This window comes from Vreelandella janggokensis, assembly GCF_031451615.1.
GTDB lineage: Bacteria > Pseudomonadota > Gammaproteobacteria > Pseudomonadales > Halomonadaceae > Vreelandella > Vreelandella janggokensis.
In genome coordinates this window covers 803,762-1,034,447 of the sequence record NZ_JARWAJ010000001.1, presented here as the reverse complement: position 1 = coordinate 1,034,447, position 230,686 = coordinate 803,762, and the positions used below count along the sequence as shown (strand labels likewise).

Sequence of the window (230,686 nt, the reverse complement as noted above, 5' to 3'; positions counted from 1 at the left end):
CGCCCCTTAACACGCCCGCCATCCGCGATGATGTTTACCTGCTGAAAGATGCTGACAAGGCGCAGAAACTGCCCAACGCGCTGGTGCCCAAGAGCATGCATAATACCGGCGGCGACCTTACCCGCTACGTGATCAGCGCCGGCAATCTATGCCGCTGGCTGGCGGAACAGGCAGAGGCCCTGGGCGTGGAGATATTCCCGGGCTTCGCCGCCCAGGAAGCCATCGTTGAAGACGGTGCGGTACGCGGCATCCTCATCGGCGACATGGGCGTGGCCGCCGATGGCTCGCCCAAAGACGGCCATATGCCCGGCATGGAACTGCGCGCGAAATACACCCTGTTTGCCGAAGGCGCCCGTGGCCATATTGGCAAACGCCTGATCGAGGACTTTTCACTCGACGCCGGGCGCGACCCACAGCACTACGGCATCGGCCTGAAGGAACTTTGGGACGTGCCTGCCGACAAGCATGAACCTGGCGTCGTCCTGCACGGCTCCGGCTGGCCGCTGGGCAACAATGCGCATGGTGGCTGGTTCCTCTACCACGCTGAAAACCAGCAGGTGGTGGTCGGGCTGATCATGGATCTGAGCTACCAGAATCCCTGGCTGTCACCGTTCGACGAATTCCAGCGCATGAAGCATCACCCGGTACTCAGCCAGTATCTGGAAGGCGGAAAACGCGTCGCCTACGGCGCCCGGGCGATCACCAAAGGCGGCTTCAACTGCCTGCCTAAAATGACCTTCCCAGGCGGCCTGCTCATCGGCTGCGATGCTGGCACGCTCAACTTTGCCAAGATCAAGGGTCTGCACACCGCCATGAAGTCGGGCATGGTGGCGGCAGAAAGCGTGTTTGAAGCGATCAAAGGCGGCGACGAAGGCGCCCAGGAATTGACGAGCTTCACCGACAAATGGGAGGCCAGCTGGGCGTATCAAGAGCTGAAAGATAGCGCCAGCTTTGGCCCGGCCATTCATAAATACGGCACTGTCGGCGGCGGCGCGTACAACTTTGCCAATCAACTGTTGGGCAACAAACTCCCCAACCTTCACGATACGACCACCGATCATGGGGCTCTCAAGCCCGCCGACGAGTGCGAGAAAATCGACTACCCCAAACCCGACGGCAAGCTATCGTTCGACAAACCTTCATCGGTGTTCCTGTCCAACACCAACCACGAGGAAAACCAGCCTTGCCACCTGCGCCTTGACGATCCTGACCTACCGATTCGCGACAATCTGCCCAAGTACGCTGAACCCGCGCAGCGCTACTGCCCGGTAGGTGTCTACGAAGTCGTCGAAGATGATCAGGGCGAGCCTCGCTTCCAGATCAACTTCCAGAACTGCATCCACTGCAAGACCTGCGACATCAAGGATCCGGCTCAGAATATTACCTGGGTAGCACCGGAGGGCGGCGGCGGTCCCAACTACCCGAATATGTAGCGGTCGCTGCGACGTAGCACGCATTTCAATAAACCTAAATGCCCCGTGATGGGGCATTTTCTTTATCAGGCTAGCCGTTCGATGGGCGCTCGGCTGGCAATCAGCCGTCGCCGCCCTGCCTGATCGAAGCGCACATCGATCACCGGGTCGCTTGGGTTACCCTCCACGGTGGCCACTTCGCCTTCGCCGAACACCGCATGGTGCAACCGCTGGCCAGGATAGAACGCGCTTGCGGTGTAGGCCGCCTGTGGGGCTTGAACCTCGGGCGCGACCAATTCAATGTCATCACGCCCTAGCTGGCTCAGGTAACGCCCCACGAGCGATGGCGACGTGACCCTCAGCGTGGGCGATGGCGTGTTGTCTCTGGCCAGGCAGGCGGCGACCTGCATGCTGTCCTGCCAGGCGCTTTCGGTAATAAAACGGCTGGGTCTGTGCGCCCCGCCGTCGTGAAGCACAAGCAACTGTTCTTTCGAACGCGTGATCGCGACATAAAACAGCCGCCGTTCTTCTTCCAGGCGGTCGTCGGTGAGCGGGTTGTCCCGACTGTAATAAGGAAAGTCTTCCTCGTTGACACCTGCCACGGCGACGAAAGGCCACTCAAGCCCCTTGGCGCCGTGAACGGTGCTGATCAGCACCCCCGCCGCTTGATTCTCTACCGGGCGCTCCAACAACTCGATAAACGCATCCGGGTCTGAAACGCTTTGCGCCTGCTCGATCAGCACGTCCAGCAAGCGCACGTCTTCTTCGCCTTTATCGCGCCGGGCGGCGGCGCGCTTCAGGGTTTTCTCGGCCTCGATGGTATCCACGACGTGCTGCAACAGCTTGGCTGGCGGCCATGCACTGAGCTGCGGCAGTTCGCACAGCAACGTCCAGCGTTTTTTCAGCGTGCGCCGCTGGATGGGCTTTAAATCACTGATCACCGGGTCATGATTTTCCGGCCATACTTGACGGCTGGCGAGCTGCCGAGCCAGCCGCTGCAGGCGCTCACGGGCCACGAAAGGCGTGGGCTGGGCCAGCAGCAAGGTGAGTTGTTCGGGGTCTTGCAGCAAAGTCGGGCGACGGGAAAGTTTTAAATACCCGGCCAGTGCCTGAACCAGGGGCAGGCGAAACACAAAACGGTCTTCGCGGGCCAGCCGAAAGGGGATGCCCGCCTGCAGAAGCGCCAGTTGGAACGGCACCGAAAGCGCCCAGCTGCGTACCAGGAGACTCACGTCGCTCAACACACGGCCCTGCGCCTGCCAGTCAATCAACGCATCCAGCAGCTGTCGACCGCCCTGCCCCACTGACAAGCGGGTATCCGGATTGTGGGTCGCGGCCAAACATAGCTGGTCCGGCCGACGCTGGTTGGCGGCAATCGCATGGTTGGCCGCCAGTGCCAGGGCATGGCCGTGGCGAAACGTGGTCGAGAGAGGGTAATCGGTCGCTTCACCAAAGGTGGCGGTAAAGTTTTCCAGCATGGTATCCGGCCGCGCGCCGCGCCACTCATAGATACACTGATTGGCGTCGCCGACCGCCATCACGGAGGCTCTTTTACCCGCCAGAACCGCCAGCAGGCGCTGCTGGGCCGCATTGATATCCTGATACTCATCGATAATGACGTGGTCCAGAAAACCCTCTACCCGGCTACGTAAGGCGCTATCGGCCTCGAGGGCTTGCAGCGGACGGTAAAGCAAATCCGCATAGGTCATCACCCCTTCACTCTGCAGCAGGCGCTCGGCCTCGTTGAAGGCAGCGGGGAAATAGTCCGTATCAGGATCGTAATTGAGACGTTCAAAGAGGGCCTCTGGCGCCATCATTTCGGCTTTAACCAGACCGCAAAAATGGGCCAGCGTCTCGAGTCGGTCGCCTTCCAGCGCCGCATCACGGCGCTCAACGGCATCGCTGAGCACATTCAGGCTGGCCTGGCGGAGCAAACGCTCCAGTTGCCATTCCGCCGATAACAGTCGACGCGGCGCCAGGACGCCCCAGCGGCACAGGCTTTGCGTCAGTCGGTGACCCAGCGAGTGGAAGGTACGAACGTCAGGTAGCGCCTGGCCGGATGGCGCCATACTGGCCAACCGACGCTGAAAATCCTCCCGGGCGGAGCGGTTAAACATCAGCACCAGGATGCGCTTGGGCGGAACACCGCGCGCAAGCAGATGGTGAACACGGGCTGCCATGGTGGTGGTTTTACCGGCGCCGGCCACCGCTGCAACACGGGCATGGCCCTCATCGTGGTGAATGACGGCTTGCTGTTCAGCGGTTAGCTTCACGACCCCTCGCTGGGCGATAACCCATCAAGCTCATGCCCTTCAAGGTAGCCGATGGGATGCCAGTGACCAGCACTGTAGACACTCAGCGCCTGACGACCGGCCCCTTCATCGCGTAACTCGGCAACGTCGGCAAGCTGATAATAGACATGGCGATGCAACCTGGCCGCCAGTCCGAAACGTACGGCAATTTCCGGCACATGGTCTCCCTGGGGCGTCTCGCTCAACGTCAGGGGGTGCTCGGCATCAAGGCGCACGACATCGTCAAACTGCGTGGTCAACCACCATGCATCGTCACGAAAATCGGCTTCCACGGCGACTAGCGGCCGATCGTCCACCTGAATACGCCAGCGCTCGACCGGTGTTACCAGGCAATAGCCCTCGGCATCATGACGCAGCAAGGTCGACAGCAACCGCGCGACGCTGGCACGGGCAAAGGGCACGCCCTCGTGCCACCAGCCACCCTGGGCGTCGATACGTATATCCATATCGCCTGACAAGGCGGGCTGCCAGTCATCGAGTGGCGGTATGCTGGAAGCGCCCTGTCGATAATCAAGCAATCGGTCTATGTTCATCCTATTACCTCGCCCTGGCCCGCCTACTTAGCCAATAACCCCGATTGTGCCAACGCTTGCTTAACCTGTTCGGGGGCGTCGGGGGCCGCATTACGAAATAGCTGATAGAAATTGGCCGTGGTCTGCATGGCGACTTCATCAACACTGATGCCACGCGCCTCGGCAATGCACTCGGCCACTTGAACCACCCAGGCGGGCTCATTGGGTTTGCCACGATACGGTACGGGTGCCAAATAGGGGCTGTCGGTTTCGATCAGCAACCGGTCAAGGGGCAACTGGCACGCCAGGGTACGCAGCGACTCAGCATTGCGGAAGGTGACAATCCCTGATAATGAAATATAAAAGCCTAAGCGTACGGCGTCACGCGCCATCTCGATATCTTCGGTAAAGCAGTGGAGCACGCCCCCGACTCGCGGGTCGCTGTGCTCACGCAGCAAGGCCAGAGTGTCTTCCTTGGCATCGCGGGTATGCACCACCACGGGCAGCTCGAGCTCACGAGCGGCGATCAAGTGGCGCTTGAAACGTTCATACTGAACCCCTGCCGACACGCGGTCCGCATAATGGTAATCAAGGCCCGTCTCGCCAATGGCCACCGCGTCGAATTGCTCCGCCGCCTCCTTGATATCACTGACACCGGGTTCGACCGGTGCGTCATGGAGAGGATGCTGGCCCGCCGATATCACGACATCCCCGTGCTCTCTGGCAATGCCGGCAAGTTTGGGCATGTCCTCAAGCGTCACGGAGATGGCAAGAAACTGGTTGACGCCAACGTTGCGGGCGGCCTCCAGCGTGGCCGCAAGGCTGCCGTTGTGTGTGGTGTCGGATAAGCGGTCCAGGTGACAGTGGGAATCAACAAACATGTCGCTCTCGTGGTGGGCGTTAAAGAGTAAATGAGGGCGCAGCTTTATCCAACTGCCCCGCCAGAAGGGTTTCAATACGGTCACGCACCCGGTAATCCTGCGCGTGGAAGTGAATGCCGATCCCCGGCATGCGCCGACCGCTGACACCGTCGGGAGACACCCAGATCACCTCGCCGCTTAGCGAGAGACGCTCGCTCTCCCCCGGCAGTGTCAGCAGTAAATAAACGGTCTGGCCCAGGTCATAGTAGCCGCGCGTGGGAATGAACATGCCACCGCGGTCAAGAAACGGCATATAGGCAGACAATAAAGTGGGCACATCGGGCACCGTGAGGGAGAGCGCTTTTTGCGTTGCCATAACACCTCGCAAGTCGGTCTAGGAGCGGAGTAATGCCGACCAGCGCACCAGCCACGCTTCCAACACAAGCTGCGGATTGGGGTTGGCACCAACGGCGAGCAGGCGGCGCTGCTCGCGGGCGTAGTCCAGCAGCTTAAACCAGTCCCGTACCCGGGCATTTTTCACCGCTTGACGGTAAAGCGGAAGCAAATCGGGATTACGCAGGGCAGAGGTGGAGCCGGACAACCCCAGCCTGATCAGGTCTTCAAGCCAAGCAATACCGTACCATAAAATGGCATCTATCGCCTGACGGTCTAATCGCGCGGCTTCAGATACCGGCTCCCCGCCGCGTACCAGTTGCTCGAAGCAGTCGTGCAACTGCTGACGCAAGGCGCGCGCCTCAGGAGCGGCAAGCTCGACCGCCCTCAACGGCAGCCCACCTGACACCTGCCACCAGAAGCGCGCTTCGTCCTCGCTTGCCAACTGCTCGGTCAACCAGCCCAGGCAATCGGCTACCGCGACGCTGGGTAGCGGCCACTGCTGGCAGCGTGAGCGAATGGTGGGCAGCACTCTGGACGGCACATCCGCCAACAGGATAAATAGTGTCTGATCGCCCGGCTCTTCCAGGCTTTTCAACAGTGCGTTTGAAGCGGCCACGTTCATGGCTTCAGCCGGCGAGATAACGATGACCCTGTAGCCACCCTGCTGCGCGGTTTGCGAGACAAAGCGATTGACGTCACGAATGGTATCAATACGGATCTGGCGTTTGCCTTCCTCCGGCGAAATGCGTAGCAAATCGGGATGGTACCCGGACGCCAGCAGCTGACAGCTGCGGCATTGACCACAGGCCTGCTCACCGGGGGCGGCACACATCGTTCGGGCAATCAGTGCCTCTGCCAGGCGCTGCTTGCCTACGCCATGCTCGCCGCTGAACAGCAGCGCATGGGGCATTCTCCCAGCATCAGCAAGACGACATAGCTGGCGCCAGGTGGGGTCATGCCAGGGCAGCACACCGCTCAGTCCCATAACGCGGCTCGACCGGCCAGGGTGTCACAGATATCGGACTGGACCTCTGTCAGGAGTTGGTGGGCGTTGATCAGGGCAAACCGCTCCGGCGCTTGCTCGGCCCTCGCCAGGTAGGCATTACGAACAGCCTGAAAGAAGTCTGCCTGCTCCTTTTCAAACCGGTCTCGCTGGGTATGCTGGTCGCGCAGGCGTGATTCCAGGCGTTGCCTGGCAGCATCGTGTGGCATATCCAGCAATAGCGTCAGGTCAGGCGCCACTCCCTTCTGCACAAATGCCTCAAGCGCTGCGATACGCTCTACCGGAATCCCACGGCCGCCGCCCTGATAGGCGTATGTCGCGTCAGTGAAACGGTCACACACCACCCAGGCGCCTCGCGCCAGCGCGGGCAGAATCTTTTCGGCCAGGTGCTGGGCGCGGGCGGCAAACATTAACAGCAGCTCGGCGTCGGTGTGCAGCCATTCCTCGGGGGCGGGGTCCAACAACAGTTGGCGAATCGCTTCTGCCCGGGGGGTTCCCCCTGGCTCCCGCGTGGCCACCACTTCGATTCCCTGAGCCTCCAGCCAGGCCACCACGAACTGCATATTGGTGGACTTCCCTACACCTTCACCGCCTTCTAGGGTAATAAAGCGACCGCGCTTCGTCATCATGGCCTCTGGATTTGGGTAATATTAGTCACGGTTACGGATATACCGGTTCACGGCGTTGTTGTGCTCCCGCAGCGTGCTCGAGAACTTGTGGGTCCCGTCACCCCGCGAGACAAAATACAGCGTGTCGCCCGGCAAAGGGTTCACAGCCGCTTCCAGCGAGGCCCGCCCCGGCATCGCGATTGGCGTCGGCGGCAGCCCATCAATCACATAGGTGTTGTAGGGCGTGGCCTCGCGTAAATCGGCATGGGTAATCCGCCCATCGTAGCGATCCCCCATTCCATAGATAACCGTCGGGTCGGTTTGCAGCCGCATGCCGCTCTCCATCCGCCGCTTGAAAACGCCCGCAATTTCACGCCGTTCTTCAGGTGCTCCGGTTTCGCGTTCGATCAACGATGCCATGATCAGCGCTTCATAGGGCGAGTCGATGGTCAGGTCGTCGTCGCGTTCGGCCCAAACCTCGTCAAGTATGCGTTCCATACGTTCAAGCGACTGACGCAGGATATCAACGTCACTCATCCCCAGGTGATAGCGATAGGTATCGGGGAAGAACCAGCCTTCCGGGTGCGTCCCCTCTCGATCAAGCAATGCCATGAGCTCCCCATCGCTCATATCCGCTGTGCGCTGTTCAAGCTTGGGGGCTGCCGCCAGTTGCTCACGCATCTGGGCAAAGGTCCACCCTTCGGGAATGGTAAGCGGATATGTTACGACATCGTTGCTGCCGAGCAGCGCCAAAAGCTCCATGCCGGTAATGCCAGGCTCGAGAAGATATTCCCCTGTGCGCAGGTCCGGCAATTCATCCGGCTGAAGTTTCGTCATCAGTTGGAACGCCCAGGCATCCTCAATAATGCCTTGCGCCTCCAACTCGGCGACCACGCGATTGAGGCCGGCACCAGAAGGCACCTGATAAAGCGTGGGCTCACCAATCGACAGCGGCGCATCAAGCCGCTGCTGCCAATAAACATAACCACCCGCGACACCGGCAACGCCAACCACGGCCATCACGGCCAGTGCAACCACCAAGCGTTTCACTATAAGACCTCAATATTCAATACGTTAAGACGTCGCTGGGTAACCGAGCAGCGGGTGGGCCACGGCTTGCAAGGGATCATGCCTGGGCGCTCCCCAGCGACGAAGAGGGGCGCCTTCAGCCGTCCACAACGCATTGACCGGCCATACACCCTGCACTGAGTTGGCCAGCCACAACCGGTCAACCGCCGCGACCTCATCGATTGCCAGTTGAGCAGGGGTCACGAGCTGTGCATCAATCAACGCGGCGCGCAGCGTACCTTCCACACCACACTGATCCAGCGTCGGCGTCATGATGCACCCGTTCTGTTCCCAAAACAGATTCATGCTGGTGGCTTCCACGACCAGGCCGTGGTTATCAGCCAACAGACCTTCACGGTAGTCCGTTGCCTGCCACTCCTGGCGAGCCAGCACATTTTCAAGACGATTGAGGTGTTTGATACCCGCCAAGCGGGGTTGCCGGGCCAGGCGTAGCGAACAGATACGTACGCTAACCCCCTTCGACCAGGCCGACGAATCCGGCTGAAAAGGCACACGACGGCTCATAAGACGGGGGGCCGCCACGTCAGGAATCGCGTAGCCACGACCACCGCTCCCCCGGGTGACGATAATCTTGAGCACCTCCCACCCGACAGTGGGTGCTGCTTGCCAGGTGGCCGACAATGCGGCTGGCGAAGGCGGGTCGATCATCAACCGCTGACAGCCCTCCAGCAGCCGCTCCACATGCTGCTGCCAAAGCACCGGCTGACCATCGTGCAGCAGAACAGTTTCAAATACGCCGTCACCGTAGGCCAGCCCGCGGTCGTCAAAAGGTACCCAGGGCTGACTCATACAGGCTTACACCTTTTTGAACAGCAATGACCCATTGGTACCGCCAAAGCCGAAGGAGTTCGACAGCACAGCATCGATACGCATGTCACGAGCCGTGTGCGGTACGTAATCGAGTCGGCAGCCCTCCTGCGGGTTATCCAGGTTGATCGTGGGCGGTGCGACCTGATCGCGGATAGCCAGCACGCTAAACACCGCTTCCACAGCGCCAGCCGCCCCCAATAGGTGGCCAATCATCGACTTGGTCGAACTGACGGCCACTTGCTGAGCAGCCTGCCCCATGACTTTTTCGACAGCTCGACTTTCAGCCAGGTCGCCCGATGCCGTTGAGGTACCATGGGCATTGATATAATCCACCTCGGCAGGATTCATCTGCGCGTCCTTGATGGCATTACTCATCGACAATGCAGCACCACTGCCATCTTCAGGTGGTGACGTCATGTGATAAGCGTCATCGCTCATGCCAAAGCCTGCCAACTCCGCATAGATGGTTGCGCCGCGGGCCTTGGCGTGCTCGAACTCTTCAAGCACCATCACACCGGCCCCGTCTGACAACACAAAGCCGTCACGGTCGGTATCCCAGGGACGGCTGGCAGCCTGCGGGTCATCGTTGCGGGTCGACAGCGCGCGTGCGGCTGCGAACCCCCCCAGCCCCAGCGGTGTGGTGGCCATTTCCGCGCCACCGCAGACCATCACCTCGGCATCACCATAGGCAATGGTGCGGGCGCTGTAACCAATATTGTGCGTTCCCGTGGTGCAGGCCGTGGTAATCGCAATATTGGGCCCTTTAAAGCCGTGCTGAATCGCCATATTGCCCGAGATCATATTGATGATGGACCCTGGGACAAAAAACGGCGATATCCTGCGTGCACCGCCTTTATTCAGCGCATCATGATTATGTTCAATCATGGGTAACCCGCCAATGCCGGACCCGATCGCTACACCAATACGGTCAGCGTTGGCCTCGGTACACTCAAGGCCTGAGTCCTGAATTGCCTGAGCACCCGCGGCCATGCCGTACTGGATGAACAGATCCATCTTGCGGGCATCTTTAGGGTTCAGGTACGGGCTGATATCAAACCCTTTTACCGACCCGCCAAACCGCGTGTTAAAGCCGCTGGTATCGAAATGCTCAATCGGCGCGATACCGCTTTGCCCGGCCACAATGTTGGCCCACGACTCATGGACCGTATTTCCAACTGGGGTCACCAGGCCTAACCCGGTTACCACTACCCTTCTTCGCGCCATCAATCTTCCTCCAGGCATCCATGGTGACTCGACCCTTGTGAGTCATTATCAGTCGTCAAAGTTGCCGCTAGTATAACGGAGATTGAACGTTATATTCAGTGCGACCGCAAAGCAAAAAAGCCGCCCCTGGAAGGACGGCTTTTTAATGCGGGTAGACATCAAGCCACCTACCCGGGTTCGATGCATCAACTACCCCTTACTGATGGGCGTTAACGTAGTCGATAGCTTCTTGAACCGTGGTGATCTTCTCGGCTTCTTCGTCCGGAATCTCCGTATCGAATTCTTCTTCCAACGCCATGACGAGCTCAACTGTGTCAAGCGAGTCAGCACCCAGGTCTTCAGTAAAAGAAGAGCTATTCTGGATATCTTCTTCTTTAACGTTCAGGCGCTCAGCCACTACTTTCTTTACGCGCTCTTCAATAGTACTCATCAACGTACTCCAGTCATTCACATTAGCCGTTTTGGATAACCAGCTATTTGGGAACCGCAAGCCAAAAGCTGCGGGGTAGTTTATAGACGCCCTTGAGCTGACGCAACCGCCAAACTCAAGGCCATCAACGCATATTCATGCCGCCGTTGACATGCAGTGTCTCGCCGGTGATGTATCCTGCCGCATCACTGGCCAGAAATCCCACGGCAGCGGCAATTTCATCCGGAGAACCCAGGCGCGCCAACGGAATCTGCTTGAGCAGCATGTCGTGCTGCGCTTCCGGTAGCGCTTCGGTCATGTCGGTGGCGATAAACCCCGGCGCCACCGAGTTGACCGTAATGGCACGCGAGGCAACCTCACGGGCCAGCGCTCGGCTAAAGCCTTCCATGCCAGCCTTGGCCGCCGCGTAGTTAGTCTGGCCCAAGTTGCCCATGGTCGCCACCACGGAGCTGATCGACACAATACGCCCAAAACGCGCCTTGGTCATCCCTCGCAGGCACGCTTTGCTGACCCGGTAGACAGACTTGAGATTGGTATCCATCACCGAGTCCCATTCGTCTTCCTTCATGCGCATCAAGAGATTATCGCGCGTGATACCGGCATTGTTGACCAGAATAGTCGGCGCGGCAAACCGTTCAGCAATGGTTTTCAAGACATCATCGATGCTCGCCTGATCGGTGACATCAAGGCATAAGCCAGCCCCTTCAATGCCCTGATCTGCGAAGTCAGCGTCAATGTTGGCTGCACCAGCTTCGCTGGTCGCGGTACCAACGACAATACGTCCCTGGCGGCTCAGTTCGTAAGCGACTGCCCGGCCGATGCCACGACTGGCACCCGTAACAAGCGCAACTCTACGTTCTTGGGTCATAAGGTACTGCCTTTCACCATGTAAATAAGCAAGGATAGCGGAAAATCACCACTTATCATGCATCATCCGCCAACGCGTCGCGAGCCAACTCAAGCGCGGCATCCAAGCTATCGGGATCGTTGACCGCCAGACTTTTACTGCCACGCACAATACGCTTATTCAAGCCGGTCAGCACTTTACCCGGGCCACACTCGATGAACACGTTTGCTCCCTGGGCGGCCATTGTTTCGACACAGTCGCTCCAGCGCACAGGCTGATAAAGCTGTTCAATCAGTCGCGTGCGCAGCGTATCGACGTCAGCATGCGCCTCGGCGTCTACGTTTTGGATGACGGTGTAGCGCGGCGGACGCAGTTCGATTTCCTGCATCGCTGCCGCCAGGCGGTCTGCCGCAGGGCGCATGAGGTCGCAGTGCGAAGGCACGGAAACCGGGAGCGGCATCGCCCGCTTGGCGCCCGCTTCCTGACACGCCACAATCGCCCGCTCAACGGCCGCTTTGCCGCCCGCAATCACTACCTGGCCCGGGGCATTGTAGTTGACAGCTGAAACGACGTCCCCTTGCGCTGCGTTGGCACAGGCGGCCTCCACAGACGCGTTATCGAGGCCCAGAATGGCGGCCATACCGCCTTCTCCCGCTGGCACTGCGTGCTGCATGGCCTCACCGCGAAGACGAACCAATTTAACGCCCTCGGCAAATCCAAGCACACCTGCGCATACCATGGCGCTGTATTCACCCAGGCTGTGCCCGGCCATGACCGTCGGGCGCGGCCCTTCCAGCTCTTGCCAGACGCGCCATATCGCTATACTGGCGGACAGCAACGCTGGCTGAGTGCATTCGGTAGCATTTAGCGAGGCATCTGGCCCCTCTTGCACGACTTTCCACAAGTCGTAGCGTAACGCATCCGATGCTTCCTCAAAGGTCGTTCCCACCACGCTGTAACGCTCGGCAAGCTCGCGCAGCATTCCAAGCTGCTGAGAGCCCTGCCCGGGGAAAATGAGGGCAAGGGGTTGAGACATGTCGTTCACCTTTGCTCTTGTAGGCATTTGCTCAATTGAGCGATAGACGCGGTTATGGGCACATCCTGCTGCTCGCCATAACCCGCTAACCTGCAATGCAGTGACATCATCACTGCACCATTAAAAAAGTCGCTACTCATTGAAAGACCAGCGCTTGGCAAGCCGCTCGGGCAGGTTGTGCTCAACCTCCTGCATCGCGCGGCGAATGGCATAGTAAAAACCATCTGCACGGGTACCTCCATGGCTTTTCACCACGATTCCCTGCAAGCCTAGTAAACTGGCGCCGTTGTAGCGTACCGGATCCAGCTCTTGTTTTAAGTGCTTTAACACGGGCTTGGCAACCCAGCTCGCCAGGCGCCCTCTCAGGCGTGACGCAAACGCAAGCTGCACCCGCTCGACCAGCATACCCGCCAAACCCTCGCTTGCCTTGAGCACGGCGTTGCCCGCAAAACCATCACAGACAATCACATCCAGTTCGCCTTGGAAGATATCGCCGCCCTCAGCATAACCAAGGTAGTCAAATGGCAAGCTGTCCGCCGATTCTTGAAGCAATCTATCGGCTTCGCGCACGCTGGCACTCCCTTTGGTTGACTCGGCACCAACGTTGAGCAACGCCACGCGAGGGCGCGCGATACCGTCCACCTGCTCTGCCATTGCTGCACCAATCAGGGCAAACTCGACCAGGCGGCTCGCCGGCGAATCAACATTAGCGCCCAGATCCAGCAGATAGCAGCGCCGCCCGCAGCGCGCCGGAATAGCCGTGCTGATAGCCGGACGCGACATACCCGTCAGCATACCCAGCTCTCGGCGGGCCAACGCTACCAGGGCGGCCGTATTGCCAACGCTGACACCCGCCTGGGCATCGCCTTTGGCCAGGCAGCGTAGCATTTGCGCCATACTGGTCGACTGCCCGCGACGCAACGCCCAGGCAGCCGTCGCCGTCGTCGCAACGCTATCAGCCACATCGTGGACCGCTAAACGTGACGTTGCCGCAGCCAAAGGCCGCGGCAAACGCGAGAGCTCAGCACTGATATGCTGATGCGGACCAAACAGAACAAGCTCTAGACCAGGGGTATCGATAACAGCCCTGGCAGCCCCTTCAATCAGCGCGTGAGGGCCTTCATCGCCCCCCATCACATCAATTGCTAGGCGCACAAAGCACCCATTCGTTTAGTCGTATCGACCGGCAAAGACGCTTTACGCGTCAACCACCTTGCGACCGCGATAGAAACCATCTGGCGAAACGTGGTGACGCAGGTGGGTGGTGCCGGTTTCTTTGTCTTGAGACAGCGTCGGAGCGGTCAAGGCATCGTGGCTACGACGCATACCGCGCTTGGAACGAGTTTTACGGTTCTTTTGAACTGCCATGGGATTACTCCAGGGTCTGTCGGATTATGGGTGCTTACTTCTTGCCTTTCAGCGTGCTAAGCACCGCGAAAGGATTGGCGGGGGCTTCTTCCTGCTCCCCACCTTCTGTCTTGCTGACCAGTTGCTCTGCCGAAACGTGGCAATCTGCTTCGTCGTGGTAGACCACTTGAGGCAGACTGAGGATTAATTCATCCTCGACGACCGTCAGCAAGTCCAGCTGTTCATGTTCCACCAGCACCGGTTCATGACTGGCTGGCAGCTCTCCGGCCAGGCTTTCATCGGCGACCATCCCTAATAGAAAATCGCTGGTGACGTGCTGGCTGAGCGGCTCCAGACATCGGCGGCAAGGAAGGGCCAGTGTTGCTTGCATATGACCACGAATTTCACGTCGCCCCTGAGCATCAACACCAAATTCGAGCACGACGTGACAGTCACCCGATTGGAGTCCGGCTTCTTCGGCGAGGCGTGGCAGCTTATCAAGCGCTACCAGGCCTTCGAGTCGTTCGCGGCGGGCTGCAAGCTTATAAGGCTCAACCCGGCTGGGGAGTTGTGAGGTCAACATAGGCGCGCAATGATAGGCACTCCCCATGCTGGTGTCAAAGCCAAGGGCATAATTCTTTGTGGTCGCGCGATAGGATATGGCCCAAGTTTGGGTAAACTGGGCATCCATCAGGCCCATTGACCGCAAAAGCCACTTACCTTACGAAGGAAAAACGCATGTCTAACGCAACACCTGCGCTGGTGCTGGCTTCAAGCTCGCGTTCGCGCCGCGCACTGCTCGACCGACTGCAATTGCCTTATCAATGCTGTTCGCCCGACATTGACGAAACACCGCAAATGGGTGAAACGCCGCAGCGGTTGGTGCATCGCCTAGCGTTAAGCAAAGCCAATGCCGTGGCTGACCGGTTTAACGACCACTTGATCATCGGCTCTGACCAGATTGCCGTCTTCGAGGGCGACATCCTGGGCAAGCCGCACACCAGCGAGCGTGCCGAACACAATCTCAACCGCTTTTCCGGTCAACGGGTGACCTTCCTTACCGGCTTAGCCCTGCTTGACACCCGACACCAATCTCACAGGGTCCACGTGGAGCCCTTCGAGGTTGTCTTCCGACAGCTGAGCCAAGAGGAAATAAGCGTTTACGTCGCTAAAGAGCAGCCGCTTGATAGCGCTGGAAGCTTTCGCATGGAGGGTCTGGGCATCGCGCTGTTCGAACGCCTTGAGGGACGCGATCCCAACGCCCTGATGGGGTTACCCTTGATCGCCCTTTGCGACATGCTACGCCAAGCGGGCCTCGACCCGCTTGGCGCCAACCTTCTTCAGGGTGACTGAAAGCGCAGCGGCGAAGGGGATGTATCGACCCCCAGCAGTTGAGCGGCCGTCTGAGTGAAGCGCCGGGTCAGCCGATCAAACGGATCCAGGCTCGGCGTGTAGTTTTGCCACTCAGCCTCATCGCTGTACTCACGGGCAACATCATCGATACTACCCAGCTGGTCGACCAACCCCAGCGTCTGGGCCTGCGCGCCACTCCAGACAAGGCCACTGAACAAATCGTCGTTATCGCTCAAGCGATCTCCGCGTCCCGCTTTTACATCATCAATAAACTGCTGGTGGGTGCTTTCGAGTACGCTCTGCCAAAACGCCTCATCTTCCTCATCAAAGGGCTGAAAAGGATCCAGAAACGCCTTGTTATCACCTGCCGTCAACACCCGCCGCTCGATGCCCACGCGGTCAATGGCCTCTTCCAGGCCAAAACCGGCGTATATAACGCCAATCGAACCGACCAGACTCACCGGGGATGCGACGATGTCATCAGCCCCCGCCGCTATGTAATAAGCACCACTGGCACCAATATCTTCAATGACGGCCACAATGGGTTTATCGCCCGACTCCCGTAACCGCATGATTTCCGAATAAATGCGCTGTGACTGCACAGGACTGCCGCCCGGGCTGTTGATATGCAGCACAATGGCCTCGGCGCTATCGGCGTCCCAGGCGTTGCGCAGCCCTTCAATGATACGTTCAGCATTGGCTGGCGCGTCCGCGGCGATCACGCCGTTAACGTCCACTCTGGCGAGGTGCGCGGCAGCGGGCGTCGCTTCCGACGGGGCATAGAAACGGTATATACCCAGCCCCAGCGCCACCGCGAACAGGCTCAGCATCAGCAGACGAAAAAACAGCTTCCAACGACGCGAGCGCCGCTGCTCTGCCAACACGCCGCCAATCCAGTGATCCATCATCTCGATCTGCGCCAACCGCTGGCGCTCGCGCAGCGTATCAGCGTCGTCACCGGGCTGCCCCGCCTCCTCATTTCCCTTGCTTGGGGGCACTTCGGGGCCCTGGGTCCAACGATCTGCCATCTTCTGTTGCTCGGACGATGGCGATGCATCGTTGTTCATGTTGCTGCGGGAATCATCATCCTTCATCACTTACCCCTGTAGCCAGGTAAAAAGTTCATCAACGCTGTGCACGATCTCATGCGGCTGGCTAGCCGCCAGGCGCTCAGGGGAATGAACGCCATAACTGACGCCGACGCGAGGCATACCGAGCGATCGAGCCATTTCCAGGTCATACTCGGTATCCCCCACCATGACCGCCCGCTCAGCAGGCACCGATAGCTCGTCGAGCAATTCCTGCAGCATTTGCGGGTGAGGCTTGGAACGTGTTTCGTCGGCGGTGCGGCTGGCGTGAAACCAGTCGAGGCTACCCGTCTCCTGGAAAATCCGGTCCAGACCACGGCGACTTTTGCCTGTCGCGACCGCCAGTCGCTGCGCCTCATTTAACCGAAGGCGCGCCAAATGATCTTCCACACCAGTGAAAAATCGCATGGGAGTGGTATCCACATGCACAAATTGATGCGCGTAGCCTTGGCGGAGACGCTCGGCCTGCTCTGGCGATATACCCGGGCAAAGCGTTTCAATGGCTTCAGGCAATCCCAGACCGATGATGTTCTCGATATCCGCCTGGGGAAGCGTACCCAATCCCGCTTCGATACCCGCCGTCTGCATGCACGACACGATACGCGGCACCGAATCCATCAGCGTACCGTCCCAATCAAAGATGACCAGTTCATAGCGCATGGGAACTCCTTATCGGCGCACGCGATTAAGTGTGTCTTCCAGCGCCTCAGGCAGCGGCGCCTTGACCGTTACAGGACGTCCATTGGAAGGCTCAGGAAAGGTCAGTGCGCGGGCATGCAAAAATAGTCGGCCAAGCCCGAGCTGCTTGGTAAGCAGGCCGCTCTCTCGATTGGCATACTTGTCATCCCCGAGCAGCGCGTGACCGGCATGCGCGGCATGCACACGGATTTGATGCGTCCGCCCGGTCACCGGCTCGGCCTCGATAAGCGTGGCTTTTTCAAACGTCTCGACAACCGCGAAGTGCGTGCGCGACACCTTACCATCGGCATCCACCCTGACACGCCGCTCGCCGTTGCCCGCGTCATAGCGATCCAGACGGGCGCTTTCGTAGGTCTTACGTGCCGGCCAGCGGCCTGCCACCAGCGCCAGATAGCGCTTGTCCATGCCGTGCTTTTTCAGTGACTCGTTCAGGGTGACAAGCGCATCGCGGGATTTGGCCAGCAGCAGGCAGCCCGAGGTATCGCGGTCCAAACGGTGCACCAGTTCTAAAAACGTCAGATCGTCGCGCACCTGACGAAGCGCCTCGATCAGGCCGATTTTAACCCCACTGCCGCCATGGACGGCGAGCCCTGACGGCTTATTGAGCACCATCCAGTCCGGCCCCTCCATAATGACGCTGCCGACAAGCAGATCACGCAAATTATCGCTGACTTCCTTGACCGCCTCGCGGGGCGCCAGACGAAGCGGTGGAATGCGCACCAGGTCGCCCGGCTGAAGCCGGTAATCGACCTTGATGCGTTTTTTATTCACTCGCACCTCACCCTTGCGCACGATCCGGTAAATCAACGCACGCGGCGCGCCTTTAAGGCGGGTCATCAAAAAATTATCAATTCGCTGGCCAGATTGTTCCTGGGCAATTTCCACCCACTGTACTTCACGCCCTTCGGCCATTGCCGCGCACTCCTGCTGATAGGCTAAAACGGCATTCTACCGTAGACCCAACACCAATGCGTCAATTGCTGGTCGTTTGCTTTACTGTTATATTCCAAAGCGCTTACCGGCTGATAGAGATCATTGATAGCATCGCGTTGTCATTAAGCTAATTGATGGTATCAAGATGATGTTTGGCCAGCGCCTGCCCGACTAACACGCAGGCCGAAGCAAGAGGCGTGGTTCAGTGTACGCATTACCCACCCCTCGCCGTAAAAAAATGCAGTAACTCTGCCGCCCGTTTTCCATACGGCAGACAAGATTGTGCCCAACCCTGAACGGTGGGCAATCGCTTAAAACGCCACGTCCTAAGTAGCCAGGCTGAAACGTCACAACGCGCTGCCTGCTTAAGACGACAAAGTTCAACACCGTGCCGATGACGGTGTTGGTGAATCGATGAATGCCAGGTGTTGGCGGTGTCAGCAGGGCCGGATGGACGTGACAGCCACCGAAACATGTCTTGCCTCCGCCACGTACTCAACGCCTAATTAGCCAGGTCGGCGATCATGCCGTCCTGGTAAAATGCGTCAGCATCGCTATGCGCCGAGCACAAGCACGCAGCACCCAGCGGTTCGCCACATCACCCCCAAGGTGGTTCGTCGGCACGCTACGCTATGCGAGACATTATGAAAAGAATGCTAATCAATGCGACCCAGCCTGAAGAGCTGCGCGTCGCTCTGGTTGATGGACAACGGTTGTATGATCTGGATATCGAGTCCGGCGCAAGAGAGCAGAAAAAAGCCAATATTTATCGTGGCAAGATCACTCGTGTTGAACCCTCACTGGAAGCAGCCTTCGTTGATTTCGGCGCCGAACGTCATGGTTTTCTACCGTTAAAGGAAATCTCGCGGGAATATTTCATCAAGGATGTTTCCGGCCGTCCGAGCATCAAGGAAGTACTCAAAGAGGGCCAGGAAGTCATTGTCCAGGTCGATAAGGAAGAGCGCGGCAATAAAGGCGCAGCGTTAACCACCTTCATCAGTCTGGCCGGGCGCTTTCTGGTGCTGATGCCTAACAATCCGCGCGCCGGCGGCATCTCACGCCGTATCGAAGGCGACGAGCGTAGCGAATTGAAAGAGGCCATGGGCCACCTTACCGTACCCGATAAAATGGGCCTGATCGTGCGCACCGCTGGCATCGGCCGGAGCCCTGAAGAACTGCAATGGGACCTGGACTACCTCGTTCAGGTATGGGAGTCGATCACTACCGAAGCGGGTAAACGCGCCGCCCCCTTCCTTATCTACCGCGAATCCAACGTAATCATTCGCGCGATGCGGGACTACTTGCGCCAGGACATCGGCGAAGTCTTGATCGACAGCCCCGAGATACACGCAGAAGCGCTCGCCTTCATTCGTCAGGTGATGCCGTCTTACCAGCAGAAGATCAAGCTTTACGCCGATGAAGTGCCGCTGTTCTCGCGTTTCCAGATCGAATCGCAAATCGAAACGGCCTACCAGCGCGAAGTCAAACTGCCGTCCGGTGGATCGATCGTTATCGACCATACCGAAGCCCTGGTATCCATCGATATCAACTCGGCCCGCGCCACACGTGGCAGCGATATTGAAGAAACCGCGCTGCAAACCAATTCAGAAGCCGCCGATGAAATCGCTCGTCAGCTACGCCTGCGCGACATTGGCGGCTTGGTGGTCATCGACTTTATCGACATGGGGCCCGCCCGCAACCAGCGTGAAGTTGAAAATCGTATGCGCGATGCCCTCAAGCTTGACCGGGCACGGGTACAAATCGGCCGCATCTCTCGCTTTGGCCTGATGGAAATGTCACGTCAGCGGCTACGTCCTTCACTGGGCGAAACCAGCGGCGTGGTCTGCCCGCGCTGCAACGGTCAAGGCACCATTCGCGATGTCCGCTCGCTCTCGCTATCCATCATGCGCCTGATCGAAGAAGAGGCCATGAAAGAGCGCAGCGCGCAAATACGGGCTATCTTGCCAGTCCCTGTGGCAACCTACCTGCTTAACGAAAAGCGTAGTGTGCTGGCCGACATCGAATCCCGCCAGGGCGTTCGCGTCGTTCTGCTGCCCAACCCGGAAATGGATACCCCCCATTACGATGTGCAGCGTCTCCGTGATGACCACCTCGACGAAGACGACAGCCAAACGCTCTCAAGCTTTGAGCTGTCCACGGAGAGCGACATCGGCAAAGAACCGGCGCCAAGCTTTGTCCCCCCTGCCCAGCGGGCTGAAGCGGCGGTTAAAAGCGTTGCCCACAACGCCCCTGCTCCTGCCTCGTTGCAGCATGAACCAAGCCCGGAAAGCCCGGCACCTGAAAGCAACACCAGCGATGCCAGCATGCTGGGTCGCTTCATGCGCGGCGTTGCCAAATGGCTGGGTAGCGATGAACAGCGCCCCACGCCCACTGACCAGACCAAGAAGCCGTCAGAACCAGCCGCGCCGCGCAAAACCGAACGCACACCCTCCGCTCGCCGTGAAGAGACGCAACCCAACCGGCAGCGCAGCGATAGTGCGGCCAAGAGCAATACGGGCAATGCCCAGCGCAGTACCGGCAACGAGACCGACGAAAAGCGTAACGGCCCAAGCCGGACCCGCAACCGTCGCCGCCATCCCCAGCAAGATGATGGCAACAGCGCACAGGGCAATGACAAAAAGCCAAACCGTCAGAAGGACACTGCTCAGGCAAGTTCTGCCAAGGGCAGCGACAGCGATACAGCAGGCAAAAGCGCACCCCCCAAAGCCCGTCGCGAGTCGAACCGTGACACCTCTCGCAATGCCAGTGACGCGAATGCCAGCGACACCAAAAACGCTGCCAAGGCCAACGCCGATACGCCGACGGCCAAGCAGGATGACGGCAAGCCCAAGCGCACGCGTAATAACCCGCGCCAGCGCACGCGTCAGCAGGCCATCAATCCGAAGGCCGAAGCCGAGCAGCTAAAACTTCAGGAAGAGGCTGCCAAGGCCCCCAGCGAGTCGGATAATGCATCAAATGACGCGGTGACAGGCAACGGCAACGAGCGCCAAGCAGATAACCACGCGACCACCGAGACTGCATCGCAGGCAACTCAGCCAACGGCCGCTGCGCCAGCGGACACGGCCAAGCAACCGCCCGCTGAACAGGAAGCAACCTCCTCTTCAGTAGATAGCATCGCTGATTCAGTCGACGAGGCGCCAACCACAACGGCTGAAAGCCCTGCCGATAATGCGGCCAAGGCCCGCAAGTCGACTCAGCAACGGCGTCAGCCAAAGCGCAATTCGCGTTCGAAAGGTGGCGATACGGCATCGAATGAAGGCACTGACGCAGTGCCGTCACAAGACCAAGCGACTGTATCAGAGGAGGAGGCTTCCACCCCCTCCGAGGCCGCCGAAGCGCCAGCAGCCCAGGCATCGGTAACGGAACAGACGCCCAAGGCTGACCCCGTCGCTGATCAGGCGGGTGCTAACACGTCTTCAACAACAGCGCCGGAGCAGACTGCCGCCCCAACTGCCGGTACAGACGCGCCTGAGGACAACACCTCAGAGGCCGCCTCTAAGCCAGCCGCCAGCGACGAAACGGCTGAGGTAAGCGAGCAGCCGACAGCGCAGACGCCGCAGGACAACGATGGCGAGCAAGCCGCGTCAGCGCCCGAGGCGTCGGAGAAGGCACCTGAGCAAAGCGCTTCTCAAGAAAGCACTTCTGAAGAAAACGCACCTGAAGTAAGTGCTGAAGAACCTGTTAAAGCGAGTCCTGAAGCGGAAGTCGAAGATAGCCCTGCTAAGCCAGGCGCTACTGAAAAAGACACTGCTGTGAAAACCTCGCATGAGCAGGCACCAGCCACGGAACCAGCGGCTGAAACGCCGTCGCAACCTGCGCAGCAAGCAGCGCCCGACAGCGAAGCAGTGGCTAAAGAAGCCGCAAAACCGCGCCGTCGTCGCAGCCGGGCACATAATGACCCGCGCGAGAAACGCAAGCAGCAGGCTAACGACAAGAACGCCGACTAACGACCAAGTCAGCCGAGCGGCACCAAAACAAACGCCCCGCCGTTGTTAACGGCGGGGCGTTTTTGTGTGCAACCGAAACGGATCATCCCGTGATCAGACGCGGCTCCGGGGTTAGCCTGACAGCAAAGCGTTCAGCAACCCGCTCAGCGACCGTATTGGCCAACGCCAGCAGGCCCTGGCGGTTCCCGCCGCCGAAATGGACCAGTACCAGCGCTTGACGCTCGTGAACCGCAAACGCCCCCTGACGAAATCCTTTTAAGCCGCACTGGTCAATTAACCAACCTGCTGCCAGCTTCGTTTGCCCGTTACCTTGAGGAAAACAGGGCATCTCAGGGTAGCGCTGGCGTAGCGTCGCGGCCAGTTGATCGGTCACAAACGGGTTTTTGAAAAAGCTGCCCGCATTGGCCAGTTCTTCAGGGTCCGGTAGCTTTTCACGGCGGATGTCGCATACTGCGTTGGCCACTGCCAGCGGCGTAGGTGACGCCGGCACCCTTGTTGCCAAGTCCCCATAGCCCAGCGTGACCAGGGGCTCACGGGACAGTCGCAGCACCAGCCGGGTAATAATGACCGTTTCCGCCAGTGCGCCTTTGAAGATACTATCGCGATAGCCGAACTGGCAGGCATCGCGGCTCAACCAGCGCACCTCCCCGGTCGTCCGATCAACCACCTGCACCGCGTCGAGCCTATCCGCCAGCTCTACCCCGTAGGCACCGATATTTTGCACCGGGGCTGCGCCACAATCACCAGGTATCAGGGCGAGGTTTTCGGTGCCCCATACCCCGGATGCTGCCAGAGACATGACCAGTCGGTGCCAGTTCACGCCCGCGCCCACATGAACAAACAGTTGATCGCCCCGCGCTTGAAGCCACCACTGTTCAAGCAATGGTCGAAGCACGATGCCGCTGAGCCGGGCTGGCAACAGCACATTACTACCGCCGCCCAGCACGGTTACCGACCACCCTTCTTGTCTGGATTGGGCAAGCACCTGCTGCAATTGAGCCAGCGTGCGAGGCGCCGCGTACCGTTCGGCCACACACGGGAGACGCAGCGTATTGGCATCACTCAGATCGACTTCTCGCTGGACTGACACTGTGCTCATTTCAGTGTTCACGCTGGATATGCTCAACCAGACCTTCGGCAGCAGTCTCAAGCAGGTTGAACACCCGCTCGAAGCCTTCATCGCCACCGTAGTAAGGGTCCGGTACCTCGCTTTCCGCCAGGTCGGCAAAGTCCAGAAACAGCCCCACATGGGCATTGGCGTGCGCAGGTTTCATGGCGAGCATCGCGCGAAGATTGTCGCGATCCATCCCCAGCACATAGTCGAAGTCAGCGAAATCCTGAGCTTGCAATTGGCGAGCCCTCAAACCGCTGATATCGATACCTCGCTGTTCTGCCGCTGCCTGCGCACGCGGGTCGGGCGCATTGCCTACATGCCAACGCCCCACGCCACAGGAGTCGACGACCACGCGATCCTGATATCCGGCGCGCGCCAGCGCGCGGCGAAACACGCCTTCAGCCGTTGGCGAGCGGCAGATATTACCTAAGCAAACGAACAGCACCTTCACGATTCACTCCTTCTGCTGTGTTGGCGCCAATAACGCGCGCACACGGGCTAGATCTTCAGCGGTATCGACCCCGGCCGGGTTCAAATCACAGGCCAACGCAACCTGAATCGTATGGCCATACTGCAGTGCGCGCAGCTGCTCGAGCTGCTCGAGCTGCTCGAGGCTTGATGCAGGCCAGTCGCAATAGGCATGCAGGAAGCTGACTCGATAGGCATAGAGGCCGATATGGCGTAGCCACGCATCGGTATTGAGCCCCGTAGGCGGCTGCGAAAAATGTTCACGATCCCAGGGAATCGGTGCCCGGGAAAAGTACAGCGCCCGCCCCTGAAATGAACGCACCACCTTGACGACATTGGGGTTGAACAGTGCATCGATATCCGCAATCGGTTCCGCCAGTGTCGCGATGGAGGCCTGATCATCGTCCGCCAAACGCTCGGCCACCTGATTGATCAGCGCCGGGGGAATCAAGGGTTCGTCCCCCTGGACATTGACCACCAGCGCCGACTCATCCAACACCAACTGGTCGGCAACCTCGGCCAGCCGGTCGGTTCCGGAAGCATGGTCCTCGCGTGTCATGACGACCTCGGCGCCGTAAGGCTCCATGGCCGTCCGAATACGTGCATCGTCGGTGGCCACCACGACACGGCTGGCGCGGCTCTGGCAGGCGCGTCGCCAGACATGGGCAATCATCGGCTCTCCCGCAATATCCAGCAGTGGCTTGCCCGGTAATCGGCTCGAACCATAACGGGCGGGAATCACCACGGTAAACGACAATGCCATTCACCCCTCTCCTTTGCGGCCTGGTGACGGAGGAAGTTTTTCATCGACATCCAGCGCACGCGCCGCCTCCGGCAACATCACCGGAATGCCGTCTTCAATCTGATAGGCCAGGCCATCGTAAACACAATGCAGCTCCTGGGCCTCGCGGTCGAAATGCAACTTGCCTTGACACAGCGGGCAGACCAACATTGCCAGCAGTTCCTTATCCATGAGCGTTTCTCCTGTCTCATGTAAGCGCTGACAGCTTGCCTGTCAGCCAATGCTCAAAATCAGGTGGAAGCACGGCTTCCACATCGAGAACCCAACTATCCGGCGGGGCGAACGCCTGACATTTCACGGCATCCTTGGCGGTCATCACCAGCGGACGCCCTCTCCACTGGTTCAGCAATGTCTCGGTCAACGGCTGATGATCCGCCAGCGGATGCCACTCGCCTGTTACCCCCAGTGATGTCAATGCCGCAAAAAAACGCTGGGGATTACCAATGGCAGCCAGCCCGTTCACCGGGGCTTCAAACGGCAGCGGTGCCAGCGGAAACCGCTGACCATCGTCAAGTCGGCGCCAGCTGCATGGCCCCAGGTGCATCTTGACGGCCGCTACCGGCAACTCACAAGTGTTGACGCCATTCACGATGACGGCATCGACACTCTTCAACCGGTCTGGCGGTTCACGCAGCGGGCCGGCCGGCAGGCAATGACCATTTCCCAGTCCACGTGCGCCATCAATCACCACCAATTCAATATCGCGCGCCAGGTGGAGATGCTGCAAGCCATCATCGCTGATAATCAGATCGCAGCCCGCCTGGACAAGTGCCTCCACCGCTCGGGCACGCTGTGGGTCGACCATGACCGGAAGCCCCGTCTGCTGGGCCAGCATCAGCGGCTCATCGCCGCTCTCGCTTACCGGCGTGGTCGGCGTTACCCGCAGTGGGTAGCGTTCGGCACTCCCCCCATAGCCGCGTGACACGATACCCGGCGACCAGCCTTGCGCTGCCAACCGGTTACCCAACCATGCCACCAGCGGGGATTTACCCGTACCGCCCAGGGTGATATTACCCACAATGATGACCGGCACCGGCGCCCGCCATGCGCGTCGCCTGCCAGTCTGAAACTGGCGCGCCCGTCGCTGCATCAGCCATTGATATAGCTTACCCAAGGGCCGCAAAGGCCATAGCCAGCAGCTACCTTGGTAGGCACCCACAAGCCAGCGGTCGGCAAGCTTCACTGGGGCTCCTGAAATTGCAGCTGGTGCAGCGCCGCGTAGGCACCGCCTGCCGCCAGCAGGGTTTGATGACTGCCCTGCTCAATAATGCGTCCCTGATCCATGACGATAATCCGATCGGCGCGCTCAATGGTAGACAACCGGTGGGCAATCACCAGGGTCGTGCGACCCTGGCAGACATCTTCGAGCGCCTTTTGGATGTAACGCTCTGATTCGGTATCCAGGGCGGAGGTGGCCTCATCCAGAATCAGTAACGGGGCATCCTTGAATATCGCCCGCGCAATGGCCAACCGCTGGCGCTGACCGCCTGACAGCATCACACCGTTTTCCCCTACCACCGTGTCATAGCCCTGGGGAAGCTGGTCGATAAACTCATCTGCATAGGCGGCTTCAGCCGCCGACTTGACCGCCGCAGGGTCCGGATTATCCACGCCGTAAGCGATGTTCTCGGTAATCGAGGCATTGAACAGCGTAACCTGCTGGGAGACCAGTGCCATTTGCTGACGCAGGGGGCGTAACGCATAATCGTCCAGTGGCACATCATCGATGGTGATGTCCCCCTCACTGGCATGGTAAAAGCGCGGCAGCAAGCTCACCAGGGTCGACTTGCCGCTGCCGGACCGCCCTACAATCGCCACCATCTCGCCGGCTGCCACATCAAGATTGATATCTTGAAGAACATAGGGCTGATCATCGGCATAGCGAAAACTGACGTTTTCAAGCTTGACGCGACCCGCCAATCGTTCGACCCGATACGTACCGCTATCGCTTTCGGGTTCTACGTCCATCAGGCCGAACAGTTCAGAGGCGGCGGCAATCCCTTTCTGGATCTCGCTGTTGATTTCCGTCAGCTGACGAACCGGTTTGATCATCAGGGCGGCCGCGGTAATAAAGGCGACAAACTCACCCGGCGTCATACTGGCCATCAGTGAAGGTGCCATGGCCAGCCAGACAAGAATGGCCATCGAGATCGCCACCAGAATCAAAATCACCGGTGAGCTGATGGCGCGCGTCATCGCTTCCTTCATGCTTTGTCGGCGGTTCTCTTCGCTGACGCGCTCGAAACGCTGCTTTTCATACATTTCCGCGCCATGGGTGCGAACCACCCGGTGACCCGAAAGCGCTTCGGAGGCCACATGGGTCACGTCGCCCATGGAGTGCTGAATACGCTTGGAAAGCCTGCGAAAGCGCTTGCTGGCGTAGCTCACCACGCCTGCAATAATCGGTGTGACGCCCAAAAACAGCAGCGTCAGCATCCAGTTGGTCCATAGCAAATAGCCCAGCAGGCCAATGACGAACAAGCCTTCACGTAGCAGGATGGTAAACGCCTTGGTCGCGGCTCCCGCAACTTGCTCCACATGGTAGGTAACCCGGGACACCAGGTGACCGCTGGAGTGATGATCAAAAAACATGCCCGGCAGGTGGAGCATGTGAGCAAAGACATCGCAACGCAGCGTATGGATCACATAACGCCCGACATACGCCATGAAGTAGGTACTCAGAAAGGTTCCGATGCCCCGCGCGGAAAACATGATGATGACAAATAACGGAAGGAAAAGCCGGAACGAGGCGTCGGGGTCTTGAATGCCGTCAATCAGGCGTTTCATCATTTCCGCCAGCGCCGTGCTTGACGCGGCATAAATCACAAAGCCCACCAGCGCCAGGCTAAAGGCACGCCAGTGCGGCTTTACATAGCTTAATAAACGTTTATAGAGGACCCAGCCTGATTCAGTCACACGAGCTCCTAAGCAATAGCGTGCAGTGGGGGAATTCTACCTGATGGCGCTGCGCATCAACACCGCTGTCGAGGCGTCGACTCCCGCAGGGGATTTATTTCAAGCGAGGCACCGGGTGAGAGGCGTAACTGGATGGCACCATCTTGCGCGGTATTCCATAAACAGCTCCCCTGCTCACGAAAACGCCGCACAACGTCGTCATTGGGATGGCCAAAGGGGTTATCGCGCCCGGCACTAAAAATAACATGCCGGGCATCGGCCGCCCGCACGAACTGCAGCCCCGAACTCGAGGCGCTGCCGTGGTGTCCAGCGACCAGTACCGTAACGGGTGAATTAAGATCTCCGATCAACCGCCGCTCGACCTGACGGCCGACATCGCCGGTGATTAACACCTGCTGTTGGCCCACCTGAACCGACAGCACGCACGACCGGTCATTGGGCGAGGATTCACCCTGGTCCGCGTTGGGCCACAATACGCGGTAATGCGCGCCATCACGCTGCCACTCGTCACCCCGTTGACAGTCAAGACGTTGCACCGCAAGGGGTTCCAGGGCAGGCGCACGCCATTCCTCCACCTGGTGCTGGTCGCGGAGCGCCTGCACGCCCCCTGCGTGGTCACTATCGCTATGGCTGACAAGCACCAGATCGAAGTGCTGCTCCGGCGGCCATAGGGTTTCAAGGGGCATAAACCCCGAGCGATAACGCGGCCCCGTGTCCACAAGCATCCGCTGATGGGTGCTACGCAGCTCTATCAGTTGACCCTGCCCCACATCGTAAACGGTGATAAGCAGGTCATCGCCTGAGAGGCGAGGAGACGCTGGCCAAAAAGGCACCAACATGACAATGGTAAGCGCCCCTCGCTTGAGCCACCTGGCCGTGCCGGGCAACCCCCAGCATAACGCCATCACAAGAAGCCCCAATGCCCATGGCAGTTGCAGGTAGCGCGGCGGCTCCCATAGCGGCCAGTGCACCACTGCCATCTCCAAGGCACTGTAAAAGCCACCCAACCCCTGCTCGAACAACCACCAGGCCGCTGTCGACGCGTAAGGCACTGGCGTCAACAACCAACCCAACAACGCCAGCGGCACCATGAAAAGGCTCATAAAGGGGACGGCGACAAGATTAATCAGGGGAGCCGTCGGCGCTACCCGGCCAAACGCGACAAGCACCGCCGCCGCCATCAACGGTGCCAGCAGACATTGGGACCGCAGCACGGCCCAACACCATCCACGCAGGCCTTGGGGGCGTGGCCTGCCTTGCCAAATGATGATGAGCCAGGCAACAGCCACAAACGATAGCCATAACCCGGGTCGCCAAAGGGCAACGGGATCGATCACCAATACGGCGGCCAATGCCAGCCACCAGCCTTGCCAGGGGCCCGGCGCGTGGCGACCACTCAACACCCAGAGACCCACAACGCTCATGATCATGGCGCGCATGGCCGGCGGCTCCATACCCGCCAGCAGCGCATAACCAAGGGCCGCTGCAGCCGATAGCCACCAGGGCCACGCTCGCAGGCGCCAGTTACCCGGCGTTATCCAGCGTGCTGCCTGGCGCGCCAACAGCAAAACAAAAGACGCCACCAACCCCACATGCAAACCGGAGATCACGACCAGATGGGTCGTGCCACTGGCGTTGAGCAGCTTCCAGTCACTCTGGGTGAGCTGGTCTCCCAGCCCCAATGTCAGCGCCGCCAGCCAACGCCGGGTGCGCGGCGAAAGCGGCTGTTCTTCCAGCATGGCATGCGCTTGCTGACGTAGTGAGAACGAGGCAGCGGTTAACCGCTGAGCCGATGGTTCCTGTCGGACATAGCCGGTCGCATCGATACCTTCGCGCCATAGCCAGTGGGCATAGTCGAAAGCACCGGGGTTCATAAAACCGCTGGGCGGGCGCAAACGCAGCGTCATCATCCAGCGCTCGCCTGGTTGAGGCAACGGCGGCTCCAGGGCGTATGCGCTGACCCGAACCCTTTGCAGGCGCTCGCAGTCTGGCCGAAGATCCAGTGCCTCACAGCGCTCCACCTGCAATAACAGGCGTAGGCCACCGCTTATCTGCTGGGTCTGAATAATACGCCCTTCAACCCGAACATCCTCGCCGGAGAGGCCGACGGGTAATTGCCGTGCCCACTGGGACTGGATGGCCACCACCCCCCAACAGACGATTGCCAGCCAGAGGCAATAGCGCAAACGCACTGTCGCCAGGACAAGCAGCAAAATGCCCAGCGCAGAGGTCAGCCACAGCGTATTACAGGCGGGTCCTAGCCAACTGCCAAGAACAGCTCCCGCCATCACGGCCACTGCAACCGGCATCGCAAGCCCAATGCGCATATTGCCCTCCCTGGCACCGCCTCATCACCGCCTTGGCGTAGCCGAAACCCTGTCCCTTATGGATAATGGGCGGCATTCACAGGCAAGAGTGTCCGACATGCCTCGCCGTTTCTTTCAACGCTATATGCCCAGGCCCGATACGCTAAAGCGTCAGCGGTCGCTGCGTTTCATGGCGCCACTGATTGCCGACCCGCGTTTGTGGCAACTGACGCGACGCAGCGTCGCCAATGCGTTCAGCGTGGGGCTTTTCTGCGCCATGCTGCCGATTCCTTGCCAAATGGTGGTAGCGGCCATAGGTGCTCGCTTCAGCCGCTGCAACCTTGCTCTTGCGGTGGGCCTGGTGTGGATTACCAACCCACTGACAATGCCGCTATTTTTTTACGGTAACTATTGGATTGGTACCTTTTTTCTGGATACGCCTGCACGTGAGGCGCCTTCCCGCCTTTCGACACAATGGCTGGCCGAACAAATGCATAACATCATGCCTGCCCTGCTGCTGGGCTCCCTGGTGTCAGCCCTGGTCCTGGCGGTAATGGCCAATATTGCCGTCCGCTTGATCTGGCGCTGGCACGTTTCCCATCACTGGAAGCGCCGCCGCCAAAAAAGGCGGCAGCGGCGGGCCCGTGTCGAAGCAGAATTCGACGATTAAGGCTGCTGTACGAGTTTTCCACCATCCAGTTTCATCATCCGATCCTGGTGCCCCGCCAGGCCAATGTCGTGGGTGACAATCACGAAGGCGCAGGCGCTTTCGCGCGCCAGCTCATCCATTAGCGCCAGAATCGTGGCGGCGGTGGTCTGGTCCAGATTCCCCGTAGGCTCATCCATTAATACCAAGCTGGGATCCGTGACCAGCGCGCGGGCAATGGCCACCCGCTGGCGCTCCCCGCCGGATAATTCACCCGGCTTATGATCGGCCCTGTCCTGCATACCCACCCGTGACAAAATCTGCATGGCGCGCTGCTCGGCCGTTTTTTTCGCTTGCCCGCGAATGATCAACGGCAGCGCGGCGTTTTCTACCGCCGTGAACTCTGCCAGCAAGTGGTGGAACTGATAGACAAAGCCGATATAACGGTTGCGAAAGCGCCCCAGCGCCGTCTCATTCAGACCCGCCAGGGGTTGATCCGCGATCACGACATCGCCTTTAGTGGGCCGGTCCAATCCACCTAACAAATTTAGCAGTGTCGTCTTGCCCGACCCTGAGCTACCCACAATGGCAACGCGCTCGCCCGCATGCACTTGAAGGTCAAGGGTATCGAGGACGGTTAAATCCTGCGGCCCTTCACTGTAAGTGCGAGTCAACCCTTCGCATTTAAGCATTACAGGGGCTTGATTCGATGTCGTCTCAGACATGTTGGCATCCTTATTCATAGCGCAGCACATCCGCAGGCTGGACACTAGCGGCTCGCCAAGCCGGGTATAACGTTGATAAGAACGTCAACCCAAAGGCAGCCAGCACAATGTTTCGAACATCTTCAAAGTGTAAACGCGACGGCAAATCACTGATGAAGTAGACCCCTGCGTCGAGGAATTTAATATTCAAGAAACCCTCGACCCAGCCGATCAGATCGGAAATCGTCAAGGCGAGCAACACACCGACAGCGACGCCCACGGCAATCCCGATCAAGCCGATAGCCAACCCCTGCACGATAAAAATGCCCATGATCGAACGCGGCGTGGCACCAATGGTTCGCAGTATGGCGATGTCAGCCCGCTTGTCGGTGACGACCATGACCAGGGTCGACACAATATTAAAGGCGGCGACCGCAATGATGACCGTCAACAACAGCGCAATCATGCGTTTTTCCATCTGGATTGCCTGGAAAAGATTGCCCTGTGAATAGGTCCAGTCGCTGCCTCGATAGCCGGGGCCCAGTTCATTGAGGATAGCCTGTGTTTCGCTACCGGCGACAAACAGGTCGTCCAGCTCAAGACGCAGCCCCCCGATCGCATCACCAAGACGACCAAGCGTCTGCATGTCCTCGATATTAGCGTAAGCTAAGTTAGCGTCAAGCTCAGCGCCAACGCTAAAGATACCGCTCACGGTGAAGCGTTTGAGACGCGGAAATACGCCCGCCGGGGTAATCGAGGCCTCAGGAACCAGCAATGTCACTCGATCACCCACACCGACGCCCAGGCGTCGGGCCAACATCGACCCCAGCACCACGTTCCATTCGCCCGGCACCAGGTCACTTAACTCACCTCGTTGCATGTGGTCGCCAATAATCGATACCTTATCTTCCCAGTCGGGGTGGATACCGTTGACCATGGCGCCTTCATTGTTGCCGCCAACCGAGAACATGCCCTGCTGTTCGACATAGGGGGCGACCCCCTCAACGCGGTCACGCTGCATAATCTTTTCGGCCAGCGACTGCCACTCCACCATGCCATCACGGGCTTCGATTTTGGCATGCGGCACCATGCCCAGAATTCGGGTACGCAGCTCATGGTCAAACCCGTTCATTACCGACAGAACGAGAATCAGTACCGCCACGCCCAGCATCAGTCCCAGCATGGAGGTCAGCGATATAAACGAAATAAAATGGTTTCGGCGTTTAGCGCGCACGTAGCGCAGCCCCACCAAAAAAGGCAAACGATCAAGCATGGCGTCATTCCTTATAAGTCAGCGCTCATGGTACGGTTTTTTTAGCATCGCTGCATATGTATAAGCGGGCTTTAGAGGCACATCAGCCGCCAGCGTTCCCTCATGATTCTCTATACTTGCAACTTTTCGCGCCAGCCCCTACATTGCGCCGATTCGACTGGCGCCAGGCGCGCTCTCTTTTAACTTCGCTGCGAGCAGCTTTACGTTGATCACTTCGACCTACCGTTTATTACCCGAGTGGCATCCTCAAGATGGCATTCAACTCACCTGGCCACGCCCGGAGGGCGACTGGCAGGCGCTCCTGGGTGGCATTGAAGGCACACTTGAGCGTATTGTCGTCGCCGTGAGCCGCTATCAAAGAGTGCTCATCAGCGTGCCTGACAATGCCACGCGCACACGTCTGGCAGCGACATTCGACGCCTACGGGGTACCCGAAGGTCAGTTACTGTTGTGCGTCGCGCCCAGCGACGACACCTGGGCACGCGATCACGGGCCGATTACCGTCGCCGATGAAACGGGGGCGTTGCAACTGCTGGATTACACCTTTACCGGCTGGGGCGGTAAATTTCCTGCTGACCGCGATAACCAGTTGACCCACCGGCTTGCCGAAGAAGGCGTTTGGAACTGCTGTGTAAGCCGCCGCGAGCTAGTGCTGGAAGGAGGCGCGATTGAGACGGACGGCGACGGCACCTTGCTCACCACCGAGGCCTGCCTGCTTAATCCCAATCGCAACCCGCAGATGACGCGGCATCAACTGGAACAACAGCTTGAGAAAGACTTAGGGATAGATCGCGTGCTGTGGTTGGCCCATGGCCATCTGGAAGGCGACGACACGGATAGCCACATTGATACCCTGGCGCGTTTTTGCAACCCGACGACAATCGCCTATGTGCGCTGTGACGACCCGACGGATCCTCACTACCCAGCCCTGCAAGCGATGGAGCAGGAGCTGCAGGCGTTTCGGCAGCGAAATGGCGAGCCCTATCGGCTAATTCCGCTGCCCTGGCCTCAGGCCTGCTATGCACCCGACGATGGTCGCCGCTTGCCAGCCACTTACGCCAATTTTTTGATCATCAATGGCGCTGTACTGGTTCCCACCTACGGGGACCCCGCCGACGTTATCGCGCTGAACGCTCTGGCGGTCGCCTTTCCCGAACATACGCTTATTCCCATTGAGTGCAGTCACGTCATTCGCCAACACGGCAGCCTGCATTGTTTAACCATGCAGCTCCCCAGAGGCACGCTCGCCACTGCTCATCAGACCGCTGAGGAATCATCATGAAAAGCCCCGTCACCGTTGGCATCGTCCAACAGCAAGCCTGGCCCGATAAAACCCAAAGCCTGGATGCCAGTGAAGCGGGCATTCGCAACGCTGTGCAGCAAGGGGCTCAGCTGGTATTGCTCCAGGAATTGCATGCCACGCACTATTTCTGCCAGTACGAAGACCCTGCGGTGTTCGATCTGGCCGAGCCGCTGGACGGACCCACGGGCCAACGGCTCGCTGAATTGGCCCAGGAACTGGACATCGTACTCGTCGGCTCCCTGTTCGAGCGCCGGGCGCCCGGTCTTTATCACAATACCGCGGTGGTATATGACCGCGCCGAGGGCCGGGTGGGGCACTATCGCAAGATGCATATCCCCGACGACCCCGGGTTTTACGAGAAATTCTATTTCACCCCAGGCGATCACGACGCCGCGCGCAATGAAGGGTTCACTCCCATCGATACGTCGCTCGGCCGCCTGGGCGTGCTCGTCTGCTGGGACCAGTGGTACCCCGAAGCCGCGCGACTGATGGCTCTTGCCGGCGCCGAGTTGCTTCTCTACCCCACCGCCATCGGCTGGGATCCCAACGACGACGATGCCGAGAAGGCTCGTCAGCAGAACGCCTGGACGCTCATCCAGCGCGCTCACGGTGTCGCCAATGGATTACCCGTGGTCGTCGCCAACCGCGTTGGCTTTGAGGCCGACCCGTATACCGTGGGTGCGGGCATCCAGTTTTGGGGAGGCAGTTTTGTCTGTGGCCCGCAGGGTGAACTGCTGGCGAGCGCGGGAGAGACGACAGAACAGCTGGTCGTGGAGGTCGATATGGCACGCAGCGAGAACACGCGGCGTATCTGGCCTTACCTGCGTGACCGCCGTATCGATGCGTATGGCGAGCTGACCCGACGCTTCAGGGACTAGGCGCCTGATGCTCTTCTGTTGTTAAGCAAAACGCCTGCCTGGGATTAACCAGACAGGCGTTTTTCATGCCCTGCTTACTTCCTTACTTCCTTACTTCCAGAAATCGCGGATGGAGGCAATCCCCTGGGCGCCAACAGCCCGGGCGTGATTGGCATCAAAACGCGTCATGCCGCCCAACGCAAAGACCGGCATGCCGGCGTGCTCCACCCACTGCTGAAAATCATGCCAGCCGATGGGGGCTACGTCGGGGTGCGACGGCGTGGTGCGCAACGGCGATAGCGAGACAAAGTCACAGCCTAGCGAGGCAGCCTGTTCCAACTGCTTGGGGTCATGGGTCGACGCCGATAGCCATTTATTTTCCGCAATTGGCCGACGCTCAAGCTGCATAAGACGCTCGCTGGTCAGGTGAATACCGTCGGCATCCACCTGATCGAGCAGCGACGGATCGCCATTGAGCAGCAAGCGAGCACCGACCTCATGGCAAAGGGCGAGTGCACGCTCAGCCCTTGCCACATAGGCCTCCGGCGTTAACTGCTTGGCACGTAGCTGCACCAGGCGAATACCATCTTCGCTCAACGCCCGGGTGAGTGACGCCTCAAAACGGGCTTCATCGGCTTCTTCACCGGTAATCAGGTATTCAGTCGGCAACATGACAGCCCGCAAGATAGGCAAATTTGCCGCCGGGAACGGGTAGTTCACCAGTTCCTCCATGGGGACCCAGCGAACGGCCTGGCCTTCGCGACCGAAAGGTTCACCGGCAAAGGCATGCACCTGCCAGACATCGAGCAGTATATGCTTATCCGAATACTCATGATGCACTCGGATTAATGGTTGCGCATTGACAATTTCGACACCCAGCTCTTCGTGTAACTCCCGCTTCAAGCCTTCCAACCCGGTTTCGTAGGGGGCCAGCTTGCCGCCGGGAAACTCCCATAACCCGCCGTGATCAACATTCGAAGGCCGCCTGGCAATTAACACCTGCTGCTTGTCAGCACTGATAATGGCAGCGGCTGCCACATGAACCCGTCGTTTAACCATGATATTCATTGCATCTCTATCCACTGTGTGCACACCCGCTGAGCGATAGTGGTGTTATATCGCTACGTTAAGATCTATTGACGTCGAGGGAGCGACGATAGTTTGTCGCTTAGCTACGATAATCAGCGTTGATCGATACATAGTCATGGGAGAGATCCGACGTCCACACTGTGGCACTATCGTCACCCCGCCCCAGACAAATGCGGATGGTAATCTCATCGTTGGCCATCACCTGGCTACCGGCTTCTTCCGTATACCCCGCCGCTCGACCGCCGTTTTCCACCAGGCGCACATCGCCAAGCTCGATGATGACCTTTTCAACGTCAAACGCATCGACTGGCGCACGACCAACGGCGGCAAGAATACGTCCCCAGTTGGCATCGGACGCATAAAGTGCCGTCTTGACCAACGGAGAGTGGGCAACGGTAAAGGCCACATCAAGCGCTTCCTGGCGGCTACGCGCCTGCTCGACCTGCAAGGTGACAAACTTGGTCGCACCTTCACCATCGCGAATAATGGACTGCGCCAATTCCGTCATTACCCGCTGCAAGCCGTTGCGGAATATCTCGATATGCGCATCGCTTTCAATACGCACCCCCGTGCCGGTTGCCGCCAGCATGCAGGCGTCATTGGTCGAGGTATCGCTGTCAACGGTAATACAGTTGAACGAGCGGTCGACCGTTTCGCGCAGCAGGCGATCCAGCAATGCCTGATCGATTCCCGCATCCGTCACTACAAAGCCCAACATGGTGGCCATGTTAGGCTTGATCATGCCCGAGCCCTTGGCGATCCCGTTGATGACAACCTCCCGGTTTCCGATCGCCAAGGTCACGCTCGCCCCCTTGGGACGTGTATCGGTGGTCAAAATACCTTCAGCCGCGTTTTGCCAAGCTTGACCATCACTTGCCAAATCGCCAAGCGCCACAGGAATGCCGTCCAGAAAGCGTGCCATGGGCATTGGCTCGCCGATCACGCCCGTGGAAAACGGCAGCACGGCATAAGGATTGGCACCCACCTGCTCAGCAACTGACGTGCAGCTGTTCTGAGCGTCCTTAAGGCCTGTGTCGCCGGTGCCTGCATTGGCATTGCCCGTATTGATCAACCAGAAACGAGGGACTTGACCGTTTTCAGCGCTACGCTGAAGGTGCTCCTTTGCCACTTTCACCGGAGCGGCGCAGAAGGCATTACGGGTAAACACCCCCGCCACCGTCGAGGTCTCGGGCAACTCAATAACCACGACATCACGGCGGTCTGGCTTTTTTATCCCGGCCATGGCCGAACCCAAACGCACCCCGTCAAGGGTCGGCATAGAAGGGAAAGGCATCGATCCTACCGCCATGTAGTTCTCCTTAAACGTGGCTTTTGCACTTAGTCGAGTTTACCGCAACACTGCTTATACTTTTTGCCTGATCCGCAAGGACAGGGGTCATTGCGCCCCACTTTGGGGCCCTCGCGACGAACGGGACGGCCGTCGGCGCCAGGCGCCTCTTTAGGCGCGTCGGTATCCTCGGCCGCGGCAGAGTCCGGGTCATCATGGCGACTGGCGGCAGTGGCTTTTTCACGTTCCAGCGCTTCACGACGCTTCTGCTCGAGGGCTTCCACTTCTTCCGGCTGGCGCACCTGTACATGGCTGAGAATCCGCGTCACGTCTGCCTTGATGTTAGTCAGCAATTGCTGAAAAAGCTCAAACGCTTCACGCTTGTATTCCTGCTTGGGATTTTTCTGCGCATAGCCACGCAGGTGAATACCGCGACGCAGGTGGTCCATGGATTGCAGGTGCTCTTTCCAGCGGGTATCGAGAACCTGCAGCATCACCTGCTTTTCAAACCGGCGAATAAGCGCTTCACCGGCGGCGTCGATTTTCGCAGCGTAGGCTTCGCGGTGCATGGTGTGCAGGCATTCACGCAGCTTCTCTTCGTTGAAGCGTTGATCCGCTTCTGCCCATTCGACCACCGGCGCATCCAGGTTGAACTCGGTTTTCAGGTGCGCTTCCAGGCCCGGCAGGTCCCATTGCTCCGCCAGGCTTTGCGGCGGAACAAAGTCGCTGATGGCGTCTTCCATGACTTCTTCATGGATACCCGCAACAGCGTCTGCCACGTTATCCGCCGCCAGGATATCGTTACGCTGCTGATAAATGACCCGGCGCTGGTCGTTGGCCACATCATCGTATTCAAGGAGCTGTTTACGAATGTCGAAGTTGCGCCCCTCGACTTTTTTCTGCGCTCGCTCAACGGCATTGGAGACCATCTTGTGCTCGATGGCTTCGCCACGCTCCAGGCCCATCGCCTGCATCAGACGCTTGACGCGGTCAGAGCCGAACAGTCGCATCAAACTGTCTTCGAGGGACAGGAAGAAACGGGTGGACCCTGGGTCACCCTGGCGCCCGGCACGGCCGCGCAGCTGATTATCAATTCGCCGCGACTCGTGGCGCTCGGAGCCGATCACGTGCAAACCGCCGGCTTCCAGAACGGCGTCGTGACGCTCCTGCCATTCTGCTTTCAGGGCATCAATCTGCGCCTGGCTGGGCTGCTGCAGTTTGGCCACTTCAGCTTCCCAGTTACCACCCAGCACGATATCGGTACCCCGGCCCGCCATGTTGGTGGCGATCGTTACCGCCCCAGGACGCCCCGCCTGGGCAATGATCTCGGCTTCACTTTGGTGTTGCTTGGCATTGAGAACGTTGAACGCGAGTTTGGCCTCGCGCATCAGGTGCGCAATGTATTCGGAGGTTTCGATGGAGGCCGTACCCACCAGCACAGGGCGACCCGCCTCGGTCTGCACCTTGACATCCTGAATGATGGCTTCGTACTTCTCTTCCGCGCTCAGGTAGACCAGGTCATTGAGGTCTTTACGCGTCAACGGCCGATTGGTGGGAATCACCACCACATCAAGCCCATAAATCTGGCGGAATTCAAAGGCCTCGGTATCGGCCGTCCCGGTCATACCGGCGAGCTTGTCGTAGAGGCGGAAGTAGTTCTGAAAGGTGGTCGAGGCAAGAGTCTGGCTCTCGCGCTGAACCGTGACGCCTTCTTTCGCTTCGACAGCCTGGTGCAGACCCTCTGACCAACGCCGCCCCGGCATGGAACGGCCGGTGTGTTCGTCAACGATCACCACCTGATCGTCGGCGACCATATAGTCCACGTCGAGATGGTAAAGATGACGAGCCCGCAACGCCGAGTGCATGTGCTGGAGCAGGTTGAGGTTTTGAGCCGCGTAGAGGGAGTCATCTTCCCCCAGCAGCCCCTCCTCACGCATGAGCGCTTCGACCTTGTTGTGGCCCTGCTCGGTCAGTTCGACCTGTTTTTGCTTTTCCTCGAGGACGAAATCCCCCGTGACCGGCGTTTCGTCGTCCTCGGACTTTTCGCCTTTTTCCAACTGCTGCGACAGGCGATCAACCACTTTGTAAAGGTCGGTATTCTCGTCGACAGCGCCTGAAATAATCAGCGGCGTACGGGCTTCATCGATCAGGATCGAATCCACCTCATCGACAATCGCGTAGTGCAAGTCACGCTGGACTTTATCTTCAAGCGAAAAGGCCATGTTATCGCGCAGATAGTCAAAGCCAAATTCGTTGTTAGTGCCGTAGGTAATATCACAGTGATACGCATGACGCTTTTCAGCACTGGTCTGACCACTGAAAATAACCCCGACAGTGAGCCCTAAAAACTCATAAAGCGGGCGCATCCATTCAGCATCACGGCGGGCCAGGTAATCATTCACTGTCACGACGTGAACGCCTTTCGCCGGTAGCGCATTCAAGTAAACGGCGAGGGTCGCCACCAGGGTCTTACCCTCGCCGGTTTTCATTTCGGCGATACGGCCGCGATGCAGGGTGATCCCGCCGACCATCTGCACATCAAAGTGACGCATCCCCATGACGCGTTTGCTGGCTTCACGGACCATCGCGAAGGCTTGCGGCATTAAGCTGTCCAGCGACTCACCGTCCGCCAGTCGCTGACGCAGTGTCGCCGTTGTGCCCTGCAGTTCGGCATCGCTTAATGCCTCGAACTCACTTTCCAACGCATTAACGTGCTGCACGCTTTTGAGCATGCGTTTCACATCACGGTCATTTTTTGAACCGACGACCTTACGTAATAAATTATTGATCATGTAGTTTCCAACTAACCGCGGGCGCCCTTGACAGGGCCACCCCGTTCCATAAATGAAGAAGGTTGACTGATTTTTCAGCGGTAAAACGGGGAATTCTGAGGGGGGCCACGACGGCTGAACACATCATGTGCGGCCACTAGCACACTAACAAACCGCTTGAATGCGAAAGGTCTAGGTGATGTTAAGGGCTTCAACACGACCCAGAGGCGCCGCATAGCGCGACGCCGGGTTGCCATCAAGCGTGTCCGTGCGCGCAAGACGGCAGGCACCCAAATACACGCCACGACGCTGCGCTCACCACCCCGCAGCGCTTCTGCATAGGTCAGGTTAGTCGGCAATAAACAGCCGACCAACAGGCCTGCCAGCCACCAGCGCGCCAGACTATGGCGACGCTGACGCCGAGGCAATACCGAGGCAATGTTCAACGCTTGCGACATGCTGTGGACAAACTCCTGAGCGTGTTAGGCTTTAAGGATCGGGCAACCTGACGTGTGCCCGACATCACCTTTGCCAGAAAGCATCTACATAAGGCACCTATGTAAAGGTAAAGTCCCCATGCATAGGGCAATAAGCGATACCTTAGGAATCAAGCGTATGAGTATAAAGGTTAAGCGATCTCAGGCCCAGCCCATCAGCCGTCTGATGGGCAAGTCGGGCGATATCGGCAAGCTTATGCGCCTCTCAGCACTTATTGATCAGGCACAACGGCATTTGCAGGCCCACTTGCCCGAGGCAATGCGTGAGCATATTTATGTTGGCGGATTCCGAGACGGACGCTTGACATTGATTAGCGGCCAGGCCCAATGGCTAACTTGGCTGCGCTACGAACAGGACCGCTTGCTAAGCCTTATTCATCAGTTGCCGGGATTCGAGGGCGTCACCGGATTTACCTTCAAGGTGCGTCCTGTAAGGACCATCCAGCCACCTTTACGCAACACCCGCTCTCTGTCGCGTTCAGCCGGCAATACGCTCAGCCAATGTGCCGAAGACACCGACCACCCTGCCCTCAAGCGGGCCTTGGAACGACTGGCCTCCCACGCACCGGATGAAGCCAGCAACGAACCCAGCCATGAAGACTGACCCACAAAACAAAACGCACCGCCATGGCGGTGCGTTTTTCGAGCAGTCAATCAGGCGAACAAGACTGACTACGCCATGGCAGGTGCCGAGTAGGAAATCGGCGCCACGGCCTGCTCTTCTTCAAAGGTGACAATTTCATAGGCATCGGGCTGAGCCAGTAACTCGCGACATAATTGATTGTTCAATGCGTGACCCGACTTTACGCCACGGAACTCGCCAATCAGGCTATGACCTAGCTGGTACAGATCACCAATGGCATCCAGCACCTTGTGCTTGACGAACTCGTCTTCGTAGCGCAACCCGCCCTCATTGACGATTCGATAGTCATCGACAACGATGGCATTATCCAGGCTTCCACCTAATGCCAGGTTGTTCGAGCGCAAGAATTCGAGATCGCGCATAAACCCGAAGGTACGCGCACGGGAGACTTCTTTAACGAAGGAGGTCGTCGAAAAGTCGATCAGTGCCGTTTGCTTTTGCTGGTCGAACACCGGGTGATCAAAGTCGATGGCAAAAGAAACCTTGAACCCCTGATGCGGCAGGAAGGTCGCTTCTTTATCGTCTTCTGTCACGCTGATCGGACGCTTGATACGAATAAATTTCTTGGCTGCTTCCTGCTCCAGAATACCCGCCGATTGAATCAGGAAGACAAACGGGCTTGCACTGCCGTCCATGATAGGCACTTCTGGGGCGCTAACATCGACATACGCATTATCGATGCCCAATCCAGCAAACGCCGACATCAAATGCTCGACAGTCGCGACTTTGACACCCTGATAGCTGAGTGCAGTACACAGCTTGGTATCTTCAACCAACGCTGCGCGGGCAGGCACCTGGGCCATTGGCTCCAGGTCCGTTCTGACAAACACAATCCCCGTATTAGCGGGCGCCGGACGCAAAGCCAGATGAACTTTTTTACCCGAGTGTAAACCCACTCCGGTGGCACGAATGATATTTTGTAAGGTGCGTTGTCTGATCATGGGCAGTGGTCGAACTCTAATAACGGGGATAACCGCAAGGGATGAAAGTTATCAAACAGTGTTCACTTTAACAGCAAACGAGAGTTTTGACCAATAAAACTCTCGTTTAGCGGTAGCATGAACCTGATAGCTTGTATCAATCCGCTTGGCGGCGAAGAAACGCGGGGATGTCCAGGTAGTCGTCAGCATCCGCAGCGCGACGCTTTTCAGGGCGTGCAGGTGTGCTTTCGGCAGCTTCGGCACGGCTGCTTGCCTGCTGGCGCATTACCGTCGGCTGTTGCAGCTTGCGGTAATCTGCAGAGGTTTCCGCCGTCCGGCGAGCCGGCTCGCGGGTAGCCGCTTTAGGCTGACCACCATCCAGGCCTGCCGCCACCACCGTTACACGCAGCTCATCTGACATTTCCATATCAATGGAAGTTCCCACGACGATCGTCGCTTCCTGGGAGGCAAATTCCTGAACCGTGGCGCCCACGTCGTTGAATTCGCCAATCGATAGATCAGGACCTGCCGTGATATTGACCAGAATGCCGCGGGCGCCGTGCAGATCGATATCTTCCAGCAGCGGGCTGCGGATAGCCTTTTCAGCGGCTTCGCGGGCGCGGTTTTCACCTGTCGCACCGCCGGTGCCCATCATCGCCATGCCCATCTCGGACATCACCGTGCGCACGTCGGCAAAGTCGACGTTGATAATGCCCGGGCTCGTAATCAGCTCGGCAATGCCCTGGACAGCCCCCAGCAGCACATCGTTGGCTGCGCTAAAGGCGGTCAACAAGGTGGCATTTTTGCCTAGAACAGAGAGCAGCTTTTCGTTGGGAATGGTGATCAACGAATCCACATGCTCCGAGAGCTCTTTCATGCCCTCTTCTGCCGCGCGCATCCGCTTGGGCCCTTCAAAGGGGAAGGGGCGCGTCACCACCGCCACCGTCAGGATACCCAATTCCTTGGCCACCTGCGCGACGACAGGCGCACCACCGGTACCTGTACCACCGCCCATACCAGCGGTGATAAAGACCATGTCAGCGCCATTGAGAAGCTCAGCGATACGCTCACGATCTTCCATCGCCGCCTGACGACCGACATCCGGATTAGCTCCCGCACCCAGGCCTTTGGTGATTTCACCCCCAAGCTGCAGAACCGTCTTAGCGGATACCCGCTTTAATGCCTGAGCATCGGTGTTGGCGCAGATGAACTCGACGCCTTCGATGTTGCTTTCGACCATGTGGTTAACTGCGTTGCCACCACCGCCGCCAACGCCAACCACTTTGATGACCGCACTGCTCGAGGGTGCGCTATCTACCAATTCGAACATAAGCCCCGTCTCCTGAACCGCGCTTGCGGCCCTGTCAGAAATTTCCTTTGAACCAGCCTTTGATTCTTGCCAGCGCTGCACTGCCATCCTTGACGTCACGCCGGGAGACGTCAGTACGCCCCTTGTGCACAGGGATGACTCCCCGTTGACTTTCTCGACCATGCCCATGGCGGGATTCCTGCAGTGCATAATGCAGTAAACCCACACCCGTTGCATAGATAGGGTTGCGTACTACGTCTGACAACCCTTTGACATTTTGTGGACACGCAATGCGAACGGGCATATGAAAAATCTCTTCAGCCAGCTCGCCCACGCCTTCCATACGTGACGTACCGCCCGTCAGCACAATACCGGCAGCGACCATGTCCTCATAGCCGCTGCGACGCAGCTCGTCTCTGACCAGCGTAAACAGTTCCTCATAGCGTGGTTCCACTACTTCGGCCAGGGCTTGCCGGGAAAGGTCCCGAGCCGGCCTGTCACCTACGCTAGGTACCTTGATCATTTCGTCGCTTGCCGCTAACTGAGTCAGCGCGCAAGCGTACTTTACCTTGATCTCTTCAGCGTGCTGTGTCGGGGTCCGCAACGCCATCGCAATGTCGTTGGTGACCTGATCGCCGGCAATAGGAATCACCGCCGTATGGCGAATGGCACCTTCGGTGAAAATCGCCATATCGGTTGTTCCTCCACCGATATCGACCATGCAGACACCCAGCTCGCGCTCGTCCTCGGTCAGCACGGCCATGCTGGACGCCAGTTGCTCGAGGATAATGGCATCTACATCCAGACCACAGCGGCGTACACACTTTTCAATGTTCTGTACCGCATTGAGGGCGGCGGTTACCAAATGAACCTGCGCCTCAAGGCGAACCCCCGACATACCCAGGGGCTCGCGAATACCGCCTTGAGCGTCGATTGAAAACTCCTGGGGCAGCACATGCAGAACGCGCTGCCCTTCTGAAACAGCGCGCGCGCGCGCCGAGTCAATCACTCGCTCGATATCCGAGGGCGTCACTTCACGCTCTTTGATGGCCACCACACCATCGGAATTCATCGATTTGATGTGGCTGCCAGCCACGCCGACATAGACAGAATGAATGTCGCAGCCTGCCATCAGTTCGGCTTCTTCAACGGCGCGCTGGATTGATTGCACGGTCGACTCAATATTAATAACCACGCCGCGCTTCATGCCCCGCGAAGGATGCGAGCCAATACCTGCAATTTCAATTCCACCGTCGTCGGTCGGCTGACCGACGATCGCGACGACCTTGGACGTTCCAATGTCCAGCCCGACCACCATGTTGGATGCGTTGGGTGAGCCTGCCATGAGTCGGGAAATCTCCTTGTCGCCTTAAATAAAAAAACAATTAACGTTCAATTCTACTTGGGCACTAGTTAATAAGAGTGCCAACTTGTGTCTTTGCGATGCTGAGCAGTGAGCTAACTTAATCGGCAATATTAACATTTATAATTCACGATTGGCTCATAGTATAGAAACAATCAGCGCATTACGACTAGTCAATTATCACAATAGTCGCCATCAAAGCGAAATAAAACCCCATTCGCGCGGTTTTCATCGACAGCGACTGCTTACTTTACACCGTTAAACGACGTTTCATCGACGCGTTACTCTTCTTGCACATCAAATTCACTTTCTCCGTGCCAAGCCACCGCCACCCCATTGGGGTAGCGTAAATCGATATAACGGATGCGTTCGCTTAAACGACTCAATTCCCGCTGCCAGGAAGCGCTTAAACGCGCCAGCCGCACTTGATGTTGACGACGCCCCAACATAACCCAGGTGCTATCATTTAACTGTAACCGCCAAGCGCCACGCGGCTCTAATCGTAACTGCGTTAACCGTAGATTCAGCCCTGCAAAATGCGGGGTTAATTGGTGGTAATAATCCAACACTTCTTTACTGCTACCAGCGGGGCCTGCCATATCGGGCAAGCCCCTGGGCGCTTCCATCGGGGCGAATGCAAAGGCTTCGCCTTCTGCGTTAAGCAGAAAGTCGTCATTCCAGCGGGCCACCGGGGTTTGTTCAATCAGCTCAAATACCAGCGCATTGGGCCATTCACGTGTTATGCGCACTTCATTCAACCAACCTATGCGCAATGCCTGTTGCCTTAACGCCCCCAGATCAGCAGATAACCACTGAGTGTCCTCAACGACAGGTGCCAATTGGGTCCGTAGATAATCAGCATCGACGTAGTCCCAGTCGCCCCGAATAGAGACACGCTCAATGGGGCGATCAAGCCACAGCCATAGCGCCTGTCCACCTGCCACCAACAGCAGACCCAACATCAAAGCACCCAACCAGGCCTGGCGTTTTTTCATGAGGCGCTCTTGTGACCGGCCGTTTGCAGGATACGCATCACCAACTGATCAAAATCCATACCGGCATGGGCAGCCGATTGGGGCACAAGGCTGTGGTCGGTCATCCCGGGCACGGTATTGACTTCGAGTAACCAAAAGCGCCCTTCACTGTCACGCATCACGTCAACGCGCCCCCAACCCTGCCCACCCACGGCGGCAAATGCCTGTTGGCAGAGCGCTGCCAGCGCAGACTCGTCCTCTTGCGACAGACCGCACGGCAGATGATATTGCGTCGTATCGGTTAAATATTTGGCTTCATAGTCGTAAAAGCCACCCGGCACTTCAACGCGAATGGCGGGGAGCACCTGATCGTCTAACAGACTCACCGTGTATTCATCGCCTTGGATGAATCGCTCTGCCATGACCCGCGCGTCGAAACGGGCGGCATCATGATAGGCGGCTTCCAGGGCTACCTGATCGTCGACAATGTTGATGCCAAGCGTCGAACCCTCGTGGACGGGTTTGACGATCAGCGGCAAGCCAAGCTGCGCGACAACCCCAGCCCAGTCAGAGTCTGCATGCAGCATGATGCTTTCCGGCGTTGGCAACGCCAGCGCATGCCATACCTGCTTGGTTCGTTGCTTATCCATACCCAATGCCGACGCCAGGACACCACTGCCCGTATAGGGAATGCCCAATAGCTCAAGCGCCCCTTGCAGCGTACCGTCTTCCCCGCCACGGCCGTGCAGCGCGACAAAAACGGCGGTTGGCGCCAGCTTTTCCAGACCGACCAACCCGCCCTCGCGCGGGTCGTAACCCTGGACATTAACGCCCTGACGCTCCAGCGCCGCAATAATCGCGGCGCCGCTCTTCAATGACACTTCACGCTCGGCAGAATGACCGCCATAGATGACGACAACACGCTCAAGCGATAGGGGTTCAGAGTTGAGTCCGCTCACAGGTCTACCTCATTTAACGCCAACTGGGCTTGCGCCAGGCGCAGCGAGATACCGCCGACATCCCCGGCACCCTGGGTAATCAAAATGTCGCCGGGGCGCAGCACGTGACTTAGCAGGTTAGGCAATTCGTGTTTATGCTCGACAAATAGCGGATCGACCTCGCCACGCTGACGAATAGAACCCGCCAGCGTACGGCCTTCTGCCCCGGGAATCACCGCTTCACCAGCGCTATAAACGTCCAACAGCACGAGCGTGTCCACCTGGGAGAGCACCCGGACAAAATCCTCGTATAAATCGCGCGTCCGGCTATAACGATGCGGCTGATAAAGCATCACCAAACGCCGCTCAGGCCATCCCGCCCGAACCGCCTGAATGACCATATCCACTTCTCGAGGATGATGACCATAATCATCCACCAGCATGACGTCACCGCCCGTCGGGCTGGGGTAATGGCCATGCACCTGAAAGCGGCGCCCTACCCCAGCAAAGCTCGCCAGGGCGCGCGTGATCGCCTCATCACTGACACCCGCATCGGTGGCCACCACGATGGCCGCCATCGCGTTCAATGCGTTGTGACGTCCCGGCATGGCCAGTCGTATGGGTAGCGGGTCGGCATCACCTGGACGCAATGCGGTAAACGATACCTCGCCCCCTAGCTGCTCAAAATCGGTGATTCGGTAGTCGGCATCCGCGTCGAACCCGTAGGTGACGAACTGACGTTTCACCTGGTCACAGAGCTCGCGCACATTGGCATCATCCGTGCAAAGCACCGCCAGTCCGTAGAAAGGCAAATTATGAAGAAATTCGACAAACGTGCTTTTAAGACGCGAGAAGTCACCACCGTAAGTTGCCATGTGGTCGGCATCGATATTGGTAACGATGGAGACCATGGGCTGCAGGTGCAGGAATGACGCATCGGATTCATCGGCCTCGGCCACCAGATAATCACCCTCACCCAGCCTTGCATTGGCACCCGCGCTGGTCAGCTTGCCACCGATCACAAACGTCGGGTCAAGGCCGCCCTCGGCCAGTATCGTTGCCGTCAAACTGGTGGTCGTGGTTTTGCCATGGGTACCGGCCACCGCGATGCCGTGGCGAAAGCGCATCAGTTCGGCGAGCATTTCAGCGCGGCGCACCACCGGTACGCGGTGATCGTTGGCCCAGCGAATTTCTGGATTCGTCGGATCGATGGCGCTCGATACCACCACGACATCCGCCCCCGACACGTGTGCCTCAGCGTGACCGATCGATATACTGACACCACACTGGCTCAAACGCTCGGTAACGGGCGAAGGTTTCAAATCGCTGCCGCTGACAGCGTAGCCCTGGTTGGCTAGCACCTCCGCGATGCCACACATACCTGCACCGCCGATGCCAACAAAATGAATGCGCCGAATGCGGCGCATGCCGCGACCAGTGGGGGCGGTCGTTGCTGATGCCGCCTTGGTTACAGAGTGGGTCACACAGTCTCTCCTTGCGGTATCACAGCCAGACACCCGTCGGCCAGGCGCTGGGTTGCTTCCAAGTAGGCAGCCTGGCGTGCATTAGCGGCCATCGCCGCCAGGGTGTCAGGCGTTAATAAATTTGCCAATTCATGGCTAAGGCGCTCGGCGGTCAGCTCGGACTGAACGATGCACAGTGCCGCCTTTGCCTCGACAAGCACCTGGGCATTGACGCGTTGGTGATCATCTACCGCGAAAGGGAAAGGCACCAGCAAGGCTGGCTTGGCCGCTGCCGCCAGCTCCGCAACGGTCAATGCCCCGGCACGGCAAACCACTAGATCGGCCCAGTCATAAGCCGCCGCCATGTCATCAATAAATGGTTCTACACGCGCCTCGACGTCCTGCTCGGCATACAGAGCCGCGGTATCAGCATCACGCGCCTTGCCGGCCTGATGCCATATAGCCGGCCGCTGCGCAGCCGCCAGACGGGCGACCGCTTCGGGTAGTCGCTCGTTAAGGGCAACAGCGCCCAGTGAACCACCGACGACCAACAGGCGTAGAGGACGGTCTGTCATGGTCGCCGAATCGCGCGGATGATCGCCCAAGGAGGCAATCTCCTCGCGGACCGGATTGCCAATCACTTCCGCCCGTTGGCCAAAGGCCTGCGGAAAAGCCGCATAGGTGCGGGTAGCCAGGCGCGACAACACCCTGTTCGTCAATCCCGCCACCGCGTTCTGCTCATGAATCACCAGCGGAATGCCCAATGTCCTGGCGGCCAGGCCGCCAGGACCACTGGCAAAACCACCCAACCCAACCACAACCTGAGGTTTGAATGCTGCCATGACACGGCGGGACTGACGTACCGCGCGGCTCAGGTTCAAAGGTGCCTTCAGCCAGCCTGTCAGACCATTACCGCGCAGCCCTGAAATAGCAATGGTATGCAGAGTGATACCCGCGTCGGGCACCAGCCGGTTTTCAATGCCTTTCGGACTACCCAGCCACTCAACTTCGACACCCTGAGCCATCAGAGCGCGCGCCAACGATAAAGCAGGCATCACGTGGCCCCCGGTTCCTCCTGCCATGATGAGCGCTCGGCGCGCTGGCTGTGTCACAGGCAACTCCTTAAGCTTGATTATGAGAGGCGTGGTTCACGACGCGGGCGATAGGGCGTCGAGGCACGTTTTGGCTGTTGGCGCGTTTCCACATCGGTGCGCAACAACAAACCGATCATGACGCCGGTCACCAGCAAGCTGGAACCGCCATAGCTCATCAGTGGTAGCGTCAATCCTTTGGTTGGCAGCAGTCCAGAGCTTACCGCCATGTTGATAAACGCCTGAGCCGCAATAATGAAACCAATACCATAGCTGACATAAGCGCCAAACAGATGCCCTGACAGCTCAGCTCGACGCCCTACCAACATGGCCCGGGCAATCAACAGCGTAAATAACACCACCACTGTGATGGCGCCCAACATCCCCAACTCTTCGGCGACCACTGCAAAAATAAAATCGGTATGCGCCTCGGGGAGGTAATGCAACTTCTGCACGCTGTTGCCAAGCCCGGTACCGGTGACATGACCACGGCCAAAGGCAATCAGTGCCTGGGTCAGCTGATACCCCGTCGCGAACTGATCGGCCCATGGGTCCAAAAAACTGGTCCAGCGAGCCAGCCGGTAGGGTTCAAGCGCCACCATCATCACCGCACCCGTCGCCAACAGGCTGCCACTACCAATCAATAAAGTTAGCGACGCCCCCGCCATCATCAGCATACCAATCACGCACGCTGCAAATACCACCATACCGCCAAAATCGGGCGCTAAAAATAACAGCCCGGCCGGCACGGCCAATACGGCCAGTGGCCGCCATATGCTGAATGGCTTGCGTCTGAGGTCGTAAGCAAAGCGTGACATGAAAGCTGCCATATAAAGAATCAAGCCAATCTTGGCGAGCTCGGATACCTGCAGGCTAGGCAATGGGCCGGGCAGTGCAATCCAGCGTTTGCTGCCGTTGATTTCCTGACCGATGAACAGAACCAGTGTCAGAAGGAAAATATTGACAAGCAGAATCAGACTGGCGTTTTGACGCCAGACCTCCAGCGGAAGACACAACATCACCAGGCATGCCGCTATGCCGAGCAGCAAGAACACACCATGCTGCTGTGCATAGTGATAGCTGTCATCGACCAACCCGATAGAGGCCGAACTCACCATCACCCAGCCGAAACCCGCTAGCGCCACCGCCACCACGATCAACCAGACGTCACAGGGCGCCCCTTGGGTAGACAGTTTTTGGCGTAGATCCTGGAATCGCTTCATGACGTTGCCTCGCTGGAGAATCGTGCCTTTTGCTCTACCCATTGACGAAAGGCATCGCCTCTTGCCTGGTAATTGACGAATTGGTCCAGACTCGCACAGGCCGGCGACAGCAGCACACAATCACCGGGTTTCGCAAGCGCATATGCTTCTTGCATGGCATGCTCCAGCCCTTCCACCAGACGCGTCTCGACGTGGTCAGCCAACGCCTCATCCAGCCGCAATGCATCTTGGCCGAACAAGATAACGCAGCGTGCGCTGGCGCTTAATGGCGCCGCCAGGGGAGAAAAATCGGCCCCCTTCCCCACCCCGCCTGCCAGCAATATCAACCGACCTGTTAAGCTGGCGCTAATGCCTTCAATGGCCGCAAGGGTCGCTCCCACATTGGTACCCTTGCTATCGTTCACCCATTTAACGCCGTCGAGTTCAACGATTAGCTCGCTGCGATGGGGCAATCCCTTAAAGCCCTTTAATGCCTCGCACATGGCCGTTTGATCAAACCCCAATGCGTCCCCCATGGCCAGGGCGGCCAACCCGTTAACGTAATGATGCTGGCCTACCATCGCCAATTGATCGGCGGCAAGCCAAGGCGCTTTCCCCTTCATCAGGGTTAACTGCCCCTGCTCTATCGCCAACCCAAAATCACGACTGCCTGGCGCCTGATTGCCAAAGCGAGTCAGCGTGGCAACCGGCTCGTTGGGAAACGTCATGGGATCATCGGCATTGACAACAGCATGCTGGGCACCGTGAAAAATGGCTTGCTTGGCACGACAATAGCCTTGCATATCGCCATGTCGGTCCAGGTGATCTTCCGATAAATTTAAAAAGGCGGCTACCGCCGCCCCAAGGCGGGGGGTGGTTTCGAGCTGAAAACTGGAAAGCTCAAGGATGAATAGCTCAGCGTCAGGCTGTTGCGCCAATAGATCCAGTGCCGGGGTGCCGAGATTACCGCCAACAGCGGCGTTGACACCTGACACCTGGGCCATCTGCCCGAGCAGGGTTGTCACGCTTGACTTGGCATTCGAGCCGGTAATCGCGGCAATGGGGGCAGATGCTGCACGCACAAAAAGGGCCATTTCGCCGACCAGCCGGGGCTCGCCAGTACGGGGGTTCATCTGCGCCGCCAGCGGCGCTAAGGTCGGATGATGGGGGTCGACACCCGGGCTCACCACGACTTCTTCCACCGCGTCAATATCCAGGACCTCGAGGGGGCCGCAATGAACGACCACGTCAGGATGGGCGCTGTGGAACGCAGCCATTTCAGGTGGTTCCTCGCGGGTGTCCGCCACCATGAACGACACGCCCTGTCGCGCCAAGTGGCGACATATCGCCCGCCCCGAGATTCCCAGCCCCACGACGAGCGTTATTCCTGGTGGAACATGAACCATCCCGGCTCCCTCACACCGACCCATGTCTGGCCCGGCCGCATTGAAAATGAAAAAACTTAACGGACTTTCAGCGTGGCTAGACCCAGCAACACCAGTACCACGGTAATGATCCAGAAGCGCACGATCACCCGCGGCTCTGGCCAGCCTTTCAGCTCATAGTGGTGATGTAGAGGCGCCATTCGGAAAATCCGGCGTCCAGTAAGCTTGTAGGAACCAACCTGCAAAATGACCGAGACGGTCTCCAGAACGAAAATACCGCCCATGATGAACAACACGATTTCCTGGCGGACAATAACGGCGACGACGCCAAGCGCAGCGCCCAGTGCGAGCGCTCCCACGTCGCCCATAAAGACTTGTGCAGGGTAGGTATTGAACCAAAGAAAACCCAATCCAGCGCCCGCTATCGTGGCGCAAAAAACAGCCAGCTCTCCGGTGCCCAGAATAAACGGGATATGCAGATAATCAGCGAAAAGTGCGTTGCCGCTGGCATAGGCAAAAATCGCCAGCCCCATCGCCACCAGCACCGTCGGCATGATAGCCAGGCCATCCAGGCCATCGGTCAGGTTGACGGCATTGGAGCTACCGACAATCACCAGATAGGTTAGCAGGATATAAAAAACACCCAGAGGAATCGCGACGTCTTTCAACGTCGGTATCAACAAGCTGGTCTCGACCGCCGAGGCTGCGGTAAAGTAAAGAATCAGTGCCGCACTCAAGCCGACCACTGATTGCCAGAAATATTTCCAGCGTGCCGGTAAACCCCGAGGATTTTTCTCGACCACCTTGCGGTAATCATCTATCCAGCCAATCGCGCCAAACCCCAGTGTCACGCCTAGCACGACCCATACGTAGTGATTGGTCAGGTCCCCCCACATCAAGGTGCTGATGGCCATGGCCATCAGAATCATCGCCCCTCCCATGGTCGGCGTGCCGGCTTTTGAGAGGTGTGATTGCGGACCGTCATCACGCACGGCCTGGCCAATTTGCCCTTCGACCAGCCGCCTTATCACCCAGGGCCCTAGCCATAAGCACAGAAACAAGGCTGTCAGGGCGGCTAAAATCACCCGTAAGGTTAAATAGTTAAAGACTTGAAAGGCAGATTGATACTGCGACAGAAAATTCGCCAAGTGAAGTAACATGAACGGCGTTTACCTTATCTTATCCGTGCGCAGGGCGGTGACAACTTGTTCCATGCCTGCGCTGCGCGACCCTTTTACCAGCAGGCTGGCATTGGGCGGCAACGTATTATGAAGATGACGCACAAGCGTCGCGTGATCATTAAAATTCAACCCACCATCAAAGGCATCGCTGGCCGGCTTGGCCACTTCCCCCAGCGTTAACAGAAGATCAACACCCAACTGGGCCGCATACCGGCCGATATCAGCATGCAAAGCGTTGGAGTCGCTACCCAGCTCCCCCATTGCCCCCAAGGCACACCAACGTGGCCCAGGAAGGCTCATCAACGTATCCAGCGCGGCTTTTACAGCGCCAGGGTTGGCGTTATAGCTATCATCAAGCACGTTTGCCCCACGTAAGCCGGGTAGCACACCCAGCCGGTTAGGCAGTGCGGACAAGCACGCCAGACGCTCGATCACCTGCGCCGACGACACGCCCAGGGAGAGCGCCGCCGCCGCCGCCGCAAGCGCATTACTCACATTATGCTTGCCCAGCAGCGGTAAATGCACCCGCCCAAGGGATTGGCCTTGATAGTTAAGCGTGAAAGCATAACGCCCTTGGGAGTCACAGGAAAGCGCTTCGGCCCAGATATCGGCCGGTGCCTTGATGCTGAAGCTGATGACACGACGCGGCGCAGCACAGGCCGCCCAGTAGGCATAATAGTGATCGTCGCGATTTAGAACCGCCACGCCATCGTCCGCCAAACCGCTCAGCACTTCGCCCTTGGCCTGGGCAATCTGCCCCATACCGCCGAACTCGCCGACATGAGCACCGGTCACATTGGTAATAACGGCGACCTGAGGCCGAGCCAGACTCGTCGTCCAGGCAATTTCCCCCAGATGATTGGCCCCCAACTCGACTACCGCCGCCTGGTGCCCTGGCGTCAACGCCAGCAAGGTTAACGGCGCCCCAATGTCATTGTTGAGGTTCCCCTGGGTGGAATGAACCGCGCCCAGCGGTGCCAGCAAGGCGGCCGTCATGTCTTTTACCGTAGTTTTGCCGCTGTTGCCGGTCACCGCTACCAGCGGGCCTTGCCAGGCTTCGCGCACGGCGGCTGACAGCAGCCCCAACCCCAGACGAGTATCAGGACACACCAATTGTGGCAGCGGACTCTTCACTGGCGTTTGCACCACAGCCGCAGCCGCCCCCGCCTGCTGTGCCTCGGCCAATAGATCATGACCGTCAAACCGTGGCCCCTTGAGGGCGACAAAGAGCCCTCCCGCCACCATCTTGCGTGTATCGGTGACGACAGTACTGATGGGCATGTCCGCCAAGGATGGCGGCACTTCAACAGCGAGCGCCGCCGCCACGTGACCGAGGGTCCAGTCCATCTAGAGCGCCTCCCGAGCGGCCAGTGCGGACTGTACGGCCTCACCATCATGGTAGGGGTAACGCACCCCTTTGATTTCCTGATAGGGCTCGTGACCTTTACCCGCCACCAGAATGACATCATCAGGGTTGGCGTGACGGACCGCATAAGCAATCGCCTCGCCTCGCTCGGCTATTTCCAACGGCTGAGCCTTCTGAGTGAAGCCTGCCAGAATGTCGGCGCGTATACTGTCGGCAGACTCACCCCGGGGATTATCATCGGTCACGATCACGCCATCCGCATGCGCTTCTGCCACACGCGCCATCTCGGCGCGCTTGCCGGTATCACGTTCACCGCCACAGCCGAACACGCACCATAATTTGCCCGCATGCCCATCAAGGGCACGCAGTGCATTATCAAGCGCATCCGGCGTATGGGCATAATCGATCACCACACTGGGAGAGCCTGCCTGGCGGTAGCACTCCATGCGTCCCGGCACCGGGCTAAGCGACTCTGCCGCCTCAAACAGTGAATCCAGTGACTCGCCCAAACCGTATAGCGTTGCCATGGCCAGCAGCACGTTATCCAGATTAAAGCGCCCCATCAGTGACAGCGACAGCGTTTTTTCACCATCCGGCGTGGCGATCAGTGCCTGCTGGCCTTCACTATGCGGATTCCAGCCCACCACGCGCAGCGTGACGGCCTCTTCTGTGCCTGTCGCCAGGACGCGCACATGGCTATCGCAGCCGGCCAACATCAGACGAACGAGCGGGTCATCACCGTTCATCACGGCAAGGGCAAGCTCAGTACGTCTGAATAACTTGGCCTTGGCAGCCGCATAGGCAGCCATACTGCCGTGATAATCCAGATGATCACGGCTCAAATTGGTGAACACGCCGGTCGTGATATCAACGCTATCCAGCCGCGATTGATCAAGGGCATGGGATGACACTTCCAGCGCCACACGCTTGACACCTTGACGAGCCAACCCGCCCAGCGCCGCATGCATGGCAAGTGCGCCGGGCGTTGTCAGCCCGGTATCGCTCAGCGCGCCCAACCGGCCTACGCCCAAGGTGCCGATGACGCCAGCCGGTGTACCCAGTGCATCGCTTAACGCGGCAATGTAGTGCGTCACCGAGCTTTTCCCATTAGTTCCCGTGACCCCGATGACTTCAGGGCCCTGAGGCAATTGAAAAAGCGCACGCCCAAGCTCCCCAAGCCGTCGCGTCAGATAAGGTAACTGCAGAACACGGCCATTGAGCGTGATCTCACCATCGCTTGCATGTGCAAGCACCAGGCCCGCACCTGCTTCAAGGGCGCTATCAATAAAATCGCGACCGTCTAGCCGTCCACCTGGAACGGCCACAAAAATATCGCCAGGGCCGATCTGGCGAGAATCGCTGGTAATATTGATATTGTCGGACAACGATGGCAGCGAGGCGGGCAGCCCACCGGCTGGCCACACCTTGGTGAGCGCTTGTATCACCTCATTCGGGCTGAGCGTCATGCAATCTCCTTCCCACTAGTCCGCCTCTCTATCAGGAGGCACGTCCAATAACCTTAGCGCATTACCTGTCACACTTGAGAATACCGGCGCTGCCACGGCACCCCCATAGAATTCGCCTGCCTTGGGATGGTCGATCATGACCACCGTCACGATGCGCGGATCCGAGATCGGGGCAATCCCGGCAAACACACTACGGTAAGCGTCTTTTGCATATCCCCCCTGGCCGGATTTACGAACCGTCCCGGTCTTACCACCTACACGATAACCTTCAACCCGAGCTCGTCGGCCACCCGTATAAGCGGCGACCGAGCTTTCCAGAATATCCAGCAAGTCATTAGCAACCCGGGGCTCTATGGCAGGGATGCCTTGAGGTGACTCAGAAAGACGCAGCAGCGAGGGCGGCAAACGTTTGCCGTCATTGGCAAGCGCTGTATAAGCACTCGCCAACTGAACGGCTGAAACCGACAGGCCGTAGCCATAGGACAGAGCGGCCCGCTCGCTGCGCGACAGGCGTATCGGTGAGGGCAAGTGGCCGGTGGCTTCACCGGGGAATCCCGTTTCCGTACTTTGGCCAAGGCCAAGCTGCCGATACTTTTCCCAGATCTCCGTGTCATCAAGCTCAAGGGCAAGATGCGACATGCCAATATTGGAGGACTTTTCGAGAATGCCCGCTAGATCCAGCTCACCGTAATTCCGAAAATCGCGGATCGTGTACTCGTCGATCCGCATCCAGCCCGGTGACGTGTCCACAATGGTATCGCGATCAAAGCCCTCGTTTTCCAACACCGCCGACATCGCCAGCGGTTTCATTACCGAGCCGGGCTCGAAAACATCGACCAACGCCTGGTTGCGCAGCCCGCGGGGGTCTAGCCCTGCCCGATTATTCGGGTTATAGGAGGGTAGATTGGCCATGGCCAGCACTTCACCACTGCGGGCATCCATCATGACCAGAACACCACCATCCGCCTTGTTTTCAACGACCGCTGACCGGAGTTCCCGGTAGGCCATGTACTGCAATCGCTGATCAATTGAGAGGGTCAAATCGCCACCCGGCTGAGCTTCACGGATAACATCCAGCTCCCTGACCAGTCGGCCACGACGATCCTTGATAATGCGTCGCTGCCCCGGACGACCGGCCAGGTGAGGCTGGTAGGCAAGCTCAAGCCCTTCCTGTCCGACATCATCAACGTTGGTCACGCCAAGCAGCTGTGCCGCCACTTCACCTGCGGGGTAGTAACGCTTGTATTCCCGCTGGGGGTAGACCCCTGGTGTGCGCAAATCGAGGATACGTTGAGCGGCTTCAGGCGTCATTTGGCGACGCAGGTACATGAACTCATGCTCGCTATAGCGCGCCACTCGAGCCTCAAACGACTCCAGCGACATACCCAGTGCCTGGGCCAGGACGATACGCTGAATCGCATCGTCGGGTAGTTCCTGGGGGTTCGCCCAAAGCGTAACTACTGGCGTGGAGATCGCCAGCGGCTCGCCATTGCGATCAGTAATCATCCCCCGGTGGGCAGGGATGACCTCATTACGCAGCGTACGCGCATCCCCCTGGCTTTGCAGAAAAGGTCGGTCGATCACCTGCAGCAAGGTAATCCGCCCTATCAGGATCGCGGACGCCAGGACAATAAGCAGCATGACAAAGAAAAACCGCCCACCCGGCAGCGGAGGAGCGACAGGCGCTTGGCGTGAACTGACGCCCCGGCGCTGAGTGCTCATGGCCGAATTACCTCAACGTCATCAACATCGGGAATACGCATCCCCAGACGCTGTGTGGCAATCTGCTCTATGCGCGCAGGCGTTGACCACGCGCCTTCCTCCAGCAGTAGCTGACCCCATTCAGTGTTCAACTGGTTCCGCTCTTGCTCTAGTTGCTGTAGCTGAGCGTACTGCCCCCGGGTCGCATGGGTGGTCACGACGACGCAAAAAGCCGTTGCCAGGCAGGCTAAAAAAAGCAGGCTAAGAGCCACTGGCCAGGGCCGCAGACGTAAAGAAAACGGCCATCCGGCCTGCAAAGAAGACCACCACCGATCAAGTTGCTCCAAACTCATACTGACATCCGTGATCACTCTCGTTTGCGCGCAGCACGCATGACCGCACTTCGGGCACGCGGGTTCTCGGCCACTTCGGCATCGCTCGGCCGTTTTCCTTTACCCAACGCCTCGAGACGACGACTCAACTGGTCATCACGAATCGGCACGCCCTTGGGTAGATGTGTATCGCCTCGCACATGATGGCGAATAAAACGCTTGACCCGGCGATCCTCGAGCGAATGGAAGCTAATGACCACCAAATGCCCCCCCGGCGCCAAGGCCTCGAGGGCAGCCTCAAGCGCGGCATCCAACTGTTCCAACTCGCCGTTTAAATAAATCCGCAGGCCCTGAAATGCCTTGGTGGCCGGATGACGGCCTTTTTCCCATGCCGGATGGGCAGCTTTCAGTACGTCGGCCAAGTCCACCGTATGCGTAAATGGCGCCTCGGCCCGCCTATTGACGACCGCCCGCGCAAGCCGTTTTCCAAAGCGTTCTTCGCCATAGGCTTTGAATACGTGCGCGATAGTGGCTTCACTGGCGTGAGCAAGAAATTCCGCGGCGCTTTCCCCTTGACCGGGATCCATACGCATATCCAGGGGGCCATTGCGCATAAAGCTGAAACCCCGCTCAGGGTCATCAAGCTGTGGCGATGACACGCCAACATCGAGCAAGACCCCGGCAAGCTTGCCGTGCACACCCTGCTCGCGGGCAACATCGCCCAGCCGGGCAAAGTCGCGCTGTACCATGGTAAATCGTGAATCGGCGATATCTGCCGCCGCCGACACGGCTTGAGGATCCCGGTCGAGGGCAATCAAGCGACCTAGCTCATTCAAGCGCGACAAAATGACCCGGGAATGGCCGCCACGGCCAAAGGTGCCATCAAGGTATATGCCATCAGGTTGATGAACGAGGACATCGACAGCGCCGTCCAGTAGCACACTGGTATGCTCGAATGGAGCGCTAGCCTGATCAGATGACGGCATGGTAAAGCTCACAGGTAGTCCAGGTCACAGACAGTACACTCACAGGAGAATGAGGGGCATGCCTGGGCATGCCCCGATGAATGGGGAGTCGGCCGATAAGCCGGGTTCTGTCGTGGACAGTCATTCCTCTAGGCACTGCGTTACCACAGCGCTCAAGCAACCTACCCGGACCCAGCGCGGGCCACGCCATTGGGTCCCTATTTGGTCTTGCTCCGAGTGGGGTTTACCTTGCCACGCACTGTTGCCAGGCGCGCGGTGCGCTCTTACCGCACCCTTTCACCCTTACCGGCCCCGAAGGGCTTAGGCGGTCTACTCTCTGCTGCACTTTCCATCGGCTCACGCCGCCCAGGCGTTACCTGGCACTCTGCCCTATGGAGCCCGGACTTTCCTCCCCCAACACCTTTTGAGGGGCATTAGCGGCGACTGTCTGGCCAACTCCGGCGGCAAGCATACCAGTGCCCAACGTTCGCCTCAATGCTCGCCTTTCATGCCTTGCAAGCGGGCATACCAGGTTTGCTTACGACCGCCGAACAGGCGGGCAGCAACACTTGCCGCCTGTTTGACACCAACGCCTTCTGCTAGCAACGTCTCAAGCAGGGTGTCGGCGTCAATCGCCTGCTGCTCACTTTGCGCTACCGGCGGCGAACCTGCGACGATCACGACAAACTCGCCGCGCGCCTGATTCGGATCGCTGGACAACTGCGCCAGCAACGACGACGGCGTACCGTGCAGAAATGTCTCGAAGGTTTTGGTCAGCTCGCGAGCCAGGACGACCTCGCGGCCTTCCAGCTGTTCATGCAAGGCCTCCAGGGTATGAACGATACGATGCGGGGATTCGTAAAATACCAGCGTCTCCTCGCGCACCTTCCAAGCCTCCAGCGCCTGTCGTCTCGCGCCGGGCTTAGCAGGCAGAAACCCGCCAAATACAAAGCGATCGGTAGGCAAGCCGGCTGCAGACAACGCGGTAATCAGTGCGCAGGGGCCAGGTATCGGCACAATATGACGATTACGCGCGCGCAGTTCACGCACCAATACGAACCCCGGGTCGCTGATCAGCGGTGTCCCGGCGTCGCTGATCAAGGCAATATCCTCCCCCGCTTCAAGGTAGCGATCCAGGCTATCGACCTGTCGCGCTTCATTGTGCTCGTGCAACGATACCATCGGCTTATTCAAGCCCAGATGCGACAGCAAGCGGGCGCTGTGACGAGTATCCTCAGCGGCAACGCGGGCCACCTCACCCAGCAGTCGCACGGCGCGGGCAGAAAGATCATCCAAATTCCCAATCGGCGTGGCGACCACGTACAATGTACCCGGCGGTGTATGTGTCATCGTGACTCCCAATTCGTCAATGGCTTGCCCCTCGGTACGCTATGCTTGTGCAATAGTCGCCAAATCGTTGACAAGCAGCGACGGCGCAAATGGAAACTAAGGAAGGATACATGAAACAGTCATTACGTGGCTTTCTTGCCGCTACGCTCATGGCGCTTTTCGTTGCGGGCTGTGCGACACAGCCCCCCGGCGTCGTTGATCGAGTACCCGACGAGGACCCTGGTCGCCTGCTTAGCCAGGCGGAAGAACAGGCCCCGGAAGAAGCAGCCAGAACGCGCCTAGAGGCGGCCAATATTTTTGCCCGCCAGGGCCAACGCGAAAATGCCTTTGAGGCGGCTGACAACATTGACGAACAAGCGCTGTCCGAAGCAAACCGGGTTCGCTGGGCACTCCTTTTTTCCGAGTTAGCCCGCGCACTCAATGCACCTGACAGCGTCTTGCGCGCCACCCAGGTGCTTGATGACGAGTTGCCGATGCAGGCCGACCAGCAGCGCACGCTTGAAGACCGCCAGCGCTGGGCTCGCGAAGCGCTCGACAAACCCGATCCGGAACGCTTTGCACTGCCTGAACTCGAAGGCGAAACGATCAACCGTATCGTCGTGGCACTCCCCGAATCCGGCGCGCTCAGCAGCGTCGCCGAGACCATTGCCTCCGCCATGCGCCGCCATCACGACATCACCGGCGACAATGTACAACTGAGCTTCCTGGATGCTTCGCAGTACTCGCTCAACGAGCTTTATGATCGCGCCCAGCAGATGAACACCCAGGTGATGATTGGGCCGCTGGACAAGGAACTGGTCACTCAGCTTGAACAGCGCGACAGTGTTCCCGTGCCGACATTGGCCCTCAACTACGGGAGTGGCGATCGCAATCAAGCCAAGCGGCTTTTCCAATACGGCCTCTCGGCTGAAGATGAAGCGCGTCAGGCCGCACGCCGCGCTTGGCAGGATGGCCACCGCCAAATGGCACTTATGGTACCCGATAACAACTGGGGGCAGCGCGTCGGCGAAGCTTTCTGGAACGAGTGGCATCGCCAGGGAGGCGATATCAGCAATGCAGTGCGCTACAACCCTGACAATCCGGTTTCTGATGCGGTAAAGACAGCCTTGAACGTTCGCGGTGAGCGCGCCCAGTTGAATGATATTGATGCCCTCTTCCTACTCGCGCTACCTGACTATGCTCGCCAGGTGCCGCCCACCATGGATTACTACTACGCGCCCGATCTTCCCATCTATGCCACTTCCCACCTTCACGAAGGACGGGGTCAGACGCGCCTTGACCAGGACCTCAATGACGTCATGTTCATGGACATTCCCTGGCAAATTCCTGATGCCGCCGTGGGTGGTGAAGAAGTACTGCCTTTCTACGACAGCTACCAGCGCCTCCGGGAAGAGCCCGATGCCTCGATGTTCCGATTAATGGCCATGGGTGTCGATGCCTATGAAATTGCCACAAGCCTGTCTGATTTTTCTGCACTGGAAGGCTTTGATGGCAGCACAGGCAAGCTGTTTCTCACCGGTGACGGCAGGATCTATCGCGAGCTGCCCTGGGCCAAGTTCCAGAACGGGACACCTGTGCCGATTTTAATCCCGGGCTTGATGAGCAATGAAGAAGACAACGACGCAAGCGATGACGACTAGCTCGAAGACGGCACGAGCGCGCGGGCAAGCCATTGAGCAGCTTGCCGCGCAATGGCTGCAGCAGCAGGGACTGCGCTTAATCGCCAGTAATCACCATGTTAAAGGCGGTGAGCTTGACCTGATCATGGAAGATGCGGATATTCTGGTTTTTGTAGAGGTCAAACATCGCAAATCGAGCCGCTACGGGCATCCTCTCGAGTCCGTAACGGCTCAGAAACAGCAGCGGCTTATCCGGGCCGCACGCCTTTATTTGGCCTCCAGGCGACACCCGTCAGCGTGTCGTTTTGATGTTATCGCCATGACCGGCATGCCCCCTCAGATGGAAGTCGAGTGGGTAAAAGCCGCTTTTGATGCCTTTTGAATCGACAACCAGGAAGCCCTAATGGACTTTCAACCACGCATACTGGACCACTTCAACGCCAGCATTGATACCAAAACCTACGCCAGCGAAGTGCTGCCGCCTTTTATTGAGGTCGCCAGTCAGATGATGGTGCAATGCTTGGTAAGCGAAGGCAAAATTCTTGCCTGCGGAAACGGCGGCAGCGCGGGAGATAGCCAACATTTCTCGTCAGAGTTGCTCAACCGCTTTGAGCGCGAGCGGCCGAGCTTACCGGCACTGGCGTTAACCACGGATACCTCCACGCTAACCTCGATCGCCAACGACTATACGTATAATGAAGTATTTTCTAAGCAGATCAGGGCGTTAGGTCAACCGGGCGACATACTCCTGGCCATTTCGACAAGTGGCAATTCGGCTAATATTGTGCAGGCTATACAAGCCGCTCACGACCGTGACATGACAGTCGTGGCGTTAACCGGCCGGGATGGCGGTGACATGGCATCGCTACTGGGTCAGGATGACTGCGAAATTCGTGTGCCGGCGACCTCCACGGCACGCATCCAGGAAGTGCACTTGTTGGTCATCCACTGCCTTTGCGACTTAATCGATGAGCAACTATTCGGCGGCTAACCCCGCCCTGCCGAAAATGAAAAGGAACCTATCAATGACACCAAACCTCTCAGCCTCACGTTTTTCTCGTTTGTTAATGGCCGCCACCCTGGGTGCCAGTATTCTGCTCGCAGGTTGCGCGACCAATACCGCTGTCGATGCTTCAAATTACGGTCAACGTGGCGAAGATGTCGTTGCCATTGACGAAACAATTGAACGAGAAGTCGGGCGTGCGCTGGACCGAGCTGACGGACGGCTGGGTGACGCTCGCATTCGCCCCCATAGCTTCAATGGCGTCGTGCTGCTGGTAGGCCAAGTGCCCAGCGAAGAATTGCGCGAGATGGCCGGAAACGTCACCGCTGACTTACGTGGTGTCAATGACGTACACAACGAGCTCACGGTGTCGGCCCGCCTACCCAGCACCCAACGCTTGACCGACACCTGGCTAACCAGCAATGTTATCGCTCAGCTGGCGACCAATAACCGCATTGACTCTTCAAAGCTCAAGGTCACGACGGAAAACGCCAGCGTTTACATCATGGGAATGGTGACGCGTGAAGAAGCGGACCGCATCGTCAATACGGCTTCCAACGTGGCCGGCGTCCAGCGGATTGTAAAAGTCTTCGAGTATATCGACTGACCCGACGCGAAAAATAAATGAAAAAGCCTCGCTGTTCAAAACAGCGAGGCTTTTTCATTTAGGAAGACTTCAAAGGAAGTCTATCGCGTTACTTCACCACCCGGAGCGATGGTTTTTTCTTGCCGGGCTTATCCTTTGATTCACTGTCTGATTCCGACGTTTTCGTTGGCATTTCCTCAGAGGAAGAATCCGCCTCACCGGTTGATTCGGTCGCCGCCAATGTTGGCTTGCTTGGCGGAGTGGCTTCGTCTTTCGCCTCTTCCTCGCCCTCGAGCGGAGTTAATTCCGGCTCGTGACCGAACACCATACCAGCGCCGTTTTCCCGGGCATAAATCGCGATGAGTGCCGGCGTTGGAATCATCACCTGCATGGGCTGCCCACCGAAGCGCGCATTAAAACCAATGGCCTGGTTTTCCATAAACAGGTCGCGAACCGCTGTAGGCGCAACATTGAGTACGATTTGGCCGTTTTGCACAAATTGACGCGGCACTTCAACACCAGACTGAGTGGCATCCACCACCAGGTGCGGCGTGAGTTCGTTGTCCAACAACCACTCGTAAAGCGCTCGGGCAATATAAGGACGGCTCGATTTCATCTCGTCTCGCTCCTCCCAGAGAGAAGGCCCCGCCAGGCGAGGCCTGAGTGGGTTCAGGCACGCATCTCTTTTTCACGCTCATTCAATGCGGCTTTAAATGCGTCTCGCTCGAACACCCGCGACATATAGTTTAATAGCGGCTTTACCTGTTTTTCCGGCAACTCAATATTCAGTGCCGGCAAACGCCATAGTATCGGCGCCAGACAGCAGTCCACCAGAGTGAATTCGTCACTCATGAAATGCGGCATGTCTTCAAAAATAGGTGAAATGCCGATCAGGCTCTCGCGCAGCTCTTTACGTGCTTTTTCGGCTTCTTTTTTTCCACCGCTGGTGATTTGTTCGACCATCGGGCACCACTCGCGTTCGATGCGATGCATCCAAAGGCGGCTCTGCGCACGTGCCACGGGGTAGACAGGCAAGAGTGGTGGATGCGGAAAACGCTCATCCAGGTATTCCATCATGACCTTCGACTCGTAAAGCACCAGATCACGATCAAGCAGCGTAGGAACGCTATTGTAGGGGTTCAGGTCGGCGAGCTCGTCAGGGACATTCTCGTCGGAGACATCGACGACGTCGACAGCCACCCCCTTCTCAGCCAACACAATGCGGACACGATGACTGAAATGATCATCATTACCTGAATAAAAAATCATCGACGACCGTTTGGCCACAACTCCCATGAAACCATCCTCGCAACGAATCAATCTTGAATAATAACACGTCCACCCCACCTTTGGGGAAGGCAACGCCATGCATTACGTTAAAGGCTAACACGAAAAAGGCGCACGACTTGACCGTGCGCCCGGGATTGCCCTGAATCAGCGCCTCAATGAATATCGCGCCAATATTCGCGCTTGAGGAGATAGGCAATGACGGCAAAGATAAACAAAAAGATGAGCACCTTCGGCGCTAACGCCTGCGCCTGAAGCTTCGAGGGCTCTCCCACATAGGCAAGAAAGTTTGTGAGGTCATAAACCGCCTCTTCAAACTCCTCTGGCGAGAGCTCGCCCTGACGAGTAATTTCCAACGTATTACAGCCAGTTTCGCTGCCGGAGGCACCTTCTGATGCATCTGCTTCAGGACATACCTTTTCCTGTACACCCTGAAGCGGCTCCAGCACATTGGGCATGGCGACCAGCTCGAATACCGCATTATTAACCCCGGTAGGACGGCTCGGATCCTGATAGAAACTGAGTAGATAGGAATACAACCAATCAGTGCCGTGCAGCCTAGCTGACAGTGTCAGGTCAGGGGGCGGCGCACCAAACCAGGTCTCACCGTCTTCCTCGCTCATTGACGTTTCCATTTGATCGTTGAACGCCATTTCGGAGGAAAAGATGACATTGTCCTCAATAATGTCCCGTGGAATATCCAAATCCTCAGCGGCGCGCGAAAATCGCTGATACTCAAGCGAGTGGCACCCCATACAATAGTTAACGTAGAGCTTCATGCCATTTTGCAACGACGCCTGATTCTGCAGATCCGGCTCCATGGAGTGCGGGACACCTGCGCCACCGGCAGCCATTGTGGTCATAGGCACCAGAACAGCAATGAGCGCGATCAGTTGTTTTTTCATTAGCCTGTCACCCTTTCCGGAACGGGTTTTGTTCTTTCCAACCGCGTATAGATCGGCATCAACAAGAAATAAGCGAAATAGATCGCCGTACAGACTTGGGCCAATAGTGTTCGCCCCCCTGTTGAAGGCATTACACCTAGAACACCCAGCGTCACAAAGCTTGCCGCAAACAACGCTAACATCAGCTTGGATATCCAGCCTTTATAGCGGATCGAACGCACAGGGCTACGATCCAGCCACGGCAGCACAAACATCACGGCAATGGCCGCCCCCATGCACATCACCCCTAAAAACTTAGCCTCCAAACCGAAAATCGAGAAGGTAATGGCACGCAAAATCGCGTAAAAGGGCGTGAAATACCACACGGGCGCGATGTGGTCGGGGGTTTGTAACGGATTCGCCGGTTCAAAGTTGGGTGTTTCAATGAAATACCCACCCCCTTCCGGGAAATAGAAAACCACAATGCAGAACACAAACAGAAAAACGGCAACGCCAACCAGATCCTTAACCGTGTAATAAGGATGAAAAGGGATACCATCCCGCGGATTACCGGCTTCATCTTTCTTCTGCTTGATATCAATGCCGTCCGGGTTGTTTGAACCCACTTCGTGGAGTGCCACAATGTGCAGCACCACCAACGCGAGAATCACAATCGGCAACGCGACCACATGCAAGGCAAAAAAGCGATTCAGCGTGATGCCTGAAATCAGGTAGTCGCCACGCACCCACTGCGCCAGATCCGGACCAATAAAGGGAATGGCAGAGAACAGTGAAATAATGACCTGCGCACCCCAGTACGACATTTGCCCCCAAGGCAGCAGATACCCCATGAAGGCCTCGGCCATCAGGGTCAAATAAATGGCCATGCCGAAAATCCACACCAGCTCTCGGGGGGCTTTGTAGGAGCCATATAGCAATCCCCGAAACATATGCAGATAGATCACCACAAAGAAGGCTGATGCCCCCGTGGTATGCATATAACGGATAAGCCAGCCCCACTCCACATCGCGCATAATATATTCAATGGAGTCAAAAGCGCCTTCCGCACTGGGGTTGAAGCTCATGGTAAGCCAGATCCCGGTCAGAATCTGATTGACGAGAACCAATAGCGCGAGTGAACCGAAAAAATACCAAAAGTTAAAATTTTTCGGCGCGTAATAGTGCGATAGATGGTCCTGAAAGAACTGCGTTGCCGGAAAGCGGGCGTCAATCCAGCGCATCAGGCCTCGGGGCGCTTTGGTTTTATTCGAATTACCCATCAGGCCGTCTCCTCATCTTCACCGACAACAATGATGTTATCGCCTTCGAAACGATAGGGGGGCACTTCCAGATTGGTCGGCGCCGGTACATTGCTGAACACTCGTCCCGCCAAATCAAACCGTGAGCCATGACAGGGACAAAAGAAGCCACCAGGCCAATCCTCGACGCCAACGCCCGCTGCATCAGGCTCGGGACGATAGACGGGCGAACAACCCAGATGCGTGCAGATACCAATCAGGACACCGATTTCCGGGCGTATGGAGCGCATTTGACCGGCAATATAGGAAGGTTGCAGAGACGCTTGAGATTCAGGGTCAGCGAGGCGGTCAGTGGCAAAGGATTCCGTGCGCTCGATCATTTCGGGCGTTCGGTTGATAATCCAGACGGGTCGCCCTCTCCATTCGACCGTCATACGCTGCCCGGGAGCCAGTTTCGAAACATCGGCCTTAACAGGCGCCCCTGCCGCACGGGCTCTTGCACTCGGCTGCCAAGCTGACACGAACGGGATTGCAACCCCAACCGCTCCTACTGCGCCGACAACCGTCGTCGCGCCTACAAGGAAACGCCGCCGCCCCTTGTTAACGCCGTTATTTGCCATATCCGGCCCCCACTTTTTCCTCACGCAACGCTTAACGTTCCGCAAGAATGACTGTTGTTATTTAATGTCTATGTATAAAGTAGTTTAACCAGCGTGCAGTTCGCCAGGCACGCTTAATCAACGTACACCTTGACGGATGATTGTTATAGCAAAAAAAAGCCCAGGCCAATGGCCTGGGCTTTTTCCACAGTATTTGAGCGTCCGATTAACGCTTGGAGAACTGCGGACGACGACGTGCTTTACGCAGGCCGACTTTCTTACGCTCTACCTGACGTGCATCGCGCGTCACATAACCCGCGGCGCGCAGTGCAGGACGCAGGTCTTCGTTATAATTCATCAGCGCACGGGTAATACCGTGGCGAATGGCACCGGCTTGTGCTGAACCACCACCGCCTTCAACCGTGACGTAAACGTCGAACTGGTTGAGGGTTTCGGTCAGTTCTAGCGGCTGACGCACAACCATACGACCAGTTACACGACCGAAGTAATTGTCGAGTTCACGGTTGTTGACGGTAATTTTGCCGGAACCCGGCTTCATAAAGACTCGGGCGGTGGAAGTCTTGCGGCGCCCGGTACCGTAATACTGCTGTGTCATGGCGGAGATTTCCTCAGATGTTCAGTTCAAGCGGCTGTTGGGCAGCATGCGGATGCTCGGCACCAGCGTACACTTTCAACTTGGTGTACATGGCACGGCCAAGCGGGCCTTTGGGCAGCATGCCTTTCACGGCAGACTCAATAATACGCTCGGGCGCATGGTCGATCATTTTATCGAACGTCATGGAGCGTAGACCGCCCGGGTAACCAGTATGGCGGTAATAGGTCTTGTCCTTCGCCTTGTTGCCGGTCACTTGGACTTTTTCAGCGTTGATCACCACGATGTAATCGCCGGTATCAACGTGAGGGGTAAATTCGGGCTTGTGCTTACCGCGCAAGCGGCGAGCAATTTCGGTAGCCAGACGGCCGAGCGTCTTGTCCGTTGCGTCGACAACGTACCAATCGCGCTGGACGGACTGCGGCTTAGCACTGAACGTCTTCATGGATGAAATCACCAGTTAAAATGTGTTGGGTACGACACACCGCAATGCGGCGTTGCACCATCCCTATTTTTTTTGGTTGCGGGATCTTGACCCACAACGTGTAGCGAGGCCGCATTCTACAGCAAGCCATCCGTCAAGTTAAGCCTTTATAGGTATTCACCGAGACTTTTCTGGATTTATCTTTTTATGTGGTCATGGTTCATACAGCCAAGTTTCTACGACCAAGTTTCTACGACCGAGTTTTATATGGCTATACTTTATGCCGCTAGGGCTTGTGCGGCAGCGCCAAATATTCATGGGACTGCATCTCCTGCAGCCGAGAGAGCGTTCGCTGGTATTCAAACGTCAGCTTTCCACCTTGGTAGAGCGACTCCACCGGCACCTCTGCCGACATCAAGACCTTGACGCCCCGGTCATAGAACTCATCCACCATATTGATAAAGCGCCTTGCCAGATCGTCATCTGCGCCGCGCATAGCAGGGACATTAGAAACGATAATCGTGTGAAACTCGCGTGCCAGCTCGATATAGTCATTTTGGCTACGCGGTCCATCGCAAAGCGCCGCAAACTCAAACCAGGCGATGTCATCGTGCAGCCGGCGAGTCGTCAGCACACGCTGATTAATTTCAAGCGGAGCGTCTTCCTCCCCAGCGTGCCCCGCAATTTCGCGAAAACTGCGTGCCAGCTCTTTTTCGGCGGCGTCGTCGAGCGGCGAGTGAAAGATTTCTGCGCGCTCCAGAGCGCGCAGTCGGTAATCAACACCCGAGTCAACATTCACTACCTGACAATGGCGATTGAGCAAATCGATAGCAGGCAGGAACCGGGCGCGTTGAAGACCGTCTTTATACAGGTCGTCAGGCACGATATTCGACGTTGCCACGAGGACGACACCTCTTTCAAAGAGGGCTTCAAGTAGGTTCGCCAGGATCATGGCGTCGGTGATATCCTTGACGAAGAACTCGTCAAAGCAAATCACCCTCGCCTCACTCGCAAATTTGCTCGCCACCAATGTCAGCGGGTTCTTTTCCCCTTTGTAATGGGTGAGCTCGTTATGCACACGCTGCATGAAGCGATGGAAATGGGTGCGCATTTTATCGGCAAACGGCAGCGATTCGTAGAAAGTATCCACCAGGTACGTTTTGCCGCGACCCACACCTCCCCAGAAATAAAGTCCCTGAACGCTCGGCGTCACCGGCTCTTGAGCGGACGTTTTTTTACCTATCAACCCCGCCACCTTGGCCTTAAGCCCTTTATTGGCAAGGACCGTTTTCGGCACCGTCGTCGGGGTTGACAGCAATGCATCGTATAAACGCTGCAAATGCGCCACTGCCGCTTCCTGGGCCGGGTCGTACTCAAACCCCTCTCGCTTAAGGTCTGCACGATAACGCCCCATCGGCGTCGCCGTATTCGGCGCTGGCCCACCACCGTCCGACGTTGCCCTCATCGTTTAACTCTCCTGTTATTTCCGCCTAGGATTACTGAAAACCGACACAACATAAATAAAGGCAACAAGTATACGTGGTTAGGCTCACCAACGCATGAGCATTGACCCAACCATCATCAAGGCGCCTATAATAGCAATCGACTGTTTCATGCGCTGTATAACCAGCAGCGACAGGCATCAAGGGAGATAAATGTGGAAAGCGAGCCATTAACCTATGCAGCAATAGGCCTTGTGATCGGCTTGATAATCGGCGCAGGATGCTACCGGTTACTCAGCAAAAGCCAGCGTCAACTTGCTTCACTTCGCCAAACACTATTGGAACGTGAACATCAGGTGGCGTCACTCAAGAATGGCGTCAGCCATCAACTGTCCAGTGTGCATGAATCGCTGGCAACGATCCGCCAGGAAACCGACGAGCTGGAAAAAAAGCTGCAAGACGACGCGGGCCAGTGGCAACTAGACCAGCTAACACATCGCCCTGCCGAGTTGACTGACCTTCGCCCTGTAAACGAGCCCACTGATACGTTGAGTGCACCCGCGACGCCTCGCGACTACGCCGATGGCCAGAACGGCACGTTATCCGAACATTTCGGCCTCAAGGATAAAGAGGCTCGCGACGACACGGCAACACCGCCACGTTACTGAGCGCTTCCAGTGTGAGTTGACCCCCGGCAGCATTGCCGAGGGTCAACGTCATCAAGCTGGATTATCAATATCGACAAATCGGTGCTCAACACCATATTCATCAGCCAACCATTCCCCTAATGCCTGAACACCATAACGTTCAGTGGCATGATGGCCTGCCGCCAGATAATGGATCCCCATTTCTCTGGCAAGATGCGTCGTTCGCTCTGAAATTTCTCCGGAAACAAATGCCTGCGCACCGCCTTCAAAAGCGGCACTGATCATATCCTGCGCCCCACCCGTGCACCAGGCGATGCGCTCTATGTCACCTACACCCGGCGCTTCAATGAGCAGTGGTTCTCGCTGCAAGGTCTGGCTTATTTGCCCGGCAAGCGCGGTCGCACTCAGTGGCTTGGCAACGCGCCCAGACCAAAGCAAACCTTCACCCAGCTCCCCATCCAGGCAACCTTCAACTTTCCAGCCAAGCTGCCTGGCCAGCTCAGCGTTGTTGCCCATCTCGCTGTGGGCATCAAGGGGTAGATGATAGGCCAGCAGGTTTATCTCATGATCGAGCAAGGTTTTGATTCGTCTTTGCTTCATGCCCGTAATGGCGACCGGCTCGTTCTTCCAAAAATAGCCATGGTGAACAATCAACATATCAGCCTGCCAGCTCACTGCTTCGTCAAGCAAGGACTGGCAGGCCGTCACGCCGGTCATGACACGGGCTACTCGATCACGACCTGCCACCTGAAGGCCGTTAATTGTAAAGTCTTTAAACTGCGAAGCGCGAAGCTGATGGTCACAGGCTGCTACTAATATATCGCGTTGAATCACCGTTGCTCCTAAGTATCTGCTGGCATCCATGAGATACAAGCCAATAAAATGTTATCATTTATAAGATAACGTCTAGTGTAAAACTGACGACTCGTCAGCGCTATTATCTACCCCTCGACGATCGCCAAAGGAAACCTCAATGAAACGCTTTGTGCTGCCTTATATATGGCCCATCATCACAGGCTTTTTGCTGGCAGCGGTCATTATGTTTGCGTTTCCTGAGCGCTTCCCGCTGCCCTTTCAGCCTTCAGCCCCCCAAACCGCAGACACGCCCTCTCTGGTCACCACGGCAGATAAAGAGACCGACACAGACCGACCGGCACCTGAAGTCCGGCGAGCGGCGCCCCTGAACCGCAACCAGGGCCCTGCCAGCTACGCCGCTGCAGTCAACCAGGCGGCGCCTGCCGTGGTCAACGTCTACTCATCTCGCATCGTCGAACGCGACGAACACCCACTGATGTCAGACCCGTTCTTTCAGCAGTTTTTCAACGGCGATGACGCCACTACCCATCAACGTATGCTGTCGAGCCTGGGGTCAGGCGTTATCGTCAGTGACGAAGGCTATGTGCTCACCAATCACCATGTCATCAACGGTGCCGACGAAATCCAGGTAGCGCTGCGCGATGGCCGCGAAGTACTCGCTGAAGTGATTGGCACTGACCCTGAAAGTGACCTCGCCGTGCTTAAAATCGACCTGGAAAACCTGCCCGTTATTGAGCTGAGCAATTCAACGGATGTTGCCGTTGGCGATGTCGCTCTGGCCATCGGCAACCCCTTTGGCGTTGGACAGACGGTGACAATGGGGATTATCAGCGCCACCGGGCGTACCCATCTGGGCCTGAACGCCTATGAAGATTTCATTCAGACCGACGCAGCCATTAACCCGGGGAACTCGGGTGGGGCGCTGGTCAACCCGGAAGGCGCGCTGGTGGGCATCAATACGGCCATCTTTTCGCGCTCGGGGGGGTCTCAGGGTATCGGGTTTGCCATTCCAGCCAACCTTGCCCATAGCATTCTGGACGAGTTGGTTACCCAGGGGCGAGTCATCCGTGGCTGGCTGGGGATTGAGGCGCAGGCACTATCCAGAGAGCTTGCCGCCTCTTTCGGCCTACGCACGCCTCAAGGGGTGATTGTCGCTGGCGTTGTGGATGGAGGGCCCGCAGAGAAGGCGGGATTATTGCCTGGCGATGTCCTGCTATCAGTCGATGGCCAACCTATTCTCGATGCGCGCGCCACCATGAGCGATATTGCCTCGATCAAGCCAGGCACCGAGCTACCGCTGACGATTGTCCGCGACGGTGAACGCATGGAGATGACGCTGAATGTTGGTGAGCGCCCCATTCCTTCGACACTTCCACAACCCGACGGAACCCGCCGAAGTGACAATGATGAAGGCGAACCAACCCAGCCCTGACGGACTGAGTGGCCGCCTTTTCACCCCATCAAGACGGTTTGATTCGATATTCAGCGGATCGCGCGTGAGCGGTCAACGATTCACCGCGTGCCAATACTGAGGCGACCTCACCCAGCGCTGACGCCCCCTCGGCCGAGCAGTGAATCAGCGACGAGCGCTTTTGAAAATCGTAGACGCCCAGCGGTGATGAGAAGCGCGCGGTACCCGAGGTGGGCAGCACATGATTCGGCCCCGCACAATAATCACCCAGCGCCTCTGCCGTGTAACGCCCCATGAAGATCGCGCCCGCATGACGAATACCCGCGAGCCACGCATCTGGCGTTTCCACTGAAAGCTCAAGGTGCTCGGGGGCAACCCGGTTGATCAGCGTGACGGCCTCCTCCGCATCGCGGCAGTGAACCAGCGCGCCGCGTCGACGCAATGACTTACGGACGATATCGGCCCGCTCCAGGGTCGGAAGCAGACGTTCTATAGCGGCTTCTACATCCGCCAGATGCTGAGCGTTCCAACTCACCAGGATGGCTTGAGCATCTTCATCGTGCTCCGCCTGGGAAAACAAGTCCATCGCCAGCCAATCAGGGTCGGTCAGTCCATCCGACACCACCATGATTTCAGAGGGACCAGCAATCATGTCGATACCCACCTGACCGAATACGGCCCGCTTGGCCGTGGCCACATAGATATTGCCCGGCCCGACGATCTTATCCACCCTGGGGACGCTTTCTGTTCCGTAGGCCAGGGCGGCAATGGCCTGGGCTCCGCCAATGGTAAACACCTGGTCCACACCGGCCACGTGCGCTGCCGCCAGCACAAGATCGTTGAGTACACCATCGGGGGTGGGAACCACCATGATGATCTCTTGCACTCCCGCCACATGAGCGGGAATCGCATTCATCAGAACTGATGAGGGATAGGCCGCCTTGCCGCCAGGTACGTAAATCCCCGCGCGGTCGATGGCCGTCACTTGCTGGCCAAGCACCGTTCCGTCAGGTTCTTCGTATTGCCAGGAGGTCGGTTTCTGATGCTCGTGATAACGCCGAATTCGCTCGGCAGCCCTCGCCAAGGCATCACGCTGCTCAGCGGGCAGCGACTCAAAGGCCTGACGCAATTGCTCAGCCGTCAGACGAAGCTCATCCATTTGGGTAACCGAGACGCGATCAAAGCGATTGGTGGCTTCGATGACTGCCGCATCACCATGACGCTTCACGTTGGCGAGAATGTCATTCACGCGCGCCTGAACAGCACTGTCTGACACGCCCTCCCAATCCAGCAACGCGTCCAGTTGTCCGGCAAACGCCTCATCGGCAGTGTTGAGCCGTGCTATCGTCACTGTAGCGTTCTCGTTCATAGCAACCTCACTTAGTCGGCGGACGATATCGTCTTGCGATCGGCAATGGCGCGTTCCAGTCGAGCCAGCAATGGCTTGATACGCGCGTGCTTCATGGTCATGGCCGCCTTGTTGGCCACCAGGCGCGTGCTGATCGGCGCAATCAGCTCACGCGGTTCCATACCATTGGCGCGCAGGGTATTACCGGTGTCGACGATATCGACAATTTCATCGGCCAGGTTCATCAACGGCGCCAGCTCCATGGCACCATAAAGCTTGATCACCTCGGCCTGGATACCTTGCTCGGCATAGTAGCGCCGAGCGATATTGACGAACTTTGTTGCCACCCGACGGCGTGCCAGCTTCGGCGGCTCACCGGTAACGCCGGCGGTCATCAGCTTGCAGCGTGCAATATCGAGATCAAGCGGCTCATAAAGCCCTTCGGCGCCGTGCTCTAAAAGGACATCCTTACCGGCCACCCCCAGATCGGCTGCCCCAAGCTGAACGTAGGTCGGCACGTCCGTTGCCCTGATCACGACGAATTTGAAATCGGGCAGGTTGGTATCGAACAGCAGCTTACGACTTTTATTTAAATCCTCTGTAGGCGTGATGCCTGCATCGGCCAGCAGCGGTAGCGTCTCTTCTAGAATACGGCCCTTTGAGAGGGCTAAGATCAGTTGCTTACTCATTTTGGTTGCCAATGGTTGGGGGCCGGGCTCAGCCTGGGATACGGCGGATACGCGCACCCAGCAGCTGCAGTTTTTCCTCGATACATTCGTAGCCACGGTCAATATGATAAATGCGATCGACCAGGGTTTCGCCCTCCGCCATCATGGCGGCAATCACCAACGAGGCGGACGCGCGCAGATCCGTCGCCATCACCGGCGCACCCGAGAGCTTGTCAACACCGCTAATCAGGGCGGCATTGCCCTCCAGAACGATATTCGCACCCATGCGGTTCAGTTCCTGCACGTGCATGAAACGGTTTTCAAAAATCGTTTCAACAACTCTTGATGCCCCTTCTGCCACGGCGTTCATGGCCACGAACTGGGCTTGCATGTCGGTAGGAAAGGCCGGGTACGGCGCCGTGCGGATATTCACGGCACGGGGACGCTTGCCGTGCATGTCCAGGGCAATCCAGTCGTCGCCGGTAGAAATCTCGGCACCCGCCTCTTCCAGCTTGGCGAGCACGGCTTCAAGGATATCCGCCCGGGTGCGTTTTACCTTCACGCGACCGCCGGTCATGGCCGCCGCAACAAGAAAGGTACCGGTTTCGATACGGTCCGGCATGACATCGTGAACGCAGCCCCCAAGCGACGCCACGCCTTCAATCGTGATGGTATCGCTGCCGTGTCCACTGATCCGAGCGCCCATTTTGATCAGACACTCAGCCAGGTCGACCACTTCAGGCTCACGAGCGGCGTTTTCAAGCACGGTGACGCCATCCGCCAGTGTGGCGGCCATCAACAGGTTCTCGGTGCCGGTAACCGTCACGGTATCAAAATAAATCGTCGCCCCTTTCAGGCGACCATCCACTCGCGCACGAATATACCCTGCTTCGACGCGAATCTCGGCGCCCATGGCTTCGAGACCACGAATATGCAAGTCCACCGGGCGGGAACCGATCGCACAACCACCGGGCAAGGACACATCAGCTTGGCCAAAATGTGCCAGCAGAGGCCCCAGTACCAGAATGGAGGCGCGCATTTTCTTTACCAGCTCGTAAGGCGCGTGGCAGTGAGTGACCTGGGAGCCGTCCAGTTGGATGGTGAGGTTATCCCCCATCACCGGCTCGACGCCCATACGGCCAAGCAGTTCCAACGTGGTGGTAATGTCCTGCAGGTGCGGCAAATTACCGATCACCACAGGCCCCTTGGATAAAAGACTAGCGCAAAGGATGGGCAATGCCGCGTTTTTGGCGCCGCTGACCCAAACTTCGCCGTCAACCGAGCCATTGCCGGTAATTATGAGTTTATCCATGAGATAACCGTTACTGCACGTTTTCAGCAGCGGTTTGCCACTGTGACGGGGTGTAGGTCTTGATGCTGATGGCATGCAAGGCACCCGAGGCAATCTCATCACTCAAGGCTGAATACACCAATTGCTGGCGCTTCACGGGCGATAATCCTTCAAAGGCATCACCCACTGCAATCACCTGAAAATTACAGCCTTCGCCCTGAATATGGAACTGACATCCGTCGACACGCGATTCGAGCAGGGCTTTCACCTCTTGGGGTTGCATAGGACAGAGACTCCTTAAAGGACGTTTGTAAGTGGGTAGATGGATATCAAGAGGAGAACATCATAAAGAAAAGCTGGCGCTTTGGCGACGCCCACGAATCAGCCAACAGACTGCTCGCCGGGCGCCCGGATCAATGCGTCCAGCTCGGCAAGTTCGGCAAGCCGCTGGAGCGGCGCTGACAGGGCAATAGACGTTACCCTGATACGATACTCATGGCATGTGCGCAACCATTGGAGCAAGACGCTCAAGGCGACGTTGCGCGGCGTTGCCACCTTACTGAAATCAAACGCGACCGTTTCGGGCTTTTGACTGGCTAACCAGCGCGCGCCCTCTGCAGCAAGTGCTGCCGCAGAGGCAATATCCACGTCACCCTGCACACTCAAGCCATCGGCCTGCTGGTGCAGCGATACATCGCGGTCGGTAAAAATCACCGTCACGCATCGCCCCCTGCTTCGAGCTCGTCGACACCCACGTCCGGCGCCCAGCTATCAATTACCGCATCGTAATCCCGGTTATTGTCACGCATTGCCTGATCAAACTGGTTACGGAAGGTCAGCCCCAGATTGATGCCGTTCACAATGACGTTGACGACGCGCCACTCGCCGTCGGATAACCGCAGACTATAGTTGACCGGATAGACATCACCATTAGTGGCGACGACTTCCATGGCCACGCTGGCACGGTCTTCTTCACGCTGAGGACGCTGGTCATCCAGAACGCGAATGTCATCGTAGTCAAAGGTCACCAATCCGCGTGTGTACGTATCGATAAGCGTTTGACGAAACACGTCGACAAAACGACTGCGCTGCTCTGGCGAGGCATTACGGAAATAACTTCCCATCACGCTGGCACCGATGTAGCGAAAGTCCGCCACTTCTTCAAGACTCTCATCGACTTGCTGTTTCAGCTCATCGATATTTTCTTCGTAGTACGCCTCACGGCCTTCAAGCTGGGCCATGAATTCGTTGATATTGCTGCGAATCATCTCTTCGGGTGGCTCGGGTTGAGCGCTTGCCGAGAGCGGCACCATCGCCGCGAAAAGCGCGACAGCAAAGGTGAACACCGAGACGAACGACCCTTTCTTTACAGACATCCTTTTATCCTCCTATTGACGGCGAACAATGTCTCCGTCACCTGTTTCAACACGAGCAAGTCAAACAAATACGGCAAGGGCACCTCATCACAATGATCAGTTAGTTGCCATATTGGATATAAATTGCTGGATAAGTTCTTCAAGCACCAGAGCCGATTGGGTATCGCGTATCGTATCGCCTTCCTCAAGCATCTCGGGGTCGCCCCCCATGCTCAGGCCAACGTACTGTTCCCCGAGCAACCCTGACGTCAGAATCGCGGCAGTGGCATCCCGGGAAATCTGACCTTCCAGCTCATTGCTCAGGTTCAGCGTTACCCGGGCGTCATACCATTCGGTATCCAGCTCGATCGACTCGACATGACCCACCGTGACACCTGCCATGGACACCCGCGCACGAGGCTTCAGGCCGCCAATGTTGGAAAAGTTAGCCTCCAGTTGATACGTATTAGACGCACCCGAAAAGGTCAAGCCACTCACCCGCAGCCCCAGAAACACCAACCCCAGGATGCCCACCAGGATAAACAGGCCGACGCCAAACTCCATGGTCCTACTTCGTTTCATGAAACAGCTCCAGCTAATCAGAGGCCGCCAAACATAACGGCGGTTAATATGAAATCAAGCCCCAGTACCGCAAGCGACGAATAGACAACAGTCCGCGTTGTCGCACGGGAAATACCTTCGGAGGTAGGCAGCAGATCATAGCCCTGGAAAACCGCTATCCAGGTGACCACCACGGCGAACACAATGCTTTTGATCATGCCGTTGCCAATGTCGTTGATAAACGCCACGCTGGCCTGCATGTTGCTCCAGTAAGACCCTTCAAAAACCCCCAGCCACTCGACGCCGACCAGGTAGCCGCCCCAAATGCCGACAACGCTGAACCCCACAGTGAGAATCGGCAGCGCCACCACACCTGCCCAGAAACGCGGCGCCACCACCCTTCTCAGCGGATCCACGCCAATCATTTCCATGCTGGTTAGCTGCTCGGTGGCTTTCATCAAACCGATCTCGGCGGTCAGCGCCGAACCAGCACGACCGGCAAATAACAGAGCAGCGACTACCGGGGCCAATTCACGTAACAGCGAAAGCGCCACCATCTGACCCAGGGCGTCCTCGGCGCCAAAATCAATCAGAATGGTGTAGCCCTGAAGCGCCAGCACCATACCGATGAACAGGCCGGATACCAGCACAATGGCCAGCGACAGGACACCGACAAAATGCAACTGCCGCACCCACAGGCGGAAGCCTTCAGCTGATGGCACCCCCACCGCAGACTGAGCAAGAAACACCCCGGCACGGCCCAGCGATTCCACTACATCACAGCTGCGCCGCCCTAACCGGGTAATACGCGTGGCGACCTGCCCACCTCTCATCGACATCAGGCTCCTCCTCGGGTCGCCGTATCGCCCAGCATATCCTGGTAAAACTGAGCGGCTGGGTAATGGAAAGGAACGGGACCATCGGGCTCACCATGGATAAATTGCTTCACCCGTGCGTCCTGGTTGACGTCGAGATCCGCTGGCGTTCCATGTGCCACCACATGGCCCTCGGAAATAAAGTAAAGATAATCAGCAATCGTCAGGGTCTCCTTGATATCGTGGGAAACCACCACTGACGTCAGGTTTAGCGCCTGATTCAGCCGCTTTATCAGTTGGACAAGCACGCCCATGGAAATAGGATCCTGCCCCACAAACGGCTCGTCGTAGAGGATCAGTTCCGGATCCAGCGCCACGGCCCGCGCCAGCGCAACGCGTCTGGCCATGCCCCCCGAAAGCTCGGCTGGCGTGAGATGGCGGGCACCGCGCAGACCGACTGCCTGAAGCTTGAGCAACACCAGGTCACGGATCATGGCATCGGGCAGGTCCGTATGAACCCGCAATGGAAATGCCACATTTTCATACACATCCAGATCGGAAAACAGCGCCCCACTTTGAAACAGCATGCCCATGCGCTTACGTAGCGTAAATAGTGCCTTGCGCGAAAGCCGATGCACGTCATCCCCGTCGATCAGCACGCGGCCCTTGTCGGGGGTCAGCTGTCCGCCGATGAGCTTTAACAGGGTCGTTTTGCCAGTCCCGCTGGGGCCCATGATCGCCGTCACTTTACCGCGCGGGATGGTCATGTTCACCCCGCGGAAAATCTCGTTATCACCCCGAGAAAAATGCAGGTTCTCGACTTCAATAAAAGGCACATCGCTCATGGAACCATCGACTCTCGCGTTGACTTGCACCATTGCTCGCTTCACGCAGCAATTAGGAAACAGTGATAAAAAATCCGTGTTAAAAAAACTGTATTTAAAAAACCACGTTAAAAAACCATTATCGAACAACGTATTCTAACCCTAGCAGACGATGACAAGCGAGCATCGCTTATCCTCACGACAAAACGATGGGGCAAAGTCCACTCGGTCAATGTTACTCTTACGTTTTAATTGTCATTTTTAACGAGCCACGCGATTACCCATGCCAGCGACAACTGCGACCACACCCTTTCGCCAAAGCGCATTGCGCACGCTAGACATTGAGCAGGCCGCCATCGCAGGCTTGGTCGGCAAACTGGATGCGCATTTCGACCATGCCTGCGAGCTGATTCTGGCTTGCCAGGGACGCGTTGTGGTGACCGGCATGGGAAAGTCAGGCCATATTGCCGGCAAAATCGCGGCCACACTGGCCAGTACTGGCTCGCCGGCGTTTTTTGTTCACCCTGGTGAAGCCAGTCATGGTGACCTGGGCATGATTACCCGCTGCGATGTCGTGATCGCGCTCTCGAACTCAGGAGAAACTGCTGAGGTAACGGCTCTGCTGCCGCTGCTGAAGCGCCTGGGTACGCCACTGATCAGCATGACAGGACGCCCGACCTCTACACTTGCCCAGCATGCGGATGCTCATTTGAACAGCAGTGTCGATCGGGAAGCCTGCCCACTGGATCTAGCGCCGACAAGTTCTACCACAGCGGCATTAGCCCTGGGCGACGCTCTCGCTGTTGCCCTACTTGAAGCACGCGGCTTTACCGCAGAAGATTTTGCCCTGTCGCATCCTGGCGGCAGCCTGGGCCGCCGCCTCCTGCTTCGCGTTCGTGATCTTATGCATCAAGGCGAACGTTTACCTCAGGTCGCCCTGGGCAGCCCCCTGCGCGATGCGTTACTGGAAATCACCCGACAAGGGCTGGGATTCACCTGCGTGGTAGACCCCGACGGCCTGTTAGTCGGCGTATATACGGATGGCGATCTGCGCCGCACCCTGGATAACTTTCACGACCTGCGTGACGTACAGGTAGATGACGTCATGACCCGGCCTGGCAAGCGTATATCTCCCGACCTTCTCGCGGCGGAAGCCGTTCGTATCATGGAAGACAACCGCATTACCGCGCTGGCCGTAGTGGACGAACACCAGCGCCCGATAGGCGCGCTGCATATGCATGACCTGCTTGCCAGCGGCGTTATTTAACCTAAATCGACCGGAGTCCTAATGACCCTTTCTGCTGACCTACTCGACCGACTACGTCGCATTCGCTTATTTGCCCTTGATGTCGATGGTGTGCTTACCGATGGTCGCCTCTACTTTCAAGCCGACGGTGTCGAAATAAAAGCCTTCCACACCCAGGACGGCCATGGACTCAAGTTGTTGAAACGTGCGGGCATCTCAGTGGCCTTGATCACCGGCCGCGACTCCCCCATGGTCAGCCAACGTGCCGCCGCTCTGGGCATCCCCCACGTCTATCAAGGCTGCGAAGATAAACTGGCCGTCCTCCGCGGCCTGTGCCAACGCCTGGAGCTTGACTTGTCTCAGGTTGCCTATTGCGGTGACGACCTTCCCGACCTGGCCAGCATCAAGCGTTCGGGGGTTGGCATCACGGTACCCAACGCCCCTGACTACATGCACACCCACGCTGACTGGGTCACCGAACGCCTGGGGGGACACGGCGCTGTCCGCGAAGTCTGCGATACGTTACTCGATGCTCAGGGCCACTGGGGTGCCGTCGTCGATACTTATCTACACGGCTGAGGCACTATGCTGAAGACACTGCGCACGCGCCTGGGACTGGCCCTGATAGTGCTGGCTCTGGGTGGCTTTCTGGTATGGCTGGACCCAGGTGGCCCACAGACTGTCCCGACAGACCCGGAAGCCCGAGCCGAGGAGCCAGGTCATGTCCTTCACAATGCCGAGCTTACACTGTTTGATGAACAGGGGAATATTCAGCAGGGGTTAACCACGCCTCGTCTGGTACATACCCCCCAATCCGCCTCAACACTCGCCGAAACGCCGCACGCCACGCTTTATGACAGCGAGCGACGAATCTGGAACGCCACGTCAGAGATAGGTACGCTGAATACCCGTTCCCAGGAGCTGACGCTTTCGGGCAATGCAAGATTGATCGCCCCTGATGAAGGCTGGCAGCTCGACACGGACGTTCTGCACTATGAGGGGAAAACCGCCCATGCGTGGAGTAATACTCATGTGCTGCTCCAGCAACCGCCCCAGCGCATGACAGCACAGCGAATGGATGCATGGCTCAACGAGGAGGAGGTGCGCCTCGAAGGTAACGTTCAAGGCCACCACCCTCCGGAGACGCAACCCGGACAGGAATGAAACATGAAAGCGTTTATCTACACGGCGATGGCTGCTGCCTGCCTAGTGCCTTTTTACGCAACCGCAGATAATCACCAGCAACCGGTTGAAGTCGTCGCCGACCAGCTCGACCTGGATCAGCGCGCCGGTACAGCGGTCTACACCGGCGACGTCGAAGTTCGCCAAGGCAACATGCTGATAAGAGGCGACGAAGTGGAAATCCAGCGAAATGAGGAAGGCGAGCTCTCGCGGGCCACGGCGCTGGGCGAACGGGCCTATTTGCGGCGGCAACCCGAAGACCAGGATGGCCCGATGGAAGGCTGGGGTCGAAGGGTGATCTACCATGTCGCCGAGCGACGCGTCGAGTTGATTGACCAGGCGGAAATCATCCAGCAAGGCGACCGCTTCACCGGGGGGCGGCTGGAATACTTTATCGACCGCGAGTTCGTCAAGGCGCGCTCCGACGTCGACAATCAAGAGTCGCAGCGCATCCGCATGACGCTGCAACCCGAGGGATAAGGAGAGCCTGATGGCAGTTGCCGACAACAGCGCAACACAAACGCTATACGCCCGCCATTTGGCGAAAAGCTACAAGCGCCGACGCGTCGTAAAAGACATCAACCTGGATATCTCACAAGGCAGCATCGTCGGTTTGCTCGGCCCCAACGGCGCCGGTAAAACCACTTCATTCTACATGATTGTCGGCCTGGTCAAGGCAGATGCAGGCAGCGTCGGGATTGATAGCCTGGACCTTTCCCGAGCACCCATGCACGAGCGTGCCAAGGCAGGCATTGGCTATTTGCCCCAGGAGGCGTCGATCTTTCGCAAACTCTCCGTCGCCGACAACATCATGGCCATTTTACAAACCCGTCACGACCTGGATCGAGCCGGACGCGAAGCACGCCTGGAAACACTCCTGGAAGAGTTCCATATTACCCACATCCGCGACAATATGGGCATGAGCCTTTCCGGAGGCGAACGGCGCCGCGTCGAGATCGCCCGGTCCCTCGCGACAGAGCCTGCGTTCATCCTGCTTGATGAGCCTTTTGCAGGTGTAGACCCCATCTCCGTGGGCGATATCAAGTCGATCATCCGCGCCTTGAAGGAGCGAGGTATTGGCGTATTGATTACCGATCATAACGTGCGTGAAACGCTGGATATTTGCGATGTGGCGTATATCGTCGGCGACGGGCATATTATCGCCAGCGGTTCGCCGGCCGCCATTCTTGACAATCAGGAGGTGCGTGACGTTTACCTAGGTGCTGATTTCCGTCTCTAAAGCCATCAATGGCATATTTATTGCCGATGGCATACTTATTGCACTTGCACCCAAACACAACTCGCACTAGGGTGGATGCTTTCCGATAAACGAGTGGTTCTCAGATGGTCATGAAAGCTTCTCTTCAACTGCGGATCGGCACTCAGCTCACCATGACACCCCAGCTGCAGCAGGCAATTGCCCTGCTACAGCTATCAACGCTCGATTTACGCCAAGAAATCCAGCAAGCGCTTGACGCCAACCCCATGCTCGAGCAGGAAGATGAGTTCAGCGAAAGCGAGCAAGCTGACAGCGAGCCGGAAGCAAGCGAGTGGGCAGATAGCATTCCCAAGGAGCTATCCGTCGATAGCGACTGGTCAGATACCTATCAGGATACGATGGGCAGTGGCAGCACAAGTAGCGAGGGGCCTGACTTCGAGCGCCAGGCCACCGGGCAAACGCTGCATGGCCACCTCCTCTGGCAACTCGCCATGACCGATTTGAGCCAACGTGAACAGTTGGTGGCCGAGAGCCTGATTGACGCACTGGATGCTAACGGCTATCTCACCCAGCCCCTTGCCGATATCCGCGAAGGACTGCGAGACCAGGGCGTGGAAGGCCTCAGCCAGCGCGAGGTTGAAACCATTCTACTGCGACTGCAACAGTTCGAGCCCACCGGCATCTTCGCCCGCGATCTTCGCGAATGCCTGATGCTTCAGCTCGCCGCACTACCCGGTGACACACCGCTGCTGATTCCTGCGCGGCGTCTGGTTCGCCAGTTCCTTGAAGCGCTGGGTAAAAATGATCAGCGCCTCCTCAAGCGAAGACTCGGCCTGGACGATGTGCAACTCGATGACGTCATCCAACTGATCAGAAGCCTGGACCCGCGCCCCGGCAGCGTTTACAGCGCCACTGACGATAGCTACGTGATTCCCGACCTGGTGGTTCGCCACGATAACGAAGGCTGGCACCTCGAACTCAACCCAGAGGCCTTACCCAAGCTCAGGATTCAACCCGACTACGCTAGCCTGATCAAGCGCGCCGACAAGAGTCATGATAACCAGTTCCTCAAGGATCACTTGCAGGAAGCCCGCTGGCTGATCAAAAGCCTCTCCAGCCGCAACGACACCCTGTTACGCGTCGGCCGCGAAATCATCACTCGCCAGATCGGCTTTCTCGAACACGGCGAAGAGGCCATGAAACCGCTTATACTGGCCGATATTGCCGATGCGGTAGAGATGCATGAGTCGACCATCTCTCGCGTCACCACCCAGAAGTTCATCCATACACCGCGGGGAATTTTCGAGCTTAAATACTTCTTTTCCAGCCAGATCAGTGGCCAGGACGGCGACAGCCACTCCAGCACGGCCATACGCGCTCGACTCAAAAAACTGATTCAGGAAGAACCCCCCGGCAAACCTTTGTCAGATAGCCGTCTGGTCACCCTGCTGGAGGAAGCCGGCATCCACGTAGCACGTCGCACGGTTGCCAAATACCGCGAAGGCATGGGCATCCCTTCGTCCAGCGAACGGCGTCGCTTACGTTAAGCAAACGGAAACTCAACACAAGGGCTTTGCTTAACGCCAAAAAGGGTTACAATCGAAGGACAGTCCGACGGATAAGGAGTACGTCAATGCAAGTCAATATCACCGGTCATCATGTAGATCTGACTGACGCCTTGCGTGACTATGTCAACGAAAAGCTGGAACGCGTTGAGCGCCATTACGACAACATCACCACCGTGCAGGTAACGCTCTCGGTCGAAAAAGAGCGTCAACAGGCCGCCTGCACACTCCACGCGGCAGGAGCTGACTTGCATGCCGAGGCCCTCGATAATGACATGTACGCCGCCATCGACGCCCTGGCGGACAAGATTGATCGACAGCTCGTTAAGCATAAGGAAAAAGCACAAGCCCGCGCCCAGGGCGCAGGTGTGCGTTAATTCAATGACGTTGGCCACAATCCTCCCCCCGGAACGCGTTCTCTACGATGTGCCCGGGGGCAGCAAAAAACGGGTGCTGGAGTTTTTCAGCACCTTTATCGCACAAAACATTCCCAGCCTCGACAGCCAGGAAGTGTTCAGCCGTTTGATTGGTCGTGAACGCCTCGGCAGTACGGGGATTGGCAACGGCGTGGCGATTCCCCATGCTCGAAGCCCACACTGTGATTCACCTATCGCCGGCTTTCTCAAACTCAATGAAGCGGTCGACTTTGACGCCATTGATGGCGACCCGGTTGACCTGGTGTTTGTTCTTCTCGTGCCTGAAGAAGCCGACGACACCCATCTCGCACTGCTGGGACAAGTTGCTTCCATCATGAATGATGCCGACACGCGCCAGCAGCTCCGTAAGTCGGGTAGTCAACGTGAATTGCTGGACCTCATCTCCGCCAAGATACGCGACCAGGCGGCCAGCCTTTAATAGGTCGGCACGTAATGAACCGTCCTGACCAAGGGGCGTTTATCCAAGTCGCTTGACCGCAAGCAAGAGAGCCTTCATGCAACTCGTCATTATTAGTGGCCGATCGGGGTCAGGCAAATCGATAGCCTTACAGGCGCTGGAAGATCTGGGTTATTACGCCATTGATAACCTGCCCGCCATGCTATTGGACTCGCTGGTGGATGAGTTGCGTGATCAGGGTGATCGCTCCCACTTGGCTGTCAGCATTGATGCACGCAATCTGCCAGGCGCACTTGCCAAACTTCCAGAACTGCTCAAGGAGCTTCGACAGCGGACCATCAAGTGCCAGATCGTGTATCTCACCACCGACGCACGTATTTTACTGGAGCGCTATTCAGCCACTCGCAGGCGGCATCCGCTCACGCGCAACAGCAGTCTCACGCTAGAAGAAGCCATCGACAAAGAAGAGCAAACGCTGCACGAGATACGCGATCTGGCCGATTTGACCATCGACACAACGCGGCTTTCAGTCCATGACCTTCGTCGGCGCATCACCGACCAGGTCGCCCATCAGCGACGCGATGAGCTAACGCTGACCTTCGAGTCCTTCGGCTATAAGCGCGGCGTTCCGCTGGATGCCGATATTGTCTTTGATGTCCGTTGCCTGCCAAACCCCTACTGGGACCCTGTGCTACGAGGCTCCACTGGCCGCGATGCCGACATCATTGCGTTTTTATCCAGCTACCCACTGGTCGATGACATGACCAGCGATATTCAGGCATGGCTTGAACGCTGGCTGCCCGCCTACCAGCATAGCCAGCGCAGCTACATGACCATTGCGATCGGCTGTACCGGCGGTCAGCATCGCTCCGTGTATATGGCTGAACAACTGGCGCAACGCATCGCCAGCCAACAGGGCGAAGTAAAATTACGCCACCGCGAGCTAGGCTTGCAGTACACGGTTAACGCGCCGCTTTAAGTTCGAGCCACATTGACCCGCTATCGCGAAGACCCTCATAGCCAAAAGGAACCAGGGTGCCAGAACGTAGACTTACCCTCACTAACCAACGCGGTCTTCACGCGCGGGCCGCCACGAAGCTTGTTCAGTGCAGTCAGCAATTTGACGCCAACGTACGCATTTGCAAACAGCAACAGGAAGCCGATGCCGCCAATATCATGGCACTGCTGATGCTAGCGGCGCCCTGTGGCACGGAGCTATGCATCAAGGCAGAAGGCGATGACGCCGAACAGGCGTTGGATGCCATTCAATCGCTGTTCGACGCCCGCTTTGACGAAGACAAGTAAAGCCCTGCCTTCAACGCTTGGTTAGTTACCGGCGATGGTCATGCCATCAATCAACCAGCTACCGGAATGGATGCTACCCCGGCGGTCGATATCATCTCCCACGCCTACCAGGCCTCCGAACATACGCTCCAGGTTGCCCGCAATGGTGAACTCCTCGATCGGGTATTGAACCACGCCTTTCTCGACCCAGAAACCGGCCGCACCACGGGAATAATCGCCGGTCACGCCATTGATTCCCTGCCCCATCAGCTCAGTCACCCAGACACCAGTGCCCATTTGCTCGAACAGGGCTGCCGGGCTGGATAACGGCGCGGTAATGCGCAAATTGCGCGCGCCGCCAGCATTACCCGTGGTACTCATTCCCAAACGCCGTGCGCTGTAGGAGGACAACATATAGCTTGCAATCTGGCCGTTTTCGATAAAGCGGTTGTTGCGCGTTTGAACACCTTCTCCGTCGAAGGGTGAGCTCGCCGTCGCGCCGATTTCCATGGGTCGTTCTTCCAGGCTGAACCAATCGGGAAACAGCGCGGTATCGAGTCGATCACACAGAAATGAGGCCTGACGGTATAGCGCACCGCCTGCCAGCGCGCCCATCAGATGGCCCACCAGACCACTGGCCAGACTTGGATCGAACAACACCGGATACGTACCGGTAGGCGGCCGTTTGGCCCCCAGCCGACGCAACGTACGTCTCGCCGCTTCGCGGCCTACCGTCGCCGGGTCGGTTAACTGCCCAGGATCACGTGCCGAGGTATAGTCCATGTCGCGCTGCATGCCTTGCTCGTCTTCGGCAATCAACATGCAGGAAAGCGAATGTCGGCTACCTTTTTGGGTACCGATGAAGCCATGGCTGTTGGCGTACACCCGCACGCCTTCACCGCTGGACAACGATGCCCCGTCCGACTGGGTAATCCCCGTTACGTCCCGTCCTGCCTGCTCACAGGCCAAGGCCAGCTCGATCGCCTGGTCAGTGGTTAACGCCCAGGGGTGATGGACTTTCAGATCCGGGATATCGGTCGCCATGAGCGCCGCATCAGCAAGACCTGCCGACGGGTCCTCCCCCGTATAGCGGGCAATCCCCAGGGCCTTTTCGACGGTTGCCTGAAGCGAGGCCTCGCTGGCATCAGTGGATGATGCGCTACCCTTGCGCTGCCCCACATATACGGTGATGGCAATCCCCTGGTCACGGGAAAGCTCAACGGTTTCCACTTCGCCCTGGCGGACACTGACGCCAATTCCCTGATCAACACTTGCGCCCACTTCAGCGGCATCTGCCCCCATCCGTTTGGCCATTGCCAGCGCGCTTTCAGCGCGAAGAGTGAGCAGTGCCTGCTGGGCAGATGCGTCGAACGCTTGTGCCATACAATCTCCTTAACCACCGACATGGTCGGTAGATCAATATTGAGCATCGCAGCCTGATATAATAAGACCACGAATTCTGTTGATGAGAACCTACGATGCCAAAACAACGCCCCGAGCCCCTAGACGACGGCATGGCAGAGCGCCCCAGCAAGTCCCAGTTGAAGCGCGAAATGCATGCGCTTCAGGCATTGGGGGAAACACTGATTGCCATGCAACCCGCCGAGCGGGCGCGTTTCCCGCTATCCGATGACATGCTGCGTGCCATCGACGAAACCGCTCGCATTCGTTCCCATGAAGGGCGCCGTCGGCATATGCAGTACGTCGGCAAATTAATTCGCAAGGAAGACCTTGCCGCCATTCAGGCCGTGTTCGACAACATCGAACAAGAAAAGCAGCAGCGCGACCATGCGTTTCATCGACTTGAAAAATGGCGTGACCGGCTAATTGATGAAGGGGACCCGGCCGCTGAGCAGTGGCTCAACGAGCACCCGGACACCGACCTTCAAACCCTTCGCCAGTTGATTCGCAACGCCAGACGCGAGCGTGATCAGGACAAGCCACCCACCAGTGCTCGCAAGCTTTTCAAGTTTTTACGCAATACCGCTGAGCTGTAATTTTTTAAGACTGCGTGCCGCCGACGGTCAGCTCGTCAACTTTCAACGTCGGCTGACCAACCCCCACCGGCACGCCCTGGCCTTCTTTGCCGCAAACACCAATGCCGGTATCCAGCGCCATGTCATGGCCGATCATCGAGACACGGCTCATGGCGTCAGGGCCATTTCCGATCAGCGTCGCGCCTTTAACCGGCGCTGTCACGCGGCCATCTTCAATTAAATAGGCTTCGCTGGCGGAGAACACGAATTTACCTGAGGTGATATCGACCTGGCCGCCACCAAAGCTCACGGCGTAAATACCCCGCTTGACGCTCTTGATGATGTCGTCTGGCTCGTCATGCCCCGCGAGCATGACGGTGTTGGTCATTCGCGGCATCGGCAAATGGGCAAACGACTCGCGCCTGGCGTTGCCAGTGGGCGCCATACCCATCAGACGAGCATTGAGCTTGTCTTGCATATAGCCAGTCAGCACGCCGTCTTCGATCAACGAGGTGTACTGCCCTGGCGTGCCCTCATCGTCGACGCTGAGCGAACCACGCCCATCGCGTAACGTGGCATCATCCACCACGGTAACGCCTTTTGAGGCCACACGCTGGCCCATCCGCCCGGCAAACGCCGAACTTCCCTTACGATTGAAATCTCCCTCCAGGCCATGACCGACGGCTTCGTGAAGTAAAATACCCGGCCACCCGGCCCCCAAGACCACCGGCATTTGCCCGGCGGGGGCATCGACCGCCTCAAGGTTGACCAGCGCCTGACGCACGGCCTCTTTGGCGTAGCGCTCCGAGACCTGCTCATCGCGCAGCCGCGACATTGAATAACGCCCGCCCCCACCGGCACTGCCGCGTTCGCGACGGCCGTTCTTGACGGCAATCACACTGACATTGAAGCGCACCAATGGACGAATATCCGTCGCTAGCGTGCCGTCACTGGCCCGTACCAGCACCACTTCGTAGGTGCCGGAGAGCGACGCGCTCACTTGAGTGACGCTGGGGTCGGCCGCACGGGCAATACGGTCAGCATCTTTCAGCATGGCGACTTTTTCGTCAGCGCTCAGCCCGGCCAGCGGGTCGATGCCAGCATAGTAGGACGCAGCCGTCACCGGCTTGACCGCCTGTCCGGTCAATTGCTTGCCACTGCGCACGATACCGGCTGCCGTTCGTCCGGTATCCATCAACGCATCGGCGGTGATCTGGTTGGAATAGGCAAAGCCGGTTTTCTCGCCAGCCAGCGCGCGTACGCCGACGCCGCCATCGATGTTGTAGCTTGCCTCTTTAACCTCTCCATCTTCCAGTACCCAGCCCTCTTCCCAGGAGCGCTGAAAATAAAGGTCAGCATAGTCGACCCCGGCGCCCATGGCGTAACCCAGGCCGCTGTCCAAGGCGTCAATATCCAGTCCGCCCGGGGTGAGCAAAATCGAAACGGCGGTTTGTAAGTCGTTAGTGTCTGCGGTCATCGAGAACCTTCTAAAGTCACTTGCGGCGAGGCCCATGGCCCCTCCACACGGTAATAAATTGTGGTCACCTGATCCAAGGCGTCGCCGAATAGTTGGTCGGCCAGGAACAACGCGCCGCCTACCACGGGCGCTCCGATAGCGAGCGCCGCCATTGGTAAGCTTTGGCTTACCGGTAATGCGACGCCAAGGCGTTGATCAAGTTCACGGTTCACCAAATCAACGTCTCCACTAAGCGATAACGTGGCGGCAGGCGCCTCTATTTGCAATGGCCCCCGCAGCATGAGCTGACCATTGGCGATGTCGGCAGCGCCGTGGACACGATCAAACGCCGTGCCTTGACCTGTTACGTCGGAAAAATCCAGCCGCAAACGCCGCAAGATATTGTCGAAGTTTAGCAGCCCTACCAGGCGTGCCGGTGCCGATTCCAGGGTAAGAAAACGACCATCGCGGATGTCGGTGGTCATCTCCCCTCCTGCCTTGGCGAGATCCAACTGCCATGGGGCGCCGGGCCAGGCAAGCGCGGCATCCACCCGGGTACTGCGGCTGCGCATGGCCACCGGCTGATCAAGACGTTCAAGCGCGGTGGCAATATTGCCACCCTTGATCGACACGTCCGTACGCGTCCGACTGGTGGCGCTCCCCCCTTCCCAATGCAGCGAACCGGCGGCGGTGAGCTGCCCCAGCGTCAAGCCGACGGGCTCCAGCGAAAAGCCGTTACCATCGGCATGCCAGAACGCCGTTAAAGGGCCCATTCGCTTGCCGTCGAGCAACATCTCGGACAGACGCAAACGGCCATCAGGAACATCCGCCAGCCATTCGGGCAAAGCCATTGGAGTCGATGCTTCAGGTGTCGTTGTCTGAACGGATTCGGTCCAGGAAGTCGGCATAGGCGCCGTTGTCTGCTCCCGACCATCCCTCGTCGCCGCCTCCACAATGGGGTCCAGGGAGAGCTGAGTGAGCGCGATATCCAAGGGCCTCGGCCCAGCTGGGCGGTACTCAACCTGCCCCCTCACCACATCGCTGTCGACCATCAGCGACACCTTGCTGTCACGCAGGCTGCCCTCAGCGGTACCACCTCCCAGGCAAGCCTGCTTATAGACCACGCAGGACGTGGCGATATTCAGCGAAAGCGGCGGGAGTGTTGACATTGACGTATCGCCAGCGTCTGCCGCGTCGCTGCCCCGAACAAGGGGGGATAACGCCCTTTGCCAGGCGGCGATGTCCAGCCGTTCAACCTCGGCAGCCAGCTGCCAGCCAGGCGTTTGCCGCCAGCCCGACGTACGACGAGAAGCTTCACCCAGGCGTACGCTGCCAGCAAGCTCGCCGACGGTAGACTGGATATGTAAATCGGCGATATCGGCTAGGCGGCTCTGAATACGTAACGGCTCAAGGTCCGCCGTTAGTGTCCAGGGCCATGCCTGTTGGGCACTCTTGGCAAAGGGAGCGGGCAGCTTGACGGCCATGCCTTGCCAATCACTTTCCAACACCAACTTGGGCGTGGGCGATAGGACCAGTTGCCCCTGCCAGGATGACCGACCTTCGACAAGCGACCTCGCCGCTTCAGGGCTAAGCCCTGCCAACCCCAGCAACCCGCGAGCCGATGCGTTGCCCTGAAGCGCCACGCTGTCTTCCCGGGTATCAATCGCCGCCTGAATCACGCCATCCAATAGTTGCCCATTCAATTGGCCAACCAGTGCGCTTTGCTTGCCTTGTTGCTGCCAGCTAATCTGGCCCTGCAATGCCTCGATGCGCTCGGCAAGGGCACCATAGCCTACCTGCATGCTTCTGGGTTCGGCGTTGACTTCCAGAGTTAGATCGCCTTCCTTTTCCAGCGACAAGGCAAGTGCCACGTCTCCATCAATATCGCCCTGGAGCTCCAGGGCGTTGATGTCAGGGGTATCGATATCGGGCATCGCCGACAAGAACGCCAGCGCGTTTTGCCCGCTTGCCTGCCACTGGCCTGACAAGTTCAGCACATCGTCCTGTAACCGAACGGCACCATCGCTAAGCACTACGCCTTGTGTTTGCCCACGCTCCACCTCAGCCAACAGGCGGCCATTTTGCCACTTCAAGCGACCGGCCAAATCCTCAATCTGCGGCCAGCCAGGGGCCATAGGCAAGTGTCCATCGCGTAGTGTCAGTTCCAGGGTGGACGTTAACGCATCGTCGCCAACGTCATCGCCGAAAGGCTGGCTGAGCTTTAATGCGCCCTGGGTGACATAGCCCCCCACATCGTTACTCAGCCATTCGCGCAATTCCGGCTCTAGTGCCTTCATTGGCACCCACTGCGCGAGCGGGCTATCAAGGGCATCGACATCCTGAAAATCAATATCCAGGCCGAAATGCCCACGATCAGCATCGGTGACTAGTCCAAAACCTCCGGTGACGCGTGCGCCATCCCAGTCGAGGGCGATATCCCGCCCGCTGACCAATGCCCGAGGGCCATCGTAAACCCACTCCACCTGCCCTGTGGCATGCTGTAACTGCATGGGGGCATCAAAGAGTTCTGGAAAGTAAAGAGTGCTTTCGCGTTGGTTGGCAAACTGAACGCGCCCCCTGAAATCACGCGCCTGTACCCAGGCATCCAAGGGACCACCTCCGGGTGCCTGCTCCCAGGGCAACACTTCGAGGTTGCTGATGGCCGCATCAACGCCCCACTCACCGTTCTTCTGACCAATACGGAATCCTTGCACCTGACCACGCGGAGCGAGCGTTTGTAATACGCGGGTCACCGACTCCGGCATCAGTACATAGTCGCGCCATGCGGCAAGTGACGCCAGCTCAAAGGGGCTGGTGCGCATTTCCCAATCATTGGGCTGGTGCGTCAGGTACCAATGCCGGGGCAGCGCGGGGCCCTCACTGACGCCCGCGGGCTGTGCCCACTCGACATTTTCCGCATCACCACTTAGCCAGGCTTCGCCACCATTGCCATTGCGTTGCCACTGGCCCAAGGCTTCTACATTTCGCAATATGGCGCGTTGTACATCGTGGCTCAGTATCAACTGGGGTATATCAACGCCCACACGCGCCCGGTCCAGCTGGCCTTTGTACCACTGCCCCCAAAGACGCGCATCCCCCCCCGCCTGGGTAATCTTGGGGACATACTCGGGACGTATGACATCCGCCAGGAGAGCCAGATTGTCAAGTTGAACATCTACGCTCAACGCCGCCGAGAAGTCTCGATAGCCGTCCTCCCCCGGAGAAACCTCCGCCTGCAGAAACGCCACCGGCAATGGCCTTGAAGGCTCACCTTCCATCTGATCAATAATATTAATACTGCCTTCAAACTGAGTGTGCTCTTCATCCCCCCCCAGCAATAGTGTCGGCGCATGTAAATCGACCGTATTATCCTCACCGTGCAGCACCAGGCGCGTATCTTCCACGCTCAGCCGTTGGCGGAGCAGAATACCCGTCCAGCGATCCAGCGCGGTTAAATTGATATCAGGCTGGGCTTCCATCACAGGCAGTTTGGCAGGAGCTGGCCACTCCCATCTATCACTGAAGAGACGATAAAGGTGGAATTCAGTGCCACGAATATCAGCCTCATTGAAAATAGGCGCGCGCGCCTTGAGCGATGCCCAGACATCCAATCGAAGCGTTGCTTGGGCCAGCTTGAACAGGCGATAGCCATTGGGGGTCTGGGCGCTGACATCGCCCACCATGAGTTCGATATCATTACGCTGAAGGGCGAGCGTCAGCTGCTCAATGTGAACCGGAACGCCAAGCTGGGACTCCAGAAATGCTTCAACGCGGGGCGTCAGTGCATCCGCCTGACTCATCGCCAAGCGCACTAACAGCAGCATAACCGCCAGCGCACCAAGCCACCACGCTGCGATTCTCAACGCAATACGCACCACTGGACGAATCGTCATGGATCACATCAACACAATATCGTACTGCTCTTGAGAATAGTGCTGTTCCACCTGAAAGCGTATCGTCTTATTTATAAATCCTTCCAAGTCCGCAACGGCAGCTGACTCTTCGTCCAATAAACGATCAACCACCGGTTGGGAAGCCAACACCATATACATCTCGGCACTGTAAGCGCGCTCTTCACGAAGAATCTCGCGGAAAATCTCGTAGCACACGGTCTCGGGGGTTTTGAGAGTGCCTCTACCACTGCAGGTAGGGCATGCTTCGCACAGTGTTTGTTCAAGACTTTCCCGGGTACGCTTACGGGTCAGTTGCACCAGGCCAAGCTCGGTGACACCGGTGCATTTTGTCTTCGCATGGTCACGTTCCAGCGCCTTTTCCAGCACGCGCAGCACCTGTCGCTGGTGTTCGACATCTTCCATATCGATAAAGTCGATAATGATGATGCCGCCCAGATTGCGCAGGCGTAACTGCCGGGCGATCGATGTTGCCGCCTCCAGATTGGTCTTGAAGATGGTTTCTTCCAGATTGCGGTGCCCTACATAAGCACCGGTGTTGACATCGATGGTGGTCATTGCCTCGGTAGGGTCAATCACCAAATAGCCACCCGACTTCAACTGCACTCTACGGCCAAGTGCTTTCTGAATCTCGTCTTCGACGCTGTACAGGTCAAAAATGGGTCGCTCGCCAGGATAATACTCAATACGGTCCACAGCGTCGGGCATGAACTCCTCGGCAAACTCCACCAGCCTGACAAAATTTTCACGGGAATCGATGCGGATTTTTTCGATATCATCTCGCATCACATCGCGTAAGGTGCGCATGAACAGGGGCAGGTCATCATATATGACCGTTGCGGGCGCCGCCGAAATTTTACGCTCGCTGACCTTGCGCCATAGCCGCAGCAAAAAATGCATATCGCCGATAAGCTCTTCATCGCCCACCCCTTCAGCCGCGGTACGCACGATAAAGCCGCCGTTTACATCCAGCGTTTGCTCGCCGATGCTGTTATCCAGTAATGCCTTTAAACGCTCACGCTCACGCTCGTCTTCAATGCGCTGGGAAACACCGTGGTGGGGCGAATCGGGCATGTAGACCAGATAGCGCGAGGGAACCGAAAGATGCGTGGTCAACCGCGCCCCTTTACTGCCGATCGGGTCCTTGGTGACCTGCACGACCAACGCCTGGCCTTCATGCAGCAGTTGGCCAATGGTCTGCTGCTCGTCAACGGAGGTACCAGGGGCCATCACTTCCTGGGCATGGATAAAGGCGGCACGTTCGAGGCCAATATCGACAAAGGCAGCCTGCATTCCAGGCAGCACTCGTACCACCTTGCCTTTGTAGATATTGCCGACGATGCCGCGCCGACGGGAACGCTCGATGAGCGCCTCTTGCAACACGCCGTTTTCGACCAGCGCCACGCGGGTCTCCATCGGCGTCAAATTAATCAGAACCTCACCGCTCATGCAAAAATCCTTGTGGGTTTACGCGGGTAAATATCCATCCCATAACGGTACCCCCTGACGACGCAGCAAGCACGCTGTTTCAAAAAGCGGCAACCCCACCACTGCCGAGTGACTGCCTTCAATCCCGGCTACAAACACCGACGCCAACCCCTGTATCGCATAACCGCCGGCCTTGTCCTCTGGCTCAGTCGTTTGCCAGTAGGCCGCTATTTCTACTTCACTGATGTCACGCAGCGTCACGCGGGTGGTCACACCACACGTCAACACGCCTTGGGGGCCGGTGACAGCGACACCGGTCAGCACCTGGTGCTCGCGCCCCGAGAGCTGGCGTAACATCCAGGCGGCATGCTGCTGACTCTCGGGCTTGCCTAGGATCCGCCCATCCACGACCACCGCCGTGTCGGCGCCTAATGTGGGTAGTGGCGTCAGGGCTGCCGCCGCTTGCGCCTTGGCCTTTGCCAAGCGTTCCACATAGCCCTCAGCGGACTCATTGGCTAACGGTGTTTCATCGATGTCGCAGGGCTGCACCTGCACCGCCACGCCGATCGATGCGAGCAGCGCGCGGCGTCGTGGCGATGCGGATGCCAAGCACAACACCGGCTCTGATTCCAACGCCATATCAGCTCCACGTCGATTTTCAGACCGCCTTACCTGTTGTTAGCGGGCAAGGCGGCGCTGCAGGGCGGAAAACATCGTCGCAAGCCAAGGCCACAACGCGGCGCTGACCACCGACGAGGTTAAAAACGCCAGATGAATAGAGAAATCTCCCACCAAGCTGCGCAACCACTGGTCGACCAGCTGGACGAGCCCCAGCAGCACCAGCACCAGCAACGCCTGCTGGAGCAGTGAGTAGGCACGAAAACGGGCATAGACAAGTGCGCACAGAAACGCCAGCAAAGAGAACATGATGGCGTGATGACCCAGAGGGGTTCCCTCGATCAAATCCAGCAGAATACCTAGCACAAAGCCGTGGAACACCCCCACTTGATCGGGCTCGCGCATACACCAATAAATCATCATCAAGCCCAGCCACTCGGGTCGGAACACCTGCCACTCATCACCCAGCGGCATCACCTGCAGACACAGCGCCATCAGCAAGGTCAACCACACCACCACCAAAGGCGTTACCGGAACGCGGGGCATCAGGGCACCTCCTGGGAAGATGATTCATCGTCAGGGCTTGCCACCTGGTGAGCACTGCGTAACGCGTCGACCGAGACTCGCAGAGAGTCATCCCAATATTGCTCATCAGGCAGTTTTTGGGGCGGTGGGGAAAGCAACAGAAAATAGCGCGAGCGTTTCAACTGAGCCGTGGGCTCTGCGGTAACCTGAGCAAACGGTTGTCCAGGGTCATGCGCAACCTTGGTGACCCTGGCAACGGGGTAGCCAGGCGGAAACCGCCCTGCCAAACCCGACGTTGTCAACAAATCGCCTTCGCGGATATCCGCTGTGTTGGGCACATGCAACACATTCACGCGACCATAGCGTCCCGTGCCCTGGACAATGAAGCGCAAACCATTGCGATTGACTTGCACCGGCAGGGCATGACTGGCATCGGCGACCAGCAGCACACGACTGGAGTAGGTCGAAACGGCGGTTACCTGACCGACCAGCCCCGTGGCATCAATGACCGGCTGGCCCACATAGGCACCATGGCGATGCCCGCGATCCACCACCATCTGATGACTGAAGGGGTCATTGTCGAGAGACAGAAGTTCCGCGGTCATAAAGGGGATATCGCGCTGCTGGGCAGCGCCTAGCAAACGGCGTAATTCAGCATTTTCCTTGGTGAGGTTTGCCATTTGCTGCCCACGGTGGGACAGCGTCAGAATTTGCTCACGCAGGCGCTGATTCTCATCAACGAGCGCTTGCTGGTCTGAAAACGCCAACGACCCCCAATCCAGAAGTCGGCTGGGAACGCCCACCACCCACTGGATGGGGGCTACCACCACTGACATCTGGGCGCGCACGTTTTCCATACGCGTAAAACGCTGGTCGGCAAACATCAACGCACTGGCAATCAGCACGCAGAAAAATAGCCGATATCCCGGTAAAGGACCATGCGAAAACAGCGGTTTAATAGGCAAATCCCCCGCAATTAACCGCTGCGATTAGTCGCTCGACAGCAACTCAAAAGTGTGCTGATCTATCATTTCGAGCGCCTTGCCCCCGCCGCGCGCTACACAGGTCAGCGGATCTTCCGCCACGATCACGGGCAACCCGGTTTCCTCAGCGATCAGCTTGTCGATATCACGCAGCAACGCGCCACCACCGGTCAGCACCAGTCCCCGCTCGGCGATATCAGACGCCAGTTCGGGAGGTGATTGCTCCAGCGCATTTTTTACCGCTGCGACAATTGAGCCCAGTGTCTCTTGCAGTGCTTCGAGAATTTCGTGGGAATTGAGCGTAAAGCTGCGCGGAATCCCTTCAGCCAGGTTACGCCCGCGCACATCGATCTCGCGAAGCTCGCCACCAGGATAAGCGCAGCCAATTTCTTCCTTGATACGCTCAGCCGTCGCTTCGCCAATCAAGCTGCCGTAATGACGGCGCACGTAGGCAATAATCGCTTCGTCGAAGCGGTCGCCACCCACGCGGATAGATTCAGAATAGACAATACCGTTGAGCGAAATAATCGCAATTTCGGTGGTACCACCGCCGATATCCACGACCATCGAGCCTTGCGCTTCTTCCACGGGAAGCCCGGCACCTATTGCCGCTGCCATGGGCTCCTCGATCAGATCCACCCGGCGTGCGCCAGCCCCTTCGGCTGACTCGCGAATCGCGCGGCGCTCCACCTGTGTCGCCATATAGGGGATGCAAACCAGAACGCGCGGGCTGGGTGTAATGAAGGTGCTTTGATGCACTTTACGGATAAAATGCTGAAGCATTTGCTCGGTGACGGTAAAGTCAGCAATGACGCCGTCTTTCATCGGGCGAATAGCCGTAATATTACCCGGCGTACGCCCCAGCATGCGTTTAGCATCGGCACCTACTGCCGCGACGCTTCGCATATTACCGGATTGACGGATAGCAACGACGGATGGCTCGTCAAGGACGATGCCACGACCGCGTACGTAAATCAGTGTGTTGGCCGTACCCAGGTCGATCGATAGATCGCTGGAAAACAGCCCCCTCAGACGTTTGAACATGGATGTTGATACCTAGTGCAGACTGGGAACCCTGTGCGGATGCAAACGGTATCACCGCAACCCCCTGGCAGCAAGCACGAGTCGCGCCAGACACTGCCCGTTTGCGCCAAGATGTGGTACATTTTGCGGCTATTTTACACATCTGCGATACAAGACGTTATTACGATGACTGACTGTATACCGCGTAATGCGGGATATGTTCCATCACCTTCGCGAGGAATTTCGAACATGGCGCTTGAAGACTCTCATGTGCGCCGGGCCGCCCACCTAGCCCGGATCGCCGTCAGCGATGACCAAGCCAGCAGTTTCGTAGAGGACCTGAGCCGCATCCTGGATATGGTCGACCAGCTGCAGGGCGTCAATACCGACGGCGTCGCCCCCCTGGCCCATCCCCTCGATGCCACCCAGCGCCTGCGCGCCGACGAAGTCACCGAAACCAATCAGCGCGACACTTTCCAGCGCTGCGCCCCAGCGGTTGAAAACGGTCTGTACCTGGTGCCCCGCGTCGTCGAATAGCGCATCACTCAGGGCATAAGCCACCTTTTCAGCCTTATCTTTTGCTTCGAACGGAGCTCTCAGGTCATGCACGACAAGACACTGACGCAACTCGCCAACGCGCTGGGCAGCGGTGAACTATCCAGCCGCGAGCTCACTGAGCACTACCTGCAACGCATACAACATAGCGGTGCAACACTAAACAGCTTTATTACCGTCACCGCTGATCAAGCGCTGGCACAGGCCGATGCCGCCGACCAGGCGCGCGCCAACGGCAACGCCGGATGGCTGGCCGGTCTACCGCTTGCCCTGAAGGATATCTTTTGCACCCAGGGCGTTAAAACCAGCTGTGGCTCCAGAATGCTGGACAACTTTACAGCGCCTTACGACGCCACCGTGGTAGAAAAGCTCAAGGCGGCGGGCACCGTCAGTCTTGGCAAGACCAATATGGACGAGTTCGCCATGGGCTCCTCCAATGAAAACAGCTACTACGGCCCGGTGAAGAACCCTTGGGACTTGAGCGCCGTGCCAGGAGGCAGCTCTGGCGGCAGCGCGGCCGCGGTGGCCGCAGGCCTGACGCCGGCGGCCCTCGGCACCGATACCGGCGGCTCGATTCGTCAGCCAGCGGCGTTCTGCGGTATTACCGGCCTCAAACCGACCTATGGACGCGTTTCCCGCTACGGCATGATCGCCTACGCCTCCAGCCTTGACCAGGCGGGCCCCATGGCACGCAGCGCCGAAGACTGCGCCCACCTCCTGAACGTCATGGCTGGCCACGACGTGCGCGACTCCACTAGTGTGGCCCGCGGCGTGCCCGACTATGCGGAAACGCTCAATGCGCCGCTTTCAGGACTCAAAATCGGCCTCCCTCAAGAGTACTTCGGTGAAGGCCTCGACCCTGACGTCGAGAAGGCAGTTCGTGAGGCCGTTCGCGTCTATGAGTCGCTGGGCGCCACGGTGCGGGATGTCAGCCTGCCTCACACGCATTACGCCATCCCCGCTTATTACGTTATCGCCCCAGCCGAAGCCTCTTCCAACCTGTCTCGCTTTGATGGCGTGCGTTTCGGCCACCGTTGCGACAACCCCAGCGACTTGATCGATCTTTACAAGCGTTCGCGGGCTGAAGGCTTTGGCGACGAAGTACAGCGCCGCATCCTGATCGGCACCCATACCTTGTCAGAGGGCTTTTTCGACGCCTATTACACCAAGGCGCAGAAAGTTCGCCGCCTGATTCGCCAGGACTTCCTGGATGCCTTTGAAGATGTGGACGTCCTGATGGGGCCTGCCTCGCCGACACCGGCTTTTGATCTAGGCGCCAAGAAGGACCCTGTATCGATGTACCTGCAGGATATCTATACGATTGCCGTCAACCTGGCGGGCATCCCGGGCATCAGCGTTCCCGCCGGCTTCGTGGGCCGCCGGCCCGTCGGCCTGCAGATACTGGGCACCCACTTTGCCGAAGCCCAGTTGTTAAATGTCGCCCACCAGTTCCAGCAAACGACCGATTGGCACTTGCAACGCCCTGATTTTGCCGAGGAGAGCGCCTGATGCAATGGGAAACCGTTATTGGGCTAGAAGTCCACGTTCAACTTGCCACCCACTCGAAGATTTTCTCCGGCGCGTCAACGGCTTTCGGCGCTGAACCGAACAGTCAGGCCTGCGCGGTCGATCTGGGTCTGCCTGGCGTGCTGCCGGTACTCAACGAACAAGCCGTGGCCATGGCGGTGCAGTTTGGCCTGGCCGTGCATGCCGATATCCCTGAAGTATCGGTGTTCGACCGTAAAAATTACTTCTATCCCGATTTGCCGAAGGGTTATCAGACCAGCCAGATGTATCACCCCATCGTGGGGCCCGGTGAGGTAGAGATCGCCCTGGATGATGACACCACCAAGCGGATTCGTATTCACCACGCCCACCTGGAAGAAGACGCAGGGAAATCCCTGCACGAAGATTTCCACGGCATGACGGGCATTGACCTTAACCGCGCTGGCACACCGCTGCTCGAGATCGTCTCCGAGCCGGATATGCGCAGCGCCAAAGAAGCGGCTGCCTACCTCAAGGCGATTCATTCAATTGTCACCTACCTGGGGATTTCCGACGGCAACATGGCGGAAGGCTCGATGCGTTGCGACGTTAACGTTTCGGTGCGCCCCAAGGGACAGGAAGCCTTTGGCACCCGGGCCGAAATCAAGAACGTCAACTCTTTCCGCTTTGTGGAACGCGCCATTGCCTTCGAAGTCGAGCGGCAGATCGAACTGATCGAGGACGGCGGCAAGGTCGTCCAGGAGACCCGCCTGTTCGACCCTGAGCGCGACGAGACACGCAGTATGCGTACCAAGGAAGAAGCCAACGACTATCGCTACTTCCCCTGCCCAGACCTGCTGCCAGTGGTACTCGACCAGGCCTACCTGGACCATCTTCGCAGCCAGCTACCGGAGCTGCCTGCTGAAAAGCGCGAGCGCTTTCAGCAGGCACTAGGCCTATCGGCCTACGATGCATCCGTGCTTTCCGCCAGCCGCGAAATGGCAGAATATTTCGAGGCAGTCCACCGCGCCTGTGGCGATGCCAAACAGGCAGCCAACTGGGTGCAGGGTGAGCTGTCCGGCGCGCTCAACCGCGAAAACCTCAGCATCACCAACAGCCCGGTCACTGCCAGCCAACTGGGTGAGCTGGTTCAGCGTGTGCTTGACGACACCATTAACGGCAAAGCCGCCAAACAGGTCTTCCAGGCACTTTGGCACGGCGAAGGCGCCAGCGCCGATGCCATCATTGAGGCGAAAGGGTTAAAGCAGGTCACCGACACCGGCGCTATCGAAGCAATGATTGACCAGGTGATTGCCGACAGCCCCGCTCAGGTGGCCCAGTATCGTGACGCCGAACCCGAGAAACGCGGCAAGATGATTGGCTATTTTGTCGGCCAGGTCATGAAGGCATCCCGCGGCACCGCCAACCCTCAGCAGGTAAACGGCCTGCTAAAAGAGAAGCTTGACGCACTGCTGTAAATATCGCTGTTGGTTGGAAAACGGCCGCTTATGCGGCCGTTTTTAGTCCAACTGGCCAGGATGCAGAAAACGCGTCAACTGCGCGCAGCCTTTTGCCCATACCGGTGCAGTGAACTCGGCAAGCCCGGCGGTGGGAAATCCCACGCCGCGGGCTGAACGACCGTCGACCAGCGTTTCAGCAAGCTCTCCTACCAGCGGCATATGGCTGACCAGAATCAGTCGTTCATCGCTTTGCTCGAGCAGCCAGTCGATGACCGCTTCGGGTGCGTCGTCCGGAGTAATCAGCGGTAGGGTTTCTACCGGCACCGACAGCGCCTCACTCAACCGGGCGGCTGTCTGCTGAGCGCGACGATAGGGACTTGCCAGCAGCCTCGGCGGCGCCCCTGTCTGGGCCGCTATATGCGTGGCCAGCCATGCCCCGACCTTGGCAACTTCCTGCTCGCCGAGCGGCGTCAGCGTTCGCTGTTCATCTGGCCGCCCGGGGCCGGCTTCACCGTGGCGCATTAGCCAGAGTTGCTGGGTGGATGAATCATTCATGCCAATGTCCTGTTTCGCGGTGGGCTTGCTGGACGTCCTCGCGCGGCAAGATGAATTCCACGTCGCTGCTTTGCTCGCCCATCATTAACGTACGTGCCATGTCCTCAGCGGGCACACCGTCAAACAACACATGGTAGAGTCCTTCCGCCAGTGGCATGTAGACGCCGATCTCGGCCGCTTTGGTACACACAAGCCTGACAGTATTGACACCTTCCGCCACCTGGCCAAGCGCATTGATGGCTTCATCCAGCGACCGGCCCTCACCGATGGCGTAGCCGACGCGGTAGTTACGCGACAAGTCTGACGAGCAGGTGACGATTAAATCCCCCACTCCGGCAAGACCCAAAAATGTCATGGGGTTAGCCCCCTGGGCAACAGCGAAACGGCTCATCTCGGCCAATGCCCGGGTCATCAGCATGCTGCGGGTATTCTCACCCATGCCGAGCGCCGCGGCCATGCCCGCGGCAATGGCGTAGATATTTTTCAGCGCCCCACCCAGTTCGACACCGTGTCGATCATTGCTGGCATAGACACGGAAGTAACGGCAACCAAGGGCCTGCTGAACCCGGGTACGAGTCAGGGCATCGGCGCTGGCGATCACCGTGGCAGTGAGCTGTTTATCGGCAATTTCCGAAGCAAGGTTGGGGCCCGCAATTACCCCAATATGGGCAAAGCCGGTTTCCTGTTCGAGCACTTGGCTCATCAATAAAAAGCCGGATTGCTCAATCCCCTTGGTGGTGCTGACCAGAATTTGCTCGGGCCTTAGCCACGGCTTGGCCGCCTGAACAACACTGCGAAAGGCCTGGGACGGAATCGCAATCAGCACCAGCTCAGCGTTGTGCAGCACCGTTTCCAGATCGGTGGACGCCTGTACAGCGGGGTTAATGGCATAATTCGGCAAATAGCGGCCGTTGCGTCGCTCCCGGTTAATCTGTTCCACCAGCGCTTCATCACGCATCCATTGACGCACCTGCGCGCCATTGTCAGCGGCAATGCTTGCCAGGGCAGTGCCAAAACTACCGCCGCCCAATACGGCGACCTGAATCTGCTGCTCAGCCATGGGAATCCCGGATAGTTGGTAAGCGAAAAACTAGAAGTCCTAATTAACGTCATGAGCGAAGGCCGGACAAGGCGTAATTAGCCAAAAAAGGACCGGGCTCGCGTATGAGTTTACACGTAGTAAATCAGTATTTGGATCGGACTCGCGCACGAAGCTAATTTCAACGCAGTATGGGCAAGCGCAATCGTTAATAAGGGTACGAAAAAACAAACGGCCCACTTGGGATCACTCCCAAGGGGGCCGTTATACGCCGTTAAGTGAGCGTTATGCCGCCAGCACCCCATTGAGGCGCTTCACGTAGGCAGCCGGGTCATCCAGATGGCCGCCTTCCGCGATAATCGCCTGATCCAGCAGGATGTGTGCCAGGTCGGCAAACAGTCCATCTTCAGCACTTTCCAGGCGCGCAACCAGTGAATGACTGGGATTCAGCTCCAGAATCGGCTTGACCTCGGGCAACGGCTGCCCGGCGGCTTCCATGATGCGGCGCATCTGATAGCCCATTTCATGCTCTGGAAGCACTACGCAGGCTGGCGAATCCGTCAGGCGGTGGGTCACTTTGACATCCTGCACACCTTCACCCAGCGCTTCCTTGACGCGCTTGACCAGTGACTCCTTGGCTTTGGCGGTTTCTTCCTGCTCTTTTTTCTCGGCTTCATCTTCCACATCGCCAAGGTCAAGCTCGCCTTTACCCACGTCAGCGAAGGATTTGCCGTCAAATTCGGTGAGATGGCTCATCAGCCACTCATCAATGCGGTCGGACAGCAGCAGTACTTCGATGCCCTTTTTACGGAAGATTTCCAGATGCGGGCTGTGCTTGGCGGCATTAAAGCTGTCGGCCACCACATAGTAGATTTTCTGCTGCCCTTCTTTCATCCGCGCAACGTAGTCGGCCAGCGAATGTTCCTGGGCGGCCGTATCGGTGTGGGTCGAGGCAAAACGCAGTAAGCCAGCGATTTTCTCGCGGTTGGCCGCGTCTTCGCCCGGGCCTTCCTTGAGGACGCTACCGAAGGTGTTCCAGAAGGTCTGATACTGCTCGTCGTCTTTGGAAAGCTTCTTGAGCATATCCAGTGCGCGCTTGGTCAGGGCGCCCTTGATCTTGTCGACTTTGGGGTCCTGCTGCAGCAGCTCGCGGGATACGTTGAGCGACAAGTCGCGAGTATCCAGCACACCTTTGATGAAGCGCAGGTAAAGCGGCAGGAATTGCTCGGCGTCGTCCATGATGAAGACACGCTGAACGTAGAGCTTCACACCACGGGCACCGTCGCGGTCGAACATATCAAACGGTGCACGACCGGGCACAAACAGCAGGCTGGTATATTCCAGCTTGCCTTCCACTTTATTGTGGCTCCAGGTGAGCGGGTCGCTAAAGTCATGGGCGACGTGTTTGTAGAACGCCTTGTACTCGTCATCCGAAATATCGCTCTTGGGGCGCACCCAAAGCGCCGTGGCTTCGTTGACGGTTTCCCAGGTGGTCACTTCGCTGCCTTCGACCGGATTACCCTCATCGTCCTTGGCAGTTTCGGTCTTGGGCATGCGAACCGGTACTTCGATATGGTCCGAGTACTTACGCACCAGGTTTTGCAGACGGAAGTCGTCAGCAAATTCTTTGGCGTCGTCTTTCAGGTGCAGGGTGATTTCGGTGCCGTGCTGCTCAAGATCGATGTCGGCGACGGTGAACTCGCCTTCACCTTTCGAGCGCCATTCCACACCAGTGCTTACATCTTCGCCGGCCTTACGTGTGCGAACCGTTACATCATCGGCGACAATAAAGCTGGAATAGAAACCCACGCCGAACTGACCGATCAACTTGGCGTCTTTCTGCTGTTCACCTGACAGCTGCTTGAGGAACTCGGACGTACCGCTACGCGCAATGGTGCCCAGGTTGGCAATCACATCATCGCGCGTCATGCCGATACCGTTGTCGCGCAGCGTTACCGTTCCGGCGTCGGCATCGTGCTCGATTTCGACACGTAGCTCGCTGTCGCCTTCGTAGAGCCCATCGTTGTCCAAGGCCGCGTAGCGCAGCTTGTCACAGGCGTCGGCAGCATTGGATATCAGCTCGCGAAGGAAAATTTCCCGATTAGAGTACAGCGAGTGAATCATCAGATTCAGCAGCTGCTTAACTTCCGTTTGAAAGCCAAGTGTTTCTTCGTGGGTCGTGTTGGACATTCGCTCAGCCCTCGTTGATCTCGGTACGTAAAGCGCCTCGCCAAGTTGGCAAAGGCATAAAAGTCGGTGTGAACGAGATATGGGGCTGAGGGAAAATTTTTCAAGCGGCCGTGTGCGGGGAATCAGTGGATTCCCTCTCGGGATACTTCCAGGCACGATAGCCGGCCAGTTGCTGGTCCATACGATTGAGCAACCAACCAACAATGACCGCATCGTCGACCACGCCAATCAACATGAGAAAATCGGGGATCAAATCAAACGGCAACACCAGATACATCAGCGCCACCGCCATCAACCCGAAAGCCGACCAGGGCACAGGCCGAAAACGGCCCTTGACGACGTCACGCGTCATGGGGAAAAACAATGACAGCGCACGCCACATGCGCTTGAATACCCAAGCACGGGATTTCAGTCGACGCAGCCACCACCAGCCGGATAATAGAGCCATCAGTATTGAATCCTCCAAAGCGTTCGGTTGTCGGAGTCTTTTGCGTTAGGATAGTTCAGTCCCCCAAGGCCACCCAATGCCGTATCGAGGAAGCATCATGCCCTGCACTGCCCGCGTATTATCCATTGCGTTCATTGCCTGCTTACCAAGCATGTCATGGGCCTTGAGCGACAGTGCAATGCGCGACGCGCTCGATGCTGCACGCAACCAGCAGTGGGACCGCATTGACATGGCGGCCATTGAAGACCATCCGTTAAGCGGCTATGTCACTTATCATCGGTTGCGCAACCAGCTACCGGACCTGCCGCCGGAAACGGTCAACCGCTATATCGATACCCACAGGGACTCACCGCTGAGCGACTGGATGCGTGGACAGGCCATCGATCAATACGGTAAGGCAGGCCAGTATGGCCGTGTACGGGCGGTCAGCAATGGTGAGCCCAACGGCGCCGCCCGGCAATGCCACTACCACACGGCCCATTTTGACATTGCCCCACAACAAGCGGTTGAGGCCGGCCAACGCCTCTGGCTTGTGGGCCAATCCCAACCGAACGCCTGCGATCCGTTGTTTGACCGGTTGAGAGCAAACGGCACCATCGATGGCGAGTTGATTTGGGAACGCCTGATGTTAGCCTGGCAGGCAGATAACCGTCGGCTGGCCGACTACCTGAGCAATCAATTAAGTGAGCGCTGGCAAACCGCCATTGATACCTACGAAGCGGTGGATAGCGACCCGCAGCGCTTACTCAGTGCCCCCACCTGTCTGGGCCCTGAATGCGCGGCTACGGCCGCTTTTTACCAAGCGGCAATGCAACGCCTTACGCTAGACGACACCCCGCGAGCGCTGTCCGTTTGGCGCTCACTGACTGAGCGACTGAGCCTGTTGCCCAGCGATCAACAGCTTATCGAGGAAGAGCTGGCGTATTACGTACTGGTGCGTGAAGTGCCCAATTCGATGGCGTGGGTCGATAGCGTTTTGCCCAATCTGGACAGCGAGCGCGTTCTTGAATTGCGTGTTCGCCGCGCCCTTCAAGCTCATCAATGGGAGTCGGTGCGCCAGTGGATTACCCAAATGCCCAGCGAGCAGAAAGCGGATGCACGGTGGCAATACTGGCTCGCCCGAGCCAGCCAGCAGCTAGGCGATCAGACGGCGGCAGCAACGCATTTCCAGCAAGCTGCTTCACAGCGTAGCTTTTACGGTTTTGCCGCTGCTGAGCGTTTGGGGCAGCCGTTAGCGTTGAACAATGAGCGTTTCTATTTTGACGACGCTTCACGTGAGCGTATCGCGCAACTGCCCATGGTGCAGCGTACCCAGGCATTGATGCGCATCGGCGAAGACGGCCTGGCCAATAGTGAGTGGCTGCATGCCGTTCAGCAGGCATCCACCGAAGAAGCCCGAGCGCTGGCGGACTTTGCCGCCGAGCAGGATTGGCATGCCCGGCTGGTGCAAACCACCATAGCGGCGGGTATGTGGGACGCCCTCGAATGGCGCTTCCCCCAGGCCTACCACGACGACTTCATCCACTGGGGGCGCATTAGCGGCGTGGATCCTTACCTGCTAATGGCGATTACCCGGCGCGAAAGCGCCTACAATCCCGTTGCCCTGTCACCTGCCGGCGCCCGCGGGCTGATGCAATTGATGCCTGGCACCGCTGCCCAGGTAAGTCGCCAACTGGGCCTCGATGATCCTGGCCCCTACGGTATACTCGATCCGGAGCTGAATATTCGCCTGGGCAGCACGTACTTACGCGACAAGCTGCAGCGCTACCAGGGCAATCGTTTAGCTGCCGCAGCAGCTTACAACGCGGGCCCTGGACGGGTAGACCGCTGGCTGAGGGATGACAGCATCGAGGCCTTTGACCTCTTTGTGGAGCGCATTCCCTACCGTGAAACGCGCAACTACGTGCAGGCGGTGCTGAGTTATCGTGCCATTTTTGAAAGTCTCGCCAACGGCTCAAGTGATGGAATATCGCTGCTGAGCGACGGCGAAAGGCAGGTACGTTACAGTCGGGCGCTGGTCAATCGCGATTAATCCACGCTCTAGCGTTACACCGGCCGCTGCGAAAACGCCAGCCGGATCCCCAGCATCACCAATACGGTGCCAGTCATCGCGTTGAGCGTTTGCGCAAAACGCGCGCTGGCCAGCCATTTTCCGGCGCTGCCGACCATCAGTACCACACTGATTTGCCAGAGATTGGCAATCACGAAGTGGACGCCTGCCAACCATAGCGACTTGACCAGCGCTGGATCGCTCGGGGCAATGAACTGCGGCAGAAAAGCCATATAAAATACTACCGTCTTGGGGTTGAGCACATTGGATAAAAACCCTTCTTTCAGCGGTTGCCAGAGTGGAACGGCCGTATCCATGGTCATCACACCCTTCACCGGCAATGGCTGTCCACGCCGTGCCGCCAGTAGACTGCTAATACCCAGCCAGATCAAATAGCCAGCTCCCACCAGCTTCAAGGCATGAAACGCCCAGGCTGACTGCAGCAGGATCAGCGAAATCCCCATTGCCGAGATGGTGGCATGCACGAACAGGCCGCTGCAGATCGCCATGCTGGTGGCGACCCCGTCACGCAGCCCTCCCCTGGCCGTATTACGGATCACCAGCAACGTATCGACCCCAGGGGTGATCGACAGCAACGTAATGGCAATGACAAATGGCACAAACTGCGCATCAATCAGGCTAAATGGCGTCATAACAAGGCACTCGTACGATGGAAACGATTCAATCACATTGTGACTGGACGACAGGTTTTTTTGCATCTAGAGTAATTCAGGCGGGTTCGCAATAGCGCCCCGCTTGAACATCAAGCTCGTGAAGGAAATGCATAATGGCAACTGGCACTGTCAAGTGGTTCAACGATACCAAAGGTTACGGCTTCATCTCCCCGGATGACGGTGGTGACGATCTGTTTGCTCACTTCTCCGAAATTCAAGCTGAAGGTTTCAAAAGCCTGCAGGATGGTCAGAAAGTCAGCTTTGAGGTAACCCAGGGTAAAAAAGGCCTCCAGGCTTCCAATATACGCGTTGCGTAATTCGCTATCGCGCACAAGGCCCGCATGACGATGCGGGCCTTTTTATTTGCCTAGCGCACAAGCCTCACCAGGGAAGTTATTCTTCCTGCTCTATGGTTTCAGGGCGCTCTTCCTCGATTGATTCAAACTGTTCATTCAATCGCTGCTCAGCCTCTTCAAAACGCCGCTCGGTGTCTTCTATCAGCTCATCTATATCTTTACCGCGCGTACGCTCTCCGTCGCGAGCCGACTCAGGCAGACTGCTTTCAAACTCCCAGCGCTCCTCCATCTCTTCATCGCTGATAGGATCGACAACAGGGGACTGCTTCTCGACTTCCTGAAACTGCTCTTCCAGCCGCTGCTGCGCCTCCTCAAAGCGGCGTTCGGTTTCGGCAATCATATCGTCCACATCCGACCGAGTTGCCTCACCGGGCATTGCGCCGCCTTCCTCAAGCACGTCTTCAGGATCAGCAGCCAAGGTATCCTCGCCGGCCTCGACATCTTCGGTCTGCACGGCGCTGTCTTCCTCCGCCTGTTCGCCTTCAAGGGCCTCAGTTCGATCCAGCTCATCTTCCGCCTGGGATTCAATAGCATCGCTATCTTCCTGGCTGCCGCTGGCACCGGGCTCGTCGACGGCCCCCTCCTCTTCAGTACCTGCTGGAGTATCAGCAGATACAGCGTCTCCGTCATTTGATGATGAAGCAGACTCTTGCTGCTGATCGGCGTTGGACGTTTCGTCGTTATCGCCACAGCCACTGACCACCAACACGACAGCTGCCAGCAAGGGTAGCCAAACGCTTTTAGTCATTTATGTTGTCTCCTCAATGTGTATGTCTCATCGCCTCTGTAAAAGTGGGTCAATGACAGATTATTAATTTCAGGTCTCTATGACCGATGACAGTAGTGGGCATTGATCGGGCAGCACCACATGGATAGCCAACGGCACAACATCAGCGCGAAAGCGTCGATAATGGCGTGCTTCACCATCCAGGGTTAACGGCCAAGGGGGATCGTCAGATAGTGTCGATACGCTGAGCGCATCCGCCGATACATAGCGCACGAATTGCCCATGGCTGGGAAAATCCTGCAATTCGCTGACCAGATCCGTCAGTGCCCGCGCTGTGAGAAAATCCTTGACCACGAGGATATCAAGATGACCGTCATCCAATTTCGCCTTTGGGGCTAGCACTTGCCCACCCCCTGACTGGCGACCGTTGCCAATGGCGAGCAGTAAAAGCGACGTCGACTCTTCCTGATCGTCCCAGTGTAGCGTGCCACGGTAGCTATGGTGTCGCCATGCCTTGACGGCCCCCATCAGGGAATAAGCGCCGCCACCCAACATGCGCTTGAGCATTTTGGGAGTGGACGAGGTAATTTCAGCGCCAAAACCTGCCGTCATCATATTAACGTAATAGCTGGTGACCGACTCAGTGTCGCTCTCGGCACATAGTTTAACAACGTCAATCGGGTAATCAGACAGCGTCAACGCTGCAGACAGCGCCTCGGAGGGCTCCAGCGGCAAGCCCACCGAGGTCGCAAAGTCATTTGCGCTACCCAGCGGCACAATTCCCATGACCGGCCGCCGCTCTTTATCCAGACGCATCAGACCGTTCATCACCTCGTTGACGGTACCATCCCCGCCACAGGCAATCACATGAGTCATTCCCATATCGACGGCGACCACGGCAAAATGCCCGGCATCGCCCGCTTCCCAGGTTACCCGAACACTAATCGACATCCCTGCCTTTCTTTGCTCAGCTACCGCTTCACGTAACGCCGCATTACCGGCTGATTTACCATTAACAATGAGTAAAAAACGCTTTTTTGGTGTTGTCACTGAGATTTCCTTTCCTTGTCACTCCATCAATTTGTTACGCCAATGCTTTCTCCACCACCTCATATACGTTACTCGATAGCGGTTCGCGTTGAATGCGCTCAAGCTCAGACCGCATCAAGACCTGTCGTGTTTCATCGAACCGTTGCCAACGGGTTAGCGGGGTAATCAGGCGCGCCGCTATTTCCGGGTTCAGCCGATTCAACTCAATCACGACATCAGCCAGTAGAGCGTAGCCCTGACCATCCAGACGATGGAAATTGACGCGATTTTGGGCAAAAGCGCCAATCAGCGCGCGCACACGGTTGGGGTTCTTCAGCGAGAAGGCGGGATGGGCCATCAGGTACTTCACACGGTCGATCACATCCGGCTGGGGGCGCGAGACCTGAATCGTGAACCACTGATCCATGACCAGCGGGTCATGGGCCCACTTTTCACCGAAGGTCTTGAGCGCCGGAGAGGCCAGGTCGTCACGGTCACTATGAACCAGCAGCGTCAATGCATGACGTACATCGGTCATGTTGTGGTTCGCCGCAAACTGACCTTCGCAGAGCGCCACGCCCTGCGCATCTTCAATCGACATCAGGTAGCTGAGTGCTACATTCTTCAAGCTTCGCTGGGCAATCTGCTCAGGCGTCGGTGCATAAGGCTCACTGGAGCGATTGGCCTCAAAGGTCGCCATGAACTCATCACGCAGCGCCATCGCCAGTGACTGTCGGACAAACTCTCGGGCCGCGTGGATGGCATCGACATCGACAATCGGCTGCTGCTCAGCGATGTACGCTTCCGAAGGTAGCGTGAGCATTTCGGCAAGCACCGCCTTGTCCGCCGGCGCATCGGCCAATAGCGTTCGGAATGCCTCGACGACACGGCTGTCCATTACCTTTTCCACACCATTACGGTGAGCGGCAATCAAGTCATCAAGCGCCAGCATCGCCAACCGTTGCCCGGCATCCCAGCGGTTAAACCCGTCGCTGTCCTGGGTCAGCAGGAAGGCGAGATCTTCCCGCGAATACGGAAAATGCAGCTTCACTGGCGCGGAGAAGTTACGCAGTAGCGAAGGCACAGGGGCCTCTGCCACGTCGGTAAACACGAAGGTCTGCTCGTCTTCGCGCAGGTGGATGACTGTCTCTTTACCGAGCTTGTTGCCGTCGAGGGTAAGCGCCAGGTCCTGGCCCGACTTGGTACCCACAAGGCCCATGGCAATGGGGATATGCAGCGGCTCTTTATCTACTTGGCCCGGCGTAGCGGGGGTCCGCTGACGCAGCGTCAAATGGTACTCGCCGTGGGCATAGTCGTACTCGCCATGGGCGTCGATTTCGGGTGTTCCCGCCTGGGAATACCAACGCATGAACTGACCTAGGTCAAGTCCCGAGGCCTCTGCCATGCAATCCACAAAGTCTTCGATGGTTACCGCCTGACCGTCAAAGCGCGCAAAGTAACGGTCGGCCCCCTGCCGAAAGGCGTCCCACCCGACCAGGTTGCACAACATGCGGACAATTTCAGCGCCCTTTTCATAAATAGTCAGGGTGTAGAAATTGGTGATCTCAATATAATGATCCGGCCGCACCGGATGGGCCGTCGGTCCAGCATCTTCGGCAAACTGCGCCGTTCGGAAAAACGAAACGTCCTGAATCCGCTTCACTGGGGCAGAGTTGGTCTCGGCGGAGAAACATTGATCACGGAAGACAGTGAAGCCCTCTTTCAGGGAGAGCTGGAACCAGTCGCGGCAGGTGACTCGATTACCCGACCAATTATGGAAATACTCGTGGGCAACAATGCCCTCAACCGTCTGGAAAGCGCCGTCAGTCGCTGTATCCGGATGGGCTAATACCGCCGCCGAATTAAATATATTGAGACCTTTATTTTCCATGGCCCCCATATTGAAGTCATTCACCGCCACGATCATGAACAGGTCCAGGTCGTATTCACGACCGTAGGCTTGCTCATCCCAGGCCATGGCCCGTTTCAGCGACCCCATGGCATGCTCGGTTTTGGCCAGATTTTCTTGCTCAACCCAAAGCTTCAGGATCACTTCACGCCCGGACCGGGTGGTAAAACGGTCTTCAACGCTATGCAAATCGCCGGCGACCAGGGCAAACAGGTAACAGGGCTTGGGGTGCGGATCCTCCCAGATAGCAAAGTGGCGACCGTTTTCAAGATCGCCTTGTTCAACCGGATTGCCGTTGGCTAGCAGAACGGGCTCTCGCTCGCGATCCCCGATGACGGTCACTTTAAAGGTCGACATTACATCCGGACGATCGGGATAAAAGGTGATACGTCGAAATCCTTCCGCCTCACACTGGGTACAGAACATGCCGTTGGACTGGTAAAGACCTTCCAACGCGGTGTTGTCCTTGGGCGAGAGTTGTACTTCACTTTCCAGGGTAAAGCGCGCAGGCACCTGTTCAATACGAAGCCCCTCATCGCTTACCTGATAATCATTACCCGACAGTGGGTTGCCATCAATCAGCAAGGCGTCAAGGGTCAGTTGCTCACCGTCAAGCTTGAGTGGTTCATCAGCACTGGCCGTTGCCTGTCGCTCGATGTGCAGGCGCGCTTTGACTCGAGTCGCGGCGGGGTCAAGATCAAACGTCAGCTCGGTATGGGTCACCCGGTAGGCGGGAGGCTGGTAATCGCTTAAATAAACCGGCTGCGGATCAGACATGATGAGAAACTCCTTATAGTCATTGCTGTTATTGGCGGCGTAAAGAGGTTACCAGGGCGTCGGGTCAATCCCGGAAGTTATCGAACTGAAGCGGCAGTTCCGGTCCTTCCTCACCGCGCAATAGCGACATGACGCTTTGCAAATCGTCACGCTTTTTACCTGTAACCCGCACCTTTTCACCCTGAATTTGTGCTTGGACTTTTAGCTTGCTGGCCTTGATACGCTTGACGATATCTTTCGCCTCGCCTTGATCCAGGCCTTGCTTGAGCGCCACTTCCTGACGGGCTTTAACACCCGATAGCACAGGGTCTTTAATATCCATACAGCGCGCATCGATGCCCCGTGCAATCAGACGGTTACGCAGTACATCAAGCATCTGTTTGAGCTGAAAATCGACCTCGGCTTCAAGCTGAACCGACTCCTTTTCAAGCGTGAAAGACGCATCCACGCCCTTGAAATCAAAGCGGGACTGAACTTCGCGGTTGGCTTGGTCGACAGCATTGGCCGCTTCGTGCTGATCAAACTCAGAGACAATATCAAATGAGGGCATAAACGGATTCCTGACAAGACATGACCCACTATTCTAGAGCAGCCAGCCCCCTACCGGCCAATTATGTGGATATAAATAGCCAAAATACTGAATCCAGACGACTTATCGTGGAATAAAAGAGGGTTCTCCTCGATGTTCAAGGCACGATGAATCGCTTAGGCTAAGGCACCGGAACGCTCTATTCGCAGCTGAGGAACCCCCATGACCGACCGTAATACACGCCATAAAGCATCAATGGAAAAACTCAAGGCTCGCGTCGACGAGAAGGTCGCGGATGCCACCGAGCAGCGTGGCCTAATACTCATCAACACCGGCAACGGCAAAGGGAAGACGACAGCGGCCTGGGGCACGGTGACCCGCGCCCTTGGCTACGGCTATAAAGTTGGCGTCGTTCAGTTTATCAAAGGGCTGTGGGAGTGCGGCGAGCGCAATCGATTGGAAGAAGACCCCAACCTGAGCGTTGCCATCATGGCCACCGGCTTCACCTGGGAAACGCAAAACCGTGAGGCGGACACCCAGGCATGCCAAGAGGTATGGCAAGACGCAGAGAAAATGCTGGCCGACCCCGACACCTACCTGGTGGTACTGGACGAGATCACCTATATGCTCAAGTTTGGCTACCTGGATATTGCCGAGGTCAAAGCCGCTCTGGAGAAGCGTCCTCGCGAACAGACCGTGATTATTACCGGCCGCAACGCCCACCGCGATCTCGTCGCCATGGCAGACACGGTGACCGAAATGCAGGAAGTCCGCCATGCCTTCAACAACGGCATCCAGGCGCGCCGCGGCATCGATTTTTAAGCGTTCGAATGACAGACCTGAAAAGGGGCGAACACGTCGCCCCTTTCTTTACACCCACCCGACAGAATGTGTCAGCTATTCAGCCGGTTATCCATCAAACGGATTGCGCAGCACGATCGTTTCAATGCGATCTGGGCCAGTGGAAATAATGTCGATGCTGGTGCCTACTTGTTCTTCCAGGAAGCTGATGTAGGCCCGTGCATTGGCCGGCAGTTCTTCGACCTTTTTTACGCCCAGGGTCGACTCTTTCCAGCCAGGCAGGTCCTCATAGACTGGTTCAAGGGCTTCGTAGCCTTCTGAATCGACCGGCGTATCGAGCACGTCACCGTCTTTGCTGCGATAACCAACGCACACGCGGATATTTTCCAGCCCGTCGAGCACGTCCAACTTGGTCAAACAGATACCCGAAACCGAATTGATCTGCACCGCATGGCGAAGCGCGACAGCATCGAACCAGCCACAGCGACGCGGACGGCCGGTGGTCGCGCCAAACTCATGGCCCTTCTCGGCCAGATGGCGGCCGTGGTCGTCAAACAGCTCGGTGGGAAACGGACCTGACCCGACGCGTGTGGTGTAGGCTTTGGTGATACCCAGCACATAGTCCAGGTACAGCGGACCGACGCCGGACCCCGTCGCCGTTCCGCCCGCGGTGGTATTGGAGCTGGTCACGAACGGATAAGTACCGTGGTCGATATCCAGCAGCGACCCCTGGGCACCTTCGAAGAGAATATTGTCTCCGGCTTTGCGCAGATCGTGAACCATGCTCACCGTGTCGCTCACCATGGGGCGTAGTTCTTCAGCCATCTGCATGGCGCTATCGAGCACTTTCTGGAAGTCTACGGCTGGCTCGCCGTGGTAATTAACCAGGACAAAGTTGTGGTAGTCGAGCACTTCGCCCAGTTTGGAAGCAAAACGTTCGCGGTGAAGCATATCGCCCAAACGCAAACCCCGGCGAGCGACTTTATCTTCATAAGCGGGGCCAATCCCCCGGCCCGTCGTACCAATCTTTGCGATACCGCGGGCTTTTTCCCGCGCCTGGTCCAGGCATACGTGGTAGGGCAGGATCAACGGGCAGGCAGGCGACAAGCGCAACCGTTCACGCACCGGGACACCTTTGGCTTCAAGCTCGCGAATTTCTTTGATCAGCGCTTCCGGCGAGAGCACGACGCCATTACCGATGATGCAGGTCTTGTCAGGCCGCAGTACGCCGGAAGGAATCAGGTGAAGCACGGTTTTTTCACCGTCAATCACCAGCGTATGACCCGCGTTATGGCCACCCTGAAAACGCACCACCGCCGACGCCGACTCAGTCAGCAAATCAACGATCTTGCCTTTGCCTTCATCGCCCCACTGGGTTCCCAGGACTACGACATTCTTACCCATTATGCACTCGTCTCTTGTGTCAGTGTCGTTGGCTGCCAACGACCATCGATAAACTCAAGACGGCGGTCACAACCGTGTTCCGCCGGTCCCGTACGCTGCCCTGGCAGCGCCTGAATTACCCGCTCGCCCTGCTCACGCAGCAAGGCAATGGCAGCATCAAGTGATGCGGCCTGCTCTGCTGGCGCCCATATCGCGCCCTGCTCCGACGAGGCCATATCCAGTGAGGCCAACTGTTTCAAGTCCATCGAAAAGCCGGTTGCCGGACGCGCACGCCCGAAAGCACGCCCCGTATCATCATAGCGACCGCCTTTCGCCAGCGCATGGCCGTAGCCTGGCACATACGCCGCGAACATCATGCCGGTATGGTATTGATAGCCACGTAACTCGGCCAGATCAAAATACAGCGAGACATCAAACTGTGCCAGTACACCTTGATAGAGGGCATCCAGTTGGTCCAGCGCTGCGACCACGGACGCGGGCGCACCCGCCAGACGTTCACGCGCTTGAAGCAAAATATCGGCATCGCCATGCAGTTCGCCCAGGGCCAATAGCATCTCAGCCAAAGCAGGATCTCTTACGCTGGTGCTGACGTTTTCTGCCAGCAGGCCCGGTGACTTGAGCGCCAGAGCGTCAAACAGCTGCGCTTCCTGCTCGGCGTTCAATTCCGCCGCCTCTACCAGGCTCCGATAAATACCGATATGCCCCAGCGCCAGGTGGATCTCCTGCGCACCTGCCGCCTGCAGGCTCGACAGTGCCAGATGGATAATTTCCTTGTCAGCATCCAGACCGGCGTGGCCAAACAGCTCGACCCCCACCTGGACAGGGCTCCGCCCCCCCTGATGCTGGTCTGCCTTGGCGCGCAATACGTTGGTGCAGTAGCACAGGCGCACCGGCCCCTGGCGCTTGAGCGAATGGGCATCCATTCGGGCCACCTGCGGTGTAACATCCGCCGACGCGCCCATCATCCGCCCCGTCAACTGGTCGGTCAACTTGAAGGTCTGGAGGTCCAGGTCGGTTCCCGTGCCAGTAAGCAGAGAGTCCAGAAACTCCACCGGCGGTGGCATGACTTGGTCATAGCCCCAAACATGGTATAGATCCAGCAACGTCCGGCGTAGCTCTTCCATACGGCTTGCCTGAGGCGGCAGCACTTCGTCCATGCCGTCGGGCAATAGCCAGCGGTCAGCAATGGTCATGTGAACAATCCTGCGAGACGACAATAGTGAAGGCCCAATGACGTAGGGCCACAAAAAAACCGGGCGACGCCCGGTTGGTAAAGTCTATCACGTTTTATGACGTGTTGAACCCCGCCGGTGTCCGACGGGGCCTACGTCAATGGCTTAACTGTCTTCGTCAGGCATGGCGCTGCGCAGGTAGCGGAAGAAGTCACTATCCGGCTCCAGCACCAACAGATTGTCATCTCCCGAGAAGCTCTCACGATAGGCATTCAGACTACGCCAGAAAGTGAAGAACTCAGGGTCTTGACCGTAGGCTTCAGAGAAGATGGCCGCCGCCTGGGCATCGCCCTCACCGCGCAAGGTTTCGGCACGCTCATTGGCCTGAGCGAGCAGCACCTGGCGGCGGCGATCTGCGTTCGCACGGATGCGCTCGGCCTCTTCTTGACCCTGGGCACGCCATTCCCGGGCTTCACGCTCGCGCTCTGAACGCATCCGCTCATAGACCGCGGCTGATACGTCGTCCGGCAGATCGATCCGCTTGATACGGATATCGCGAATCGCCACGCCAAGCTCTTCGCGCATCAGTGCGTCGAGCTCCTCGGTCGGGCCATCCATCAGGTCGTCGCGCTCCTCGGCGATGATCTGCTGAAGGTTCAAGCGACCAAACTGGTTGCGAAGGCTTTCGTCAACGCGGGGCTGAATCAGGCGCGTCGCCATCATTTCATCCCCTGCGGTGGCCTCGTAGTAGCGAGTGGGATTGACCACCTGCCACTTCACGTAGGAATCGACAATGACCGCTTTCTGCTCTTGGGTCAGATAGCGGCTGGTGTCGGTATCCAGCGTCAGCAGGCGGGTATCGAAAGTACGCACTGTCTGCGCAATCGGCATTTTGACGTGCAGGCCCGGCTGAATGTTCTCTTCGATGACCTCACCGAAGCGCAGTTTGACCGCACGTTCGGTTTCATCGACAACATACAGGCTGTTACTGGCAAGCCACGCAACGGCGGCAATGCCGCCAACGATTAGCAGGGATCGATTATTGATCATTTACCGGCCCTCCCTGCGGATAGAGCTGCTATTGGATGAGGAGTTGTTGCTCTGACTGCTGCTGTTACCGCTGCGCAGGCTTTCAAGCACCTGCGGATCGACACCGTCGCTGTTGCTCTGCTGCGAAGCGGCGGCACCCTGGCGACGATTCAACTGCTCGAGCGGCAGGTACATCATCGGTGCGTTCTCACTCACGTCAAGCAGCACCTTGGGCGTTTCGCCAAAGACATCTTCGATGGCTTCAATGTACATCCGCTCACGCATGATATCAGGCGAATTCTCGTACTCGGCGAGCAGCGAATTGAAGCGGTTGGCTTGACCCTGCGCTTCGGCCACGACCGATTCACGATAACCCTGGCCCTGTTCGACCAGCCGCTGCGCCTGACCCTGAGCCTCAGGGATGATCGAGTTGGCGTAGGCGATGCCCTGGTTGATCGTGCGCTGACGATCTTCACGGGCGCGGATCACGTCATCAAAGGCATCAATGACCGGCTGCGGGGCAGAGGTGGACTCGATGTTGATGGTCTGGAGCTGGATACCAGCGCCGTAGTTATCCAGGTAGGACTGAAGACGGCTCGATACCGAACTGCCCAGAATTTCACGACCCGAGGTCAGAATATCGATCATGTCGGTTCCACCGACCACATGACGCAGCGATGAGTCGAGGGCGTTGTCCAGTGACAGCTCCGGGTCTCGTACATTGAGGACGAAATTGCGCGGATCGGCCACCTGATACTGAGCGGATATTTCCACTTCAACGATGTTCTCATCCCGGGTCAGCATCGACTGGGTCTGGGTCAGCGAGCGCACACGCGTCACATTGACCATTCGCACTTCGTCGATCAAGGGGGGATTCCACTGAAGTCCAGGGGTAACGGTGTTCTGGTATTCGCCAAAACGAAGCACAACGCCACGCTCGGATTGATCCACGACATAAAAGCCCATTGCGGCCCAGATCGCCAATGCGACAATAATCAACAAGCCCGGTAGCGCAAAGACATTACGAGGCTTGCCGCCGCCGCTACCTTTGTTACCGCCGCCGCCAGATTTCTTGCCGCCACCGAGCATACCGCTCAGCTTATCCTGAAACTTTTTCAGCGCTTCATCGAGATCGGGAGGGCCTTGGTTGTTGCCCCCTTTATTGCCATTGTTGCTATCGTTATTGCCACCACGGTTTCCACCGCCGTCGCTACCGCCTCGTCGGCCACCACCACTCCAAGGATCATGCTGGTTGCCGCCACCGGGCTCATTCCAGGCCATACTTCGTCTCCACTGAGGTATTCACTCACGCTCAAGCCCCGACGTTAACACGGGGCCATAGCGCAATTTAGTATTATGCAATCTGGAGCTTGTTCGGTCACTGACCGGGGCTCGTGCCTACCCGCTCCACGAGAACTCACCATTCACTCGTTTCGCGCAGCTCGGCTGGCAAATAGGTATTAGCGCGTTCACCAAGTTGCGCCATCAACTGGTTAAAGTCACGTCGAGGCAAACGCACATTCAGTACCGAACGTCCCTGTTCATCAAATGCTTCCTCCCGCACGGCATTCAATTCGTGAAGACCTGCACGCAACTTGCCCTGCTCGGGGGAAAGCGTTAGCGAAAAGCCGATGACATCGCTCGCCAGGCGCTCCGTTAGTGCCTCGTGGAGTAACGCGAGCCCCTTGCCTTCCTGGGCTGAAAGCCAAACGACATCGGGACGCCCCTGTCCGTCTCGCTCAATGCGGGGCGCGCTGTCCAGCCGGTCAATTTTGTTCATGACTTTCAGTACCGGGACATCATCGGCACCAATTTCTTCGAGTACACGCTCGACCTGCTCAACGTTTAGATCACGATCAGGATCAGCGGCATCGATGACATGTACGAGTAGCGTTGCTTCAGCCGCTTCCTGAAGCGTGGCCTGAAACGCCTCCACAAGCTTGTGAGGCAGGTGACGGATAAAACCGACGGTATCAGCCATCACGACAGGCCCTACATCTTCAATTTCCAGACGTCTTAGTGTCGGGTCAAGCGTCGCGAACAACTGATCAGCAGCATACACGTGTGACTGCGTTAACGCATTGAAGAGGGTTGATTTTCCAGCGTTGGTATAACCAACCAGCGAGACGCTGTGAATTTCTGCCCGTGAACGAGCTCGGCGATTCTGCTCACGCTGGCTGCGCACTTTATCGAGTCGTTTATTGATCGATTTGATACGGCCACGGAGAAGCCGCCGGTCGGTCTCCAACTGCGTTTCACCCGGACCGCGCAGACCGATACCGCCCTTCTGACGTTCAAGGTGAGTCCACCCGCGAATCAAGCGTGTGGATACGTATTCAAGCTGAGCAAGCTCAACCTGTAATTTACCTTCGTGGGTGCGCGCACGCTGTGCAAAAATATCCAGAATCAAGCCCGTCCGGTCCAGCACGCGGCACTTGAGTTCACGCTCAAGATTACGCTGCTGCGATGGGCTTAAACCATGGTTAAAGATGACCAACTCGGCCTGGTGAGCTGCGAGCATTGCCCGCAGCTCTTCCAACTTGCCTGACCCGATAAAGGTACGTGAATCGGGGCGGTGTCGGCTGGCCGTGAGCAATGTAGCAGGCTCTGCACCGGCAGAACGTACGAGTTCTAAAAACTCACCCGGGTCTTCGCGTGCTTGTTCATCCTGAAAATCAACGTGAACAAGCACTGCCGTTTCGCCGGCTTCAGGGCGTTCAAAAAACAATCAATACCTCATGGACTGTTTTGCTGATCTCACCGTGTTACTCATCTTCGTCCGGAGCGGCCGGATCTTGTGCAGGCAACCGCACATTTCGCGATGGTACGACGGTTGAGATCGCATGTTTATAAACCATCTGGCTGACGGTATTGCGCAACAAGATGACAAACTGGTCAAACGATTCAATCTGGCCCTGCAGCTTAATGCCGTTGACCAGGAAGATAGAGACCGGAATACGCTCCTTGCGCAAAATATTCAGGTACGGGTCTTGAAGGGACTGCCCTTTGGACATGTTGCTCTCCCTAAAACTGTCGTTGGGGGTTAATTATGGATGGCGTGCCCAACTGGTGCTACGCCGATATCTTGTTGGCCAAAGGCCTGCTCGCTCGGCCACTCGAAATCATGACTTACGAACCTCATATCTTACGCTAAGCACCGCTTCCGCGCACGATTTTCAGCACCTTGTCCAATGAGTTAGGCTGCAAAGTATCGATCCAATGCAGTGACGGCCAACGCCTCAGCCAAGTAATCTGCCGCTTGGCGAGCTGTCGAGTGGCGATAATACCGCGCTCGCGCAGCATTGCATCATCATAACGGCCTTCCAGATATTCCCAAACCTGCCGGTATCCAACGCTTTTAATCGCGGGCAAATCACCATGCAGGTCATAACGTTGTTTGAGGGCGGCGACCTCATCTATCAAGCCCTCTGCCAACATCATTTCAAACCGTTGCGCGATGCGCTGGTGCAATATCGCCCGATCTGCTGGCAATAGCCCTATCGACAACACCCGCCATGGAAAGGTTTCCGGTTGCTGTTCAGCCCACAATGCGCTCATCGGACGCCCACTTGCGTAATACACTTCCAGAGCACGCATGAGGCGCTGCGGATCGTTGGGATGGATACGCTGCGCCGAAGGCGGGTCAACCTGCGCCAATGTTTGATGCAGGGCTGAAAGCCCTTCTGCCTGCCACCTCGCCCCTAGTTCTTTTCGAATGGAAGCATCTGCCGGGGGCAGATTGGCGACACCTTCGAGCAAGTGCTTGTAGTAAAGCATGGTACCGCCTACCAGCAACGGCACCTGGCCCGCCGCGCTGATTTGTCGCATCTCATCAAGCGCATCGCAGCGAAAATCGGCGGCTGAATAAGGCTCGGCCGGGTCACGAATATCGATTAATCGGTGAGGCGCGCGAGCAAGCTCATCCACACTGGGCTTGGCACTGCCGATATCGAGGCCACGATACACCATCGCCGAATCAACACTGATCAACTGATGACCCAGCCGCTCATGCAACGCGATTGCCGTATCCGTTTTTCCGGCGGCGGTCGGACCCATTAAAAAAATTGCCCAAGGGCGTGTATCAGCCATTCGCTGGTAAAACTCCGCTGACCCTACCTGATTCCAACATAACCGTTACTGACCGCGCATGAATAGCCTATCGAGGGCTTTCATATCCATTTGCGTCCAGGTCGGGCGACCATGATTGCACTGGTCGCTGCGCTCGGTGCGTTCCATATCGCGCAACAGTGCATTCATTTCATCCAGCGTCAGACGCCGATTGGCGCGTACGCTCCCATGGCATGCCATGGTCGATAACAGTTCGTGTATGCGCGCTTCGACCTGGTGCGTGCGCCCGAAGCGAGCCAGTTCTTCCAGCATTTCACGAACCAGTGTCTCGGGATCTGCCTGCGCAAGCATGGCCGGAAGCTGGCGTACCAGCAGGGTTTCAGGACCCGCCACATCCAGCTCTACGCCCAGTTTAGCGATCGCATCACGTTCACTTTCCACGGTAGCCACTTCGCTGCGGCTGGCGGCCAGTGACACGGGCACGAGTAATGGCTGCGTGTCGACCCCCTGTGACGCCGCCAACTGATTTTTCATTCGCTCGTAGACGATGCGCTCGTGAGCGGCATGCATGTCCACCAACACCAGGCCATGGACATTCTGGGCCAGAATATAAACCCCATGAAGCTGCCCCAGAGCAAACCCCAGCGGCGGTGCGCTGGTGGGGTCACTCTGCGGCATCACCAGCGGCGCTTCGCGCACGTCGCCCTGCGTCTCGCCAAATGGGCCTTCATGGGCAGTCGACTGGGGCGTCAGCAGTGTCTCTTCATGGTCGGGGTGCAATGCCTGATAACCCTGCATGAAACGGCGCACTCGTTCGCCACCCGGGTGACGATCAGCTGACGGTGCGGCTGAAGGTGAAAGCGCCATACCCTGCTGTTGCCAGCGGGCAGGCTCGCCCGGGGTCTCCAAAGAGGCCGTGGGCTGTGACGGCGACACAGCATTGACATCCTCGGCGTTGGGCCGGGCGTCTGCCAGGCTGTGATGCAGGCTTGAATAAAGAAAGTCGTGCACCATGCGACCATCGCGGAAACGTACCTCGTGCTTGGTAGGATGCACATTGACATCCACCACATCTGGATCAAGCGTCAAGTAAAGGACGAAGACCGGGTGGCGCCCATTGTAAAGAACATCGCGGTAGGCTTGGCGAACGGCATGGGCGACCAACCGGTCGCGCACCACACGGCCGTTAACAAAAAAGTATTGTTGATCTGCCTGGGCGCGTGAATGGGTGGGCAAGCCCACCCAACCACTCAGACGAAGCGCACCGGCTTCGCGCTCAATGTAACGCGCATGCTCAATAAAATTATTGCCGAGCAGCGAGGCAATACGCCGCTCACGGGCCGCTTCCGTATCGCCTGGTGGTAGTTGATGGACCACTTTTTGATTATGCCGCAGGGTCCAGGCAATGTCGTAGCGCGATAAAGCCTGGCGGCGGAAGGCTTCCTCAACGTGAGCAAATTCGGTTTTTTCGGTACGCAGAAATTTACGCCGCGCGGGGGTATTAAAAAACAGGTCGCGCACTGACACGCTAGTGCCTCGAGGATGAGGCGCTGGCGTCACGCGTGTTTCCATGCCGCGCCCCTCAGCCACCACGCGCCACCCCTGTCGCGGGTCGTCCAGCGCATTGGACACCAGTTCCAGGCGCGATACCGAACTGATTGACGCCAGTGCTTCACCGCGAAAACCCAGTGAGCTGACGCCTTCCAGATCTTCCAGACTATCGATCTTGCTGGTGGCATGGCGGGCGAGCGCCAGCGGCAAATCCTGCTCACCAATGCCAATACCGTCGTCGCGGATCTTGATAAGCCGCGCACCGCCCGCTTCAATATCGACTTCGATACGCTGGCTGCCTGCGTCGATGGCATTTTCGATCAGTTCCTTGGTCACCGAAGCCGGTCGCTCGACCACTTCCCCCGCGGCAATCTGGTTCGCCAACCGCGGGTCCAGTACGTGTATACGTGGCATAGCGGACGTCGTTTCAGTCAATACAACACCTCATGAACTGGGAATACGCAATACTTGGCCCACCCGGATAACATCTCCGTTGAGGTCGTTCGCCTGCTTTAACTGGTTCACGGGCACACCGTGGCGCACTGCAATCGCCGAGAGCGTATCGCCGGACTGAATACGGTATTCATCGCCACCTGGGCGGCGTTGATTATCCCGCTGCCAAGCCAGCAGGCTGGCGGGCGGTGGATAACGCTCAAAATGGCTCTTCAGGCCGCCAAAAATAGCCTCGGCAACCCCCTGCTGGTGTACAGGATCGCGTAAGCGTCGCTCTTCTTCCGGGTTGGATATAAAGCCCGTTTCAATCAGCAATGACGGTATATCGGGCGACTTGAGCACCATGAAGCCAGCCTGCTCAACCCGGGACTTATGCAACCGGTTCACCCGGCCCAGTTGGTCAAGCACCTGACCGCCGATTGACAGAGAATCGTTGAGCGTCGCTGTCATGGTTAAATCCAGCAATACGCCCCGCAACACCTGATCTTTATCGCGTAGAGACAGGTTGCCATCCACCCCACCAATCAGGTCGGAGCGGTTTTCGCTGTCGGCCAGCCACTGCGCCGTTTCTGATGTTGCCCCGCGCTGGGAAAGCGCATATACCGAGCTTCCCTGTGGGCGTGGGCTGGTGAAGGCATCGGCGTGAATCGAGACAAAAAAGTCGGCTTTCTGTTCACGGGCAAGCTGGGTTCGCTGGCGCAGCCCAAGGTAATAGTCGCCGTCGCGAATCAACACCGCTTTAAAACCTTCAGTCGCATTGATGATATTGGCCAAGCGTTGACTAATATCGAGTACGACGTCTTTTTCACGGGTACCTGATGGACCGATTGCCCCTGGGTCTTCACCGCCATGGCCTGCATCCACGGCGATAATAATATCGCGCCTCGGGTGAGGCTTGGCCTGCTCGGACGAACGCGATGTCGGCTCAGTTGCCTGCTGATCACTGCCTGCTCGCACCTGGGCACCCGCTCGTTGCGCTTGAATCTCCTGCTCGCGAATCATTGCCTCGATTGGGTCGATAGGGTTTTCCACGGCACTTTCGCCAGGATATTCCAGATCGACCACAAGCCGGTGCCCGTACTGGTCGTTGGGTGTCAGGGTAAAGTGGCGCGGCTCGACTTCACGATTGAGCTCAAGGACGACGCGTAATCCATTACCTTCTCGCGTACCGGTGCGCAACGCGCTGATGGCGCTGTCTTCAAGCGACAGGCTATCAGGGTCGGCTTCTAGCTGGCTGTTTTCCAGATCAATCACCAGACGTGCAGGATCATCCAGAGAAAATACGTCAGCCGATGTTGCGCCCGAAAGGTCAAAAACCAGGCGCGCATGATCGGGCGCCGCCCAGAGCCTCATGCCCTCGACGGTGGCCGCCTGAAGCGACGTCCATAGACCCGCCGATATGACCGCTACAATACTCAGCGCCAACTGGCGCAATGCCAATACTTTCATCACCTTTGCATGGATACCCATCGCGCTTATGACCATTGAAATACACCGCCCTGCTGGGGACAGACAGACAAACGATCACCTAACTTGGCCAACACCTTTTCGCCGAAGTCGCTACCGGCACTTAGCCGGGCTCTACGCCCAGGCTCGTCAACTGCCAACTGCAGGCAAATATCCGCCGCTGGCAGCCAGCCCTCGCCACGGCTCGGCCATTCAATCAAGCACAGCGCGTCATCTGCCAATACGTCACGTCCGCCGATAAATTCGAGTTCCTCAGGGTCGGACAAGCGATATAGATCCAGATGATAAAGCCGCATGCTGGCCAATTCATAAGGTTCGATTAGCGTGTATGTAGGGCTTTTAACCGCCCCCTGATAGCCGTAAGCCCGCAATACACCGCGGGTCAGTGTCGTTTTCCCCGCTCCCAAGTCGCCTTCCAGATAAATACGCCCGCGTCCTTGCAATACGCTACCCAGGGCTTCACCGAAGGCTACCTGAGCTTGTTCATTATCCAGTTGCACCTGCATTTGGGCTGCCTTCACGGGTTAATTAATTCTCGCGCATAGGATGCCAGATCGCTCGCCAGCAAGCCACGCTCGCCGAACGCTGCCGCCGCTCGATCTGCCGCCAAGGCATGCACCAGGGTACCTAGCCAGGCACTGGTTTCGACATCGCCCCGCTGGGCAATTAGCGCGCCGAGCATCCCACTGAGCGCATCGCCCATGCCGCCACTGGCCATGCCAGGATTGCCGTAGGGACATACCATCAAGCCACCAGGGCCTGCCACCAGACTGCCCGCGCCTTTGAGTATCACCACGCCCCCCCGCGCACGCTGAAGCGCCTGAGCGGCGGCGGGCCGGTCAGCCTGAACGTCCTCCACCGAGCAGCCCAGTAAACGGGCTGCCTCACCCGGATGGGGGGTGAGCACCCAATCATCACGGCGTAAATCAGGCCAGTGACTGGCCAGCAAGGTTAACCCATCGGCATCCACGACCAGCGGCACAGTTGCCTGCAAGGCACTTTGCAGGATGGCCTGCCCCCATGCGGCCTGGCCAAGCCCGGGCCCAACCACCACGGCATCCGCCTGCTGAGGCAGCTCAATGGCCTCGGCACCACCCCGTATCGCATGTGCCATGACTTCCGGGCAGCGCACCAAACTGGCGGTAATATGCTCAGCAGCCGTTGCCAGACTGACTTTGCCTGCCCCCAGACGCGCCGCGGCCTGGGACGCCAGCAACGCGGCACCGCCAAAGCCAGGCGCGCCCCCCATGACCAATACATAACCCATACGGCCTTTGTGACTGGTCCGCGAGCGCGGTCTGAACGCTTCGCTGAGCATGTCGTCGTCAAGGCGCCAGGCGGTGGGGGGAATATCAAAAAATGCCTGGGCCTTGACACTCAGCGGACGGAAGTCGATTTCGCCCGTGTAAGCAGGGGCTTCACCGGTGTGCAGGCCGATCTTGTCGCCGATAAATGTTACGGTGCAAGCGGCTTCCACCGCCACACCAAGTACCGCACCCGTATCGGCTGCCAGCCCTGACGGAATATCAATCGATAACACCGGCTGGGAGGCTGCATTGATCAGCTCGATAGCTCGCTGATAGCGACCCGACACCTCGCCGTTCAAACCAGTTCCCAGCAGTGCATCGACAATCACTTCACCCGACAACACCGTCGCGGGGTGCCACTCCTCGCAACTCACTCCGGCTTGACTGGCGAGTTGCGCGGCACGAAAGGCATCGTCCTTCAGCTCATTCAACGGCTTCAGCGAAATGCGTTGGACCTTAAGCCCCGACTGCATCGCCAGGGCCGCCAGCACGTGGCCATCACCGCCATTATTACCGCTGCCACATAGCACCGTGACGCTACGTGCCTGGGGCCAACGGGAGCGGAAACTGTGCCAAGCACTCGATGCCGCGCGCTGCATCAAGGCAAACCCATCGATTCCTCCGGCAATGGTACGCCGATCCAGCTCGCGTACTTGAGCGGCTTTATAAAGAGGGCGTAACGTAGACGTTGTTAAGCGAGACACGATCTCTCCTTTCACATGTTGTGACGGCCAGCAATGCGTTAGCATAGCGCGGCTGACGCCTGACCGTTGAGTATCAACGCCCAATTTTCTCTGGCTTTTCTTTTTTTTGCGACGAAGCGGCGTTCCCCATGCTTTCAGACGATACCCTTGCCGATCTTGCAGAACTCATCAAAACCTGGGGGCGTGAGCTCGGCTTCCAGCAGGTAGGCATTACCGACACCCACCTGGAGGCCCATGAAGCGCACCTCAACACCTGGCTGGACAAAGGGTACCACGGTGAAATGGGCTTCATGGCCAAGCACGGCACTAAACGCACCCGCCCGGCGGAGCTAGAGCCCGGCACGCAGCGGGTCATCAGCGTGCGCATGGATTACCTGCCTGCCGAGGTAGAAAGCACCAAGGTCCTCGGCCAACCCCGTCGTGCCTATGTGTCGCGCTATGCCCTAGGCCGGGACTATCACAAATTGATGCGTAAGCGCCTGGCACAGTTAGCGAAGCAGATTGAGCACGAGGTCGGTGCGTTTGGCTACCGGGCCTTTGTCGATTCTGCACCGGTCATGGAACGGGCGCTGGCTCAGAAAGCCGGCCTGGGCTGGTTCGGCAAGAACGCCATGCTGCTCAACCCCAAGGCCGGCTCGCTGTTTTTCCTGGGCGAGCTGTACACTGACCTGCCACTGCCTGTCGACGCCCCCTTTGAAGAAGAACACTGCGGCAGTTGCAACGCCTGTCGCACCGCCTGCCCAACAGGGGCCATCGTCGATGATAAAGTCGTCGATTCACGCAAGTGCATTTCGTATCTGACCATTGAACTCCACGGCGCCATTCCGGTGGAATATCGCCGCGCCATGGGCAACCGCATTTATGGCTGCGACGACTGCCAACTGGTATGCCCCTTCACACGCTTTACCCGCGCGACCCAGGAAGACGATTTCGCACCGCGCCATGATCTTGACCGCGCGTCGCTTGTTCGCCTTTTCACCTGGGGGGAAGAAGAATTTCTCGCCAAGACAGCCGGCAGTCCCATTCGGCGCATTGGCTACGAGCGCTGGCTACGCAATATCGCCGTGGGCCTGGGCAACGCGCCCTGGAGCGAAGCCGTCGAGGCCGCACTTTGGGCACGCAGAGCCTTTCCAAGCGAACTGGTACGTGAACACGTTGCCTGGGCACTCGAGGAGCAGCGTTTCAAGCGCGAAACGCGCATTGCCACCGCCGCTTCTTAGTTGTTACGTATATCTATTCCTCTTCGTCGCTATGGGTCTCAAGACGCAAAAACGTGTTGCGATAATGGGAAAGTTCGGCAATCGACTCTTTAATATCGTCCATTGCCAGGTGGACATTTTGCTTCTTGAACCCGACAAGTGCGCCAGGGTTCCAGCGTTTGGCGAGCTCCTTCACGGTGGATACATCCAGGTTGCGGTAGTGGAAAAACGCCCATAGCGCGGGCATTTCACGCTCCAGAAAACGCCGGTCCTGGTGGATGCTGTTGCCGCACATGGGCGAGGAACCCGGGGTAACGTACTGGCGCAGGAAGTCCAGAGTCTGCTGCTCGGCGTCAGCCGTTTCCACCGTGCTGGCTTTCACGCGAGCGACCAACCCCGAATCACCGTGGGTCTTTTGATTCCAGTCATCCATCTGCGCCAGCAGGCTATCGGGCTGCTTGACGGCGATCACCGGCCCTTCCGCCACGACGTTCAAGTAGGCATCGGTCACCAGGGTGGCCACTTCGATAATGCGCTCCTTGTCAGGGTCCAGACCGGTCATCTCCAGATCAATCCAGACCAGCCGGTCATCACGCGGTGCATTATGTTCGCTCATCGTGCTCTCCAAAATGGTGGGTCATTCAAGTTACCCTGCGCCAGTTAACAGGTACAATAAACCCATTGTACCGAGCATCGGGTGGTCATGAGCAAACGTAAATTAAGCCGTCAACAGCGTTGGCGGGTCGAGAAGGTTCAGGCAGAGCGTGCCCAGCGCGCTGAAAAACGCGATACACAGGATGCCGAGAAGCTTGCCGCTGGCGAATACGGTGCCGAACAGCCGGGTCGCGTGATGGCGCATTTTGGGCGCACGCTAGAAGTGCGTAATGCCGATGGTGTGCCTGTGCGTTGCCACTTGCGTGCCAACCTGGACGGATTGGTAACCGGTGACCGGGTCATCTGGCGGGCAGGCCAGGAAGGCTCCGGGGTGGTGGTGGCCCGCGACGAACGTGCAAGCGTCCTCAAGCGCCCTGATGCGCGCGGCCAGCTCAAACCAGTGGCCGCTAATATTGACCAGATACTCATCGTGTTTGCCGCCGAACCCGCCCCTCACCCCAATTTGATCGACCGTTACCTGGTCGCTGCCGAAGCCACTGGTATCGCACCGGTACTGGTGCTCAATAAAACCGATCTACTGCCGAACGATGGTGGCGAGTTGGGTCAGTTATTGGAACGCTACCGCGATTTGGGTTACACCGTGGTGCGCACGACCACCGCGACAGATTCAGGATGGGATGCGTTGCGCCGCCAGCTTGAAGGACGCACATCCGTATTCGTCGGCCAGAGCGGCGTAGGCAAGTCATCGCTCATTGATCTGCTGCTACCCGATGAAACCCTGCGCATCGGGGCGCTGTCCGAGGATTCACGTAAAGGCACCCATACGACGACAACGGCACGGCTTTATGCCATGCGCACGGATGAAGTCATTGACGGTGAATTGATCGACTCGCCCGGGATTCGTGAATTTGGCCTGATTCATCTTGATGAACAGGCGGTTACCGACGGTTTCATTGAGTTCCGGCCGTTTATCGGCCACTGTCGGTTTCGCGACTGCCGCCATCGTGCTGAGCCCGGTTGTGCTTTACTTGAAGCGGTCGAGGCAGGCAACATCCATCCAGAACGATTTGCCAGCTACAGGCGGATTGTTGATAGCCTGAACGCTGAACCCATAAGGAGTCGCCCATGAGCACCGAGAGTCATTCGTCTGAAACCAATGTGCTACCGCTGATTGTTGAGCCCGAGCAGCTTCAGGCGAACCTGGACGACCCTCAGCTGCTCATCATCGACGTGCCGGTAAACCCCGACAGTTATCGTCAGGGCCATGTGCCAGGCGCTATTTTCCTCGATTTTCGCTATTTGATGCGCGGTGAAGGGCCTGTTCCCAGTGACGTTCCCAGCATTGAGGCGCTTTCGCGGCTGTTCAGCGCGCTCGGCCTTACCCGCGATATCCATGTCGTTGCCTACGACGACGAGGGCGGCGGCTGGGCGGCCCGACTACTTTGGACGCTGGAGCTGATCGGGCATACCCGATATTCCTATCTGAACGGCGGCATACACGCCTGGCGCGATGAAGGGCTTGAAGAAAGCACCGAGCCCTCGGCACCGACACCCAGCGATTATCGGGCCGAAATCCTTAATCCCCAGGCACTGATTACCTGCGACGAGATCAAACAGAAGCTCGACGATAAACAGTTTGCCATCTGGGATGCACGGTCGACCGCCGAATACGACGGCGAGAAGGGTAATAATAAGCACCTGGGACATATTCCGGGGGCAGTCAACATGGATTGGCTGAACGTCATGGATCGCCACCGGGCACTGCGCATTCGCGATTACGCCGAACTGGTTACCGAGCTGGATGCCCTCGGCCTGACCCCTGAAATGGAAATCGCCACCCACTGCCAGAGCCACCACCGCAGCAGCTTTACCTGGCTGGTCGGCAAGGCGCTGGGCTTCAATATGCGCGGCTATGCGGGCTCCTGGGGCGAATGGGGCAACCGCGACGACACGCCGATCGAGAAGTGAAGATATTATCGTGACCCTTTACCAAAAAGCCTTTTCGCTGATTCAGTACCCATTGCCCCACCACGCACTTTCGCGCCTGACCGGCCTGTTTGCCCAGTGTGATAACCCCTGGGTGAAAAACACTCTGATCAACGCCTTTATCAAGCGCTTTAACGTGGATATGAGCCAGGCACTGGAACCTGAACCAACGGCCTACGCCACTTTCAACGACTTTTTTACTCGGGCGCTCAAGGCCGATGCCCGTCCGATTCACGAGGGTATCATCAGCCCTGCCGACGGCACCGTATCCCAGTATGGCCGCCTCCAGGCCGGCCAACTGGTGCAGGCCAAGGGGCATACCTACTCTGCGCAAACCCTGCTCGGCGGCGATACGGAACTGGCAGAAGAATTTCTCGGCGGCAGCTTTGCGACGGTGTATCTTTCGCCAAAGGACTACCACCGGGTGCATATGCCGGTCACCGGCACACTGCGGGAAATGATCTACGTCCCCGGGAGGCTGTTCTCTGTCAACCAGGCCACGGCCAACTATGTGCCGGGGCTATTCGCCCGTAACGAGCGCCTGGTGTGCATCTTTGATACCGAGCAGGGGCCGATGGCCATGGTGCTGGTGGGCGCCATGATCGTCGCGGCGATCGAAACCGTCTGGTCGGGACAGGTTACGCCACTTTCCGGCTATCCTCAGCGCATGCCGTTTGGCCAACCGATCACCCTGGAAAAAGGCGCTGAAATGGGGCGCTTCAAGCTCGGCTCCACGGTGGTGATGTGCTTTGCCAAACCGGTTAGTTTCACAGAGCGGCCCCTCGCCTCGATGGTCAGCATGGGAGAGTCGCTTGGATGTTATTGATGGTTCATCCCGGTGATAGTTAGCAATTGGGCGTCGAAAACGTCAGCACGTCTTCCAGGCGTGCTTTTCCAAGCGCCAGTTGAACCAGACGGTCAATGCCCAGCGCCACCCCTGCCCCATCCGGCATGCCATGCTCAAGGGCGTCCAGCAGCCGTTCATCCACGTCCACTTCGGGCAACCCCAAGCGGCGGCGCTCGGCGTTATCTTCAATAAAGCGGGCACGCTGCTCAGCCGCATCGGTCAGTTCATCGTAACCGTTGGCCAATTCCGTGCCGTTTAGATAAAGCTCAAAGCGTGAGGCAACCCACTCACCGTCCGTGTCTTGATGGCGGCGTGCCAGCGCCGCCTGGCTTGCCGGGTAATCCACCACCACACTTAGTTCGTTGCGCCCTAATTGCGGTTCGATCACCAGCCCCATCAACAAATCGAGGCACGTATCGCGCCCCTCGTTTGCCATCGCCCCGGCTGGCATCTGACCGCGCTCAGCCGCAAGCCTGCGCAATGCCTCAAGAGACGTCGTGAACGGGTCGACCGCTAGATAGGTATGAAACAGCTGACGATAGCGGTAATGCACCACCGGCCCATGAAAACTGGGCAGAATATTGGCGACCAGGGTGGTCGTTTCGTCGATCAGATCTGCCAAGGTGAATCCTGGGCGGTACCATTCCAGCATGGTGAATTCGAGGTTGTGACGAGCGCCCACTTCACCATCGCGGAAGCTTCTTGCCAGCTGAAAAATGGGCCCGCTACCCGCTGCAAGCAGTCGCTTCATATGAAATTCCGGCGAGGTTTGCAGCCACAGCTTACGCTGGCCTTTATCCGTACGCGCCATCGTTGAAAGCGAAACCAGGTGGACATCGGTACTCCCCCCCTGACCCAACACCGGCGTTTCCACCTCCAGCACATCGCGCGCAGCAAAAAAACGTCGCACGCTCGCCAGTAAACGGGCTCGCTCACGCAGCGTCTCGATGGTGGCCGTCGGTCGCCAACTTTCTGTCATTGGCCTTACTCCCAAAATACAAAGCCACGCCCTGGGGCGTGGCTGTCACTATATCGCGTTCCTGGCGCCTTTTTAGCAGCCTGTCGGGCTTGACCGATCGTCGCGAGAATCACGGATTTTGAGCCAAATTTATCGATCGATTGAGGCGAATAGCGCGCTATTTAACGAAACCGATCGAATAAAGTTGGCAAAATACCGGGATTCGCAGTAGATCAGTGTTAAGTCCGACAGGCTGCTAGGCCCGCGAGACGTATTCTCCACTGCGCGTATCAATCTTGAGGACTTCCCCTTCATTGATAAACAGCGGCACACGCACTACGGCACCGGAAGACAAGGTGGCAGGCTTGGAACCACCCTGGGCAGTATCGCCTTTCAACCCCGGGTCGGTTTCGACCACCTCAAGCTCGATGAAATTCGGCGGTGCTACGTGAATGGCGTTATCGTTCCACAAGGTAACGGTATAAGGCACCTGCTCCTTCAACCACTTTTCGGTCTCGCCGAGCGCTTTCTTTTCCACCGCATACTGTTCAAAGGAGCCGTCGGTTTTCATGAAGTACCACATTTCGCTATCGTTATAGAGATACTCCATCTCCAGTTCCATGACGTCGGCACCCTCTAACGAATCACCCGACTTAAAGGTCCGCTCCCCCACGCGACCGGTCATCAGGTTACGTAGCTTGACGCGGTTAAAGGCTTGGCCCTTGCCCGGCTTGACCAGCTCGTTCTCTATGATCGAGCAAGGATCACCGTCGAGCATTACTTTCAAACCGCCCTTGAATTCGTTGGTAGAATAGTTCGCCATATTGCCTCTCAATGATGCATGTCAGTAACGTGATGAGCGAAGGACCGCTTCGACTCTAATGATATTGGTTCAATAAGTGCGCGCATGATAACCCGAAGGAGGGCTTTTTTGCAGGAGAACATCATTATCGCCGACAAGTGCCCCACGACCCAAATAGCGTCTTGGCAGCAGCAGCTCTCGCAGGCGATTCGCGACCCCGCCATTCTTTGTCAACAGCTTGCGTTGAGCGATGAATGGTTGCCAGGTGCTCGAACGGGGCATCAACTCTTTGATATCTGTGTGCCCGCCGCCTATTTGTCGCGCATTACCCCCGGCGACCCTCATGATCCACTGCTGCGTCAGGTGCTACCGCTCGACGACGAGGCCCTGACACCGCCAAACTACGTCACGGACCCCCTCGAGGAGGCGGATCATCAGCCCGTCAAAGGGCTGATTCACAAGTATGCGGGCCGCGTGTTGCTGATCGCCAGCCCTAACTGTGCCATCAACTGCCGCTACTGCTTTCGCCGCCATTTCCCCTACAGCGAGAATTCGCCCTCCAGGGCTCAGTGGCAGGAAGCCCTCGACTACCTGCGCGCCGACACCTCCATTCACGAGGCGATTCTCTCAGGCGGTGATCCGCTTGCGGCCAATGACCGCCAACTGGCCTGGCTGGTCGAGCAGCTTGAAGGCATTTCACACCTGAAGCGGCTACGTATTCACACACGTCTGCCCGTGGTAATTCCCGACCGTGTTGATGATGCTCTGATTGGCTGGCTAGCCTCAACTCGCCTGCAAAAAGTCGTGGTGCTGCATATCAACCACGCCAACGAGATCGACCAGGCAGTGGTCGACGCCTGCGCGCGGCTTAAACAAGCCGGAGTAACGCTACTCAACCAGAGTGTCCTGCTACGGGGTATTAACGACGGCGTAACAACCCTAGCCACACTGTCGGAACGGCTATTTGAAGCAGGCATTCTGCCCTACTACTTGCACGTACTGGATCCCGTGCAGGGCGCTGCACATTTTGATGTCCCGGATGAAGAAGCCCGCAAGCTTGTAGCTTCACTTCGCGACCTGTTGCCGGGGTTCTTGATGCCGCGGCTGGTGCGGGAAATTCCCGGCGAGGGGAGCAAGACACCGCTTTAACGCCTAAGCGGCTCAAATCAGTGCAGCAGCCAGCACTTGTGCACCATTAACGCGCGCACATCGAGGCGATCCTTCTGACGCTCTAGCGGCGTCTGCACTGTAATTATCTGAAAAGAAAAGGCTTAAACTGGATCGGCAACAATTTTGCTTTGTGTCTAGGCGTAACAAACGGGGTATTGGCGGCTAACGCTGCCCAACAATTGAGTTTCCAATAGATCGCTAGGGTTCCGACACCATCAACGTATAACCCCTGATGGCTGTGGCTGGTCCGAGAGCAATCGACCTCACGCTTTAGCGTAGGGTTACACGGCGGGACAAAAGCCCGGGAGGATAAGGTGCAGTGATGCGCCGATGCCCCCGAGTTTTCCCTTAGCCGCTGGAGGCTGCCATGACCCTTGCCAATCGTAACGCCCTCAAAAATTTCTCCCTCGCCCCCTTATCTGCCGCGCTACTGGCATCAACGCTTGCCATTACACCTGCCCAGGCGCAGGAACGCGATGAATTCAGCGTTTGCTGGTCGATCTATGCCGGCTGGATGCCCTGGGCCTACGCCGACGTTGAAGGCGTGGTCGACAAATGGGCCGACAAGTACGGCATCAGCATCGATGTGGTGCAGGTGAACGACTACGTCGAGTCCATCAACCAGTATACATCGGGCAATGTCGATGGTTGCGCCATGACGAATATGGATGCCCTCACGCTTCCGGCTGCCAGCGGCGTCGACTCCACTGCGTTAATCGTCGGTGACTATTCCAATGGCAACGATGGCATTGTACTGAAAGACAATGACGACCTCGCGGATATCGAGGGCCTTGAGGTCAATCTTGTCCAGTTCAGCGTGTCACATTACTTATTGGCTCGCGCATTGGAAAGCATTGGCTTGACAGAGCGTGACATCGAAACCGTCAACAGCTCTGATGCTGACATTGTCGGTCTATTTTCGAGCGAATCCACTGAAGCCGTCACCACCTGGAACCCTCAACTCAGTGCGATTGCCGAGATGCCGGATGCCAATGTGGTGTACACCTCCGCCGAAATTCCCGGCGAAATTCTTGATCTCATGGTCGTGAATACTCAAACCCTTGCTGATAACCCGGAATTAGGCCACGCACTGGTAGGGGCCTGGTACGAAGTCATGGAGGTAATGGCTAACGAAGATGAAGACGCGCTAACGCTAATGGCAGATGCTGCAGGCACTGACCTTGAAGGGTATCGGGAGCAACTAGCCGCGACATATCTTTATACCGACCCAGCCGAAGCCCTCGAATTGATTGAAAGCCCTGACCTGCTCGAGACCATGGAACGGGTCGCCGAATTCAGCTTTGAACACGGTCTGCTCGGCGACATGGCACCCAATGCAGGCGTCGTCGGCATCGAAACCCCCAGCGGTGTGTTTGGCGATGAAAGCAATGTGCGACTGCGCTTCGATCCAAGCTTCACTCAAGCTTATATCGACGCTCAATAATTCGCGCAATGGGAGCGGCGCTCGCCGTTCCCCCTGCTTGCATCTTCTGTGGACACCGCCATGAAGCGATTAATTAACTCAACGCCCTCCAGAGGCGGCCGTTGGCTCCTAGGTCTGCTACCTTTTGTACTGCTGGGGATGCTCTACCTAAGCCTTTCTAATGCAAGGCTTGCGGAAAACCCCAACGACCCCCTACTGCCTACGCCTGCCAAGATGGCGCAGTCATTTCACCACCTGGCCACCGCCGAGAATGCTCGCACCGGTGAAATTTTACTCTGGAGCGATACCCTCGCCAGCCTTGAGCGTATTGTCATTGGCGTAGGCATTAGCGCACTGATCGGCCTGATTGTGGGCATATTAAACGGCGGGCTTCCCCTCGTGCGCGCCAAGCTTTCCCCATTGGTTACCGTTGCTTCGCTGATTCCGCCGATGGCGCTATTGCCCATCCTGTTTATTGCCTTTGGCACTGGTGAAGCCGCCAAAATCGCGCTGATTGTGATTGGCGTCACGCCCTTTCTCATTCGCGACCTTCAGGGTCATGCATTACGTCTACCCGATGAACAACTGATTAAAGCCCAAACTCTGGGCGCCAGTTCTTGGCAAGTATTGCTGAGGGTGCTGCTGCCCCAGCTTACGCCTCGGCTATTAAACGCGACCCGCCTGGCAATGGGCACCGCCTGGCTGTTTTTAATCGCCGCCGAAGCGATTGCCGCCCAGGAAGGGCTTGGTTACCGCATTTTTCTAGTACGCCGCTATCTCTCCATGGACGTCATTTTACCCTATGTCGCCTGGATCACTCTGCTGGCATTTCTGCTTGACCAGCTGCTGGCCTGGGTATCACGCATGGCCTTCCCCTGGTACCACGCAAGTGAAGGAGACAACGCATGAGCCTGCTGGCGGCCAAACGGTTAGAAAAGCATTACGGCAACCATGTTGTCCTTGAGAATCTCAACTTCAGTGTTGAATCCGGCGAGTTTGTCACCCTGGTGGGCGCCTCGGGCTGCGGCAAAACCACCTTCCTAAAAATGCTGCTGGGTACCGAAGCCACCTCGCGGGGTAGCTTGATGCTGGACGACCACCCCATTCCCAACGAGCCAGGCCCCGATCGTGGCGTGGTGTTTCAGAAATACTCGGTGTTCCCTCACCTGACGGTGCTGGGCAACGTGATGATGGCCGATGAGTTGCGCAGCTCTAAATTACTGGGCAAGAGTTTCGGTGCCGCCAGGCGTCGCGGGATTGAAAAAGCCCGCGAGCGTATTGAAGAAGTCGGCCTCGACCAGGCCATGGATAAATACCCGCATGAACTTTCCGGCGGCATGCAGCAGCGTCTGGCCATTGCCCAGGCGCTGATGATGCGGCCACGTATTTTGCTGCTCGATGAGCCCTTCGGCGCGCTAGATCCGGGTATTCGCCAGGATATGCACGTGCTGATCAACCGCCTGTGGCAAGAGCAGCAGTTGACCATCTTCATGATCACCCACGACTTGAAAGAGGCGTTTGAGCTGGGCACCCGGCTCTGGGTCTTCGATAAAACCCGCCACGACCCCCAGGCACCGGAAGCCTATGGCGCCACGATCACCTACGACCTGCCCATATCCCGAGACCGCCCGCCTGAAGCATTGAAGGAAAAACTGCAGCAGGGCGGCCTGCAAACCCACACCCAGGAGACGCTGCTATGAAGCGCGAACCAGACTACACCACCCATTTACCCGGCGGTCATCACTGGTCGCTGCGCCTGCGCCGTGGCACCACCCTGACTCTGACCGCCCAACACGTCGACAGCAACGTAGGGCTTTTGTGCTACAACCCGGAAAACCTGCTCGAGCGTTTAAACCTGCCCGACACGTTAAAGTGCCAGCACACCTTCAAGCTGACCCAGGGCCACTGCCTTTATTCGGACATGGGGCGAATCTTTGCCTCCATCACTCACGACGACCTGGGCTGGCACGACAGCGTGGGCGGCAACCTGATGCCCCGGCATTTACTGGCCAAGGGCTGGCAGCCGGTCAGCTATCAGCAGGGCCACAACGACTGGACCCGCACCGGCTTCGACGCCTTTCTGGTCGAGCTTGCCAAATATGGCCTGGGCCGCCGGGATATGGCCGCCAACCTCAACCTGTTCGCCCGGGTCGAGAGCGACGACGAGGGCAAATTGCGCTACGTGCCGGGCCACTGCCAGCCCGCCCAAAGCGTCACGCTGCGTTTCGAGATGGACACCCTGGTACTGCTGCACACCTGCCCCCACCCCCTCGATCCCAGCCCAGACTACCCCCGCCGCGGCGTCGATATTGCCCTCGGCACCGCCGAGCCGCCCACGGAAGACGACCCCTGCTACCGCTCGCGTCCCGAAAACGCCCGCGGCTTCGCCAATAACCGTCTTTACCACCTCGGCCTGTAAGGGGGAACGAATACCATGATCATTGAAAGCACCCTACGCCCCGAAAATGCCCTGAGCCGCACCACCGTTAACGCGGGCAATCATTACATCGGCACCGTAAAGCGCGGCCAAACCCTGCGTATCCTTGACTTAGAGGGCAATCAGGCCGCCGACACCCTGTTCTTCAGCGCCGACGATACCAGCGAGCGCTACAGCGCCATGGACACGGTGCGCGAACAGGGCGCTGTCTACCTCACCGCAGGCACTACGCTGATGTCCAGCGAAGGACGCGCCATGCTAACCATCAGCGCCGACACCTGCGGCCGTCACGACACCCTGGGCGGCGCCTGCGCCAGCGAAAGCAATACCGTGCGCTACGACCTGGAAAAGCGCCATATGCACTCCTGCCGCGACAACTGGATGCAGGCCATCGCCAATCATCCAGAGTTCGGCCTGACCAAGCGGGATATCACTCACAACATCAATTTCTTCATGAACGTGCCGGTCACCGCCGACGGTGGGCTGACCTTTGAAGACGGCATTTCCGCACCCGGCAAATACGTGGAGATGGTCGCCGAGATGGATGTGATCGTGCTGGTCTCCAACTGCCCCCAGCTCAACAACCCCTGCAACGGCTACAACCCCACGCCCATCGAGCTGTTGGTTTGGGACAGTTGACATAGAGACTGAAGGCCTGGGGACGACCTCAAGCGACTGACTATCCAGCGGGACGACCCGCCCTTGTTTGCAGGCAGTGCCATGTCTATCAATAAAACGTTCAGCAAAGTTTTGATTGCCAATCGCGGCGCCATTGCCGCGCGCATTTTACGTACCCTAAAAATAATGGAGGTGGGCAGCGTGGTGGTTTACGCCGACGCCGACCGTGACGCGCCCTACGTCCACCAGGCTGATGAGGCTTATTCGCTCGGCGAGGGCAGCGCCAGCGAGACCTACCTTGATATCGACAAACTCATCGCCATTGCCAAGCAAAGCGGTGCGCAAGCAGTACACCCTGGCTACGGTTTCCTGTCGGAAAACACCCGCTTTATCGACGCCTGCGACGCTGCAGGGCTGGTGTTCTTGGGCCCCACCACCGAGCAGATAAAACGCTTTGGTTTAAAACATGAAGCCCGCAGCCTGGCCGAGCAAGCCGGTGTGCCGCTGGTGCCGGGCTCAGCGCTCCTTGAAAACGTTGACGAAGCACTCAAAAGCGCCGAGCAGGTCGGCTACCCGGTGATGCTCAAGTCCACCGCCGGTGGCGGTGGGATCGGCATGCAAGTGTGCCAAACCTCCGCCGAGCTCGAGCGCGCCTTTGACTCGGTCAAGGGCCTGGGTGAGCGCAACTTTGGGGATGGCGGCGTGTTTCTGGAAGCCTACATTGCCCGCGCCCGCCATATTGAGGTGCAGCTGTTTGGCGACGGCCTCGGCAATGTCGTGGCCCTGGGCGAACGGGATTGCTCCACCCAGCGCCGCCACCAAAAAGTGCTTGAGGAGTGCCCGGCGCCTAACCTGGCGGAACACGTTCGCCAGGCACTCCACGAAACCGCCGTTCAACTGGGCAGAGCGGTCAACTACCGCAGCGCTGGTACCGTCGAGTTTATTTACGATACCCAGCGCGAGGCATTCTATTTCCTTGAAGTGAACACCCGGCTTCAGGTGGAGCATGGCGTCACCGAGATGGTGTACGGTATTGATATCGTCAAGTGGATGGTAAAACTCGGCGCAGGCAAACTGCCTGATCTTGAGGGACTCACCAAAGATCTCGTCCCCAGCGGCCATGCCGTGCAGGCGCGCTTGTACGCCGAAGACCCTGCGCACGATTTTCGCCCCAGCGCAGGCTTGCTAACGGTGGTCGATTTCCCTCAAGGCGATGGCCTGCGCATCGACCATGCCATAGAAGCCGGGCTTGACATCTCTGCCCTTTTCGACCCCATGCTGGCCAAGGTGATTGTTCACGCCGACGATCGTGGCACTGCTATCGAGCAGTTGGCGGACTCGCTGGATAACGCCAGCGTTTATGGCATTACCACCAACCGCACCTGGCTTGCCCATGTGCTGCGCGCCAATCGTTTTCAGGGTGCCGACCTGGATACCCACTGGCTGACAGCCCTGGATTGGGCGCCGCCCGCCATGGAAGTGCTGGCCCCAGGCACCATGACAACGATTCAGGATTACCCCGGCCGCCAGGGCCACTGGGACGTTGGCGTACCGCCCTCGGGGCCGTTTGACGACTGGTCGTTTCGCCTGGGCAATCGCCTGCTCGACAACCCCAGCGATGCCGCCGGGCTGGAAATCACCCTCACCGGCCCGACGCTGCGCTTTCACCGCGCCACGCAAATCGTGCTGGCGGGTGCCGAGCTGCCTGCCACGCTGGATGGCGAAGCCGTCGCCTTCTGGCAGGTAGTGGATATACCTGCCGGTGCCACCCTGACCCTGGGCAAGGCCGACGCAGGCGCTCGCGCCTACCTGCTGGTACGCGGCGGCATCGATTGCCCGCGCTATTTAGGCTCGCGCAGCACCTTTACCCTGGGCCAGTTTGGCGGCCATGGCGGCCGCGCGCTGCGCAGCGGCGACATGCTCGACTTACCCGCGCTCGCGCCTGCCCCGACGACGCAGCTTGATAAGGCGCTGATCCCCACCTTCGGCCATCGCGATGGCGGGAAGACCTGGCAGGTAGCCGTGCTTTACGGCCCCCACGGCGCGCCGGACTTTTTTACCGATGACGATATCGAGCAATTCTTTGCCCACGAGTGGGAAGTCCACTACAACTCCAGCCGCACCGGCGTGAGGCTGATTGGCCCACGCCCCGAGTGGGCGCGAGCCGACGGCGGCGAGGCGGGCCTGCACCCTTCCAATATCCACGATAACGCCTACGCCTTCGGCACCATCGACTTTACCGGCGATATGCCGGTTATCCTCGGCCCCGATGGCCCCTCGCTGGGCGGCTTTGTGTGCCCCGCCACCGTGTTGCGCGCCGAGCGCTGGAAGCTGGGTCAACTGGCGGCCGGTGACAACATACGCTTTGTGCCGGTGAGTCTGGCCACCGCTCGCACCCTGGAAGAGCGCCAGCTCAACCAGCTGGCGTCTCTCACAGCTGCGCCCGTCGAAGAGATTCAGCCTGAGCGCGACACCCCCATCGTCCGCGACGTACCCGCCGAGCAGGGCGGTGAGCGCATTGTTTACCGACGCGCCGGAGATGATTTCCTGCTGATCGAATTTGGTGCCATGGAACTGGATATCGCCCTGCGCTTTCGGGTGCACGCCTGGATGCTTTGGCTGCAGGAACACTCGCTGGCCGGCCTGCGCGAGTTAACCCCCGGCATCCGCTCGCTGCAGATTCACTACGAGCCCCTGGAACTGACCCTGGATGAACTGCTCGCCCACCTGCAAAACGCCGAGCAGGCCCTGGTCGACGTGGAGTCGCTGGAAGTCGAGTCGAGGGTGGTACACCTGCCGCTCTCCTGGGACGACCCCGCCTGCCAGGAAGCCATCGACAAATACCAGCGCAGCGTACGCCCGGATGCCCCCTGGTGTCCCAGTAACCTCGACTTTATCCGCCGCATCAACGCCCTGGAAAGCGAGCAGCAAGTGCGCGATATCGTTTTCAATGCCCGCTACCTGGTAATGGGCCTGGGGGATGTCTACCTGGGCGCCCCCGTTTCGACCCCGCTTGACCCGCGCCAGCGGCTGGTGACCACCAAGTACAACCCGGCCCGCACCTGGACCGCCGAAAACTCCGTGGGCATCGGCGGCGCCTATCTGTGCGTTTATGGCATGGAAGGCCCTGGCGGCTACCAGTTTGTCGGCCGCACGCTGCAGATGTGGAACCGCTACCGCACCACACAGCACTTTGAAACCCCCTGGCTGCTGCGCTTTTTTGACCAGCTGCGTTTTTTCGAGGTCAGCCACGACGAGCTAACCCAGATTCGCCGCGACTTCCCCCATGGTCGGTATGATTTACCCATTGAGACAACGCGTTTTCGCCTGGCGGATTACCAGGCCGAGATCGACAGGAACGCCGAGGCGATCGAGAGCTTCCGCGCCAAGCGCGAAGCCGCCTTCCAGGCGGAGATGGCCGCCTGGCGGGCCAATGGTCAGTTCACCTTCGAAGATCAGGCCCCGGAAAGCGCCGAAGTCACGGCGCTGGATGACAACGAAATTGGTATCGAAAGCCCCGTCACCGGCAGCCTGTGGAAGTTGCTGGTTGAAGAAGGTGACCAGGTCACGGCTGGCCAGCCGGTGGCCGTGGTGGAATCGATGAAAATGGAAGTCGAGATCACCGCCCACTGCGATGGTCGCGTTGTTCGCCTGCCGCTTGCCGAGGGAGCATCCATCGCCCCTGGGCAGCCGGTTGTGGTGCTCAAGAGTGAGGAAAAGACGTGATACTGACCCACGAACAGCGCTTTAGAGCCTTCCGCCACGGTTTATAACGACAGGATTTTCCTTATGACACAGCGCCTAGCACTCGATATCCAAAACCTCCTTGCCGCCTACAAGCAGGGTAAGCTCACCCCTGCAACATTAATCGACGCGCTGCTTGCGCAAGCCGACATCCATGGCAGCGAGCCCGCCTGGATTACTCGCTTGAACCGTGAGCAGTTGGAACCCTATTTAAAGCGCCTGGAAGGCGAGTCGCCGGAAACATTGCCGCTTTACGGCATTCCCTTTGCGATGAAGGACAACATCGACCTGGCGGGTATTCCAACAACGGCGGGCAGTCCCGCTTATGCTTATACCCCCACAGAAAACGCCTTTGTGGTGCAGCAACTGATCGATGCGGGCGCGATCCCCATGGGTAAAACCAACCTGGATCAGTTTGCCACCGGCCTGGTGGGTGAGCGCGCCCTGAGTGACTACGGGGTACCGGCCAATGCCTTCAACCCCGACTATATTACCGGCGGTTCCAGCAGCGGCTCGGCGGTGGTCACCGCTGCGGGTATGGTGAGCTTTGCACTGGGCACGGATACGGCAGGCTCCGGACGCGTCCCCGCCTGCTTTCATAACTTATACGGTGTTAAGCCCAGCTTGGGGCTACTCAGTACCCGCGGCGTGGTACCTGCCTGCGCGACTCTCGACACGATCAGCCTGTTTACGCTTACCGCCGACGATGCGGCGAAAGTGCTCGACATCACCGCCGCCTATGACGACCAGTGCGCCTGGTCCCGCGAACACAACTTCACCCTGCACGGTAAACGCTATGGTAAAGCACCAGCTACGTTTCGCTTTGGGGTACCCCCGCAATCCCAGTGGCAAACCGATGGCGCTTACACCCAGGGCATGCACCAGGCGGTTGCCGAGCTTGAAGCGCTTGGCGGCGAAAAAGTCGAGCTGGACTGTTCGCCCCTCCTGGCCGCAGCGCGCCTGCTTTATGAAGGCCCTTGGGTAGCCGAGCGCTACCATGTGATTCGCGATTTGATGGAGAGCCACCCAGAGGCGGTGCATCCGGTCACTTTCCAGATTACTCAGGGTGGTGCCACGCCGCTGGCCGTGGACGCCTTTGATGCTCGTTATAAGCTCGCCGAGTATAAACGCCAGGCCGACGCATTAATCGGCCAGGTGGATGTAATGCTCTCCCCCACCACGGTGACCCACCCCACCAAGGCAGAGGTGGCGACGGACCCCATTGGCGCGAATTCACGCCTGGGTACCTGGACCAACTTTATGAACCTCCTCGACTACAGCGCTCTGGCCGTGCCCATTGGCTTTACCAAGCAAGACCTGCCGGTGGGCGTGACGCTGTTCGGGCCGGTATTCGACGATTTGAAACTGCTCTCCCTGGGCCGCGCCCTCGAAGCCCGCTTAATGCTGCCGTTAGGTGCCACTGGCGTTGCCCATCCGGCGCTCGCGACGCCACTCACCCATGCCCAGAACGGTAGCATGGAGCTGGTCGTGTGCGGCGCACACCTGCAGGGCTTGCCGTTAAACCATCAACTGACTGAACGCGGTGGTGTGCTGATTAGCAGCACTCATAGCGCGCCGCGCTACAAGCTGTTTGCTCTGGCAGGCGGGCCACCCAAACGCCCCGCGATGGTGCGCGACGCCAACGGCCAGGCCATTGAAGTGGAAGTGTGGCGTTTGCCGATTGAGACGCTGGGCAGCTTTTTAGCAGGCATTCCTGCTCCGCTGGGTCTAGGTCAGGTGGAGCTTGCCGACGGCAGCTGGAAGTGCGGCTTTATCTGCACCGCTGGGGCACTCAACGAAGGGGGCGAAGCAGAGGACATCACCGAATTTGGCGGCTGGCGCGGTTGGTTGAAAACCCAGACCGGCTAAGACCAGCAACCTGCTTACCTGTTCTCAAAAGCCTCTAGTTCATAATGTCGTTGGCAATGATTCAAGGTCCACTAACGGCGCACTTGCAGAAGTGATTGCGCCGAAAGTGGGTCTTTTAGCATCTTCAAAGTGGCCTACTAAGGTCGTAAAAGCATCGTTTTCTGCTAAAGTTATAGGGCTAACGACTTCCGACATTGACTTAGCCTCAATGTTGGCTACCTCACTCATTAGGAGGCCAGCACATTATGTCGTCATCCCTCTCATCAAAATCGGGCGCTATCGTCCTTCTGATAGCCTCACTCGCCGGTCTTGCCGTCGCTCTGTATGCCTACTTCACCCCACTGACCGGGGTCACGGGAACACTCGGGGCACTGGTTGCCATCGTGGCCTGTATCGCGCTGGCAATATTGGCCCTACTTCTTGCTGCTGCAAGAGGGCGTGGTGCGTCCGTTATCCTGCGGGTACTTATTCTGATAGGCCTCGGCGGGACATTTTTCGCCGCAATGCTGCTCCATCAGTGGTGGATCGGCGTTGCGATGGTCGTGGGCCTGATAGGCCTGGTTCTTGATCTTTTCCGCCCGGCGCGCCCTGCACGCCTCACCCATTCTTAAGGAGCTGCTCATGACGACTTTTTTATCCGCCACAAGCACTCCATTTAAACCCATTACATCTGGTTTAGGCGCGGTTACCGCTCTGACAATTTGCCTAACGCCCATGCCGCTAATGGCTCAGGAACCGTCAGTAGAGACGGAGCAGCCAACGGCTCAAGAGGCGCCAGGGGAGCAAGCATCAGCAGAGCAAGAGAACGCCTCACCGGAAGAAACGACTAACTCCGCCCCTATCCCCTTGGTACCCGGAGAGCCGATCTGGGATAGTTTCCACGGCCAGCTTAATGCCCAGAAATATAGCCCGCTTGATCAAATCAACGCTGATAACGTCGGCGAGTTGGAGAAAGCATGGGAAGTGCATACCGGCGATGTAGCAGATGGTACAGGCGATTTACCCGCGACGGTCTGGTCTGCCACCCCGGTGTTTGCCAACGATACGCTGTATATCGGCACACCGTTCTACCGGATCCTGGCACTTGACCCCGCAAGCGGCGAAGAGAAATGGAGCTTCGATACTCAATCCTCCCTTGAAGCACTGACCCAGCCCGCCCTTAAGAACCGCGGTGTGGCTTATTGGGAAGCAGATGACCCCGAAGCGGGCGAGCCCTGCCAGAAAATCATTTACATGGGCACCATGGATGCGCAGCTCTTCGCGGTCGACGCCGATAGCGGCGAACAGTGCACCAACTTTGCCGATAACGGCGTGCTCGACGTCAATCAGTGGAACGATACCAATGACCGCTGGCCGTTATCCCTACTTCAGCCGCCGACCGTGGTGGGCGACCATCTGATTCTCGGCTGGGCGGGAAAGGACTGGGCCTACGAACAAGCCCCTCCCGGCACCGTCTACTCAATCAATGCCCGCACCGGCGAGCGCGAATGGACCTTTCAGGCGCTCAGCGATGAGACGCGCGAACAGAGCGGTACCGCCAACGTCTGGACGCATATGTCCGCCGATGAAGAGCTTGGTTTGGTTTATTTACCCGTCTCTTCACCATCGCCTAACTACTGGGGCGGTAACCGCACCGAAGAAGTACCTCTGGGCACATCGACCACCGCGTTGGATATTGAGACTGGCGAGGTGGTCTGGTCGCGGCAGTGGGTTCACCATGACATCTGGGATTACGATATTAACGCCGCCCCCACGCTGATGGACATTACCGTTGATGGCGAGGAGATCCCGGCGCTGATTCAGGCGACCAAAATGGGCTTTCTGTTTGTGGTCAACCGAGAAACCGGTGAAGACGTATGGCCGATTGAGGAGCGCCCAGTGCCCAGCGGCGACGGCAACGTCGAGGGTGAAGTCTACGCACCGACTCAACCTTTCCCGACCAAACCCGCTCCACTGTTAGATCAGTCCGAGAAACCCGACGTCTGGGCGCTGGCCGATGCGGTCAGCTTCGGGGAGTGCTCGGCGCTGTGGGACGATCTTAGTTATGAAGGCATGTACACCCCGCCCACTACCCAGGGCGAAGGCACGCTTGGCTACCCCATCAGTGCGGGTGGTGTTCAGTGGGGCGGCGTCGCTTTTGACCCGGAAAGCCAGACCGCGATCGTCAATACCTCGCATATTGTGCAGTACATCAAGCTTTATAATCGCGAGGATTATGAGGCAGCCAATAGGACATCGGGCAACGAGAGCGGCTTTGCCCCGCAGGAAGGTGCGCCCTACGGCATGCGGCTTGAGGTGGCGCTCAACCGGTTCGGCATGCCCTGCTGGGAGCCGCCTTTCGGTGAACTGGTCGCTCTCGATATGACGACCGGCGACGTGAAGTGGCGGACCCCGGTAGGTGCTTCACAGCAATATGGCTTCTTTATGCCCGAAAGCTGGGGCTCGCCCACCATTGGTGGACCAGCCGTTACGGCGGGCGACGTTATCTTTATCGGTGCCTCCATGGATGCCAAGGTGCGTGCCTACTCCCTGGAAACCGGCGAAGAGCTTTGGTCGTCTCAGACCGAAGCGCCTTCAGTCTCAAACCCGGCGGTGTATGAATACAAGGGGCGCGAATATGTCGCCTTTGTTTCAGGCGGTAACACCATCCTGAAAGATCAGGTGGGCGACCAAATTACGGTCTACGCCCTGCCGGAATAACGCTTGCGATTGACCCATAAAAAACCAACGGGGCGGCCTTAAGGCCGCCCCGCTTATGTTAAACCCCATCTCCTTAGTCAGTCTCCTCGGCTTGCCGTTGAGTCCGCTTGGCTAACGCATGGTTAGCTGTTCTAAAACATAACCGCATCAACGGCACTAACAGCCACAGCATAGGTGTAAGCAGCCAGCGATAAGCAAATCGCACCACTATCAGTACCGGTAGCAGCACGATTAGCCAGACAAGAAACTGCCCCAACCATACCGGCCAGCCAAGCCAGGTAGACAGGTTGGCACCGAGTGCGCTGACGAGGCTTGGGTGGCGAACCACCACATAGGCGGTACCTGCGACCGCGACAACCTTGGCCATACGCGGTAGGCTCGCAAAACGCCCGCCTGAAGCAACCATCCCCTGGCGCAAGCCAGCCCGAGCGCCCTGGGCTTCCACGCTGCCCAACTGGGCAGCACGAGCGGCCTTGCCTGCTCGCAGCACCTTAACGGTGCTGGCCATGACCAGTAGATCGATACCCGCCCAGCCTAGATCGGCGGCGCCAATGGCGTCGCCCCGCCGCCACTGGCTTTCAAGATCACGCAGACCGCTGGTAAAGAAATCGCCAACCCCCGAGACCAGCCGCTCGCCTTGCAGCCACTCAACGTCTCCCTCGTCACCCACCACGAATTGATTGAGTAGCCCGTGACCATTGGTGTCGAGTAGCGCAATACCCATTTGCCCGCGGCGGTAGGGGGTAAGCTCGCTCGACACTGCCTCGGTTTCGTCGTTCCACAAGCGGCTAACTTGTTGGTAGCGCTCGTCAAACCAGTGTTGGGCACTTAACGTGGCAATATCGTTATCATGAAAGTAGTTGATAGGGAGAACCACGTCTGCCCCGTAACGGACCAATACGCTCTGGAATTTCGGCAAATGACCATAGTCGATGAGCACCCCTCGGGCCACATCACCATGGCGCATCAGCGCAAGATAGGCGCTCATCCAGAGCGCCTGATCATGTGAGTAGCTTAAGAAAGTCGCGTTGAGCGCCGGCGTTTCCTGCCGAAGTATTGACCCAATTGCAGGCAGCGCCCGCTGAGCTTCCAGGCGGACCAATTTGGACTCAAACGGCTCATGGGAAGCCACGGCTGATGCGACCCCGGCTACCACAATGGCGGCGAACACGATAAGCTGCCAGGGCCGCAACATTGCCTGTCTCATTCAATTGGACATCGGTGGATTAGGCCAACGACGCAGCCGTCACGTTTGCCGCTGCGGGTTGGGTCGAATGGTGGCGATTGATCGCGCTAAGCACGCCTTTCATCGAGGCGCTGGTAATGCTTTCGTCGTTACCGACACCGAATACCGCCTTGCCGTCGATGCGGACTTCCACATAGGCAATGGCCTCTGCATCGGCACCCTGGCCACGGGAGTGCTCATGGTAGTCGATAATTTCCACATCATGCCCGGCAGCAGCCAGCGCTTTTACAAACGCTGCGAGCGGCCCGTTACCCTCGCCATTGAGCGTTTGACGCTCGCCATCCTGCTCGACCACGGCGTCCAGCGTTACTTTGGGGCTATCTGGCTCCGACGATAAACGATGGTTGACCAGCGCAAAGGGTGAACGTTGCTCCAGATACTCATCGGCAAAAGCCTGGTAAATCATCTGAGAGGTAATCTCTTTACCGGTCCGGTCGGCCACTTCCTGCACCACCTGGCTGAACTCGATGGAAAGCCGACGCGGCAGCTCGATACCGTGCTCCTGCTCCAGCAGGTACGACACCCCACCTTTACCGGACTGGCTGTTAACCCGAATCACCGCCTCGTAACTACGACCTACATCAAGCGGGTCGATAGGCAGATAGGGCACATCCCAAACCGCCTCAGGATTGGCGCGACGGTCAAGCATGCCTTTCTTGATCGCATCCTGGTGGGAACCGGAGAAAGCGGTAAACACCAAATCACCCACGTAAGGATGGCGTGGATGCACCGGCAACTGGTTGCAGTACTCCACTTCGCGCATGACCGGGGTGATATTGGAGAAATCGAGCTGCGGATGAACCCCTTGGGTGTACATGTTCATGGCGAGGGTGACGATATCGACGTTACCCGTGCGCTCACCATTGCCGAACAAGGTGCCTTCAACGCGGTCAGCTCCCGCCATCAGCGTCAACTCAGCGGCAGCCACACCGGTACCCCGGTCATTATGGGGATGCACGCTGACAATCAAATGGTCACGATTTTTGACGTTGCGGCAGAACCACTCGATCTGGTCCGCGTAGTTATTCGGCGTGGCGACTTCAACCGTTGCCGGCAGGTTGACGATCATCCGGTTGTCGGCGCTGGGCCCGAAGGTTTCCATGACCGCTTCGACAATTTCGACGGCAAAATCCATCTCTGTCGTGGTAAAGAGCTCGGGCGAGTACTGGAAGGTCCAGTTGGTTTCAGGCGCTGCCTTCATTTGGTCGCGAATTTGCGCCGTGGCCTCGGTGGCAATATTCACGCATTCGGCTTTATCCACGTTGAACACCACACGGCGGAACATCGGATCGGTGGCGTTGTAAACGTGCACGATCGCGTTTTTGGCGCCTTTCAAGGCTTCGAAGGTGCGCTCAATCAAGTGCGGGCGCGCCTGGGTCAGCACTTGAATGGTCACATCTTCCGGGATCTTGTCTTGTTCGATCAGCGTGCGGACAAAGTCAAAATCGGTTTGCGAAGCTGAGGGAAAGCCGACTTCGATCTGTTTGAAGCCGACCTTCAGCAGCATGTCGAACAAGCGCTGTTTGCGCTCATGATCCATCGGGTCAATCAATGACTGATTGCCATCCCGCAGGTCAACACTGCACCAGATCGGCGGTGTTTCAATCCGCTGGCTGGGCCATTGGCGGTCAGGCAGGTCCACCGCAACAAACTGGCGGTATTTTTTGGCGGGATCAGACAACATCATGACGGTTCTCCTGGGCAAGTAGGGTGAAAGTATTCGATTGGATGGACGGCGGGCGTGCCAACGAAAAACGCCCCATCGCCAGTAAAGGCCATGGGGCGCAGATCATAAGGATTTGTCGGGCGCACGATTATAAAAGAGCGGCACCCTACAAATTGAATTGATTCAATAATTCCAGTGTTTGTAACCATGTCTACCTCACCACTAAGAAAACCAACGACAATGCCAGCAGCACTGCCCGACCCTGATATTCAGAGACGGGCGCTTAGTAGTCGTAGGTCTAGTGCAAAGGTGTTCATGGATGTATTCATACGTCTAGAAAATCAGTCTTGGCGGTTTTTGTCAATATCCGTGCGCGCATTGTCAGCCCTCTGCCCTGATAGGGCTGCCTCCATTCGGTCTAGCTGGCTGCGCATTTCACTGACTTCGTTGCGCAGCGCGTGCGTCTCATCGACATCTTCTCCATTGGTCAAAACATCGAGCGCGGCGCTCTCTTTCTGCATGACGTCCAGTACGATGCCAATCATCATGTTGAGGAAAATAAACGCGGTCAGAAAGATAAACGTCAGGTAGTAAATCCAGCTCCAGGCATAAACCTCCTGGGTGGCATAAAGAATATCCGTCCAGTCTTCAAAGGTGGCGATACGAAACAACGTCAGCATCGAAATGGATATATTGCCCCACAAGAAGCTGTCGACGTCGGCAAACAGGAAGCTGCCAATGGCGGCGTAGATGTAGAAGATAATGAACATTAACAACACCACGTAGCCCATACGCGGAATAGACTTCACCAGGGCTGAAAGCAGCATCTGCAGCTCGGGAATCATCGAGACAAGGCGCAGCACGCGGAAAATACGCAGCAGTCGCGCCAGCAGGACCATCTCGGAGTCGTCCATGGGGATCAGGCTGGCGGTCACGATAACGAAATCAAAGACGTTCCATCCTCGTCTGAAAAAGCGTATCAGGCTTCCTTCAGCCGCTATCCTGATGAGGATCTCTACCAGGAAAAAAACCGTGATGGCCAGGTCGAGATAGAGAAGCCATTGTTCAAAGCGCGACGTCTCCTCTTCGTAGGTTTTAGCGCCGATCACCAGCGCGGAGATGACGATAATCGCGATCACAAAGGCTTCAAAAAATTTGTTCGAACGCAGGGTTTCGAAACGCTGCTGCCATGTGTCGAAAGGTTGATTCATAGGGTCAATTGGCTCGCTTGGGTGGACGGCGTCACTTTATACTAAAACTTCACAATGCCACTACAAGTGATATCCTCTTGTTTAATTTGCGGTCTCCGATGCCTCAGCCGACACGTTTACGATGGCGGGCCGTGGGCTTTTTTTGATTTTTGCGCTGGATGACTCCCATGACACTGCTGTGGATAGCCTTACTACCGTTACTAGGCGTCTTGGTGCCGGCCCTCAACGATCAACGCAGCCGCATGGTCTGCTCGTTGGCAACCGCCCTGCTGCCGGCTATTGCCCTGCTGCTAACCTTGATGCAGATACCCGCACTACTGGAAGGCGAAGCACTACGCTTCGCCGTTGGCTGGCTGCCAGAACTCAACCTGGAACTGGCACTACGCCTGGACGGCCTGTCGCTGCTGTTTAATATTTTAATCATGGGCATCGGGCTGTTGATACTGCTCTACGCTCACTTTTATCTGGCAAGTGACGAACCCGTCGGTCGTTTTTACGCCTTCCTGATGCTGTTCATGGCCTCCATGGTCGGTATTTCAATGTCCGACAACCTCATCCTGCTGTGGCTATTCTGGGAGCTCACCAGCCTTTCATCGTTTTTATTGATCGGCTTCTGGTCGCACCAATCGGATGCGCGTAAAGGCGCAAGAATGGCACTCACCGTGACGGGCGCTGGCGGCTTGGCGCTGTTGGCAGGGCTTCTGTTGCTGGGGGATATGGCAGGCAGTTTCAGCATGGGAGACGTTCTGGCCAGTAGCGACAGGATCATCGCCGACTCGCGTTATCCGCTGATGCTCGGCCTGGTTTTACTCGGTGCTTTTACCAAGTCAGCTCAGTTTCCGTTTCATTTTTGGCTCCCTCATGCGATGGCCGCTCCTACACCGGTTTCGGCCTACCTGCATTCGGCCACGATGGTGAAGGCCGGCATTTTCCTCATGGCAAGGCTACACCCGGCAATTGCCGACAGTGAGCTGTGGACCGTCGTTGTATCGCTCGTGGGCACCGCCACGCTGCTTTACGGGGCCTGGTTTGCGCTATTCAAAACCGACTTGAAAGGCATTCTGGCCTTTTCCACGGTCAGCCATTTGGGGCTGATCACGGTACTGTTGGGCATCGGCAGTCCAATGGCTGTCCTGGCGGCTCTTTTTCACATTCTCAATCATGCCACCTTCAAAGCGGCGCTGTTCATGAGCGCTGGCATTATTGACCACGAGACAGGAACACGTGAACTCAAGCAACTGGGTGGCCTGAAAAAAGCCATGCCGGTAACCGCACTGTTGACCACACTTGCCGCCGCCGCCATGGCGGGTGTGCCGCTGTTCAACGGCTTTCTTTCAAAAGAGATGTTCTTTACTGAAACCCTGAAAACCCCGGTACTGGGTGGCTTGAGCTGGTTACTGCCTGCCCTTGCCACGCTGGGGGGCATTCTCTCTGTGGCTTACTCGCTGCGCCTTGTACATGCGGTTTTCTTCAAGCCAGCCCGCGAGGCACCGCCTAAATCGCCCCACGAACCGCCACACCTGATGCGTTTACCCGTGGAAATTCTTGTAGTGCTGTGCGTCGTGATCGGTCTGCTGCCCGCCCTCACTGCCACACACCTGCTCGACCTTGCCACCCAAGCGGTACTCCAGCGTCCGCTGGATTTCAAACTGGCGATCTGGCATGGCGTCAACCTGCCACTGTTGATGAGTGTTGCGGCATTGTTGATCGGCACCGTCCTCTATTGGCGCCACAGAGACATGCGCCTGTTCACCCGACAGTTCGAAAGCGTTGATGCCCGGCGGGTGTTTGAGCGCTTTGTGGTAACGATGGGCTATCGTGCTGAACAACTCCTCACTGCATTCGAGGGTAATTCATTACAGCGCTACATGACGCTGTTGCTATCCGCTGCCTTTGTGATGGGGCTAATCGGCCTGGTCCAGGTCACCGATTTAACGGGGGCAGCGGGCAACCAGCCGATCGACGGTGTGGTCATTCTAGGCGCGGTAATGCTTATCTTTGGCGGCATCGCAACCGCGGCTACCCACCGGTACCGTTTGATTTCATTGCTCATGCTATCGATTGTTGGTTTATTTGTGGCCCTCACCTTTGCACGTTTTTCTGCGCCGGACTTAGCACTGACCCAGCTATCCGTGGAAGTGGTGACCATGATTCTGCTGATGCTGGCGTTGTTCTTCCTGCCGCAGAAAACACCTCAGGAATCAAGCCCGCTGCGCAACGTCCGCGATATTCTGCTGGCTGGGTCGCTGGGGCTGGTGATTGCCAGCCTCAACTATGCGGTATTGACCCGGGAAACGCTGTCGATCTCCAATTTTTTTGTCGAAAACAGCAAACCCGGCGGTGGAGGCTACAACGTGGTCAACGTCATCCTCGTCGACTTCCGGGGCTTCGATACGCTAGGCGAAATTACCGTGCTTGCCCTTGCAGGCCTTGCGATATTCAAGCTACTCAACCGCTTGCGCCTGTTTATGCCTCACAGTGATGGCGAAGGCCGGGTATGGTCACCGGACCGCTATCCGGCCATTTTGACCTCTGTTTCCATGACGATACTACCGCTGGCATTGCTGGTATCAGCGTTTATCTTCCTGCGTGGTCACAACCAGCCTGGCGGTGGCTTCATCGCCGGCTTGATTACTGCTGTTGCGTTGATTCTGCTGTATATGGCCCGAGGCGTGGAATGGGCGCAGGAACGCCTCGACTTCCCCTTCCAGCCCGTGGCCATCATGGGCGTCGCGGTCGCGACGCTGACAGGGCTTGGCAGTTGGCTATTCGGCTATCCGTTCCTGACATCGTCGTTTGGCTACTTCACCCTACCCGTTGTCGGTGAATTTGAGTTGGCGACGGCGCTACTTTTCGACCTGGGCGTTTATCTGGCAGTGGTCGGTGCCACGCTCATGATCCTCGCCAACCTGGGCAAAGTGACCACTGCCCATCGCCCAGTGACCGAAAAAACCGAAAAAAATGCTGAGACGTCCGCCACCCCCACCAGCAAGGAGCCTCGCTAATGGAACTGCTCTACGCGATGACCACTGGCGTGCTCACCGCCTCCGGACTTTACCTGACTCTGCGTGGGCGAACCTTCCCTGTGGTGGTCGGCCTGACTCTGCTCTCCTACGCCGTCAATTTATTTCTATTTTCGATGGGCGGGCTGACCACTGATGGCGCCGCACTGGTCAATGAAGGCAATGGCTTCGCTGACCCGCTTCCCCAGGCGCTGGTGTTAACGGCCATCGTGATCGGGTTTGCGATGACCGCCTTTGTGGTCATTCTGGCGATGCGCGCGCGAAGTGAAGTAGGGAATGACCACGTAGACGGCAAAAAGGAAGACCGCGAATGACCCAGCATTTGATTGTTTTACCTGTCGTTGTGCCATTAATCGCGGGTATCTTGTTACTCTACCAACGCCAGGGAATGGTTCGTTACAAACGCGTCGTCAGTGTGGTCGCAACGTTTGCGCTGCTCTTCGTTGCCATTGGACTGCTGAACCAAGCCGCCAGTGGAGAGGTTACCTATTACGCCCTCGGCGATTGGCAGCCTCCGTTTGGCATTGCGCTGGTGCTCGATCGTCTGTCGGCGCTCATGTTGCTGGTGACCGCCCTCCTGGCCGTCGGGGCTGTCGTCTTTGCCTGCGGCGGTGATGATGAAAAAGGCAGCAACTTTCATGGTCTCTTCCAATGGCAGTTGATGGGCATCAACGGTGCTTTTTTAACCGGAGACCTGTTTAACCTCTTCGTCTTCTTTGAAGTGCTGCTCCTGGCCTCCTATGCCCTGCTGCTTCACGGCGGCGGCAAGGCGCGCATTCAGTCCAGTGTTCATTACGTGGTACTCAATCTGGCGGGGTCTTCGCTGTTCCTGATTGGCGTGGGCATTCTCTACGGGGCAACCGGCACGCTGAACATGGCGGATATGGCCTCGCGTATGGCCGAGCTCCCCGATGAACGCGAAGGATTGGTGGTGGCTGGCGCCTTGATGCTACTGGTGGTATTCGGGCTGAAAGCGGCCATTTTACCGCTGTACTTCTGGTTACCCCGCGCCTACGCGGCGGCCCCTGCACCGGTGGCCGCCCTGTTTGCGGTAATGACCAAGGTCGGCATCTATTCCATTTTGCGTGTCTACAGTCTCATCTTTGGCGACCAGGCAGGTAATCTGCAAGCCCTCGAGCAACCCTGGGTCTGGTGGCTTTCATTAGCGACGCTGGCCGCCGCGGGCATAGGCGTGCTGGCCGCTCGGGATTTGCGCCTGCTCATTGCCTATCTGGTGTTGATTTCCGTCGGCACACTGCTTGCGGGTGTCGGAATGCGCACGCCTGAAGCCACCTCGGCACTGCTTTACTACTTGATTCACACAACGCTGATTACCGGCGGCCTGTTCTTGTTGGCTGAGATGATCGGCCTGCAACGTGGCAAACCGGGTACGCGACTCGTCAAGGGTCGCCCCATGGTACAAGGCTCGGCTCTGGCGTTGGCGTTCTTCATCGGGGCGATAGCAGTGGCTGGCTTACCCCCTCTCTCGGGCGCTTTCGGCAAAGCGCTAATGCTCAACGCCGCGGAAGGCAGCCAACGACTTTGGCTTTGGACGCTCGTCCTGCTGGCAGGTCTGGCATCGCTCATTGCGCTCTCGCGGGCAGGGTCAACCCTGTTCTGGCGCAGCCATCGTGGTCATCTGAGTGGTCGCCCACTGCCCCGTTGCCAGTGGTTTGGCATGGCGTGGCTGTTGAGTAGCTCGCTGCTATTGGTCGTGTTTGCCGGTCCCGTTAGCAACTATACCCAGGCCGCCGCTGAACAATTGGCCAACCCAAGCCTGGTAATTGATACGTTGATCAATGACGCTGGAGGCCCCCAATGATTCGATCCCGCGCCTGGCTGCCGACCCCGGTTTTTTCATTGTTGCTGCTTTTCGTATGGCTGCTCCTGGTGCGCAGTGTGGCGCCCGGGCATATCGTCTTGGGTGGCGCACTGGCCATTATCATCCCCTTACTCACCAACCGCTTTTGGGATGCCCGACCGCGTATCAAAAAGCCGCTGTTGCTGCTGCGATTTGTGCTGCGCGTGCTTGGTGACATCATCACTGCCAACTTTGAAGTGGCTTATCTGATCGCCAACCCATGGCGAAAATTAAATCCCCATTTTGTCGAATACCCTCTGATGCTGGAAGAGCGTTTCACCATCACGCTGCTTGCCAGCACCATCAGCCTGACGCCGGGTACGGTCTCCGCCAACCTGCGTATGGACGGTAAATCGCTGCTTATTCATGCCCTTAACGAAACAGACGAAGAGGCCCTGATTGAGCAGATTCGGGAGCGCTACGAACGCCCGCTCAAGGAGATTTACGAATGCTAAGCATCGCACTTTATATCACCCTGGCGTTGGTGGTGATGGCACTGCTGATGAACCTCTATCGGCTGACCCTTGGCCCCGATTTACCGGATCGAGTACTGGCGCTGGACACCATGTACGTCAACTCCATCGCGCTGATTGTACTACTCGGCCTGTGGCTGAACAGCAAGACCTATTTCGAGTCGGCGCTGCTCATCGCCATGCTGGGCTTTATCAGCACGGTAGCGGTGTGCAAATACATATTACGCGGGGACATTATCGAATGAACCCGGTCACCCTCTTGGCTATTATACAGGTACGCTTATGTCGCTTTGGGTAGAGGCGCTTATTTCATTATTGCTGATCACAGGCGGCGCTTTTGTATTCGTCGGCTCTCTGGGGATGGCGCATCTCCGCGATTTCTACATGCGCTTACACGGCCCCACCAAGGCAACGACTCTGGGTATCGGCTGCATGCTGGTGGCCTCCATGGCATACTTCTGGAGCGTTGACGGCAGACCCGATATTCAGGAGTTATTGATCACTCTGTTTTTATTTATTACTGCACCGGTCAGCGCTCACTTGCTCGCCAAAACGGGCCTGCACTTACGCCTGAAGCACATCGATATCACCCAGGGTAAACCCGTAGAGCTCCGCCCCGAGGAAGTCGGTAAAAAGCCGGTCCCTCACCCCGACAAAGGCCATGGCTGATCGATTTTGCCTTCTAAACCAAGCGCTGGCACCCTTCCCGGGTTGACGATATTGAGGTGAGGTAACTGTATGTGGAGCCTGTTAAGGCTATCGACATTATCGTTCGCAATGATAATGCTTGCGGGGTGTTCAGAGCCCAGAATTGATACCAGTTCAATGCCCGCCGCTGTTGTATCCGTCGAAAAGGTGCGCGACTCACTGCCCCCTTACAAGCGCGACGAATTTGATCAAGCGCTGACCATTATGGCGATGTCATCGTTTAACGGTATCGATATTCTTAACCCAAGGCCGATGAACGCCGCGGAAATCGCCGAGTCGGCCAATGCTTACATGCATGGGCTGACGGGTGATGAAGCGATAGAGAAAGCCAATGAGTTATTGCGTAACCGCCGGGCACGGGAACGAAGTCAGGCGCTGGGCATTCTCTCCCGACTTGAAGAAAAGCAGGCTAATGCGGAGCATGACCGCGAACAACGGGCTCAGGTGACCCTCGACAGCGCCGATTTTTACATGAGCACAAGCCCCTATGGAGCGCTGGAGCCGGTTATTGAACTGGAGGTCACCAACGGCTCTGACCAACGTATCTCGGAACTGTCACTCAGAGGCGTTGTCAGCAGTCCTGGTCTCGAGACACCCTGGGTCGATGAAGCGTTTTATTACGTGATTCCCGGCGGTTTAGCCCCTGGCGAAAGCGCCCAATGGAGTTTGGCGCCCAACCGTTTTGGCCCCTGGGGTAACCGCGAGATTCCCGATAATGCCCAGTTCGATGTCACCATCGAAGGCCTGCACGACGCCGAGGGCGACCCGCTTTGGGATACGCCCCCGCTTAGCGAGCAACAGCGAGAGAGACTCGATGAGTTGCGTGAGGAGTATGGCGACATGACCGCTCATTCCGGCGAGCAGTAAGGGCCCTCTCAAGGGCCTTGACTTTATATCAGTCGATCAAATCTACGTCTGGGTAGCCTATAAGGTACAACACCGCATCAATATCGAGATGTGAAATGGCTTGGCGCGCCTGTGCCCGCACCATGGGTTTGGCGCGGTAAGCAATGCCCAGGCCGGCTTTAGCGAGCATTTTGAGATCATTGGCGCCATCGCCCACCGCAATCGTCTGGTCGAGTGTCAAACCTTCACGCAGAGCAATGGTTTCCAGCAGTTCAGCTTTGCGGTCTGCGTCGACAATCGGCTCGCGCACCTCGCCGGTGACCTTGCCATTCTCGATCACCAGCTCGTTGGCATGGACCTCATCGAAGCCGAGTTTATGCTGTAGGTAGTCAGCAAAGTAAGTGAAACCACCGGAAAGGATGGCAGTGCGATACCCCAGGCGCTTCAGGTTGGCCATCAGCCGTTCGACGCCTTCCATCAAGGGTAGCTCGGCGGCGATCTCAGCCAACACGGACTCGTCCAGACCAGCCAGCTTGCTCATCCGCTCGCGGAAGCTTTGCTGAAAATCGAGCTCACCACGCATCGCCCGCTCGGTTACGTCGGCAACTTCACTGCCCACGCCATGACGATAGGCCAGCTCGTCAATCACTTCAGCCTTGATCAGCGTGGAGTCCATATCGAAGCACACCAGCCGAGGCTTAACCTGTTGTCGCAGGTTTTGCTGAACCGCAATATCCACGTTCAAGGTCTCGCTCAAAACCAGCGCGGCATGACGCAGGGCTTCAAGATCAACATCGGTACCACTCAAGTACAGCTCAAGGCAGTCGATGCGTTCGCCCTGCGCCACATCTGACAGCCGTCGGATGCTGTTTTCCTGCAGGTCAAACTGTACCCTCAAAGCGTCCACCTGGGACTGAATATCCGCGCTTAAACGCGGCGCTAACACGGTTAAAATTAAATCGCCGCTTGCCATCACTTAGTTCCTGTCATTGTTTAGTCCCCTGCCCCTATCCAATCAACCTTTTGGAAACCGCGTGGCAACTTGCTGCCCCGCCGACCTCGCTCGCCGCGATAATAGGCCAAATCATCGGTTTTCAGCGTGAGTTTTCGCTTACCGGCGTGCAGCTCCAGGACGTCGCTGTCTTTAATTACCGCGATGCTGCGCACGAATTCCTCGCGGCGTGCGGCACGCGGACCGGGGATATCCAGCATCTTGTTGCCTTTGCCCTTGGCCATTTCAGGCAACTGATCCAAGGGGAACAGCAATAGCCGACCTTCGTTGGAGACCGAAGCCACCCAAAGTTCTTCGCCCTCAGGCACTTCAACCGGTGCCATCACACTGCAGCCTTTAGGCAGGCTAAGCACCGCCTTACCTGCTTTATTTTTACCGGTGAGCGCTTCCAAACGGGCAATAAAGCCGTAGCCGCCGTCGCTTGCCAGGACAAAACGCCGCTCGGCAGGTGCCAGCATCAAACCGGCCATACGGGCCCCGGCCGACACATTCGCGCGCCCGGTGACTGGCTCTCCCTGCCCCCTCGCACTGGGCAGGTTATGGGCACTGAGCGTATAGGCACGCCCGGTATCATCCAGCAGCACCAAGGGTTGGTTGGTTTTGCCTCGTGCAGCCAACTGGAAACGGTCGCCCGCTTTATAGGAAAGCCCTTCGGGGTCGATATCATGGCCCTTGGCAGACCGAATCCAGCCCTTCTCTGACAGCACGACGGTGATCGGATCAGCCCCGAGAAGTTCGACTTCGGACAACGCCTTGGCGTCGGCCCTGGCGACCAGTGGCGAGCGGCGTTCATCGCCATGCTCTTTACCCGCCGCGCGAATCTCTTTTTCGATCAGCGTGGTCAGCTTGGCTTCACTGCCCAGCAGGCCCTGTAGGTATTTGCGTTCTTTTTCCAGATCATCCTGCTCGCCGCGGATTTTCATCTCTTCAAGCTTGGCAAGATGACGCAGGCGCAATTCCAGAATCGCTTCCGCCTGTCGTTCAGAGAGGCCAAAGGCCGCTACCAATGCAGGCTTGGGCTCATCTTCCTCTCGAATAATGCGAATCACCTCATCGATATTCAGGTAGGCGGTGAGCAGGCCTTCCAGAATATGCAGGCGGTCTTCCACCTTGCCCAGGCGGTGCTCAAGTCGGCGGCGCACCGTCCCACGACGAAAGCGCAGCCATTCGCCCAGCATCTCGGGCAGCGGCATCACCCTTGGGCGGCCATCCAGACCGATCACGTTCATGTTAACCCGCACGTTCTTTTCCAGGTCCGTGGTGGCAAACAGGTGGTCCATCAACGACTCAACGTCAATGCGATTGGAGCGCGGCTCAATCACCAGACGAGTGGGTTCTTCGTGGGTCGATTCATCGCGCAGATCGGCCACCATGGGCAGCTTTTTGGCCTGCATCTGGGCAGCAATCTGTTCCAGCACCTTGGCGCCGCTGACCTGATACGGCAAGGAGGTAATTACAATGTTGGGGCCTTCCCGCTCGTAGCGAGCGCGCAACTTGACCGAACCACGACCGGATTCGTAGAGCTTCCGCAGGTCTTCTTTGGGCGTAATAATTTCCGCATCAGTCGGGAAGTCCGGCGCGGGAATGAAGTCCATCAGATCTGTCGTCGTGGCCTGCGGATTGCGTAACAGGTGACAGGTGGCATCCACGACCTCAGACACGTTGTGCGGCGGAATATCGGTCGCCATACCCACCGCAATCCCGGTGCCGCCATTGAGCAGCACATGCGGCAAGCGCGCGGGCAGCACCAGCGGCTCCTGCATGGTACCGTCAAAGTTGGGCACCCAGTCGACAGTTCCCTGGCCCAGCTCGCTGAGCAGCACTTCGGCAAACTTGGATAGCTTGGCTTCAGTGTAGCGCATGGCGGCAAACGATTTCGGATCGTCAGGACTCCCCCAGTTGCCCTGACCGTCCACCAGCGGATAGCGATAGCTGAAAGGCTGTGCCATCAGCACCATGGCTTCATAGCAGGCACTGTCACCGTGGGGGTGAAACTTACCCAACACGTCGCCGACGGTGCGCGCCGACTTCTTGTACTTGGCGTTGGCATGCAGCGCCAGCTCGCGCATGGCATAGATAATCCGCCGCTGCACGGGTTTCATGCCATCGCCAATGTTGGGCAGTGCACGGTCGAGAATCACGTACATCGAGTAGTCGAGGTACGCTTTTTCGGTGTAATCGCGCAAGGACAAGCGCTCGACGTCGCCTTCCGCTACCTGAATATCCATGGGGTATTCATCCTTTCCTGACAAGCAAAGCCGCCCCGACGGGAGCGGCTATTCCTGCTACACATTGATACTCAATGCGTTAGTAGTTGCTTACGTCATATCAATAACGTCACTGAGGCCCCGAAAGCGGTACCGCTTCCGGGGAGCGTTGATTATCGCGCTGAAAATCATCAAGTAAACTCTTCAGGCGCTGTGCCTGAACAGAAAGTTCGTTGGCCGCTCCTGACGCTTGGCTCACAAGCCCTGCGTTCTGCTGGGTAACCGTGTCCATTTGCGAGACAGCACGATTGATTTCATCAATGCCGTTCGTCTGTTCGCTGGACGCTTGACTGATTTCTGCGATGCGTTCGGCGATTTCTTCAATCGCCGAAACAATTTCCTGCATTGCACCTTCTGCATCACGAGCATAACCGCTACCGGTTTCAATTTGTTGGGACGTGGTCTTGATCAACTCATTGATGTCGCGAGCGGATGTAGCGCTTCTGGAAGCCAGTTCGCGAACTTCACTGGCGACGACCGCAAAACCTCGCCCGTGCTCACCCGCCCGGGCAGCTTCAACGGAGGCATTGAGTGCCAAAATATTGGTTTGAAACGCAATATTTTCAATGACATCGACAATTGAAGAAACCTCTCCCGAGCTTTCATTGATCGCCTCCATCGACTGAGCTAAACGTGCGACCTGTTCGCCACCCCGCCTGACTTTTTCAGTCGCGTCAGTGACGCGCTGATCGGCTTCGTTGGCATTATCAGCGTTGCGCTTAACGGTTGTCGCCATTTCCTCCATTGTGGAAGAAGTTTCCTGAAGCGATGCGGCCTGTTGCTCGGTCCGACTGGACAATTCTGTGTTGCCGGAGGCAATTTCCGTCGCTTCACTGGCAATCACGTCGGATACCTGGCTCACGTCCTCAAACAGGTGTCGTAATTTTTCAGCATAACGGTTCACCGCACTGCGCAACTCGCCAATTTCATCATTACGATAAATCGTCAGTTCTCGACTTGAGCCGCCTTGGCCGAGTTGGTCAATCTGCTCGGTGGTGCTGTGGATTTGACGCAAAAGTATACGTCCACCCCACCAGCCTAACGCCAGCAGCAGGGCCAAAAGGGGAAGGATTACCACCATCAGATCACGCGTCAATGTCTGTGCCAGTGCCGTCACTTTTTCTTGAGGCGTCATGAGACCCAATGTCCAGCCCGTGTCCTGCATATCGAACAAACGAACCGAGGCAGGCTTATCCAGAACGCCTGCTGTTTCCACCTGGACATTTTGACTGCCTGATTCGACAGCCTCGACCACGGGTGAAAGCCAGGGCATATCGCTGGTCAGATCGTCTAACCCTTGCATATCAGCCGTCGCCAGATCCGCACCAGGAAAGTGAATGACCTTGCCTGCTCTATCAAGCACGAAGGCATAGCCCCCGGTTGTGCCACCATTCTCGGCCAGAAATTCGGCGATGCCTTCCAGTTGCATATCGATGGTCGCGACCCCGGCGAACTCATCGTCAAGGTAGTAGGGCACGCTACAGGTTACCATCGCCACCCCGGTAGTTGCGTCGCGATAAGCCGTTGACCAGATACACTGACCTGGCTCGGCATCGCGGGCATTCTGATACCAGGCCTCCTCATGGTAAGGCGCCATATCATCAGCATTATAATCATCCAGGAACTCAATCTCACCTTCAGCATTTCTCGCCCAGAAGAAGCTGAATCGCTCGACCCCGTCTTCAAACGCACCCGGCTCCGGCCAGATACCACCCCCGGCAATGGCTGTATTGCCGCTGTCGTCGACAACCCGTGGGAAGGCTTGACGAAACAACGATTCCTCGCGAGGTAATGACTCTGCGAGCGAGGCAAGACTCGCTGTATTACCTTCCACGCGGGCTAGCTGTGCATTCATTGCGTTGACAATGGATTCACCTGTTCGGTCAACAAGCAATTGGCTTGCCTCTATAACCTGCGGTTGGCCGCGCCATGCCATGACGGCGTAAATACTTGCTGCCATGAGTAGCATGAGAGCAAACGCCGCCAGTGTTAACTGCCTCGAAATGGTATTAAACAAGGACATTCCCCTTTAGTGATGTAAGTGATACTGACTGGCGTACTTTTTTTCAGGTACGCTCTTTATTCACTATCGGCTAATTAATGCCCAACCTTAGCTATTTAATACCAATGCAGGGTTGACACCGTCACTAGACCTCGACGTCAGCAAGGTTGCCGTAATCTTCCAGCCATTTCTTGCGATCGCCGGCACGCTTTTTGGCCAGCAGCATATCCATCATTTCCAGCGTGCCATCCCCTTCATCGAGGGTAAGCTGAACCAGACGGCGGGTTTCCACCGCCATGGTGGTTTCGCGCAGTTGCAGCGGGCTCATTTCGCCCAAGCCTTTAAAACGCTGAACGTTCGGAGTACCACGCTTTTGTGCCAGCTGTTTTAGGATCGCGGCTTTTTCGCTTTCGTCGAGGGCGTAGTGAACCTCTTTTCCCAGGTCAATACGGTAAAGCGGCGGCATGGCCACATAGACGTGGCCCGCGTCCACCAGACTGGGGAAGTGCTTGACGAACAGCGCGCAAAGCAGCGTGGCAATATGCAGGCCGTCGGAGTCGGCGTCGGCGAGAATACAGATTTTGTGGTAGCGCAATTTTTCCAGGTCAGCGCTGCCCGGGTCGGCGCCAATCGCCACCGCGATATCGTGAACTTCCTGCGAGCCGAAGATATCGTGGGTCTCGACTTCCCAGGTGTTAAGGATTTTGCCACGCAGCGGCATTATGGCCTGGGTCTCGCGGTTACGCGCCTGCTTGGCGCTGCCCCCGGCGGAGTCACCCTCGACCAGGAACAGCTCGCTCTGAGCGGGGTCCTGCCCCGAGCAGTCTGCCAGCTTGCCGGGCAGGGCCGGGCCCGATGTCACTTTCTTGCGCGCCACCTTCTTGGCTTTTTTCTGGCGGCGCTGGGCGGCGCTAATCACCAGCTCGGCAAGGGCTTCGCCCTGGTCGACATGGTGGTTGAGCCATAGCGAAAAGGCGTCCTTGAGCACCCCTGACACAAAGCCCGCGATGGTTCGCGACGAGAGCCGCTCTTTGGTTTGCCCGGCAAATTGGGGATCCAGCATCTTGACCGAAAGCACAAAGGAGGCGCGCTCCCACAAGTCATCAGCGGTGAGCTTGATGCCACGGGGTAGTAGGCTACGGTACTCACAGAACTCGCGCAGTGCTTCGAGCAAACCCGAGCGAAACCCGTTCACGTGGGTGCCGCCTTGCGGGGTGGGGATCAAGTTAACATAGCTTTCCAATAGCGCGTCGCCGCCCTCGGGCAACCATTGGATAGCCCAGTCCACGCCGTTTTCATCGTCGTTGAAGTGACCGATAAAGGGCTCGGCTGGCACCACTTCATAACCATCGGTGGCTTCTGCCAGGTAGTCGCGAAGCCCATCGGCGTAGGCCCACTCGGTTTTGGTGCCGTCGGGCTCAATCAGGGTAACGGCAAGCCCTGGGCAAAGTACCGCCTTGGCCCGCAACAGGTGTTTCAGTTTGCCCAATGCCAGTTTAGGGCTATCGAAGTAGCTTTCATCCGGCCAGAAACGCACAAGGGTACCGCTGGCACGCTTGGCCGCTTTGCCAATTTCGCGCAGTTCTTCGACCTTTTCCCCGAACTCGAACGCCATGGCATGGCGCGCACCGTTGCGCGTGACTTCGACATCCAGGCGCCGCGACAGCGCATTAACGACCGACACGCCGACGCCGTGCAGGCCACCGGAAAAACGGTAGCTGTCCGATGAGAACTTGCCGCCTGAGTGCAGTTTGGTAAAGATCAGCTCGACGCCCGACACGCCGTGCTCGGGGTGCATATCGATCGGCATTCCGCGGCCGTTATCCTGCACCTCGATCGCACCGTCGCTATGCAGCACGACGCTGATAGCCGAGGCGTGGCCCGCCAGCGCTTCATCGACGCTGTTATCGATGACTTCCTGAGCAAGGTGGTTGGGCCGCGAGGTGTCGGTATACATACCGGGACGCTTTCGTACCGGCTCGAGCCCCGAGAGGACTTCGATGGAGCTCGCGCCGTACTGGGAGGCATCAAACTGGGTCATGTAACGTCGATTCCTGAAGGGTCATGCACGTATGGATGCTTTCAAAGGGATACAGGATAGCCGAAAAGCAAAATGCTGTATATCCAGCCATATTTATTACCAGGGAAGAGCGCCAGGGATAGCTCGTAGAGGAGGTCATTTGCCAAGGCCGGAAAATGATCCCTTCAATTCCGGCATTTCCGCCATCCATGGCGGTCAGATGGCAAATGTAGCGCCCAAGGATGGGTTCACAGCGCCTCCTCGTAGACCTGTCACCGGCGCTAGCACCGGCTTAATTATCACTCCTGCTCAGCCGCCCAAAAGGCTTCAATCAAGCCGCGGCTGGATGCATCCAGTCGCGACAGGTCACCCTCATGGTCGATAATTTTCCGGGTATCGGTGGCAATCTGCTTGCCCAGCTCCACGCCCCACTGGTCAAACGGATTGATATCCCAGATGACCGCCTGGACAAATACCTTATGCTCGTAGAGCGCAATCAGCGAACCCAGGGTTGCCGGGGTCAGCTTGTCCAGCAGCACCGTGGTCGACGGCTGATTTCCCCGATAGCGTTTATGCGCCGGGCGCGGGCCATCGTCATCAATCGCGTCGTCACCGAGCATCAGTACCCGCGATTGGGCAAAGCAATTGGCCAATGCCAGCCGGTGCTGGGATTTCAGGTGGCGGCGGGTATCCGGGTCTTCCACCTCATCGTAACGCTTAAGCGGCGCGATAAAGTCGCATACAACCGGTTGGGTCCCCTGATGGAGCAGTTGATAGAACGCATGCTGGGCATTGGGCCCCAACTGCCCCCAAAGCACCGGACAGGTGGAATAATTGACCGCCTGCCCCTGACCGGTCACTGACTTACCGTTGGACTCCATCTCCAACTGCTCAAGGTAGGCAGCAAAATACTCCAGACGACCGTCATAAGGCAAAATCGAGTGAGCGCGAATATCCAGGAAGTTGACGTTCCAGATACCCGCCAGCCCGAGCAGAACCGGCACATTTTCAGCCAAAGGCGCCTCCTGAAAGTGACGGTCCATGGCATGGGCGCCGGCTAACAGCTCGCGGAAATTCTCCATGCCCACCACCAGCGCAATTGGCAGACCAATGGTCCCCCAAAGCGAATAACGTCCACCGACCCACTCCCAGAACATCAGTTGATGGTCGGGGGTGATACCCCATTCGCTCATTTTATCAGGGCTTGCCGACACACCGATAAAGTGCTGGCGAATGATCAATTCGTCACTGACCGGATTGGCGCTGGGTAGCTCACCGTGCTTCGACAGCCGCCCTATCAGCCAGTCGCGGGCGGTATTGGCGTTGGACAGCGTATCAATGGTGGTAAACGACTTCGACGACAACACAAATAGCGTGGTTTCGGGGTTAAAGCGCGTCAGGTAATCGGCAAGCTGTGAGCCATCCATGGTCGAGGCAAAATGAACCTCCACTGGGTGAATATCATCAGGACGGTAGTCGGCCAGCGCGTGGGTGACCATCAGTGGCCCTAGATCGGACCCGCCGACCCCCAGATTCACCACGTGGCGGATCGGCTTGCCGGTGGCACCACGCCACTGGCCCGCATGTAGACGCTCTACCAAGCGCTCCATTTGCGACAGGCTTTCATGTACTGCCGTCGCTACGTCTTCCCCTTCCACGTCCAGGCTCGCCCCCGGCGGCAACCGCAGGGCCGTGTGCAAGGCCGGGCGGTTTTCGCTGATGTTGACACGCTTGCCGCTCAGCAGCGCCTCGATCGCCCCAGGCACCCCCGCCTCATCCGCCAGCGCCAGCAGATGCTCAAGGGTATCGTCGTCCCAGCGCTGCTTGGAGAGATCCAGGGTCAAGCCTGCCACCTCGCGCGTAAAGTGCGTCCAGCGGCCAGGGTCGTTGCCAAACAGGTTTTTCAGATGCACATGTTCCAGCGACTGGGCGTGCTGTTTCAGCGTTTGCCATGCGGGTAGCGAATCAGGGGTTGTGCGTGATGATGCAGCCATTTGCCCTCTCCTGTGGCATCGTTCCGTGCTGGGTCTGTTCTGGCTTACCAAGGGCGCGTAAACTACGCAACCTCATTAATAATCCTGGCTTGACCATGAGTGATGCATCTTACCGCGACGCTATCTTTTCGACACCCTTGGATAAAGTGGCAAGGTTCTCCTTTGACGAACAGGTGGTCGCGTGCTTTCCCGACATGATCCGCCGTTCGGTGCCCGGCTACGGGCAAATCCTCGGCATGCTGAGCCTGATCGCCCAGCGACATCTCCGCCACGGCGCCCACGTCTACGATCTGGGCTGTTCGCTGGGTGCTTCGGGGCTGGCACTTGCCGGCGCGCTGCCTGCCGACGCCTTTCGCTATACCGGAATCGATCTTTCCCCCGCCATGGTGAAACAGGCTCGGCAAACGTTTGCCGATGAGTGCGCCGACTATGTCATGCAGGTGGAAGAAGCTGATATTCGTACACTTGAGTATGCGCCTTCGGGGATGATCATTCTCAACTTTACGCTGCAGTTTTTGCCGCCCGATGACCGCGATGCCCTCTTGAGGAGGCTGTTCGATGCGCTCGAGCCCGGAGGCGTGCTGATTCTATCGGAAAAGACTGTCGACGCCGACGAACGCGACAACGCCTGGCGGGTCGAGCGCTACCACGATTTCAAGCGCGCCAATGGCTACAGCGATTTGGAAATCAGCCAAAAGCGTACTGCCCTCGAGAACGTGCTGGTGCCGGACACCCTTGAAGTTCTTCATGACCGCCTGAAGCAAGCCGGCTTTCCGCGCTCGATGACCTGGTTCCAATACCTCAACTTCGCCTCCTTGATCGCCTTCAAGCCATGAGTATCTGGGTCGTCCTGACCGGGGCCGCGCTGGCGCTCTATGTAGCCACCGTTTGGTGGCACTCGCGCAAGCCCTTGCCATCCGGCCTGAGTGTCGAGGGCAAGTGGCGGTCGCCTGTTGCATCGCAGTTGCTTCTCGACGAAACCTTTGTCGATGCCGACGGCCAACGCCACTGCCGACAGCAGATTTTCGACGAGATGTTGCGCCTGATTGGCCAGGCCAAAAAGCTGGTGGTATTGGATATGTTCCAGTTCAACGACCCCGCCGACGACCGCCACGACTGCCATCGCCAGATTTCCGTGGCAATGCGTGACGCCCTGCTGAACCGCAAGCACCAGCGCCCTGATCTCGAGATAGTGGTAATTACCGATCCTATCAACGCCGTCTACGGCGGGCTCGAGCTTAGCCACCATCAAGCACTTGAAGCGGCTGGCATCCGGGTCGCCACCACCGACCTAACGATCGGGCGTGACCCCAACCCAAGCTGGACCGCGCTTTGGCGGCTGAGCTTTCGCTGGCTGCGCCACTCGCCCCGGGCCGGCTGGCTACCCAACCCTATCGGCCAGGGCAAGGTCGGTCTTCGCAGTTACCTGAACCTGCTTAACCTCAACGCCAACCATCGTAAGACCCTGGTAGTGGACGAAGGTGATCGCTGGACCGCCGTGGTCAGCTCAGCCAACGCCGATGACGGCAGCAGCGACTACCGGGACGTGGCGCTGCGGGTCTCCGGCGATACCGCCATCGACCTGCTTGCCTCCGAGTGCGAAATTGCCGCCCTCAGCGGCGTCCCCATCGCCCACGTCCAGCCGACGGCAGCCACTAGCGACAAAAGTGGCGACACTCCGCGCCTACGCCTGCTTAGCGAAGGCGCCATCAAACGCGCTTCGCTGGCGATCATCGACGACGCCCACGCAGACGAGAGGCTCGATATCGAGATACTCTACCTCTCTCACCGTCGCGTGATCGCGGCCGTGGTCAGAGCCGCGGCAAGGGGCGTTAAGGTACGCGTGCTTCTCGACCCCAACCACCATGCCTTTGGCGTCTCCGGCAGCGGTATTCCCAACCGCCAGGCGGCCAACGACCTGATCAACGCCGACATCCAGCTACGCTGGAGTGATACCCACGGCGAGCAGGCGCATGGCAAAGTATTGCTGCGCCATGCTGGCAAGCGCCCCGCCCACCTGCTGCTGGGTTCGGCCAACTATACCCGGCGTAGCCTTAACGACCTCAACTTCGAAGCCAATCTCGAGTGGGTCGCCGACAGCGATGATGAGATTATCCACGAGGCCCGCGCAGCCTTCGAACGCCACTGGCATAATACCGACACCGAGCATTACAGCACCGGCCCCGAGGCTTACCTGGACGCCTCTCGTTGGCGCTACTGGAAGTATCGACTGATGGAAGCCAGCGGCTGGTGCACTTTTTAAGACAGCGAGACACCCATGCCCCACCCCCACCGCGAGCTCTACCACGCCTTTATTGACCAGGGTCTGGACACCTGGCTGGCACGTCTGCCCGAGCAATTGGCTCGCGGCCTCGACCGCAACCGCCACGGCGACTTGCCCGCCTGGGAAAAAGCCGTGGCCAAACTGCCCGCGCTGCCAAGCGAGCGGCGCGTCGACCTGAACAGCGACACCGTGACTGTCGACATTGACCTCACCGACAGCCAGCAGCGCCAGTGCTTCAACCTGCTGAGAAAGCTTGCGCCCTGGCGAAAAGGCCCTTTTCAACTGGGGGGCATTCATATCGACACCGAGTGGCGCTCCGACTGGAAGTGGCAGCGCGTGGCCCCCAATCTGGCACCGCTCGAGTACCGCAAAGTGCTCGATGTCGGCGGCGGCAGCGGTTACCACGCCTGGCGGATGGCCGGGGAAGGCGCCGCTTTTGTGCTGGTGATTGACCCCTCGCCGCGCTTCTACTGGCAGTTTCAGGCGGTACGCCATTTTGTCGGCGAGGCCGACAGCGGGCGGACACAGTTTTTGCCGGTGGGAATCGAGGACGTGCCGGAAAACCTTGGCTTTTTCGATACGGTCTTTTCCATGGGCGTGCTCTACCACCGCCCCGCGCCGCTGGAGCACCTTCAGCAGCTAAAGGCCGCCTTGGCGCCTTGCGGCGAGTTGGTGCTGGAGACCCTGGTGGTGGAAGGCGATGAGCAGACGGTGTTTATGCCCGGCGAACGCTACGCCGCCATGCCCAACGTTTACTTCCTGCCCTCTTCCAAAGCCCTGTGCCACTGGTTAGAACGTTGCGGCTTTACCAACGTTCGCGTGGTGGATGAAGCAGCCACCACCCTTGACGAGCAGCGCTCCACCGACTGGATGACCTACCAGTCGCTGGCCGATTTCCTCGATCCAGACGACCGTACCCGCACCATCGAAGGCTACCCTGCTCCGCGCCGGGCGGTGATATTGGCGAATAAGCCGGGGTAACACCATTTACCTGCGCAAAATCACCAGCCAGCGGCCCAGGTTCATCACGCTGGCAAGCGACGCCGCTACATAGGTGAAGGCGCAGGCCGTCAGCACATGCCGGGCGCCGTGCATATCGTTGGGGGGCACATATTCCTTCAGTAGCGGCAGGGCCCGGTTGAAGCTGGCATCAAACTCGACGGGCAAGGTGACCAGATGCACCAGTGCCGCGGTGCCGAAGCTGATCACGGCCATGACGATGATCACCGCCAGCCCGCCCGGCAACCGAGTGAGTAGAAACAGAAACGGCGCCGCCATCATCAATATCGCGCCCAGTTTTTCAGCTTTTTGCGCCACCTTCACCAGACGACTGCGCGCCAATAGCGGCGCGTAACCTTGGTGATGCTGAATGGCGTGCCCAACTTCATGGGCGGCCACCGTGACGGCGGTCAGTGAACGTCCATCGTAATTATCCGGAGAAAGACGGACGCAGCGTGTTTCAGGGTCATAATGGTCACCGAATTCAGTGCGCTCGACACTCGCTCCCTCTATGCCCAGTCGGCGCAGCAAATGATCGGCAAGCTCGGCGCCGGTACCGGGATAGTCGTCACGTCCCCGAGTGTGGCGCTTGAGTACCCATTTGGCCCACAGGTTAGGCAGCACAAAAATCGCCAGGGCGAAGATAATCAGCACAACGAACATCATGGTTCCCAGCCCCCCAAAACGAATTGACATGACCTATTAAACATCTTTTCTACAGGACGTGACGACCGGGAAGGATGAAAGTGCCTATTTTATTCGCTGGCAGCCTCCTGATAGCTTGCGGCCACGTCACGCTTGACCGCCTGAAGTCCTCGCGCCGATATATAATCTTCCGCATGAGCATGCTCGGCGATCAGCACGCTATCGGCGGCCAGTACCAGCTGGCAGTCGGTGTCGGCCAGTTCGTTGCGTAAATGCTGGATAGCTTCTTCTCGAGCGGGGTCTTGATCAACACGGCGAATATAAATGGCCTTTATACGCCCAGGGTAATCGCGGACAACCTCACTATACACCTCAGGGTCATGCTGACCGCTGTCGCCTATCAAAATACAAGGCATGTCATCGAATAGCGCCAGCATATGATCGATCAGATCCCGCTTGTGTGCCTCCCCTCGCCTCGGCCAGGGATGGCGCCACGAAATACCCCATTCCCGCAAAAAAAGAATAGGGCCTACCGGAATGCGGTTGAGTTGAAAAAATGCTTCCAGCATTTCATAGATAGCCCAAGGCCCGCGGGAAACATACAGAATAGGCCGTTCGGCTTTATCGCTGGCACCGCGATGCAGCGCCTGATAGAGGGAAGCAACTCCAGGAAATGCAGTACGGCGGTGCGGCTTGCGCACAAACAGGCGGTACAGCATCTTGAGCTTTTCAGCCACGCCGGTGAACATCACGGTGTCATCAATATCACTGATCACCACCAAGTCTGCCTCGGGCGGCGGTACGTAAATTTCTACCTGGGTGTTAACGGGCCGCTGGCCTTCAGCCTGAACCTTTATGTCTGCAACATGCCAGGAAACATCGATAGGAAGAGGATGACTGATCGGCAGGTGGACATTGAAGTAGCCATCGCGGTCGGTCGTCACACACAGCTGATTTTCACCTAGGGAAAGTTCGATAGCCGCGCCGGAAAATCCGCGACGAAAGACACGCCTGGCGACGTCAGCTGTGTCGCGCAGCATGCCCCGCCTGGGAATGGCGCGGCCCAGGGCGGCCTGACGGAACACCCTGCCCATGACGAAGATTTCTCGTTGAGACCCGTAGCCACGATAGGGGTGAACCATCATGCCGCCGCGGCCAAGATCGCGTTTCATGGGCTTGGCAATCACATGGGTAAGCCGCTTAACGAAGCTTGACCACTGGCGAAACACCTTCATCAAGCGTGCTGGCCTGAATGACGTCCTTCTTGAAGTTCTTCCAGAAGCTTCGCATTAAAGTCATCAAGGTCTTTGGGCGTGCGACTGGTGACCAGACCGCTATCGACCACGACAGGCTCATCTACCCAGTTGGCACCCGCATTACGCAGATCCTGGGCGACGCTCGCCACCGAGGTCATGCGACGCCCTTCTACGACACCCGCATTAATCAGAATCCAGGGGGCATGGCAAATAGCCGCTACCGGCTTACCTGCCTGAAAGAACGCTTTCGCAAAATTCAGCGCATCATCATTGAGGCGTAGCGCATCAGGATTAAACAGACCGCCCGGCAGGACTAAGGCGTGATAGTCAGATTCGTTGACGTCAGCAAGGGCCACATCGGCATCATAGGTGTCTCCCCAATCAGTCTCGGCCCAGGCACGAATACCTTTCCCTTCAGGCGTGACTACATGCACCTCAACGCCATTTTTCTGAAGTGCCGCACGGGGAACGCTTAATTCGGATTCTTCAAAGCCATCGGTCGCCAGAATAGCAACGCGTTTTCCATTTAGTGCTTGACTCATCATGCTCTCCTTTTCGTGATGATTAGACGTTAACAACACCTAACCAGTGTGGCATCTGTTGTATAATCGTCAAGCCAAATACCCAATGCGCGGGGCGCTAGGCGTTGTACAGCACCTCGCCCATCTGACGAATGTCGTAGCCCCCAAGTGCCTTAGCACGCTGAGCAAACCGGGGCTGACGGGTAAACGCCAATAGCGCCTGCATGCTCGGCTCGAAGTAGCTGCGGCGATGCATCATTAAATCGAACTGCTCATCGTAAAGCGGGATAAAACCCAGTTGCTGACGCCGCGCCGCTGCTTCAACGCCGAGCCCGACATCCGCCTCCCCTTGCAGAACGCTCAGCGCCAAATCGTCTTCGTTCAGACTCGGGTGAGCCGCCCAATCAACCGACGTTGTCATGATGCCCGCTTTGCCGAGCAGGTAAGTTAACAACCGAGCGGCACCGGCACCGGGTTGGCGGTGAGCAACGCGTATCTTGGGGCGCGTCAGGTCGGCCACGCTGTTAATCCCTAATGGATTCCCAGCGGGAATCAATAACCCCTGGCGCCGGATTGCCCAGCGCAACACAACCAAATCTTTTACGCCGCCCAACCCCAATAAATGCGGCTGGTTGTATTGACCGCTGTCAGGATCGAGCAAGTGCACCCCGGCAACCATGGCGCGACCCTCCAGCAGGCGACGAACGCCGTCGCCGCTGCCATGAAACAAGCTGGCCAAGTCGGAGCGACTTTCGCGGATGGCCCATTCCAGTAACGGATCCTGGCTACCGGCTACCACTGCAGGCGGCGGTTGGCGTTGGGCCTGATCCCCTTCCAGATGGTTGAGCACCCATAAATCAATCTGTTGGCGAGGAAAGAGCAATTTCCCCGTCACACGGCTACAAGGTATCTGACCCTGGCGCACCAGGTCGTAGACCTTGCGCTCCTTAAGCCGTAAATAGTCGGCCACTTCGCTGGTGGTTAAATAATTGACGCTCAACGGCAGACCCTCAGTGCTTTATGCTGCATATAGCTGCACCAATTTCAGCATAGGGTGCATCTTTGCATATTAACGATCATGCTGCCTACCTACACCACATCATGCTGACTATTGATTATGCCCGCTAGCGATAATGCTTTTTTAACCGCGCTACAGCTTATTCTGCACATTGATAGCGACCTGTTCGCGATTGTGTCGTTGTCGCTGCAGGTATCGCTCGTGGCCGTTGCGCTCGCCGCGCTTGTGGGCTTACCGCTGGGTGCCGCTCTGGCGCTTTGGCGCTTTCCCGGTCGCAACGGTGTGATTATCGTGTTGAACGCCTTGATGGGCCTCCCCCCCGTTGTCGCCGGGCTGTGTGTTTATCTGCTGCTCTCGCGCGCCGGACCACTGGGCGAATGGGGGCTACTGTTCAGCCCCACCGCCATGGTGGTGGCCCAATGGGTGTTAGTGCTACCGATTATTGCCTCGTTGACGCGCCAACAAATCGAGGCATTACACGGCGAATACGCCGAACAGCTCCAGTCACTGGGCTTATCCACCGCGAGAATGATGCCCACCCTGCTCTGGGACGCCCGCGTTGGGCTGGTCACCGTCATGCTGGCGGGGTTTGGGCGTGCCAGCGCTGAAGTCGGTGCGGTAATGATTGTGGGCGGCAATATCGAGGGTGTGACGCGGGTCATGACCACCAGCATCGTGCTGGAAACCAGCAAGGGCAATCTGCCTCTGGCACTCGGGCTGGGTATTATTCTACTGGCATTGGTGACACTGATTAATGCGATGGCCCACCTGATGGGCGAAACGGCCAAGAGGCGCTTGGGATGAATGCACCAACGTCCATACTCGCGCCTATCGCCGACCTGCAGCTCGATAGCGTCAGCTTTGAACACCGCGGCCAATCGCTTTTGGCCCCCACCTCGCTGACACTGTCGGGGTGTCGTCGTACGGTCATCATGGGCCCAAACGGCGCGGGCAAGAGCCTGCTCATGCGCTTGGCTCACGGACTACTTACCCCAACGACTGGACGTATCTACTGGCAAGGCCCTACCCCGGTACAGGCGATGGTGTTCCAACGGCCGGTGCTGCTTCGCCGCTCAGCGATTGATAACCTCACCTACGTACTGGGTATCCATAAAGTGCCCCGTGCCCAGCGTAAAGCGCGTGCCTATCAAGCGCTCGACACCTTCGGTTTAACCTCCCTCGCCCATCGTCCGGCCCGAGTACTCTCGGGTGGCGAGCAGCAGCGGCTTGCCCTGGCCCGCGCCTGGCTGCTCAACCCCGATGTGCTGTTTCTGGATGAAGCCACCTCGGCCCTGGACCCGGCAGCAATCAAAGCCGTGGAAGATGCCGTTATGGCGTTTCACGCAAGCGGCACCCGCATTGTGATGACGACTCATGACTTGCATCAGGCCAAACGCCTGGCCGATGACGTGGTGTTTTTACATAACGGTCAATTGAGGGAACACACCTCCAACGAGACATTTTTCTCCGCGCCTCGCTCGTCAGAGGGTCGCGCATTTATCCAGGGTGAGCTGGTTTGGTAACCCTGAGCATCTCGCAAAAAGAAGGAATCGTGACATGAAAAAGACAGCGATCATCACCAGCGCAAGCCTGCTAAGCCTGGCCTGGGGAGGTCTGGCGCTGGCCGATGACGACTACATCACACTGGCCTCCACCACCTCGACGGAAAATTCGGGGCTATTTGATGCCATCATTCCCCAGTTTACCGACAAGACCGATATTGATGTCCGGGTGGTGGCCGTAGGCACCGGCCAGGCGTTTGAAACCGCCCGGCGCGGCGACGCCGACAGCCTGCTGGTTCACGACACGGCAGGCGAGGAGCAGTTTGTCGCAGAGGGTTATGCCACCGAGCGCCTGAATGTCATGTACAACGACTTCGTGATCGTCGGCCCAAGCGATGATCCCGCCGACATTCAAAGCAGCGAGACCGTCGAAGAAGCCATGCAGCGCATTGCCGAAAGCGAGTCGGCCTTTGCCTCGCGGGGTGATGACAGCGGCACCAACCGTGCCGAGCTGCGTTTATGGGAAGACGCCGACGTTAACCCGCAAGGCGAGTGGTACCGAGAGCTGGGCAGTGGGATGGGGCCGACACTCAATACGGCAGCGGGCATGAACGCCTACACCCTCACTGACCGCGCTACCTGGGTGTCTTTTGAAAACCCGCAGGACTTGACCTTACTGTTTGAAGGCGATGAGGCGCTTTTTAATCAGTATGGCAGCTTGCTGATCTCGGAAGAGCGCCACCCTCACTTGAAGCATGACCTTGCCGCCCAGTGGCATGAATGGCTGGTCTCAGAAGAGGGCCAAGCCGCCATCGCTGATTACGAGGTCGATGGCCAACAGCTGTTTTTCCCCAACGCGGAATAACCTACCGACAAGTCATCGATAAAAAAGCCCCTCAGGCATGCTGCCAGAGGGGCTTCTATATAACCACATTGCTTATCTTACCCAGTTGATGCCAGGTAAAAACCTACAGCAGCTGGCGAATATCCTTGGCTTCCCAATGCGGAAAATGCTTACGCACCAGGGCGTTGAGATCGCGCTCAAACGCCGCCCAATCGGTTTTCTCTGGACCACTGCCTGACGCCTTGGCGACGCCACGGATCATCCCCGCACCGACGGTCACGTTGGTCAGCCGATCGACAATGATAAAGCTGCCGGTACCAGGGCTGCTGCGATAACTGTCAACCGGGATCGCCGCCGTCAATTCGACTTCGCAGCGGGCGATGGCATTCAAGCTCAGCGAATCCGCGGCGTGCTTTTCAAGGGTGTTCACGTCGATCTGGTAGTCAACCGCGCTGACTTGCCCTGACAGGTCCCGCGTGGCGAGCTTGAAGTCATACAGTTTGCCCGGCGCCAGCGCATCTTCATGCATCCAGACAATATCCGCTTCAAAAGCATTTGACAGCGGCAACTCTTCCTCGGCGCTGACGAGCCAGTCGCCCCGGGAAATATCGATTTCATCGTCCAGCGTAACGGTAATGGCCTGCCCCGGATACGCCGCCGTCAAGTCTCCCTCAAAGGTCACGATCCGCTCGACGCGCGAGGTTTTCCCCGAAGGCAGCACCTTCACGGCTTGGCCAGGGCGCAACACGCCCGCTGCCAAGGTGCCGCAATAGCCGCGAAAATCAAGGTTGGGCCGGTTAACATACTGCACCGGCAAACGCAGATCGGTAAGGTTCTGGTCATACGTGACCTCGACGCTTTCCAGCAGCTCAATCAGCGTTTTGCCTTCGTAGCCCGCGGTGTAATACCAGGGTGTCTGCTCGCTGGGATTGACGACGTTGTCGCCGTTGAGCGCCGACATCGGCACAAAGCGAATATCGGGGGCGTTCAGATTGGTGGCGAAAGCACGATATTCTTCGACGATTTCGTTAAAGCGCTGCTCGGAGAAATCGACCAGATCCATCTTGTTGACTGCAATGACCAGATGTTGGATACCCAGCAAATCGGCAATGAAGCTGTGGCGGCGGGTTTGCGTCTGCACGCCGTAGCGCGCGTCAATCAGGATCACCGCCAGGCTCGCGGTAGAGGCGCCGGTGGCCATGTTGCGGGTGTACTGCTCGTGTCCCGGGGTATCGGCGATAATGAACTTGCGCTTATCGGTGGAGAAAAACCGATACGCCACATCGATGGTAATGCCCTGCTCGCGCTCCGACTGCAGGCCATCGACCAGCAGCGCCAGATCAACGGTATCACCGGTGGTACCGCTGGTTTTGGACGCCTGGGTGATCGCCGCCAGTTGATCCTCAAAAATCATTTTGGAATCGTGCAGCATTCGGCCAATCAGCGTGGACTTGCCGTCATCGACACTGCCGCAGGTGATGAAGCGCAGCAGGTCCTTGTTTTCGTGTTCGTGCAGATATTGCTCGATGTTGTCGGCAATCAAGTTGGATTGGTGTGACATTAAAAGTACCCCTCACGCTTTTTCTTTTCCATCGAGCCGGCCTGGTCGTGGTCGATGGCGCGGCCGCTGCGTTCGCTGGTTTTGGTCAGCAGCATTTCCTGGATGACCTCGGGCAAGGTGGCGGCTTTGGATTCCACCGCGCCGGTGAGCGGGTAGCAGCCCAGGGTTCTGAAACGCACCCACTTTTCTTCCGGCACTTCGCCAGGCTCCAGCGGCATGCGGTCGTCGTCGACCATGATCTGCATGCCGTCACGCTCGACCACCGGGCGTGGGGCTGACAGGTACAACGGCACAATGGGGATCGATTCCAGATAGATGTACTGCCAGATATCCAACTCGGTCCAGTTGGAAAGCGGGAACACGCGAATCGATTCGCCCTTGTTGACCTTGGCGTTGTAGATATTCCACAGCTCCGGGCGCTGTTTTTTCGGGTCCCAGCGGTGGTATTTATCGCGGAAGGAGTAGACACGTTCCTTGGCACGGGACGCTTCTTCGTCGCGCCGGGCACCGCCAAAGGCGGCGTCAAACCCATGCTTGTCCAGCGCCTGCTTGAGCGCCTGGGTTTTCATGATGTCGGTGTACTTGGCACTGCCGTGGTCAAACGGGTTGATGTTCGCCGCACGACCTTCTTCGTTGGTGTGGACGATAAGCTCCATGCCCGCCTCTGCCGCCATGCGGTTGCGGAACTCGATCATCTCGCGGAATTTCCAGGTGGTGTCTATATGCATCAGCGGGAACGGGGGCGTGCCGGGGTAAAACGCCTTGCGCGCCAGGTGCAGCATCACTGAGGAATCTTTGCCGATGGAGTACATCATCACCGGATTGGAAAACTCGGCGGCGACTTCGCGAATGATATGGATCGATTCCGCTTCGAGCTGCTTCAAGTGCGTCATGCGCGCAGCACTAGGCGCACCGGGCATTTCAGGCCGCGACGCGGCTGAAAGATTGGAAAACTGGGACATGGCCGACTACCTCACAAAAACAAACCTGTGCACTGCGGAAAAGCTGAGCGCTAAGATGTGGGTAGGGTAACGTCTTGTCGATAATAACCCAAAAGAATTAATAACTATCTTTTTATTCTTTTACTGCCTATAAGATCAAAAAGCCGTTTTGACGGCTAAACCGTGACACGCTCGACCCGGGTTTCCCACTGCTGGTCGTGGAAATCAACGATGCGATAACCGGGGCGTGATGCCTCATCAATCATAAAGTGTTCTGCCCCAGGCATGAATTGATCGGCAATCGCCGGGCAGCCATAAACGGCAACATCATGTGTACCGGCTACATGGCGCTGGGTATATGTCTGATGGGCGTGACCAAACAGGATGACCTTGACCTGGGGAAACGCGCTGATGACCTCCCAGAACGCATCGCGGTCCTGCAAACCAATGGCATCCATCCAGGTCGCTCCCACCTCAACGGGAGGATGATGCATCGCGATCAAGGTCGGTCGGCGATCTCCTTCAAGCTTTGACGATAGCGTCGCCAAGGCGTCACGGCCCAGTTCACCATAGGGCTCCCCCTCAACCGGGGTGTGCAGCAGCAGTAGGCGCCAGGGCGGCAACGACACCTCATCGACCAGCGGATGTTCTGCTTGCATCAGCGCGGGCTGGTCGTGATTACCCGCCATCCAGGCCCACGGACAGGGCAACTGCGACATCGCCTCACTGGCCAGTGCATAAGAGGTCGCTGTTTCGTCCTGACTGACATCACCGGTCAACACCACGAAGTCGGGTCGCTCAGCGATGACCGCCTGCAGCACCCGCTGTAGGTGATGCCAGGGCACTCCCGCGCGGGAACGCGCTTGTTTATCCGCGTACAGGTGGGCATCGGTGATTTGCACCAGGCGCATCAGGGAAGCTCCGGTACATCAACGGTGTGTCCATGTGCCAGGGCATGAGCCAGCCATTCGCCGAGAAAGCGATTCAACTGAAGCTTTTCATCCGGCTGGTGCATCCGCGCATTAGGGTAGCGGTAACGCCCTCTAAAGTGGCGCTCGCGCTGAAAATCGGTGACTTCTGCCATGCGGACGTCGTGGTAAAGATGCACACGCATGCGAGGCCCTTCCCACAAGGTATCCATCGGACTGCTTTGCGACACTTCCAACATGGTGGTGTAAGGGGCGTTTTGCAAAATCTTGAGTTGTAAAACACCGAAATCCTGGTCATCGCCGCGCAAGGCAATGTTGCGTTGCTGGTCGCCTTCCAGGTCACCCACCAGGCGAACCAGTCGCAAATAGTTGGCGCTGCACTCGGCTTGGAGCGTCTTCAAATCGGTGACATAAGCCATTTTCGCCATGCTCACTCCTCGTCGGTTTCGCTCTGCGGGGGTATTGGGCGGGAAGCGGCGCGTAAAGACGCCCGCTGGCCTGCCAGCCAATGCAGTGCAATCAAGCACATGGCGTTGTCGAGTCTTCCCTGGCCCAAGAGTTCCCATGCAGTGGGAAAAGACACCACATGGACGCGAATATCTTCATGTTCTTCAGCCAGGCCATGAACCCCGCCCACCCCCTGCGTATTGATCAAGCCGCAGAACAGTGTCACGCGTTCGTTACAGGCGCCTGGACTGGGGTAATAGGAGTGCAGTTTAGTCAATTGGCCCACATGACACCCGGCCTCTTCCAGAGATTCACGACGGGCAACATCTTCCAGTGACTCGTCCTGCTCGACGAGGCCGGCCACGAGCTCAAGCTTCCATGGCGTGTGCGGATCGTCAACGGCACCGGCACGGAACTGTTCAACCAACACCAGGTTATCGCGCGCGGGGTCGTAAAGCAGCACCCCCACGGCATCAAAGCGTTGATGGACCTCGCGACGCATGACGTCGCTCCACCCGCCTTCAAACAGGCGATGACGAAGCTCTAACGCCTCCAGGCGGAAAAAGCCCTGGTGCAGGGTTTCACGTTTATGCAGTTCAACATCTTCGCGGCCTAGCGGCGTGTTGAGCAGAGACGTGCTGGCGCTGGATGCCATAAGGCGCTCCCGGTGACAACAATTGTCCTATTATCAATGCTTGCCACCGGGAATGCCAATTTGTGGAAGGAGTTATAGTTCACCAAGCAACGCTTCGGCGTCACGGCGCAACGCTTCATCGGACTGTTGGCGACCCTCGCGGGCGGTGCCGTTCAAGGCGCGCTGGGCATGCTCCCGAGCCGCCTGGGTATTGCCTTCTTCCTGGAGGAAGGTCGCGTAGTAATAGTTGACATCGATGCCGTCAGGCCGAATCTGCAAGGCCCGCTGAAACATCTTGTCTGCCGTATCACTATCGCCAAAACCAATCAGCCCACCGGGTACGCGGTCGTATAGCGCCCCCAACGTCACATAGGCAGAGCCATTATTGCCTTGCGGATCGATCTCGACAGCACGTTCGAGGGTATTCCGGGCGTCTTTGGCAACGCCCAACGCACCAAGACCACCTCGCTCACGGGCATAAGCGGCCAATACCACCCCTTTCCAGACCAACACGTCGGCTTCGTCGCTATGCTGCTCAGCAAGCTGTGTCACTTCGTCGGCCAGGCCACTGAGCGCTTCTTCCCGCTCACTTTGAGGCATCTCCGTTACCGTATGCTCCCAGCGGTTCTTAAGCGAGAACAGCTCGCTTTCATAAGCCACCGCGTTAAACGACGCGAGCGCCAGTGAACTGCTGAGCGCGGTCATTGCGAAATAGCGCATCAGGTTTGAGTGAACCATTATCAACTCCTTAGCTTGTTGTTGTCGGATAACTGCCAGTCGGCAAAATAAGTCACCCGGACAATGTAACGAACGTTTGAATTAATCGCCAGTCGCAAATCATTCGACGCGACGTTTGGCCGTCCTGAGGCAAATCGCGTTAAAGTGGGGATCGCCTAACCAGAAGGGAGTTGGCAATGAAAGGCCGCAACATGACACGTTGGCGCGATCCGGCAAAAGACCCGCGCCAGGAACCTAAAAGCAACCTGATTACCGCTGAGGGTGCAGCACGCCTGAGAGGCATTCTGGACCATCTCTCGCGGGTAAAACGCCCGCAAATTTCGGCGAAAGTGGGCGAAGCGGCCGCCCAGGGTGATCGCAGTGAAAACGCCGATTACACCTACAACAAGAAGGAACTCAATCGCGTCATCGCCCGTATTCGATACCTCACCAAGCGTCTGGATGAGCTCCAGGTGGTCGACCGCCTGCCCGCCAACACGCAAAAAATATTTTTTGGCGCCTTTGTCAGCCTGGAAGACGAAGAAGGTGAAACGCTGTCTCTACGCATTGTTGGCCACGATGAAACCGATACGCAAAAACGCTGGATCAGTATCGATGCTCCCATGGCCAAGGCCTTGCTGGGCAAGGAAGTGGGCGAGGATATAACAGTGCTCACGCCCAACGGCGAGACGTTCTACACCGTGACAGCCATTGACTATGCCCCCGAACGGTAATTAATACTGCTGGGCGCGATAGACCCTGAAACGGCGATTATCCGCCAGGGTCTGGAACTGCCCAAATGCGTTCTGGAGCCGGTCCGGATAGGGCAAGAACGCATTGGCAACCAGCAATAATTGGCCCGCTGACGTCAAGTGGGTCGGCGCCTGACTGATCAGGCGCTGGCTTGGCCCATAGCTGACATCACGCTCCTGGTGAAAAGGCGGATTGCTGACGATAAGATCAAAGTGTTCGCCCTGCAAAGCACTGAATACATCACTTTGCAATACGCGGCCTTCGAGCCCGTTGACCCTCAGCGTTCGCTGGGTCGACTCAACCGCAAACGCACTGACATCCACCGCGGTGACCTGATGCCCGCGACGGGCCAGCCACGCGCTGATAATCCCGTCACCGCAGCCCATATCCAGCACGTGCAGAGGGTTGCTGAGTGGTGTGCTGGGAAGTTCGCTCTCCAGGACGTTCAGGAGTAGCCGGGTGCCTTCGTCGACCTTGCCATGCCCGAATACGCCCGGGTGGCTGATCAGTGCCAGACCCAGCGCGTCGAAACGCGTCCACACATCGTCCTTGGAAGCGAGCTTTACCGTGCGGGTGGCAAATAGCGAGCAGCGTCGGGCGTTATCCAGTTTGTCGCACTCCATGCCCCGCTCAGCGAGCAACTTGGGGACGCGCTTGATGCCTCCATTATGCTCACCGACAACCTCTACCGGCGTGTCACCTGGCAATACCTCACATAGCCACTCCAGCCACCAGATACCCAACTGATGGGCTTTGGGCCAGAACAGCACCACCTCGCCTGCCAGGTACTCAACATGCTCATCCACAAACGGGCTAAACGCTGATTTACCCCGAGCGCGCCAAGCGTCAAGCACAGCCAAGTCAGCGCTGACAACACCCGTTGATTGCTCAACCAACCAGGGATCCAACGGCGGACCGACTCCCCAGAGCGGCTCATCGCGCGCTGGCTGTCGTTCAAGCAGTTGGCAGGCAGGCGTTTGGGCACTCATTCGACGGTCTCCGGTTTGCTGAGGGTATAAAGCAAGTAGCGACCCAGGCGCCAGTGGGGGTCCTGCCGGCAGTAGCATTTTTCCAGCGCCAGCAGCGTGTCGCGCTCGCGTGGCGCTAACGCGGGCTGGCGTAAATAGTCCTGAAAGACTCGAATACCGGCTACCGACTCAACAACCAAGCCATTTTCCCCGCTCCACTGCACAACCTGGTCGTGGGTGATGGGCGAAATGGGCGTCAGTCGCTGGCCCCTGCCCTGACCCTCAAGCTGGTCGCTTAAGGCTTTTTGTAAGTTACCTTTCATGGCATTGGAAAAACGCAGCGCATCACGGTTAAACACCATGAGACTCAGTTGACCGCCTGGGGCGAGCAGGCTCGCCAGCGTTTGCATGGCCAAACGCGGCTCGCCGAGCCATTCCAGTACCGCGTGGCAGGCAATGAGTGGCCAGGGACCTGGGGCGTGCTGCCGAATCGTTTGCAGAGGCGCCTGCAGGTACTCAATCGCATCGCTGGGCAGCTCATTGGCATCACGATGCCAGTTTTTTGCATGGTCCAGCATTTCGCCAGAGGGCTCTGCCATCGTGACCTTATGCCCTCGCTCTGCAAACCACGCAGTTTGCTGGCCCAGGCCACCGCCGATATCCAATACCGCCTGCTGCTGTAAATTCAGCATCTGCGGTAATAAATAGTCGAGCATAGCCAGACGCAACTCACCTCTGGGCGCCTGGTAGAGCGATCGTGAAAACTTGTCGACCAGGCCGTCGAAGTAACGATCGCCCGCTTGGGTCAATTCATAATGTGGATGCATTCAATGGGCCGAGCGTTGTATCAAAGCCATGTAGTTTACCTTTCTGAAGAATATAACGCTTGTCACTCTAGGGGAGATGAGGGACGGGTTAATGTTATCAACTAATGTACGCGTATTGCCTTTCAAATCGAAAAGCCCTACTTTGGGAACGTTACCATTTATATCAATCCATTTTTATGCCTTCATCCCGAGCTACCCTCATCGAAGTTGCCAAATTGGCAGGCACCTCTAAAACCAGCGTTTCGCGCTATTTTGGCGAAGAGCATGACCGGCTATCGCCTTCCCTCAAAAGGCGCATCGCCCAGGCGGCAGGGACCCTTGGCTACCAGCCGAATCAAATGGCACGCGGCTTAAAAGGGGGGCACTCGAAATTGATCGGAATGTTGGTCGCCGATATCCGCAATCCGTTTTCAGTAGCCATCACCCACGGTGTCGAGCAAGCTTGCCGCCAATACGGCTACTCGCTAGTCGTGTGTAATACCGACAATGACCCGGAGCAGGAGCGCCAGCATCTAGACCTGCTTGGCGCCTATCAAGTGGAAGGCTTGGTGGTGAATGCATCCGGCAGCCCCGAACACCAGCTGCATACCATTATGAGTCAGGGAACCCCTATTGTGCTGCTAGACCGCGACGTCGACCATGTGGAGGCGGAAGTGGTCGGGCTCGATAATCACCTGGCGGTTGATATGGCGCTCGAACACTTGTGCGCCCAGGGCTACCAAGCCGTACTGTATGTCAGCGAAGCGCCCGAACAATCAAGCACGCGTCAACGACGTTTGTCGCGTTTTCACCAAGCTGCCGAACTACGCGGGCTGCATCACGCGACATTACTGCTTACCACCGAAGATGGCACTGCATCGCAGCAAATGCTAAGCGACTTTTTAGCCGACCACCAACAGCACGCTTGTGCCGTTTTGTGTGGTAACGGTAATGCCACCCTAGCAGTGACTGCCCTTTTTCAGCAGTTGGGCTTAACACTTGGCAAGACAGGCTTGATGGGGATTGATGAACTCGATTGGTGCGCCTTAGTGCCTCCCGGCATCACCACCCTTGGCCAGCCCACCGATGCGATCGGCAAAGCGGCAATTGAATGTTTGATGCATCGCATTGCACCCCATATATCGGCAATGCCGACCACGGTGAGTTTTGCCCCTGGCCTGATTGAGCGGGGCTCCACCCAGCGCTAATTTCCAAGGCATCGCTAGAAAAGAGTCGCAAAAATGGTATCGTTCCCATTGAATGCTAAAAAACAGTCGAAAGAGAATATTGACCATGCCACACGCTATCGATAGCCCACCCGAAATTCTCACCTTTGGCGAGGCCATGGCCATGTTTGTAGCGGATACGCCGGGCGATTTATCCGCTATCGAGGGTTTCCACCGCCGTTTGGCCGGTGCCGACAACAATGTCGCCATCGGCCTCTCAAGACTGGGTTTTCAAGTGGGTTGGTTAAGCCGAGTGGGCACCGATAGCTTTGGGAAGTTTATTCAGGCGGCGTTAACCGCGGAAGGTATCGATGGCCGCTATATTCACGCCGATGCACAGCACCCCACCGGACTGCTCTTTAAAGAGCGCGCCCAGGACGGCGCCGACCCGCGAGTCGAATATTTCAGACGTGGCAGTGCTGCCAGTCACCTGACGGTTGACGACGCCCAGCATGTCGACTTTCAAGCACTTAACCACCTTCACGCAACGGGCATTACACCGGCGTTATCTGAAAGCGCCTGCCAGCTTAGCCATCATTTGATGGAACAGGCCCGCGCCCATGGTGCCAGTGTTTCCTTTGACCCTAATTTGCGACCGTCACTTTGGCCCAACGAAAACGTTATGCGATCGACCCTCAACGAACTCGCCGGCCGTGCCGACTGGGTACTACCAGGGCTTTCCGAGGGCCAGCTACTCACAGGGCAAAAGACGCCTTACGACATAGCAGGCTACTATCTGGATCAAGGTGCTTCGGCGGTGGTTATCAAACTGGGCCCGGAAGGCAGCTATTACCGAGGCAGCTTAGATGGGAAAGAGGAGAGCTTTACGGTAAGCGGTTGCCCTGTCGCTGAAGTAGTGGATACCGTAGGTGCAGGCGATGGCTTTGCCGTTGGCGTAATCAGCGCCCTGCTTGATGGCTGCTCAGCACGCCAAGCCGCCCAGCGGGGAAATTTAATTGGCGCTCAGGCCGTTCAAGTCATTGGTGATATGGAAGGCCTGCCTGGTCGCGAGCGTTTACAGGTGCTTGAAGCAGAGCAACCCACCGCCTGACCCGCCTCGCTTTTTTGTAGCCGCTTTTTTACCCTGGAGATAACAATGCAAAAACGGTTAATGGTTCAAGGACGACTCAGCGATGCCCAACTGGGTGAGCTAAGCGATTTATTTAAGGTAGATGTGCTGGCAAAAACCTCCGCGCTTGATGCCCCTGAAAATCGCGCTCTATTGGCAGAGGCGCACGGCATTATCGGTTCCGGCTTGGCAATCACCCCTCAGTTGCTGGACGCAGCCCCCAACTTGGAAGTCATCGCGACCGTTTCTGTTGGCTATGACAACATCCCCGTTGATGAACTGACCAAGCGCGGCATCATGCTGTGCAATACACCGGATGTGCTTACCGAAACCACCGCCGATACGGGGTTTGCACTGGTCATGGCCACCGCGCGTCGAGTAGTGGAACTAGCCGAGTGGGTAAAAGCAGGCGAATGGCAAGCCAGTATTGGCCCCGCTCTGTTTGGTAGCGATGTGCATGGCAAAACCCTGGGCATGGTCGGCTTTGGCCGCATTGGGCAGGCAGTGGCCAGGCGCGGTGCGCTGGGCTTTGGCATGCCGGTGCTCTACTCCAACGCCTCCCCAAAGCCCGCATTAGAACGCGAGCTTGGCGCTAAGCGCTGCGAACTAAACCAACTGCTGGCCGAAGCTGACTTTGTCTGTGTCACAGTACCGCTGACAGCCGAGACCGAACACCTGATCGGCGCCAAACAATTTGCACAAATGAAACCAACCGGCATTTTCATCAATATTGCCCGCGGCAAAGTCGTCGATGAAGCGGCATTGATACACGCTCTGGAGAGCGGCGCTATACAAGCAGCCGGACTGGATGTCTTCGAGCAGGAGCCGCTCGCCGCCTCGTCAACGCTACCGACGATGGCCAATGTCGTCGCTTTGCCGCATATCGGCTCTGCCACCCATGAAACCCGCGACGCCATGGCTCAACGGGCTGTGAATAATATTCGCTTGGCGCTTCAGGGTGAACGCCCCATTAGCCTGGTCAATCAGGAAACCTATCAATGAACTCTGCGATGAGCACAGCCACACCGCTCTGTCTGCTGTTTGACTGCGATGGCACCCTGGTGGATAGCGAGATACTGCTTGCCGAGGTGATGGGCGAGATACTTCCTGAATTCGGCCTACCCTTTTCAGCCCGACAGTATATGGATGAATTTCGCGGGGTGCGTTTCCAGACCATCGTCCAAACACTGGAAAGCCGTTTTCAGACGTTGGCAGAAGACAAATTCACCCAGCTTGAAGCGGACATGCGGGCACGCATGGAAGCCCGCATGCGTGCCGAGCTTGTGGTAATACCCGGCATGCCCGATGCGTTGGAACAGTTAAGCAGCCACCCTATGGCCGTGGTATCCAATGGCCCCGAGCGCAAGATCCGTTGCGCGCTGGAAAGCACCGCGTTAGGCCACCATTTTGAAGGCAGGCTGTTTAGCGCCTACACCCTCAACGTATGGAAGCCAGATCCCGAGCTGTATCGCAAGGCGGCGGCCGCCATGGGCTATACTCCCCGTCAGTGTGTGGTGATTGATGATGCGGCGGTGGGTGTCGAGGCAGGCCTAGCGGCAGGCATGCAGGTGATTCATCTGAACCACTTTCCTGGAGAGGAAATCACTCCCGACGGTGCGATCGGCATTCTGCATGCCAGTGAATTACCCACCGCGATTGCCAACCTATCCACCAACGTGCCTGCTGACGTTTAATATCTGGAGTTGACACATATTGGTGAAAATCGGCTCAGGAGGATTCAATGAGGTTATTTTCATTGCAAGATCAAGTGGCGATGGTTACCGGCTGCAACAAAGGCTTAGGCCAAGGCATGGCCGTGGCCCTGGCCGAAGCGGGTGCTGATATTGTCGGTGTCAGCCGCCGCCCTGCCCAGGAAACCCGCCAGCAGGTTGAAGCCTTAGGCAAGCGCTTTTACGCTGTTGAAGCAGAGTTAGGCAATGATTCGCCTAACGACATTGTTCATCAAGCGGTCACTCAGGCGGGCAAGCTGGACATCTTGGTCAACAATGCGGGGACGATTCGCCGGGCACCGGCTATCGAGTTCACCGAAGAAGACTGGGACGCGGTGATAGACATCAACTTGAAGGCAGCGTTTTTTCTCTCCCAGCAGGTGGCTAAACACCTGATTGAGCGCGAGGCACCGGGCAAGATCGTCAATATTGCCTCACTGCTGTCGTTCCAAGGCGGTATTCGCGTGCCCTCCTACACCGCCAGCAAAAGCGGCATCCTCGGCCTAACCCGCCTGATGGCCAACGAATGGGCTGCCCATGATATAAACGTCAATGCCATCGCCCCAGGGTACATGGCCACCGATAATACCCAGGCGCTGCGCGACGACCCCAAGCGACACGATGAAATACTCGGTCGCATACCCGCGGGCCGCTGGGGGACGCCCGAGGATCTAGCGGGTGCCGTGATCTTTTTATGCTCCGACGCTGCCCACTACGTCCATGGTCATACCCTGGCAGTTGACGGTGGCTGGCTAGCCCGCTAAATGATATCCAGCAGTAAGTTGAATGCCATCCAGCCAGTCACTAGCCAGCCGTCGACTGCCGCAACACGAACTCTACGCCACGCAGCTCGGCAAGGCCACGCATGCGCCCGTAAAGCGGGTAACCCGGTGCCGTATGGCGCTGTTGATCATCGAGAAGCTGGTGACCGTGATCCGGGCGCATCGGTAAACGTGCCCCACCTTCGCGTTCGCGGCGCCGCTCTTCTTTCACCAGCGCATGAATGACCCCCACCATGTCCACATCACCGGCTAGGTGCGACGCCTCGTGAAAAGACAGGTTATCCGCTTCGCGCTGCGTGGCACGCAGATGGATAAAATGAATATGTGGGGCAAAGTGGCGGGTCATGGCCACCAAGTCATTATCTTCACGGACGCCATAAGACCCTGTGCAAAGCGTCAAACCATTGGCGGGGCTGGGCACACGATCGATAATCCACTGGGCATCCTCGCGCGTCGATACCACCCGGGGCAATCCCAGCAACGGCCGGGGCGGGTCATCCGGGTGGATGGCCATACGAATGCCCACCTCTTCCGCCACCGGAATAACCGCCTGCAGAAAGTAACCCAGGTTTTCTCGCAACCGGGCGGCGTCGACATCGGCATACCCTTCCAGCACAGCCCGAAACTGTTCAAGGGTGTAATGCTCCTCGGCGCCGGGCAGCCCCGCGATCAGGGTATTGACTAATTGGTCACGGCCAGCGCTATCCAAGCTTTCCAGATAGCGACTTGCTTGAGCTTTTTCCTCAGCGCTGTAGTCTTGCTCAGCCCCTGGTCGCCGCAGCAGATAAAGATCGAAGGCCGCAAAAGCCACCTGATCAAAGCGCAGCGCCAAGGCGCCATCAGCTAATTCATAGGTCAGGTCAGTACGTGTCCAATCGAGTACCGGCATGAAGTTATAGCAAACGGTGTCGATACCGCAGGCCGCCAGGTGTCGCAGCGTCTGGCAATACGTTTCGATCAGCGCGTCACGTTCTGGCAGTCCTTTCTTGATCGACTCATGGACCGGGACGCTCTCCACCACCGACCATGTCAGGCCAGCAGCGTCGATCATCTGCTGACGCTCGCGAATCGCCTCAACCGGCCATACCTGATCATTAGGCACCTCATGCAGGGCGGTAACGATACCGGTTGCGCCTGTCTGGCGAATCTCGTCGAGGCCAATCGCATCATTCGGGCCAAACCAACGCCAGGTGTGTTCCATGGTGCTCTCCTTTTTTGTTAGCCCCTAACCATGCTTCAGCGCTGCGAGCGCCTCCTCCAGGCCTTCCTGGGTCAACATCTGGTACGCCGTCACCACGGCCTGGGCAAATGCCTTATTCGTTGCCAGTTCGCTTGGCACCACATCGTCCATGGCCAGATACGCCGCCACCAGTGCGTCAGCATCGCGACCATTCGCGTGATGTATCGACTGGAAGCGCTGGGCGAGCGGGTCGTCGACGGGGTGGCGATTGCCCATCAGATCCTCACCCGAGGTATAGCGAATCCACGCCGCCATGCCTAATGCCACGCACGGCGATGACTGACCGACACCTGCGCGCTTCAGGGCGGCGGATAGCCAGCGCTGCGGGAGCTTCTGGCTACCATCCATGGCGATCTGATGCAGGCGATGGCGCAGGCTATCGTTGGCAAAACGGGCCAATAGCGAGTCCGCGTAGGCGTCCAGGTCGATGCCCTCGGGCATCTCGAGGGTGGGCGCCGCCTCTTCGAGCATATAGCGGTGTAACAGCGCCCGCAGTTTGGCATGCTGGACACCCTCATAGACCGTTTCAATCCCTGCCAACGCACCCAGGTAAGCCAGCAGCGAATGACTACCGTTGAGCATGCGTAGCTTCATGGTTTCAAACGGCGCCACATCGGCCACCATTTCAACACCTTCAGCTTCCCAGCTCGGCCGCCCTGCGGGGAAGTGGTCTTCGACCACCCACTGCGTGAATGCTTCGCACACCACCGCGTTTGGGTCGTTAACGCCCAGCGCTGCCAAGCGCTCAAAGTCAGCGTCCGTCATCGCGGGCACGATCCGATCCACCATGCTGCAAGGGAACGCCACTTCATCGGCAATCCAACTCGCCAGGGCGGGATCTTGGTGTTCAGCGAGCTGCACCACCGCCTGGCGTGTCCGTTTGCCGTTATCTGGCATGTTGTCGCAAGACAGAACGGTAAAAGGAGCAATGCCTGCCTTGTGCCGCCGGGCCAATGCTTCCACCAATAGCCCGGGCGCAGTGCGTGGCTGCTTGGGGGCAGCGATATCAGCGGCGATCATGGGGTCATCATTTCTTAACTCACCACTGGCAGGGTTCAAGAAATAGCCTTTTTCAGTGACCGTCAGGGTCACAATTCGCGTATCCGCGGATGCCATCCGCGATAGCAAGGCCTCCCGGTCGCGTCCCCAGTTACCCTCTGTATCGCAGCCAGTGAACAGCGTCTCTTCGATCACGCCTATTTCGCGCAGCGTCAGGCTTTCACTGTCGGCGTACTCGGCAACATGGTAGCGATGCCCTGCCGCGCGCAATCCGTCGACCAAGCCAATGCTGGCACGAAGGTTAGCGCTGCAAACACCCCATTCAGAGTCACCTGTACGCTGGCGGTAACGCTCCAGATACGCCGCTTGGTGGGCGCGGTGGAAGGCGCCGAGCCCCAGATGAACGACGCCAACCTCTCCGCTTTTAGATGAGGTTTCAATACGGTGTGAAGGCATGGTTAATGACTCCCCATCAGTAGGTTGGGTAACCAAAGCGAAATAGCGGGCACGTAAGTTACCAACAACAGTACGGCTAAGTTGCAAAGTAAAAATGGCACAATGGCTCTTGCGACCGTCAACATCGGCAGCTTACCAATCCCGGCGACAACGAATAGGCATACCCCTACCGGCGGCGTTGTGAGGCCAATCATCAAGTTTAGTACCGCGATCACCGCAAAATGAACCGGATCGACACCCACGCCAGTCGCTACACCCACCAGGGCGGGAAAAAGAATTATTAACGCGGCGATGGTTTCCATAAACGCGCCGACGAATAGCAGGATCAGATTAAGTATTAATAAAACTATCAGCGGATTATCACTAATAGAGAGGATAAGCTCAGCGATCATCTGAGGTATCTGTTCGCTGGTGAGGATCCAGCCAAACAAATTCGCTAACCCCACCATCAGCAGCAATGCCGAGGAGGTCAATACAGTGTCAGACAAAATCGCCGGCAGTTTTTTCCACGACAACCCTTTGTAAACATACATGCCAACCACTAATGCATATAGGCTGGCAACGATGGATGCTTCTGTGGGCGTGAAGAAGCCACCAATGATGCCGTAGAGAATGATCACGGTCATCAAGAGTGCCCAAAAGGCCGTTTTCGCTTCACAAAGCAGCTGCAGCAAAGATACCCGCTTCTCTTTTGGATACCCGCGGCGAACGGCCAGGATATACACCGTAATCATCATGGCGAGCCCCAGCAACAAGCCGGGAACGGCCCCTGCCAAAAACATCCGCCCTACCGAAATACCACTCAGCGATCCAGCAATAATCATGGGAACGCTTGGCGGTATAATCGGCCCAATGGTCGACGACGCGGCGGTGACGGCGGCGGCAAAGGGTTTGTCATAGCCTGCGCGCGCCATACCGGGAATCATGACCGAGCCGATGCTGGCAGAATCCGCCACGGCGGTACCTGAAATACCACCAAAAATCATCGATCCCCCCACATTCGCCAGCCCCAGCCCACCGCGAATATGGCCTAATAAGGCGTTGGCAAAGCGCACAATATGATCAGTGATATTACCCGCATTCATCAGGTTACCGGCCAATACAAAGCCCGGAATGCAGAGTAAAACGAAGGTATCGATGCCCGCATACATCCGCTGCGGCACTATGGTTAATGAAATACCCTCCAGCAGGAGGTAAGAAAGTGATGCCAACCCCAACGAAAAGGCTATCGGCATCCCTACCAGCAGTAGCACCAAGAAAACACTAAACAGGATAATAACTTCCATGCTTACGACTCCTGAAGGGAGGCAGAGGAGCGACACATCGCGATCATCCCCTCAAGGCACCCCAGTAAGCTATACACCAGGAGTAGCGCAAAGGTGACGACCGTTGAGAAAAAGATATACAGCATGGGGACATGCAGCGTTGGAGAGGTCTGCCATGTGCCATTTTGGGCATACTTCCAAGCATAAGGCAGCACCAGTAAGGCAAACAGACCAATCATCAAGCAGATCAAGACTTGGAAAGCTGCCTTCATTCGAGGACTCAGCCGATGATGGAAAAGCTCAACGCTGATATTGCGATTCTGGCGCAATACCACACCCACCGATAACGCCACCATGTAAATAAACAGATAGCGCGACAGTTCTTCTGTCCAGGCAATCGAAAACGGTAAAAACAGTCGCGAACATATTTGCAGCAGTACCGTGGCAGCAATGGCAATCAACGCCATAACGGCCAACGTCAAAAAACAGGTATCCACCCAGCCAATCACGCGCCCAATGGAGCCTTTGAATTTAGGCACCGCCGACATTGAATCCAGACTCTCCAACGCTTGCTTTTCAAGCGCTTTGTGATCCGAGTTCATAACCGAATCCTCATGGGCAAGCTGCTTGTGTTGTTAGACAACGGACTGGCGCTACGGCCAGCCCATTGTCGTTGCCAATTCATTGCCAAGACGGCCTTACAGGTCCTGGATAGCGTCAAAGAGTTCACGCTGTTCATCCGTCAGTGCTTCAAGCACGGCAGGACGCGCCTTTTCAGCAAACGCATCGACATCGACCTCAACAAACTCCATGCCACGCTCTTCTAGCGCTTCTTCGAGACGTGCCTGGTCTTCCTCGAACAGTTCAGCTTCGTACGCTTGCATCGTTTGAGCAGCATCGCGCACCACCTGCTGAAGCTCTTCAGGCATATTTTCCAGCTGATCACGTCCAATCACGACATAGATCCAACTACGCACATGGCCAGTCATGTTGATGTAGTCCTGAACTTCATTGAAGCTGGCGCTTTCAATCAAGCTAAGCGGGTTTTCCTGGCCTTCCAGGGTGTTTTGCTGAAGCGCGGTGAAGACTTCACTAAAGGCCATGGGCGTAGGGCGCGCACCCAATGCTTGCCATGTATCAACGAACAACGGCACGTTAGGCACACGGAGGCGCAAGCCATCCAGTTCGTCAGGCGTTCGGATAGGCCGATTGGAGGTCAAATGACGGGGGCCGCGCTCAAACCACGCAAGAGGTACCAGGTTAGTGCGCTCGGTAATTTGCGCTTCAATTTCGGCGCCAATGTCACCGTTAACCGCAGCATGCAGATGCTCGGCGTCTCGGAAAGCGTAAGGTACCGCCATCATCGCGGCTTTAGGTGCCCAGTTCTGTAAGCTTTCACCGGTGATCGTCATATCCGCCGTGCCTAGTTGGATACTATTGATCACATCCATTTCGTTACCGAGTTGCTCATTGGGGTAAAGTTGCACTTCAATCCGACCGTCGGAATTCGTTTCAACTTCCTCTTTGAACTTTTCGGCGGCCTGGTGCCAGATGTTCTGCTCATTTGCCAAGTGGCCAAATTGCAGCGTGTAATCTGCTGCCATGAGTGAATGACTGCCTAACATGGCAGCCCCGAGAACAGCACTTGTCATAAGTTGTTTGATCATGATTTTTCTCCTGCACACGGGCGTTGTAGATTGTTTGTGAATCGTGAGTTGGCGTTGTTACCCTCAAGCACTGATTTGAATCAGTACCTTTCGGGCCTCTTCAGGACGGTGATCAAGCATGTCAATGGCACCTGGCATCTCACTGAGTGGCAGCCGATGACTCACCAGCGCCAATGGATTCAACTGGCCACTTGCCATTAGCTCAAGCACCTCCGGAAATTTGCGATTATTAAGACGCGACCCCACCAGGGTCAGCTCCTTCTTGATGACCTCTAGCTGAACGAGCTCACTTGGCTGAACGCTGAAACCCAGCAAACCAATGCGCCCGGCGGGAGACGCCAAGCGCAGCATTTGGGGTAAAAGCGCTGGTACGCAGGCCGCATCCGCGATCAGTGGCACCCCCTCACCGTTGGTCAAGGCCAAAACCTCATGTTCGACATCCTGATCACGGCTATTGAACACGTACGTTGCACCGAGCTCTTTCGCTGCCGCTAATCGTTCGTGGATCACATCCGTTACGACCACTTCTTCAATGCCCTTGGCCAGGGCCATCTGCAGGATCGTCATGCCAATAACACCCGCTCCCAAAATCATTAGTCGGTCACCGGGATGCGGCTGCATACGATCAAGCACATTGGCGGCAATGGTGTAAGGCTCAACCAGGGCAGCCGCGTCCAGGCCGATATGATCTGGAAGGTGGTGGACGTTTGCGGCGGGGACGGCAACAGATTCCTCAAAGCCACCGTCACGATGCACGCCGATCACTTCAAGCGCGCTGCACACATTGGGACGGCCAATACGGCAGGGATAGCACTGGCCACAGCTGATAACAGGATCAATGCAAACACGATCCCCTACAGCGACGTTCTGCACTCCATCACCGACCGCCTCTACGACCCCGGCAAACTCATGACCGGTGATACGAGGAAAACGCACAAAAGCGTTATCTCCATGGATAATATGCATATCCGAACCACAGATACCTGCAAAGGCTACACGTACAAGCGCTTCTCCAGCGGCAGCCTGAGGGGGGGCAACATCTGCTACCTGGTAGTCGTGCGGCGCCTTCACCTGAAATGCTTTCATTGTCATGCTTCTCCTCACCAGTGCCACAAAGTGCCATCTTCCAACCGGTTAACCGGCAGACTGGCCCGCTTATAGGGATACTGCTTGGCTAATTGCTCATCGATATCGACGCCGTGACCGGGCGTTTCGCCCACAATGAAGTGCCCGTTTTCAAACCGGTAATCGTGGGGGAAGACCTCATCAGTCGCGCTGGTATGCGGCATATATTCTTGAATGCCGAAGTTGGGTACCCAGGTGTCAAAGTGAATCGCCGCGCCAAGGCAAACCGGTGAGAGATCCGTCGGGCCATGGAAGCCGGTGCGCACGTGATAAAGGCCCGCCAAGTCGGCGATTCGCCGTACGTGGGTAATTCCCCCAGCGTGGGTCAAAGTGGTGCGGATATAGTCGATCCACTGATTTTCAATCAGCGTTTTGGCATCAAACAGGCTGTTAAATACTTCGCCTACCGCCAGCGGTGTGGTGGTGTGCTGGCGAATGAGCCCAAACGCCTCCTGATTTTCAGCAGGCACACAGTCCTCAAGCCAGAATAAATGATAAGGCTCAACTTCTTTGCCTAAACGGGCGGCTTCGATGGGGGTCAGGCGGTGATGAACATCGTGTAGCACGTGCAAATCATCACCAAAACGCTCCCGAACAGCGGCAAACAACTTAGGTACATGGTTTAAGTATTTACTGGTACTCCACACGTGCTCTGCGGGTAAGTCAGCATCTGCAGGCTCGTAGGGTTCGCCATCTTTTTTGGCAACGCCGTAGATACTGGCAATGCCTGGAATACCCGCTTGAACACGGACTGCCTTATAGCCTTCGTCTACGTGGCGAGCGACCTCTTCCAGGCAGGCGTCGATATCTCGGCCGGTAGCATGGCCATACACCATCACCCGGTCACGACTCTTACCACCTAACAACTGGTACAGCGGCATCTCCGCCAGCTTCGCTTTAATATCCCAAAGCGCCATATCCACGGCGGCAATCGCGGTCATTGTGACGGGGCCACGCCGCCAGTATGCACCACGGTATAGGTAGTGCCAGATGTCTTCGATGCGCTGGGGGTCGCGCCCAATTAACGTCGGGATTACGTGCTCCTCCAGGTACGCCACAACCGCCATTTCGCGCCCATTGAGCGTCGCATCACCAATGCCGTACTCGCCCTGATCAGTCACAATCTTCAGCGTCACAAAGTTGCGCCCCGGCGAGGTTACAATGGTATAGGCCTGCTCAATCTTCATTGGATTGCCTCCTGCTTCAGCGCTGGGTTTTCTTGTTCATCGAACCGTTGATTTTCCTGTGCCTCGAAAAGATTGGGGAAACGACGCACCAGATCGGGCATGGACACCAATATCTCGCGCAAATGAAGAGACATCGCCTGCTCTGCTCGGGAGGCGTCTCGCTCCTCAATTGCCGCAACGATGCTGGAATGCTGATCCACAAGCCTTTCCAGCGGGGTGCTATGGGGCACACTGAGATAGCGCACCCGGTCAAGCTGAGCCCGGACTTCTTCAATGACTTTCCAGGCTGCCTGCTGCTTTACGCCCAGCGAAAGCGTTCGATGGAAGGTTTCATCAAGACGATAAAATCGCTCATTATCATTAGGCTCAATACAGCGACGCTGCCGTGCTAACAGATCATGCAGATCTGTTAACACGCCCGGATCAAGGCCTTTTTCAGCCGCCATTTTTACAATCGCCACTTCCACCGCTTCACGCACAAAGCGCGCCTCAAGCACCGCCCGCTGGGATATCTTCACCACATAAGTGCCACGCTGAGGCTTCACCTCTACTAATCCGGCCTCGGAGAGCCTTATGAAGGCTTCACGTACTGGCTGGCGGCTAACTGAAAAGGTGTCGGCAAGCTCCTTTTCCGATAGCGCCTGCCCTGGCGCCAGCACCATCTGGATAATCGACTGCCTCAGCACATGAAATAGCCGTTGGCGTACCGGGTCTCTTTCGTGGGTTTCCTGCCATAGCGTTTGTAAGGTCGCGTGCATAACAACTGATCCTGATAGGAAGGTTCGTGACAGGTAACGGCCACTACTGATATGACTAGTATGGTAGTGGATTGATGATATAGAAAGCCTGCGGCACTTATACTTTGGTCGCTGACTGATCGGCGTCCATAAGGTCCTAAGTGACGATGTATCACTGCACCCAGTATTTTTTCACCACCAGTAACGTCCGCCCCCAAAGCCGCATGACAAAAACCCATAAAATAGCGTCAAGACAGGCCAAGTAACGACAAAGCCTTGACGGAACTTTAGGGCTCATATAAACGTGTAGCATGGTGGCATGACAGCTATACCATCACACCAGGAGTCACCTTGGCCCGACGGTATGCGAACCGCCTGTCGCGATTTGGAGAAAACGATGGAACTTATCAATGATTACCCGATGGTGATCAGCCTGGACCCTGATGACAATGTGGGCGTTGCCACCCGGAATATCGCCGAAGGGCTTTCGCTCAGTCAGGCATTAGGGGCTGCACGAGAAAACATCATGGCCGGCCACAAGGTGGCGCTGGTCGATATCGAGGCGAACACCCCCGTCGTAAAATATGGGCAGACGATAGGCCTGGCCAGCCAGCCGATCCGTGCGGGTGACCATGTCCACACACATAATCTGGCCATGCTGGAGCGTGATACATCGCTTGAAAACTTCACTCCCGCCGCACCGACACCCATCGTGGAGAGTGACCTGACCTTCAATGGCTTTCACCGCAGTGATGGCCGCGTCGGTACCCGTAACTACATTGGCATCGTGGCTACGGTCAATTGCTCGGCGACCGTGGTCAAGGCCACCGCGGATCAACTTAACGCGTCGGCAGGGCTTGAAAAACTCGGCTTCGATGGTGTGGTTCCCGTCACGCATGGGTCAGGCTGCGCCATGAACACCGAGTCGGAGGGATTTGCCTTTCTGGAAAGAGTCGTCACCGGCTATGCGGTGAACCCGAATTTCGCGTTTGTGATCGTGATCGGCCTGGGCTGCGAGAGCAACCAGGTAAAGGCGCTGGTCGACAAGTACGGAATGACGGATAGCCAACGGCTCGACTACTTCAACATTCAGGGGGCGGGTGGAACACGTGCCAGCATTAAACTGGCCAGCGACAAGATACTCGCCATGGCCAATACCCATGCGCATACCCCGCGCCAGCCAGCGCCACTCAAACATCTTACCGTTGCCCTGCAGTGTGGCGGTTCCGATGGCTATTCGGGCATTACCGCCAACCCGGCGCTGGGTTATGCGGCCGACCTCATCGTACAGCATGGGGGCAGTGTCATTCTGGCCGAGACCCCAGAGATCTACGGCGCCGAACACCTGCTGCTCAACCGGGCCGTCAATGTCAGCGTTGCTCGCAAGCTACTGGAGCGTATCGCCTGGTGGAAGCACTACACCTGGATCAATGGCGCTGAGCTGAACAACAACCCCTCGCCAGGTAATAAAGCCGGTGGCCTGTCCACAATACTTGAGAAGTCACTTGGCGCCGTTTCCAAAAGTGGCTCCTCAAGTCTCAGTGATGTGCTCGAGTATGCCGAACCCATCAAAAAGCCCGGTTTCAACTTCATGGACAGCCCTGGCTACGACCCGGTCTCCGTGACGGGACAGATTGCCTCTGGGTCGACGATCGTGTGCTTTACCACCGGCCGTGGCTCCGTGTCGGGCTTCAAGCCTGCACCCTGTATCAAGCTTGCCACCAACACCGCCATGTTTGATGCCATGTCAGAGGATATGGATATCAATTGTGGCGGCATCATCGACGGGGATGACACCGTCAGGAGCTGTGGCGAAGCGATATTCCAGAAGATCATTGCCATCGCCTCCGGCGAAGAAACGGCCAGCGAATCGCTGGGCTATGGTAGTAACGAGTTTGTCCCCTGGATGGTGGGCGCCGTCACCTGATCAACAGACGTCATCAGTGATACCTATCAGCTGTCGGCGACCATTTGGCAAAGACAGTCGATTGGGCCATACTCAAACGCAGATATCGTACTGTCATCCTGTCATACAGCTTATTCATCACAAAACAACAACAGACCAATAGGTCTCAACAAACACGATCACGGAACCTGCCATGCGATTGAATAACAAGACGGCCCTGATCACCGCAGCAGGCCAGGGCATCGGCCGAGCCACTGCGCTGCGATTCGCTGCTGAAGGCGCGCGGGTCATCGCCACGGATATCAATGACGCTACCCTGGCCGAGTTGGCCGGTACGCCCGGCATCGAGACTCGTCAACTGGACGTGCTCGATGCTGATGCCATCAAGGCCTTGGCCGATGAAGTCGGCCCTGTCGACATTCTTTTCAATTGCGCAGGCTATGTGGCCAACGGCTCGTTGCTTGAAGGTACCGACGATGACTGGGAACTGTCGTTCTCGCTCAATGTCATGGCCATGATGCGCATTATCCGTGCCATGCTGCCCGCCATGATCGACAACGGCGGTGGCAGCATCATTAACATGGCCTCGGTAGCGTCGAGCCTCAAGGGCGTGCCCAACCGTTGCGCCTACGGTACCACCAAGGCCGCGGTTCTGGGGCTGACCAAGTCAGTCGCCGCCGACTACATCGGCCAGGGCATCCGCTGCAACGCCATCTGCCCAGGCACCGTGGACTCACCGTCGCTGCGCCAGCGCATTCGCGCCCAGGCCGAAAAGCAGGGCCGCGAAGAGGATGACGTCTATGCCGAATTCAACGCCCGACAGCCCTTGGGCCGCCTGGGCAGCGCCGACGAGATCGCGGCACTTGCCACCTACCTGGCTGCCGACGAATCCGCCTATACCACCGGCACCACTCAGATCATCGATGGCGGCTGGTTAAACTGATAATGCCGCGCCAGATGATGGTTAATGAACGATATCAATGCCCACATTTATAAGGAGCACACATGAAATTACTGCGCTTCGGCCCTCCGGGCCATGAAAAGCCCGGCCTGCTGGACACTCAAGGGGTCATTCGCGACCTGTCGGCCCACCTGCCCGATCTCGATGGCCCCCACCTCAGCCGTGACCACCTGTCCGTATTGGCTGAGCTGGATACCGACAAACTGCCGGAAGTGCCTAAAGACACACGCCTCGGCCCCTGCGTCAGCGGTGTCGGCAAGTTCCTGTGCATCGGCCTCAACTACTCCGACCATGCCGCCGAAACCGGTGCCCAGGTGCCCCCCGAGCCGGTGGTGTTCAACAAATGGACAAGCGCCATCTGCGGCCCCGATGACAATGTCATCATCCCGCGTGATTCGCAGAAAACCGATTGGGAAGTCGAACTGGGTGTAGTGATCGGTGAAGGCGGCAAGTACATCGCCGAAGCCGATGCCATGAAACACGTGGCGGGTTATTGCGTGATCAACGATGTTTCCGAGCGCGAGTTTCAGCTCGAGCGGAGCGGCACCTGGGACAAGGGCAAGGGGTGCGACACTTTCGGCCCGATGGGGCCCTGGCTGGTCACGCCCGACGAGGTAGCCGACCCGCACGAGCTAGACATGTGGCTCGAAGTGGATGGCAAGCGCTATCAGGACGGCAGCACGCGCACCATGGTGTACCAGATTCCTTTCCTGATCAGCTACCTGAGCCGCTTCATGAGCCTGCAGCCGGGTGATGTGATCTCGACCGGCACCCCCCCAGGCGTCGGAATGGGTCAGAAACCATCGGTCTACCTTCGCCCTGGCCAGCGCATGCGCTTGGGGATTGAGGGGCTGGGCGAACAGAACCAGCAAGTGGTTGCCGACGACTAGGCTGAAACTCAATCGTCAGAATCAACCCCGCCGTTGAGTTGAGATGAAGGAGGGCCAAGCCATGCGCAGCATCGTCTGTACGCGCCCCGGCTTGATGGAACACGATGACCGAGAAACACCGGTTTGCGGAGCGGGCGAGGCCCTGCTGCGCATCCGGCGAATCGGCATCTGTGGCACGGATATCCATGCTTTTGGTGGCAATCAGCCGTACTTTGCCTATCCGCGAGTGCTGGGGCACGAGCTGGCTGGAGAGGTTGTGCAAGTGGGTGATAGCCACAACCAGGCACTGGTGGGTCAGAACGCCTCCGTCATCCCCTATCTGCATTGCGGTGAATGCCGCGCCTGCCAAAGGGGGCTCACCAACTGCTGCCAGCGAATCAAGGTCATCGGCGTGCATCGCGACGGCGGCATGTGCGACATGCTGGTGGTGCCAGTCGACCACTTGATGCTTTCTCCCACCCTGTCGCTGGACCAGCTCGCGCTGATGGAATGCCTGGCCATCGGCGCCCACGCCGTGCGTCGCAGCGCGCTGGCTCAGGGTGAATGGGCAGTTGTCGTAGGTGCTGGTCCGATAGGCATTGGGGTAGCGCAATTCGCCCGGGAGTGCGGGGCCCGCGTGGTGGTCGTCGATACCAACGAACAGCGGCTAGCCTTCTGCCGCGAGACACTGCATGTCGACCACACCCTGAATCCCTCGCAACACGATACGCTAGCGCAACTGGAGACCCTCAGCGACGGTGCACTGGCAGACGCCGTCTTCGATGCTACCGGGAACCCCGAGGCCATGCAGCAGGGCTTCGACCTTGTCGGCCAGGCGGGACGCTACGTTCTGGTCAGTATCGTCAAAGCGGACATCACTTTTCACGACCCTGACTTTCACCGCAAGGAAATGACCCTGCTCAGTAGCCGCAATGCCACACGTGAGGATTTCACCTGGGTCTCGACACTGATGGAAGCCGGTAGACTGCAAGACACAGCGATGATCACACACCGTGAAGAACTCGATGCAGTCCCGGAGCGAATGTCGGCGTGGTGTGACCCTGCTACCGGCGTTATCAAGGCAATGATACACCTTGACCACTAGCCTCCCATGGAGAGGCAGCCGTTATCGGGAAGCGTCTTCTCAAGGCGACGCTGACAGGCGTTCCTTGAGCTGCATATAGGTACCATAGTGGCGGTCCAGGTGGCGGCGCATGGCTGCCTCGGCGGCATCGGGGTCGCGTGATTCGATGGCCTCGATGATTTCGGTATGCGCTGCTGTCGCGGCCTTATCCTCACCTTCTTGCTGCAGCACTTGTGCACGACGGTCATCAAGCCACTCGGAGAGTGCCACATGAATAGCGTCGAAAATAGGATTGCGCCCGATACTGGCCAGTACCCCATGAAATTCATTATCTGAACGCTTGAAACGCGCTTCGTCGCCTATGGCATCGCGATTGTCCTGCAGGGCATCGCGCAGGCGTTGGAGGTCTTCTTCACTGGCATTGACGGCGGCGTAACGCGCCAGCGATATCTCGAACATGGCGCGGGCCTCCTGGAAATACTGCTGCCCGTCAGGCTTGGAAAGCAACTGCCGGGTTACCCCTGAAAGGCGCGACATCACCGCTTCTGCCGTAGGGCGAATAACCCGCGCACGCGTTCCGCTATTGATGGCGATCAAGCCCAAACGCTGAAGGTAGAACAACGCTTCGCGCACCGCCGGACGCCCCACCCCAAACTGCTCCATCAGTTCTCGCTCTGAAGGCAATTGAGCGTTTTCACTCAAACGTCCCTCGAGGATTTCGGTTTCCAGCTGCTCGGCTACCTGCTCGGATAGTGTCTTGCGCTCTACCTGATATCGACTCATGCACGCCTTCTCCTGACTGTCTTCGGTAAAGAAAACAAACCTTTCTTTACCCCTTATGGCCATATTTTACCGCATTTCGCCGTCATTTCGGGGCAGGAAAGGCGTCTTTTTCAGCGCATAGGCGTCAGCGGTTCAACATCGAACTGCTCGGCCAGCGCGGCATAAGCGGCCTGGTTAGCCCTGTCCAGGGGGATGCCATTAGCATCCCGCATACCAAGGCATCGCCACTCCCGGTCCCCAGGTGCCAGTGTCTCAGTCCCCTCGTTGGCGGGCTGAGCACGCAGGTCCTCGAGGTATTCGCGTAGACAAGTCTCAAAGGATGCATTTTCATTAAAGGCATCAGGGTTCATCGCCAGAAAAAAGTGACCTACTCCCCGCGGTGTCGCCATATCGGGCCCGCCCATTGGCAAAAGACGGAAACCGTTAAGCATGCCCGAAAGCGTTGAACTCAATATCTCGACCATGCCACCGAGCCCTGCCCCCTTGAAGCCGAAATCACTTCCGCCCAGCGGTAACAGCGCTGACACGTCGGCTGGCGTGCGGGTCACGCGACCCGCGGCATCCGCCGCGACCTGGTCCGGAAGTTCACGACCGATGGCGCCGTACTGCTGAACGCGATTCCAGGGCACCGAACTGGTCGCCATATCCAGCAGGTAGGGAGCTTGGCCATTGACCGGTGCCGCAAAGGCAATCGGATTGGTGCCATGAAACGGCGACCGTCCCTCGTGCAGCAAGACGAAAGGGTCGGAGTTGCAGAAGGCCATACCGATCAACCCGCGTTCAGCGGCCGCCAGCGCGTAGCAACCTGCAGCGCCAAAGTGGGATGAATTACCCACCGCCACAGCGCCCAGCCCCACTTTTTCGGCCATGTCAGCGGCATGCCCCATGGCCGTGTAGCCCGCCAAATGCCCTAGGCCGTCATCGGCATCGAGATACCCAGTGGCTGGCAGAGGTTGGGTAAAATGCATCGCGGGGCGACCATTGATACGCCCACCTTGCAAGGCCTGGATATAGTGCGGCAGTAGCCGCAATCCGTGGCTGTCCGTCCCCATGCGCGAAGCCGTGACCAGCGCGCGAGTCACGGCCTGGGCGGAGGCCACATCGGCTCCCGCGCGATGCAGAATACGATCGATGAAACGTTCCAGATCAGTAACGGCAACGCGAAAATCAGGCGAATCGGATGTCATCGACACTCAGCTCCTTTCGTCAAACTCAACGGTAGACCAGGGTTGGCAGCCACAGCGAAATCGCTGGAATGAAGGTCACCAGCAGCAGCGAGATCACCAGCGGAATGAGAAACGGCAGCGTGCCGCGCATGCAACTCTCGAAGGAAATGTTCGAGACCCGCGATAAGACATAAAGCACCATACCCACCGGCGGCGTCAGCAGGCCGATCATCAGGTTGAGCACCATGATCACGCCAAAGTGCACCGGATCTACACCCGCGGATACGGCCACCGGCAACAGAACGGGCACCAGGATGGTGATAGCCGCAATGGTCTCCATGAAGCAGCCAACCAGGATCAGCACAAGGTTGATGATAATCAGCAGAGCGATGGGATTATCGGCAAAGGGGCCCAAAAGTCCCATGACATGCTGCGTTACCTGGTTGCTGCTCATGATCCAGGCAAAGATCGAAGCACCCGCGACAATCAGCAGAATGACGGCTGTCGTCTCGATGGTTTCCATGCTGACCTTCATCAGGCGACGCCAGGTGAGGATTCTATACACCACCCCGCCCAGGAAAAGCGCATAGACCACCGCCGCGATGGCGGCCTCGGTAGGGGTAAAGACACCAGAAATGATGCCACCGACGATGATCACCGGTGTCAAAAGGGACAGGAAAGCACGGCGGAACGTCGTCCATAGGTGCGAAATCGAGAATGCCGAATCGCGGGGATAACCGCGACGTTTGGCCATGATCGTGATCATCACCATCAGCGCCACGCCCATCAACAGACCTGGAATAAGCCCGGCAGCGAACAACTGACCGACGGAAACCGACGCCATGACACCGTAGATGACCATCGGCAAGCTGGGCGGAATAATCGGCCCGATCGTCGAGGAGGCGGCTGTGATGCCCACCGAGAACTCCTTATCGTAGCCTGCATCGCGCATGGCCTTGATCTCGATAGTCCCTAGGCCACCGGCATCAGCCACCGCCGCACCGGACATGCCGGAAAAGACGATGCTCGCGCCGACATTGACATGGCCCAAACCACCGCGCATCCAACCCATCAACGCTTTGGCAAAATCGAAAATGCGTTTGGTGATACCTCCATTGTTCATCAGGTTGCCGGCCAGGATGAAAAACGGGATCGCCAACAACGGAAAGCTGTCAACGCCGTTGACCATTCGATGCACGACCACCACATCGGGCACGCGCCCGGTGAGATAGACATACAGCAGGCAGGAACCCGCCAGGCTGATGGCAATCGGCACGCCCAGCAGCAACATGGTGAACAGCGCGGCAAACAGGAACAGCAAATACTCGCCGAAGAAAGCCAGGGTCAAGCAACCCGATACCGCAAGGGCGGCGATCAGGGGTGAAACCAACGCCCCTCGAGGGCGCATAGCCAGGAAATGGGACATGGGGAAAGCTCCGGCCAAAGTGGTCGTTATGGGGCGTCAGGGTGCGAGGAATTGCGGTCACGCCAGCGAATTACCGCCATCTGGATAGCCCGTCCCAACATCAAGATGAACCCCAACAACACCAGGTAGTAGAGAAAACTCTTGGGGATATCGACCGACGCCATCAACGCCGTGGTCCGGTCGGCGAGCTTCCAGGTGATCCAGGCGCCGGTGGCAAAGAAGGCAATACTGACAACATCCACCAAGGTCACAAGCAGCCGACTCATCCAGCCGGGCATATAGCGATAGAAGAATTCGACGGAAATATGCGTACCCGTGCGGACAGCCATGGAGCCTCCCATGAACCCCACGGTCACCAAAAGATAGCGAGCCATCTCTTCCGTCCAGGCGATCGAATTCCCCAATACGTAGCGGCTGAAGAACTGCATGAATACATCCAGCGCCAGCAGCCAGAACACCACCAGGGTGGCGTAATCCTCAATCCCATAGTCACGCCACTCAAAGGTATCGTCTTCCTCCATCTGAAAGTCGGATGTCTCGGCAGGCCATTTATCGATTGTCATTTGCAAGCTCCGCAGAAGACGCCACCCCCTTCAGGGGATGGCGTGTCGGCTATGAGAAGAGGCTTACTGACCGATCGCCTGAAGGCGGTCGTAGGTTTCCTGATCCCAGGTCGCATCTTCACCGGTATGGTACGGCACGGTGGCTTCGCGGAATGGCGTGATGTCGACCTCATTGACGGTCACCCCTTGATCCTCGAACCAGGCAACGAGATCTTCTTCGGACTGGAGGATGTCTTCAGTGATTTTCTCACCCGCTTCCATGTAGACCTCGCGGAAAATCTCGCGATCTTCTTCAGAGAGGCGGTTCCAAAGTGGCCCACCGGCAATGGTGATCAGCGAGTCGGTGATATGGCCGGTCAGGTTGATGTAGTCCTGCACCTCGTAGAAGGCTTTGGCGCGAATGGTCGGCAGAGGGTTCTCCTGGGCGTCCACGACGCCTTGTTGAAGCGCCAGATAGACCTCAGCGAAGGCGATAGGGGTCGGATTGGCACCCACGGCCTCAGGGAACATCATATACATCGGCGCATTAGGCGTGCGGATCTTGAGGCCTTCCATATCCGCCGGCTCGTTAATGGGTTCATTGGAGGTCACATGACGGCGACCATAGTAGTTCATCGCCAATGGCACGTTGCCGGTCTCATCCTGGTAGCCCTGGGCGATCTCGTCGAAAAGATCGCTGTCGGCATAGGCACGCCAGTGATCGAAATCGCGGAACATGTAGGGCGCTCCCGCAATACCGATGGGGCCGTAAAAACGCCCGGCGAACTGGTTGCCGGTGTAGATCAGATCCACGGTACCCAGTTGGAGGCCCTCGTTGATATCGGCCTCTTTACCTAGCGACGAGGCGGGATGAACCTCGATCTCGTAGCGGCCGTCGGTGCGCTCCTCGATCTCATCAGCCGCCCACAGCGCCCACTCATGGTAGGGCTCGGATGTCTCGTAGACGTGGGCAAAATTGAGCGTTTCGGCGAAGGCATAGCCGCTTGCCGTCATGCCCGCCAGCAGGAGGGTGCCGGAGGCGAGACGATGGAAGGTTTTGAGTCGGAAGTTGGCGTTACCCATTTTATTTTGCTCCATAGCGTGATGATTGGGGAGTTGGGTTGTTGGGTGATTTGAAAGTGAAGGTGATGGACTTCTTGTATACGTGTCATACCATCATAATCCAATCTAGTCGCCAATTCTGAGCAATGCAACCTCTGGATTGACGTTCAATCCAGGGATCTTAACAAGCGCACCAGCAACGCCTCGTCGCCGAAGCCACCTGCCTTGGTCAGCAAGGGCCACTTCCGATTGCCCTGCGGATAGCCCAGTACCATTCCTGGTTCCCACTCGCCCGCTACGTCGATATAGCAAGCATCCAGCCTTTTCATCAGCGCACTGGCGCAATCACCACCGGTCACCAGGTAGAGGCGCTGCCTGGCCGCCAGCATGCCCAAGGCAAGTGCGTCGGCAAGCGCTGCCGCCACCTCGTTGGCACCACGCGGAGGTGCCTCTGTATCGGGCATCAACAACAGGCAAGGCGACTCAACCGTCGCTTCGTCAATGTCCGTCATGACAGGAAGCTCGGGCACGGCACGACGCAGCGCGGCCACCTGCTGCCTGGCTCGCTCGCTGCGCGACCCGACGGCCATCCAGAGGCCGACAAAAGGGGCATGGTCCAATGGCACCGCCGCACCGAACATGACCTGAGCCAGAGCGCGACTCAACCCCGCAGCACCTACCGCCAGCCACTTCCCCGGCTCGTCGCCGACCCCACCGGCCAAGTCATCAAGGTCGGCATCTGTTTCGGCATCGGCCACGCTGTCCGCCATCGGCAGTCGCTGACCTGGAACATGGCGCGCCAGGGGTAATCCGGCGGCAGCGAACAGAGCATCCAGGCCACCAGTGGGGGGCTGGGAACGTGCGTCGCGGGCAAAGTCGGTTGCTTCGAGGGGGTGGCCGTACACGAGGATTCGGGCATCGCAGGTCGTGCGGCCCTGAGAAGGAACGGCGGGAGCGAGCAACAGCCGTCGACAACAAGCCCGGTGCATCGCCAGGCTCTCAGCCACTGCCTGGCCGCGCAGTGTCGAGTCGATTTTTTTGAACCACACAGCAGGAGCCAGACGAGCGAGTATCCGGGTCGCCTGGGTCACGCGTTCGGCCGCCGCCGATGCCATCAGGTGGCGCGATTCGGTTGTCACCGCGATCACGTCAGGGAGCGCCCCTTGCCACGCGTCCAGGGAAGCCTCCAGGCTCTCCAATACCACGACCACGCGTGTCGTCGCGCCGCGCTGGGCGAAAGGTGCCGCGGCGTCCAGCGCACCGGTCAGGTCGTCGGCGACAATGGCGACGCGGCACTCATTCACGTCCATTTTGGTTAGCTCTCATTCCAGCCACCAACCGATGCGCGTACGCAATCGCCGCGCCCATGTTGGTCGCATCCGCCCTGCCCTGCCAGGCAATGTCGAAGGCGGTACCATGGTCCACAGACGTACGCCGGATCGGCAAACCAAGACTGACATTCACCGTGGTGTCGAAGGCAATCAGCTTGACCGGGATATGCCCCTGGTCGTGATATTGGGCAACCACCAGGTCGAACTCGCCCTGCGACGCGCGAAAGAAAACAGTATCGGCGGAGATCGGGCCACTTACTTCAAATCCACGCGCCTTGAGGGTCTCGACAGCCGGTGCAATACAGCGGGTGTCTTCGTCACCGAAAATACCGCCCTCACCGCAGTGCGGATTAAGTCCGGCCACCGCGATGCGCGGATTGGCCATTCCCAGCGACCTGAGATGCTCGTCACCGGCCTCGACGGTGGCAATGATCCGCTCGGGCGTTACCCGATCAATGGCCTCACGCAACGACACATGGGTCGACACATGCAGGGTCGACAAGTGCTCGGAGGCCAACAGCATGAACGATGAGGGCGCGCCGGTTAGCGCCGCCAGCATGCCGGTGTGGCCATCATAATAATGACCGGCCGCATGCAGTGCTGCCTTGTTCAACGGCGCCGTGACAATCACTCCGGCCTGACCGCTCTGCACCAGCTCCACGGCCCTGGCGATGCAGCGAAAGGCCATGTCACCGGCACCGGCACTGATCTCGCCGTCGGGAATGTCGGCATCGGCAGGTGTTTCCACCACCGCGACTGCCACACAATCTATATCGGCGTCGGCCATATCCAAAGGCGCGAAATCCAGGTCGCTGCCGATGGTTTGCGCGGCACGTCGAAAGATCGCCGGATCGCCGACCAACAAAGTGCCCGCCCGCGCCGATGGCGACATGTCAGCGACGGCCCGACAGATGATCTCGGGGCCGATACCCGCCGGGTCCCCCATGGTAATGGCGATGTCGTATTGCCTGTTGCGGCTCATGGCATCAACTGCCCGCCGTTGACTTCAATAATCTGCCCGGTGACATAGCCGCTGAGGGCATCGGTCGCCAGAAACAGGTAGGCACCAACGCAATCCTCAGCGCTGCCAAGACGCCCCTGAGGGATCGTGGCACGCGCGGCTTCCATCTGGGCATCGTTGGAGTGACGCGCGTGGAAATCCGTGGTAATCACGCCAGGCGCCACGGCATTGACACGAATATTGTCGCCGGCGAGCTCCTTGGCCATGTTGCGGGTCAAGGTAGTGACGAAGCCCTTGGCCGAAGCGTAGAGCCCCGCGCCAGTGCCACCGCCATTACGCGCTGCGATCGAGCCGGTATGAATGATATTGCCAGCCCCGGCCTGGCGCAGGTAAGGCAGCGCCGCCCGACTGGCCATGACAACCGAACGCGCGTTGAGGTCCATGACGCTGTCGTAATACTCATCATCCATCTCGTCCAGGCTGACGCGTCCCTGCATATCGCCGGCATTGTTGATCAACAGATCGAGCCCACCCAGCTGTTCCGCCGCCTGATCGACAATCACGGTGGCTTCTTTCGTGCGGCTGATATCACCTTGAATCAGAAAGGCCTCGCCGCCCGCCTGGCGGATATCGTCGCAGACCGCCTGGGCCGGTCCTTCACTGCGGTGGTAATGCACCGCCACGCGCGCCCCCAGTCCACCGAGCCGCCTGGCAACTGCCGCGCCGATCCCCCGACTCGAACCGGTCACCAGTATTCGTTTGCCTTTCATTTCATCGAACATGCTGCACTCCTGATTGGTTATCGTGTGGCAATCGCCATTAGGTTGCGTTAGGGTTTATGGCATACCTTTCATACATCATGACATTGCTTGCATGATAGGTGAAAGTTGGCCAGATGCCAGTTCACCTTCTTAGCCATTCGCATTACTCACCAATGCCAACGACCATGAGGACGCCATCATGACCACCATTTCTCGCGTTGAGGTCCAGGACATACGCTTTCCGACCTCCCGTTCGCTCGACGGCTCGGACGCCATGAACGCCGCGCCTGATTACTCAGCCACCTACGTAATTTTGCACACCGATGACGACAACGGCCCCCAGGGCCATGGCCTGACCTTTACCATTGGCCGCGGCAACGAGATCGTGGTCACCGCCGTTCGCTCACTCACTCCACTCCTTGAGGGCCGCTCGCTGGAGACGATCACCGCCAACATGGGTGCTTTCTGGCGTGAGATCACCGGCGATAGCCAACTGCGCTGGATCGGCCCCGACAAGGGTGCGATCCATCTGGCCACCGCCGCCATGGTCAACGCCGTCTGGGACCTGTGGGCCAAGCGCGAAGGCAAGCCGGTGTGGAAACTGCTCGCCGACATGAGTCCTGAAGAGCTCGTTCGCTGCCTCGACTTCCGCTTCGTCACCGATGCCTTGACGCCGGAAGAAGCCATTGCCCTGCTGCGCAAGCAGGCACCCGGCAAGGCCGAGCGGGAAGCCGAAATGCGTCGTGATGGTTTTCCCGGCTACACCACCTCGGCAGGCTGGCTCGGCTATACCGACGACAAGGTCCGCCAACTGGCTCGCGAGGCCCTGGCCGAGGGCTGGACGCACTTCAAGCAGAAGATCGGTGGCGATCTCGACGAAGATGCAAGGCGCGCCGCCTTGTTGCGCGAGGAGATCGGCTGGGACAACGTATTGATGATGGATGCCAACCAGGTATGGGAAGTCGATGAGACAGTGGCCAAGATGCGCCGCCTGGCGGAGTACGACCCGCTGTGGATCGAAGAACCCACCAGCCCGGATGACATCCTGGGCCATGCCGAGATACGTCACCGTGTCGCGCCGATTGGCGTGGCCACCGGCGAGCATTGTCATAACAAGGTGATGTTCAAGCAGTTCCTGCAAGCCGACGCCATCGACTATTGCCAGATCGATGCTGCGCGACTGGGCGGGCTGAACGAGGTCATCCTGGTGGTGCTGATGGCCGCCAAGTTCGGTGTGCCGATCTGCCCACACGCTGGTGGCGTTGGGCTGTGCGAATACGTCCAGCACATCTCGATGTTCGACTATATCGCCGTGTCGGGTAGCCTCGAGGGCCGGGTACTGGAGTACGTCGACCACCTGCACGAGCACTTCGTCGATCCGGTCGTCGTTCGCCAAGGCCGTTACCAGGTGCCGACTGCCGCCGGTTATAGCATCACCATGCATGACGACTCGCTTGCCAGACACCGTTTCCCTGATGGCGCTGCCTGGCAAGAAGAAAGCTGAAGGGTGCGGGGCGGTTTTTAGATCAGCCTGACGCCTGACCGCGCATTCAAGGCGGGCGACAAAACGCGCCAAGTATTTTAGGCAGATTATGTATAGTGAACGACGCTTCACGACAACTTTTTTTTATCCACCGCGACACACTAGTCAGCGAATAAACCGCTGATTAGAGAGCGCGCCATGAACCGCAATGTCATCCTCACCTGCGCCGTTACCGGCGCGGGTGATACCACGACTAAAAACCCCAATGTACCCATTACGCCCAAGGCCATCGCGGCGTCCTGCATCGAGGCTGCCCGCGCCGGGGCCAGCATCGCGCATATCCACGTGCGCGCCCCGGAAACCGGTGGCATCAGCCATTCCACCGAGCAATTCCGTGAGGTGATGGAGCGTGTGCGAGAGGCGGATGTCGATATCGTCATGAACATCACCGCCGGTGGCGGCGGCGACTGGATACCGGATGTAAGCGATCCCACCCGCGGCGGCCCAGGCACCGATATACAGACGCCCGCTGAACGTCACGCACCGGTGGGTGAGCTGCTCCCCGAGCTGTGCACCCTGGACTGCGGCAGCCTCAACTTTGCCGACATGGTCTACGTGAACCCCGCCGATTGGCTGCGCGAACATGCTCGTTTGGTGCAAGCCGCCGGCGTCAAACCAGAGCTTGAGTGCTTTGACCTGGGCCATGTCTGGTTTGCCCGTCAGCTTCAGCAAGAGGGGTTGATCGACGATGACCCTCTCTATCAACTCTGCCTGGGCATCCCCTGGGGCGCCGAAGCCGACACCGAAACCATGCTGGCCATGCGTAACAAGCTGCCGGATAACGCCAACTGGGCGGCCTTCGGTATTGGTCGCCATCAGATGCCCATGGTCGCTCAGGCGGTGCTGCTGGGTGGCCACGCCCGAGTTGGCCTGGAAGACAACCTGTTTCTGGAGAAAGGCGTACTGGCCAACAACGGCCAACTGGTGGAGAAAGCCTCAACCATTATCGAGAACCTCGGCGCCCGGGTCATGACGCCTGCGGAAACCCGCGCCCACCTAAGCTTACGCCATCCATCAGGAGGTGATGCATGAGCCGTTTAGCCGTGATTGGAACCGGCGTGATTGGCAACGGCTGGATTGCCCGCGCCCTCGCCCAGGGTTGGGAGGTCGTCGCTTTCGATCCAGACCCCAAAGCGCCGGAACGCACCCGTTCATTTATCGACAACGCCTGGCCGTCATTAACCCAGCTCGGCCTGGCACCTGATGCCAGCCCTGAGCGGCTAACGTTTGGAGCGACGATTGAAGAGGCCGTGAACGGTGCTGACCTGATTCAGGAAAACGTTCCCGAGCGTCTACCGCTTAAGCAAGAAATCCTCGCGGCCATTGACGCTGCTGCCGAACCGGACGTCATCATCGGCTCGTCAACCTCCGGCTTCAAGCCCACCGACCTGCAGCAAAAGTGCCAAAAAACACCCGGACGCGTGATCGTCGCCCACCCCTTCAACCCGGTATATTTACTGCCGCTGGTGGAACTTGTGGGGGGTGACGCCACCCAGCCCGAGCAGATTGCCGCCGCCCAGGAACGCTATCAGTCACTCGCCATGCGCCCGCTGGTGGTTCGCCGTGAAATTGAAGGCCATATCGCCGACCGCTTGATGGAAGCGCTGTGGCGGGAAGCATTGCACCTGGTCAACGATGGCGTGGCGACCACCGAAGAGATTGATGCGGCCGTGGTTTACGGCTGTGGACTACGCTGGCCGTTGATGGGTACATTTTTAACCTTCCACCTGGCGGGTGGTGAGCCAGGCATGCGGCATATGCTGGAACAGTTCGGCCCGGCGTTAAAACTGCCCTGGACCAAGCTTGAAGCCCCGGAACTTACCGACGAATTGATTGATAAAGTGGTAGAAGGCTGTGAACATCAAGCCGCGGGGCGCTCGGTGGCGACACTGGACAAGCGTCGTGACGACTTTCTGGTCGAGTTGCTTGAGGTCGTCCACAAGTACTGGCCGGAAGCCGAGGGCTTAAAAGGACGCATTTAATGATCATCCATGAAACCCAAGTCGCCCCTGAGTGGGTCGACTACAATGGGCATATGAACGACGCGGCATACGCCCGCGTCTTCTCCCAGGCCTGTGAAGCGCTGATCGACCAGATAGGACTCGACGAAGCAGGCCGGGAACACTACGGCTACACGATCTACACGCTGGAAACCCACCTCTGCTATCGCCGCGAGGCACATCAAGGCCAACCGTTAAGTGTCGACCTGACGCTACTGGATAGCGATGCCAAACGCCTGCATGTGTTTTTCGCCATGTTCGATGACGAAGACAACCTGCTCGCTTCCAGCGAACAGATGCTGATGGGCATGGAAAAAGCGACAGGACACCCCCTTGCATTTCCAAAGCCGGTCGAGAACTGCGTGGCAAAGCTTCCTCAGGCTAATAAAGACCTGTGGCCAGAGCTTGCAGGGCGCACTATCGGCATACGTCGCTAGGCGTTACAAGACAGGATAGGTCATGCGGGAAAGGCAAACGCTATGCATATAGATGCCTTTATTCAACGTTTTAGTGCACAACTGGAGGCGATGGAAGCGCTGCCATTCCCCCGGGCACGGCACGCCTATGACATTCTTTGCCGAACCTTCGCCCCTTCTGATCCGGCCGGTATGCGGATTAAAGACGGCACTGTTGATGGTATCGATGTTCGCCATTTTATCCCCAGGCATCGTCTACCGGGGTGTGTGCTGTTTATACACGGCGGTGGCTTTACCATCGGCTCGATCGAAAGCCACCATGGCCCCGCCGCCAGCCTGGCCCGTGCGCTGGGTCGAGAAGTGGTAAGCGTCAACTACCGGCTTGCGCCTGAAGTCGCTTACCCTGCCATGCTGGCAGACTGCCAAACGGTGCTCGAAGCGATACAGCCCATTGCGCTGGTAGGTGACAGCGCAGGCGGGCGTCTGGCTATCGATCTTGCCCACCCTTTGATCAAGGCCCCACCGCTTGGGTTGATCTATCCAACGGTTGGCGAGCTATCACCTGGGTGTCTCGGGAAGGATGCGCCGCTGCTCTTACGCGACGATATACTAGGCCTTCGCCAACGCTGCCCAGAGATCAGCGCCGCCAAGCGCGATCTCGCGCCACCCGCGACGGGCATCGAAGTACTGACAGTCGAACACGATCCGCTGACTCAGCCCATCGAAACCGCAGTCGCTAACTGGCAGGAAGCGGGTGCCTCAATCGGCTATCGCTGTGCGCCGCAGATGGTGCACGGCGCTCTGCACGCCCAATCACAGCTGCCCAATATGGGCAGCGCATGGCAGGCGTTTTGCCATGCGCTCAAGCATCGTCTTGTTGGTTAAGAGCCGAACTGGGCCCGCACCTCCTCAATAGCGGATTCACCCTCACGGGTTTCAACGCCCTCAAGCCACTCGGCAACGGTATCCAGGTTGTTGCCTATCCACTCGTTCGCGACTTCATCCGCCGGGCGCTCTTCGTAGCTGTACTCATGCACCCATTCGTTCTGGTCCTCGATATCGATCACGTACTGCGACAGGAAACGGTGGACCTCGGGCGCCTCGTCCGCCAGGCTGGCCGGCGTAATGGTCCATACGGTGCTTTCAATCGATGCCACACCCGCGTCGTCGCTATCGGCCAAGTAGGCCAGGTCGAAGCTCACGTTCATCCAGTGAGGCTCCCAGCCGACAAACGTCACCCACTCCTCATCGGCCATTTTTTGCTCAGCCTGGGCAAGCATCGCCGAGGTCGAGCTTTCGCGGAGCTGCCAATCGCCCAAGCCGGCAAGGTCGTTATCGATGGCGTTGAGGATCGCCTCGTTTATGCCAGTTCCCGCTTCAATACCCTGGATTTCACCGTCAAACCGGTCGTGATGCTCTGCCAGTTCAGCGACCGTCGTGACGCCAGCATCATAAACGTACTGGGGAACCACCAACCCGGAATTGGCACCGCTGATGTTTGAAACCACTTTCTCAACTTTGTCGTCAGCCACCAACGGCTCGACCATGTCGGTCTGTACGGGGTACCAGCCGCCTAAATAGACCTCAAGGTCATTATTCGACAAGCCTTCAAGAATGACACTCACGGCTAGATCCTGCTGCCGCGTCTGGTAACCCATGGTTTCGAGCAGTTGGGCCGCCACTTCGGATTTCACGGTGACACCTGGCCACGGCGGTACCCCAAAGCGCAGCTCGTCGAGTTCCGCCATAGCAGGTGTAGCGGTCAACGCAGTAAGTAAAAAACCCGCTTTTAACGACATTGATTTGATAGTGGTCGGCATCTGGCTAAACCCTCTTGTTGATTAGGTTCTGCCAGTATGCGCGGCTCCCACTCCACTACTAACCACAAGGCGACATTTATTAATCATTAAGCGACTTTCAGGCGTCTGGCGTCTTTATTCTGTGTCAGAATAACGTACCTGCCGTGGCGAAACACCGTAATAAGTGCGGAACGCACGCGCAAAGCTCGACGACGAACTAAACCCGCAGGCCACGGCCACCGCCAAGATCGCCAGATCGGTCTCGGCAAGCAGGCGCCTTGCGCGTTTAATGCGCAGCTGCAAGTACCATTGACGCGGGGTGGCATTCAATTCCTGTTCAAACAGTCGCTGTAGCTGACGCACCGACACCTCTACTCGGTTTGCCACCTCTTCAAGGGTGAGCGGCTCTTCAAGGTTCTGCTCCATCAGCGCCACCGCCTCGACCACGCGCCGGTTGTGGGTACCTAACCGCTTGACAAGTGCCATGCGCTGCTGGTCGCTGCGGGTACGAATCCGGTCATGAATAAGCTGCTCGGAAACATCGATGGCCAGCTTCGCGCCATGCCGTCGCGCGATTACCTCCAGCGCCATATCCATCGCCGCCGCCCCACCCGCACAGGAAAAACGCCGCTCGCCAAGCTCATAAAGTTCATCGGTGGTATCAATACCCGGAAAGCGTTCGCGAAAAGCCGGCAGACTCTCCCAGTGCAGCGCCACCCGTTCGCGTTTCAACAACCCGGTGGCAGCGAGCAGAAACGCGCCGGTATCAATGCCGCCCAAACAGCAGCCCGCCTGATCCAACTGGTGAAGCCACGCCATTAACGGCCGAGTGAGATGCGCCTCGGGCGTAAAACCACTGCATACTGCCAGGGATGGCAAGTGATGCACCTCTCGGGTCGCTTGATCTGCCATGAGCGTCATGCCGTTGGACGCCGTTACTGGCCCGCCATCCGCACTAATCAATGTCCAGTCGAACAGTGGGCGGCTGGCAATGCGATTAGCGATACGCAGTGGCTCGACTGCCGCAAAAAAAGCCATCATGGAAAACTGTGGCAACAATAAAAACCCTACCATTTCGGGTGTCGGGCCATGGTAACTAAGACGCATAACAATGCTCACGTTCAGTACATTTAAACACTGGAAAGAAAAGCGATTTATCGGCCATTTGACGTTTCTTCCGCAACGATTGGCAAACGATTAAATAGCCCCGGCATGCTGGCTTTCTCGCATATCAGATTATCGGCCCTTGACGTATACTTTATATATTAAAGACGATAGCTCTTTAAAATAATCACAGGAATCACAATTGACTCGACAGCGCCTTTACGCGCGCCTCTTGATGGCCGTAACCTTACCGTTGATGCTGGTCACCGCCACACTATGGCCGGTACTGCGTGTGCACCTGGAAACCCGCCAGGAAAGCATCCGTGCAGAAACTCGCGCCATTATGCAGGTGGGCAAAGATACCCTGTTACGCGATATTAACGAGACGCTCAGTTACGCGCTCGCGGTTGCCGAGATGCCGGTCATCAAGGCTCATATGACAGGCGAGAACGACGAAGACATCGACAATTCGACGTCGGCGCAGTTGACTGGATTTTTATCGACGCTGATCGAACACTACCCGCGCTACACCAAGCTTATACTGATCGATAATCAGGGCAACGAAGTCCTGCGTGCCCCGGTAGGGATTACCTCCGACCCTCGCTTTACTGACCATCATCATGCCAGTACCGATTATTTCAAAGCCGCCAGTAAGCTGTCTGCCCGAGATCTCTACATCTCTCCGCCCGGTCGCAATCTCCAATACGAGCTATTCAGTGGTGAAGTGGTCCCGGTCGTCAATGTCGCCACCCCTATTTTTGACGATCAAGGCGAACGCCAGGGGATGGTTCTGTTGAGCCTTAACTGGCAGCACCTCACCAAGGCCGTCCAACAGGCCATGCTCATTGATCCCGACGCGGGCGTTCTATTGGCGGATGCCCAGGGCGGTTGGCTTCTCACGGAAGGCAGCCAGCGCCTGCCGATGATCAGGTTTGGTGACAATTACGCCCGACTGGCCGCTGAACCATGGCAACCTGTAACCGAGCAAGATGAAGGGGCATTCACCCTTGGCGACCATTTATTACGTTTTCAGCGTTTGGATATACGTAGCGAAGCCTACGAGGGGCTAACAGGACGCATTTTCAGCCAGGACGACACCCTCCCCTGGGTATTGGGGGTTAGCCTACCCACCCCCACCTGGAAGTCGCTGCTGCAAGATGAAGCCATCGTTGTCTGGTTTTTATTGCTCACCTACTCCACGGCGGTGGCGCTGGGCATCTATTGGTCAATTAGCAGTCACCAACAGCGCAAGCTGCGCCGCCAGGCACAGCAGCAAGCCAACGAAGTCAGCAATCTGTACGAAAACGCCCCCTGTGGTTACCATTCACTGAACGCCGATGGCGTGATCCTTAAAATGAACCAGACCGAACTCGACTGGCTGAGCTTAACCCGCGATGTTATCGGCAAGCGTTGCTATCGCGACTTTATTTCGCCAGATTCACTGCCCGCTTTTGATGCCGCCTTTCAGGACGTAAAAGCAGGCCGCCAGGGCGAGGCAGAATGCACACTGATAGCCACCGATAGCCAGGAGCGCCAAGTGGTCATTCAAGCCGTCGGGTATCTGGAAAAAGATCGTTTCAAGTACTCAAACGCCACCGTCTTTGACATTACCGAGCGCAAGCAACTGGAAGAAAAGCTCCGCGCCCAGGCCATGACGGATCCGTTAACCGGCGTCTACAACCGGCGCTACTTACAAGCGCAGGCCAGCGTCGAGATATCACGTGCCTCAAGGCACCAGACGCCTATCTCTCTCATCGCCATTGATATTGATCATTTCAAGCGCATCAACGACGAATACGGTCACGACGCCGGCGATGAAGTGCTTAAACGCTTTACCGATGTCATTAAAGGATTGCTGCGCCATGAAGATCTTCTGTGCCGTGTAGGCGGCGAAGAATTCGCCATCTTGCTGCCTGACACTCCGTTGGAGAAAGCGTGGCAAGTGGCAGAGCGCATTCGAGTTGCCGTGGAGCAGACTCAAGTGCCCCTTGAGCAAGACGACGTACCGATTACCATTGCCATCACCGCTTCCTTCGGCGTGACGCACGTCGCCAGTGGCGAAATGAGCTTAAAGGCCGCTATCAAACGCGCCGACAACGGCCTCTACGAAGCTAAAGCTGCGGGCCGGAATCGTATTGTTCTTCAAGAGAGGTAATGACTGAATTTTGAATGATTCGCCCTCCCGTTCAGCCATCAATTCTTCCCGATGACGTTTTGCTAGCGACAGCTTAATTTGCTTTCTGACCAGATTATCTTGAGGGCCAGGGGAATTCTGCGATCAGTAAAGTGGTCCCAGCTTCTTATACACTTTTAGTCACCCGAAGCAGTGCGTCGGGCGCTTGACTTCTACATGGAATGGAAACCTTTGATGACCCAACCACTGCAAAGCCTTGAACAACTAATCGACCGGGTTAGTCAATCGACGCACGACAACGACCAGGTCTCAGTCGGGATGGTTGTCGAGTCGGTTGGCAGGCGTTCTTTTGGGCCGTTGCTGATGCTGATTGGTATTACGCTGTTTTCGCCGCTAAGCGGTTTACCCGGCATGTCCATCTTCATGGGGTCATTCGTGCTGCTAATCGCCGTACAGATGCTCATCGGCCGAAAACAGTTCTGGTTGCCACACTTTATCCTCAACCGTTCCATCGAGCGCCGCAAGCTTCAAAAAGCGCTCCATTGGCTCAACAAGCCTGCACGCAGCATCGACCGCGTTCTCAAACCGAGGTTAACATTTCTGGTTCGTAACGGCGGTAGCTATGGGATTGCCTCACTGTGCATCGTCGTCGGACTTTGCATGCCATTTATGGAGCTGGTGCCATTTTCATCTTCGGCCGCTGGTCTGGCGTTATTGGCGCTAGGACTGGCACTCGTCGTGCATGACGGCTTGTTGGTACTGCTGGCTCTTGGGGCATTCAGCGCAACTCTCATACTTATCGTTGCCAACATTCTGTGACGGCTCTTCGACATGAGCGGAGAGTCGTCGTATATTCAAAATCGCCATTGTAGGCTGGAATGATTCAGGTGTTATCAGCGAGGCGGCAGTTGATGCCCGCTGGGTATCTTCCATTGGGATTATCCAGGCGGAGACGAATACCAAAGGTTCTGCTGGAGGGGTCGATAACACTGTCAATACGTTCTATCTCGGCACTGACCGTTTTTTCGACGGGCGCCGTCAAGTAAATATCGAGGTTATCGCCGATCGTATATTGATTAAAGGCTTCGAGCGGCATGACCAAGTCGATACGTAGTGGATCGAGCTGAACAAGCTCGAGGATAGGCGTGTTATCGATGAATTCACCTTCTTCACTTTCCACACTGGCAATCACGCCATCGAAGGGCGCTTCTCCCACCATTTCATTGAGTCGTGCCTGGGCCTGATTGGCTTGCAGGCGAGCAAGAGAGAGTTCCGTGCTAATCTGATCCTGCTCGCTTTCACTGAGTATGCCTTGATCAATCAGCCGCTGGTTGCGTTGCAGCGTACGTAACGCATATTGCGCACGTGCGTTTTCGAGCTCAAGACTGGCTTCTTCCACATCGCGCTTTAGCGTGTAGAGTGTATCGCCTTCCTCAACCCTATCGCCGCTGTCAATCCGGATTTCATCAATCATGCCTGGGACTTCACTCGACATGGTGGAACTCCGTCCAGGATCGACCAGACAACTGGTCGCTTCAATCTGGCGGCTATCTTGCGCCAAACCAAGGCTTGGCAAGCCAACAAGAGTCAGAATAAGCAGATGGTTTGCACGATGAAACATGGCTAATGCCCTTTTGACGATGGTGAGTTGACCGCTGTCGTAAATTGATCCTGTCCGCCCCTATTCACTTCGCCCACTGAAACCGAGCTGATCCGCTTCACGCCAATCGGCTTCGAGCAGTCGCGCGCGTTCGCGAGCATGCCGTCTTTCGCGTTGGTTTTGGGCAAGTTTCAGTCGTTTGTGCAGAGGTCCTAAATGACGCTGCCAACCCTGAATCTCATTGAGTAATGTGCTCTGATCAAACAGAACCCATTCCACACTGCCTGGGTCACCCTGGCGGGCACAACGACCGGCTATCTGCCGGTCGATGCGCGAAGCGTCATGCAGTCCGGCAATGATGATGTGTAGACCACCTGCCTCGCGGGCGGCAGGTTCCAAGGCGATATCAGTGCCACGGCCAGCCATGCTGGTCGCAACGGTAATGGCCTCACATTGGCCAGCAGCAGCGATTACATCAGCTTCTTCCTCATCCTGCCTAGCATTGAGCACAGAGTGATCAAGTCCAAGCTGAGCAAGCACAGACGATAACACTTCAGAGTCTGCCAAGCTGACGGTAGCGATCAATACCGGGCGACCACTGGCTATCAACTCACGCGCCCGTCGAGCGACATAATGCCAGCGGTGACCATCGTCGGCTTTAAAGGTAGTCACACCCAGATCGACACGCTGCGAAGGCTTGTGAGGGGGAATACTCACCACACGCACCCGATAGGTCCGCCAGAGTTCACTTTTCACTTCCCGGGCAGTCCCGGTCATACCTGCTAGATGCTGATAACGACGAAAGAAACGCTGGTAAGTAAGGCGGGCTAAAGTGCGATTGGGATCGCTAGGCTCACAGCCTTCCAGCCGCTCGATCATCTGCTGTAGGCCTCGCTCCCATCGGCGGTCAGCCAAAACGCGGCCGCTATGCTCATCAATAATCTGCACCTGACCGTCGCGCACCAGGTAGTGACGGTCGCGCTGGAATTGGTGGCGCGCCACCAAGGCTTGGTGGAGCAACCATTCGCGTCGCGCCCGGCCCAGCCAACCATTCTTTTGCCCGTGTGCTTCCAGACGCTGTTCGGCCTGCTCGGCGAGGGCCTTTTTGCCTTTTTCGGTCAAATGGAGCTGGTTTTTCTCCCTAACGAAGTGTTCATCTTCCTGAAATTTTCCTGCCAGTTCCAGCACCTCGTCAATCAAAGCGATATCGACGGGATCCGTGGTGTCCTGGCCAGAAAGCACTAACGGGGTTCGAGCTTCGTCAAGCATGACACTGTCTGCCTCATCGACAATGGCAAAATGAAGTCCTTTCAGTAACAGCCGCTGGTCATCCAGTGCGCCCTTGAGTCTTGCTGCGTGAGCAAGTAGTGGGGTGCGATCCTGCTTAAGCTCTCGGCCATCGCGCAGGTAATCGAATACCAGTTCCTTGTTAGTGCAGTATGTAATATCAGCGCTATAGGCTGATCGCCGATGCATCGGCTCCATTTCGTGTACGATTGCCCCGACTCTCAGCCCCAGTCGGTCATAGACAGGTCCCATGCTCTCGGCATCACGGCTAGCCAGATAATCGTTGACGGTGATGATGTGAACCGGCACCCCTGCGAGTGCTGCAGTGGCAGCGGGTAACGTAGCGGTTAGCGTCTTGCCTTCACCGGTTGGCATTTCGGCGATGCATCCTTCCAACAGCGCCAGTCCGCCTATCAATTGTACATCGTGGTGCGCCATGCCCAACTCCCGCCAGGCAACTTCACGAACCGTGGCAAATGTCTCGCGGATAAGACGGGTGGTCAGCCCGTGGGCCAGCAGTCGTCGACGCAGCGAGAGGATATGGTCATTCAGGGACAGCTCATCGAGCGTTGCCAACCGTTCGCCATGGCGGTGTATCGTCGGCAGTGCGGCACGCAGCCTCCAGCGTTGACAGCGATCAGGCAGATGCAATGGGGCACGGACCCAGCGCCATAACCGCTCCAGTGGTGTCGGCGGTTCAACATGGCGTTCGGGGCGGTCGAGGACATCGACTGGCTTGCGAGGAAGCGAGGAAACAGCCATGACTATCTGTCGAACAACGAAAGGAAATTACGTCGGATAGCCCGCCACCAGCGATAGCCGATAGGCTCCGGCGGATGCTCGATACGCACATGCACACGACCATCCAGCAACAGTGGCAGGCTGCTCTCGATCAAACCTTTGGCATCGAAATCGGCCAGGTAATGTCGGCGAAAGGCGGTCAACGGCTCCTCGGCTTCCGGATCGAGCGCGATATCGCCTCCTCCCTGCTGAGTCAGGGTTGCACTGGGAATATCGTGAGTCGCTCGAGGTGAAATCCATTCCACAGATGAGTCGACACTGGTGTCGTGGCCCGGGAGGCGCAGACTGACGTCCCGTACCTTCCGGCTGACTTCGTCACGTCGATAAGCCGGTAGCATGGCGCGTATACGTAGATCGTCATTGCGTAAAACGACCGCAACGGGTTCCCCACGCTGCAAATGCTGCCCCAGTGGTGGCCGACCTTCCGGCATCATCAGCCACCCATCGCGGGGACTGGTCACCAAGGTCGCGGCAGCACGCAGACGCGCATCAGCCAGGCGCTGCTCCACCAGTTCGAGATTTTCGCGTTCCATGGCGATATCCTGCGCTTCGCGAACACTGGCTTGCAAGCGCAGTTCGGCTTCGCGGCGATGTGCTTCAAGACGGCTGACTTCAGCCAACAGTTCCGGGGCATTGAGTCGCATGAGCACTTCTCCCTGGGAGACCTTTTCGCCATCCTCGACGAGGATCTCACTGAGTTCTCCTGCTGCACCGAGACGCACGTGGGTCGGTTCACCGCTGTCGACGATGCCCTGCACCACAGTGGCATAGGGCACGGGTACCACGAACAGCAGCACACCGAGCGTGCCAAGCACACCCAGCAGCCAGGTCCAGGCACGATGGCGTGAGCCTTCCAGACGGGATTCGACGGTCATGGTCTTGAGCAGTTTCAGAGTGGGCATGATAAGTGTCATGAAGATGGACCAGCACGCCAGCAATACACCGACGAACAGATATTGGGTGGCAACGAAGGTCGCAATGGCCACCATCAGCACCAGCCGATATGCAAACGATACGACCGAGTAGCTCACCAGCCAGAGGGCTTCGCGCCGCGAACCAGCTTGGCCCGTGACGTCGCGACGCTTGAGTAGATATCGCTTGATTGCATAGCCAAGTTGCTGATTGGCGCGTGAGCCAAGGTTGGGAATCTCCAGCCAGTCAGCCAGCACGTAATAGGCATCAAAACGCAGCAATGGGTTGCCGTTGAACAGCAGCGTCGAGACCCCGGCCAGTAGCATTACATTGAACATCAGCGAACGTAGAACGCCCGGTTCGGCCATTGCCCATACCAGCATCGCCAGCGCCGCCAGGAAGAGTTCGATCAGGATACCGGCGGCACCGACCAACATCCGACGGCTCTTGTCCGGGCAGGCCGCAGCGGCACTGGCGTCGACATAGGGAACGGGAAAGAATACCAGCAGCATGATCCCGATTTCATGGACTTCGCCACCGGCGTCCTTGGTTGTCCAGGCGTGGCCGAGTTCGTGCAACGATTTGATCAATGGATAGACCAGCGCCATCAGCAACAGGTTGTCGATACCCAGCACCCTGTCTGCCAGATTGTGGGTCAATCCTTGCCAATGCATGCCTGCCACGACCAGCGCCAACCCCACCGTCGCCAACCAGATAGCCGCCCCCAGGGCACCGATGAACGGTCTGACCAGCGGATACGTCGCCGCCACGAAACGTTCGGGGTCAAACAGCGGAATGCGAATACCCAACGGCGAGCGGATCAATTGCTGCCATTTGCTGCGCTGGTGTTTCCGCTGGCGACGTGACAGTTCATCGATGTCGATATCGCCATGGCCGGCTAGCACATTGGCGTTGTGGAGTCGCCCGATCAGGCCGATCAGTTCCTGCTGGGTGGGCATGGCATCGCCCAAGGTGCGGCTGACCTGCTCCCATACCTCACCCAGCGTCCGTCGACCATCCAGTCGCCCGATGATCTGATAGGCCTCGGGGGTGAAGCGATGTACCTGACCGGTGAGCGTATCGTGCAACACGTACCAGGGCTCGCCACGATATTCATGGCGATGCAGGCTGGCATGGCGTCGCAGCCGCAACCGCAGGTCGGCCACCCGATGCCAGTGCTGGCTATAGAGAGCGCCAGCCATGGTTCAGCCCCACCATCGCCAGACATTGAGACGCAGCCAGTCGACGAGTTCGCGGGTCCAGATGCTGATCAATCGATCTTCCCCCAGTTCGATCTTGCCAACCCCTTCCATGCCGGGGCGTAGTCCGGTCGGCGCCTCCTTGAGTTCCGCTTCGACGATGAAACGGTTGCTACCTTCCTGACTGTGGGTTTCCGGCGTAAGACGAGTCACCTCGAAGTCGAGCGGCGTATCGGTCATGGCGGATAGTATCAGCTCGCCCTGCTGACCCGGAGAGACATCATTGATGCGCGCTTCATCCACCGCCAGTTCCAGGCGGTAGTCATCCTCCGGCGCCACCCGGAACAGCTCTTCGCCCCCTTCCACGGCACTGCCCAGGCGTTGGGTCAAATCACCGCTGACCACGACACCATCATAGGGAGCCCGTAGATTGGCACGATCCAGTCGTGACTGGACCAATTGCAACTCTGCCTCGGCCTGGTCACGCTGGGCATCGACGACATTGAGCGAGGCGCGCTCGCCTTCGGCACGCAGCTCCTGGGCCTCGCTGGACAGCTTGGCCAGCTCACTCTGCGATTGAAGTTGCTGGAGACGAAGGTCACGGGTATCCATGGTGGCGAGAACATCACCCTTTTCAACCCGATCACCGGCACGCACCCGAGCATCGTCGATATACCCCTGAAAGGGCGCAGCGATCACCCGCTGCAAATCGCTTCTGAGCGTCGCATCGGCGGACTGATGATCGGTACCGGTGGCGGAGTACGCAAATGCCGCCACCGCCACCAGCACGATCGCGGTCAATTTGTAACCGAGATGCCCCGCCCCCAGCAGTCGGGCGCTCTGCTCCCCCACCGCCGCTATCGCCTTGATAGGCAGCGGGCGGTCATTACGTCGCTTCTCTTCCAGGGCGCGGGTGCAGAGCGCCATGAGGCTCTGCAATGCCCCGATGTCCTCATCATCGAAGGGCTGCTCGCGCTCAATGGTCACCGCCCCCCGGGGCTTGCCATCATCCAGACACGGCACTGTCAGGGCACATGGCACGTCGGTCATTTCGCAGAGCACGCCGTGGCAGCGATTGACCGGCGCGCCCGCTTCCTGCTCGGCGCCTTCCTGGAGAGGCCAGACCACCGCCCGGCGCTGATCGAGCGCTTCATCCATGGCCGCTTCGGTCGCGCGGATGCGATTCATCTTGCGATTGAAGCGGGCACTGTGGGAGATCTGGCACATCCGGGTACGACTGCCCCGCCGCCATCCCAGACTGACACGCTCGGCATCCAGCGCCGCCGCCAGCCGGGTAGTGAGTTGCATCGCAGCGGCATCGAAACTGGACTGTTCGAGCACCGCTGCCAGCAAGGTGAGATGGTCACCGAGCTGCGACTGCCGACGCCGCGTGATGGCATGGTGGCGAGCCAGGATGTCGCGCTCGAGGCCGGCAACGGCGTCCTCGAGGCGCTGCATCAAGGGAACCAGATCGTCCTCTCGAGGCGACTCGGCGGGCGCACCTGAATGCGTGACACGCAGCGCCACGACCCCGATTAATGAGGCTCCTGCATTGTCTGAAAGGTCCCGCACAGGGTAGCCAATGGCCAGTCCGCCCTGGTCCAGAGCACTGACCAGACCGCGCTGCGCCTCACGCACCTGGTCGGCGAGGTCCAGCAGTGCCACGCCATCGGCATTGGCCGGCCATAGCGCGACCGGCAGCCAGCTCGGCGACTGGCGCCATAGCACGATACCCTCGGCGACCTCGACACCGGGATACGACGCGGCCAGACGCTCGCCGTGGCGCGTCAGCCACGCCTGGGTATCGACGATGTCCGCCGAGGTGGCAGCAGCCTGAGTCTCGACGTCACCGGTCGTTGGCGTCATTCATCCTCCTCATCACCTCCTTGACAGAGCCGTTGCCAATCGCGTGCGGCACATTCGCGGCGCAGCGCCTCCAGCCGGGTTTGAGACGCCCCCTGCGACTTGGCACCGGCCTTGGCGATCCCCCACCCTGTCGAGGCGGTAAGCGCCGTCAGGAATTCCTCGGGAATCGCCAGGCCACTCTGTTCGATCAGCGCCTGAGCGGCGTCATCGCTCTCTGGCTCTTGCTCTTGCGTTTGTGCCTCCGGATTATCGGCGGATGGCTGAGCGGCTTCCTGGCCGTCACCTTGCATCGCCGTATTGGCATCCCCCATGGCGGGAGGATTGTCTTGTATCTGACGTTCCGCCTCTGCGCCGCTGGAGACATTGGCAGCGACTTGCGAGGCAATGCTGCCACGCAGCGAACTGCCTTCGCGCTGTTGCCACTCGGAGATCAACCGCTCCATACGTTCGATGGCGCTGTTGGCGGTGGTCGTATTGCCGCCATCGCCGCTGAGGGCATTCACGCCAGCGGTATTTCCCCCTCCCAGCAGCAGCCAGGTGCCGCCGTCACTGTCGCTATCGCCATCTTCACCTTCACTCTCCCCGTCATTGCTGTAGAGGTCCTGTTGCGAGGAACGCAGCAGGTCCAGGCGGCCTTGTGCCAAGGTAACGAGCGAAATGACCTGTTCACTCTCGTCCGGCTCGGAAAGCGCGATACGGAAGCGGCCATAGTCACCAACCACCGAATCCTCTTCAAACGAAGCGGAGAAGCCGTCGCCACCGGCGCCACCAATGGCGATATCGCCGTCCGGGCCGGTGTAGATTTCATCATTACCTCCTTCAAAGAGGCTGATCGCTTCCACCGTGAGCAGCGCGGGATCACGGGTGACGCGGCCGAAGTCGCCGAACAGGATATCCTCGCCAGCGTTGCCTTCCAGTCGATCGCCGCCGGCACCGCCGAACAGGATGTCGCGATCGCTGCCACCGATCAGTCGGTCGGATTCGCCATAGGCCGGATTACCGGTTTCGGCCATGACGTAGCGGCCCTCGGCGTTGCTTTCGATGCGACCGTCATCGCCGATAGCGATGGACTCGCCCCCGGCGTTGCGGGTCTCGTCGCTGCCCATGCCGGCAATCACCTGGTCATCGCCTTGGCCGGTAACGATGACATCGCCGGCCCCGGTGGCGGCCGAGGTATCGAGACTCTTGACCTGGGAACGAATTCCGTAGAGCGCCTCGATACGACCGTTATCACCGAGCACGGTATTATCGCCACCGGCCAGGCTAATGGCATCGCTGCCGACACCGCCGATCACCCAGTCGTCGCCACAGCCTCCGTCGATGGCGTCATCGCCGCCGATTGCGAAGGTGTGCGATGCGAGACTGGCGATCCGGCCCTGCCCATCGAAGATCGCGTCGGCATGATCCCCGGCGATCAGGTCACGGCCATTGCCGGTGTCAATCCGATCGCTGCCATCGCTGGCGATGACCAGATTGTCACCATTTCCAAGACTGATGTGGTCATCACCGCCAAGCCCCGGATTCGTGGAAATGGCCTGATCAAGAACCCCGTTGTCATGCCAACTGATACGCCCAAGATCGGCCAGAACCAGGCTATTCTCATTACCGGTTCGAACTATATCGCCGCCGGTGCCAGCGACAACGGCTGCCTCACCCGTACTGACAGTTATCCTGTCGTCGCCGCCAACCGTCGGTGCAATACTTCGCATGGAAATCAAGACACCATGAGCATTCCAGCGCAGTTCGCCGTGATCGCCCAATACGATGCTATCAATAGCCCCGGGGCCGGACGTCATTTGATCAGCGCCTTCACCGCCCACGATCACGTTGGCACCATCACCACCATGCAGCTCATCATCCCCGCCAGCCGTGGTTGGCAGTGACTCAAGCGTGTGAAGGCCGCCAGCGGTATAGCGCAACTCGGCGTAGTCACCGACCAGCGTATCGTTGCCGCTCTGCGCGATGGCAATCTGTGTTCCGCCGCGCAGCAGATCACTGCCGCCACCGCCCAGCAGCACGTCGTCACCCTGACCGCCAGCCAGCGTGTCCTCGCCATCGTGGCCTTCGTCACGAACGATAATGCGATCCAGGACATCAAAGGCGTTGGGGCTGGCGAA

The 230,686-nt window shown here is 57.8% G+C and carries 213 protein-coding genes, 1 other RNA gene and 1 riboswitch (2 of these 215 cut by a window edge); of the genes, 74 read left to right on the top strand and 140 right to left on the bottom strand.

All coding sequences use genetic code 11. The annotated features are described in order from the left end of the window. Positions 1 to 1,433, top strand: the 3' portion of a protein-coding gene (locus tag QC816_RS04710; protein ID WP_309781215.1) for an electron transfer flavoprotein-ubiquinone oxidoreductase. It extends 232 nt beyond the left edge of the window; 1,433 of the gene's 1,665 nt are visible here — the last part of the coding sequence; its start codon lies off the left edge, out of view; the stop codon is at positions 1,431 to 1,433. Positions 1,434 to 1,498: 65 nt separating this feature from the next. Here QC816_RS04710 and QC816_RS04705 read toward each other — a convergent pair whose 3' ends face one another. From QC816_RS04705 to QC816_RS04635, 15 genes are all read right to left on the bottom strand, one after another. Continuing rightward, positions 1,499 to 3,685 (bottom strand): ATP-dependent helicase, encoded by a 2,187-nt coding sequence (locus QC816_RS04705; protein WP_309781213.1) that lies wholly within the window; start codon positions 3,683 to 3,685, stop codon positions 1,499 to 1,501. Beyond that, positions 3,682 to 4,257, bottom strand: a complete 576-nt coding sequence (locus QC816_RS04700; protein ID WP_309781212.1) for a DUF1285 domain-containing protein — start codon at positions 4,255 to 4,257, stop codon at positions 3,682 to 3,684. The genes QC816_RS04705 and QC816_RS04700 overlap by 4 nt, the downstream gene beginning before the upstream one ends. A 23-nt stretch (positions 4,258 to 4,280) precedes the next feature. Continuing rightward, entirely contained in the window at positions 4,281 to 5,117 is an 837-nt protein-coding gene (locus tag QC816_RS04695; protein WP_309781210.1) for a TatD family hydrolase, read from the bottom strand. Between the two features lie 19 nt (positions 5,118 to 5,136). Then, entirely contained in the window at positions 5,137 to 5,472 is a 336-nt protein-coding gene (locus tag QC816_RS04690; protein ID WP_085918049.1) for a PilZ domain-containing protein, read from the bottom strand. An 18-nt stretch (positions 5,473 to 5,490) separates the two neighbouring features. After that, the gene (locus QC816_RS04685) at positions 5,491 to 6,477 is read right to left on the bottom strand and encodes a DNA polymerase III subunit delta' (protein ID WP_309781208.1); all 987 of its coding nucleotides are present in this window, start codon (positions 6,475 to 6,477) and stop codon (positions 5,491 to 5,493) included. Then, positions 6,468 to 7,121, bottom strand: coding sequence for a dTMP kinase (tmk, locus tag QC816_RS04680; protein ID WP_309781424.1), 654 nt, complete (start codon positions 7,119 to 7,121; stop codon positions 6,468 to 6,470). Before tmk ends, QC816_RS04685 begins: the two co-directional genes overlap by 10 nt. Positions 7,122 to 7,145: 24 nt before the next feature. Further along, a complete protein-coding gene (mltG, locus tag QC816_RS04675) occupies positions 7,146 to 8,156 on the bottom strand; it encodes an endolytic transglycosylase MltG (protein WP_085918046.1) in 1,011 nt (336 codons plus the stop codon). Between the two features lie 21 nt (positions 8,157 to 8,177). Next, positions 8,178 to 8,981 (bottom strand): aminodeoxychorismate lyase, encoded by an 804-nt coding sequence (gene pabC / locus QC816_RS04670; RefSeq protein ID WP_085918045.1) that lies wholly within the window; start codon positions 8,979 to 8,981, stop codon positions 8,178 to 8,180. 6 nt (positions 8,982 to 8,987) lie between these two features. Further along, the gene (fabF, locus tag QC816_RS04665) at positions 8,988 to 10,226 is read right to left on the bottom strand and encodes a beta-ketoacyl-ACP synthase II (RefSeq protein WP_085918044.1); all 1,239 of its coding nucleotides are present in this window, start codon (positions 10,224 to 10,226) and stop codon (positions 8,988 to 8,990) included. A 196-nt stretch (positions 10,227 to 10,422) separates the two neighbouring features. After that, positions 10,423 to 10,656 carry an acyl carrier protein gene (gene acpP / locus QC816_RS04660; RefSeq protein WP_008956801.1) on the bottom strand — a complete coding sequence of 78 codons (234 nt, stop codon included), beginning with the start codon at positions 10,654 to 10,656 and terminating at the stop codon, positions 10,423 to 10,425. Between the two features lie 124 nt (positions 10,657 to 10,780). Beyond that, positions 10,781 to 11,524 (bottom strand): 3-oxoacyl-ACP reductase FabG, encoded by a 744-nt coding sequence (gene fabG, locus QC816_RS04655; protein WP_085918043.1) that lies wholly within the window; start codon positions 11,522 to 11,524, stop codon positions 10,781 to 10,783. Positions 11,525 to 11,579: 55 nt separating this feature from the next. Further along, the gene (fabD, locus tag QC816_RS04650) at positions 11,580 to 12,539 is read right to left on the bottom strand and encodes an ACP S-malonyltransferase (protein WP_085918042.1); all 960 of its coding nucleotides are present in this window, start codon (positions 12,537 to 12,539) and stop codon (positions 11,580 to 11,582) included. Positions 12,540 to 12,671: 132 nt separating this feature from the next. After that, complete coding sequence (plsX, locus tag QC816_RS04645) at positions 12,672 to 13,694, bottom strand: phosphate acyltransferase PlsX (RefSeq protein ID WP_085918041.1); 1,023 nt, start codon at positions 13,692 to 13,694, stop codon at positions 12,672 to 12,674. A 42-nt stretch (positions 13,695 to 13,736) separates the two neighbouring features. Continuing rightward, a complete protein-coding gene (gene rpmF, locus QC816_RS04640) occupies positions 13,737 to 13,907 on the bottom strand; it encodes a 50S ribosomal protein L32 (RefSeq protein WP_027335444.1) in 171 nt (56 codons plus the stop codon). Between the two features lie 34 nt (positions 13,908 to 13,941). Beyond that, positions 13,942 to 14,469 (bottom strand): YceD family protein, encoded by a 528-nt coding sequence (locus tag QC816_RS04635; RefSeq protein WP_085918112.1) that lies wholly within the window; start codon positions 14,467 to 14,469, stop codon positions 13,942 to 13,944. 155 nt (positions 14,470 to 14,624) lie between these two features. Here QC816_RS04635 and QC816_RS04630 point away from each other — a divergent pair, with 155 nt between their 5' ends. Next, on the top strand, positions 14,625 to 15,239 hold the full coding sequence (locus tag QC816_RS04630) for a Maf family protein (RefSeq protein WP_085918040.1): 615 nt from the start codon (positions 14,625 to 14,627) through the stop codon (positions 15,237 to 15,239). Here the strand turns inward: QC816_RS04630 and sppA are convergent. Genes sppA through QC816_RS04615 form a run of 3 tightly spaced genes read right to left on the bottom strand, consistent with a single transcriptional unit; the run spans position 15,227 to position 17,938 of the window. After that, the gene (gene sppA, locus QC816_RS04625) at positions 15,227 to 16,333 is read right to left on the bottom strand and encodes a signal peptide peptidase SppA (RefSeq protein WP_309781205.1); all 1,107 of its coding nucleotides are present in this window, start codon (positions 16,331 to 16,333) and stop codon (positions 15,227 to 15,229) included. The genes QC816_RS04630 and sppA overlap by 13 nt on opposite strands. Before the next feature lie 3 nt (positions 16,334 to 16,336). Next, positions 16,337 to 16,987, bottom strand: a complete 651-nt coding sequence (locus QC816_RS04620; RefSeq protein ID WP_309781204.1) for an HAD family hydrolase — start codon at positions 16,985 to 16,987, stop codon at positions 16,337 to 16,339. A gap of 9 nt (positions 16,988 to 16,996) precedes the next feature. Beyond that, positions 16,997 to 17,938, bottom strand: a complete 942-nt coding sequence (locus QC816_RS04615) for an RluA family pseudouridine synthase (RefSeq protein ID WP_309781203.1) — start codon at positions 17,936 to 17,938, stop codon at positions 16,997 to 16,999. A 665-nt stretch (positions 17,939 to 18,603) separates the two neighbouring features. Here QC816_RS04615 and rne point away from each other — a divergent pair. Further along, positions 18,604 to 21,927 (top strand): ribonuclease E, encoded by a 3,324-nt coding sequence (gene rne / locus QC816_RS04610; protein WP_309781201.1) that lies wholly within the window; start codon positions 18,604 to 18,606, stop codon positions 21,925 to 21,927. Positions 21,928 to 22,009: 82 nt separating this feature from the next. Here the strand turns inward: rne and murB are convergent, their stop codons facing one another. The 7 genes from murB to QC816_RS04575 are packed head-to-tail and all read right to left on the bottom strand — an operon-like array spanning position 22,010 to position 29,554. Continuing rightward, complete coding sequence (gene murB / locus QC816_RS04605; RefSeq protein ID WP_085918035.1) at positions 22,010 to 23,026, bottom strand: UDP-N-acetylmuramate dehydrogenase; 1,017 nt, start codon at positions 23,024 to 23,026, stop codon at positions 22,010 to 22,012. Position 23,027: 1 nt separating this feature from the next. Further along, positions 23,028 to 23,492, bottom strand: a complete 465-nt coding sequence (locus QC816_RS04600) for a low molecular weight protein-tyrosine-phosphatase (protein WP_085918034.1) — start codon at positions 23,490 to 23,492, stop codon at positions 23,028 to 23,030. Between the two features lie 3 nt (positions 23,493 to 23,495). After that, a complete protein-coding gene (gene kdsB, locus QC816_RS04595; RefSeq protein WP_309781200.1) occupies positions 23,496 to 24,272 on the bottom strand; it encodes a 3-deoxy-manno-octulosonate cytidylyltransferase in 777 nt (258 codons plus the stop codon). Then, the gene (locus QC816_RS04590) at positions 24,273 to 24,482 is read right to left on the bottom strand and encodes a Trm112 family protein (RefSeq protein ID WP_085918032.1); all 210 of its coding nucleotides are present in this window, start codon (positions 24,480 to 24,482) and stop codon (positions 24,273 to 24,275) included. Between the two features lie 16 nt (positions 24,483 to 24,498). Further along, on the bottom strand, positions 24,499 to 25,494 hold the full coding sequence (lpxK, locus tag QC816_RS04585; protein WP_085918031.1) for a tetraacyldisaccharide 4'-kinase: 996 nt from the start codon (positions 25,492 to 25,494) through the stop codon (positions 24,499 to 24,501). Next, complete coding sequence (msbA, locus tag QC816_RS04580; RefSeq protein WP_309781197.1) at positions 25,491 to 27,227, bottom strand: lipid A export permease/ATP-binding protein MsbA; 1,737 nt, start codon at positions 27,225 to 27,227, stop codon at positions 25,491 to 25,493. The genes lpxK and msbA overlap by 4 nt, the downstream gene beginning before the upstream one ends. 56 nt (positions 27,228 to 27,283) lie before the next feature. Next, positions 27,284 to 29,554, bottom strand: a complete 2,271-nt coding sequence (locus QC816_RS04575; RefSeq protein ID WP_309781195.1) for a DNA internalization-related competence protein ComEC/Rec2 — start codon at positions 29,552 to 29,554, stop codon at positions 27,284 to 27,286. Between the two features lie 97 nt (positions 29,555 to 29,651). Between QC816_RS04575 and QC816_RS04570 the strand changes: the two genes are divergently transcribed. Beyond that, positions 29,652 to 30,203 carry a DUF2062 domain-containing protein gene (locus QC816_RS04570; RefSeq protein ID WP_199283452.1) on the top strand — a complete coding sequence of 184 codons (552 nt, stop codon included), beginning with the start codon at positions 29,652 to 29,654 and terminating at the stop codon, positions 30,201 to 30,203. On the opposite strand, the gene QC816_RS04565 is transcribed toward QC816_RS04570, so the two are convergent. Further along, a complete protein-coding gene (locus tag QC816_RS04565) occupies positions 30,200 to 30,904 on the bottom strand; it encodes an ABC transporter ATP-binding protein (RefSeq protein WP_085918027.1) in 705 nt (234 codons plus the stop codon). The two genes, QC816_RS04570 and QC816_RS04565, sit on opposite strands and share 4 nt — an antisense overlap. Positions 30,905 to 30,914: 10 nt before the next feature. Then, positions 30,915 to 32,156: a lipoprotein-releasing ABC transporter permease subunit gene (locus QC816_RS04560; protein ID WP_199283453.1), complete on the bottom strand. Its 1,242-nt coding sequence runs from the start codon at positions 32,154 to 32,156 to the stop codon at positions 30,915 to 30,917. 205 nt (positions 32,157 to 32,361) lie between these two features. Between QC816_RS04560 and QC816_RS04555 the strand changes: the two genes are divergently transcribed. Both QC816_RS04555 and QC816_RS04550 read left to right on the top strand, forming a co-directional pair. Further along, positions 32,362 to 33,438, top strand: a complete 1,077-nt coding sequence (locus QC816_RS04555) for an agmatine deiminase family protein (protein WP_309781193.1) — start codon at positions 32,362 to 32,364, stop codon at positions 33,436 to 33,438. Further along, positions 33,435 to 34,337 carry a carbon-nitrogen hydrolase gene (locus tag QC816_RS04550; protein WP_309781192.1) on the top strand — a complete coding sequence of 301 codons (903 nt, stop codon included), beginning with the start codon at positions 33,435 to 33,437 and terminating at the stop codon, positions 34,335 to 34,337. The genes QC816_RS04555 and QC816_RS04550 overlap by 4 nt, the downstream gene beginning before the upstream one ends. Before the next feature lie 90 nt (positions 34,338 to 34,427). Here the strand turns inward: QC816_RS04550 and QC816_RS04545 are convergent, their stop codons facing one another. The 4 genes from QC816_RS04545 to QC816_RS04530 all read right to left on the bottom strand — a co-directional run bounded on the left by QC816_RS04545 (position 34,428) and on the right by QC816_RS04530 (position 39,922). Next, positions 34,428 to 35,384: a Nudix family hydrolase gene (locus QC816_RS04545; RefSeq protein WP_233337222.1), complete on the bottom strand. Its 957-nt coding sequence runs from the start codon at positions 35,382 to 35,384 to the stop codon at positions 34,428 to 34,430. 100 nt (positions 35,385 to 35,484) lie between these two features. Further along, positions 35,485 to 36,714 carry a bifunctional glutamate N-acetyltransferase/amino-acid acetyltransferase ArgJ gene (gene argJ / locus QC816_RS04540; protein ID WP_268901475.1) on the bottom strand — a complete coding sequence of 410 codons (1,230 nt, stop codon included), beginning with the start codon at positions 36,712 to 36,714 and terminating at the stop codon, positions 35,485 to 35,487. Between the two features lie 29 nt (positions 36,715 to 36,743). Further along, positions 36,744 to 39,485, bottom strand: a complete 2,742-nt coding sequence (secA, locus tag QC816_RS04535; protein WP_309781188.1) for a preprotein translocase subunit SecA — start codon at positions 39,483 to 39,485, stop codon at positions 36,744 to 36,746. 74 nt (positions 39,486 to 39,559) lie between these two features. Further along, a complete protein-coding gene (locus QC816_RS04530) occupies positions 39,560 to 39,922 on the bottom strand; it encodes a hypothetical protein (protein ID WP_309781185.1) in 363 nt (120 codons plus the stop codon). Between the two features lie 157 nt (positions 39,923 to 40,079). Between QC816_RS04530 and QC816_RS04525 the strand changes: the two genes are divergently transcribed. Next, a complete protein-coding gene (locus tag QC816_RS04525) occupies positions 40,080 to 40,565 on the top strand; it encodes a DUF721 domain-containing protein (protein ID WP_085918021.1) in 486 nt (161 codons plus the stop codon). Between the two features lie 68 nt (positions 40,566 to 40,633). On the opposite strand, the gene lpxC is transcribed toward QC816_RS04525, so the two are convergent. The 17 genes from lpxC to rsmI form a co-directional block, all read right to left on the bottom strand. Then, positions 40,634 to 41,545, bottom strand: coding sequence for a UDP-3-O-acyl-N-acetylglucosamine deacetylase (lpxC, locus tag QC816_RS04520; protein ID WP_253021803.1), 912 nt, complete (start codon positions 41,543 to 41,545; stop codon positions 40,634 to 40,636). A 136-nt stretch (positions 41,546 to 41,681) separates the two neighbouring features. After that, positions 41,682 to 42,854, bottom strand: a complete 1,173-nt coding sequence (gene ftsZ, locus QC816_RS04515) for a cell division protein FtsZ (protein ID WP_085918019.1) — start codon at positions 42,852 to 42,854, stop codon at positions 41,682 to 41,684. A 34-nt stretch (positions 42,855 to 42,888) separates the two neighbouring features. Beyond that, complete coding sequence (ftsA, locus tag QC816_RS04510; protein WP_066321059.1) at positions 42,889 to 44,178, bottom strand: cell division protein FtsA; 1,290 nt, start codon at positions 44,176 to 44,178, stop codon at positions 42,889 to 42,891. A 299-nt stretch (positions 44,179 to 44,477) separates the two neighbouring features. Beyond that, on the bottom strand, positions 44,478 to 45,191 hold the full coding sequence (locus QC816_RS04505; protein ID WP_309781179.1) for a cell division protein FtsQ/DivIB: 714 nt from the start codon (positions 45,189 to 45,191) through the stop codon (positions 44,478 to 44,480). Then, positions 45,188 to 46,129 (bottom strand): D-alanine--D-alanine ligase, encoded by a 942-nt coding sequence (locus tag QC816_RS04500; protein ID WP_309781177.1) that lies wholly within the window; start codon positions 46,127 to 46,129, stop codon positions 45,188 to 45,190. Before QC816_RS04500 ends, QC816_RS04505 begins: the two co-directional genes overlap by 4 nt. Beyond that, the gene (gene murC / locus QC816_RS04495; protein WP_264823667.1) at positions 46,126 to 47,535 is read right to left on the bottom strand and encodes a UDP-N-acetylmuramate--L-alanine ligase; all 1,410 of its coding nucleotides are present in this window, start codon (positions 47,533 to 47,535) and stop codon (positions 46,126 to 46,128) included. Before murC ends, QC816_RS04500 begins: the two co-directional genes overlap by 4 nt. A 53-nt stretch (positions 47,536 to 47,588) precedes the next feature. Continuing rightward, positions 47,589 to 48,683 carry an undecaprenyldiphospho-muramoylpentapeptide beta-N-acetylglucosaminyltransferase gene (murG, locus tag QC816_RS04490; RefSeq protein WP_264823282.1) on the bottom strand — a complete coding sequence of 365 codons (1,095 nt, stop codon included), beginning with the start codon at positions 48,681 to 48,683 and terminating at the stop codon, positions 47,589 to 47,591. Between the two features lie 20 nt (positions 48,684 to 48,703). Next, on the bottom strand, positions 48,704 to 49,885 hold the full coding sequence (gene ftsW / locus QC816_RS04485) for a putative lipid II flippase FtsW (protein ID WP_085918015.1): 1,182 nt from the start codon (positions 49,883 to 49,885) through the stop codon (positions 48,704 to 48,706). Beyond that, complete coding sequence (gene murD, locus QC816_RS04480) at positions 49,882 to 51,270, bottom strand: UDP-N-acetylmuramoyl-L-alanine--D-glutamate ligase (protein WP_085918014.1); 1,389 nt, start codon at positions 51,268 to 51,270, stop codon at positions 49,882 to 49,884. Before murD ends, ftsW begins: the two co-directional genes overlap by 4 nt. Positions 51,271 to 51,326: 56 nt before the next feature. After that, complete coding sequence (mraY, locus tag QC816_RS04475; protein ID WP_085918013.1) at positions 51,327 to 52,409, bottom strand: phospho-N-acetylmuramoyl-pentapeptide-transferase; 1,083 nt, start codon at positions 52,407 to 52,409, stop codon at positions 51,327 to 51,329. Positions 52,410 to 52,418: 9 nt separating this feature from the next. Further along, the gene (locus QC816_RS04470) at positions 52,419 to 53,777 is read right to left on the bottom strand and encodes a UDP-N-acetylmuramoyl-tripeptide--D-alanyl-D-alanine ligase (protein ID WP_309781171.1); all 1,359 of its coding nucleotides are present in this window, start codon (positions 53,775 to 53,777) and stop codon (positions 52,419 to 52,421) included. Then, positions 53,778 to 55,262 (bottom strand): UDP-N-acetylmuramoyl-L-alanyl-D-glutamate--2,6-diaminopimelate ligase, encoded by a 1,485-nt coding sequence (locus tag QC816_RS04465; RefSeq protein WP_264823284.1) that lies wholly within the window; start codon positions 55,260 to 55,262, stop codon positions 53,778 to 53,780. It abuts the gene before it with no gap. A gap of 15 nt (positions 55,263 to 55,277) precedes the next feature. Next, positions 55,278 to 56,984: a peptidoglycan D,D-transpeptidase FtsI family protein gene (locus tag QC816_RS04460; RefSeq protein WP_199283461.1), complete on the bottom strand. Its 1,707-nt coding sequence runs from the start codon at positions 56,982 to 56,984 to the stop codon at positions 55,278 to 55,280. After that, positions 56,981 to 57,316, bottom strand: coding sequence for a cell division protein FtsL (gene ftsL / locus QC816_RS04455; RefSeq protein WP_085918009.1), 336 nt, complete (start codon positions 57,314 to 57,316; stop codon positions 56,981 to 56,983). Before ftsL ends, QC816_RS04460 begins: the two co-directional genes overlap by 4 nt. A gap of 14 nt (positions 57,317 to 57,330) precedes the next feature. Continuing rightward, positions 57,331 to 58,281 carry a 16S rRNA (cytosine(1402)-N(4))-methyltransferase RsmH gene (gene rsmH / locus QC816_RS04450; RefSeq protein WP_199283462.1) on the bottom strand — a complete coding sequence of 317 codons (951 nt, stop codon included), beginning with the start codon at positions 58,279 to 58,281 and terminating at the stop codon, positions 57,331 to 57,333. Positions 58,282 to 58,361: 80 nt separating this feature from the next. Then, an RNA gene (gene rnpB, locus QC816_RS04445) (RNase P RNA component class A) lies at positions 58,362 to 58,720 on the bottom strand. Positions 58,721 to 58,752: 32 nt separating this feature from the next. After that, positions 58,753 to 59,610 (bottom strand): 16S rRNA (cytidine(1402)-2'-O)-methyltransferase, encoded by an 858-nt coding sequence (gene rsmI, locus QC816_RS04440; protein WP_309781167.1) that lies wholly within the window; start codon positions 59,608 to 59,610, stop codon positions 58,753 to 58,755. Positions 59,611 to 59,720: 110 nt separating this feature from the next. Here rsmI and QC816_RS04435 point away from each other — a divergent pair, with 110 nt between their 5' ends. The 4 genes from QC816_RS04435 to QC816_RS04420 are packed head-to-tail and all read left to right on the top strand — an operon-like array spanning position 59,721 to position 62,839. After that, complete coding sequence (locus QC816_RS04435) at positions 59,721 to 61,250, top strand: penicillin-binding protein activator (protein ID WP_085918006.1); 1,530 nt, start codon at positions 59,721 to 59,723, stop codon at positions 61,248 to 61,250. Then, entirely contained in the window at positions 61,240 to 61,611 is a 372-nt protein-coding gene (locus tag QC816_RS04430) for a YraN family protein (RefSeq protein ID WP_085918005.1), read from the top strand. The genes QC816_RS04435 and QC816_RS04430 overlap by 11 nt, the downstream gene beginning before the upstream one ends. A gap of 21 nt (positions 61,612 to 61,632) precedes the next feature. Continuing rightward, positions 61,633 to 62,220 (top strand): phosphoheptose isomerase, encoded by a 588-nt coding sequence (locus QC816_RS04425; protein WP_066321086.1) that lies wholly within the window; start codon positions 61,633 to 61,635, stop codon positions 62,218 to 62,220. A gap of 34 nt (positions 62,221 to 62,254) precedes the next feature. Beyond that, positions 62,255 to 62,839 (top strand): BON domain-containing protein, encoded by a 585-nt coding sequence (locus tag QC816_RS04420; protein ID WP_309781158.1) that lies wholly within the window; start codon positions 62,255 to 62,257, stop codon positions 62,837 to 62,839. A gap of 88 nt (positions 62,840 to 62,927) precedes the next feature. Here QC816_RS04420 and QC816_RS04415 read toward each other — a convergent pair whose 3' ends face one another. The 8 genes from QC816_RS04415 to zapE all read right to left on the bottom strand — a co-directional run bounded on the left by QC816_RS04415 (position 62,928) and on the right by zapE (position 69,349). After that, positions 62,928 to 63,434, bottom strand: a complete 507-nt coding sequence (locus QC816_RS04415; RefSeq protein ID WP_309781155.1) for a ClpXP protease specificity-enhancing factor — start codon at positions 63,432 to 63,434, stop codon at positions 62,928 to 62,930. Positions 63,435 to 63,487: 53 nt separating this feature from the next. Then, on the bottom strand, positions 63,488 to 64,114 hold the full coding sequence (sspA, locus tag QC816_RS04410) for a stringent starvation protein SspA (protein WP_309781153.1): 627 nt from the start codon (positions 64,112 to 64,114) through the stop codon (positions 63,488 to 63,490). Positions 64,115 to 64,260: 146 nt separating this feature from the next. Further along, positions 64,261 to 65,010: a cytochrome c1 gene (locus tag QC816_RS04405; protein ID WP_309781152.1), complete on the bottom strand. Its 750-nt coding sequence runs from the start codon at positions 65,008 to 65,010 to the stop codon at positions 64,261 to 64,263. After that, on the bottom strand, positions 65,010 to 66,269 hold the full coding sequence (locus tag QC816_RS04400) for a cytochrome b (protein WP_085918001.1): 1,260 nt from the start codon (positions 66,267 to 66,269) through the stop codon (positions 65,010 to 65,012). Before QC816_RS04400 ends, QC816_RS04405 begins: the two co-directional genes overlap by 1 nt. Further along, positions 66,269 to 66,868: a ubiquinol-cytochrome c reductase iron-sulfur subunit gene (gene petA / locus QC816_RS04395; protein WP_085918000.1), complete on the bottom strand. Its 600-nt coding sequence runs from the start codon at positions 66,866 to 66,868 to the stop codon at positions 66,269 to 66,271. The genes QC816_RS04400 and petA overlap by 1 nt, the downstream gene beginning before the upstream one ends. Positions 66,869 to 67,073: 205 nt before the next feature. Beyond that, positions 67,074 to 67,463, bottom strand: coding sequence for a 30S ribosomal protein S9 (gene rpsI, locus QC816_RS04390; RefSeq protein ID WP_066321105.1), 390 nt, complete (start codon positions 67,461 to 67,463; stop codon positions 67,074 to 67,076). 13 nt (positions 67,464 to 67,476) lie between these two features. Further along, positions 67,477 to 67,905 (bottom strand): 50S ribosomal protein L13, encoded by a 429-nt coding sequence (rplM, locus tag QC816_RS04385; RefSeq protein ID WP_085917999.1) that lies wholly within the window; start codon positions 67,903 to 67,905, stop codon positions 67,477 to 67,479. Between the two features lie 265 nt (positions 67,906 to 68,170). After that, positions 68,171 to 69,349: a cell division protein ZapE gene (zapE, locus tag QC816_RS04380; RefSeq protein ID WP_085917998.1), complete on the bottom strand. Its 1,179-nt coding sequence runs from the start codon at positions 69,347 to 69,349 to the stop codon at positions 68,171 to 68,173. A gap of 192 nt (positions 69,350 to 69,541) precedes the next feature. Between zapE and QC816_RS04375 the strand changes: the two genes are divergently transcribed. After that, a complete protein-coding gene (locus QC816_RS04375; RefSeq protein ID WP_268901483.1) occupies positions 69,542 to 69,994 on the top strand; it encodes a Z-ring associated ZapG family protein in 453 nt (150 codons plus the stop codon). A 51-nt stretch (positions 69,995 to 70,045) separates the two neighbouring features. Here the strand turns inward: QC816_RS04375 and QC816_RS04370 are convergent, their stop codons facing one another. After that, positions 70,046 to 70,807 (bottom strand): Nif3-like dinuclear metal center hexameric protein, encoded by a 762-nt coding sequence (locus tag QC816_RS04370; protein WP_085917996.1) that lies wholly within the window; start codon positions 70,805 to 70,807, stop codon positions 70,046 to 70,048. A 139-nt stretch (positions 70,808 to 70,946) separates the two neighbouring features. Here QC816_RS04370 and QC816_RS04365 point away from each other — a divergent pair, with 139 nt between their 5' ends. Further along, positions 70,947 to 72,221, top strand: coding sequence for a S1C family serine protease (locus tag QC816_RS04365; protein WP_309781150.1), 1,275 nt, complete (start codon positions 70,947 to 70,949; stop codon positions 72,219 to 72,221). Between the two features lie 28 nt (positions 72,222 to 72,249). On the opposite strand, the gene hisD is transcribed toward QC816_RS04365, so the two are convergent. From hisD to QC816_RS04320, 9 genes are all read right to left on the bottom strand, one after another. Continuing rightward, positions 72,250 to 73,569, bottom strand: coding sequence for a histidinol dehydrogenase (gene hisD / locus QC816_RS04360; RefSeq protein ID WP_309781149.1), 1,320 nt, complete (start codon positions 73,567 to 73,569; stop codon positions 72,250 to 72,252). An 11-nt stretch (positions 73,570 to 73,580) separates the two neighbouring features. Beyond that, entirely contained in the window at positions 73,581 to 74,237 is a 657-nt protein-coding gene (gene hisG / locus QC816_RS04355; RefSeq protein WP_309781148.1) for an ATP phosphoribosyltransferase, read from the bottom strand. Positions 74,238 to 74,265: 28 nt separating this feature from the next. Next, entirely contained in the window at positions 74,266 to 75,528 is a 1,263-nt protein-coding gene (gene murA / locus QC816_RS04350; RefSeq protein ID WP_085917992.1) for a UDP-N-acetylglucosamine 1-carboxyvinyltransferase, read from the bottom strand. A 10-nt stretch (positions 75,529 to 75,538) separates the two neighbouring features. Continuing rightward, positions 75,539 to 75,790 carry a BolA family protein gene (locus tag QC816_RS04345; RefSeq protein ID WP_085917991.1) on the bottom strand — a complete coding sequence of 84 codons (252 nt, stop codon included), beginning with the start codon at positions 75,788 to 75,790 and terminating at the stop codon, positions 75,539 to 75,541. A gap of 98 nt (positions 75,791 to 75,888) precedes the next feature. After that, positions 75,889 to 76,227 carry an STAS domain-containing protein gene (locus QC816_RS04340; RefSeq protein ID WP_085917990.1) on the bottom strand — a complete coding sequence of 113 codons (339 nt, stop codon included), beginning with the start codon at positions 76,225 to 76,227 and terminating at the stop codon, positions 75,889 to 75,891. Then, positions 76,224 to 76,820, bottom strand: coding sequence for an MlaC/ttg2D family ABC transporter substrate-binding protein (locus QC816_RS04335; RefSeq protein WP_422823556.1), 597 nt, complete (start codon positions 76,818 to 76,820; stop codon positions 76,224 to 76,226). The genes QC816_RS04340 and QC816_RS04335 overlap by 4 nt, the downstream gene beginning before the upstream one ends. 159 nt (positions 76,821 to 76,979) lie before the next feature. Then, positions 76,980 to 77,444: an outer membrane lipid asymmetry maintenance protein MlaD gene (gene mlaD, locus QC816_RS04330; RefSeq protein ID WP_085917988.1), complete on the bottom strand. Its 465-nt coding sequence runs from the start codon at positions 77,442 to 77,444 to the stop codon at positions 76,980 to 76,982. A 17-nt stretch (positions 77,445 to 77,461) separates the two neighbouring features. Then, positions 77,462 to 78,262, bottom strand: a complete 801-nt coding sequence (gene mlaE / locus QC816_RS04325; RefSeq protein WP_139839351.1) for a lipid asymmetry maintenance ABC transporter permease subunit MlaE — start codon at positions 78,260 to 78,262, stop codon at positions 77,462 to 77,464. Next, positions 78,262 to 79,083, bottom strand: a complete 822-nt coding sequence (locus QC816_RS04320; RefSeq protein WP_199283470.1) for an ABC transporter ATP-binding protein — start codon at positions 79,081 to 79,083, stop codon at positions 78,262 to 78,264. Before QC816_RS04320 ends, mlaE begins: the two co-directional genes overlap by 1 nt. A 262-nt stretch (positions 79,084 to 79,345) precedes the next feature. Between QC816_RS04320 and QC816_RS04315 the strand changes: the two genes are divergently transcribed. From QC816_RS04315 to QC816_RS04270, 10 genes are all read left to right on the top strand, one after another. Then, positions 79,346 to 80,329, top strand: coding sequence for a KpsF/GutQ family sugar-phosphate isomerase (locus tag QC816_RS04315; protein WP_199283471.1), 984 nt, complete (start codon positions 79,346 to 79,348; stop codon positions 80,327 to 80,329). A gap of 21 nt (positions 80,330 to 80,350) precedes the next feature. After that, positions 80,351 to 80,887 (top strand): KdsC family phosphatase, encoded by a 537-nt coding sequence (locus QC816_RS04310; RefSeq protein ID WP_085917986.1) that lies wholly within the window; start codon positions 80,351 to 80,353, stop codon positions 80,885 to 80,887. A gap of 6 nt (positions 80,888 to 80,893) precedes the next feature. After that, the gene (lptC, locus tag QC816_RS04305; RefSeq protein WP_085917985.1) at positions 80,894 to 81,472 is read left to right on the top strand and encodes an LPS export ABC transporter periplasmic protein LptC; all 579 of its coding nucleotides are present in this window, start codon (positions 80,894 to 80,896) and stop codon (positions 81,470 to 81,472) included. A 3-nt stretch (positions 81,473 to 81,475) separates the two neighbouring features. Further along, on the top strand, positions 81,476 to 81,970 hold the full coding sequence (gene lptA, locus QC816_RS04300; protein WP_199283472.1) for a lipopolysaccharide transport periplasmic protein LptA: 495 nt from the start codon (positions 81,476 to 81,478) through the stop codon (positions 81,968 to 81,970). A 10-nt stretch (positions 81,971 to 81,980) separates the two neighbouring features. Next, positions 81,981 to 82,730, top strand: a complete 750-nt coding sequence (gene lptB / locus QC816_RS04295; protein ID WP_199283473.1) for an LPS export ABC transporter ATP-binding protein — start codon at positions 81,981 to 81,983, stop codon at positions 82,728 to 82,730. A 104-nt stretch (positions 82,731 to 82,834) separates the two neighbouring features. Further along, entirely contained in the window at positions 82,835 to 84,256 is a 1,422-nt protein-coding gene (locus QC816_RS04290) for an RNA polymerase factor sigma-54 (RefSeq protein ID WP_309781144.1), read from the top strand. Positions 84,257 to 84,342: 86 nt separating this feature from the next. Next, positions 84,343 to 84,651, top strand: a complete 309-nt coding sequence (gene hpf, locus QC816_RS04285; RefSeq protein WP_009721972.1) for a ribosome hibernation-promoting factor, HPF/YfiA family — start codon at positions 84,343 to 84,345, stop codon at positions 84,649 to 84,651. A 4-nt stretch (positions 84,652 to 84,655) separates the two neighbouring features. Then, positions 84,656 to 85,129 carry a PTS sugar transporter subunit IIA gene (locus tag QC816_RS04280; RefSeq protein WP_085917981.1) on the top strand — a complete coding sequence of 158 codons (474 nt, stop codon included), beginning with the start codon at positions 84,656 to 84,658 and terminating at the stop codon, positions 85,127 to 85,129. Between the two features lie 76 nt (positions 85,130 to 85,205). Further along, the gene (gene rapZ / locus QC816_RS04275) at positions 85,206 to 86,087 is read left to right on the top strand and encodes an RNase adapter RapZ (protein ID WP_085917980.1); all 882 of its coding nucleotides are present in this window, start codon (positions 85,206 to 85,208) and stop codon (positions 86,085 to 86,087) included. Positions 86,088 to 86,143: 56 nt separating this feature from the next. Further along, on the top strand, positions 86,144 to 86,413 hold the full coding sequence (locus QC816_RS04270) for an HPr family phosphocarrier protein (RefSeq protein WP_085917979.1): 270 nt from the start codon (positions 86,144 to 86,146) through the stop codon (positions 86,411 to 86,413). Positions 86,414 to 86,434: 21 nt separating this feature from the next. Here QC816_RS04270 and pmbA read toward each other — a convergent pair whose 3' ends face one another. After that, entirely contained in the window at positions 86,435 to 87,775 is a 1,341-nt protein-coding gene (gene pmbA, locus QC816_RS04265; RefSeq protein ID WP_085917978.1) for a metalloprotease PmbA, read from the bottom strand. A gap of 95 nt (positions 87,776 to 87,870) precedes the next feature. On the opposite strand from pmbA, the gene yjgA reads away from it, so the two are divergent. Beyond that, the gene (gene yjgA / locus QC816_RS04260) at positions 87,871 to 88,389 is read left to right on the top strand and encodes a ribosome biogenesis factor YjgA (RefSeq protein WP_085917977.1); all 519 of its coding nucleotides are present in this window, start codon (positions 87,871 to 87,873) and stop codon (positions 88,387 to 88,389) included. 4 nt (positions 88,390 to 88,393) lie between these two features. On the opposite strand, the gene tldD is transcribed toward yjgA, so the two are convergent. The 7 genes from tldD to QC816_RS04225 are packed head-to-tail and all read right to left on the bottom strand — an operon-like array spanning position 88,394 to position 98,333. Further along, a complete protein-coding gene (gene tldD / locus QC816_RS04255; RefSeq protein WP_085917976.1) occupies positions 88,394 to 89,845 on the bottom strand; it encodes a metalloprotease TldD in 1,452 nt (483 codons plus the stop codon). Then, positions 89,842 to 93,717, bottom strand: a complete 3,876-nt coding sequence (locus tag QC816_RS04250) for a YhdP family phospholipid transporter (RefSeq protein WP_309781134.1) — start codon at positions 93,715 to 93,717, stop codon at positions 89,842 to 89,844. The genes tldD and QC816_RS04250 overlap by 4 nt, the downstream gene beginning before the upstream one ends. Positions 93,718 to 93,720: 3 nt before the next feature. Continuing rightward, positions 93,721 to 95,184, bottom strand: coding sequence for a ribonuclease G (gene rng, locus QC816_RS04245; protein WP_085917974.1), 1,464 nt, complete (start codon positions 95,182 to 95,184; stop codon positions 93,721 to 93,723). An 18-nt stretch (positions 95,185 to 95,202) separates the two neighbouring features. Next, positions 95,203 to 95,802: a Maf family protein gene (locus QC816_RS04240; RefSeq protein ID WP_085917973.1), complete on the bottom strand. Its 600-nt coding sequence runs from the start codon at positions 95,800 to 95,802 to the stop codon at positions 95,203 to 95,205. 39 nt (positions 95,803 to 95,841) lie between these two features. Beyond that, a complete protein-coding gene (gene mreD, locus QC816_RS04235; RefSeq protein ID WP_085917972.1) occupies positions 95,842 to 96,327 on the bottom strand; it encodes a rod shape-determining protein MreD in 486 nt (161 codons plus the stop codon). Continuing rightward, on the bottom strand, positions 96,327 to 97,271 hold the full coding sequence (gene mreC, locus QC816_RS04230; RefSeq protein ID WP_309781130.1) for a rod shape-determining protein MreC: 945 nt from the start codon (positions 97,269 to 97,271) through the stop codon (positions 96,327 to 96,329). The genes mreD and mreC overlap by 1 nt, the downstream gene beginning before the upstream one ends. 24 nt (positions 97,272 to 97,295) lie before the next feature. Beyond that, a complete protein-coding gene (locus QC816_RS04225) occupies positions 97,296 to 98,333 on the bottom strand; it encodes a rod shape-determining protein (RefSeq protein WP_066321157.1) in 1,038 nt (345 codons plus the stop codon). Between the two features lie 228 nt (positions 98,334 to 98,561). On the opposite strand from QC816_RS04225, the gene gatC reads away from it, so the two are divergent. The 3 genes from gatC (at position 98,562) to gatB (ending at position 101,830) form a co-directional block, all read left to right on the top strand. Further along, positions 98,562 to 98,849, top strand: a complete 288-nt coding sequence (gatC, locus tag QC816_RS04220) for an Asp-tRNA(Asn)/Glu-tRNA(Gln) amidotransferase subunit GatC (RefSeq protein WP_199285467.1) — start codon at positions 98,562 to 98,564, stop codon at positions 98,847 to 98,849. Between the two features lie 66 nt (positions 98,850 to 98,915). Continuing rightward, positions 98,916 to 100,376: an Asp-tRNA(Asn)/Glu-tRNA(Gln) amidotransferase subunit GatA gene (gene gatA / locus QC816_RS04215; protein ID WP_085917969.1), complete on the top strand. Its 1,461-nt coding sequence runs from the start codon at positions 98,916 to 98,918 to the stop codon at positions 100,374 to 100,376. After that, positions 100,376 to 101,830, top strand: coding sequence for an Asp-tRNA(Asn)/Glu-tRNA(Gln) amidotransferase subunit GatB (gene gatB, locus QC816_RS04210; RefSeq protein ID WP_085917968.1), 1,455 nt, complete (start codon positions 100,376 to 100,378; stop codon positions 101,828 to 101,830). Before gatA ends, gatB begins: the two co-directional genes overlap by 1 nt. 42 nt (positions 101,831 to 101,872) lie before the next feature. On the opposite strand, the gene sixA is transcribed toward gatB, so the two are convergent. From sixA to QC816_RS04190, 4 genes are all read right to left on the bottom strand, one after another. After that, positions 101,873 to 102,367 (bottom strand): phosphohistidine phosphatase SixA, encoded by a 495-nt coding sequence (gene sixA / locus QC816_RS04205; protein ID WP_199283478.1) that lies wholly within the window; start codon positions 102,365 to 102,367, stop codon positions 101,873 to 101,875. After that, the gene (locus QC816_RS04200; RefSeq protein WP_085917966.1) at positions 102,360 to 103,427 is read right to left on the bottom strand and encodes an NAD(P)H-dependent glycerol-3-phosphate dehydrogenase; all 1,068 of its coding nucleotides are present in this window, start codon (positions 103,425 to 103,427) and stop codon (positions 102,360 to 102,362) included. The genes sixA and QC816_RS04200 overlap by 8 nt, the downstream gene beginning before the upstream one ends. 264 nt (positions 103,428 to 103,691) lie before the next feature. Further along, a complete protein-coding gene (htpG, locus tag QC816_RS04195) occupies positions 103,692 to 105,596 on the bottom strand; it encodes a molecular chaperone HtpG (RefSeq protein ID WP_085917965.1) in 1,905 nt (634 codons plus the stop codon). A 100-nt stretch (positions 105,597 to 105,696) separates the two neighbouring features. Further along, on the bottom strand, positions 105,697 to 106,044 hold the full coding sequence (locus QC816_RS04190) for a YkvA family protein (RefSeq protein WP_085917964.1): 348 nt from the start codon (positions 106,042 to 106,044) through the stop codon (positions 105,697 to 105,699). Positions 106,045 to 106,141: 97 nt separating this feature from the next. Between QC816_RS04190 and QC816_RS04185 the strand changes: the two genes are divergently transcribed. Next, positions 106,142 to 108,076, top strand: a complete 1,935-nt coding sequence (locus QC816_RS04185) for a transglycosylase SLT domain-containing protein (protein WP_309781122.1) — start codon at positions 106,142 to 106,144, stop codon at positions 108,074 to 108,076. A gap of 14 nt (positions 108,077 to 108,090) precedes the next feature. Here QC816_RS04185 and QC816_RS04180 read toward each other — a convergent pair whose 3' ends face one another. Further along, positions 108,091 to 108,747 (bottom strand): LysE family translocator, encoded by a 657-nt coding sequence (locus QC816_RS04180; RefSeq protein WP_085917962.1) that lies wholly within the window; start codon positions 108,745 to 108,747, stop codon positions 108,091 to 108,093. A gap of 134 nt (positions 108,748 to 108,881) precedes the next feature. On the opposite strand from QC816_RS04180, the gene QC816_RS04175 reads away from it, so the two are divergent. Then, complete coding sequence (locus QC816_RS04175) at positions 108,882 to 109,085, top strand: cold-shock protein (protein ID WP_066321172.1); 204 nt, start codon at positions 108,882 to 108,884, stop codon at positions 109,083 to 109,085. Between the two features lie 76 nt (positions 109,086 to 109,161). On the opposite strand, the gene QC816_RS04170 is transcribed toward QC816_RS04175, so the two are convergent. From QC816_RS04170 to QC816_RS04155, 4 genes are all read right to left on the bottom strand, one after another. Beyond that, positions 109,162 to 109,872: a hypothetical protein gene (locus tag QC816_RS04170; protein ID WP_309781120.1), complete on the bottom strand. Its 711-nt coding sequence runs from the start codon at positions 109,870 to 109,872 to the stop codon at positions 109,162 to 109,164. Positions 109,873 to 109,941: 69 nt separating this feature from the next. Beyond that, positions 109,942 to 110,901 (bottom strand): lipid kinase YegS, encoded by a 960-nt coding sequence (yegS, locus tag QC816_RS04165; RefSeq protein WP_085917960.1) that lies wholly within the window; start codon positions 110,899 to 110,901, stop codon positions 109,942 to 109,944. Positions 110,902 to 110,935: 34 nt separating this feature from the next. After that, positions 110,936 to 113,566, bottom strand: a complete 2,631-nt coding sequence (pepN, locus tag QC816_RS04160) for an aminopeptidase N (protein ID WP_309781118.1) — start codon at positions 113,564 to 113,566, stop codon at positions 110,936 to 110,938. A 64-nt stretch (positions 113,567 to 113,630) separates the two neighbouring features. After that, on the bottom strand, positions 113,631 to 114,116 hold the full coding sequence (locus QC816_RS04155; protein WP_085917958.1) for a YajQ family cyclic di-GMP-binding protein: 486 nt from the start codon (positions 114,114 to 114,116) through the stop codon (positions 113,631 to 113,633). 201 nt (positions 114,117 to 114,317) lie between these two features. Between QC816_RS04155 and cobO the strand changes: the two genes are divergently transcribed. Continuing rightward, complete coding sequence (gene cobO / locus QC816_RS04150; protein WP_085917957.1) at positions 114,318 to 114,917, top strand: cob(I)yrinic acid a,c-diamide adenosyltransferase; 600 nt, start codon at positions 114,318 to 114,320, stop codon at positions 114,915 to 114,917. 87 nt (positions 114,918 to 115,004) lie between these two features. On the opposite strand, the gene QC816_RS04145 is transcribed toward cobO, so the two are convergent. The 11 genes from QC816_RS04145 to QC816_RS04095 all read right to left on the bottom strand — a co-directional run bounded on the left by QC816_RS04145 (position 115,005) and on the right by QC816_RS04095 (position 128,051). Beyond that, on the bottom strand, positions 115,005 to 116,300 hold the full coding sequence (locus QC816_RS04145) for an adenylosuccinate synthase (RefSeq protein WP_309781115.1): 1,296 nt from the start codon (positions 116,298 to 116,300) through the stop codon (positions 115,005 to 115,007). Next, positions 116,300 to 117,493 carry an ATP phosphoribosyltransferase regulatory subunit gene (locus QC816_RS04140; RefSeq protein ID WP_085917955.1) on the bottom strand — a complete coding sequence of 398 codons (1,194 nt, stop codon included), beginning with the start codon at positions 117,491 to 117,493 and terminating at the stop codon, positions 116,300 to 116,302. Before QC816_RS04140 ends, QC816_RS04145 begins: the two co-directional genes overlap by 1 nt. Positions 117,494 to 117,637: 144 nt before the next feature. Next, a complete protein-coding gene (gene hflC, locus QC816_RS04135; RefSeq protein ID WP_085917954.1) occupies positions 117,638 to 118,522 on the bottom strand; it encodes a protease modulator HflC in 885 nt (294 codons plus the stop codon). Then, positions 118,523 to 119,782 (bottom strand): FtsH protease activity modulator HflK, encoded by a 1,260-nt coding sequence (gene hflK / locus QC816_RS04130; RefSeq protein WP_264823301.1) that lies wholly within the window; start codon positions 119,780 to 119,782, stop codon positions 118,523 to 118,525. A 136-nt stretch (positions 119,783 to 119,918) separates the two neighbouring features. Then, the gene (gene hflX, locus QC816_RS04125; RefSeq protein ID WP_085917952.1) at positions 119,919 to 121,229 is read right to left on the bottom strand and encodes a ribosome rescue GTPase HflX; all 1,311 of its coding nucleotides are present in this window, start codon (positions 121,227 to 121,229) and stop codon (positions 119,919 to 119,921) included. Positions 121,230 to 121,266: 37 nt separating this feature from the next. After that, the gene (gene hfq, locus QC816_RS04120; RefSeq protein ID WP_066321194.1) at positions 121,267 to 121,515 is read right to left on the bottom strand and encodes an RNA chaperone Hfq; all 249 of its coding nucleotides are present in this window, start codon (positions 121,513 to 121,515) and stop codon (positions 121,267 to 121,269) included. A 136-nt stretch (positions 121,516 to 121,651) separates the two neighbouring features. Further along, entirely contained in the window at positions 121,652 to 122,590 is a 939-nt protein-coding gene (gene miaA / locus QC816_RS04115; RefSeq protein ID WP_264823302.1) for a tRNA (adenosine(37)-N6)-dimethylallyltransferase MiaA, read from the bottom strand. Positions 122,591 to 122,635: 45 nt separating this feature from the next. Beyond that, positions 122,636 to 124,534, bottom strand: coding sequence for a DNA mismatch repair endonuclease MutL (gene mutL / locus QC816_RS04110; protein ID WP_309781110.1), 1,899 nt, complete (start codon positions 124,532 to 124,534; stop codon positions 122,636 to 122,638). A gap of 30 nt (positions 124,535 to 124,564) precedes the next feature. Further along, complete coding sequence (locus QC816_RS04105) at positions 124,565 to 126,043, bottom strand: N-acetylmuramoyl-L-alanine amidase (RefSeq protein WP_422823542.1); 1,479 nt, start codon at positions 126,041 to 126,043, stop codon at positions 124,565 to 124,567. 5 nt (positions 126,044 to 126,048) lie between these two features. Next, on the bottom strand, positions 126,049 to 126,546 hold the full coding sequence (gene tsaE / locus QC816_RS04100) for a tRNA (adenosine(37)-N6)-threonylcarbamoyltransferase complex ATPase subunit type 1 TsaE (RefSeq protein WP_085917949.1): 498 nt from the start codon (positions 126,544 to 126,546) through the stop codon (positions 126,049 to 126,051). Positions 126,547 to 126,557: 11 nt separating this feature from the next. After that, entirely contained in the window at positions 126,558 to 128,051 is a 1,494-nt protein-coding gene (locus tag QC816_RS04095) for an NAD(P)H-hydrate dehydratase (protein WP_309781109.1), read from the bottom strand. Between the two features lie 128 nt (positions 128,052 to 128,179). Between QC816_RS04095 and queG the strand changes: the two genes are divergently transcribed. Continuing rightward, the gene (queG, locus tag QC816_RS04090; protein WP_264823305.1) at positions 128,180 to 129,271 is read left to right on the top strand and encodes a tRNA epoxyqueuosine(34) reductase QueG; all 1,092 of its coding nucleotides are present in this window, start codon (positions 128,180 to 128,182) and stop codon (positions 129,269 to 129,271) included. A 13-nt stretch (positions 129,272 to 129,284) separates the two neighbouring features. Here the strand turns inward: queG and orn are convergent, their stop codons facing one another. Next, on the bottom strand, positions 129,285 to 129,866 hold the full coding sequence (orn, locus tag QC816_RS04085) for an oligoribonuclease (RefSeq protein ID WP_309781106.1): 582 nt from the start codon (positions 129,864 to 129,866) through the stop codon (positions 129,285 to 129,287). 87 nt (positions 129,867 to 129,953) lie between these two features. On the opposite strand from orn, the gene rsgA reads away from it, so the two are divergent. From rsgA to asd, 3 genes are read left to right on the top strand one after another with little or no spacing between them, the layout of a single operon-like run. Beyond that, positions 129,954 to 130,994, top strand: coding sequence for a small ribosomal subunit biogenesis GTPase RsgA (rsgA, locus tag QC816_RS04080; RefSeq protein ID WP_199283491.1), 1,041 nt, complete (start codon positions 129,954 to 129,956; stop codon positions 130,992 to 130,994). Beyond that, a complete protein-coding gene (locus tag QC816_RS04075; RefSeq protein ID WP_199283492.1) occupies positions 130,991 to 131,833 on the top strand; it encodes a sulfurtransferase in 843 nt (280 codons plus the stop codon). The genes rsgA and QC816_RS04075 overlap by 4 nt, the downstream gene beginning before the upstream one ends. A 10-nt stretch (positions 131,834 to 131,843) precedes the next feature. Then, complete coding sequence (gene asd / locus QC816_RS04070; RefSeq protein WP_309781101.1) at positions 131,844 to 132,677, top strand: archaetidylserine decarboxylase; 834 nt, start codon at positions 131,844 to 131,846, stop codon at positions 132,675 to 132,677. 19 nt (positions 132,678 to 132,696) lie between these two features. Here the strand turns inward: asd and epmA are convergent, their stop codons facing one another. Then, positions 132,697 to 133,677, bottom strand: a complete 981-nt coding sequence (gene epmA, locus QC816_RS04065) for an EF-P lysine aminoacylase EpmA (RefSeq protein ID WP_085917942.1) — start codon at positions 133,675 to 133,677, stop codon at positions 132,697 to 132,699. Positions 133,678 to 133,912: 235 nt separating this feature from the next. Continuing rightward, a complete protein-coding gene (efp, locus tag QC816_RS04060; protein ID WP_066321208.1) occupies positions 133,913 to 134,479 on the bottom strand; it encodes an elongation factor P in 567 nt (188 codons plus the stop codon). A gap of 108 nt (positions 134,480 to 134,587) precedes the next feature. Here efp and epmB point away from each other — a divergent pair, with 108 nt between their 5' ends. The 10 genes from epmB (at position 134,588) to QC816_RS04010 (ending at position 148,419) form a co-directional block, all read left to right on the top strand. After that, positions 134,588 to 135,607 (top strand): EF-P beta-lysylation protein EpmB, encoded by a 1,020-nt coding sequence (gene epmB, locus QC816_RS04055; protein WP_309781098.1) that lies wholly within the window; start codon positions 134,588 to 134,590, stop codon positions 135,605 to 135,607. 208 nt (positions 135,608 to 135,815) lie between these two features. Next, a riboswitch (guanidine-I (ykkC/yxkD leader) is annotated at positions 135,816 to 135,938 on the top strand. Between the two features lie 57 nt (positions 135,939 to 135,995). After that, positions 135,996 to 137,072: a putative urea ABC transporter substrate-binding protein gene (locus tag QC816_RS04050; protein ID WP_309781095.1), complete on the top strand. Its 1,077-nt coding sequence runs from the start codon at positions 135,996 to 135,998 to the stop codon at positions 137,070 to 137,072. 60 nt (positions 137,073 to 137,132) lie between these two features. Then, positions 137,133 to 137,960, top strand: a complete 828-nt coding sequence (locus QC816_RS04045; protein WP_309781093.1) for an ABC transporter permease — start codon at positions 137,133 to 137,135, stop codon at positions 137,958 to 137,960. After that, on the top strand, positions 137,957 to 138,751 hold the full coding sequence (locus QC816_RS04040) for an ABC transporter ATP-binding protein (RefSeq protein WP_309781091.1): 795 nt from the start codon (positions 137,957 to 137,959) through the stop codon (positions 138,749 to 138,751). The genes QC816_RS04045 and QC816_RS04040 overlap by 4 nt, the downstream gene beginning before the upstream one ends. Continuing rightward, positions 138,748 to 139,470 carry an urea amidolyase associated protein UAAP1 gene (locus tag QC816_RS04035; protein WP_309781089.1) on the top strand — a complete coding sequence of 241 codons (723 nt, stop codon included), beginning with the start codon at positions 138,748 to 138,750 and terminating at the stop codon, positions 139,468 to 139,470. The genes QC816_RS04040 and QC816_RS04035 overlap by 4 nt, the downstream gene beginning before the upstream one ends. A 15-nt stretch (positions 139,471 to 139,485) precedes the next feature. After that, positions 139,486 to 140,127: an urea amidolyase associated protein UAAP2 gene (locus QC816_RS04030; protein ID WP_309781087.1), complete on the top strand. Its 642-nt coding sequence runs from the start codon at positions 139,486 to 139,488 to the stop codon at positions 140,125 to 140,127. 81 nt (positions 140,128 to 140,208) lie between these two features. Then, the gene (uca, locus tag QC816_RS04025; RefSeq protein ID WP_309781084.1) at positions 140,209 to 143,832 is read left to right on the top strand and encodes an urea carboxylase; all 3,624 of its coding nucleotides are present in this window, start codon (positions 140,209 to 140,211) and stop codon (positions 143,830 to 143,832) included. 63 nt (positions 143,833 to 143,895) lie between these two features. Then, on the top strand, positions 143,896 to 145,719 hold the full coding sequence (gene atzF, locus QC816_RS04020) for an allophanate hydrolase (protein WP_309781083.1): 1,824 nt from the start codon (positions 143,896 to 143,898) through the stop codon (positions 145,717 to 145,719). Between the two features lie 245 nt (positions 145,720 to 145,964). After that, positions 145,965 to 146,330 (top strand): hypothetical protein, encoded by a 366-nt coding sequence (locus QC816_RS04015; RefSeq protein WP_264823310.1) that lies wholly within the window; start codon positions 145,965 to 145,967, stop codon positions 146,328 to 146,330. Positions 146,331 to 146,340: 10 nt separating this feature from the next. Further along, positions 146,341 to 148,419 (top strand): pyrroloquinoline quinone-dependent dehydrogenase, encoded by a 2,079-nt coding sequence (locus tag QC816_RS04010; RefSeq protein WP_309781082.1) that lies wholly within the window; start codon positions 146,341 to 146,343, stop codon positions 148,417 to 148,419. A 73-nt stretch (positions 148,420 to 148,492) separates the two neighbouring features. On the opposite strand, the gene QC816_RS04005 is transcribed toward QC816_RS04010, so the two are convergent. From QC816_RS04005 to QC816_RS03995, 3 genes are all read right to left on the bottom strand, one after another. After that, a complete protein-coding gene (locus tag QC816_RS04005) occupies positions 148,493 to 149,614 on the bottom strand; it encodes a hypothetical protein (RefSeq protein ID WP_309781080.1) in 1,122 nt (373 codons plus the stop codon). Positions 149,615 to 149,645: 31 nt separating this feature from the next. Then, positions 149,646 to 151,352 carry a 2-isopropylmalate synthase gene (gene leuA, locus QC816_RS04000; protein ID WP_085917938.1) on the bottom strand — a complete coding sequence of 569 codons (1,707 nt, stop codon included), beginning with the start codon at positions 151,350 to 151,352 and terminating at the stop codon, positions 149,646 to 149,648. A gap of 320 nt (positions 151,353 to 151,672) precedes the next feature. Next, on the bottom strand, positions 151,673 to 152,542 hold the full coding sequence (locus QC816_RS03995; RefSeq protein WP_268901503.1) for an ion transporter: 870 nt from the start codon (positions 152,540 to 152,542) through the stop codon (positions 151,673 to 151,675). Positions 152,543 to 152,709: 167 nt separating this feature from the next. On the opposite strand from QC816_RS03995, the gene QC816_RS03990 reads away from it, so the two are divergent. The 7 genes from QC816_RS03990 to QC816_RS03960 all read left to right on the top strand — a co-directional run bounded on the left by QC816_RS03990 (position 152,710) and on the right by QC816_RS03960 (position 159,474). After that, on the top strand, positions 152,710 to 155,547 hold the full coding sequence (locus tag QC816_RS03990; protein ID WP_309781078.1) for a monovalent cation/H+ antiporter subunit A: 2,838 nt from the start codon (positions 152,710 to 152,712) through the stop codon (positions 155,545 to 155,547). Next, the gene (locus QC816_RS03985) at positions 155,547 to 155,879 is read left to right on the top strand and encodes a Na+/H+ antiporter subunit C (RefSeq protein ID WP_085917935.1); all 333 of its coding nucleotides are present in this window, start codon (positions 155,547 to 155,549) and stop codon (positions 155,877 to 155,879) included. Before QC816_RS03990 ends, QC816_RS03985 begins: the two co-directional genes overlap by 1 nt. Next, positions 155,876 to 157,387 (top strand): monovalent cation/H+ antiporter subunit D, encoded by a 1,512-nt coding sequence (locus QC816_RS03980; protein WP_264823313.1) that lies wholly within the window; start codon positions 155,876 to 155,878, stop codon positions 157,385 to 157,387. Before QC816_RS03985 ends, QC816_RS03980 begins: the two co-directional genes overlap by 4 nt. Beyond that, on the top strand, positions 157,384 to 157,881 hold the full coding sequence (locus tag QC816_RS03975) for a Na+/H+ antiporter subunit E (protein ID WP_066317673.1): 498 nt from the start codon (positions 157,384 to 157,386) through the stop codon (positions 157,879 to 157,881). Before QC816_RS03980 ends, QC816_RS03975 begins: the two co-directional genes overlap by 4 nt. Beyond that, positions 157,875 to 158,144 (top strand): K+/H+ antiporter subunit F, encoded by a 270-nt coding sequence (locus QC816_RS03970; protein WP_309781077.1) that lies wholly within the window; start codon positions 157,875 to 157,877, stop codon positions 158,142 to 158,144. The genes QC816_RS03975 and QC816_RS03970 overlap by 7 nt, the downstream gene beginning before the upstream one ends. A gap of 37 nt (positions 158,145 to 158,181) precedes the next feature. Continuing rightward, a complete protein-coding gene (locus QC816_RS03965; protein ID WP_085917932.1) occupies positions 158,182 to 158,568 on the top strand; it encodes a Na+/H+ antiporter subunit G in 387 nt (128 codons plus the stop codon). Positions 158,569 to 158,637: 69 nt separating this feature from the next. Next, on the top strand, positions 158,638 to 159,474 hold the full coding sequence (locus QC816_RS03960) for a DUF6694 family lipoprotein (protein WP_309781075.1): 837 nt from the start codon (positions 158,638 to 158,640) through the stop codon (positions 159,472 to 159,474). A 28-nt stretch (positions 159,475 to 159,502) separates the two neighbouring features. Here the strand turns inward: QC816_RS03960 and serB are convergent, their stop codons facing one another. From serB to pgi, 5 genes are all read right to left on the bottom strand, one after another. After that, positions 159,503 to 160,426: a phosphoserine phosphatase SerB gene (gene serB / locus QC816_RS03955; protein ID WP_085917930.1), complete on the bottom strand. Its 924-nt coding sequence runs from the start codon at positions 160,424 to 160,426 to the stop codon at positions 159,503 to 159,505. A gap of 20 nt (positions 160,427 to 160,446) precedes the next feature. Continuing rightward, on the bottom strand, positions 160,447 to 162,693 hold the full coding sequence (gene parC / locus QC816_RS03950) for a DNA topoisomerase IV subunit A (RefSeq protein WP_085917929.1): 2,247 nt from the start codon (positions 162,691 to 162,693) through the stop codon (positions 160,447 to 160,449). A 109-nt stretch (positions 162,694 to 162,802) separates the two neighbouring features. After that, complete coding sequence (locus QC816_RS03945; protein ID WP_254902853.1) at positions 162,803 to 164,755, bottom strand: methyl-accepting chemotaxis protein; 1,953 nt, start codon at positions 164,753 to 164,755, stop codon at positions 162,803 to 162,805. Between the two features lie 124 nt (positions 164,756 to 164,879). Next, positions 164,880 to 166,775 (bottom strand): DNA topoisomerase IV subunit B, encoded by a 1,896-nt coding sequence (gene parE, locus QC816_RS03940; RefSeq protein WP_085917928.1) that lies wholly within the window; start codon positions 166,773 to 166,775, stop codon positions 164,880 to 164,882. Between the two features lie 278 nt (positions 166,776 to 167,053). Beyond that, positions 167,054 to 168,748, bottom strand: coding sequence for a glucose-6-phosphate isomerase (gene pgi, locus QC816_RS03935; protein WP_309781074.1), 1,695 nt, complete (start codon positions 168,746 to 168,748; stop codon positions 167,054 to 167,056). A gap of 95 nt (positions 168,749 to 168,843) precedes the next feature. Between pgi and cmoA the strand changes: the two genes are divergently transcribed. From cmoA to cmoB, 3 genes are read left to right on the top strand one after another with little or no spacing between them, the layout of a single operon-like run. Further along, a complete protein-coding gene (gene cmoA, locus QC816_RS03930; protein ID WP_085917926.1) occupies positions 168,844 to 169,584 on the top strand; it encodes a carboxy-S-adenosyl-L-methionine synthase CmoA in 741 nt (246 codons plus the stop codon). Next, positions 169,581 to 171,011, top strand: a complete 1,431-nt coding sequence (locus QC816_RS03925) for a phospholipase D-like domain-containing protein (RefSeq protein ID WP_309781073.1) — start codon at positions 169,581 to 169,583, stop codon at positions 171,009 to 171,011. Before cmoA ends, QC816_RS03925 begins: the two co-directional genes overlap by 4 nt. A gap of 15 nt (positions 171,012 to 171,026) precedes the next feature. After that, complete coding sequence (gene cmoB / locus QC816_RS03920) at positions 171,027 to 172,013, top strand: tRNA 5-methoxyuridine(34)/uridine 5-oxyacetic acid(34) synthase CmoB (RefSeq protein WP_309781072.1); 987 nt, start codon at positions 171,027 to 171,029, stop codon at positions 172,011 to 172,013. 6 nt (positions 172,014 to 172,019) lie between these two features. Here cmoB and QC816_RS03915 read toward each other — a convergent pair whose 3' ends face one another. From QC816_RS03915 to QC816_RS03900, 4 genes are all read right to left on the bottom strand, one after another. Next, on the bottom strand, positions 172,020 to 172,694 hold the full coding sequence (locus QC816_RS03915) for a zinc metallopeptidase (RefSeq protein ID WP_066317710.1): 675 nt from the start codon (positions 172,692 to 172,694) through the stop codon (positions 172,020 to 172,022). A gap of 92 nt (positions 172,695 to 172,786) precedes the next feature. Then, the gene (locus QC816_RS03910; protein ID WP_085917920.1) at positions 172,787 to 173,911 is read right to left on the bottom strand and encodes an App1 family protein; all 1,125 of its coding nucleotides are present in this window, start codon (positions 173,909 to 173,911) and stop codon (positions 172,787 to 172,789) included. Then, positions 173,911 to 174,474: a type 1 glutamine amidotransferase domain-containing protein gene (locus QC816_RS03905; RefSeq protein ID WP_085917919.1), complete on the bottom strand. Its 564-nt coding sequence runs from the start codon at positions 174,472 to 174,474 to the stop codon at positions 173,911 to 173,913. Before QC816_RS03905 ends, QC816_RS03910 begins: the two co-directional genes overlap by 1 nt. A 97-nt stretch (positions 174,475 to 174,571) precedes the next feature. Continuing rightward, entirely contained in the window at positions 174,572 to 175,453 is an 882-nt protein-coding gene (locus QC816_RS03900) for a helix-turn-helix transcriptional regulator (protein WP_199283507.1), read from the bottom strand. Between the two features lie 117 nt (positions 175,454 to 175,570). Between QC816_RS03900 and QC816_RS03895 the strand changes: the two genes are divergently transcribed. Genes QC816_RS03895 through QC816_RS03885 form a run of 3 tightly spaced genes read left to right on the top strand, consistent with a single transcriptional unit; the run spans position 175,571 to position 177,838 of the window. Next, positions 175,571 to 176,275: an ABC transporter permease gene (locus QC816_RS03895; RefSeq protein ID WP_309781070.1), complete on the top strand. Its 705-nt coding sequence runs from the start codon at positions 175,571 to 175,573 to the stop codon at positions 176,273 to 176,275. Beyond that, on the top strand, positions 176,272 to 176,994 hold the full coding sequence (locus QC816_RS03890; protein ID WP_085917916.1) for an ATP-binding cassette domain-containing protein: 723 nt from the start codon (positions 176,272 to 176,274) through the stop codon (positions 176,992 to 176,994). Before QC816_RS03895 ends, QC816_RS03890 begins: the two co-directional genes overlap by 4 nt. 34 nt (positions 176,995 to 177,028) lie before the next feature. Then, a complete protein-coding gene (locus tag QC816_RS03885; protein ID WP_085917915.1) occupies positions 177,029 to 177,838 on the top strand; it encodes an ABC transporter substrate-binding protein in 810 nt (269 codons plus the stop codon). Positions 177,839 to 177,941: 103 nt separating this feature from the next. On the opposite strand, the gene cysN is transcribed toward QC816_RS03885, so the two are convergent. The 6 genes from cysN to QC816_RS03855 form a co-directional block, all read right to left on the bottom strand. Further along, positions 177,942 to 179,378: a sulfate adenylyltransferase subunit CysN gene (cysN, locus tag QC816_RS03880; protein ID WP_085917914.1), complete on the bottom strand. Its 1,437-nt coding sequence runs from the start codon at positions 179,376 to 179,378 to the stop codon at positions 177,942 to 177,944. Then, positions 179,378 to 180,340 (bottom strand): sulfate adenylyltransferase subunit CysD, encoded by a 963-nt coding sequence (cysD, locus tag QC816_RS03875; protein ID WP_422823549.1) that lies wholly within the window; start codon positions 180,338 to 180,340, stop codon positions 179,378 to 179,380. Before cysD ends, cysN begins: the two co-directional genes overlap by 1 nt. A 155-nt stretch (positions 180,341 to 180,495) precedes the next feature. Beyond that, positions 180,496 to 181,230 (bottom strand): metallophosphoesterase, encoded by a 735-nt coding sequence (locus tag QC816_RS03870; protein WP_264823322.1) that lies wholly within the window; start codon positions 181,228 to 181,230, stop codon positions 180,496 to 180,498. Beyond that, entirely contained in the window at positions 181,230 to 181,676 is a 447-nt protein-coding gene (locus tag QC816_RS03865; protein ID WP_085917912.1) for a DUF1249 domain-containing protein, read from the bottom strand. Before QC816_RS03865 ends, QC816_RS03870 begins: the two co-directional genes overlap by 1 nt. A 2-nt stretch (positions 181,677 to 181,678) precedes the next feature. Beyond that, the gene (locus QC816_RS03860) at positions 181,679 to 182,350 is read right to left on the bottom strand and encodes an NUDIX domain-containing protein (protein WP_309781067.1); all 672 of its coding nucleotides are present in this window, start codon (positions 182,348 to 182,350) and stop codon (positions 181,679 to 181,681) included. Positions 182,351 to 182,422: 72 nt separating this feature from the next. Continuing rightward, positions 182,423 to 183,049: a hypothetical protein gene (locus tag QC816_RS03855; RefSeq protein ID WP_422823730.1), complete on the bottom strand. Its 627-nt coding sequence runs from the start codon at positions 183,047 to 183,049 to the stop codon at positions 182,423 to 182,425. 194 nt (positions 183,050 to 183,243) lie between these two features. On the opposite strand from QC816_RS03855, the gene greB reads away from it, so the two are divergent. Then, complete coding sequence (greB, locus tag QC816_RS03850) at positions 183,244 to 183,780, top strand: transcription elongation factor GreB (RefSeq protein WP_085917909.1); 537 nt, start codon at positions 183,244 to 183,246, stop codon at positions 183,778 to 183,780. Here greB and QC816_RS03845 read toward each other — a convergent pair whose 3' ends face one another. Then, positions 183,781 to 184,788, bottom strand: coding sequence for a methyltransferase (locus tag QC816_RS03845; RefSeq protein WP_199283512.1), 1,008 nt, complete (start codon positions 184,786 to 184,788; stop codon positions 183,781 to 183,783). Beyond that, entirely contained in the window at positions 184,785 to 185,594 is an 810-nt protein-coding gene (locus tag QC816_RS03840; RefSeq protein WP_085917907.1) for a methyltransferase domain-containing protein, read from the bottom strand. Before QC816_RS03840 ends, QC816_RS03845 begins: the two co-directional genes overlap by 4 nt. A 176-nt stretch (positions 185,595 to 185,770) precedes the next feature. Here QC816_RS03840 and QC816_RS03835 point away from each other — a divergent pair, with 176 nt between their 5' ends. The 5 genes from QC816_RS03835 to kduD all read left to right on the top strand — a co-directional run bounded on the left by QC816_RS03835 (position 185,771) and on the right by kduD (position 190,362). Next, positions 185,771 to 186,781, top strand: coding sequence for a LacI family DNA-binding transcriptional regulator (locus tag QC816_RS03835; RefSeq protein ID WP_085918981.1), 1,011 nt, complete (start codon positions 185,771 to 185,773; stop codon positions 186,779 to 186,781). Positions 186,782 to 186,866: 85 nt separating this feature from the next. After that, positions 186,867 to 187,850, top strand: coding sequence for a sugar kinase (locus QC816_RS03830; protein ID WP_199283513.1), 984 nt, complete (start codon positions 186,867 to 186,869; stop codon positions 187,848 to 187,850). A 45-nt stretch (positions 187,851 to 187,895) separates the two neighbouring features. Continuing rightward, a complete protein-coding gene (locus tag QC816_RS03825) occupies positions 187,896 to 188,870 on the top strand; it encodes a 2-hydroxyacid dehydrogenase (RefSeq protein WP_309781065.1) in 975 nt (324 codons plus the stop codon). Positions 188,871 to 188,878: 8 nt separating this feature from the next. After that, positions 188,879 to 189,562 (top strand): HAD family hydrolase, encoded by a 684-nt coding sequence (locus QC816_RS03820; protein ID WP_309781064.1) that lies wholly within the window; start codon positions 188,879 to 188,881, stop codon positions 189,560 to 189,562. A 47-nt stretch (positions 189,563 to 189,609) separates the two neighbouring features. Beyond that, complete coding sequence (kduD, locus tag QC816_RS03815) at positions 189,610 to 190,362, top strand: 2-dehydro-3-deoxy-D-gluconate 5-dehydrogenase KduD (protein WP_309781063.1); 753 nt, start codon at positions 189,610 to 189,612, stop codon at positions 190,360 to 190,362. A 40-nt stretch (positions 190,363 to 190,402) separates the two neighbouring features. On the opposite strand, the gene uxuA is transcribed toward kduD, so the two are convergent. From uxuA to QC816_RS03775, 8 genes are all read right to left on the bottom strand, one after another. After that, entirely contained in the window at positions 190,403 to 191,581 is a 1,179-nt protein-coding gene (gene uxuA / locus QC816_RS03810) for a mannonate dehydratase (protein WP_309781062.1), read from the bottom strand. Positions 191,582 to 191,605: 24 nt separating this feature from the next. Then, positions 191,606 to 193,075, bottom strand: coding sequence for a mannitol dehydrogenase family protein (locus tag QC816_RS03805; RefSeq protein ID WP_309781061.1), 1,470 nt, complete (start codon positions 193,073 to 193,075; stop codon positions 191,606 to 191,608). Positions 193,076 to 193,077: 2 nt separating this feature from the next. Beyond that, entirely contained in the window at positions 193,078 to 194,361 is a 1,284-nt protein-coding gene (locus QC816_RS03800; RefSeq protein ID WP_199283517.1) for a TRAP transporter large permease, read from the bottom strand. Positions 194,362 to 194,363: 2 nt separating this feature from the next. Next, positions 194,364 to 194,942 carry a TRAP transporter small permease gene (locus QC816_RS03795; protein WP_085918990.1) on the bottom strand — a complete coding sequence of 193 codons (579 nt, stop codon included), beginning with the start codon at positions 194,940 to 194,942 and terminating at the stop codon, positions 194,364 to 194,366. Positions 194,943 to 195,038: 96 nt separating this feature from the next. Further along, positions 195,039 to 196,007, bottom strand: a complete 969-nt coding sequence (locus QC816_RS03790) for a TRAP transporter substrate-binding protein (RefSeq protein ID WP_085918991.1) — start codon at positions 196,005 to 196,007, stop codon at positions 195,039 to 195,041. Between the two features lie 63 nt (positions 196,008 to 196,070). Continuing rightward, entirely contained in the window at positions 196,071 to 197,093 is a 1,023-nt protein-coding gene (locus tag QC816_RS03785) for a Zn-dependent oxidoreductase (RefSeq protein ID WP_309781423.1), read from the bottom strand. 14 nt (positions 197,094 to 197,107) lie between these two features. Continuing rightward, on the bottom strand, positions 197,108 to 198,319 hold the full coding sequence (manD, locus tag QC816_RS03780) for a D-mannonate dehydratase ManD (RefSeq protein ID WP_085918993.1): 1,212 nt from the start codon (positions 198,317 to 198,319) through the stop codon (positions 197,108 to 197,110). After that, positions 198,316 to 199,077 carry a GntR family transcriptional regulator gene (locus QC816_RS03775; RefSeq protein ID WP_199283521.1) on the bottom strand — a complete coding sequence of 254 codons (762 nt, stop codon included), beginning with the start codon at positions 199,075 to 199,077 and terminating at the stop codon, positions 198,316 to 198,318. The genes manD and QC816_RS03775 overlap by 4 nt, the downstream gene beginning before the upstream one ends. A 376-nt stretch (positions 199,078 to 199,453) precedes the next feature. Here QC816_RS03775 and QC816_RS03770 point away from each other — a divergent pair, with 376 nt between their 5' ends. From QC816_RS03770 to QC816_RS03755, 4 genes are all read left to right on the top strand, one after another. After that, complete coding sequence (locus tag QC816_RS03770; RefSeq protein ID WP_309781060.1) at positions 199,454 to 200,983, top strand: UxaA family hydrolase; 1,530 nt, start codon at positions 199,454 to 199,456, stop codon at positions 200,981 to 200,983. A gap of 172 nt (positions 200,984 to 201,155) precedes the next feature. After that, positions 201,156 to 201,905 (top strand): SDR family oxidoreductase, encoded by a 750-nt coding sequence (locus QC816_RS03765; protein ID WP_309781059.1) that lies wholly within the window; start codon positions 201,156 to 201,158, stop codon positions 201,903 to 201,905. Between the two features lie 62 nt (positions 201,906 to 201,967). After that, positions 201,968 to 202,813, top strand: a complete 846-nt coding sequence (locus tag QC816_RS03760; RefSeq protein ID WP_085918997.1) for a fumarylacetoacetate hydrolase family protein — start codon at positions 201,968 to 201,970, stop codon at positions 202,811 to 202,813. 61 nt (positions 202,814 to 202,874) lie between these two features. Then, a complete protein-coding gene (locus QC816_RS03755; protein WP_309781058.1) occupies positions 202,875 to 203,897 on the top strand; it encodes a zinc-binding alcohol dehydrogenase family protein in 1,023 nt (340 codons plus the stop codon). A gap of 39 nt (positions 203,898 to 203,936) precedes the next feature. Here the strand turns inward: QC816_RS03755 and nanR are convergent, their stop codons facing one another. The 8 genes from nanR to QC816_RS03715 form a co-directional block, all read right to left on the bottom strand. Then, positions 203,937 to 204,659, bottom strand: coding sequence for a transcriptional regulator NanR (gene nanR / locus QC816_RS03750; RefSeq protein WP_085918999.1), 723 nt, complete (start codon positions 204,657 to 204,659; stop codon positions 203,937 to 203,939). A 110-nt stretch (positions 204,660 to 204,769) separates the two neighbouring features. Continuing rightward, the gene (locus QC816_RS03745; RefSeq protein WP_264823334.1) at positions 204,770 to 205,846 is read right to left on the bottom strand and encodes an Ldh family oxidoreductase; all 1,077 of its coding nucleotides are present in this window, start codon (positions 205,844 to 205,846) and stop codon (positions 204,770 to 204,772) included. Positions 205,847 to 205,871: 25 nt separating this feature from the next. After that, a complete protein-coding gene (locus QC816_RS03740; RefSeq protein ID WP_085919001.1) occupies positions 205,872 to 207,251 on the bottom strand; it encodes a TRAP transporter large permease in 1,380 nt (459 codons plus the stop codon). Positions 207,252 to 207,277: 26 nt separating this feature from the next. Then, entirely contained in the window at positions 207,278 to 207,814 is a 537-nt protein-coding gene (locus QC816_RS03735; protein WP_085919002.1) for a TRAP transporter small permease, read from the bottom strand. Between the two features lie 63 nt (positions 207,815 to 207,877). Then, on the bottom strand, positions 207,878 to 208,876 hold the full coding sequence (locus tag QC816_RS03730) for a sialic acid TRAP transporter substrate-binding protein SiaP (protein WP_253021571.1): 999 nt from the start codon (positions 208,874 to 208,876) through the stop codon (positions 207,878 to 207,880). 146 nt (positions 208,877 to 209,022) lie between these two features. Next, complete coding sequence (locus tag QC816_RS03725) at positions 209,023 to 210,165, bottom strand: four-carbon acid sugar kinase family protein (protein ID WP_309781055.1); 1,143 nt, start codon at positions 210,163 to 210,165, stop codon at positions 209,023 to 209,025. Continuing rightward, a complete protein-coding gene (gene pdxA, locus QC816_RS03720; RefSeq protein WP_309781054.1) occupies positions 210,152 to 211,168 on the bottom strand; it encodes a 4-hydroxythreonine-4-phosphate dehydrogenase PdxA in 1,017 nt (338 codons plus the stop codon). The genes QC816_RS03725 and pdxA overlap by 14 nt, the downstream gene beginning before the upstream one ends. Beyond that, positions 211,165 to 211,929: an SDR family NAD(P)-dependent oxidoreductase gene (locus tag QC816_RS03715; RefSeq protein ID WP_309781052.1), complete on the bottom strand. Its 765-nt coding sequence runs from the start codon at positions 211,927 to 211,929 to the stop codon at positions 211,165 to 211,167. The genes pdxA and QC816_RS03715 overlap by 4 nt, the downstream gene beginning before the upstream one ends. A 178-nt stretch (positions 211,930 to 212,107) precedes the next feature. Here QC816_RS03715 and QC816_RS03710 point away from each other — a divergent pair, with 178 nt between their 5' ends. From QC816_RS03710 to QC816_RS03690, 5 genes are all read left to right on the top strand, one after another. Further along, on the top strand, positions 212,108 to 213,412 hold the full coding sequence (locus tag QC816_RS03710; RefSeq protein ID WP_199283529.1) for an L-fuconate dehydratase: 1,305 nt from the start codon (positions 212,108 to 212,110) through the stop codon (positions 213,410 to 213,412). 177 nt (positions 213,413 to 213,589) lie between these two features. Next, on the top strand, positions 213,590 to 214,483 hold the full coding sequence (locus QC816_RS03705; RefSeq protein WP_309781051.1) for a beta-keto acid cleavage family enzyme: 894 nt from the start codon (positions 213,590 to 213,592) through the stop codon (positions 214,481 to 214,483). After that, positions 214,480 to 215,433: an L-carnitine dehydrogenase gene (locus QC816_RS03700; RefSeq protein WP_309781050.1), complete on the top strand. Its 954-nt coding sequence runs from the start codon at positions 214,480 to 214,482 to the stop codon at positions 215,431 to 215,433. The genes QC816_RS03705 and QC816_RS03700 overlap by 4 nt, the downstream gene beginning before the upstream one ends. After that, positions 215,433 to 215,888 carry a thioesterase family protein gene (locus QC816_RS03695; protein ID WP_085919009.1) on the top strand — a complete coding sequence of 152 codons (456 nt, stop codon included), beginning with the start codon at positions 215,433 to 215,435 and terminating at the stop codon, positions 215,886 to 215,888. Before QC816_RS03700 ends, QC816_RS03695 begins: the two co-directional genes overlap by 1 nt. 42 nt (positions 215,889 to 215,930) lie before the next feature. Next, positions 215,931 to 216,752 carry an alpha/beta hydrolase fold domain-containing protein gene (locus QC816_RS03690; protein ID WP_309781048.1) on the top strand — a complete coding sequence of 274 codons (822 nt, stop codon included), beginning with the start codon at positions 215,931 to 215,933 and terminating at the stop codon, positions 216,750 to 216,752. Here QC816_RS03690 and QC816_RS03685 read toward each other — a convergent pair. Both QC816_RS03685 and QC816_RS03680 read right to left on the bottom strand, forming a co-directional pair. Continuing rightward, positions 216,749 to 217,687 carry an ABC transporter substrate-binding protein gene (locus QC816_RS03685; protein WP_309781044.1) on the bottom strand — a complete coding sequence of 313 codons (939 nt, stop codon included), beginning with the start codon at positions 217,685 to 217,687 and terminating at the stop codon, positions 216,749 to 216,751. The genes QC816_RS03690 and QC816_RS03685 overlap by 4 nt on opposite strands. A gap of 114 nt (positions 217,688 to 217,801) precedes the next feature. Then, positions 217,802 to 218,773: a GlxA family transcriptional regulator gene (locus QC816_RS03680; protein ID WP_309781042.1), complete on the bottom strand. Its 972-nt coding sequence runs from the start codon at positions 218,771 to 218,773 to the stop codon at positions 217,802 to 217,804. A 199-nt stretch (positions 218,774 to 218,972) separates the two neighbouring features. Between QC816_RS03680 and QC816_RS03675 the strand changes: the two genes are divergently transcribed. Together QC816_RS03675 and QC816_RS03670 are read left to right on the top strand one after the other, a co-directional pair. Next, positions 218,973 to 220,925: a diguanylate cyclase gene (locus QC816_RS03675; protein WP_309781040.1), complete on the top strand. Its 1,953-nt coding sequence runs from the start codon at positions 218,973 to 218,975 to the stop codon at positions 220,923 to 220,925. Between the two features lie 213 nt (positions 220,926 to 221,138). After that, positions 221,139 to 221,723 carry an exopolysaccharide biosynthesis protein gene (locus QC816_RS03670; protein WP_309781038.1) on the top strand — a complete coding sequence of 195 codons (585 nt, stop codon included), beginning with the start codon at positions 221,139 to 221,141 and terminating at the stop codon, positions 221,721 to 221,723. A gap of 64 nt (positions 221,724 to 221,787) precedes the next feature. On the opposite strand, the gene QC816_RS03665 is transcribed toward QC816_RS03670, so the two are convergent. The 5 genes in view from QC816_RS03665 to QC816_RS03645 are tightly spaced (at most 60 nt apart) and all read right to left on the bottom strand, a layout consistent with a single transcriptional unit that may run on beyond the window. Further along, positions 221,788 to 222,525, bottom strand: coding sequence for an efflux RND transporter periplasmic adaptor subunit (locus QC816_RS03665; protein ID WP_309781037.1), 738 nt, complete (start codon positions 222,523 to 222,525; stop codon positions 221,788 to 221,790). Between the two features lie 60 nt (positions 222,526 to 222,585). Continuing rightward, on the bottom strand, positions 222,586 to 224,553 hold the full coding sequence (locus QC816_RS03660) for a preprotein translocase subunit SecA (RefSeq protein ID WP_309781035.1): 1,968 nt from the start codon (positions 224,551 to 224,553) through the stop codon (positions 222,586 to 222,588). 2 nt (positions 224,554 to 224,555) lie between these two features. After that, on the bottom strand, positions 224,556 to 226,706 hold the full coding sequence (locus QC816_RS03655; protein ID WP_309781032.1) for a biotin/lipoyl-binding protein: 2,151 nt from the start codon (positions 226,704 to 226,706) through the stop codon (positions 224,556 to 224,558). Positions 226,707 to 226,709: 3 nt separating this feature from the next. Then, the gene (locus QC816_RS03650; protein ID WP_309781030.1) at positions 226,710 to 228,569 is read right to left on the bottom strand and encodes a GAF domain-containing protein; all 1,860 of its coding nucleotides are present in this window, start codon (positions 228,567 to 228,569) and stop codon (positions 226,710 to 226,712) included. Further along, positions 228,566 to 230,686 carry the end of a calcium-binding protein gene (locus tag QC816_RS03645; protein WP_309781027.1) on the bottom strand. 24,300 nt of this gene lie beyond the right edge of the window, so only the last 2,121 of its 26,421 coding nucleotides appear in the window; the start codon falls outside the window, past its right edge; its stop codon occupies positions 228,566 to 228,568. Before QC816_RS03645 ends, QC816_RS03650 begins: the two co-directional genes overlap by 4 nt.

Bases quoted from the DNA above. Each gene is read 5' to 3' on its own strand.
- QC816_RS04700 (WP_309781212.1), bottom strand. From the start codon at position 4,257: ATGAACATAGACCGATTGCTTGATTATCGACAGGGCGCTTCCAGCATA.
- QC816_RS04695 (WP_309781210.1), bottom strand. From the start codon at position 5,117: ATGTTTGTTGATTCCCACTGTCACCTGGACCGCTTATCCGACACCACA.
- QC816_RS04690 (WP_085918049.1), bottom strand. From the start codon at position 5,472: ATGGCAACGCAAAAAGCGCTCTCCCTCACGGTGCCCGATGTGCCCACT.
- QC816_RS04685 (WP_309781208.1), bottom strand. From the start codon at position 6,477: ATGGGACTGAGCGGTGTGCTGCCCTGGCATGACCCCACCTGGCGCCAG.
- tmk (WP_309781424.1), bottom strand. From the start codon at position 7,121: ATGACGAAGCGCGGTCGCTTTATTACCCTAGAAGGCGGTGAAGGTGTA.
- pabC (WP_085918045.1), bottom strand. From the start codon at position 8,981: ATGAGTCAGCCCTGGGTACCTTTTGACGACCGCGGGCTGGCCTACGGT.
- fabF (WP_085918044.1), bottom strand. From the start codon at position 10,226: ATGGCGCGAAGAAGGGTAGTGGTAACCGGGTTAGGCCTGGTGACCCCA.
- acpP (WP_008956801.1), bottom strand. From the start codon at position 10,656: ATGAGTACTATTGAAGAGCGCGTAAAGAAAGTAGTGGCTGAGCGCCTG.
- fabG (WP_085918043.1), bottom strand. From the start codon at position 11,524: ATGACCCAAGAACGTAGAGTTGCGCTTGTTACGGGTGCCAGTCGTGGC.
- fabD (WP_085918042.1), bottom strand. From the start codon at position 12,539: ATGTCTCAACCCCTTGCCCTCATTTTCCCCGGGCAGGGCTCTCAGCAG.
- rpmF (WP_027335444.1), bottom strand. From the start codon at position 13,907: ATGGCAGTTCAAAAGAACCGTAAAACTCGTTCCAAGCGCGGTATGCGT.
- QC816_RS04635 (WP_085918112.1), bottom strand. From the start codon at position 14,469: ATGTTGACCTCACAACTCCCCAGCCGGGTTGAGCCTTATAAGCTTGCA.
- QC816_RS04630 (WP_085918040.1), top strand. From the start codon at position 14,625: ATGTCTAACGCAACACCTGCGCTGGTGCTGGCTTCAAGCTCGCGTTCG.
- sppA (WP_309781205.1), bottom strand. From the start codon at position 16,333: ATGAAGGATGATGATTCCCGCAGCAACATGAACAACGATGCATCGCCA.
- QC816_RS04620 (WP_309781204.1), bottom strand. From the start codon at position 16,987: ATGCGCTATGAACTGGTCATCTTTGATTGGGACGGTACGCTGATGGAT.
- QC816_RS04615 (WP_309781203.1), bottom strand. From the start codon at position 17,938: ATGGCCGAAGGGCGTGAAGTACAGTGGGTGGAAATTGCCCAGGAACAA.
- rne (WP_309781201.1), top strand. From the start codon at position 18,604: ATGAAAAGAATGCTAATCAATGCGACCCAGCCTGAAGAGCTGCGCGTC.
- murB (WP_085918035.1), bottom strand. From the start codon at position 23,026: ATGAGCACAGTGTCAGTCCAGCGAGAAGTCGATCTGAGTGATGCCAAT.
- kdsB (WP_309781200.1), bottom strand. From the start codon at position 24,272: ATGGCATTGTCGTTTACCGTGGTGATTCCCGCCCGTTATGGTTCGAGC.
- QC816_RS04590 (WP_085918032.1), bottom strand. From the start codon at position 24,482: ATGGATAAGGAACTGCTGGCAATGTTGGTCTGCCCGCTGTGTCAAGGC.
- QC816_RS04575 (WP_309781195.1), bottom strand. From the start codon at position 29,554: ATGCGCATTGGGCTTGCGATGCCGGTTGCAGTGGCCGTGATGGCGGGA.
- QC816_RS04570 (WP_199283452.1), top strand. From the start codon at position 29,652: ATGCCTCGCCGTTTCTTTCAACGCTATATGCCCAGGCCCGATACGCTA.
- QC816_RS04565 (WP_085918027.1), bottom strand. From the start codon at position 30,904: ATGTCTGAGACGACATCGAATCAAGCCCCTGTAATGCTTAAATGCGAA.
- QC816_RS04560 (WP_199283453.1), bottom strand. From the start codon at position 32,156: ATGCTTGATCGTTTGCCTTTTTTGGTGGGGCTGCGCTACGTGCGCGCT.
- QC816_RS04550 (WP_309781192.1), top strand. From the start codon at position 33,435: ATGAAAAGCCCCGTCACCGTTGGCATCGTCCAACAGCAAGCCTGGCCC.
- QC816_RS04545 (WP_233337222.1), bottom strand. From the start codon at position 35,384: ATGAATATCATGGTTAAACGACGGGTTCATGTGGCAGCCGCTGCCATT.
- argJ (WP_268901475.1), bottom strand. From the start codon at position 36,714: ATGGCGGTAGGATCGATGCCTTTCCCTTCTATGCCGACCCTTGACGGG.
- secA (WP_309781188.1), bottom strand. From the start codon at position 39,485: ATGATCAATAATTTATTACGTAAGGTCGTCGGTTCAAAAAATGACCGT.
- QC816_RS04530 (WP_309781185.1), bottom strand. From the start codon at position 39,922: ATGTCGCAAGCGTTGAACATTGCCTCGGTATTGCCTCGGCGTCAGCGT.
- QC816_RS04525 (WP_085918021.1), top strand. From the start codon at position 40,080: ATGAGTATAAAGGTTAAGCGATCTCAGGCCCAGCCCATCAGCCGTCTG.
- lpxC (WP_253021803.1), bottom strand. From the start codon at position 41,545: ATGATCAGACAACGCACCTTACAAAATATCATTCGTGCCACCGGAGTG.
- ftsZ (WP_085918019.1), bottom strand. From the start codon at position 42,854: ATGTTCGAATTGGTAGATAGCGCACCCTCGAGCAGTGCGGTCATCAAA.
- ftsA (WP_066321059.1), bottom strand. From the start codon at position 44,178: ATGGCAGGCTCACCCAACGCATCCAACATGGTGGTCGGGCTGGACATT.
- QC816_RS04505 (WP_309781179.1), bottom strand. From the start codon at position 45,191: ATGAAAAAACGCCAGGCCTGGTTGGGTGCTTTGATGTTGGGTCTGCTG.
- murC (WP_264823667.1), bottom strand. From the start codon at position 47,535: ATGCGCCGCATTCGGCGCATTCATTTTGTTGGCATCGGCGGTGCAGGT.
- ftsW (WP_085918015.1), bottom strand. From the start codon at position 49,885: ATGAAGCGATTCCAGGATCTACGCCAAAAACTGTCTACCCAAGGGGCG.
- murD (WP_085918014.1), bottom strand. From the start codon at position 51,270: ATGGTTCATGTTCCACCAGGAATAACGCTCGTCGTGGGGCTGGGAATC.
- mraY (WP_085918013.1), bottom strand. From the start codon at position 52,409: ATGTTACTTCACTTGGCGAATTTTCTGTCGCAGTATCAATCTGCCTTT.
- QC816_RS04470 (WP_309781171.1), bottom strand. From the start codon at position 53,777: ATGGACTGGACCCTCGGTCACGTGGCGGCGGCGCTCGCTGTTGAAGTG.
- QC816_RS04465 (WP_264823284.1), bottom strand. From the start codon at position 55,262: ATGACGCTCAGCCCGAATGAGGTGATACAAGCGCTCACCAAGGTGTGG.
- QC816_RS04460 (WP_199283461.1), bottom strand. From the start codon at position 56,984: ATGAGCACTCAGCGCCGGGGCGTCAGTTCACGCCAAGCGCCTGTCGCT.
- ftsL (WP_085918009.1), bottom strand. From the start codon at position 57,316: ATGAGTTTGGAGCAACTTGATCGGTGGTGGTCTTCTTTGCAGGCCGGA.
- rsmH (WP_199283462.1), bottom strand. From the start codon at position 58,281: ATGCCGTCATCTGATCAGGCTAGCGCTCCATTCGAGCATACCAGTGTG.
- rsmI (WP_309781167.1), bottom strand. From the start codon at position 59,610: ATGACACATACACCGCCGGGTACATTGTACGTGGTCGCCACGCCGATT.
- QC816_RS04435 (WP_085918006.1), top strand. From the start codon at position 59,721: ATGAAACAGTCATTACGTGGCTTTCTTGCCGCTACGCTCATGGCGCTT.
- QC816_RS04430 (WP_085918005.1), top strand. From the start codon at position 61,240: ATGACGACTAGCTCGAAGACGGCACGAGCGCGCGGGCAAGCCATTGAG.
- QC816_RS04425 (WP_066321086.1), top strand. From the start codon at position 61,633: ATGGACTTTCAACCACGCATACTGGACCACTTCAACGCCAGCATTGAT.
- QC816_RS04420 (WP_309781158.1), top strand. From the start codon at position 62,255: ATGACACCAAACCTCTCAGCCTCACGTTTTTCTCGTTTGTTAATGGCC.
- QC816_RS04415 (WP_309781155.1), bottom strand. From the start codon at position 63,434: ATGAAATCGAGCCGTCCTTATATTGCCCGAGCGCTTTACGAGTGGTTG.
- sspA (WP_309781153.1), bottom strand. From the start codon at position 64,114: ATGGGAGTTGTGGCCAAACGGTCGTCGATGATTTTTTATTCAGGTAAT.
- QC816_RS04405 (WP_309781152.1), bottom strand. From the start codon at position 65,010: ATGAAAAAACAACTGATCGCGCTCATTGCTGTTCTGGTGCCTATGACC.
- QC816_RS04400 (WP_085918001.1), bottom strand. From the start codon at position 66,269: ATGGGTAATTCGAATAAAACCAAAGCGCCCCGAGGCCTGATGCGCTGG.
- petA (WP_085918000.1), bottom strand. From the start codon at position 66,868: ATGGCAAATAACGGCGTTAACAAGGGGCGGCGGCGTTTCCTTGTAGGC.
- rpsI (WP_066321105.1), bottom strand. From the start codon at position 67,463: ATGACACAGCAGTATTACGGTACCGGGCGCCGCAAGACTTCCACCGCC.
- rplM (WP_085917999.1), bottom strand. From the start codon at position 67,905: ATGAAGACGTTCAGTGCTAAGCCGCAGTCCGTCCAGCGCGATTGGTAC.
- zapE (WP_085917998.1), bottom strand. From the start codon at position 69,349: ATGAGGGCAACGTCGGACGGTGGTGGGCCAGCGCCGAATACGGCGACG.
- QC816_RS04365 (WP_309781150.1), top strand. From the start codon at position 70,947: ATGAAACGCTTTGTGCTGCCTTATATATGGCCCATCATCACAGGCTTT.
- hisD (WP_309781149.1), bottom strand. From the start codon at position 73,569: ATGAACGAGAACGCTACAGTGACGATAGCACGGCTCAACACTGCCGAT.
- hisG (WP_309781148.1), bottom strand. From the start codon at position 74,237: ATGAGTAAGCAACTGATCTTAGCCCTCTCAAAGGGCCGTATTCTAGAA.
- murA (WP_085917992.1), bottom strand. From the start codon at position 75,528: ATGGATAAACTCATAATTACCGGCAATGGCTCGGTTGACGGCGAAGTT.
- QC816_RS04345 (WP_085917991.1), bottom strand. From the start codon at position 75,790: ATGCAACCCCAAGAGGTGAAAGCCCTGCTCGAATCGCGTGTCGACGGA.
- QC816_RS04335 (WP_422823556.1), bottom strand. From the start codon at position 76,820: ATGGTGCCGCTCTCGGCAAGCGCTCAACCCGAGCCACCCGAAGAGATG.
- mlaD (WP_085917988.1), bottom strand. From the start codon at position 77,444: ATGAAACGAAGTAGGACCATGGAGTTTGGCGTCGGCCTGTTTATCCTG.
- mlaE (WP_139839351.1), bottom strand. From the start codon at position 78,262: ATGTCGATGAGAGGTGGGCAGGTCGCCACGCGTATTACCCGGTTAGGG.
- QC816_RS04320 (WP_199283470.1), bottom strand. From the start codon at position 79,083: ATGAGCGATGTGCCTTTTATTGAAGTCGAGAACCTGCATTTTTCTCGG.
- QC816_RS04315 (WP_199283471.1), top strand. From the start codon at position 79,346: ATGCCAGCGACAACTGCGACCACACCCTTTCGCCAAAGCGCATTGCGC.
- QC816_RS04310 (WP_085917986.1), top strand. From the start codon at position 80,351: ATGACCCTTTCTGCTGACCTACTCGACCGACTACGTCGCATTCGCTTA.
- lptC (WP_085917985.1), top strand. From the start codon at position 80,894: ATGCTGAAGACACTGCGCACGCGCCTGGGACTGGCCCTGATAGTGCTG.
- lptA (WP_199283472.1), top strand. From the start codon at position 81,476: ATGAAAGCGTTTATCTACACGGCGATGGCTGCTGCCTGCCTAGTGCCT.
- lptB (WP_199283473.1), top strand. From the start codon at position 81,981: ATGGCAGTTGCCGACAACAGCGCAACACAAACGCTATACGCCCGCCAT.
- QC816_RS04290 (WP_309781144.1), top strand. From the start codon at position 82,835: ATGGTCATGAAAGCTTCTCTTCAACTGCGGATCGGCACTCAGCTCACC.
- hpf (WP_009721972.1), top strand. From the start codon at position 84,343: ATGCAAGTCAATATCACCGGTCATCATGTAGATCTGACTGACGCCTTG.
- QC816_RS04280 (WP_085917981.1), top strand. From the start codon at position 84,656: ATGACGTTGGCCACAATCCTCCCCCCGGAACGCGTTCTCTACGATGTG.
- rapZ (WP_085917980.1), top strand. From the start codon at position 85,206: ATGCAACTCGTCATTATTAGTGGCCGATCGGGGTCAGGCAAATCGATA.
- pmbA (WP_085917978.1), bottom strand. From the start codon at position 87,775: ATGGCACAAGCGTTCGACGCATCTGCCCAGCAGGCACTGCTCACTCTT.
- yjgA (WP_085917977.1), top strand. From the start codon at position 87,871: ATGCCAAAACAACGCCCCGAGCCCCTAGACGACGGCATGGCAGAGCGC.
- tldD (WP_085917976.1), bottom strand. From the start codon at position 89,845: ATGACCGCAGACACTAACGACTTACAAACCGCCGTTTCGATTTTGCTC.
- QC816_RS04250 (WP_309781134.1), bottom strand. From the start codon at position 93,717: ATGACGATTCGTCCAGTGGTGCGTATTGCGTTGAGAATCGCAGCGTGG.
- rng (WP_085917974.1), bottom strand. From the start codon at position 95,184: ATGAGCGGTGAGGTTCTGATTAATTTGACGCCGATGGAGACCCGCGTG.
- QC816_RS04240 (WP_085917973.1), bottom strand. From the start codon at position 95,802: ATGGCGTTGGAATCAGAGCCGGTGTTGTGCTTGGCATCCGCATCGCCA.
- mreD (WP_085917972.1), bottom strand. From the start codon at position 96,327: ATGCCCCGCGTTCCGGTAACGCCTTTGGTGGTGGTGTGGTTGACCTTG.
- QC816_RS04225 (WP_066321157.1), bottom strand. From the start codon at position 98,333: ATGTTCAAACGTCTGAGGGGGCTGTTTTCCAGCGATCTATCGATCGAC.
- gatC (WP_199285467.1), top strand. From the start codon at position 98,562: ATGGCGCTTGAAGACTCTCATGTGCGCCGGGCCGCCCACCTAGCCCGG.
- gatA (WP_085917969.1), top strand. From the start codon at position 98,916: ATGCACGACAAGACACTGACGCAACTCGCCAACGCGCTGGGCAGCGGT.
- gatB (WP_085917968.1), top strand. From the start codon at position 100,376: ATGCAATGGGAAACCGTTATTGGGCTAGAAGTCCACGTTCAACTTGCC.
- sixA (WP_199283478.1), bottom strand. From the start codon at position 102,367: ATGAATGATTCATCCACCCAGCAACTCTGGCTAATGCGCCACGGTGAA.
- QC816_RS04200 (WP_085917966.1), bottom strand. From the start codon at position 103,427: ATGGCTGAGCAGCAGATTCAGGTCGCCGTATTGGGCGGCGGTAGTTTT.
- htpG (WP_085917965.1), bottom strand. From the start codon at position 105,596: ATGTCCAACACGACCCACGAAGAAACACTTGGCTTTCAAACGGAAGTT.
- QC816_RS04190 (WP_085917964.1), bottom strand. From the start codon at position 106,044: ATGGCTCTATTATCCGGCTGGTGGTGGCTGCGTCGACTGAAATCCCGT.
- QC816_RS04185 (WP_309781122.1), top strand. From the start codon at position 106,142: ATGCCCTGCACTGCCCGCGTATTATCCATTGCGTTCATTGCCTGCTTA.
- QC816_RS04180 (WP_085917962.1), bottom strand. From the start codon at position 108,747: ATGACGCCATTTAGCCTGATTGATGCGCAGTTTGTGCCATTTGTCATT.
- QC816_RS04175 (WP_066321172.1), top strand. From the start codon at position 108,882: ATGGCAACTGGCACTGTCAAGTGGTTCAACGATACCAAAGGTTACGGC.
- QC816_RS04170 (WP_309781120.1), bottom strand. From the start codon at position 109,872: ATGACTAAAAGCGTTTGGCTACCCTTGCTGGCAGCTGTCGTGTTGGTG.
- pepN (WP_309781118.1), bottom strand. From the start codon at position 113,566: ATGTCTGATCCGCAGCCGGTTTATTTAAGCGATTACCAGCCTCCCGCC.
- QC816_RS04155 (WP_085917958.1), bottom strand. From the start codon at position 114,116: ATGCCCTCATTTGATATTGTCTCTGAGTTTGATCAGCACGAAGCGGCC.
- cobO (WP_085917957.1), top strand. From the start codon at position 114,318: ATGACCGACCGTAATACACGCCATAAAGCATCAATGGAAAAACTCAAG.
- QC816_RS04145 (WP_309781115.1), bottom strand. From the start codon at position 116,300: ATGGGTAAGAATGTCGTAGTCCTGGGAACCCAGTGGGGCGATGAAGGC.
- QC816_RS04140 (WP_085917955.1), bottom strand. From the start codon at position 117,493: ATGACCATTGCTGACCGCTGGCTATTGCCCGACGGCATGGACGAAGTG.
- hflC (WP_085917954.1), bottom strand. From the start codon at position 118,522: ATGATCAATAATCGATCCCTGCTAATCGTTGGCGGCATTGCCGCCGTT.
- hflK (WP_264823301.1), bottom strand. From the start codon at position 119,782: ATGGCCTGGAATGAGCCCGGTGGCGGCAACCAGCATGATCCTTGGAGT.
- hfq (WP_066321194.1), bottom strand. From the start codon at position 121,515: ATGTCCAAAGGGCAGTCCCTTCAAGACCCGTACCTGAATATTTTGCGC.
- miaA (WP_264823302.1), bottom strand. From the start codon at position 122,590: ATGGCTGATACACGCCCTTGGGCAATTTTTTTAATGGGTCCGACCGCC.
- mutL (WP_309781110.1), bottom strand. From the start codon at position 124,534: ATGCCACGTATACACGTACTGGACCCGCGGTTGGCGAACCAGATTGCC.
- QC816_RS04105 (WP_422823542.1), bottom strand. From the start codon at position 126,043: ATGGGTATCCATGCAAAGGTGATGAAAGTATTGGCATTGCGCCAGTTG.
- tsaE (WP_085917949.1), bottom strand. From the start codon at position 126,546: ATGCAGGTGCAACTGGATAATGAACAAGCTCAGGTAGCCTTCGGTGAA.
- queG (WP_264823305.1), top strand. From the start codon at position 128,180: ATGCTTTCAGACGATACCCTTGCCGATCTTGCAGAACTCATCAAAACC.
- orn (WP_309781106.1), bottom strand. From the start codon at position 129,866: ATGAGCGAACATAATGCACCGCGTGATGACCGGCTGGTCTGGATTGAT.
- rsgA (WP_199283491.1), top strand. From the start codon at position 129,954: ATGAGCAAACGTAAATTAAGCCGTCAACAGCGTTGGCGGGTCGAGAAG.
- QC816_RS04075 (WP_199283492.1), top strand. From the start codon at position 130,991: ATGAGCACCGAGAGTCATTCGTCTGAAACCAATGTGCTACCGCTGATT.
- epmA (WP_085917942.1), bottom strand. From the start codon at position 133,677: ATGACAGAAAGTTGGCGACCGACGGCCACCATCGAGACGCTGCGTGAG.
- efp (WP_066321208.1), bottom strand. From the start codon at position 134,479: ATGGCGAACTATTCTACCAACGAATTCAAGGGCGGTTTGAAAGTAATG.
- QC816_RS04050 (WP_309781095.1), top strand. From the start codon at position 135,996: ATGACCCTTGCCAATCGTAACGCCCTCAAAAATTTCTCCCTCGCCCCC.
- QC816_RS04045 (WP_309781093.1), top strand. From the start codon at position 137,133: ATGAAGCGATTAATTAACTCAACGCCCTCCAGAGGCGGCCGTTGGCTC.
- QC816_RS04040 (WP_309781091.1), top strand. From the start codon at position 137,957: ATGAGCCTGCTGGCGGCCAAACGGTTAGAAAAGCATTACGGCAACCAT.
- QC816_RS04035 (WP_309781089.1), top strand. From the start codon at position 138,748: ATGAAGCGCGAACCAGACTACACCACCCATTTACCCGGCGGTCATCAC.
- QC816_RS04030 (WP_309781087.1), top strand. From the start codon at position 139,486: ATGATCATTGAAAGCACCCTACGCCCCGAAAATGCCCTGAGCCGCACC.
- uca (WP_309781084.1), top strand. From the start codon at position 140,209: ATGTCTATCAATAAAACGTTCAGCAAAGTTTTGATTGCCAATCGCGGC.
- atzF (WP_309781083.1), top strand. From the start codon at position 143,896: ATGACACAGCGCCTAGCACTCGATATCCAAAACCTCCTTGCCGCCTAC.
- QC816_RS04015 (WP_264823310.1), top strand. From the start codon at position 145,965: ATGTCGTCATCCCTCTCATCAAAATCGGGCGCTATCGTCCTTCTGATA.
- QC816_RS04010 (WP_309781082.1), top strand. From the start codon at position 146,341: ATGACGACTTTTTTATCCGCCACAAGCACTCCATTTAAACCCATTACA.
- QC816_RS04005 (WP_309781080.1), bottom strand. From the start codon at position 149,614: ATGTTGCGGCCCTGGCAGCTTATCGTGTTCGCCGCCATTGTGGTAGCC.
- leuA (WP_085917938.1), bottom strand. From the start codon at position 151,352: ATGATGTTGTCTGATCCCGCCAAAAAATACCGCCAGTTTGTTGCGGTG.
- QC816_RS03995 (WP_268901503.1), bottom strand. From the start codon at position 152,542: ATGAATCAACCTTTCGACACATGGCAGCAGCGTTTCGAAACCCTGCGT.
- QC816_RS03990 (WP_309781078.1), top strand. From the start codon at position 152,710: ATGACACTGCTGTGGATAGCCTTACTACCGTTACTAGGCGTCTTGGTG.
- QC816_RS03985 (WP_085917935.1), top strand. From the start codon at position 155,547: ATGGAACTGCTCTACGCGATGACCACTGGCGTGCTCACCGCCTCCGGA.
- QC816_RS03980 (WP_264823313.1), top strand. From the start codon at position 155,876: ATGACCCAGCATTTGATTGTTTTACCTGTCGTTGTGCCATTAATCGCG.
- QC816_RS03975 (WP_066317673.1), top strand. From the start codon at position 157,384: ATGATTCGATCCCGCGCCTGGCTGCCGACCCCGGTTTTTTCATTGTTG.
- QC816_RS03970 (WP_309781077.1), top strand. From the start codon at position 157,875: ATGCTAAGCATCGCACTTTATATCACCCTGGCGTTGGTGGTGATGGCA.
- QC816_RS03965 (WP_085917932.1), top strand. From the start codon at position 158,182: ATGTCGCTTTGGGTAGAGGCGCTTATTTCATTATTGCTGATCACAGGC.
- QC816_RS03960 (WP_309781075.1), top strand. From the start codon at position 158,638: ATGTGGAGCCTGTTAAGGCTATCGACATTATCGTTCGCAATGATAATG.
- serB (WP_085917930.1), bottom strand. From the start codon at position 160,426: ATGGCAAGCGGCGATTTAATTTTAACCGTGTTAGCGCCGCGTTTAAGC.
- parC (WP_085917929.1), bottom strand. From the start codon at position 162,693: ATGGATATTCAGGTAGCGGAAGGCGACGTCGAGCGCTTGTCCTTGCGC.
- QC816_RS03945 (WP_254902853.1), bottom strand. From the start codon at position 164,755: ATGTCCTTGTTTAATACCATTTCGAGGCAGTTAACACTGGCGGCGTTT.
- parE (WP_085917928.1), bottom strand. From the start codon at position 166,775: ATGACCCAGTTTGATGCCTCCCAGTACGGCGCGAGCTCCATCGAAGTC.
- pgi (WP_309781074.1), bottom strand. From the start codon at position 168,748: ATGGCTGCATCATCACGCACAACCCCTGATTCGCTACCCGCATGGCAA.
- cmoA (WP_085917926.1), top strand. From the start codon at position 168,844: ATGAGTGATGCATCTTACCGCGACGCTATCTTTTCGACACCCTTGGAT.
- QC816_RS03925 (WP_309781073.1), top strand. From the start codon at position 169,581: ATGAGTATCTGGGTCGTCCTGACCGGGGCCGCGCTGGCGCTCTATGTA.
- cmoB (WP_309781072.1), top strand. From the start codon at position 171,027: ATGCCCCACCCCCACCGCGAGCTCTACCACGCCTTTATTGACCAGGGT.
- QC816_RS03915 (WP_066317710.1), bottom strand. From the start codon at position 172,694: ATGTTCGTTGTGCTGATTATCTTCGCCCTGGCGATTTTTGTGCTGCCT.
- QC816_RS03910 (WP_085917920.1), bottom strand. From the start codon at position 173,911: ATGAAGGTGTTTCGCCAGTGGTCAAGCTTCGTTAAGCGGCTTACCCAT.
- QC816_RS03905 (WP_085917919.1), bottom strand. From the start codon at position 174,474: ATGAGTCAAGCACTAAATGGAAAACGCGTTGCTATTCTGGCGACCGAT.
- QC816_RS03895 (WP_309781070.1), top strand. From the start codon at position 175,571: ATGCCCGCTAGCGATAATGCTTTTTTAACCGCGCTACAGCTTATTCTG.
- QC816_RS03890 (WP_085917916.1), top strand. From the start codon at position 176,272: ATGAATGCACCAACGTCCATACTCGCGCCTATCGCCGACCTGCAGCTC.
- QC816_RS03885 (WP_085917915.1), top strand. From the start codon at position 177,029: ATGAAAAAGACAGCGATCATCACCAGCGCAAGCCTGCTAAGCCTGGCC.
- cysN (WP_085917914.1), bottom strand. From the start codon at position 179,378: ATGTCACACCAATCCAACTTGATTGCCGACAACATCGAGCAATATCTG.
- cysD (WP_422823549.1), bottom strand. From the start codon at position 180,340: ATGTCCCAGTTTTCCAATCTTTCAGCCGCGTCGCGGCCTGAAATGCCC.
- QC816_RS03870 (WP_264823322.1), bottom strand. From the start codon at position 181,230: ATGCGCCTGGTGCAAATCACCGATGCCCACCTGTACGCGGATAAACAA.
- QC816_RS03865 (WP_085917912.1), bottom strand. From the start codon at position 181,676: ATGGCGAAAATGGCTTATGTCACCGATTTGAAGACGCTCCAAGCCGAG.
- QC816_RS03860 (WP_309781067.1), bottom strand. From the start codon at position 182,350: ATGGCATCCAGCGCCAGCACGTCTCTGCTCAACACGCCGCTAGGCCGC.
- QC816_RS03855 (WP_422823730.1), bottom strand. From the start codon at position 183,049: ATGCGCTATTTCGCAATGACCGCGCTCAGCAGTTCACTGGCGCTCGCG.
- greB (WP_085917909.1), top strand. From the start codon at position 183,244: ATGAAAGGCCGCAACATGACACGTTGGCGCGATCCGGCAAAAGACCCG.
- QC816_RS03845 (WP_199283512.1), bottom strand. From the start codon at position 184,788: ATGAGTGCCCAAACGCCTGCCTGCCAACTGCTTGAACGACAGCCAGCG.
- QC816_RS03840 (WP_085917907.1), bottom strand. From the start codon at position 185,594: ATGCATCCACATTATGAATTGACCCAAGCGGGCGATCGTTACTTCGAC.
- QC816_RS03835 (WP_085918981.1), top strand. From the start codon at position 185,771: ATGCCTTCATCCCGAGCTACCCTCATCGAAGTTGCCAAATTGGCAGGC.
- QC816_RS03830 (WP_199283513.1), top strand. From the start codon at position 186,867: ATGCCACACGCTATCGATAGCCCACCCGAAATTCTCACCTTTGGCGAG.
- QC816_RS03825 (WP_309781065.1), top strand. From the start codon at position 187,896: ATGCAAAAACGGTTAATGGTTCAAGGACGACTCAGCGATGCCCAACTG.
- QC816_RS03820 (WP_309781064.1), top strand. From the start codon at position 188,879: ATGAGCACAGCCACACCGCTCTGTCTGCTGTTTGACTGCGATGGCACC.
- kduD (WP_309781063.1), top strand. From the start codon at position 189,610: ATGAGGTTATTTTCATTGCAAGATCAAGTGGCGATGGTTACCGGCTGC.
- uxuA (WP_309781062.1), bottom strand. From the start codon at position 191,581: ATGGAACACACCTGGCGTTGGTTTGGCCCGAATGATGCGATTGGCCTC.
- QC816_RS03805 (WP_309781061.1), bottom strand. From the start codon at position 193,075: ATGCCTTCACACCGTATTGAAACCTCATCTAAAAGCGGAGAGGTTGGC.
- QC816_RS03800 (WP_199283517.1), bottom strand. From the start codon at position 194,361: ATGGAAGTTATTATCCTGTTTAGTGTTTTCTTGGTGCTACTGCTGGTA.
- QC816_RS03795 (WP_085918990.1), bottom strand. From the start codon at position 194,942: ATGAACTCGGATCACAAAGCGCTTGAAAAGCAAGCGTTGGAGAGTCTG.
- QC816_RS03790 (WP_085918991.1), bottom strand. From the start codon at position 196,007: ATGATCAAACAACTTATGACAAGTGCTGTTCTCGGGGCTGCCATGTTA.
- QC816_RS03785 (WP_309781423.1), bottom strand. From the start codon at position 197,093: ATGAAAGCATTTCAGGTGAAGGCGCCGCACGACTACCAGGTAGCAGAT.
- manD (WP_085918993.1), bottom strand. From the start codon at position 198,319: ATGAAGATTGAGCAGGCCTATACCATTGTAACCTCGCCGGGGCGCAAC.
- QC816_RS03775 (WP_199283521.1), bottom strand. From the start codon at position 199,077: ATGCACGCGACCTTACAAACGCTATGGCAGGAAACCCACGAAAGAGAC.
- QC816_RS03770 (WP_309781060.1), top strand. From the start codon at position 199,454: ATGGAACTTATCAATGATTACCCGATGGTGATCAGCCTGGACCCTGAT.
- QC816_RS03765 (WP_309781059.1), top strand. From the start codon at position 201,156: ATGCGATTGAATAACAAGACGGCCCTGATCACCGCAGCAGGCCAGGGC.
- QC816_RS03760 (WP_085918997.1), top strand. From the start codon at position 201,968: ATGAAATTACTGCGCTTCGGCCCTCCGGGCCATGAAAAGCCCGGCCTG.
- QC816_RS03755 (WP_309781058.1), top strand. From the start codon at position 202,875: ATGCGCAGCATCGTCTGTACGCGCCCCGGCTTGATGGAACACGATGAC.
- nanR (WP_085918999.1), bottom strand. From the start codon at position 204,659: ATGAGTCGATATCAGGTAGAGCGCAAGACACTATCCGAGCAGGTAGCC.
- QC816_RS03745 (WP_264823334.1), bottom strand. From the start codon at position 205,846: ATGACATCCGATTCGCCTGATTTTCGCGTTGCCGTTACTGATCTGGAA.
- QC816_RS03740 (WP_085919001.1), bottom strand. From the start codon at position 207,251: ATGTCCCATTTCCTGGCTATGCGCCCTCGAGGGGCGTTGGTTTCACCC.
- QC816_RS03735 (WP_085919002.1), bottom strand. From the start codon at position 207,814: ATGACAATCGATAAATGGCCTGCCGAGACATCCGACTTTCAGATGGAG.
- QC816_RS03730 (WP_253021571.1), bottom strand. From the start codon at position 208,876: ATGGGTAACGCCAACTTCCGACTCAAAACCTTCCATCGTCTCGCCTCC.
- QC816_RS03725 (WP_309781055.1), bottom strand. From the start codon at position 210,165: ATGGACGTGAATGAGTGCCGCGTCGCCATTGTCGCCGACGACCTGACC.
- pdxA (WP_309781054.1), bottom strand. From the start codon at position 211,168: ATGAGCCGCAACAGGCAATACGACATCGCCATTACCATGGGGGACCCG.
- QC816_RS03715 (WP_309781052.1), bottom strand. From the start codon at position 211,929: ATGTTCGATGAAATGAAAGGCAAACGAATACTGGTGACCGGTTCGAGT.
- QC816_RS03710 (WP_199283529.1), top strand. From the start codon at position 212,108: ATGACCACCATTTCTCGCGTTGAGGTCCAGGACATACGCTTTCCGACC.
- QC816_RS03705 (WP_309781051.1), top strand. From the start codon at position 213,590: ATGAACCGCAATGTCATCCTCACCTGCGCCGTTACCGGCGCGGGTGAT.
- QC816_RS03700 (WP_309781050.1), top strand. From the start codon at position 214,480: ATGAGCCGTTTAGCCGTGATTGGAACCGGCGTGATTGGCAACGGCTGG.
- QC816_RS03695 (WP_085919009.1), top strand. From the start codon at position 215,433: ATGATCATCCATGAAACCCAAGTCGCCCCTGAGTGGGTCGACTACAAT.
- QC816_RS03690 (WP_309781048.1), top strand. From the start codon at position 215,931: ATGCATATAGATGCCTTTATTCAACGTTTTAGTGCACAACTGGAGGCG.
- QC816_RS03685 (WP_309781044.1), bottom strand. From the start codon at position 217,687: ATGCCGACCACTATCAAATCAATGTCGTTAAAAGCGGGTTTTTTACTT.
- QC816_RS03680 (WP_309781042.1), bottom strand. From the start codon at position 218,773: ATGCGTCTTAGTTACCATGGCCCGACACCCGAAATGGTAGGGTTTTTA.
- QC816_RS03670 (WP_309781038.1), top strand. From the start codon at position 221,139: ATGACCCAACCACTGCAAAGCCTTGAACAACTAATCGACCGGGTTAGT.
- QC816_RS03665 (WP_309781037.1), bottom strand. From the start codon at position 222,525: ATGTTTCATCGTGCAAACCATCTGCTTATTCTGACTCTTGTTGGCTTG.
- QC816_RS03660 (WP_309781035.1), bottom strand. From the start codon at position 224,553: ATGGCTGTTTCCTCGCTTCCTCGCAAGCCAGTCGATGTCCTCGACCGC.
- QC816_RS03655 (WP_309781032.1), bottom strand. From the start codon at position 226,706: ATGGCTGGCGCTCTCTATAGCCAGCACTGGCATCGGGTGGCCGACCTG.
- QC816_RS03650 (WP_309781030.1), bottom strand. From the start codon at position 228,569: ATGACGCCAACGACCGGTGACGTCGAGACTCAGGCTGCTGCCACCTCG.